The sequence below is a fragment of the Acidiphilium sp. 20-67-58 genome, from assembly GCF_002255515.1.
GTDB lineage: Bacteria > Pseudomonadota > Alphaproteobacteria > Acetobacterales > Acetobacteraceae > Acidiphilium.
This window is the reverse complement of record NZ_NCAS01000001.1, coordinates 1-201,559: the sequence shown is the minus strand read 5'-3', so window position 1 is coordinate 201,559 and position 201,559 is coordinate 1. Positions and strand designations below refer to the sequence as shown.

Here is a 201,559-nt window from a genome sequence, read left to right as displayed (position 1 = left end):
GCAGCTGACCCGCACGGAGCCGACGAAATATTCGCGCGGCATCCGCCTTGGCGGCATGCCGGAAGTCCGCGTGATCATCGAGGAGGAGTGGGAAAGCGCGATCCAGAGCGGCACGCCGGCCCACAAGGCGCTGGCGCGCGCCCAGCAGCGCAGCCAGGCGGTGGTCGACCGCTTCGCCCGCGCCCTGCACGGCTGATCCACCCGGCGCGATGGAGAGACGCACCCTCTTCGGCGGCCGGCTGCTGCCGGCCGTCCTGGTGGCCCCGCAGCTCGCCATCACGGTCCTGTTCTTCCTGCTCCCCGCCTGGCGCGCTTTCTCAGAAAGCGTCCAGGCGACGGATGCGTTCGGGCTGAACACCACCTTCGTCGGCCTCGCCAATTTCCGCACGCTGCTGGGCTCGCCGGTCTATCAGGCGGCCCTGCTGCGCACCGTGATCTTCTGTGCGGCAGTCACCGTGCTGTCGATGGCGGGCGGCCTCGTGCTTGCCTGCTTCGCCAATCGCGGCATACGCGGCCAGTCGGTCTATCGCGTCCTGCTGATCTGGCCCTACGCCATCGCACCGGCGCTGGCCTCGGTGATCTTCGTTTTCCTGCTCCAGCCGCAGATCGGGCTGCTCTCCAACGTCCTCGCCCGGTTGGGGATCGATTTCAACTACGCCACCAACGGCACCGACGCCTTCGGCCTGATCGTGCTGATCGCCGCCTGGAAGCAGGTCAGCTACAATTTCATCTTCTACCTCGCGGGCCTGCAATCGGTGCCAGCCTCGGTGATCGAGGCCGCGACGCTCGACGGCGCGCGGGGCTTCTACCGGTTCCGTACCATGATCTGGCCGCTGCTCGCCCCCACCACCTTCTTCCTGCTGGTGATCAACACCGTCTATGCCGCCTTCGACGCCTTTGCGCTTATCTTCGCGCTCACTGGCGGCGGCCCCGGCAGTTCGACGACGACGCTGGTGGTCAAGGTCTATCGCGATGGAGTGATCAATCTCGATCTCGGCGGCTCGGCCGCGCAATCGGTCATCCTGATGGCGCTGATCATGGTCCTCACCACGATCCAGTTCCGCTACACCGGCAAGCGCGCGACATGAACCGCAGGCCCGATTACCTTGCCCATGCCGTGCTCATCATCGGCGTACTGATCTTCATCTTCCCGATCTGGGTCGCCTTCGCCGGCGCGACGCAATCGGCCGGCGCGATCAATCGCGGCGACCTGTCGCTGATCCCGCGCCTCTCGGGCCTGCCCGTGTTCATACACGCGCTCGGCTTCGGCAACACCGCCAAGGGCGGCGTACCGATCTGGCACATGATGATGGTCAGCGCGCTGATGGCGCTCGGCATCGCCATCGGCAAGATCGCAATCTCCTCGATCTCGGCCTTCGCCATCGCCTTCTTCCGCTTTCCCTTCCGCATGGTCGCCTTCTGGCTGATCTTCATCACGCTGATGCTGCCGGTCGAGGTGCGGATCATCCCGACCTATTCGGTGATGTCGGATTTCCACCTGATCAATACCTTCACCGGCCTGACCATGCCGCTGATCGCCTCGGCCACCGCGACGCTGCTGTTCCGCCAGGTCTTCATCGCGGTGCCGGACGAGCTGGTCGAGGCGGCAAAGCTCGACGGCGCCGGGCCGATGCGCTTCTTCTTCGATATCCTGCTGCCGGTCTCCGGCGCCAATCTCGCCGCCCTGTTCGTGATCCTGTTCGTCTATGGCTGGAACCAGTATCTCTGGCCATTGCTGGTCGCGACCAATGGGCGGCTCGATACGATCGTGCTCGGCATCGTGCAGTTGATCACCTCGGACCAGCTCACGCCCTGGAACCTCGTCATGGCGGCCACCATCCTTGCCATCGTGCCGCCGGTCTTCGTCGTGGTGGCGATGCAGCGCTGGTTCGTCGCCGGCCTCACCGAAGTGGACAAGTAATGGCAACGCTGGAACTGCAGGGACTGACCAAGAGCTTCGGCGGGACGACCGTACTGCACGGCATCGACCTGCGGCTCGCGGATGGCGAGATGCTGGTCATCGTCGGCGCGTCGGGCTGCGGCAAGTCGACCCTGCTGCGCCTCGTCGCCGGGCTGGAAGCGCCGAGCGGCGGCCGCATCCTGCTCGATGGCCGCGACATCACCGATGTCGATCCCTCGAAGCGCGACATCGCGATGGTGTTCCAGAATTACGCGCTCTACCCGCATATGAGCGTGTTCGACAACATGGCCTACGGGCTGAAGCTGAAGGGCATGGCGAAGGCCGAGATCGCCCGCCGGGTGGAGGATGCCGCCGACACGCTCGGGCTTTCGGAACTGCTCGGCCGCAAGCCGCGCGCGCTCTCCGGTGGCCAGCGCCAGCGCGTCGCCATGGGGCGCGCCATCGTGCGCGAGCCGAAGCTGTTCCTGTTCGACGAACCACTCTCCAACCTCGATGCCAGGCTGCGCGTGCAGGTGCGCGCCGACATCCGCAAGCTGCAGAAGCGCCTCAACGTCACCAGCCTCTACGTCACCCATGACCAGGTCGAGGCGATGACACTGGCCGACCGGCTGATCGTCATGCACCAGGGAGTTGCGGCGCAGATTGCCCCGCCGGTCGAGGTCTTCGCCCATCCCGCCGATACCTATGTCGGCGGGTTCATCGGCGAGCCGGCGATGAATTTCTGCGCCGCCCGCCTCGGGCCCGAAGGCCGCAGCGCCCGGCTCGATGCCGGGCCGGAGATCGCGCTGCCCGCCGGCTCCTGGGGGCGCGAGGGCACGGGTGTTACAATCGGCATCCGCCCGCAGCATGTGGCGCTCTCGACGGCTGCCGATGCCCTGCGCGTCACGATCGATCTCGTCGAGCCGCTCGGCTCGGAAACCCTGCTGCACGGCCATCTCGCCAATGGCGACGCTTTCTCGATCCGCGTCAGCGGCCCGGCGCCCGACGCTGCCGAACTTGAGGCTGCCGAACTCGGGGCCGCCGAACTTGGGGCCGCCGAACTCGGGGCCGACCTGCCCGCCGAACAGCTCCATGTTTTTGACGGAGAGTCCGGCCGCCGCCTCGCGCCCGGCTGAAGGTTCAGGCTTTCGGCAACCGTCCCATCGCGAAGAATTCCGGGTTGGGCTGCATCCCGGCCATGTTGGCGAGCCGGTTCGACATCGCGAAGAATGCCGCGATCGCGCCGATATCCCAGATCTCGTCGGCGTCGAACCCCTGTTCGCGGAGTGCCGCGTGATCGTCTGGCCCGACCGTGTCCGACGCGGTTGCGACCTTCATCGCGTAATCGATCATGGCCCGCTGGCGCGGGGCGAGTCGTGCCTTGCCCGGGTTGACCGCCAGCCGGTCGGCGATTTCCGGGTCCTTCGCATAGATCCGCAGGATCGCCCCGTGCGCCACCACGCAATAGAGGCAATGATTGACACCCGAGGTCGCGACCACGATCATCTCGCGTTCCGCCTTGCTCAGCCCTGCGGGACGCAGCATCAGCGCATCGTGATAGGCGAAGAAGGCGCGGAACTCGTCGGGCCGGTGCGCGAGGGCAAGGAACACGTTCGGCACGAAGCCCGCCTTTTCCTGCACGGCGAGGATTTTCTCGCGGATATCCGCGGGAAGCGAGTCGAGATCAGGCACGGAAAACCGGCTGATCGCGTCATGCTGCATGTCGTTCATCGCCATCGCGCCCGTCTCCGACCCTGTTTTGCCCTGCACATTCGGCGCGTGGGGTCAGAAAATCAACCGGGCCGCGGCGGGCTCAGAGGCCACAACCGGCACGGCAGAGCTTGATGAAACCGGCGACAGCAGGACCCTGCGGCCGGCCGGCGATCGCGGCAAGGCGCACCTCGCGGTTCAATGGTGGCTTGGCGAGGCGGCAGGTCACCAGCGGCGACGGCACCGCCATCCGTTCCGATAGAATGGCGATGCCAAGCCCCGCCGAGACAAGATCCAGCATGTTCCCAATGCCGCCGTCGCAACGTCGCACGCGGAACATCCCATCGCAGGCCGCGCGCAGCGCCTGGACGAAGCCGCCGCAGCGCTCACCATGCAGCAGCACCTCGCCGTCCAGGTCGGAGGCAGTGATGCTTTCGGCATTCGCCAGCCGGTGCTGCGGCGGCATGACCACGACAGCACCCTCGTCATAGAGTTTCCAGTGATTGAAGCGTTCCGGCAGGGCGCAGTCGGCGGGCAGCACCGCGCAATCCAGCATGTCGGAGAGCATCGATTCGACGAGCATCGCCCCAGCGGCTTCCTCAAAGCGGACCATAAGGTCGGGCATCAGCGACGCGACCTCGCGCACCGCACCGGCAATCGCCGCAGCGCCCACGCCGGGGCCCAGACCGATCTTCAGGCTCGCCACCGGCTGCTGCCGCCGCGCCTCGGCCAGCGCCGACGCATTGTCCGCCGCCTCCAGCATCGCCTCGAGATGCGGCAGCATGGCCCGGCCGAGTTCGGTCAGCTGCGTCAGGTTGCGTTCGCGATAGACCAGCGGCCCGCCAAGTTCGTCCTCCAGCCGCTGTATCGCCCGCGTCAACGCCGGCTGGCTGACATTGCAGGCATCGGCGGCGCGGGTGAAGTTGAGCAGCCGGGTCAGCGCGACGAAATACCGCACCTGGGTCAGCTCCATCGCGTCTACTCCTGTTCCGGCGCGGCAAGGCGGCGCAGCTCGCCGAGAATGCGATCGGGCGCAGCGCGGCGGGTGAAATCGACACTGACGAATCGCCACGCGACCCGCCCGTTGACATCGAGCAGGAACACCGCCGGCACCGGCAGGAACTGCGACCCGTTCCCGTGCCGTTCAGCGAAATCGATCCCCGCCCTCATGAGGCGTGATCGATAGAGCGCCGGAATGCGGAACACCACCCCGGCCGCGAGTCCAACCCCGTAATCCACATCCGACAGCACTTCGAACGTCGCGCCGTGATTCTGCTTGGCCTGCCGCGCCCACGGGCCCATGTCGGGCGTCAGCGCCAGCAATGATGCTCCGGCCGCCTCGATCTCCGGCAGGGCGGCCACCAGCGCGTCGAGCATCAATCGGCAGAACGGGCACCACTCGCCACGGAAGAACTGCACGACAACCGGCCCCTCGGCGAGACGGCTGGCAAGCGAGACGAGCCGCCCCTCGGCATTGGGCAGCACGAAATCCGGAAACGCGGCAGCTTCCCCGAGCACGCCGGAGAGAAAACCGTTCTGGCTGAGCGTCGTGAAGACGTCCTCATAGGCAAGGCGGACGGCGTCATCTGCAGTGCGGCGTTGGCGTTCCGCCTGAAGCTGCTCGTCGAGGCCCATGGCCGATACTGTCTCCCTGGCTTTCTTATAGTAGCAAAGCCGCCATCCCGATCAATTGCCGGCCAGGGCATCAATAAAATAGAGCACGTCCCGAGCCGCAAGGGCCGGAACGTGCTCTGAAGCCGGGACGATCAGGCGGCGGCTGCGATGGATCGGGGCATCCATCGATCCGACAGGAGCGAGAGCGCCCTACGAGGCAGGGTGGCCCATCTTGTCATGACCCATCTTGTCATGGCCCATCTTGTTGTGACCCATGGCGGTATCATGGCCCATGGCGTTGTGACCCATCGTGTCGTGACCCATGGCGGTGCCGTGACTCATCGCACTCTTGTGGCCCATCGTGTCGTGCCCCATCGCGCTGGTGGTCTGCGCCTGGGCAACGCCGGCGACGAGGCCGAGGGCAAGGGCGGTGGTGGCGAGAATGCGGATCATGGTGGTCTCCTCTGTGTGGGGGGCGGCGCCCCGGTCTGCTTCCTGCGGACCGGTCATCGTGGTCCGCCCCGCAAACATGACCGGCCATGCGCGGCCGATCCAATGCCGTTTGGTCATCGTTTCGATACCTCGACCCCGGCGCCGCGGCGGGCGCATCATGGCGCCACCGCAACAACAAGCGAGGAAACCGAAAATGCGCCGATACCGCCCCATCCACCCGCTGCCATTGCGAATCATGCACTGGCTGAACGCAATCGCCATCATCACGCTGATCGGCAGCGGCTGGGAGATCTACGACGCCTCTCCCTTCCTGCCCTTCACCTTCCCGCAATGGGCGACGATCGGGCAATGGCTGGGCGGGGCGATCGCCTGGCATCTCGCCGCGATCTGGCTGCTGATGCTCAACGGGCTCGCCTATCTCGTCTGGGGCACGGCAAGTGGCCATTTCCGCCGCAAGCTGCTGCCGGTCACGCCCCGCGCCGTGCTGCGCGACATCTGGGCCGCCCTGCGCCTGCACCTGCCGCATGAAGTCGGCGTCTACAACGCGGTGCAGCGGGTGCTCTATCTCGGGGTCATCGCGCTCGGCGTTCTCGCCGTGCTGTCGGGGCTTGCGGTCTGGAAGCCGGTGCAGCTCTGGTACCTGTCGGATCTGTTCGGCGGATTCTTCGATTCCCGCGTTGTCCACTTCGTCGCGATGGCCGGGATTTCCGGCTTCCTGATCGTCCATGTCCTGCTGGTCGCCCTGGTGCCGCGCGTCCTCCCCGCGATGATCACCGGCGGCCGCCTGCCCGATCCTCTCCCCAAAATAACCGAAGCCGCGGAGTAAGACCCATGCGCACGCTCCTCAACCGCCGCGCCCTGCTCGGCCGCAGCCTCGCCTTCGGCGCCGCCGCCAGCCTCACCGGCTGCGACTACGACGACCTGAAACATCCCGACCTTGCGGACCGCGCGCTCACCGCGATGTCGCGCTGGAACGACGAGGTGCAGGCTGCCCTGTTCGACCGGCATACGCTGGCGCCGACCTTCCCGGCCTCCGCCATCACAAGGCCGCCGCGCTTCAACGCCTTCTACAGCATCGACCAGGCGCCGCGCGTCGATCTCGCGACCTGGCGCCTCGGCCTCACCGGCCGCATCGGCGACAAGCGGCACTGGCGCCTCGCCGAACTGCGCGCCCTGCCGCAGGAGAGCCAGATCACCCGCCTCGCCTGCGTCGAGGGTTGGCGCGTTGTCGGCCAGTGGAGTGGTGTGCCGCTCGGCCATTTCCTGCGACGGGTGAATGCCGATCTCAAGGCGCGCTATGTCTCGTTCCAGTGCGCCGACGGGTATTACGAGAGCATCGACATGGCTTCCGCCCTGCACCCCCAGACGATCCTCGCACTCGATTTTCTCGGCGCGCCGCTCACCGCCCCGTTCGGCGCGCCGGTGCGGCTGCGGATTCCGACCAAGCTCGGCTACAAGAACCCGAAATCGATCGTCGCCCTCGGCGTCACCAACACCTTCCCCAGCGGCTACTGGGTGCGGCAGGGCTATAACTGGTTCGGCGGCTCCTGAGCGGCGGCGATGCATTCGAGCACTGCGCGCCGCGGTCCCTCCGGAGCCGCGGCGATCGCCTCGGCCAGTGCGCGCATCCGCCGGCGGGCATCGTAGAGCTGGTCGAGCAGCGAGAGCACCACCGGCATCGCCTCCTCGTCCACAAGCAGGTCGGACGCGAGCTCGTGGATCAGCCGCACCCGCGCGATATCGATGCCATGGAACCGCCAGCCTCCCCCAGCCCGCGCCGGGCGCACCCATTCCAGCGCCAGCCAGCGTTCGAGATCGGCCCGTGCCAGCCCCGCCACCTCGGCGATGACGACCTCGATCGTCACCCCTTCGCTCATGACGGCACCTCCGTCTCGGTCATCCCGGCGCGCGGATCGGGCGTCTCCTCCGGCGTCCAGCCGCGCAGGAACGCCTCCAGCGCCGGGTCCGCCTTGCCGATGACAACCCGCAGCGTCGCGTAGAGATCGCCCGCGGCGGCGGTGCCATGCGCCGCCACGCCGCGGCCGCGCAGTCGCAATACCGTACCGCTGTCCGACCCTGCAGGAACCCGCATCCGCACCGCGCCACCCGGCGTCGGCACCTCGACCTGCCCACCCAGCACCGCCTCGGCCAGCGTCACCGGCAGATCGAGCCGAATGTCCTGTCCCTCGCGGGTGAAGAAGCGGTGCGGCGTCACACTCACGCGGATCAGCGCATCGCCTGCCGGCCCACCATTCCATCCCACTCCGCCCTTGCCGCGCAGGCGCAGCATTTGCCCGTCCTCGGTGCCAGGAGGAATCCGCACGTCGAGCGTGCCGCCATCGGGCAGCGACAGCCTCCTTGTGCCGCCAGCCACAGCCTCAACGAAGCCGATCGTCATGGAATAATGCCGGTCCTGCCCGCGCCCCGGCCCACCGCGCCGTCCGCCGCCGCCGAACATCGAACCGAACATGGCCTCGAGATCGTCGGTGGTCCAGGCGCCACCGCCACCGCCGTAGCGCGCGCCCTCGCCGGTCTCGGCATAGTCGCGCCAGGTGCCGTGCCGCGCGCGTTCCTGCCCTTCGGCATCGATCTCGCCGCGGTCGAACCGGGCGCGCTGATCGGCGTCGGACAGCAGGTGATAGGCCGCCGAAACGTCCTTGAACCGCGCCTCCGCCGCCGCATTGCCGGGGTTGAGGTCGGGATGATGGTCCTTCGCGAGCCGTCGATAGGCCCGCCTTATCTCATCCTGACCCGCATCCCGCGCCACACCAAGAACGTCGTAAGGATCCTTCACTCTGCCTCATCCCGGAACAGCATCATCGGTTGCGATCAAAGCACGCCGCGGAACAACTGTCAGCCGCCCCGCGCTGCGGGACGCACGAGGCTCGCCTGCGGCCCGTCCCGCCCCTCGGCCGCCGCAAAGCGCACGGCATCACCCACGCGCAGCCGCCCGAACCCGTTTCCGGCCACACTGTTGCGGTGAAAATACACCTCTCGCCCGTCATCGGTGGCAATGAACCCGTATTCGGCATCGGCGACGAACCGGACCACCTGACCATGCGCCAGCGCCTCCGCGTGGTGCTTCACCGCATTGTCGAGCCGCCGCGCATGGTCTTCCAGCTTGCGCACCGCGGCATCGAACGCGTCGCGAACCGCGACATACGGATCCTCGTGCGCGTGGTTCTCGGGACTTTCTCGGTTGATCACGATATCGCCCCGCGGCACCGCGATCTCGATCCGCGCACGGTAGAGCTTGCCCTTGTGGTGATGCCGGTGCGGCGCCTCGATGATGACATGGCAGCGCAGGATCCGTCCCTCGAACCGCCCCAGCACCTCCGCCTTCTCGCGGATGCGCGCCTCAAGCGCGGGAGAACGGTCGATGTCCTTGAAGGTAATCTGCAGCTTCACGGTCATGGCGACAATCCCTGTCTGGTATTCCAGACCCTGATGGTCCGGGACCAGAGCCTAGGCGCGTGGGGCGCTGGCGCCTTGACCAGGATCAAGACCCGCAGCGTCCGGGCTGTCGCATCGACCGGTGGCGGGAACGCAGAGCGGCCCGGCAGCCCAATCTTTCATTAAGCATTTTCTGGTTTGCTGCACCTGCTTTTGAAAATGAGGATTTTCCGTGCTGCAGAAACTCTCGATCCGACATCAATTCGCAACGATCGGCCTGTTCGGCATCACGATGGCGGCGGCCGCCCTGGCCATCAGCCTGCTCGGGGCCTATCGCCTCGAGCTTGCTGATCGCAAGGCAGAAGTGCGCACGCTGGTGAACAACGCCGTCGCGATCGCGTCGTCGTTTGCCCGCCTCGTGAAATACGGCGCCATGCCGAAAGATCGCGCCCAGGCCATCGCGCTGGAAATCATCGGCGCCACGCGCTTCGATCACGGAAACTACTACTTCGTGGACGACAAGGACGGCACGATCATCCAGCACGCCAAGAAGTCGATGCTCGGCAAGAACCGTCTCGACAGCAAGGACGCCTACGGCCATTACATCATCCGCCCGATGCTTGAGGGCGCGCTGGCTGGTCACCCGGTGTTCAACGAATATTACATCTCGAAAGCCAACGGCAAAAAGCCTTTGGAAAAGATTTCGTATATGGCAAAAGTCCCGGGGTGGGACTGGGTGATCGGCACCGGCGTTTATGTCAGCGAGATCCACGCCGCATTGTGGGAGAATATTACCCGTATCGCGGAAATCTTCGTTCCGGTGTTTCTGTTCTTTCTCCTGGCGATGTATTTCATTCAGCGGAATATCGCGGCCATCCTCCGCGCAATGACGGGGGCGATGACCCGGCTCTCGAAGGGCGACACCACGACACCTGTTCCCTATGTCGAGCGTAACGACGAGATTGGCGGGATGGCGCGCGCCGTGGAGGTCTTCAAGGCCGCGGGTATCGAGAAGGGGCAGCTCGAAGCCGAGGCCCGCGAGGCACGCGAGGCGCGCGAAGCGGAGGCCGCCCGCGCCGCGGCGGAACGCGATCAGGCGGCGCGAGACCTTGCACTCGTCGTCGACTCGCTTGCCACCGGCCTCGAAAATCTCGCCGCCGGGCGGATCAGCTTCCGTCTGACGACCGCCTTCGCAAATGGCTACGAACGCCTGCGTACGGACTTCAACGCCGCGATGGACCATTTGCAGGAACTGCTCCAGGTCATTGCCGCCAATGCCTCGGCAATCCGTTCCGGCACCGGAGAAATCGCTACCGCGGCCGACGATCTCGCCCGGCGCACCGAGCAGCAGGCCGCCACCATCGAGGAGGCTGCGGCTACGCTGGCGGAAATCACGGAAACCGTCAGCGGTACAGCCGACAATGCGGCACATGCCCGCGAGGCGGTGAGCACGGCGATGAAAGATGCCGAAAGCGGTGGCGCGGTCGTCGCTCGCGCCGTGGCGGCGATGGGCGAGATCGAGGCCTCCGCCGACCAGATTGGCAACATCATCGGTGTCATCAATGAAATTGCCTTCCAGACCAATCTGCTTGCGCTGAACGCCGGCGTCGAGGCGGCTCGCGCCGGTGAAGCCGGACGGGGCTTTGCCGTGGTCGCATCGGAAGTGCGGGCTCTTGCCCAGCGCTCGGCAGACGCTGCGAAGGAGATCAGGACACTGATCTCGACCTCCAACCAGCAGGTTACCTCAGGCGTCGAACAAGTGGCGGAAACAGGCAAGGCCCTTGAGCGGATCGTTGCCCAGGTCACTGAAATCAACCAAGTGGTCAGCGTAATCGCAGCAGGCGCGCAGGGCAACTCGGCGCGGCTTATCCAGGTCAACGATGCAGTCAGCCAGATGGATCGGGCGACGCAGCAAAATGCCGCGATGGTGCAGCAGTCGACTGCCGCGAGCCATAGCCTCGCACAGGAGGTCGAACAGCTCGCAACCCTGATCCAGCGTTTCGATTTCGGCAACATCGCCTCGCCAACACCGGCACGGCCGAACTCCCAGGCGACAACCCGTCGTCTGTCCGCGCGCCATACCACCAAGCCTGTTGCCGTAACCCGGCAGGCACCAGAGATGGAGGCCGCCGCGGAGAGCTGGGAAGATTTCTGATCTGATCGATCAATCCAAGATAACAGCATCCTGAATTAATCATTTTTTCACCTTTTCAAATTAATGCGTCGTATTTGAGGTGATTCAGAAATGCTTGGGTGCAGAGGTAGTGGCCGGATATTTTCATAAACGTCCGGCCCCCTCTACAGAGCTATTCTTACCTTGAGCGCTCAGCTTCAGTAAGCGATTTTGAGATAAAACGGGTTCGCATGCATGTCGGCACGTCGGAACATCGTAAGGATCCTGCGGAATGATCGCCGCGGCAACATCGCGATCATCACTGCACTGGTATCGCTGACTCTGGTATTCGTTCTGGGTGTCGGTGTCGATTATGGTCTTGCGGTCGACCGCAAGGCGCAACTGGAAACCTATGCCGATGCCGCCGCCCTCGCTGCTGTGACGCCCGCCATGGTCGCAGCGGGTCAGACAGCGGCCATCACGAAGGCTGAAAACGTCTTCAACGCACAGGCTCTTTCGCTCAGCGGAATCGACTACAATGCCAGTGGCGTGACTGTAAGCATCAGTGCCAACGGCAACCTGCAGACTGCGACGGTGCAGTACCAGGCAAAATCGAACTCGATTCTGCCGGGCATCATGGGCTCAAGTGGAATTGAGATTGGCGGCCAGGCTACCGCGACGACCACTCTCGCACCGAATATCGACTTTTACCTTCTGCTTGACGATTCACCTTCAATGGCTATCGCCGCGACGCAGGCCGGCATCGATACGATGGTCGCCAACACGTCCTCGCAGGGCGGCTGCGCCTTCGGCTGCCACGAGCAGGCCCCCTGGAATGACGGTCTTCAGGAGGATAATTACGCGCTCGCCCGCAGCCTCGGCGTGACCCTGCGGATCGATACGCTGCGCCAGGCAACACAAGATCTGATGACAACGGCGCAAAATACCGAAAATCAGAATGGCAGCACCTACCGGATGGCAATTTACACGTTCGACGTCGGGTTGAACTCCATCGAACCGTTAACCTCTGACCTGACGCAGGCACAGACCGAAGCATCGAACATACAGCAGCTTGAGGTGTATTCGAACAACTGGCTCACGTCGAGCTACAATAATGACGATGAGGATACCGACTACGATACCGCCCTGAACGGGATCAACGCAATCATGCCTAATCCGGGGAACGGCACCAGAACGTATGGCGATACACCTCAGGAGGTATTGTTCTTTGTGACGGACGGGGTCGAAGACGAGAACGTAAATGGCGGGCGCCAACAGTCAGTTCTAAATGCAAATCTGTGTTCAAATATAAAAAGTCGCGGTATCCGTATCGCTGTGCTTTATACAGAATATCTCCCACTCCCGACAAATTCATGGTACAATACTTATATTGCTCCTTTTCAAAGCAATATATCCCCGACGCTGCAGCAATGCGCTTCACCTGGACTTTATTTTGAAGTGCAGACCGGCGGCGATATTTCAGCCGCAATGTCAGCACTGTTCAATAGCGCCGTACAATCATCCTACCTTTCAAAGTAACGGCGCATAGCCATGCTCCGGAACCTCAAACATCATCGGTGGGTCAAGCAGCGCCAACGCTCGCTGTCGATGAAAGGCTTTGCCAGCGATACACGAGGCGCTGCCGCCGTAGAATTCGCGCTTGTCGCAATACCATATTTCGCATTGATCTTTGCCATCATCCAGTCAGGATTGATATTTTTTTCACAGGAAGTACTGCAAAACGCGACACAACAGACTGCCCGCCTGATCATGACCGGTCAGGCCCAGACATCAGGAATGACTGCACAGCAATTCCTTCAGGATGTCTGTGCCGAGGGCAGCCCATTGCTCACCTGCGCCAGTCTCAACGTCAATGTTCAGACCTTCCCTTCCTTCAGCGCCATCACGCAGGTCAATCCGGTCGTCAACGGCAACTTCAATACATCAACCCTGCTCTACAGCCTGGGCGGACCCGGAGACATCGTGCTGGTACAGGTTTTCTATCAGCTACCGGTCTTTGCCGGACCGCTGAATTTCAGCTTCGCGACAGTAAATGGCAGCCAGCGGCTGCTTGAGGCAACGGCAGTGTTCCGCAATGAACCTTACTGACCGGCATAGCGGCGAGCCGATACCGCGGCGTCTGTTCCGGTGCCTCGCGAGTCTGTGCCGCAGCCGCAAGGGCGGGGCGGCGGTGGAATTCGCGCTCATCCTGCCGGTGCTTCTGCTGTTCTTCTTCGCGACGACGGAAATCGAACAGGCCGTGATCGTCTACCAGCTTGTCGGGCAGACCAACTCCACGATCATGAACATCGTGTCGCAATACACGAGCATCAGCGCAGGCTCGCAACTGCAGGACATTTTCGCGGCTGGGACGAACATCCTTGCGCCCTATCCGGCGACGCCGATCGAAATCGTGATCTCGAGCATCGCGATCGATGGCAACGGCAACGCCACGGTGGCGTGGAGCCAAGGCTACAACGCCTCCGCGCTGACTGTCGGCCAGACCATCAACATTCCAACCTCGCTCGACCAGCCGAACACGTCGGTATTGCTCGGCCAGATCGAATATCCGTTTGCCCCGGCGCTTGACTTCCTCAAGCTCGGCCCCTTCGACATGTCATCCACGGTCTACATGCTGCCGCGAAACTCCAGCAGCATCATTCTCACACCGTGAAGACCCTCATGCAGAAGGAACCGCCCTTCACGCCTTCACGGCAAGTGGCGCACCCGTGCGTTCACGCACCTGATCGGCGGTGACACCCGGCGCCAGATCCCGCAGCACGAACCCCTCCGGGGTGATGTCGATGACCGCGAGATCGGTATAGACGCGGGTGATCGAACCCAGCGCGGTCAGCGGATAGGTGCAACGCTCGACCAGCCTTGGCTCGCCCTCTCTTGTGCAGTGCTCCATCAACACCCAGACCCTCGCCGCACCAGCGCCAAGATCCATCGCCCCGCCAACTGCCGGCGCAACCCCCTTGCGCCCGACCGACCAGTTGGCGAGGTCGCCATTCGCCGCCACCTGGTAGCCGCCGAGCACGCACAGATCGAGATGCCGCCCGCGAATGATCGCGAAACTGTCCGCCTGGCCGACAATCGAGGCTCCCGGTCGCAACGTGACCGGCTGCTTGCCCGCGTTGATCAGGAACGGATCCTCCTCCCCCTCGCCCGGAGCAGGCCCCATTCCCAGAATCCCATTCTCGGAGTGAAAGATCACCTCCCGATCCACGGGGACATGGTTTGCCACCTGAGTCGGCAACCCGATGCCGAGATTGACCACCCAGCCCTCGGGAATGTCCGTTGCAACACGTGCCGCCATCTCGGCACGCGACCAGCCCTGCCGCATCATCGTATCCCCCATCACGCCGCCTCACCTTCCATCGGCTCCGACACCATCACCACGCGATCGACGAAAATTCCCGGCGTGACGATCCGGTCCGGATCGAGAGCGCCCAGTTCAACTCGCCGATGTACGCTCGCCACCGTTACCTTGGCCGCCCCCGCCATGATCTGGTTGAAGTTCCGGCCAGCCCGTCTGAATGTCAGATTCCCCCAACGGTCCGCGGCCCAGGCTTCGATCAGCGCGAAATCGGCCTCGATCGCGTATTCCAGCACACAATCCCGCCCGTTGATCCGCTTGGTTTCCTTGCCGGCTGCCAGTTCGGTGCCCGCCGAGGTCGGCGTGAAGAAAGCCGGGATCCCTGCATTTGCAGCACGGATACGTTCTGCAAGTGTGCCTTGCGGAACCAGCTCCAGTTCGATCTTCCCAGCCTCATAGAGTTCGTCGAATGCCGTCCGCCGGCTTGCCCGGGGATAGGAGCAGATCACCTTGGCAATGCCTCCACGCTCGATGAGCTTGGGCATTCCGCCGAAATCCCCACCTGCATTGTTGGCAATCAGCGTAAGCCCCCGCAGGTTGCGCGCCGCCAGCGCGTCGATCAGCTCATTCGGCTGCCCCACTGCGCCGAACCCGCCCACCATGATCGCGGCACCATCGCCAATCCCCTCCAGCGCCGCCTCGATCGAGGGCACAAACTTGTCGATCATCGTCTCACACCCGCTCGATCAGAACCGCAATGCCCTGGCCCACGCCGACGCACATCGTCGCGATCGCCCGCCGCCCGCCGCGCGCCTCCAGCGCCCGCAGCGCGGTGCCCGCCAGCCGCGCCCCGGAGGCGCCAAGCGGATGACCGAGCGCGATCGCGCCACCATGCGGGTTAACGCGGGGATCGTCATCCGCCAGCCCGAGGTCGCGGGTCACTGCCAGCGCTTGCGAGGCGAAAGCCTCATTCAGCTCGATCACGTCGATCTCTTCCAGCGCCACACCAGTGCGCGCCAGCAGTTTCTTGACCGCAGGGGCAGGCCCCATCCCCATGATGCGCGGTGGCACGCCCGCCGTCGCCATGCCGATCACCCGCCCGCGCGGCACCAACCCATGCGCCTTCGCCGATTCTTCCGACGCGAGGATGAGCGCCGCCGCCCCGTCATTCACACCGGAGGCGTTACCCGCCGTCACCGTGCCAGGGTCGCGGAACGGCGTCTTCAGCTTTGCCAGTCCTTCCAGCGTCGTTTCCGGACGCGGATGCTCGTCGGTGTCGATCACCGTATCACCCTTGCGGCCCTTGATGATCACCGGGGTGATCTCGCCGGCGAAGAAGCCGGCCTCGGCGGCCGCCTTGCATTTCTGCTGGCTGGCAAGGGCGAACCGATCCTGGTCCTCACGCGAGACATTGAAATCCGCCGCAACGTTCTCGCCGGTCTCCGGCATCGATTCGGCGCCAAATTGCGCCTTCATCTGCGGATTGACGAAACGCCAGCCAATCGTTGTGTCATAGACCGCGTTCGAACGGTCGAACGCCGCGGTTGCCTTTGGCATCACGAAGGGGGCCCGGCTCATGTTCTCGACCCCGCCGGCGATGGCGATGGAAGCCTCGCCAAGCCGGATTGCCCGCGCCGCACTGCCCACCGCGTCCAGCCCGGAGCCGCAGAGCCGGTTGACCGTGGCCCCCGGCACGCTCTCGGGCAACCCGGCGAGCAGGAGGGCCATGCGCGCCACATTGCGGTTATCCTCGCCGGCCTGGTTGGCGCAGCCGAACAGCACCTCGTCGATCGCCGCCGGATCCAGCCCCGCCGCCCGTGCAACCACGCCACGGATCGCCACCGCCGCAAGATCGTCCGCCCGCACCGCAGAAAGCGCGCCGCCATACCGGCCAAACGGTGTGCGGACATATTCGCAAATAAAGGCCTCGGTCATGGACACGATCTCTCCCTTCAGAACATGGTGCAGGCGCCGTAGGGTCTCTGCAAATTGTGCGTCAGTCGCACATACGAAACGTCATCGCACATTTCGTATCGCGCTCCACGGCGGTCTCGCAAGCGATTTCATGTGCTGCGACGCACCAATTCGACATCCGGCCAGACATCCCAGTGTTACCGGCGCGTTTCAATAGGCAAAACCTATTCTCTTATTCCATAAAATGGATTGGACCGATCGATTTCTTGTCGCTAGGCCGATGTCGCGGCAGTCCAACATTCCAAGGAGGATCCCTTGTCAGCAGAAGCGAAATGTCCCTTCACCGGCGACGTCCGCCAGCATACTCAGGCGGGTAACCACTCGAACGCCGGCTGGTGGCCGAACCAGATCAACCTCAAGATCCTGCACCAGCATTCCGCGCTCTCGAACCCGATGACCCCGGCGTTCGAATATGCCACCGAATTCAAGAGCCTCGACCTGGATGCGCTGACCCACGACCTCAAGGCGCTGATGACGGACTCGCAGGAATGGTGGCCGGCCGACTTCGGCCATTACGGCCCCCTTTTCGTGCGCATGGCCTGGCACGCCGCGGGCACCTACCGTATCGGCGATGGCCGCGGCGGTGCCGGCACTGGCCAGCAGCGCTTCGCCCCGCTCAACAGCTGGCCCGACAACACGAATCTCGACAAGGCCCGGCGCCTTCTCTGGCCGATCAAGCAGAAATACGGCCGCAAGATCTCCTGGGCCGACCTGATGGTTCTCGCCGGCAACGTTGCGCTCGAAGCTATGGGCTTCAAGACCTTTGGCTTTGGCGGCGGCCGCGCCGATACCTGGGAGCCTGAAGAAGACGTTTACTGGGGGCCTGAGAAGACCTGGCTCGGCGATGAACGCTACAGCGGCGATCGCGACCAACGGCAAGCCCGACCCGGTGGCGGCAGCGCACGACATTCGCGAGACCTTCGCCCGCATGGCGATGAACGACGAGGAAACCGTCGCCCTGATCGCCGGCGGCCACACCTTCGGCAAATGCCATGGCGCCGGCGACGCTGCCCTGGTCGGGCCAGAGCCGGAAGCTGCACCGATCGAGCAGCAGGGTCTCGGCTGGATCAGCAACTTCGGCTCGGGCAAAGGCGGCGATGCCATCACCGGCGGGCCGGAAGTCACCTGGACGCAGACGCCCACGCAGTGGAGCAACTATTATTTCGACAATTTGTTCAACTACGAATGGGAACTGACCAAGAGCCCCGCTGGTGCCTGGCAGTGGGTTGCGAAGGACGCGGGTGACGTGATCCCCGATGCGTTCGACGCAGCCAAGAAGCATCGCCCGACCATGCTGACCACCGACCTGTCGATGCGCATGGACCCGGCCTATGAGAAGATCTCGCGCCGATTCCACCAGAATCCGGACGAGTTCGCCGATGCCTTCGCCCGCGCCTGGTTCAAGCTCACCCATCGCGACATGGGCCCGGTCTCGCGCTATCTCGGCAAGCTCGTCCCGTCCGAGACGCTGATCTGGCAGGATCCCGTCCCGGCCGTGGACCACAAGCTGATCGACGCGGCGGACATCGCGGCGCTGAAGGCAAAGATTCTCGCCACCGGCATCGCGCCGACCCGCCTCGCGCTGACCGCCTGGGCCTCGGCGGCGACCTTCCGCGGCTCGGACAAGCGCGGCGGCGCCAACGGTGCGCGCATCCGCCTTGCCCCGCAGAAGGACTGGGCGGCGAATGAACCGGCTGAACTCGCCAAGGTGCTCGCCGCACTCGAAAAGGTGCAGGCCGAGTTCAACGCGGCAGCAACCGGCGGCAAGAAGGTCTCGCTGGCCGACCTGATCGTGCTCGGCGGCTGTGCCGCTGTCGAAGCGGCGGCGAAAGCGGCAGGCCATGACGTCACCGTGCCCTTCACCCCCGGCCGCACCGACGCGACCGAGGCACAGACCGACACCGCCTCCTTTGCGGTGCTGGAGCCGAAGGCCGACGGGTTCCGCAACTACCTCGGCAAGGGCGACCCGCGCGCGCCGGAGGAACAGCTGATCGATCGCGCTCAGCTGATGACGCTGACGGCTCCCGAGATGACGGCGCTGATCGGCGGCATGCGCGCCCTCGGCGCCAATGTCGGCGGGGCGAAGCATGGCGTCTTCACCACCCGCCCCGGCGCGTTGACGAACGACTTCTTCGTCAACCTGCTCGACATGGGCATGAGCTGGCACCCCACCGCCGAGCAAGGCGTCTACGAGCTGCGCGACCGCAAGAGCGGCGCGGTGAAGTGGACGGCAACGCGGGTGGATCTCGTGTTCGGCTCGAACTCCCAGCTCCGCGCGCTCGCCGAAGTTTACGGCACGCAGGACGGCGAGGCCGCCTTCGTGCAGGATTTCGTCGCCGCCTGGACCAAGGTCATGGAGCTCGACCGCTTCGACCTCGCCTGATCGCCTGCCCCGACCGGCCGGATGCCCCGCATCCGGCCGGCGGCTTTCAGCTCAGCGCAGTCGCCGCCGCAGATTGTCGACATAGACGGCGCCGACCACCACGATCCCGAGAATCACCTGCTCGACATAGGGCGAAATGCCCGCCAGCTGCGTGCCGTTCTTCAGGATCGTCATCAGCAGTGCGCCGAGGATGCTGCCGAGGATCGTCCCGACCCCGCCGAACAGCGATCCGCCGCCGATCACCACCGCGGCAATCGCATAGAGTTCGTAATTCCCCCCCGAAGTCGGCTGCGCCGCCGCCGTGTAGGCGAGATAGATCACACCGGCGAGCGAGGACACGATCCCGCCGAACACATAGACCAGCAGCAGATGCCGCGGCACGTTGATGCCGACCCGCCGCGCCGCCTCGGCATTGCTGCCGATCGCGAGCGTATAGCGGCCGAACCGCGTCTTGTTCAGCAGATAGGCCGAGAACAGCGCGAGCAGCACCGCGATCCACGCCATGTTGGGAAAGCCCAGCACGGTGCCTTGCGAAATCTCCTGGAACCCGTTCGGCAGGCCGAACACCGGCGTGCCGTTGGTGGTCAGCAGCGCCGCCCCGAGCGCCACGGCGAGCATGCCCAGTGTGGCGATGAAGGGCGGCACGCCGAGCGCGACCACCGAGAGCCCGATGATCGCGCCGATCACCGCCCCCAGCGCGAGTGTCAGCACGATCGCGATCGCTGGTGGCATATGCGCATCGACGATTGCGATGGCGCAGATCATCGACGACAGCGCGACCACCGAGCCCTGCGAAATGTCGATCCCGGCGGTCGCGATGATGAAGGTCTGCCCCGTCGCCAGAATCGCGATCACCGCGACCTGCTGGGCGATGTGGAACCAGTTCCCCCCGCTCAGGAAGCGGGGGTTCAGCACGCCGAACACGACGACGAGCACGACGATGCTGATCAGCGCGAAGGCGATCTGGCGGACGAAGCGCCACAGCATGCGCCCGCGCGGCATGGACTCGATATCGAGCGCGGCTGTTCGTGCCTGCTGGTCCATCGCCCGCCAGCCTCCCTCAGCCCGCGGGGTTATATTTGGGCGCGTACTGGCGGATCGCCGCCGTCGCCTGGCTGGAGCCGAGATTCTTCGGCGTCAGCAGGAAATACGGCGTATTGATCCGCTTCGGCAGCGTCTTGCCGTCGAGCTTGTCGAGCAGCGCGACCACCGCGTAATAGCCCATGTCGTAGGGCGATTGCAGGATCGAGGCCTGGATGATCCCCGACTTCACCAGCGCGATCTCGCCAAGGTCGGCATCGAACCCGACGACCTTCACCTTGGCATGCGCACGCTGCACCGCCTCGGCCGGGCCGAGCGCGGCACGGTCATTCGCGCCGAAGATCACCTTGAGATGCGGATACTGCGTGAGCATCGTGGTCGCGATCCGCAACCCGGCGCTGACATCGTTGTTCGAATACTGGATCGGCCCCATCTTCCTGATGTGCGGATAGGATTTCATGCCGAGCATGAACCCTTTCGGCCGGGCGATTCCAGTCGAGGCTGTATGGTTGAAGTCGACGATCGCATACTGCCCCTTGCCGCCCATCAGGTGGTCGGCCGTGTATTTCGCAAGCGCCGCCGCGGCCCCGACATTCGAGGTGGCGAGGAAGCAGTCCGAAATATTGGGCGACAGGCCGGAATCCACCGTCACCACCGGAATGTGATGCGCGATTGCCGACTTCACCGGCTTGAGCAGCGCCTGCGGATTCTGCGCGGCGAGGATGATGCCGTCAGTGCCGCCGGTCACCGCGTTATTGACCATGCCGATCTGCCCGGCGAGGTCGGTGCCGCTGGCCGGCGCCTCGAAGGCGACCGAAACGCCGAATTTCTTCGCCGCCGCATCCGCACCCTCACGCACCGCGAGCCAGTAGGGCGAGGCGTTGGATTTGGTGATGAGCGTGAAATGGTAGTGCTTCGCCGGATTGGCCGGCACCGGCAGCGAATGAACGGTGGGCGCGGCCGCGATGGCCGGCGCAGCCCCGATGGCGCCGAGCAGCGCGACCGCCGCGGCACCGAGCAGTGACTTGCGTAAGTTCATGGATGTTCCCTTTCGGCTTCGTTGGTTTCAGCATCCGCATAGCCGGTCATGTAGCGGATCAGTTCGGTCTGGGACGTCTCGGCCGAGCGCGCGTCGAACACCTTGCGCCCGCGATACATCACCATCACCCGGTCGCAGACCTTGAGGATCTCGACGAGGTTGTGGCCGATGAACAGCACGCCGATGCCCTCGCCGGCGAGCTGCCGCGCCATCTTCAGCACGTTCTCGGTTTCCATCACGGCAAGGGCCGCCGTCGGCTCGTCCATGATGACGACCTTCGCCCGCCAGTAAAGCGCGCGCGCGATCGCCACCGCCTGCCGCTGCCCGCCGGAAAGGTCGAGCACCCGCGTCATCGGGTCGGGAATATGGCTTTCGATCCGCGCCAGCAGGGCGGCGATCTCGCCATGGATCTTCCGCTCGTCGAGCATCGGCACGAAGCCCATGAAGCGTCGCATCGGCTCGCGGCCGAGGAAGATATTGGCACCCACATCGAGATGATCGGCGAGGGCGAGATCCTGGTAGATCGTCTCGATCCCCGCATTGCGCGCATCGCGCGGCGAGCGGAACGACATCTCCGCCCCGCAGAGCCGGATCGATCCGGAATCGGCCCGGTGCACGCCGGAAATCACCTTCATCAGGGTGGATTTGCCGGCCCCGTTGTCGCCGACCACGCCGAGGACTTCGCCGGGGGCCACTTCGAGCGACACGTCGCGGAGGACTTCGACTGCGCCGAACCGCTTGTCGACGCCACGCACCTCAAGGGCGGGTGCGCTCATGCCGCGACATCCGTTCCGACCGGCGCGCCCGTTCCTGGGTCGTTCGCTCGCATCGTTTTTCCTCCCTTTGCCGGCGCTTCATTCCGCACCGGCCTATTTGGGTGCAGAATATCGATATGCAGCAATGCTTACAAGCGCCAAGCGCGCGCCCATCCCTCACCTTTGCGGGATCGTGAGCCGGCTTGCGCGGTGAAGACCCGGTTGATAGCCTCGCCGAAACATCAGACGTTTTTCATTGCGAATACGAAAATAAAACACGCAAGATCCGCAAGAGAGGGAGAAAACGATGGAGCTGGGGCTCAAGGGAAAGATCGTCATCGTCACCGGCGGCGCCTCGGGGATTGGCGCCGCGGTGGTGGATACGCTTGCTGGTGCCGGCGCCGTTCCCGTAGTGCTCGACCGCGCCGCAGCCACCTGCGAGCATCACCGCCTCGATCTGACCGATGCCGCCGCCTGTGCCAAGGCCATTGCCGCCATCGCCACGCGCCACGGCCGGATCGACGGCCTGGTGAACAATGCCGGCGTGAACGACCGCGCCGGGCTTGGCGGCACGCTCGATGCAGCCCTCGCCGCCTTCCGCGCCTCGCTCGAACGCAATCTCGTGCAATGTTTCACCCTGATGCATCTCTGCCTGCCGCATCTGCGCCAGTCGCGCGGCGCGGTGGTGAACATCGCCTCCAAGGTCGCCCTCACCGGCCAGGGCGGCACCAGCGGCTATGCCGCGGCCAAGGGCGGCCTGCTCGGCCTCACCCGCGAATGGGCCGCCGAACTCGCGGCCGATGGCATCAGGGTCAACGCCGTCCTGCCCGCCGAGGTGGCCACGCCGATGTATGACCAGTGGCTATCCGCCCAGCCCGACCCCGAGGCCCGCCGCGCCGCCATCACCCGCACCATCCCGCTCGGTGCGCGCATGACCACGCCGGCGGAAATCGCGGCGAGCGTCGTCTTCCTGCTCTCCGCCGCCGCCTCGCACGTCACCGGCCAGCATCACGTCGTCGATGGTGGCTATGTCCATCTCGACCGCGCGCTGACCGCCTGATGCGCATCGATGCCCACCTGCATCTCTGGTCGCCCGCCCGTGGCGACTATGGCTGGCTGACGCCGGACCTGCCGATCTGCCGCGAGATCACGCTCAACGAGGCCCGCCGCACCGCGACGGGGATCGACGCCGTCATCCTCGTACAGGCCGCGCCCACCGAGGCGGAGACGCGCTTCCTGCTCGACATCGCCGCCCGCGCCGGCGGCTTCGTCCGCGCTGTCGTCGGCTGGACCGATCTCGCGGCGGACGACGCGCCGGCCCGCATCGCCGCCCTCGCCGGCGAACCGTGCCTCGCCGGCCTGCGCCCGATGCTGCAGGACATCGCGGATCCCGACTGGATCCTGCGCCCGGAAATCGAACCCGCCCTCGCCGCGATGGAACGCGCCGGCCTGGTGCTCGACCTGCTGGTCCGCCCGGCGCACCTGTCGCGCTGCGGCGAACTCGCGCGCCGGCATCCCGGCCTCGCCATGGTGCTCGACCACGGCGCCAAGCCGGCGATCGCCGCGCGCGGCCACGCCGCCTGGGCGGAGGCGCTGCACCGCCTCGCCGCCGACACCGCGATCGCCTGCAAGCTCTCCGGCCTGATCACCGAGGCCGAGCCGGGTGCCGGTTTCGACGCGCTCGCCCCCTATGTCCGCACCGTGTTCGACGCCTTCGGGCCAGACAGGATTCTCTGGGGCAGCGACTGGCCGGTGCTCACCCTCGCCGCCTCCTACGACGCCTGGCGCGGCGCGGCGGAAGCCCTCACCGGGATGATGGCACCTGATGCGATGGAGGCGGTGTTCGGCGGCAACGCCGCGCGGATCTATCGGGGCCAGAGCATCATCCGATCCGAAAAGATCGGATGATGCTCTAAGCGCGGCTCACCCCTCGTCGGCGATCAGCGCGCCGCGCGTCAGCACCGCCCGCGCCGCCACCGCCTGCGCCGCCGCCACGGCAGAGGCTGGCGTCATGCCCTGCATCCGGCAGGCAAGGAAAGTGCCGTTGAACGCATCGCCCGCGCCAGTCGAATCCACCGGCATCACCACCTCGCGCGGCACCACCTCGAAGCGCTCCGCGCCAAAGCGCCCCAGCGTCGCCGCCGTGCCGTTCTTGACGACGACATCCCGCACCCCTGCCGCCGCCAGCCGCGCGACCGTCGCCGCCGGCGCCGCGTCGCCGAACAGGGCGGCCTCGTCCTCGAAGGTCGGCAGCGCGATATCCACCAGCGGCAGCACGCGCCGGACGGTCTCCCGCGCCTCGTCGGCGTCGCGCCACAGCGCCGGGCGGTAATTGGTATCGAAGGCGATCTCGGCCCCCGCCGCCCGCACCGCGTCGATGGCATCGAGCAGGGCTGCCCGTCCCGCCGGCGGCAGGATGGCCAGGGTGATGCCGGAGACCAGCACAAGCCGCGCGCCCGCCAGCGCCCGGGCGAGGAAATAGGGATCGTCGGCCAGATGCGTCGCCGCCGACTGCCGGCGCCAATAGGCGAAGGAGCGCTCGCCCGCCTCAACCCGGATCACGTATAGCCCGACCGAAGCACCCTCGACCCGCCGCACGAAGCCGGCATCGATCCCGGCCGCCTCGATCCGCGCGCGCATCGCATCCGACATCCAGTCGGTCCCGATCGCGGTCACGTAGCGCATCTTCAGCGCCCCGCGCAGCCGCACCTGCGCCGCCCAGGCGGCATTGAACGTATCGCCCGCGAAGCCGAGCGCGTATCCGCCCGCCTCGCTGGGCGCGAATTCCGCGAGGCATTCCCCGATGGCGACGAACATCAGGCAGCCCGTCCCGTGGCTTCGAGCGCGCGGATCACGCCGCGCAATTCCGCCAGCCCGCGCAGCCGGCCGATATAGGAATAGCCGGGATTGACCCGCCGCGCCGCATCCGCCGCGAGCAGATGTCCGTGGTCGGGCCGCAGCGGGATCGACGACCGCCGCCCCGCCACCGCCGCCTCGCGTTCCTCGCGCAGCAGCAGGGCGAGCAGGGCCACCATGTCGGTCCGCCCGTCGAGATGCGGCGCCTCGACGAAGGACCCGTCAGGGTCCAGTGCCACGTTGCGCAGATGAGCAAAATGGATGCGACTTCGGAACGTCTCGGCGATCGCCAGCACGTCGTTATCCGCACGCGACCCGAGCGACCCGGCGCAGAGCGTCAGCCCGTTCGCCCGCGAGGGCACTGCCTGGAACAGCGTCGCCAGATCCTCCAGCGTCGAGACCACCCGCGGCAGGCCGAACAGCTTCACCGGCGGATCGTCGGGGTGGATCGCGAGCCGCACGCCGAGTTCTTCCGCCACCGGCACCACCTCGCGCAGGAAATCGTGCAGGTTGGCGCGCACCGCCGCATCGTCCAGCCCGTCGAAGCGTACGATCTCGGCGGCGATGGTCTCCCGCGTCTGCGCCCCCGCCCCGCCCGGCAGGCCGGCGATGATGGTCCGCTCCAGCCGCGCCAGCGCCGCCGCGTCGCGGGCCGCGATCCGCGCCTCGGCCTGCGCGACCAGCGGCGCCGGATAGTCCTCCGCCGCCCCGGCGCGGCGCAGCACGAAGGCGTCGTAGCCGATGAAATCCACCATATCGAAGCGCAGCGCCTTGGCCCCGTCCGGCATTTCATGGGCAAGCTCGGTGCGCGTCCAGTCGATCACCGGCATGAAATTGTAGCAGATCACGCCCACCCCCACCCGCGCCACGGCAACGAGCGAGTCCTTCCACGCCCCGACGAGGTGCTGCCAGTGATGGTCCCGGCACTTGATGCCGGTCGGCACCGGGATCGACTCGCACACGCTCCAGCGTAGTCCCGCGGCCTCGATCGCGTCGCGCCGTGCCTGCACCGCGGCAACCGGCCAGGGCTCGCCGGGCGGAATATCGTGCAGCGCGGTAACTATGCCGGTAGCCCCCGCCTGACGGACATGATCGAGGGGGATCGGATCTTCCGGTCCGAACCAGCGCCAGGTTTCTTCCATCCTCCTGCCCCTCCCCCTTGTCTGACGGGGACGCGGAAACATGCGGCACACCGCCACCCGATCCGATCATGACCCCTGTCCATCTTTATCCGATCCGACAGGATCGGAAAGTGCCCCTGGCAGTTGCGCGGGCCGGTGCCAACTTGACCGGAAAAGTACACCGGACAAAGAAGACAAATGCCGCGTCCACGCAAACAGGAAGCCGGATGCACCGGGAATGGAACGGAAGATCTTTTCCTCGCTTCGCTTGCCACGGAGCGGCTCGACCCTGCATTCGGCAAGACAGCGCAGATCTATACGCTCATCCGCAACGGCATCGTCCAGCTCAAGCTGCCACCAGGAGCAGCGATCAACGAGCGCGAAATTTGCGCCCGACTGGGCATCTCGCGCACCCCGCTGCGCGAGGCGATCCTGCAGCTCGCAGCGGAAAACCTGGTCACCGTGATACCGAATCTGGGCACCAGCGTCGCACCCATCCATATCCAGGACGCGTTCGACGGCCAGCTGGTGCGCGACGCGCTGGAGATGCGCGTCGTTCGGCTCGCGGCATCGCGCATGAACCTTGCCACCGAACGCGCGCTGGCCGCGAACATGGAAGCTCAGCACAAGGCATCCGCAACCCGCGATTTCGATGGGTTCTATCTGCTGGACGAGGAGTTCCACCGTCTCATCAGCGAATGCGGCGCCTCGTCCACGGTCTGGCGCATCATCAACGGCGCCAAGGCGCAGCTCGACCGTATCCGCAGGCTCGGTTTTCCACGTCCCAACCACGCCGAAACCGTACTCGCTGAACACCAGGCAATCTTCGACGGCCTGATGCAGCGCGATCCCGAGCGCGCCGCCGCCGCGATGCAGACACATCTCGACAGGGTGTTCGAAACCGTGCGCCTGCTGATCGCCGAGCGGCGCGACTATTTCTCGCCCGATGCCGGCGAGGTCGCGCAGCGCGCGGGGCGGCCGGCTGGCGCTTGACCAATTTGCCGTTTATCGGAAAAATACATATCGACCAGTATCTTTCAATGAAGCGGGGCGGACCACCGCCCGGCACAGGGCGAGAAGCGGAACCAGACCCATGAACACCCCCACCACCGTGCGCCTGAACGACGCCGACAATGTTCTTGTGGCGATCGAGCCGATCGCCTCCGGCACCGGCGTCGCCGAAGGCCTGGTGACCTCGGCACGAATTCCCCGCGGTCACAAGATCGCCGCCGCACCGATCGAGGCCGGCGCACCGGTGCGCAAGTTCGGCCAGATCATCGGCTTCGCGAAAGAGACCATCGCACCCGGCGCCTGGGTGCACGAACACAATGTCGAGGTTCACGAATTCGCGCGCGACTACACGCTCGGCGAGGTGACACCGGTCGCCCCCGTCGCCGCACCGGCGACGTTCATGGGCTTCCGCCGCGCCAACGGCCAGGTCGGCACACGCAACTACATCGCCATCCTGAGTTCGGTGAACTGTGCGGCGACCGTTGCCCGGCAGATCGCGCTGCGGGCGGAGCGGAGCGGCCTGCTCGAAGGGTTTGCGAATGTCGATGGCATCGTCCCGCTCACCCACGGCACCGGCTGCGGCATGGCGGCCGATGGCGAGGGCTACGAACTGCTCGAACGCACGCTCTGGGGGGCGGCCTGCAACCCGAACGTGGCTGGCGTGCTGTTCATCGGCCTCGGCTGCGAGGTGCTGCAGATCGCGCGGATGACCGCCCGCTACGGGCTGAAGGACGATCCCCGCTTTCACTGGATGACGATCCAGGACTCCGGCGGCACGCCCGCGACGATCGAGGCCGGGCTTGCCGCGCTGCGCGAGATCCTGCCCCGTGCGGACGCCGCGCGGCGCGAGCCCCTGCCCGCGTCGCATCTCGTCCTCGCCCTGCAATGCGGGGGGTCGGACGCCTATTCCGGCCTGACCGCCAACCCGGCACTCGGCGAGGCGGCGGATATCCTGGTGCGCCACGGCGGCACCGCGATCCTGTCGGAGACGCCGGAAATCTATGGCGCCGAGCATCTTCTCGTGCATCGCGCCGCGAGCCGCCGTGTCGCCGACGACCTGCTGGCGCGGATCGACTGGTGGCGCGACTATCTCGCCCGCACCGGCGGGCAGATGAACAACAACCCCTCGCCCGGCAACAAGGCCGGCGGGCTGACCACCATTCTCGAAAAATCCCTCGGCGCCGTCGCCAAGGGGGGCACCACGCCGCTCACCGCCGTCTACCGCTATGCCGAGCCGGTCACCGCGCGCGGCTTCGTCTTCATGGACACGCCGGGCTACGACCCCGTCTCGGTCACTGGCCAGGTCGCCGGCGGCGCCAACATCCTCTGTTTCACCACCGGCCGCGGCTCGGCCTTTGGCTGCAAGCCGGTGCCCTCGATCAAGCTCGCCACCAACAGCGATCTCTACCGCCGCATGGAAACCGACATGGACATCGATTGCGGCGACATCCTCTCCGGCACGACGATCGCGCAGAAGGGCGAGGAAATCTTCCGCCACCTGCTCGACGTCGCCTCCGGCGCGCGCACGAAATCCGAACTGCTGGGCTATGGCGACAATGAATTCGTGCCCTGGCAGGTTGGCGCGGTCATGTGACCGCGAGATAAATCGTCATGTGACCGCCAGATAAAACCTCATGTGACCATGACGCCGGCATCAGTGGGCGCCGGCACCCAGCATCGCCGCGCGGAATCCCTCATCCGCGCGCAGCGCCTCGGTTGTATCCGCCCGCACGATCCGCCCGGTTTCCAGCAGATAGGCGCGGTGCGCGACCTTCAGGCTGAGATTGACGTTCTGCTCGACGAGTAGCACCGTCATGCCCTGGGCGTTGATCCGCTCAATCGTTGCGAACACCTGCTTGACGATCACCGGCGCAAGGCCGAGCGAGGGCTCGTCCAGCATCAGCAGGCGCGGCTTCGCCATCAGTCCGCGCCCGATCGCCAGCATCTGCTGCTGCCCGCCGCTGAGCGACCAGCCCATCTGCGTGTAAAGCCGCTTCAGATCGGGGAAGATTTCGAGAATCCCCTCGATATCCCGCTCGGTTTCGGCGCGCGACACCTTCCGGTTCGAGGTGCCCATGATCAGGTTCTCGCGCACCGTGAGCCCCGGGAACACATGCCGCCCTTCCGGCACATGGGCGATGCCGCGGCGGACGATCGCCTCGGGCGCCATCCGGTCGATCCTCTCGCCCTCGAAACGGATTTCGCCGCGCGTCGGGTGCAGCAGACCGGAAATCGTCTTGAGCGTGGTCGACTTGCCGGCGCCGTTCACGCCGAGCAGGGCGACGACCTCGCCTGCCCGCACCTCGAGGCTGATATCGTGCAGGGCGGTCACCTGCCCGTAGCGCGACTGGATGTTGCTGACCTCAAGCATATTCGACATCGTCACCCAGATACGCCTTCATCACCGCAGGATCCGACAGCACCTGCTTCACCGATCCCTCGCTGATCTTCTGGCCGAAATCCATCACATAGGCACGTGTCGCCACGCTGGAGACGAAGCTCATGTCGTGCTCGATCAGCAGCATGGTCACCCCCAACGCATGGATCCGGTAGAGGATCTGCGACAGCATCTCGGTTTCCTCGTGGTTCATCCCCGCCGCCGGCTCGTCGAGCAGCAGAAGCTCGGGGCCGGAAACGATGGCCCGCGCGATCTCGACGATGCGCTGCTGTCCGTATGGCAGGTTCTTCGCCTTCACATCGAGCCTGGCGAAGCCGAGGAAGCGCAGGGTCTCCCTCGCCTTTTCCATCGCCTCGCGTTCCTCGCGATAGCCGCGCGGCCGCGAGAGCAGGGCGCCCGCAAGCCCGACCGTGCCCCGCCGATAATAACCGACCGCCACATTCTCCAACGCGGTGAGTTCGGGGAACAGGCGGATGTTCTGGAAGGTGCGGGAAATACCGAGGCGGTTGATCCGCGTCGGGCCGAGATTGGTGATCGCATTGCCGTCATAGACGATCGATCCCGCCGTCGCCGTATAGATCCCGCTCAGCACGTTCAGCACGGTTGTCTTGCCCGAGCCGTTCGGCCCGATCAGCACGGCGACATCGCCACGGTTCACCGTCAGCGACACGCCATTCACCGCCTTGATGCCGCCGAAATGCTTGGCCAGATCACGAATTTCCAGAAGTGGCCGGTCCGAGGCCACTGGCCGCTCGGGTATGGCGCCGGCCTCGAGAGACACGACCTCTCCCTCGTCTGCGCGTCGCCGGCCCGATATCAGCGTCGCCACCGCGCCGACGCCGCGCAACAGCAAGCCGTACAGCCCTTCCGGCATGAACAGCACGACAATGACGACAAGCACGCCATAGACCGCGATGTAATAGGCATGCAGGAAGCGCAGCACTTCCGGCAGGAAGGTGATCAGCCCCGCGCCCAGCGTGGTGCCGACGATCGACGCCTGTCCGCCCACCAGCGCCATCGCGAAGAACGAGACCGACTGGTAGAAATTGAACACGTTCGGGCTGATATAGAGCGAGCCCGAGGCATAGAGAATCCCGCCCATCGCGGCGAGTGCGGCCGAGACGGCGAAGGCGAGAACCTTGGTCCGGAACAGGCTGATCCCGTTCGCCGATGCCGCGATCTCGTCCTCGCGCAGCGCGAACAGCGCGCCCCCCAGCCGCGAGTGGCGGAGGCGAAACACGACATAGCTCGCCAGCACCAGCACCGCGACAGAGACGAAGTAGAATCCGTGATCGCTGGTGATCGCGTAGCCGAACAGGCTCGGCCGGGGGATGTTGGAAATCCCGTCGGCACCGTCGGTCACCGCGTTCCAGTTGTTCAGCACGAGTTCGGTGATGATCTGAAAGCCGATCGTCACCAGCGCGAGATAATGGCTAGCGAGCCTGAGCGAGATCGCACCGAGGAACAGGCCGAAGCCCGTTGTCACCACCACCGCCGCCAGCGCAGCACTCCAGTAACCGACGTGATGGTTCACCGCGAGGATCGAGAACGTATAGGCGCCAATGCCGAAAAACGCCGCCTGCGCCAGCGAGATCTGCCCCGAATAGCCGAGCAGCACGGTCAGCCCGAGCGCCGCGACGGCATAGGACAGCGAGAGGATCAGCAACGTCAGATAATAGGACCCGAGCCGCCCGCCTGGCAGCAGGAACGGGATCAGCACCAGCAGTGCGATGAAGGGCAGGAACTTGGCAATCGACCTGATCATGTTGTCGTTTCCCTGAAGCCGCCGGCGCGCCGGTCAGACCTTCTGCGAGATTTTTTCACCGAACAGCCCGTATGGCCGGAAGATCAGGAACAGGATCAGCACGATGAACGGAAACGCATCGCGATATGATCCCGAAATATACGTCGCCCCATAGGTCTCGATCAGCCCGATGCCGAGCCCGCCGACGATCGCACCCTTCATGCTGCCGAACCCGCCGACGATCGCCGCGGCGAATGCCTTCAGCGCGATGCTCGATCCCATTGTCGCCGTCACCGTATAGACGGGCGCGATCAGCAATCCCGCCAGCCCACCCAGCGCGGTGCTGATCGCGAATGTCAGCGCCGCCATCCAGGCGACGCGAATTCCCATCAGCCGCGCCGTATCCGGGTCCTGCGCCGTGGCCTGCAACTGCTTGCCGAGCTTGGTCCGTTCAAGAAACCAGTTCAGCAGCGCGACCATCGCGGCGGTGACGACGATGATGACGATATATTGCGGATAGACATGCACGCCGAGCACCGCGACCGATTCAGCCTTGAAGATCGGCGGCAGCTGATACGGGATCGGCCCGTAGATCAGCAGGAAGGCCTGTTCGAGAAAGACCGAGGCGCCGACGGTTGCGATCATCACCGGCAGGAAGTTGCGCGGCCGGTTGCGGACCGGCTGGAAGATGAGCAACTGGAACAGCGCGCCGACCAGACCGGTTGCGGCGACCGCGAGCAGCAGCGCGAGCCACCACGGCAGATGCAGCACGACGACAAGGCTGACCATGAAATAGGCGCCGATCATCGCGAAATCGCCCTGGGCGAAATTCACCACATTGACCGAGGTATAGATCAGCACGAAGCCAAGCGCGATCAGCGCATAGATGCTGCCGACCGCGAGTCCCGCGATGGTCAGCTGGATGAATTCGGAGAACACGCAGACGATATCCCGGTCAGCTGGTTTTCATTCACTCAGGATCACGCCAGGCGCCGTCCGGGCAGGCTCGTTGCCCGGACGGCACGCGGCAATCAGCCGACATATTTGATCGGGATCACCTTCCGATGCTGGATCTTGACCACCCAATAGCCATGCAGCCCATCGCCGTTCGTGTCGAAATTGTAGGTGCCCTCGACGCCGTTATAGCCCTTCACCGCGCGAATGCCCTTCTGGATCGCGGCCGGCGCGGTACCATCCTTCGCAATGACCTGGCTGAGAACGTTCATCGCGTCATAGACCCACCCGCCGAACACGTCGGGCTGGCTGTTGTATTTTGCAACATAACGTTTCGTGAATGCCTTCGCCGCATCGTTGCCATCAGCCACGAAATCGGAGACGCCATAGGTATTGTCGACCGCGGGACCAGCAAGCTGGATACAGACCGAGGTCGCGATCGAGGTCGAGCCGATGATCTTCACCTTGAGACCCAGCTGGCGCAGCTGCTTGAGCATCTGCGCCTCGTCCTCGGAATTAGTCATGTAGGTTGCGAGCGTGTCGGCGCCGGAACTTTTGACCTTCTCCAGAAACGACGTGTAATCCCGCGTCGCGGTCGTATAGCCCTGATCGCTGACAACCTTGGCGCCGTTCTTTACCAGCGCCGCCTTGAGCAGCCCATTCCCGGCCGCGCCGAAAGCGTCGGTATCGTAAAGAACGGCGACGTTCTTGCTGCCCATCGTCTTTACCGCATACTGGGCCATCGTTGCCGATGCATAGGTGTCGTTCGGCCGGAAACGGAACACCCACTGGTTGCCGACATGCGTCAGCTTCGGGTCGGTACCGCCGATCATGGTGGGGATCTTGTAGCGCGCGACATAGGGCAGTGTCGCCTGCACGATCGTGCTGCGGATCGAGCCGATGATGGCGACGATGTTCTGATTCGCGGCCAGCTTCTGATAGGCGGAGACACCGGCCTGGTTCTGCCCGCGATCGTCCTCGACGATCAGCTTGATCTTCTTGCCGGCGATGCCGCCATGCGCGTTGATTTCGTCGACAGCGAGCTTCGCGCCGTCAACCTTGTGCTGGCCACTGAGCGCGGCGGGGCCGGTCAGATCGGCGATCATGCCGATCTCGATCGTGCCGGATGCGGCGTGAGCCACGCCCGTACCGCACAGAAGGGCAATCATGCCCGCGCCGCCAAGTAATTTTCCGATCATTTGTTTCATCTCCCTGGATTTTATTTGATTGGAGGCTCTATTCCGCTCCCCGGCACGCCAGCCTCGTGGCACACAGCCGACAAGGTCGGCGCTGTATTGCGTATGGCTGTTGCGGGATATGCGGCGTTTCGGAGAGTGTGGGGAAATTTGGCGCCGCAACATATGGCCGCTTGCCCAGGCAACCCGGCAAAAACGCGTGCATCGGTCGACCTCCCCACGCAGATTATTGATAACCGGTATATAGGATTTTTTGGGGTGTCAACACGCGCATGAGGAGCACGATATCGTAGAGCATCATCCGATCGGATTGGGTCATCTGATCGGATAAGGACGCTGTGTTTATCAATATGCTAGCGCCTTGCAGCATCGTTGACCCAGGCAAGCCAGTCCGGCGTCGAACCCACCAGGACCGGCGGCGCGCCTTTGCCAAGGTGGCGCAACAGTGTCTCCCGCGTCTGCCCGACCGGCACGGGCAACGGGTCCATCGGGTTGATGACAATCGCGGCAATCGGGATCGCGCGCGCGCGCAGGGCCTCGACGGTGCAGAGCGTATGGCTGATCGCGCCAAGATAGCCGCCGGCGACCAGCACCACCTCAAGGCCGAGTGCCGCAATCCAGTCGCGCACCGTATGGGTTTCATCCAGCGGCACCATCGCGCCACCGACACCCTCGACCAGCAGCGGGGCCTCGGCCTCGGCCAGCGCGGCCTTGCAGAAAGCCACAAGCTCGTCGAAGGGAATGCGCCGGCCGCATCGCGCCGCCGCCATGTCGGGCGAGATCGGATCGGGAAACCGCCAGGGACAGATGGCGGCAACGTCATCGTCGGTGACCACCGCCTTGCCCATCGCCCGTAGCAGGATGCCGGCATCGCTCTCTGCCGCGAGGACTGGGTCATAGCCACTGGCGACCGGCTTGAGCGCTCGCGCAGGGACGCCGCCCGCCCGCCAGTGGCGGATCATGCCGGCGGCGACATGTGTCTTGCCGATCTCGGTACCGGAGGCGGTGATGAAGAAATCGCTCATGCTTTCCCCATGATCCTGGTTCGGACGAGTTCGGCCAGACGATCGATGTCCTCGGGCAGATGATCGGCTGCGAAGGCGAAGCGGAGCCGCGCCGTACCCTCGGGCACGGTGGGCGGGCGGATCGCGGCGACGAGATAGCCCGCCTCCTCCAGTATCTCCTGGGAAGCAAGGGCGCGCTCGGCGGTACCGAGCAGAAGCGGCACGATCGGGCTTTCAGCCGGTTCGAGGCCGAGTGCCGCACAGAAGCGGCGGGCATGGGCGAGCGGGGCGGCGCACATTGCGGGATCGGTCGCGATCAGGTCGAGGGCCGCGATCGAGGCGCCGACCACCGCCGGCGGCAGGCCGGTGGTGTAGACGAAGCTGCGGGCACGGTTGCGGATCAGCTCGCACACGACATGCGAGGCGCAGAGATAGCCGCCATAACTGCCCACCGCCTTGGACAGCGTGCCCATCTGCAACGGCACGTCGTGGCCGTGCGCCGCCCCGCGTCCGGCATTGATAACGCCGATGCCATGCGCGTCGTCCGTCATCAGCCAGGCGTCGTGCGCCTTTGCCAAGGCGAGCATCTCGCCCACCGGCGCGAGGTCGCCATCCATCGAGAACACGCCATCGGTCGCCACCATCGCGTGGCGGGCGGCCGGGCGATGGGCGGCGAGGAGTTCGGCGAGATGGACGAGGTCGTTGTGGCGGAAAACGTGCAGCGCAGCGCCGGACAGGCGGGCGCCGGCCCAGATGCAGGCATGGGCAAGTGCATCGACGAAGATCGCATCCTCCCGCGCCATCAGCGCCGGGATAATCCCGGTATTGGCGAGGAAACCCGAGCCGAAGACCACGGCGTCTTCGGTCTGTTTCAGCGCGGCGAGGCGCGCCTCGAGCGTGCGGTAGAGCGGATGGTCGCCGGTGACGAGGCGGGAAGCGCCGGCGCCGGCGCCGTAGCGTCGGGCAGCGTCGATCGCGGCGTCGATCACCGCCGGGTGGGTGGAGAGGTTGAGATAGTCGTTGCAGGAGAACGAGATCAGCCGCCGCCCGTCGCGCTCCAGCGTCGCGCCAGCGGCGCGGGCGGTCGGGCGCAGGCGACGTCGCAGGGCGCCGGCCTCAAGGCGGGCGAGCTTGTCGGTCGCGAACTGGTCGAGCGTGGTCATCCTGTCTCAATCTGCCGCAAAAGCTTCACGAACGCGGATGCAGCGTTTATCACCGGTTCGACCCCTTGGGGCAAATCGGAGCTTGCCATGTCCATCGCACTCGAGTCTTCCATTGCTGCCTCTGCCGCCATGCCATCCCCGACGCGGGCGCGCATCGCCGCCCTGCTGGCGCTGCCGCTGCCCGAGCTGATCTTCCAGGCGCAGACGGTGCACCGCCAGCATTTCGACCCGACCCAGGTGCAGATTTCCACCCTGCTCTCGATCAAGACCGGCGGCTGCCCGGAGGATTGCGGCTACTGCCCGCAAAGTGCCGAGTTCGACGCGGGCGTTCCGGCCTCGAAGCTGATGGACATCACCCCGGTGCTGGAGGCAGCACGGCGGGCGAAGGAGGCCGGGGCGCAGCGCTTCTGCATGGGAGCCGCATGGCGCTCGCCCAAGGATCACGATCTCGACCGGGTGGCGGCGATGGTCCAGGGGGTGAAGGCGCTGGGGATGGAAACCTGCGTCACCCTCGGGATGCTGCGGCCGGACCAGGCGGCGCGGCTGAAATCGGCCGGGCTCGACTATTACAACCACAATCTCGATACCTCGCCGGAATTCTACGGCAGCATCATCACCACCCGCACCTATCAGGATCGGCTGGACACGCTGGCGGCGGTGCGGGATGCCGGCATCAATGTCTGCTGCGGCGGGATCATCGGGATGGGCGAGGATCTCGACGACCGCGCCGGGCTGCTGGCGACGCTCGCCGATCTCGATCCGCCGCCGGAGAGCGTGCCGATCAACGCGCTGGTCGCGGTGAAGGGCACGAAGCTCGGCGAGCGCGCGCCGATCGACCCGATCGATTTCGTCCGCACCATCGCGGCGGCGCGAATTTCCATGCCGAAATCCTGGGTGCGGCTGTCGGCCGGGCGGGAGGCGCTGAGCGACGAGGCGCAGGCGCTGTGTTTCCTCGCCGGGGCGAACTCGATTTTCTATGGCGACACGCTGCTGACCACGGCAAACCCCGCGGTCGCGCGCGACAATGCGCTGTTCGACAGGCTCGGGATGACGAAGCTTTCGTGAGCGACTGGCTGGAGCGCGGCTGGCGTCATGTCTGGCTGCCCTATGCGCAGATGCAGACCGCGCCATTGCCGCTGCCGGCGGTGCGGACGGAGGGATCAAGGATCCATCTGGCCGACGGTCGGGTGCTGATCGATGGCGTCGCCTCCTGGTGGACGGCGTGCCATGGGTACAATCATCCGCATATCCGCGCGGCGGTAGCTGCCCAGCTTGAGGCGATGCCGCATGTGATGTTCGGCGGGCTGGCGCATGAGCCGGGCTATCGGCTGGCGACGCGGCTGGCCGGGATGATGCCGGACGGGCTGGAGCGGGTGTTCTTCACCGATTCCGGCTCGGTCGCGGTGGAGGTGGCGATGAAGGTCGCGGTGCAGGCCCGGCTCAACCGCGGCGAGCGCGGGCGGCACAAATTCCTTGCCTTCCGCGACGGGTATCATGGCGACACGCTGGCGACGATGGCGGTGTGCGACCCGGAGGAAGGGATGCACGCGCTGTTCGCCGGGCTGCTGCAGGAGCATGTGATCGCGCCCCTGCCCCGGGATGCGGCGTCGGAGGCAACGTTTGCGACGCTGCTGGAGCGGCACTCCGGGGAGCTTGCGGGCATCATCGTCGAGCCGCTGGTGCAGGGGGCGGGCGGCATGGTGTTTCACGACGAAGCCGTGCTGCGGCGGTTGCGGGCGGCAGCGGACCGGCATGGGCTGACGCTGATCTTCGACGAAATCTTCACCGGGTTCGCGCGGACGGGAACGATGTTCGCCTTCGAGCAGGCCGGCGTCGTGCCGGATATCGTCACGCTGTCGAAGGCGCTGACCGGCGGCACCTCGCCGCTGGCGGCAACCGTGGTGCACCGCGACCTCTATGAGGCGTTTCTCGGCGAGGACCCGATGAAGGCGCTGATGCACGGGCCAACCTTCATGGCCAATCCGCTCGGCTGTGCGGCGGCAAATGCCTCGCTCGACTTGTTCGAAGCCGAGGACCGGCTGGGACAGGCCAGACGGATCGAGACCTGGCTGCGCGAGGGGCTGGAACCGTGCCGGGGCCTGCCGGGCGTGGTCGATGTGCGGATGAAGGGGGCGATCGGCGTGGTGCAACTGGAGCGGGGCATGAATCCCGCGGGATTGCGGGAGCGGTTCGTCGCGCGTGGGGCGTGGATCAGGCCGTTCCGCGATATCGTCTATCTCACCCCGGCGCTGACCATCGCTCAGGACGAATTGGCACACCTGACCGGGGCGATCAGGGACGTTCTGGCCGAGACGTGATTTTCCGGCTCCGCGCGGTGCGCCATCCGGCACAACGAACGGCGACGGAGCGCAGGCAGCATCGAGGCGTCTGGAGCATCATCCGATCAGATGGAGTCATCTGATCGGATAAAGATGCTTTATTTATCAAAAAGATAGAGCACGACATCCGATCCGAGAGGATCGGAACGTGCTCTATACCGTCGCGCCAAACAGATGACCGATCAGCGTGGTGGCAACCATGGCAAGAGCCCCCCAGAAGGCGACGCGCAAGGCCGGTTTGACCATCGGTGCGCCGCCGGCACGGCCACCGACGGCCCCGAGCACGGCGAGGAAAACGAGGGCGCCGAGGCCGATTCCGGCTGAGAGCACCGGCTTCGGCAAGGTCGCGGCAAGGATGAGCGGGGCGGCCGCGCCGACTGCGAAGGTCGCAGCCGAGGCGAGTGCCGCCTGGATCGGATTGGCGGCAGTGAACTCGGTCAGGCCGAGTTCGTCGCGGGCATGGGCGCCAAGCGCGTCATGGGCCATGAGCTGGGTGGCCACAGCTCCCGCGAGATCGGGGTCGAGGCCGCGCGCAACATAGATTGCGGCGAGTTCGGCGCGTTCGGACGCGGGGCTCTCGGCAAGTTCGGCGCGCTCCTTGGCAAGCGCGGCAGCCTCGGTATCGGCCTGGGAACTGACGGAAACGTATTCGCCGGCGGCCATCGCCATGGCGCCGGCAACCAGCCCGGCGACGCCGGCGACCAGCGCATCGTGCCGCACCCCGCTGGCCGAAATCACGCCGAGGATGAGGCTGGCGGTGGAAATAATGCCGTCATTGGCGCCGAGCACCGCGGCGCGGAGCCAGCCGGTGCGGCCGAGGAGATGGAATTCCGGATGAGGAAGATGCATTTTGGCTCCTTGGCCTTGCGGGCACAGAGGCATGGCCCGGGCGACGGCGCAGCTTTCCGGCAGGATAGCGCCGTTCGCCGCAGGATTGGAAGCGGATGGGGTGCGGCAGCCGTTCAGCCAGTCCCCGGCGGCACGGCGGCAGGCAATCGGGCGGTTGTGCGGCCGGCGCCGGTGAGCCAGCGGCGGAGCGGCACGTCGTAGAAACGGCCCGCGGCCCAGGCGAGGCCGATCGAGGCCAGTGCCGCAAACAGCGCCATCTCGGGAGCAAAGCGGTGCAGGTGGTGTTTCGTGAGGTTGGCGAGGCCGGCAACCAGCGGGTAGTGCAGCACATAGAGCGGATAGGAAAGCGCACCGAGCCATTTCCAGATCGGATCGAGGCGGCGGCTGGGCGTCGCGAGCGCGCCAGCGGCGACGAGGGCAGGAAAGGCAAGCAATACTGCCGCGATATCGAACCAGGCCTCCATCGGCAACGGCGCGGCGAGGAGCAGGAGAAGTAGCGGCACCGTGGCGTGCGCGGCCCCCCGCCGGGCAAGGCGCCCCGGCGCGGCGGCCATTGATGGCCGCAGCGCACGGCGCATCAGCAGGCCCGCGGTGAAGGGAAAGACAACCCGCGCAGCGGCAGCCCAGAGGTCGATCCAGCGATAGCCCGCGTTCAGCCCGTGATAATGCAAGGCGGTGGCGCCCATCAGCACGGCGCCGAAAACGCATGTGGCGAGAAGGCTCGCACGGGTGAGCCAGCGGAAGCACAGAGCGTAGAGGATGTTGATCAGCAACTCGATCGAGAGCGACCAGAGTGGCGTGTCGAGCGGGAAAGCCCAGGGGCGAAAACCAAGCAGGGACCGGGTGGGCAACAGCAGAGCGTTTGCCAGGGTCGCCTGCAGGACAGCTCCGGCATCGGGGCCACCGGGAGCGCTGGCGGCAACGAGATAGCCGGCGGTGCCGAGCAGCACGCCAAGCCCTGCAAGAGGATAGAGCCGAATCAGCCGCAAGCGCAGGAAACCCGGAAAACCCATGCCGCCGCGCAATTGCCGGTCATAGGCATGAGCGATGACGAAGCCGCTGAGCATGAAGAAGAAATCGACCGCGAGATAACCATGGACGGGCTTGAACGGCAGGCGGAAATATTCGGTGATGTGGAAGGCCAGCACGGTGACCGCAGCGATGCCGCGCATACCGTCGAGGACAAGATAGTGCGTCGTCTGGTCGGACTGGCGGGCCGATATGTCGCGCGGGGCCTGAATGACGGGTCTCCTCAATCCCGAAGCGCTTTTCAGGCGTCAGGTTTGTATAAAAAATGATTTTCTATGTTTAATTGTTTTTTTAAAGTAATTTTTTTGACACAACAACATCACCCCGCAGGAGGGGGCATAATTTAATCTTTGGGATGGCCAAGCCACGGCCGGTCGCGCTGCCAGACCTCGATCTGGCGGATGCGCAAGGTCAGCGGCGGGGTGAGATGGTCGATCGGCCAGCCGCCGCCGAGCGCGAGATCGGCCAGCATATACATTGGCTGGCGGTATTGCCGCGGCGTCGGGGTGGACCAGAAGCGGCGGCGGTTGAGATAGAAGCTTGTGGTCCGCGGCGTGATCAGCACGCCGAAACGGTTGAACCGGGAGGTGAGCAGGCCGGCGGGAACCCGGACCAGCCTGCTGCGCAGCAGAGCGTTGTCGCCATGCACCCAGACATGCTCGGTGGTATGGAAGTAACGCGGAAAGCCGCCGTAATATTCGATAACGTCGATCTCGTCGGCGAAGTCGCGCTTGTCGGTGCCGATCAGCCAGAAGGCCGGCCAGGTTCCCATTCCGCCCGGCAGCTTTGCCTTCATTTCGAAATAACCATATTCCTGGGCAAATCCGGCGTGCGGATCGTTATCCCGATAGGCCGAGCTGATCAGACCCGAGCGCCAATTCCCCCGCGCCGTCTTGCTGGCGATGATGGAGAGTCCCTCAGGGGTGATCCGGAAGACCGCCGGGGTGGGATCGGCGAAGGCCGCCTCGCCGAAATCGCCGCCCCAGGGCGTGTGGGCGCTCCATACCGTGCCGGGACCATGGGCCGAGAGGCTAAGGGTCCTGAAGCGGTCAAGAAACGTGACGTGATAGGCGGAGAGGTCAATCCGCGCGCCGCCCCCTGCCCTGCCCGCACCGCCGCGCAACACGACGACGACCACAACGGCGAGGCAAAGCCCCGCTAACGCCAGGCGGCGCAGGGCCCGTCGGCGGGGCCGCAAGAACAGGGACGATCCGGTCACCCGCCGTTGGTGGCAAAATATGCGGCTTATGGCAATCAGCGAGGCAAATGTTCAAAAAAATTAAAAACATCCTGGAATCTCATTATTTTTATTGCGATGTTGTTAATTTAAATTTATTTCACTTCCGGCGGATTGGGTAAGCCGCCCACAGACAGCGATGAACAGGACGCAGCGTGCAGACCATCTCGATATCTGGCCGGATGAGGGAAACCGGCGGACGCAGTAGCGGTTTCGACGACCTGCGGCTGGCTCTGGCGGTGTCTGTCGTGGTTCTGCACGTCGCCGCGGTATCGCACGGAATGCGGGCGGAAATGGCGGTATTCCTGAGCCCGCTGCGGCCGCTGGTGCGATTCATCCTGCCGGCGTTTTTCGCGCTCAGCGGCTTCCTCGTGGCCGGCAGCCTGGCGCGATGCCACACCGCGGGGCTGTTTCTCGGGCTGCGGGCATTGCGCGTGATGCCGGCCCTGACCTTCAAGGTGCTGCTCGCCGCCTTCGTGCTCGGGCCGCTGGCCACACGCGACACGCTTGGACAGTATTTCCACAACCCTGGCCTCTACACCTATCTCCTCAACATCGTCGGCAGCGTGCATTTCGGGCTGCCGGGCGTTTTTATCGACAACCCGTTGCCAGCGGTGGTGAATGGCCAGCTCTGGACCATTCCTTTCGAGGTGGCGAGCTACGTCGTGGTCGCCGGGCTGGCGGTGCTGGGACTTGGCCGCAGGCGGAGCCTCGCGCCGGTTGCGGCCGTCGGAATCACCCTGGCCTATCTGGTCACGACGCTGGCACGCCATGGCGGGGTGCTGGTCCCCGTGCCGGGCATGCCCAACGGAGCGCTGCTGATCGCCTGTTCGCTCTGGGGGGTCAGCCTCTACCAGTATCGTGACACCGTACCTTATTCGTTGCCACTCTGCCTCCTGGCGACAGCGGCAGCAGCTTCCTGCCTCGGCTTCTTACCCTATGGCGACTTCCTGGCACCGCTGCCCGCCGCTTATGTCACGGTCTATCTCGGGCTTCGGAACCCGCAGCGGCGATGGCTGGGCGGGGCCGACTATTCCTACGGTATTTATCTCTCAAGCTTCATGATCCAGCAGGCGTGCTGGCAGTTCCTGCCCGCAGCGCGCAGCTGGGAAGGCAATCTTCTGATCGCATTGCCGCTCTCCGTCGGGGCGGCAGCGATCTCGTGGCATTTCATCGAGAAGCCGGCGCTGGATCTGCGTCACGCTCTGCGCAGGGTCGAGACGGCCTGGCTCGAACGCCAGGCGCGGCGGGGCGGTGCCAGCCTGCCGGCAGAAGCCGACTGAACGTTTCAGGGCACAGGGTAAGGGCAAGGGGACGAACATGACGGTTCTGGTGGTCGGGGCGGGTTTTTCGGGCGCGGTCTACGCGCGCACGCTGGCGGAAGCGGGGTACAACGTCGTGGTGATCGACCAGCGCCCGCATATCGGCGGCAACGCCTATGACCATGATGACGAGAACGGGGTGCGGGTGCATGTCTATGGCCCGCATCTGTTCCATACCCGCTCTGCACCCGTGCTGGAGTGGATCCGCCGGTTCGGGCAGTTCGCGCCCTACGAGCACAAGGTGCGGGCGAAGCTGCCGGACGGGCGGATGGCGCCGCTGCCGATCAATCTCGATACCGTCAACATGGTGTTCGGCACGAACTACGAGACCAGTGCCGAGGTGCAGGCGCATCTCGCCCGGGTGGCACTCGATTTTCCGCAGCCGCGCAATGCCGCCGAGCATCTCTACGGAACCATCGGCCGCGAGCTCACCGACCTGTTCTTCCGCCCCTACACGCGGAAGATGTGGCAGCAGGAGCTTGAGGACATGGCCGCCGCCGTGGTCAAGCGGATTCCGCTGCGCACCGACAGGGTCGACACCTATTTCGCCAGTGAGGACACGCAGCTGATGCCGGTGGACGGCTATACCGCGCTATTCGCCGAAATTCTCGGGCATCCCGGCATCGAGGTGAGGCTGGGGACCAGATTCGAACGGGCGATGCTCAAGGAATTCGCCTTCTGCTTCAATGCGATGCCGATTGACGAGTATTTTGACTTCGAGCTGGGCGACCTGCCCTATCGCTCGATCCGCTTCCATCACCGCAGCGAGCCCGATGGGCCGCCCCCGCCGGCACCGGTGGTCAATTTCACGGATGACGGACCGTTCACCAGGGAGACGTGGTGGGATGCGCTGCCCCATCACCGCAGGCGGCAGACCGGGCGGCGCAGCGTCACCACCGAGGAGCCGTGCGATTACCGCGACAACGGGATGGAGCGCTACTATCCGGTGCGCACCGCGGACGGCCGGTATCAGACGCTGTACACGGCGTATCGCGAATTGGCTGCGCGCGAGACGCGGATGGAATTCATCGGGCGCTGCGGCACTTATCAGTATCTGGATATGGACCAGGTGATCAACCAGTCGCTTGCCGGGGCACGGCGCTGGCTGGCGGCGCAAGGCAGCGCGTAAGCCGGTGCCCTTTTTCTGCGCCCCGGCCGATCTGCCAGCGACGGCCCTCGCCGCGGATCTGTGCATCGTGGGGACCGGTCCTGCCGGGGCCACGCTGGCGCGGGAACTTTCAGGATCGGGTCTGCGGATTCTGCTGCTGGAAAGTGGCAGCGAGGTGCGGCAGGCCGAAGCCGATGCGCTCAACGAGGTGGAGCAGGCTGGCTATCCGCGGGTGGCGGACCAGTGGCTGGTGCGCAACCGCATTCTTGGCGGCACCTCGCATAGCTGGAGCGGGCGCTGCGTTCCGTTCGATGACATCGATTTCGTGCGCCGCCCCTGGGTGCCGCATTCAGGCTGGCCGCTGCCACCGCGCGACCTCTCGCCCTATTTCGACCGCGCCGCCGCCTATCTCGGCCTCGATCCGGGAAACGGGTTTTCCGATGCACGGTTCTGGGCACTGGCGGGGCGGCGGTGCCCGCTTCCGGCCTTCGACCCGGCGCTGGTGCTGCCGCATATGTGGCAATTCTCGCGCGACACGACAGCGCAGCGCGATTACATGCGCTTCGGCCCGAGACTGAAGGCGCAACTCGGCGACAATGTCACGCTGGTGACCAACGCAACGCTCTGCGACATCGACCTTGCCCCGTCCTGCGACCGGGTGAGCGGGATCACGCTCGCGGGACCGGACGGGTCGCGGCGACGGATTGCCACAGGGGCGGTGGCGTTATGCTGTGGCGGGATCGAGAATGCCCGGCTGCTGCTGAACGCTGACAGCCAGGTGCCGGGCGGCATCGGCAACGGGCGCGATCTGGTAGGGCGGTACCTGATGGACCACCTGCGTGGGCCGACCGCGACATTTGCGCTGCGCGGAAGCGCTGGGCTGCAGCGGATGTTCGGCCATTATCGGCTGCGCAACGGGCAGGTGTTTGCAGCCGGGTGGCGGCTGAGCCCGGCGCTGCAAGAGGCGGAGGGACTGCTCAACTGCAGCGCCTGGCTGGAAGGGCGGATCACGGACGACGATCCCTGGAACGCTCTGAAGGGGCTTGCGCGCGGGCGCGGCGGGGCGCTGGCGATCGGTCGGGTGGCAGCCCATGCCGGGCTGCTCCTGCGCGGGGCCCACGACTACCTGGTGCGGCGCAACGGACTGCCACGCAAGATCGACCGGCTCGACCTCGTCTGCATGGTGGAGCAGTTGCCCAACCCGGACAGCCGGGTCACGCTATCGGCCCGGCGGGATCGGCTCGGGCTGCGACAGGCACGGATAGAATGGCGGGTGAACCGCGAGGACATTCGCACCATGGCACGGATGACAGCGATCCTCGGCGCAGAATTTGCCCGGCTCGGCCTGCCGCCTGCCCGGGCGGATGCCTGGGTCGCGGAGAGCGAAGCGCTGCCGGAGACATTTCGCGATGTCGCGCATCCGACCGGGACCACCCGGATGGGACACTCGCCGGCGGACAGCGTGGTCGATCCAGATTGCCAGGTGCATGGGGTGGCCGGACTGTTCGTTGCCGGAAGCTCGGTGTTCCCGACATCGAGCCACGCCAACCCGACGCAGATGATCGTCGCACTGGCGCTGCGGCTGGCAGACCGGCTGCGTGAGACCGCGCGGGACGGAAGCACGGCCAGCGGCCTGGCTCCAGATCCTGTAATGGCGCGGATGTAACAGGATGCTCGTCTTTTTTACCGAAGCTTCGCTGGTTCACGCAGCGGTTTGGTTATATCTGGATAATGAAATTGCTTTGAGAATGAGGGTTTCAGCGCCATGAACGGGCAGATTTCCGGCCGACGCCGCAATCTCGTGATCGTGCGGGCAGGCGACAATTCGCTGCACCCCGGCTGGCTCGCCGGCGGGGAGGCGCGGAGCTGGGACCTCGTTGTCAATTATTACGGCGAGCAGGAACAGCTCTACCTCCGGCCGGATGTCGAGCGGATCGACAGCAAGGGGCCGAAATGGCCGGCGCTGCAATTGTTGTTGCAGGAAAATCCCCGCTTCATGCACGACTACGACTACATCTGGTTGCCGGACGACGACCTCGAGACCACGGCCGATCAGATCGATTTGCTGTTCCGCATCATGGCCGGACACAGTCTACAGGTGGCGCAGCCATCGCTGGAGCACAGCAGCTATTTCGGACATCTGACCACATTGCATAACGGCAGGTTCCGACTCCGCTATACCAACTATGTCGAAGTCATGGCGCCCTGCTTCGCCGCCTCGGTGCTCGAACGGGCGGTGCCGCTGTTCAATGCCAATCTCAGCGGATGGGGGCTGGATTTCGTCTGGCCGAAGCTGGTGGACCAGCCTGAATCGCAGATCGCAATCATCGACTCGGTGCAGGTTCGCCATACCCGCCCGGTCGGCGGGCCGAACTACAAGATGCTGCGCGAGCGTGGGGTCTCACCCTGGGACGAACTGCGCAGCTTCTGCCGGATGAACGACATCGAGGAAGAGCCGGTGATCGCGACGCTCGCGGCGGTGACCAGCGACGGCAACCTGTTCGACGCCGTGACGCAGCAGCGGCGCTTTGTCCTGCGCCTCCTCACCGGCTATCTGCCCGCACTGAGGCGAACGCCGCAGCGTCAGCACATGCTGCGGCGGATGGGCGGGATGCTCTGGAAAGCTCTGAACAACCTGCCAGACCGGGTGGCCGAGCTGCCGATGCCACGGAAACTGGCGTTCCGCCGGCCGTATTGACCCAACACGACCCAATTCGCACGGCGGTCCTTATATCGTGGCACTTTTGCCGACATGGTCACATGAATTGACCCAGAGCATCATCTGATCGGATAAAGATGCTCTATCTATCAACAAGATAGAGCATCATCCGATCTTGTTGGATCGGAACGTGCTCTAAAAGCCGATCTCATCACGTTTCTGTGAATTTGACCCGGCACACCTACGATACTCTTGAATTTTCTTGGCCAACGCCAAACGCGCATGGCTGACGGGCCAAAATTTCGGAATTCCAGGAAATATTCCATTAATAATTCAGATGGATATTCATAACATACCAGAGCGTTCGTTTCATTCTTAGATTTCGGAGCGAAGATGTTTGTATCGACGAGAACGTCGAAAAATTCGCAGAATTTCGAGACCCTGCAGAATTCGTTCATGGTGATCAGCTTCGCTCCGGATGGCAAAATTCTCTCGGCTAACGAGTTGTTCCTGCAGTCGACCGGCTACAGCCTCGGTGACATTGTGGGGCAGCATCACCGCATGTTCCTCGAACCTGCAGAACGAGAGAATTCCGATTATGTCCGTTTCTGGCAGGACCTCGCCACGGGCAGACCTAATTCGGGAGAATTCCGCCGGGTTGGCAAATCAGGCGCAGCCATCTGGTTGCGGGCGGCCTACAATCCGGTGCGGGACAGGAGCGGCAAGGTTGTTCGCATCGTAAAGGTTGCGCTGGACATCACCGGCCAGAAGGAAGAAGCGGCGGAAAACGCAAGCGTCCTCGGCGCGATCGACCGATCGCAGGGGATCATCACTTTCGGGCTCGATGGCACGATTCTCGAAGTGAACGATAATTTCCTCTCTTACATGGGGTATTCCCGCGACGAGGTGATCGGCCGCAAGCATAGCATGTTCGCCCGGCCCGACTTCGCGGCCAGCACGGAATACGCAGCGTTCTGGGCGCATCTGCGCCGCGGCGAGTATCTCTCCTCGGAATTCGAACGCATTGGCAAGGGCGGCCGGCAGGTCTGGCTGCAGGCGACCTATAACCCGGTGTTCGACACCCAGGGCAAGGTCGTGAAGGTGGTTAAATTCGCTGTCGATATCACCGAGCGGATGCATAATCTGGCGCGCATCGCTGCGGCGCTGGAAAGCCTTTCGGCCGGCGACCTGACGGCACGGATCGGCGATGCGCTGATCCCCTCGCTCGACCGGTTGCGGGTGGATTTCAATGCCGCGATCGGCACGCTCGGCGAGAGTATCGCGGGGGTAAAGACAAGTACCGAAGAGATCAGCCTCGGGGGCGGCGAAATCGCCAAGGCTGCCGAAGATCTGGCGAGACGCACCGAACAGCAGGCCGCCGCTCTGGAGCAGACCAGCACCGTGCTCGACGGTGTGACCGGCGATATCCGCAAGACCGCCGACAACGCCGCAAAAGCCGCCGTGGCGGTGGACGCGACCAGCACCGCCGCCCACCGCTCCCACAAGATCGTCAGCGAGGCGGTGGTCGCGATGAACGGTATTGAAACCTCGTCGCGAGAGATCGACCAGATCATCGGGCTGATCGACGAAATGGCGTTCCAGACCAATCTCCTGGCGCTGAATGCCGGCGTCGAGGCGGCGCGGGCCGGCGATGCCGGACGGGGGTTCGCGGTGGTGGCATCCGAGGTGCGCGCCCTCGCCCACCGTTCCGCCGAAGCGGCGAAATCAATCAAGGCACTCATCGCCCGGTCGTCGAAACAGGTCGGTGACGGTGTGCGGCTGGTGGATGAGACCGGCACCGCGCTCGACATCATTCTGCGCCACGTCGCGGAAATGCACGGGATTGTGGGAGAGATCGCTAAGGCTGCGGGAAACCAGGCAAGCAATCTCTCCGAGATCAATACCGCGACGGGGCAGATGAACCAGGCGGTGCAGCAGAATGCCGCGATGGTCGAGCAGACCTCGGCCGCCACCCATTCCCTGCGCGAAGAAATCAGCCGGCTGAACGCCCGCATCGCCGGGTTTCTTACCCCGGAAGCACAGGCACAGGACCAGTTCCAGCCGGCGATGCAGGCCTACCGGCCGTGGTCCGCGCTGCGGATGGCGCACTCCGCCTAGAGCACGGCATCCGATCAGATGATTTCATCTGATCGGCTTTGCCAATTTACCGGGCCTGACCGGTCTGGCCGGTCAGGCCCGGATCATCAGAAATGGACGGCTACGGTGCCGTAGATGCCGAAAGGCGCACCCGGATAGGCATAGACCAACGCATTCGACCCTGTCGCGGGGGTCGGGACCGTCGCTCCCGGCGGCGAGAAATAGCCGCCCGCGCCAGCGATCTCATACTGGTTGTAACGGTTGTTGGTGACGTTAAGCGCGGTGAGGCTGACATCCACAGTCTTGCGGCCGGCATAGGGAAGCCGGACCGGCACTTTCAGCTTCAGGGACATGTTGAGCACCCCATAGCCCGGCATCTGGACGTTGGAGGGCGCGCCGGTCGTATCGTCGAACATGTACTGGCTGCCTGTGTACTGATACCAGAGCTTTGGCTGCAGGATCATGCCGCCCACCGGCATGTCGTAATAGGCGCCAACATTGAAGTTTACCGCCGGGACGTAAGGCACATGGCTGCCATTATAGGACGTGCCACCGGTGACATAGCTCTGGTATTTCGCATTGATCAGCGACAGGTTGCCGAACACGAAGAGATTATAGAGCGGATTGTCATCGACGAAGAGATTTGCACCATCATAGATCGAGGTGCCGGTGGCGAAAACCGACTGGCCACCGCCGATCGCGTAGCTCAGCGATTGCTTGGCATAGCGGATATGGAAATAGTCGATGCCGGCAAGGAAGTGGTGCAGCAGGCCGCTATTCTCGATATTGAACTTCAGGCCGGCATCGTAATACTGACCAAGCTCCAGCCCATAGGCGGAGGGATTTATCTTCGCGAACAGGCCGAACGCGCCGCCAACCGCGGGCGTGCGATAGGCCTCGCTATAGGAGCCGTAGGCGGTCAGCCAGGGCAGCAATTGGGCATTCACCGAGATCGAGGGTTCGACGCCATTGCGGCTGGCATGGGAGCCGCAGATGGAGCCGGAGTCAAAGCTGTTGCCGTTGCCGATCTGCAAATGTCCACCGGAAAGGGCGCATTTCGCATAGTAACCCTGGTTGGGCAGGATGGTGAAATCCTGTAGCGCGGTATCGCTATAGGCAGTCTGGAAGCTAACGAACCGGATTCCGGGAACGATATGCAACATGCGGATCGGATGGATGTCGTCCTGCGCGAAGAGGGCGAAATCGTCCTGGCTGAAATTGCCCGAGCGAAAGAACGGCCCGGCGACCGTGGTGTTGGTACCATAGGCGGTCGAGTAAAAATTGTTCCGGGTGTTGTAGAGGTCGTGGATGTAGTAGGCGCCGAGCGTAACCTTGTTCAGCGGCAGGCGGGTGGTGAGCCAGATCTTGTCGCCGATCGCGTTGGTGTGCGGATCGTTGTATTCCATCGCCTCGTTCTGGCCGAAGGAATAGAACAGGTCGTGCAAGCGAGAATGGGTGCGCTTGTAGTTCTGGTAATAGGTCAGGTTGTGCAGCGTAGTGGACGAGTCGAGGCGGATGTTTTCCCGCGCATAGACCATCCAGAACCGGTTCTCATCCTGTTTTTCGTAAACGTTGAAGGGTGGAGTGCTATAATACCCCGACGTTTTCTGGCTGTAGGGAACAGTGCCGGTACTGCCGGTGATATAGATGCCGGGATAGGGCGAGGTCGGGATGATCGGCGCGCGATAGGCGACGCTGCGGGCGAAATACCCGCCGAACTCAAAGGAGCCGGCAGAGAAGCTCTTGATGGTCTTCAGATAGATTGCGTAGTCGTTGTAGGGGTTCTGAAATCCGTCGGGCGCCTTGCGGAAGCTGTTACCGTTGCCCATGCCGCCGGCAAGAACCGTGGACCAGCCGTGATAGCTGCCCGTACGCAGGTTGAACTCGATGTTCTTCTGTCCGTAATTTCCATAGGTCGCCGTGATGTCGCCACCCGGCTTCGCAGTCGGCTGGACCGGGGTGAACTCGACATTGCCGGCAACATTGGCATACCAGCGATCGGCCGGATTTCCCGGGCCATAGGTGGTGGTTGCGCTGGCAATCAGGCCGTTCTGCGGAATGAAGTTCGACTGCCACAGATCGGTCGAGGGATCGACCATCGGCACGCCATCCATGGTGATCATCACCGCGCCATCACCGGTGAAGCCGCCAAAGCCGCCCCAGCCCTGCTGCACACCGTTCAGGGTGATCGTGTATTTGTCAGCACCGGTATTGCCGTAGCCGGAGACCTGCACGCCAGGTGCGTAGGACAGCATCTGCGCGGCGCCACCCACCGGGCCGGCCGCATCGAGGATCTTGCGGTTCAGGACGCGCTGCGTCGTGCCGGACTTGAAAATCTTTTTCTGGCTGGGCGCTTGGGTGGCGCCCGCGACGAGCCCCGCCGTGCCGCTGGCGCTCACCTCGCCGGCGCTCACCGTCTGCGCGCCGGCCGTAATGGGGAACAGGCAGCTCGTCGACAGGAGCAGCATCGTCAGCCGACGACACGCGGCCTGCTCGATGCCCCTGGAACCAATATATCTCCGCATCATTCACATCCCTTTTCTGGTGCGAGCGCCGACCCGACACGCACACCGAAAGGACCGCGCGGGAGTCGTTGCCTGCCCCCAGGCAAGGCCAGATCGAGCGAACATGAACAACACGTAAGATCGCTTTTCGAAACGATTTCACCGAAATTTCCCCGAAATTTCAGAAGCTTGTCACGATCCATGGATCGGGATGACACCGAACGCGACCGCGGTCGGACCAGACGGCCGAGGCTGCTTGCGCAATCTGGAGTACGGTGGGGAGATCAATCAGCACGGCCAATAGGGAGAAAGTGCGACAGGCCGGGTCGAGCTGTGCCGCCAAAGCCCCTTGCCGGGTCTGCCCTCAGGCGACCGGCATGGGGGGAGCGCGCAAGTACCGCGGCAACCGCTCAGTCAGCCGCCGCAGCAAGATTTCCGCTCAGCAGATCCAGCCGCACGAGCGTCTGGTTGAGCAGGATGTAGGCGATTTCGCCAAAGGTCACCGGACCGGTGAAGCTGCCAGTCGTGCGGCCTTCAAGCGAGGCATAGAGGTAGTTCAGGATACAGTTGCAGGACAGAGCAGTAGCACCGCCAGCATCATGAAGCGAATTGCAATAGGTGCCATAGGCGGACGGATAATCACCGACGGAAGCAGCCAGGCGATAAATACGGCCAGCGACAACCGGGGCGTAGAAATCAACCTTGTTCTCGTGCACACCCTGGAACGCAACGTTGATCATCGCGCCATTGTAATTCGCGACGAGCGGAAGCTCGGTGCCGGCACCGGTCTCGCGCAGCCATTCGGCGAAATTACGCTCGGCACCATCCACGACGCAGGTAGAGGCCGAGAAGCCGGTCGTCGGGAATACAAGATCAGGGCCGTCACCCTGGGTGAAAAGGTTCACGATGTCAGCTTCGGCAAAGATGTCCGGCTTCAGCGCGACATGCATCACCACCGCCTTGTCCTCAAGGGTTTCGCCGGTCATGCCATTGACGACGACCGGCTTCACCTTGCCGAGATCGCCAAGGTCGATCCCCGTGACCCAACCGATCAGCGGCTGGTCGTACAGGCCGGGCAGGCCGTGCGCGTCAACGGCGAAACGCTGGTGAACAGCCGAGAAGGCCGGGATCAGGAGATACGAAAATCCGTTGCCGAACCGGTCGGACAGCAGCGACGGCAATTCGCTCTCGCCCGCGACGGCGCAACGCACGTCCACCGCATTGTCGAGAACAGTGCAGAACACCTTGTCATGATCAAGCCGCCCACCCTCAGCCGTCATGAAATAGGGCGTCGAGCCGCCGATCCATTTGCCCCGCGGCAGCGCGGCGAGCGCCTGGGCGCTACCCGCGGCAAGCAGGACGACGCCGGACGCAATGAGGTCGGACGCCTCCCGCGTGGAGAGAAACATGTTGCGCATGGGATATCTTTCGAAAGGAGGATCAGAGTGCGGAAAGGTCGCGGGCGGCGAAGGCATTCGCGGAAAAGAAGCCATGGAGCTGGCTCACGGCATCATTCATCGCGGAGGGATCGCGGCGGACATCGTCACGCAGGCGGGAAATCAGCAGCCGTGTGGCCAGCGACGTGACTTTCGGCTCGTCCCCGGTCAGCGCGCGTCGCCAGCGCGGATCCATAATCGAGGGGATGGACATGGAACAGCCTCCTGTTGCGGTGCTGTTCCGACTCTAGATCCCAACGATTAACTATGACTGAGCGTTATTCGTAACGAAATATTGTTCGATCACAGTTCACCGGCATACGTTGATCATGTGCCTTCTGGAACATCCGAAGGGCGCTAAAGATATCCTGAATATTTCAAAACAAGAGGGCGATATCTCAGCTTGCATAGAACACTTTCCGATCCTTTCGGATCGGATGCGGCGCTCTATCATATTGATAATTATAGCATCTTTATCCGACCAGATGAATCCCATCTGATCGGATAATGCTCTACCGACTGCGTAGCCGGATGAAGATCGTCACCGTGATCGGCTGGTGAGGCATATCCGACGAAAAGGGCGGCAGGTGAGTCGAATGCACGGCTGCAAGGGCAGCGCGATCGATCGGCGGAGCGCCTGAGGAGCGTATCACGCTGACCGAGAGCAGATGCCCATCGGGGGCGATGCGCAAGGCGAGCTCGGTGACCCCGGAAAGCTGCATCATCTCCACGATCCGCGGCACTTTGAGATCGGCCTGGACGGCAGCATGGACCGCGCCGGCATAGGATTCGAGCGCAGTTTCCTGAACGGCAGCAGGCACCGGCTGCGGCTTGGGAGGCGGCGGGGCGACGGGTTTGGGCACCGTACGCGGCAGCGGCTTCGGCTTCTGATGAACCACGTGATGCGGAACCGGGCGGGGACGCGGCTTCGGCAACGGCCGAGGCGGGGGAACCGGCACGGGCGGCTTCGGCAAAGGCGGCGGCGGTGGCGTCTGCGGCTTGGGAGGCGGCGGCAGCGGCTTCGGTGGCGGCGGAACCGGCTTGGGCGGTGGCGGCAGCGGCTTCGGCTTTGGCGGCGGCGCCAGCATCTTGATCCGTGTGACCTGCGGATGCGGCGCGACTGCGACATGGCTCGGCGGCATATAGGCAACGAACAGAACCAGCCCGAGTTCAAGGGCCAGCGCCACGACGAGCGCGAGAGGAAAAGAGAAGCGATCTTCAGGCAAGGGGTTCATGCCATCACCGACGCCGCGAAAAGTGTTCATGAAAACTCATGGTCTGGTTGGAAGACATCCGGCCGGATCAACACATCCGACCGGGCCGTCTCCACGTGGGCAAAAGGGCAAGACCTGCGATCCTGCCCTTGAGGACCGGACTTGTTCCGGAAGATCGCCCTGGCCGATGCCCCGCCGCGGCATAGCCGACAGCGGGGAGGCGGACCGGGATGCGGCAGTGGATCGCAGGTTTCAGAAGTGGAAACCGACGCTGCCATAGATGGTGAACGGCGCGCCCGGATAAGCGAGACGATATCCGCTGGTCGACGTTCCAAAATAACCGCCGCTCGAAATGTATTCGAAGGCGTTATACTTGTCGCCGGTGATGTTGAGGGCGGTCAGCGAAACGTCCATGGTCTTGTGCCCGGCGTAAGGCAGGTTCACCGGGACATTCAGCTTGGCCGACATGTTGAGTGTGCCGTAGCCAGCCATTTTCTGGTTGCTCGGCCCGGGGTTACCGCCAGGGCTCGACGCGCCGGTATTGTCGAACAGATACTGCGAGCCCGTGTACTGGTACCAGATCTTCGGCGTCAGAACCATCGAGCCAATCGGAAAATTGTAATACGCGCCGATATTGAGGTTCATGTCAGGCACGTAGGGAACGTGATAGCCGTTGAAATATTGCGGCGTATTCCCGGGCCCGGGATTGGCGTTGTAGCTCTGGTATTTCGCCTGGACAAAAGAGGCGTTGCCAAAGACGAACAGGTTGTAGATCGGGTTGTCGTTCGCGAACAGATTGACGCCCTGATAGACCGACGAACCCGTTGCGAAATACCCGTTGCCGTTGATCTGAACGCTGAGCGACTGCTTCGCATAGCGGAGATGGAAATAATCCACGCCGGCGAGGAAGTGATGCAGGAACGGACGGTTGTTCACATGGAATTTTAGGCCGGCATCGAAATACTGCCCGTATTCCAGGGCGTAGGTCGTGACCGGGTTGATCTTCTGGAACAGGCCGCCACCGCCGCCCACCTGCGGTGCACGGTATACGTCCGCGACGGTGCCATAGACCGCCATCCACGGCAGGACCTGGAAATTCGCCGACAGCGACGGCTCGACACCGTTGCGGCTGACATGCGCACCGCAGACCGAGCCCTGCTCGGTAACAGTGCCGGCGGTCGAAGTGCCGTTCAGGACGCACTTGGTGCTCTGTACTGCGCCGGGAGCGAGCCCGAAATCCTGCTGCGCCGAGTCACCATAAGAGGTCTGGAAGCTGACGAAGCGAATACCGGGCGTGATGTGCAGGCGCTGGATGGGATGGATGTCATCCTGCAGGAAGAAGGCCACGTCGGTCTGGCTGAAATATCCGGAGCGGACCTTACCGCCTATATTCGCAACACCCTTGTTGCCGCCGTTCGCGGTGTTATAGAAATTGTTCCTGGTGTTGTAGTCGTCATGAATAACGTAGGCACCGACATCGACGGTGTTGAACGGCAGCTTCTCCGTAAGCCAGAGCTTGTCGCCGATCACGTCGGTATGCGGGTTGTTGTATTCCATCTGCTGCGGCCCGGCGCTGTAAATGTCGTTGAGCCGGGAATGGACGCGGGAGAAATTCTCGAAATAGGTCAGGTTGTGCAGGGTCGTGTTGCGGTCGAGATTGATGTTTTCGCGGCCGAACACCATCCACAACGCGTCGGTGTCGAATTTCTCGTAATTGGTAAAGCTCGGAGTGCTGTAGAAGCCCGAGCTCTGCTGGCTGTAGAGCGTGCCGGAAGTCCCGTTGGTGTAGACACCGGGCTGCACGGAGGTCGGGATGACCGGAGTACGGTAGCCGGCGCTGCGGGCAAAGTAACCCCCGAACGCGACATTGCCAGCCGAGAAGGTCTTCACCGTCTTGAGGTAGATCGAATAGTTCTCGCTCGGGCTCTTGAACCCGTCAGGCGCGGTACGGAAGCTGTTGCCGTCGCCGGCACCGCCGGCAAGGATGGTCGACCAGCCGTGATAGGTGCCGGTGCGCAGGTCGAACTCGATGTTCTTCTGCCCGTAGCTGCCATAGGTCATGTTGATGTCGCCGCCCGGCTTCGCCGTCGGCTGCAGCGGGGTGAACTCGATTGCGCCGCCGAAATTGTTATACCAGCGGTTGGCAGCCTCGCCGGGACCATAGGTGGTGCTGACGCTCTGGATCATCCCGCTCTGCGGAATCATGTTCGACTGCCAGAGATTGGTGGACGGATCGACGACGGGAACGCCATCGAGCGTAACACCGAGCAGGCCGTCCGCGCTCAGCATGCTGCCATAGCCGCCCCACCCCTGGGAAACGCCGTTCAGGGTGACGGTATATTTGGTGGACCCGGTGTTGCCGTAGCCGCTGACCTGCACGCCCGGCGCGTAGGACAGCATCTGCGCGGCACCCGCGACGGGGCCGGCGGCGTCGAGAATCTTGCGGTTCAGCACGCGGGTCGTGGTGCCCGACTTGAAGACCTTCTTCTGGCTCGGCGCCATGGTGGCTCCCGCGACATAGCCGGTGCCGGCAGCACTCACCTCGCCGGCGCTGACCGTCTGCGCTTGTGCCGCCACCGGAATGAGGCAGCTGGAAGAGAGAAGAAGCGCCACGAGGCGACGCTGCGCGACACGGCCGCCTGACCGGGTCGGCTCACGGTCGAGCGACCGGGCCTGCTGATAAAACCGCACAATGAGTCCCTTTCCGATAGTGGGTTTTTTCAGACCATCTCGCCCGCAAGCCTGGGAGCGTGCGGGGGGTCTGATTGGTTCGGCGTGTAAGCAGACCGGACGAAAGGTTACAACGCGCCTGTGCGGCCATGCCCTTTGGTTTCACGGAAACTTCGTTGAAACGACCCCGAAATGTAACATTCACGATCGGCCCATTTTTAAACGGTTGATATGCGTCATGGCGGTGGGCGGCCAGCGATGCGCAAGCTGCGAAGCGGTTTGCCGGCGGGCCGGTCCAGCGAATACGCCGTGCAGGAGACGACGCATGAGCGGGACGCCGCGCGCGGAGACGAAGGGACGTTCGGGACGACGCGCGAAACGCACGACAATTCTGCTGGCGGTCGCGGCTCTCGCGGCAGCTGCGTTGTTCGGCTGGCAGGCAGTACAACGGAGGCGGCAAGTGCCTGCCTACATCACCGCCGCCATCACCCGTGGCAACATCGTCGAGGCCGTGACCGCGACGGGAACGGTGAACCCGGTACTCAGCGTGATCGTCGGCTCCGCGGTTTCGGGGATCATCCAGTCGATCGACTGCGACTACAACACGATCGTGCGGCTCGGGCAGGTCTGCGCGCGGATCGATCCCCGCCCCTATCAGGCCGTGGTCGACCAGGATATCGCGGCGGTGGCGGTGGCGCGGGCGCAACTCTCCAAGGATGCCGCCGGGCTCGACTACGCGCGGCGCAACGCAAGCCGGCTCGCCGCACTGGCGCCGCGTCAATACGCCTCGCGCAATGCTGCCGACAGCGCGGAGGCCGCGATGCGCCAGGGCGTGGCGCAGACCGCGCTGGACCGGGCGGTGATCGCGCAGGATGAGGCCAGGCTTGCCGCCGCCCGCGCCAATCTCGGCTATACCGACATCGTCTCGCCGGTGAACGGCATCGTCGTTTCCCGCAACGTGACGATCGGGCAGACGGTGGCAGCCTCGTTCCAGACCCCCACTCTCTTCCTGATCGCCACCGACCTGACGCGGATGCAGGTGGATACCAATGTCAGCGAGGGCGACATTGCCGGCATCCGGGCCGGCGAGACGGTGCAATTCACCGTGCTGGCCTTTCCGGGAAAGATGTTCGAAGGGCGGGTGACGCAGGTTCGCCAGTCGCCGCAGACGGTGCAGAACGTCGTGACCTACGATGTCGTGGTGGCGATCGATAACCGCGACCTCGCACTGAAGCCGGGCATGACCGCCTCGGTCAGGATCATCACCGCATCGCGTGAAAATGTGCTGCTCGTGCCGGGCCAGGCACTGCGCTTCCTCCCCGCGGGCGCGGCCGGCGGACCGGAGGCGGGTGCGCGGGTCTGGATGCTGCGGGCTGGCCGGCCGGTTGCCGTGCCGGTGGAGACCGGGCTTGCCGGCGACAGCCAGACCGAGATTGCCGGCGGCGGGCTGCGAGCGGGCGATGCGGTGATCATCGGCGAGCGGCAGAAGCGCCCGGGCTCGCCCTGGGTGCCGCGGTTCTGAGGGCGGTGGGATGACGGCGGCACCGGTGATCCAGCTGCGCGGAATCGGCCGACTCTATGGCAGCGGCGGGTTCGCGGTACACGCGCTGCGCGATGTCGATCTTGTGATCGAACGCGGCGAATTCGTCGCCATCATGGGGTCGTCCGGATCGGGGAAATCGACGCTGATGGCCATTCTCGGCTGTCTCGACCGTCCAAGTTGCGGCGAATACCGCTTCGAGGGCGTCGATGTCGCCGGGCTGGCCGAGCCGGCCCTTGCGGGGATCCGCAGCGCGCGGATCGGCTTCGTGTTCCAGAGCTTCAACCTCCTCGCCCGCACCAGCGCGCTCGACAATGTGGCGCTGCCGCTCGTCTACGCCGCGGCGGGGCCGGTGGATGGTGCTGCGCGGCGGGCGCGGGCGCGGACGGCGCTCGGCCGCCTCGGCCTCGCCGGGCGGGAGGCCAACACGCCGGCCCAGCTTTCGGGCGGGCAACAACAGCGCGTGGCGATCGCGCGGGCGCTGATCAACGCGCCGCAGCTGCTGCTGGCCGACGAGCCGACCGGCAATCTCGATACCAGGACATCGCATGAAATCATGGCGACGCTGGCGGCGCTGAACAGCGAGCAGGGAGTCACGATCCTGGTGGTGACCCATGAGCAGGACATCGCGCGCTATGCGCGACGTGTGCTGACCATGCGCGACGGTCGGATCGTGGCGGACGAGCGGCAGGACGCACCGGCCGGACCGTCACCCTTGCCGGCGGCAGCAGAACCCGCGCCGGCCGCAGCCCCGGCCCGTGCGGGCAGTGGCGCCGCGCTCGGCTTCGTCCGCATGATTGTCGCGGCGGCACTCCAGGCGCTGGCGCGCAACCGGCTTCGGGCGGCGCTGACAATGCTGGGCGTGTGCATCGGTGTCGCCGCGCTGATCGCCATGGTCGCGGTTGGCCAGGGGGCGAACCAGGCGATCCGCAAGCAGATCGAGGGGCTCGGCACCAACCTGCTGGTCGTGCTGCCGGGTGCGACGACGGCGGGCGGCGCCCATGCCGGGTTCGGCAGCGCCTCGACGATCACGGTGGACGACGCGCGGGCGATCCTGCGCGAGGATCCGGCGGTGGGCCGGGTCGGCTACCTGATCCGCGCCGCCGCCCAGGTGCGCCATGCCAGCCGGAACTGGACCACGGCGACCCTTGGCGTCAGTCCCGACTATCCCGCGATGACCAACTGGCGGATCGCCGAAGGGCGGCCGCTCACCTCGCATGACGAGGCCGCCGGCGCACTCGTCGGGCTGATCGGGCAGACGGTGCGGCAGATGCTGTTCGCCCGCGGAGAGACGGCGCTCGGCGCCACCATGCTGGTGAAAGGCGCACCGATCCGCATCGTCGGCGTGCTCGCCGCCAAGGGGCAGACGCCTTTTGGCACCGATCAGGACGATGTCGTGATGCTGCCCTTCAGCACCGCCGAGCAGCGTGTGCTCGGCGCCGCAGCACCAAGCCGGGAGGAAACGCCGCTGAACTGGCCCTATCCGCCCTGGCCGAACCCTTACGCACTGCAACCCCGGCTCGCCGGCTATGTGAACCAGCTCTTCGCACAGGCGACGACACCGGAGGCCGTGCCGGAGGCGATGGAACAGATCGGCCACACGCTCAGCCTTCGCCACCGGATCCAGCCGGACGGGCTTAAGGATTTCTCGGTGCGCAATCTGAGCCAGATCGCCGCAGCGGCGCAGGGATCGAGCCGGGTCATGGCGCTGCTTCTCGCCATCGTCGCCTCGATCTCGCTGCTGGTCGGCGGCATCGGGATCATGAACATCCTGCTCGTCTCGGTCACCGAGCGGACCCGCGAAATCGGGCTCAGAATGGCGATCGGGGCGCGGCGGCTGCATGTTCTGCTGCAGTTTCTCGCCGAATCGGTGATCCTGAGCGTGACCGGCGGGCTTGCCGGCATCGTGCTCGGCGCCACGCTTTCGGGCGCCATCACGCTGTTCGCCGGCTGGCCCGCGCCACTCTCCCCGCTGGCGGTGGCGGGAGGTTTCCTGTTCGCCGCCGGCGTTGGCGTGGGGTTCGGCTTCTACCCCGCCCGCAAGGCATCGCGGCTCGATCCGATCGAGGCGCTGCGCTACGAGTAAGCGGCGGCAGACGGATTGACAGCGCCCGGCCTCGCATCGCAAACACGGCGCGCGCGGCCCACCCGCGCCGGTGATGGGGTTCGCCGCAAACCGCCCGCGGGGCTGATGACTCCTGTTTCGTTCCGTCAGTCGCGGAGAAGCAAGCGCGCCCATGACCCAACCTTGCCGAACGGATTTTGCGGCCCACGCCGCCGCCGTTCCCCCTCCCCGCAATTCAAGTGTTTCGCCACGACAGGAAGGCAGTTCATGATCAAGACGCTTGCGTCCATCGCCGTGTTCGGCTCGCTCGGCTGCTGGGCGCGCTACGGCCAGACGATCTTCATGCAGGGCCTGTTCGGCCGCGGCTTCCCCGTCGCCGTTCTCAGCATCAACGTGCTCGGTTCGTTTGCGATCGGGTTCCTTTTCGTGCTGACGGCCGAGCGCGTCGCCATCGATCCGGCGTTGCGCACCGGCATCCTCACCGGGTTTCTCGGCGGATACACCACCTTCTCGACCTTCGAGCTCGAATCCCTCATGCTGGTCGAGAGCGGCGAGATCGCGAAAGCGGGGCTCTATGTGCTGCTGTCGGTCGTGCTCGGGTTCATCGGCGCCTTTCTCGGCGTCTATCTGGCAAGGAATGTCTGAGATGGAAGAACAGGCCACACTGGTGCGCATCGCCCTCGACGAATCCGATCACGGACGGCGGCGCCATCTGATGCAGACGATCCTGGAGCGGCTGCGCGATGATTTTGCGCTCGACGGGGTTTCCGTGTTCCGCGGCATTGCCGGAATGAACGGGCAGCGGATCATCCATGCCGCCGACCTGATGCATTTTGATGTCGACCTGCCGCTGATGATCGAATTCTTCTGCCCGCCGGACGTTGCCCGCGCGGCCGCGGCGTCACTCACCGATCTGGTGCCGGACGGGCATGTGATTTCCTGGCCGGTTACCCGTCATCGGCCGGGGTAGAGCGCCTTCCGATCCTTCTCGATCGGATGTCGTGCTCTATCCTGTTGGTCATCAGAGCATCTTTATCCGATCAGATGAGTCCATCTGATCCGATGATGTTCTGACGAGGCACAGCAGCGCCGGCAGGGCGAACAGCACCAGCGGAAACGCAACCGCGAATCCCGAGATCACCGCGATGGCGAGCGGCTGCTGCATGCCGCTGCCCTCGCCGATGCCGAGTGCGAGCGGCAGCAGCGTCAGGATCGCGGCAAGCGTGGTCATCGCGATCGGGCGCAGCCGGTTCCGGCTTGCCGCAACCAGCGCCTCGCGGGGAGCCTGATGCGCGGCAAGGCTCTGGTATTCCGAGATGTAGAAAATCGCCATTTCGGTCGCGAGCCCGACGATCATCGTCATCCCCATCAGCGCGGTGATGTTGAGCGCCACACCCGAGAGATCGAGCCCGATGAACACCGCAAGGCTCGAGAGCAGCGCGGTGGCGACGATCGCCCCGGCGATGACGAAGCTGCGATAGAGGAACAGCAGCAGCACGAACTCGGCCAGCACGGCGGCGACGAACACGCGGGCAAGGCCGATGAATGCCTTCTGTTGCTGGCGGTAGAGCCCGCCAAGCCGGTAGCTCATGCCCGCCGGCAGCAGTCCAGGCTGCGCCAGCACGCGGCGCACCGAAGCAATCGCCGCGGAAATGCCGCCGCCGCTGATCCGCCCCGTTACCGCGACGATCTGACGCAGATTGTCGCGGGCGATCTCCGGCCGGCCCGACACCGTCTTCAGCGTCGCGATCGCCCCGAGCGGCACCAGCGCGCCGGAGGGTGCGGCGAGCGGCAGGCGCAGCAGATCGTCGGTCTGCGCGAAGGCATCGCGCGGCAGTTCCAGCCGCACGCCGGTAAACCGATCCTGGCCCGGCAGCGCGGTGACCACGCTGCCGCGCAGCGCCGTCGCCACCAGCCGCTCCACGGCGGCGGGATCGAAGCCAAACATCGCCGCCTTCGCAGGATCGACATGGATGTCGATCGAGTCCCCGGCGATCACCACGCCGTCCTGCACGCCCACCACGCCCGGAATCCGGCCGATCGCCGCTGCCACCCGCTTCGCCGTTTCATCCAGCCGCGCCGGGTCGCCATGCAGCTCGATCTCGATCGGCTCCGGCTGGCTGACAAGATCGCCAAGCAGGTCCGACATCAGCTGCGATTCGTCGAAATCGATGCCCGGCACACGGTCGGTGATCCGCTGGCGCAGCCGGTCCATCACCGTCCAGATCGGCGGTCGCTGCCCGAGCGGGCGAAGCTGGACGAAAATGTCGCCCTGATACGGCTCGTTGAGGTCGCCGCCGAGCCCGGCGCCGAGCCGGGTCGACCATGTCGCCACCGCCGGATCGGCGCGGAGAATATCCCCCACCTGGCGGATCTCGCGCGCCCCCTCGTCCAGCGAGGTGCCGGGACGCGCCTGGTAGTTGATCACGAACCCGCCCTCGTCCATCCGCGGCATGAAGCCGGTCGGCACCGCCGAATAGGCATAGGCGCCAGCCAGCACGAAGGGCACCAGCGCCACCAGCAGCCAGGCTGGCCGCCTCACCACAAGGTCGAGCACCCACCCATGCGTCCGCGCCAGCACCGACTCACGCGCGCCGCCGCCCGCGACCGGGTCGTGCCATTTGTCGAAATCGATCAGCCAGCGCGCCAGCACCGGCACCGCGAAGGCCGAGAACAGCCAGGAGGCGATCAGCGTGGAGGCCATGGTGATCGATAGCGCCTTGAAGAAGGCGCCGGTCACGCCGGAGAGGAAGGCAAGCGGGACGAACACGATCAGCGTCGCCAGCGACGAGCCGGCAAGCGGTGCCAGGAATTCCTGCGCCGCCGCCAGCACCGCGCCGCGCGCCGCGATCCCGCCCGCGCGCCCGGCCCGCCGCGCGACATGCTCGATCATCACGATCGCATCGTCGATCACCAGCCCCACCGCCGCGGCAAGGCCACCCAGCGTCATGATGTTGAAACTCATCCCCAACAGCGTGAGGATCAGCACCGCGGTCGCCATCGAGGCCGGCAGCACCAGCAGCGCGATCAGCGTGACACGCCAGCTCCGCAGGAAGCCGATCAGCACCAGCCCTGCCAGCACCACGCCGATCGCGATCGCATCGCGGACCGAGCCGGCGGCAGCGGTCACCAGCGTGCTCTGGTCGTACCATTTCACCAGCCGCACGCCCGCCGGCAGCCGGGTCTCATAGGCCGCGAGCGCGCGGCGCACCGCTGCATCCACCTGAACGGCGTTGCCGCTGGGCTGCTGGAAGACCTGCAACGTCACCGCGCGGTGATTGTTCTCGCTCACCCGGTAATAACGCGGCACCCGGCCCATCTCGACCCGTGCCACCTGCCCGAGCCGCACCACCCCGTCCGGCCCGCCGCCGACCACGATCCGCCGCACCTGCGCCATGGTTCGCAGCGTGTTCTGCTGCACCACCAGATAAAGACTGTCATGATCGGCGAGCCGGCCGACCGAGGCGAGCACGTTCGACCGCGATACCGCCTGCTCGACACTCGTCAGCGTCACATGCATCGCGGCGAGCTTCGCCGGATCGACGACGACATGCACCTCCGGCGTGTCGCCCCCCTGCACGCCGATCTTGGCCACACCGGGAATCCGCTCGAGTACCGGGACGATGTGATATTGCGCGATCGTCCTGAGATCCGCCTCCGAAATGCTGTGCGAGATCAGCGCATAGGCGATGATGGGAAACACGGTCGGGTCCATCCGCCGCACCACGTAGCGCGTGCCCTTGGGCAGGTCGGGCAATTGCTGCGCCAGCGCGGCGTCGACCTCGAGCGTTGCCGCCCGCATGTTGGTTCCCCAGTCGAAATCGATGAAAGCCTGCATCGATCCGCGCGAGGTGGTCGAGCGCACACCGCGCACGCCGGGCAGCGCCCGCAACGCCTGCTCGACCGGCTGGGTCACCTGCAGCATCATCTGATGCGCCGGCCGCGCCCCTGAATCGATGTTGATCCGCACCCGCGGGAACGAGGTGCGCGGGAACAGCCCCACTGGCAGGGATACCGCGCTGACCGCCCCGGCCAGCGCGAGGCACGCCATCAGGAACAGGACCGCCTTCTGCTGGCGGGCGAGGAACGCGGCGAAGTCCGGCATCAGTATCCCGGCTCCGCCTGCACGCGCACGGCAATTCCGGGTTGCAGCTGGGCATTCCCCGCGACCACGACCGGCAGAGACGGGTCGACCGGGCCGGCGACGATGCTCTCGCCATGCGCGCTCGCCAGCACGTGAACGATCACCCGCACCGCGTGACCGTCCCGTATCTGCCAGATCACCTCGCGCCCCTCCGCGGGCAGCGCCGCATCACGCGGCACGATCACGCCACGCACCGTGCCGGTGTCGATACGCGCGCGGACCATGCCGCCGATCAGCGCCTGCGCGGCGCCGAGCCCGACCGTCGCATCGACCAGCCCCGTCCGCGGATCGACCTCGCCTGACACCAGATCGATCCGCCCGCGCAATACAGCACCGCCAAACACACTCACCGATGCCGGCTGCCCCGCGGCGAGGCGCCGGGCCGCCGCCGGATCGACGCCGACGACCGCGACCAGCGCCGCCCGCCGCACCACCGTCGCGATCGCCGTCCCCGGCTGCAGCGCGGCGCCGGGTGCGGTTGAAATCGCGGTCACGATGCCGGCAAACGGCGCCTCGACCGCAGCCGTGGCCCGATCCGCACCCTCGCGCTTCAACGCATCGAGCGTCGCACGCGCCGCCTGCGCCGCCTGTTCCGCCTGCGCCAGCTGGATCCGGGTGGCGAGATGCTGCGCCAGCAGCGCCCGCGTGTGGGCGAGTATCCGCAGCGCCCCATCCCGCGCCGCGACGGCCTGTGCATAGGCGGCGCGCGTCGCCGCCGCGGCGGCGATCCGGGCGATCACCTGCCCCTTGCGGACAGCCATGCCCGGCCGCGCGTCGATCGCCGTCACAACCGCTTCGTAAAAGGTCGTGAGCGTCCGCGCCGCACCCGCCCCTGGCGCGATGTGGCCATAGGCTGTGATCGTGTGTTTCAGCGCGCCCCTTGTTACCGGAACGGTAGTGACCAGCACGCTCGGCTCGTCCGCCAGCGCGGCATTGCCCGCGAACCCGGCAACGGCCACCAGCACCAAGGTAAGACGCCGCACACCGGAGCAGAAAAATCGTGTCATGACATCAGTCCTTGGCGGGGCCAGAGAGGGGGCGAATCATCGGCAGGCCGGCGCCGAGCAGCGTGCGCAGCGATACGCGCCCGGCCGCGATCCGGCCCTGGAGGTCGATCGCCTCGGCCTGCCGGTTCGCCGCAGCGTCGATCAGGTCGGCCTCGGCGCGGGCATCGACCAGCCCCGCCGCATAGGCGAGCCGCGCCGCAGCCGCATCGCGCCGGGCGATTGCCGCGCGCCGCGCCGCCTGGCGGTATTCCGTGCCAAGCAACGTCAGCGCCTGTTGCGCCGCTTCCGCCTGTCCTGCCGCCTGGTCGAGTGCGGCGCGGAAGGCGGCTTTGAGTTGCCGGCGCAAGGCCCGCGCAACCGCGATCGCGCCATGCTGGCCATCGAACAGCGGCAGGTCGAGCGTGATCGTCGGCCCCAGACTGGCCACCCGCGTCGTGTCGGTCCCGCCATTCACCGCGAGCGAGAGCAGCGGAAACTGCGCGCGGATCGCAGCGCGCAGATCGGCATTCGTCGCTCGATAGCCATAGCGCAGGGCGATCAGGTCGGGCCGCCGCCGGGCGAGATTGCCGACCAGCGCCGCCACACGCCGGGCCGGCAGCGGGGCGATGTCCGGTGCCGCGACCGGCAGGTCGGCGCCGGGTGCGAGGCCGAGCAGCGCGGCAAGGGCCGCGTGATCGGCCTGCTCCTGCTGCGCGATCGCATCCCGCGCTGTGTCGATCCCGGCGAGACTCGCCGCCGCCGTCGCCCCCGCGCCAATCGCAAGATTTCCCTGCCGGATCACGGCGCGCGATGCGCGGTCGAGCCCGACCAGCGCGCTGCGCGCCCGGTCCAGCGCGGCCAGCCGTCGCCGCTCGTCCCAGAGGCCGATCGCCAGAATCTCCACCTTCGCCGCTACTTGCCATTCCTGCCATTCGAACCGCGCCGCCGCCGCGGCGGTCCGCGCCCGGGCGGCGGAAAGGCGCGGGCCGCGTGTCACCAGCGCCGCGATGTCCTGGGTGATGCCGCCGGAGATCGACGGCGCGACCGCCGGCCCGCCGAGCAGGGCGGCGAACCCGCCGCTCACCTGCGGATCGGGCAGCAGCCCGGCGGCAAATTGCCGGGCGGCAGCGAGCCGCACCCCCGCCCGCCCGGCGGCCAGCGCCGGATCGTTCAGCACGGCGAGTGCGGCATAGTCCTCGGGCGTCAGGGCACCGCGCGCCGCAATCGTCCCGCCGCCCGGCAGCGCGCGGTCGAGTGCCGCAAGCGACCCGGCGGGGGATGGGTGCAGCGCGAGCGGCTCAGGGTGAAAACTGGCGCAGGCGGACAGGCCGAGCAGCGCGGCAAGGCCGGCGAAGCGGCGGAGAGAAGCGAGGGGAGAACCGATCACGCGTGGTTGGATGCCGGAGCGCAGCTGCCCCGCAGCTTACATGCAGTTTGTGATTCGGTAATGTTTCCCGTCGCGGCTTGACCGGCGCGCCGGTACCATGATCCTCCGCTCCGTGCATGACCGGACCGATGCGATGACGCAACCCAGCCTGGCCATTCTGCTGGTCGAGGACGACGACCTGACAGCGAATCTCGTGCGCGCCGCGCTTGGCGCCGAGGGGCATCTCGTCGCTGTTGCCGGCGATGGCAGGGAAGGCCTGCTGCGCGCCGCCGCCGGCCACGAGGGCAGGGCCTGGGATCTGCTGATCGTCGATCGCATGTTGCCGGGCCTCGATGGTCTGGCTCTGGTCCGTACCCTGCGTGGTGCTGGCCTGAGCATGCCGGCGCTGTTCCTCACCGCCCTCGGCGGCATCGACGACCGGGTGGAGGGCCTGCGCGCCGGCGGCGACGACTATCTCGTCAAGCCCTTCGCCGCCGCCGAACTCGCCGCCCGCGTCGCCGCCCTGGCCCGGCGCGGCGAGATGCGCCCCTCCGGGCCGGTGCTCCGGGTCGAGGATCTCGAACTCGACCGACTCACCCGCGCCGTCAGCCGCGCCGGCCGGCGCATCGACCTGAAGCCCCGCGAATACGAGGTGCTGGAATACATGATGCGCCATGCCGGCCGCGTGGTGACGCGGACGATGCTGCTCGAGGATGTCTGGAACTTCCATTTCGACCCGCGCACCAGCGTGGTGGAGTCGCATGTCTCCCGGCTGCGCGCCAAGCTCGGGGCGGGCGCCGGGCGCGAGCTGCTGCACACCGTGCGCGGCGCCGGATACCGCATCGGCGATCCCGCATGACCCGGCTCTGGCCGGCACCCGGTCACCCCGCGATCCTGCGCACCTCCGGCGTGCGTCTCGCCGCGCTCGGCGCCGCCGTGGCGGCGATGGGCGCCGTCATCGTCTTCGTCGTCATCTATTATGGAACCCTTGGCTCCCTGCGACAGACGCTCGATGCTTCGATCACCAACGAGATCGGCGAGATCCTGCCGCAGGGGACGGCAACGCCTGCCGCGGAGGCCGCCGGCGCCATCAACGCGGCCCTCGCGGAGAAGCCGTTCCGCATCTTCTACGCGCTTTCCGGGCCGAACGGCGCCGCCCTCGCGGGCAATCTGCGCCTCCCGCTGCCCGCGCCCGGCTGGCACACGCTGGACACGCCGGCCGGCGGCGCCTTCGCCCAAGGGGTGATGGAACTGCGCGTCCTCGTGGTCCGCCTGCGCGACGGCGCGTCGCTGCTCGTCGGCGTCGACGGCACGATGATCCGCCGGCTGAACGACCTGATCCGCCGCAGCTTCCTGATCGGCTTCGGCCTCACCCTCAGCCTTGGCCTCGCCGCCGGAATCGGTTTCGGCCGCAAGGCCCTCGCGCGGGTGAACGCGGTCAGCCTCGCCAGCCGCGAGATCATGGCCGGCGACCTCTCCCGCCGCATCCCGCTCGCCGGCAGCGGCGACGAGTTCGACCGCCTGGCCGAAACCGTGAACGCGATGCTCGACCGCATGCAGCATCTGATGGAAAATCTCGCAGCCGTCGGCAACGAGATCGCCCATGATCTCCGCTCGCCACTCGCCCGGTTGCGCGAAACCCTCGAACTCGCGCTGCGCGACCCCGAGCCGGCGGCGACCGGGACAGCCATCGCCGAGGCGATCGCGCAGGTCGACGGCGCGCTGGCGCTCTGCGGCGCCGTCCTCCGCCTCGCCCAGATCGAAACCGGTGCCCGCCGTGCCTCCTTTTCCAACATCGACCTGACCGACCTGCTGGACCGCCTGGTCGAGACCTACGAGACCGTGGCGGAGGAGGCGGGCCACCGTCTCATCGCGCAGGTCACGCCTCGCCTCGCCATCCGCGGCGATGCCCAGCTGCTCAACCAGATGTTCGCCAACCTGATCGAGAACGCGATGACCCATGCGGGCGGCCCGGCGCGCATCGGCCTCGTCGCCCGCGCTGAAGCGACGCGCGTGACGGTTCGCCTGACCGATGACGGCCCTGGCATTGCGCCGGACCACCGTGGTGCCGCGCTGCGCCGCTTCGGCCGGCTCGACCCGGCGCGCCATCGGCCCGGTTACGGCCTCGGCCTGCCGCTCTCCGCCGCCATCGCCGAACTGCACGATGCCGTCTTCACGCTTGACGATGCCACCCAGGGCGCGAACCGCCCAGGCCTCGCCGTCACCCTCGTCTTTCCGGCGAGCAACGCCCCCAGACCGGGGCAAGGGTAGCGCCGACGAGCAGGAGACGATTTCAGGTCAGGGGTTTTCCCTCCACCATGCCGTTGCGCACGGAACCGCGGATCAGGCGCCGATACCGCTGGATGCGCGTCAGCAGGTGCCGTAACTCGGGACCGATCTGCTCCAGCTCGTCCAGATGCGTCTGCGACAGCGCGGCGAGCCTCGCCTCCCCGCTTTCGGTCAGCGCCAGCCGCACCCGCCTCCCATCCTCCGGATCGGTCGTCCGCGCCACGAAGCCGGCGGCCACCAGCCGGTCGACCAGTTCCACCGTGCTGTTGTGCTGCAGGATCAGGAACGCCGCGAGGTCGGACACGCTGGCGCTCCCCCGGCCCTGCATGGCGCGGATGCCGAGCAGCGCCTGGTGCTGGCGCGGCGTCAGCCCGTCGCGCCGGGCGGCGGCCTCGCTGAAGGCGAGGAACTTCCGCAGGGCGAAGCGGAACGATGCCAGCATCTCGTAGTCCTCGTCGGTCAAACACGCATCAGCCATGCTGTCTCCTCTTCCCGGCGGGTTGTCGTTGTATATCGTGTTACGATATATGGCCAGCTCTTCCCTGCCCCGGAGTCCGCGATCAATGTCGTCATCGCCCCACCTTCCGTCTCCCGCCCGCCTTGGCGACTACACGACCGATCGCGGGATCTTCCGGCTGATCGGGTTCGGTGCCTGTGCCGGCCTGTTCGGCGTCATCGCCGGCTGGATCCTGCTGCGCATGATCGGGCTGATCAATAATCTCGTTTACTACGGGGTATGGTCGACCCGGATGCTCGCGGCAGGCGGCGCTGCGCCGGGCGGACATCCCGCGCTCTGGACGATCCTTGTTCCTGCCGGCGGTGCTGTGCTGATCGGCCTGATGGCCCGCTACGGATCGGAGAAAATCCGCGGTCATGGCATCCCCGAGGCGATCGAGGCGATCCTGCTCGGCGGCGCCCGGCTCGACCTGCGGGTAGCGATCCTCAAGCCGATCTCGTCAGCGATCTCGATCGGCACCGGCGGCCCATTTGGCGCCGAGGGGCCGATCATCATGACCGGCGGCGCCGCCGCCTCGCTGATGGCGCAGTGCTTCACCCTCACGGATGCCGAACGCAAGACCCTGCTCGTCGCCGGCGCCTGCGCGGGCATGACGGCGGTGTTCGGCACCCCGGTCGCCGCCCTTCTGCTCGCGGTCGAACTTCTGCTGTTCGAGCTGAAGCCTCGCAGCATCATTCCCGTCGGCGCCGCCTGCATCACCGCCGCGATCCTCCGCCGCTTCTGCATGGCTCCGGCACCGCTGTTTCCCTATGCCGGCGGCGTGATCGTCGATCCGCTGCACGCCCTGGGCTGGCTCGGCGTCGGGCTTGCCGCCGGGTTCGGCTCCGCCCTGCTCACCGTGCTCGTCTATGCTGCCGAGGACGGGTTCGAGACACTCCCGATCCACTGGATGTGGTGGCCGGTGCTCGGCGGCCTCGTCGTCGGCATCGGCGGCGTGGTCGACCCCGCTTCCCTCGGCGTCGGCTATCCCGACATCGCGCGCCTGCTCGCCGGCACGCTGGCCGGGGGTGCCGCGATCCGCCTCGTCCTGGTCAAGGGCGTGATCTGGTCGGTGGCGCTGGGCTCGGGCACGTCGGGCGGCGTGCTGGCCCCGCTGCTGATCATCGGCGGCGCGCTCGGCGCGGTTATGGCCCCCGTGATGCCGCACGCCGCCCCCGGCTTCTGGGCGGTGCTCGGCATGGCGGCGATGATGGGCGGCACCATGCGCGCCCCGATGACCTCGACGCTGTTCGCCGTCGAACTCACCGGCAATCACCTCATCCTCCTGCCGGTGCTCGCCGCCAGCATGGCCAGCATGGCGGTGACCGTCCTGCTGATGAAACGCTCGATCCTGACCGAGAAGATCGCCCGAAGGGGCCATCACCTCACCCGCGAATACAGCATCGATCCGCTCGCCGTGACCCGCATCCGCGACATCATGGCGACCAAGGTGGACACGCTGGCCGCGGATCTGCCGGTGGGGGCGGCGATCGAGCGGTTCCTCTCGCACGCGGCAGCACACCGCGCCTTTCCGGTGACCGGGCCGGACGGCCTGGTGCTCGGCCTCGTCTCCCGCGCCGACATCCTCGACTGGATCGGCGACGAGGTGCGGCGCGACCTGCCGTTGCGCGCGATGATCGCCGGACGCGAGCTGGCCACCGCCGCGCCCGACGAGATGGCCGACACCATCGCGGTGCGCATGCTCACCCGGAACGCCCCGCGCATTCCCGTGGTCGACACGGATGGACGCCTCCTCGGCATCGTCTCCCGCGCCGACCTGCTGCGCGTCCACCAGCGCGTCATGCTCGCCGAAACCCGCCGCGAGCGGTTCTTCCCCTTCCGCCGCCGCGCCGCCGCACAGGAAGCGCAAAAGCCCGAGCCGCTCGCCGTGCCGTAAGGCGCCCCGCCGTCCGGAGCGCGGCGGATTGGCGCGCCGCCCCGTCCCCGGCATAACGGGGGCGACCACTTGGCCGACCCCTTGATTCCGGCGGGAGCACAAACATGCTGATCCTGAATCCCGATCCCGCCCATCGCGCGCCGCTCGACGCCGCCGATGCGGCGCTGCTCGGCGCGGATGCGGCCGACGAACTCGCCCGCTACCTCGCCCACCGCCCCGATCACCGCCCGACGCCGCTCATCGCCCTGCCTTGCCTCGCAGCCCGGCTCGGCGTCGCTGCCCTCCACCTCAAGGACGAATCGCCCCGCTTCGGCCTTGGCAGTTTCAAGGCGCTCGGCGGCGCCTATGCCGTGGTCCGCCTGGTGCTGGAGGAAGCCGCGCGCCGCCTCGGCCGCCCCGTCGGCTACGCCGACATGACCACGCCGGAGGTCCGCCGCATCGCCGCCACCATGACCTTCGCCTGCGCGACCGACGGCAATCACGGCCGCTCGGTGGCGCAGGGCGCGGCGATGCTGGGCAGCCGCTGCGCGATCCTCGTGCATGCAGGCGTCAGCCCGGCGCGGGTGGCGGCGATCGCGGACCTCGGCGCCGAGATCATCCATGTCGATGGCACCTATGATGATTCGGTGGCGGAGGCCGCCCGCCTGTCCGCCGCCCGTGGCTGGACCCTCGTCTCCGACACGTCGTGGCCGGGCTACGAACGGATTCCGGGCCTCGTCATGCAGGGCTATGTCGCGATGGTGGACGAGGCGCTCGCCGCCATGCCGGCGCCGCCCACCCATGTCTTCATCCAGGCCGGCGTCGGCGGCCTCGCCGCCGCGGTCGCCGGCCATCTCGCCGAACGCTTCGGCGCGCTTCGGCCGACCCTCATCGTCGTCGAGCCCGACCGCGCAGCCTGCGTGCTGGCGGCGGCGCGCGCCGGCAGAACCATCCGCATCGAGGCCGGCGCGCCGACGGTGATGGCCATGCTCGAATGCTACGAAACCTCGCTCGTCGCCTGGCGAATCCTCGCCCGCGCCGCCGACGCCTTCATGACGGTGAGCGAGGACGATGCCGTTGCAGCGATGAACCGCCTCGCCCGGCCCGACTCCGGCGATGTGGCGGTGGTGGCCGGCGAAAGCGGCGGCGCTGGCCTCGCCGGACTGCTCCGCGTCACCGGCGATGCCGGGGCACGGCAGGCGCTCGGCTGCGGCGCGGAAGCGCGGATCCTGGTCTTCAACACCGAGGGCGCGACCGATCCGGCGCGCTACCGCGACCTCGTCGGCCTCGACCCGGCGCTGGTGGCCGGCGCGGGATTATGCTCGATATAGATCGCCGCGCGCCCTGAGCGCTTGATCGAGCGGACGAAGTCCAGCCTTTCCTGCACCTCGCTGATGGCGGGTGCCGTGGCCGGCTCGCCGAGCGACTTTCCCTCGTACACCGCCTCGAATTTCAGCGAATGCGCTCGGCGGCCCAAGAAATTGCAGAGGTCCACTGGCGCGTCGCGAATACAGAGCATTACATATCGCGCCACCGGGATCGGAAAATGCTCTGGCGCCGCCCCGAACTCGGCTGGACGCCCCGGTCAGCACCTTGATCAGCGCCGTCTTGCCCACACCGCCGCCGCCTGATTTAACCATGCGAAACAGGGGAGACCGACCATGAACGACATGCCGCCCGGAATCACCAGGACCGACGAGGGGATCGACGGCGTTGTCTGGAACGTCCTCGGCCAGACCTACACGCTGAAGCAGGAGTCGGACCATTCGATGGCCTGGCACGCGGTCTTCCCGCCCGGCACCTTCGTCCCCCCGCATGTCCACCCGACGCAGGACGAATTCATCTACATGCTGGAGGGAAAATTCGATCTCTGGCTCGACGGGCAGGATCTCTCGGCCGGTCCCGGCGACCTGGTCCGCATGCCGATGGGCAAGCCGCACGGCATCTTCAACCACTCGGATGCCGACGTGAAATGCCTGTTCTGGGTCGCCCCCAGTCGCTCGCTGCGCGCCCTGTTCGAGCGTATCCACAACCTCGCCGACCCTGCGGAGGTCGTCCGCATCGCGGCCGAGCACGAGGTCCATTTCCTGCCGCCGGGCTGAACCCGCCATGCGCGTGCTCATCGCCGGCGGCGGCATCGGCGGACTCACCCTCGCCCTCATGCTGCACCGAAGCGGCATAGAGTGCCTCGTGCTGGAGGCCGCACCGGAAATCCGTCCGCTCGGCGTCGGCATCAACATCCTGCCGCACGCCGTCCGCGAACTCGCCTCCCTCGGCCTGCTGCCCGCGCTCGACGAAATCGGCCTGCGCACCCGCGCGCTCTCCTACCTCAACCATCGCGGCCAGGTGATCTGGACCGAGACGCGTGGCCTGCATGCCGGCCACGACGTGCCGCAATTCTCCATCCATCGCGGCCGGTTGCAGGACATGCTCTGGCGCACCGCGCGCGAGCGGCTGGGGGCGCGGGCGCTGCGCCCGGACGCACGCGTCGCCGCCGCCACCGAGGCGGACGGTGCCGTGCGGGTCACGCTCACCAACGCCGCCGGTAATCGCGAGACGATCGCAGGCGATGTGCTGATCGGCGCTGACGGCATCCATTCCACCCTGCGCCCGCTGCTGCTCGACGCCGACCCGCCGATGCGCTGGAACGGCATCCAGATGTGGCGCGGCGCGCTCGACTGGCCGGCCTTCGGCAGCGGCGATGAAATGATCATCGCCGGCAACGCCACTGCCAAGCTCGTCTTCTACCCGATCGGCCAGCCCGCCGCCGGCGCCGCCGGCACGCGGCTGACCAACTGGGTCGTCTATGCCCGCACCGGCGCCGAGGGCACCTCGCCGCCCGCGCGCGAGAGCTGGTCGCGCCGCGGCGCCTGGGAGGAGTTCGCCCCGCTGGTCGCCGGCTTCGCGCTGCCCTTCGTCGATATCGAGCGCCTCGCCCGCACAACGCGCGAAATCTTCCTCTACCCGATGTGCGACCGCGATCCGCTGGACCGCTGGACGCGCGGGCGCATCACGCTGCTCGGCGACGCGGCGCATGCGATGTATCCGGTCGGCTCGAACGGTGCCTCGCAGGCGATCCTCGACGCCCGCTGCCTTGCCGACCGTCTGGCCGCAAGCGCCGACACCCCCGCCGCACTCGCCGCCGCACTCGCCGCCTACGAGGCCGAGCGCCGCCCGGCGACCGCCGCCGTGGTGCGGTCCAACCGCGTCGGCGGCCCCGAGCGCGTCATCGACCTCGTCGCCGCCCGCGCCCCCGACGGCTTCGTTCGCATCGACGACGTCGCCCGCCCGGACGAGCTGGAGGCCATCGTCCGCGGCTACGCCACCCTTGCCGGCTTCGCAGCACCGCAACCTGCGAGCGGCGCGCCATGACCGACCCGTCCGACCCCGTCTTCCAGTATCTCGCCGGGCAGATGCGCCCCGGCCATCCGGCGCTGATCGAGGCCTTCCTGCGCGAGGGCGACGCCGCCATCGCCGCCCGCGCGCCCCGGCTCGACATCCCCTACGGCCCGCATGAGCGCGAACGCTTCGACTTCTTCGCCGCCCCCGGTGCCGCGGCGACCCTGCTCTACCTGCACGCCGGCTACTGGCAGGGGCGCGACAAGGCGCAATTCCGCTTCCTCGCGCCGCCCTTCGTCGATGCTGGCTTCAACGTCGCGCTGGTGAACTACCCGCTCTGCCCCGATGCCAGCCTCGCCGCGCTGACCGGATCGGTGCGCCGCGCCGTCCCCGCCGTCCTGAACGCTGCCGGCACCGGCGGGCTCATCGCCATCGGCCATTCCGCCGGCGCCCATCTCTCCGCCGAGCTCGCGCTGACCGACTGGGACGGTCCGAGCCCGGTCACCGCCATCATCGGTCTCAGCGGCGTCTATGATCTCGACCCGCTGCGCGCGACACCGCTGAACGACCGCCTCGGGCTCGACGCCGCCGCCGCCCGCGCCACCTCGCCGGTGCATCGCGTGAAGCAGCTCATGCCGCCGGCGATCTTCGCCGTCGGCGGCGACGAAACCCCCGCCTTCCGGGCGCAGACCGGCGCGATGCACGCGGCCTGGCGCGCCGCCGGCAACATCGCCCACGAGATCATCGTCCCCGGCGCCGATCATTTTTCTCTCCTGCGCCACCTGGCCGATCCCGCGTCGCCGCTCTTCGCCGCCATCGCGCCGCTCGCCGCCCCGGGCCGCTGATCCGCCCCGCCGCGCAATGATCGAGATCAATGCGCCGCCGACCATCCCCTGTCGTCCTTCCGGCCTCATGCTTTAGGGGAATGTCCAATGATGAGAGCCGATCTCCTGGCCGAGGCGCCACCAGCCGATGACGGCCGCGCGCCCTGGTCGCACGCCGAATTCGAGGCGAAGCTGCGCGAGGCCGGCAGCGCCTACCACATCCACCATCCGTTCAACGTGATGCTCAACACCGGCAAGGCGACGCCGGAGCAGATCCGCATGTGGGTCGCCAACCGCTTCTATTACCAGATCGCGATCCCGGTGAAGGATGCGGCGATCCTCTCCAACTGCCCCGACCGTGAGATCCGCCGCGGCTGGATCCGCCGCATCCTCGACCATGACGGCTTCGACTACGAACTGCCCGACGGCACCCATCTGCGCGACGAGGGCGGCATCGAAGCCTGGCTCCGCCTCGGCATCGCCACCGGCCTTCCGCGCGAGGAGATGCTCGACCTGCGCCACCTCCTGCCCGGCGTGCGCTTCGCGGTCGACGCCTATGTCAATTTCGCCCGCCGCGCGCCCTGGCAGGAGGCCGTCTGCTCCTCGCTGACCGAGCTTTTCGCGCCGGACATCCACCGCCAGCGCCTCGCCACCTGGCCCGGACACTATCCCTGGATCGAGAGCGAGGGGCTGGACTATTTCCGCAACCGCACCAGCCAGGCCCCGCGCGACGTTGTCCACGGCCTGCAGATCACGCTTGCCCATTTCGCGACGAGGCCAATGCAGGAGCGCGCCCTGCAGATCCTCAAGTTCAAGCTCGATATCCTGTGGACGATGAACGACACGATGGGACGGCATTACGGCGTCACCGCCTGAGCCTGCCTGCAAGCCAGAGCACGGCCCGATCCCGATGGATCGGATATGGCGCCCTATCATACTGATAAAACAGAATCTTTATCCGATCAGACAACCCCGTCTGATCGGACGATGCTCTGGCGCCGGGGGCCATTGCCGCGAGGCCGGGCGCATCCTTAGAGCACTTTCCGATCCGGCTGGATCGGATGTAGTGCTCTAGTATATTGATAAATCGAGCATCTTTATCCGATCAGATGGTTCCATCTGATCGGATGATGCTCTAGCAGCCGCACCCAATCCCGTATTCCGAACTTTCGCGCGTGAATGAATAATTGTATGGAAAAATTAAATGCGTATAAGGAATTGATCATCTTTTGTCTGGACTTTCATATTTCCGGGCGCAAGGCGCTGCACGAAACGCAGGGATGGGGATGCTATGAGCAGAATTCACATGATCGCGCGGACGATGCTCGGTGGGCTGGGTTTTGCCGTTATGATCCAGGGGGCGGCAGACGCCGCGACGCCGGAGACCGCCGCCCGAATCCGTGAACTGAACGACCGGCTGAACCATCAGGCTGCGGTGTTGCAGAAACAGAAATCGAGCCTGGTCGCGCAGATGGATGCGATCCGCACCGAACTCGAGTCGATCCGGCGTGAGCGCGCCGAACTCGCGGCACTCAACGGCGGCGCGCCGCCACCCGCCCGCCGGCGCGTCGCACAAGCCCCGGCTACTACGGTACCGGCCGCGGCGCCGCGCGAGACAACAGCCCCGGCCGCCGAGGCTGCCGCCTCGAACCAGCGCGAGCAGGCCGACGCCAACCGTAAGGCGCGGGCCAACCTCGTGCTGCAAACAAACTCGTCCCTCGCCCAGTCCGGCGGTGTGCTGACGCCGAAGGGGACGCTCGTGATCGAGCCGTCGCTGCAATATTCCTATTACAACAGCAATCAGGTGAACGTCAGCGGGTTCACCATCGTTCCCGGCATCACCTTCGGGAACATCAACATCAACAAGGTATACGAAAATCTGCTCACCGAGCAGCTCACCCTGCGCTACGGCCTGACCGGACGGTCTGACATCTATGTGCGGATTCCCTTCGACACCGGGTATAACACCACGATCACCTCGCCGGTCCTGGTCGGCCAGAGCGTCGGGCCGCTGACCGTTTCGGCGCACGCCTTCAACCTCGGCGATGTCCAGTTCGGCGGCAGCTACCAGCTCAACAGCGGCTCGGAATCGGTGCCGACCTTCGTGGCCAACCTCAACTTCAAGACGATGACCGGAACGAGCCCGTTCAGCGTGCCGATCTTCACCACGAACTCGCCCCAGGGGATCTATCTGCAAGGCGTGGACAAGCGCCTGCCGACCGGCACTGGCTTCTATCAGCTCCAGCCGAGCCTGACGATGCTGTATCCGACCAGCCCGGTGATCCTGTTTGCCAATCTGAAATACGTCTATAATTTCGGCCGCACCGTCAGCATCCAGAACCCCGGTGGCGGCGCACCGATAAAGGCGAAGCTGCAGCCGGGCAACGGTATCGGGCTGTCCTTCGGCATGGGCTTCTCGCTCAACAACCGCGCGTCGTTCAGCGTCGGCTACGAGGAAGACCAGTATTTCGACGAGCAGCAGAACGGCCAGAGCATCAAGGGCACGGCGTATGACGCGGGCGCCTTCGATTTCGGCCTCGGCTACCAGATCACCCATAATGCCAGCCTCAATGTCGGGGTCAGCATCGGCGTTGGCCCCAATTCGCCCGCCGCACAGATCGTCGTCCGCCTGCCGATCAGCCTGAACATTCTCTGACCGCCGCCGCCGCGAAACGCGGCGGGGCATTTCGGCTCCGGGCGGGTTAAACCCTCGCTTGACCGTGATCGGCGAATGGTGTTTGCTCCGCTGGTCTGCTGGCTGGGCCAGTGGACAAGCGGGAGGATAACAGACGTGCCGCAAGGCGCCTTTTCCGTGATCGGGCATCTGCCGGATCTGCGCGATTCCGTCATGCGGCGGACGACGCGCGAGCTGGTTGCCGAGAAGATCGCCGGGCTGATCGCTGCCGGGATCGTCAGGGTCGGGGATCCGCTGCCAAGCGAACGCGACCTTGCCTCGGCGTTTCAGGTCAGCCGCGAAACCGTTCGCGGCGGCATCCAGATCCTCGCGGCACGCGGCGTGATCGAGGTATCGCAAGGCGCGCGGACGCGGGTGATCAGCACCGAACTCGGCCCCATGGCGCCCGGCGTGACCGAAACCCGGCGGATCAACGAATACGATATCGAGACCGTTCATGCAGCGCGCATGCTGGTCGAACGCGAAGTGGTCGCAGCGGCGGCGCGGGAAATCACCCAGGACGATCTCAACTTCCTGCGCCGCTGTCTCGAGACGCAGAAATCGGCGGAGACCGACCCGGTCCGGTTCCTGATTTCCGACCGCGAATTCCACCTCGCGATCTATCGCGCCTGCGGCAATCCCGCGCTCGCCGATTTCGTCAGCGATCTCTACACGCACATGATGGAAATCCGCCGCCGCGCGGTGGCACAGGAGCAGGCCGTGGCCCGGAGCGTTGCCGATCACGAGGCGATCCTCGACGGGCTGACACGGCATGACGAGGCGGCGGTGGTCGCCGCCTTCGACGTGCATCTCGACCGGATCTACCAGACCACCCGCCACGTGATCGAGGGCGGCAGGCCGCCGCCCCGCGCCCGAACGGGTAACAGCTGAACCGACAATCCCAAACAAACCGGAGGAAACCATGACCGACGACATCATCATCCACGCCAAACCTCGCCTGATCACGAGGCGAACCCTCGGCAAACTCGCCGCACCGACGGTCTTCGCCGCGGCAATGGCGCCCGGCCTTGCCTTCGCCAAGGGCAAGCGCCTCGCCTACATCACCCCGGGGCTCGACCTGCCCTACTGGCGCACCCTCTCCAACGGCATCGCCGCCGAGGCAAAGAAGCACGGCGCGAGCTCGGTCACCTATGACAGCCACAACTCGGCGCAGACCCAGCTGACCAACGCGCAGGACGCGATCGCCAAGAATGTGGATGGCATCATCCTCTCGCCGACCGATACCTCGACCGCCCCCTCCGTCCTCGCCGCCGCCGCCCGCGCGCGCATCCCCGTCGTCATCGCCGATATCGGCACTTCGGGCGGCGAGTATCTCTCCTTCGTCATCTCCGACAACCGCAAGGGCGCCTACGGCATCGGCAAGGTGCTGGCCGCCGAACTCAAGGCGACCGGCCGCAAGCAGAACACGGTGGGTCTGGTGACGATCTCGCTCGCCCGCCAGAACGGCAAGGACCGCACCGCCGGCTTCATGCAGGCGATGGACGAGGCCGGGATCAAGCGCGTCGCCCTCTCGCAGATGCAGACCTATACGGCCGATGAAACCTTCAAGTTCGTGCAGGACATGCTGACCGCGCATCCCGAGATGGACGGGCTCTTCGTCGAGACCGACGAGCCGACCATCGGCGCCCTGCGCGCGATCCACGCCGCCCACCGGCAGAAGACGATGAAGGTCGCCGCGTTCGATGGCATCCCGGAATTCATCAAGATGATCGAGGATGACACCATCGTCGGCTCCGGCATGCAGCAGCCCTACCTGTTCGGCACCGAATCGGCGAAGGCGCTGTTCCAGCATTTCGCCGGCACGACCCCGCCGAAGCGGATCGAAATCCCGATCATCGTGGTCGACAAGTCGAATGTCGCCAAGGAAGCGCCGATCGTCCGCAAGACGACATTCGGCCTGAGCTGAGCGATCGCCGTGGCCCTGCTCGAACTGCGCGACATCTGGAAGCGTTTCGGGGTTACCCAGGCGCTTTCCGGTGCCGCGTTCGATCTCCGCGCGGGGGAAATCCACGCTCTTGTCGGCGCCAACGGCGCCGGCAAGTCGACCCTTTCACGGATCATCTCGGGCCATATCAGGCCCGATTCCGGAGACATCCTGCTGAACGGGGCACGGCTGCGTCATGCCGGCGCGCGCGATGCCATCCGCGCCGGCATCACCATGGTGACGCAGGAAACCTCGCTCGCGCCCGATCTATCGGTGCTCGAAAACATCATGCTGCCGCGGATCGCGATGCCCGGCCGGCTCGACTGGCGCGCCCTGCGGCGGCAGGCGCAGGCGCTGATCGGCGAGATCGGCCAGAGCGAGGTGCTGCGGCCCGACATGAAGGTGAGCGAGCTGAGCATCGGCCAGCGCCAGCTGGTCGAAATTCTCAAGGCACTGGCGCTGGACAGCCGGATCATCATTTTCGACGAACCGACCGCTGCACTCTCGCCACACGAGGCGGAACAGCTGTTCGGGCTGATGCGCAGCCTCGCCACACGGGGGCACGGGCTGATTTTCGTGTCGCACCGGCTGGAGGAGATTTTCGCCGTCACCGACCGGGTGACGGTGCTGCGCGAGGGGCGGATCGTCGCCAGCGGCCTTGCCACCGAAACCTTGCAGCAGGGCGAGCTGGTGCGCCTGATGGTGGGGCGCGAGCTGCAGGACATCTACAACCGCGGCGGCCGGAGCCGGCGGCGCACGGATGGCGCGGTCGTCCTTCGGGTCAACCATCTGAGCTGCCCGCCGATGGTCCGCGATGTCTCCTTCGAGGTTCGCGCCGGCGAGGTGCTTGGTCTCGCCGGGCTGGTCGGCGCCGGACGCTCGGAGACGATCGAGACGATTTTCGGCCTGCGCCAGCCGGTCTCCGGCACGATCGAGCTCGACGGCAAACCATTCCGGGCCCGCTCGCCGCGGGATGCGATAAGGGCGGGCATCGGCCTCATCCCGGAAGACCGGCGAGGCCAGGCGATCGTGCCAGATTTCTCGGTGCGCGAGAATCTGCTGCTCGCGCATCTCGGCGCGCGCTCCGCCGTGACGCTCGGCTATGGCACGCGCGGCGCCGCGGTGCGCGCGCTGCTCGAACGGCTGGAACTGCCGGAACGGCGTCTGCTCGACGCCAACATGCTCAATTTCAGCGGCGGCATGCAGCAGAAGGTGATCCTGGCGCGCGGTCTCGTGCTCGCGCCACGGTTGCTGCTGCTCGATGAGCCGACACGCGGCGTCGATATCGGCACCCGCAGCAGCATCTACGCAATGTTGCGCCGGATCGCCGATGAGGGTGTGGCCTGCGTCGTGGTATCGTCGGATTTCGAGGAAGTGATCGGCGTGTCGGACCGCATCGCCGTGCTCAGCGATGGCGCCAGCGTCGCGGAACTGCCCGCGGAACTGATCGATATCGAAAAGCTCGGCATGTTCGCCGCACCGCGCAGCTCGGCGGAAAAGACCCACACCGTGCTCGCGGAACTGGTGGCGCGGTATGGCGGCACGGCCTACTGGATGGCCGCCGAGGGCGGCCGGCTGTTCTGCTTCGACAGGGTGGGCGACGATCCGTCGGCCGATCCCGGCTTCGTCACCGGTGGCTTTCCCGAAATCGCGGCAACGGCGATCGCCCATGCGGTGGGCGCGCCGGCCGGCGCACTGCACCGGGCCGCGGATGGCGCGCGCCCGACCCTGCTGGTGCCGATTTCCGGCAAGCGCGGCCACAGCCTCGGGATTGTCGGGCTGACCTTCGGGCGGGCGCCGGCCGATTTCGACGCTGCCGCGGTGACGCAATACATTCTCGCAGCGCTCGGCGAGCGGCGGGACGCTCCAAACGAGACCAGGATCGAGGCATGACCCCCATGAACGGACCCGCCACTTCCCTCACCGGGCAGACCGGTACCGCGCCGCGCCGCACGCTGCTCACCCTGCTCGCGACCCAGATCGAGCTGCGCATGTCGCTCGTCGTCGTCGCGGTGATGGCGGTGCTGTCGCTGATCTCGCCGTATTTCCTCACCCTCAACAACATGCTGAACCTGCTGAGCCAGTCGGTCGTGGTCGGGCTGCTGGCACTCGGGCAGACGCTGGTGATCCTGATCGGCGGCATCGATCTGTCGGTGGGCTCCCTGGTGGGGGTGACGGGGATCGTGCTCGGCCTCTCGCTGCACCATGTCCCGATGCCGGTTGCGTTCCTGTTCTGCCTTGCGGCGGGCGCCGCGGCCGGGCTGGTCAACGGCCTGATCATCACCTACGGGCGGGTGGCCGCCTTCGTCGTCACTCTGGGAATGATGTCGATCGGGCGCAGCCTTGCCTATGTGCTGAGCGGGGCGAACTCGATCAGCGGGCTGCCGGCCGGCCTCGGCGCGCTTTCGGCGGACTCGCTGTTCGACATTCCAGTGGACTTCCTTGTGCTGATCGCGTGTTACGCGCTGTGCTGGTGGTTCCTGAACCATACCAAAGGCGGGCGGACGCTGTACGCGCTCGGTTCGAACGCCGAGGCGGCGCGAGTCGCGGGGCTGCGGATCGGGACATGGAGCGTGCTGGCCTATGTGATCTCGGGCCTGATGAGCGGGGTTGCGGCGATCTTCATGGCGTCGCGAATTCTCTCGATCGACCCGATCGGCGGCCAGGGCCTGGAACTCGACGCGATCGCAGCGGTCGTGATCGGTGGCGCCAGCCTGTTCGGCGGCCGCGGCTCGATCATCGGCACCCTGTTCGGCGTGTTCGTCATGCTGTTCATCCGCAACGGGCTGAACCTGCTCAACGTCTCGCCCTACTGGCAGGGCACAGCGATCGGATCGGTCATCATCGTCGCGGTGCTGGCGGAGCGGCTGCTGAGCGGCGCCCGCCGCCGCGGCTGAACCGCTCAGAACCGATAGTGCAGGCCCGCGGAAATCAGGTTTTCGGATTCCATGCCACCGGTGCGGTCTTCGGTTGCCGTGAAGTACGTATCCTGCAAGCGAACGAACCAGGAGCTGCCGAGCGGCAGATCGACCCCGAACCCGCCGTCAAGCCCGTATTTCCCCCAGCCGGCCACCGCGCCGAACTTGGCGAAGAGCGGATACCCCGGAAGATAGACCAGGCCGTCGAGGCTGAATTCTGGCCCCGGCCGCACCGCCCGCTCTTCCTTGCCGGTGGTGATCAGGAAAGCGTCGAGGCCGAACGTGGTCAGGCCAGGAACCGTATGGCGGTAGCCGAGCGAGACATAAGCGGAGCCAGGAATGAAATTATACCCGGCGCCGACGTTGAGGTTCCGCGCCTGTGCGACAGAACCGAGCGACGCCGCGAGCAGGATGCCGGCAACGGAAAGCCAGCGGCAGGCTTTCGATGCGATTGTTTGCATTATCAGTCCAAGCGCCTCCTGAGCCGGATCGTTTTGCTGATGCCCGCAGCCCCGGAGCGCGGCCGGCATGCGCGGACGGGAGGCTTCGAACGGCAGGGTAACCTTGGGGACAGGCTCAATCAAGCGACCCATCAAGCGTTCCGGGATATCTTTGAGGGGCGGGCCGGCTGTCTTGCCCGGGAAGACCCGGCATCATTATTTGCATGAACGAATATATTGTACGACGCGCGGCGCGAGGCAAATATTGCGATTAGGTAAATTTTTTTCTAACAAAAGAGCTGGTTGCTTTTTTGAGAAATTGACAGCGGAGAAATATCTTTTTGATTCAAAATTCTCAAAATAATTCTCTTGATCTTTTATTTACACAAGTCCGATGCAGTGATGGAAATACCCGCTAAACTCGCCATTAACGATTCTGATATAGTCAATCCGTAGCGGCGGCAGGTTCGTCCATGTTTCTCAGGTCGGCTGATTTTACCGGATCATTCTCGAAGCTTTCTGATTTGTCACCGTTCAAGAATGCCATGACTGTCATCGTCCAGGCCGCGCGCTTCCGGAACGAAGCGCCTGTGCGGCAACGCGACCCGGCTTCATGCTGAGTGCGCATCCCCTGCTGGATCTGATGAAGGCGCCGCTGCTCGGCATCGGCGCCGCAGGGGTTGTTTACGCGATTGCAGCACGCACCGGGCGGATGCCGCCGCGGGGACGAATTGTCCTCGTTGGCCTTCTCGGCACGGTGGCGGCGGTCGGTGGCTGGCTGGTGTTCCTGGTCAGTCTGCATATCTACTTTCCGCATGTCCGCGATGCGATCCCCCTCGCGGCACGGCTCGAATCCTTCAGCTTCATGGCGGGCGGCGCGTTTATCGCACTGTTCATCACGCTGTTCCTGACGCGCAACAGCCGGAACATGGCGCTCGCCAGTTCGACGATCGCCGCGGGGGCGTCGTGCATGGTGTTTGCCGCCGTCAGCGGCATCGCGCAGCCCTTCACCCTCGCATACGAACTCAGCCGGGTCGTCGTCACGATGCTGGCCGGCGGCCTGCTCGCCGCAGTCGGAATCCGGTTTGCGAATCGCCCGGACAGTTTCCCCCTGCTCAGCATTCCCGCACTGGGATTTTCGGTCGTGGTGCCGATTTTTGGCGCGCTCTCGGCGATTCTGCCGTTTGCCGACTGGGTAACGGCAACACGCCAGCAGAACTCCTTTGCACTGCACCCGCTGCAACTCGTGTTCGTTTCAGAACTCGTCGTGATGCTGACATTCGCATTGGCCGGCGCCGGCGTCGACCGGCAGAACGCGCTCAGGGTCGCCAGCGAAAACACCCGCCTGCGCGAACTGACGGACAACATGTTCGAGGCGCTGCTGATTCATCGCAAGGGCGTCATCGTCGAAATCAACCAGGTATGTTCGAAGCTGTTCGGCTGGCCCGCCGAGGTGCTGGTCGGCAGCCCGATCGACCGCTTTCTGCCAGGACTCGCAACGATCGACCGGGCCGATCTGGAGGGACCGCATGCCGGCGAGACCACGATCATGACGGCAGGCGGCGAATCCATTCCGGTCGAAACACTGTCGCAGATGATCAGTTTCGGGGGCAACAAGGCGCAGGTCACTGCGCTGCGCGACATCAGGAGCCGACGCGCCGCGGAAGAAAAAATCCGGTTTCTTGCGCATCATGACGCGTTGACGAAACTGCCGAACCGGCTGTTGCTGCAGGAGGCGCTGGCACGGGAGATCGCGGCAATTCGTGCCGGTGGCCCCGGACTTGCAATCTTCTACATCGACCTCGATCGCTTCAAGTCGGTGAACGACACGCTAGGGCACCAGATCGGCGATAAGCTGCTCCAGATGGCCGTGGCCCGTATTCTGTCCAATATCCGGGACATCGATCTGCTTTGCCGGATTGGCGGCGATGAATTCGTGCTCCTCCAGCCGCGCGTCGAGAATCCCGAGATCGCGGGATCGCTGGCAACGCGCATCAATCACGCGATCAGCCAGCCCTATCAGATCGACGGTCATGCAGTGAATATCGGAGCCAGCATCGGGATCGCGCTCGGCCCGCAAGATGGCACGGAAGCCGACAAGCTGATCGGCAAGGCCGATGTCGCGCTCTACCGCGCCAAGGCAGACGGGCGAAACCGGCACTATTTCTTCCGGCCCGGCATGGACACCGTGCTGCGCCGACGGCGCGTGCTTGAACAGGAACTGTCAGCCGCAATCGAGCACGAAGATCTCACCATCAACTACCAGCCCGTGGTGACGGCAGACTGCCAACTGGTTGGGTTCGAGGCGTTGTTGCGCTGGACATCTCCGACGCGCGGCAGCATCTCGCCTGACGAGTTCATTCCGATTGCCGAAGAAGCCGGACTGATCGTGAAGCTCGGCGCATGGGTTCTCGATGCCGCGTGCCAGCAGGCGGTGAGCTGGGGTGGGCGATACTGGGTGGCCGTCAACGTGTCTCCACGGCAACTCACCGAAGAGGACTTCCCTCGACTGGTGGCGGAAACCATGGCCCGCGCCGGGCTAGCCGCGCATCTTCTCGAACTCGAAGTCACCGAAGGCGTGCTGCTGCATGACAACGCCCAGGCGCTCAAAGCGCTTGCGGAGCTGAAACATCTCGGACTGCGCATCTCCCTCGACGATTTCGGGACCGGGTATTCCGGGCTGTCCTCCCTGCATCACTACCCGTTCGACAAAGTCAAGATTGACCGCTCCTTCATCGCCAGGATCGCGGATGGCGACCGTGCGCGGGCAATCGTGGCGGCCGTGCTGGCGATGAGCCGCCAGCTCGGCCTTACCGTGACCGCCGAGGGGATCGAGACGGCGACCGAATTCACGGTGATGCGCGACAGCGGGTGCGATCTCATGCAGGGCAATTTCCTGAGCCCGCCGATCTGCGACAACGACCTCGACCTCTACATCAAAGCCCAGGGATGCCGCGATGCCGCACATGCTTGAGCGCAGAGACCGGCGACCAGCACGGGAACGCAAATCTGCCGTAGCTGTGCAGCTTGTCTGCGCACTGACCCTCGGACTGGCGCTTGTTGCCGGAACTGCCCATGGCCAGACCCCATCGTCCGTGCCGTCCTTCACCGCAACGGATATCAAGGTTCTTAACAAGCTGTTGATATTCCTGCGCCCGGCAGTAAAAGCCAACGGAATCATTGCAATCGCGTATCGCTCGGGCAATGCAGCGTCGAAAGCCGACGCTGAAGCGATCGCAGCAATGATCGGCCATGGCTTCATGACAGGCACCGCCCATCTCCGACCGGTTCCGGTCCCGGCAAACCGGCTGTTGGCAGACAAGTTCGAGATCATAATCCCGGCCGATGAAACGCCGATGCAGGAGGTGGCAGCGGCATCGGCGTCGCATCACGCGCTTTGTGTTACCTCGCACGTTGCGCGGGTGCGGGCCGGAACATGCACGCTTGGTATCGTGTCGCAACAACGGGTGACAATCGTCCTGAACACGAAAGCCGCACATCGCGCCGGAGTGAGTTTCGCTGCCGCGTTGTTATTGATGATCGAGGAAGTATGATGCGGCAGCAACATCGCAGATCGGCTCGTGCGATCATTCAGGTAGCCCTGCTCGCCTCTCTGGCTCTCATGGGACGGGCCCATGCGCAGATCTTCCCCTATGGCCAGCTGGAACAGGTATTCGGCGCACCCGTGACCGCGGCTGCAACAGGCACACCTCAGCTCGCGAGCGATGCGCCCGCCAATGTAGTGATTATTACCCAGCGACAGATCAGGCATTCGGGAGCGATTTCGATCCCCGGGGTTCTGAAATATGTCGTCGGACTCAACGTGCGCCCCTATACCATGACCTCACCCGAAATAGGGGTTCGAACCTACAACCAGCCATACAATCCGCGCCTCCTCGTGCTGCTGAATGGCCGACAGGTTTATCTCGACGATTTCGGCCACGTCGTCTGGAGTTCGATTCCGGTTCAACTCTCGGAAATCCGGCAGATCGAGGTTATCAAGGGGCCGGCGACGGCACTGTATGGGTTCAACGCCGTTGACGGCGTGATCAATATCGTGACCTACGACCCTCTCGACGATCGGGTGAACAGAGCCGACGTATACGGCGGTACCCAGAGCCAATACGGAGCCTCCCTCGTTGGTACTGCCCATGTCGGGCGAATGGGTATTCGCCTCTCGGCTGGAAGCTATCTGGCCGAACCAAAATACAGTTCCGCCCTGCAACGTCCCGACACCGTCTCGCTGCTCAAGCCCCAGAACGAAGAGGTTCACCTTTCGACGCGCACGGCGCTCAGCCCCGGCGTCAGTCTTTATGCCAGCCTGAGCTACAGTTACGGCAAGATCCCGAGCGAGACTGTCGCGCCGATTTTCAGCACGCTCTTCCTCTATACAAATTCGCAGAGGGTCGAGCTTGATGCGGATACCAGGATCGGGCGGATCAGCCTGAATGCCTATCGCAACGGATTGCAGGCAAATATCGCAATTCCGTTATTTGTTTTGCCCAACAATCTGATGCAGCAGCGCGTCTATGTCCTGCAAGCGACTGATTTGATCAGGGCATCCCGCAATCACGTTATCAGGCTGAGCCTCGAATATCGAAACAACGCCGCGCATTCCCTTGGCTTTCTCGGCGGGACAGTCCGCTACCAGGACATCGCCGCCGACGCGACCTGGACATGGCACCTCGCTCCCTCAGTCTCCCTGACGAACGCGGTACGGGTTGATGATCTCTGGCTGGGATATGATGGCGTGCCAATCCCGACTTCCGGCCTGACTGCACAGCAGATCGGCCACGGCGGTTTCACGGCACTCAGCTTCAATTCCGGCCTCGTTTACAAGCCGACGACGGTTGATACGCTCCGCCTCCTGCTCGGCCAGGGTGTACAGGCGCCAAGCCTGGTCGATTCCGGCCTGCAAATAGGCACGGGGCCGCTTGGTCTGGTGGGAGCGACCGGCAATCCATATCTAAACCCGATGATCGTCGATAACGCCGAACTCGATTGGACCCGGGAGCTTCCCGCCCTGCATTCGGCGCTCCATACCGCGCTTTTCATCGAGCGTGACAACAACATCATCAGTTCGCCGGCCAGCGGTGTCATTGCGCCGATATCCTCATCCTCGGTGATCCTCGCGGCCGAGAATACCGGCTGGTCCGAAGCGGGGGGTGGGGAAATCTCGCTGAAGGGCCATACGAGATCAGGCTGGCGCTGGTCGCTTGGATTCGCCTACGAAGACACGTTCGCCCGAAAGATCGGTAACTACCACATTGCATTTGCGAGCAACAGCAATCTGTTTTCGACCGTTCCACGTGACAGCGTGGTCGCCCATCTCGGGCGCACATGGGGCCGCTTCGATTTCGATGCCTACGGAAGCTGGCAGTCTTCCTATCGCGACATCACCTTAACAACGACGATGACGCCTTTCGTCCCGGTAACGATCGGAAGCAATTTCACCTTCGACGCGCGGGTGGCCTATCATCTCACCAACCATGTCACCCTGTCGGTCGTCGGACAGCAGCTCAATGCGATCCGCATTGCCTCGACCCCGGGGCCTTACACAAACCGCCAGGTTATCGTTCAGCTGACAGCCCGTTATTAATGCTTCATCCGATCAGATGGAGGCACCTGATCGGATAAAGATGCTTTGTTTATCGATGTGGCAGAGCACGACATCCGGCCCAGCAGGATCGGAAATTGCTCTAACTCCCTGCCCCCGATATTCGTTCGTGAACATCAGGGGCGGACCGGCAGAGGCAGGTCGTTTGCATGCCCCGGCCTTACTGCCGAGGCGGCGTCAGAGTTGAGCCTCGGCGAAAATGCGGGTGGTGTCGCCGTGCCAGGCGCCGTGATAGCGACCTAGCCAGTGTTCGGCCTGGGTCGGCCCGCCATGGGCGATCGCATCGAGCGGGGCAAGATAGATGCGCTCGTCCTCGCCCGCCGCATTGGTTCGCGCACGCGATTTCAGCCCCTCCGCGGCGATGGCGACAACGTCGCGCGCGAGGTCGCGCAGGGTGCCGGCACCGAGCGCGATATCCAATCCATGCCGAGGAACCTCGTCACGCAGATGGATCATCTGCTCGTAGGAGAGATCCCGGATCAGGGCGCAGGCCGCATCGAGTGCCGCGGCGTCGTAGAACAGGCCGGTCCAGAGCGCAGGCTGGGCCAGCAGCATCGCCGGGTTTCCGGCATCGGCGCCACGGGTCTCGATGAAACGCTTGAGACGAACATCGGGGAAGGTGGTGGTGGTATGATCGGCAAAGTCGCCGATCGTGGCGGGCTCGGTGCCGAGCCCCTCAAGTCGCCCTGCGATGAAATCGCGGAAGGACTTGCCCGAGACGTCGATATACTTTCCGTCGCGGTAGACGAAATACATCGGGATATCGAGCATGTAGTCAGCGTAGCGCTCGAAGCCGAAGCCCTCCTCGAAGACCATGCGGGGAATGCCGGCGCGGGCGTTATCGGTATCGAGCCAGACAAGGGCGCGATTGGACAGCAGGCCGTTCGGCTTGCCTTCCATGAAGGGCCCGTTGGCGAACAGCGCGGTGGCCAGCGGCTGTAGCGCAAGGCCGACGCGCATCTTCTTCACCATGTCGGCTTCGGAGGAAAAATCGAGATTGGCCTGAACGGTGCAGGTGCGCAGCATCATGTCGAGGCCGCGCGTGCCGACTTTCTGCATGTAGGCGCGCATGATCGCGTAGCGGCCCTTGGGCATCCAGGCAAAATCCTCGCGCCGGGCCGTCGGGTGAAAGCCGAGCGGCGCGAAACCGAGACCGAGTTTCGCACCGACACGGTGGACGCGGGCGATATGATCGTCGATCTCGCGCTTTGTATCGTGGATCGAGGCGAGCGGCGCGCCGGACAACTCGAACTGACCGCCGGGCTCGAGGGAGATCGAGAACCCGTCGCCCTTCAGCCCGATCGGGTTGCCGGAATCGTCGATCGGCTCGATGCCCTCATCGGCGGCGATGGCCTCGAGCAGCGCGCGGATTCCGCCCGGTTCGTAGGGCGGCGGAGCAAACGTATCGCGGCGAAAGCCAAAGCTTTCATGTTCGGTACCGACGCGGAACGCATCGCGCGGCTTGCAGCCCGCGGCAAACCAGTCGGCGAGTTGCCGGGCTGCGGGCTGCGCGGGATCGATCGGGGTGGCGTCGGCCTCTCCGGGGTTGGACAAATTCGGCTCCTGAACTCAGCTGGGCGCGGAACCCGCGAGCAGGCGCGCGAGCCCGGCGATGGCGGCAGTCTCGGCGCGCAGGATGCGCGGCCCGAGTGTTACCTGCGACACAAACGCATGGCGGGCCATCGCGTCAAGCTCTTCCGGTGCAAAGCCGCCTTCGGGACCGACCAGCAGGGCATGGGGTTGAAGCGGATCGGCCGGCCACAGGGGAGCGGCATCGCGACGTTCGGCGGCGACAAACAGGCGGCGCGCCGGCGGAAAGGCGGCGAGAAAGCCCGCGAGCGGCAGCGGCTCGGCGATTGCGGGGATGGTCAGGCGCTCGGATTGCTCGGCCGCCTCGGTCGCGATGGCGGCAAGACGGTCGCCACGCAGCCGGGCGGGCTGGGTGCGGGCGGTGAGCACCGGAACGAGGCGAGAGACACCCAGTTCGGTGGCCTTCTCGACAACGAGTTCAGTCATGTCGCGCCGGATCGGAGCGAAGCAGAGCCAGCAATCAGGCTCGGGCGCGGGGGCGCGTGTGCGCTCGCCAAGAACGAGGTGGGCGGCGCGGCGGTCGAGCGCGTCGATCGTCGCGGCGAATTCGCCGGAATCGGCGTTGAAGACCAGCAGCGGATCGCCGGCGCGGCGGCGCATCACAGCACCGAGATAGTGCGCCTGGGCCGCGGATGTGGCAAGGATCGCGCCGGGCGACAAGGGCAAGGGAAGGTGCAGACGGATGAGCGAGGCCATGGCTGACCCTGTAGCAGGCGGAACGGGTTTTACCGATATCCAGGCCGGGGGATGGGTCGCGCGGCTGCCGGCGCGGCTCAGGCCATTCGCGCTGCTGGCGCGGCTGGACCGGCCGATCGGCGTATGGCTGCTGTTCCTGCCGGGCCTGTGGAGCATCCTGCTGGCACGGGCGGGGGTGTGGACGACACTCGGCCTCATCGTTCTGTTCGCATTTGGCGCCGTGGTGATGCGGGCCGCGGGGTGTGTCGTGAACGATTTGTGGGATCGCAAGCTCGACCGGAAGGTGGCACGGACGGCGGCGCGCCCGCTTGCCTCCGGCGCCGTGTCGGTCCCCGCAGCGCTCGGGTTTCTGTTCCTGCTGCTCCTGGCGGGGCTGGCGGTGCTGCTGATGCTGGGGCGGACGGCGCAGCTCCTCGGCGTCGTCTCGCTGGTGCTGGTGGCCCTCTACCCGGCGGCGAAGCGGGTAACCTGGTGGCCGCAGGTGATGCTCGGCTTCACCTTCGGCTGGGGCGCGCCGATGGGCTATGCGGCGGCGCACGGCGCGCTTGGCTGGCCGGTGCTGCCGCTCTATGCCGGGACGATTTTGTGGATTCTCGGCTATGACACCATCTATGCGCACCAGGACCGCGAGGACGACGCGCTGGCGGGCATCAAGTCCTCGGCACTCAGGCTTGGCGGGCGGACGCGGCTGTTCGTCGCGCTGTGGTATGCCGGGATGCTGGCGCTGCTCGCCGCCGCGATGGCGATGGCAGGGATCGGGCGGGAGGGGCTCGCCGCGCTCGCGCTGCCGGGGGCGCTGCTGACCTGGCAGGTGGTACGGCTCGATATCGACGAGCCCGCGCGTTGCCTCGCGCTGTTCAGGCTGAACCGATGGGTCGGGCTGCTGGTGGGGCTGGCGATCCTGATCGGACGATGAAGGACGCATCCGCCTTCATCCGCGCGAGCACGGCGCGGACGACGCCGGCACTGGTGCCGGAAATCGAACTGCATCTGGCCACCGAGATCACGCCGATCTGGCAGGCGACCGAGGCATTCCTGGCGGAAAGCGGCATCGCGCCGCCCTACTGGGCCTTTGCCTGGCCGGGCTCGATCGCGCTGGCGCGGCACGTGCTGGACCACCCGGAGAGCGTGCGCGGCAAGCGGGTGATGGATTTCGCCGCCGGGTCGGGACTGGCCGCGATCGCCGCGGCAAAGGCGGGGGCGGCGCATGTGACGGCCGTGGAGATCGACGCGATGGCGGGTGCCGCGATCCGGCTCAACGCGGCGGCGAACGACGCCGGAGTCGAGATCGTGATCGGGGATGTCACCGGCAGCCTGCCGGCACAGGATCTCATTCTCTGCGGGGATGTCTGCTATGAGAAACCGATGACCTCGCATATCTGGCCGTGGCTGCAGCGCTGCGCGACGACGGCCGAGATATGGATCGCAGATCCCGGCCGCGCCTATGTCCCCCGCGCAGGGCTGGTTGAATTCGCACGCTGCACGGTTCCGACCCTGCACGAACTCGAAAGCAGGGCCGCGCGCGAGACCGTATTGTACCGGATCGCGAACGCTTGACAGTGAATTGACCCTCGCCACCTCGGGGACTAAGCAAGTGCAGCATTTCAATTTCGTCATGTGGCGATATTCGGTTCCCGTCATGCGACGACCGTCAGAAAGGTGATGACGAACATGCAGGATGTGCGTGAGGCGCTCATGCAAGGGCGCAACTCTGCAGGCGGAACGGTCCGCCGGCCCCTGTCGCCCCATCTTCAGGTCTATCGTCCGCAGATCACCTCCACCCTGTCGATCCTGCACCGGATCACTGGAGTTGCGCTGTCCGCCGGGGCCATCCTGCTGTCGCTCTGGCTCGCGGCGGCGGCGACCTCGTCCGGCGCGTTTTCCGTGGCACAGGCGGTCGTCGGCTCGGTGCTCGGCATGATAGTGCTGTTCGGCTTCACGCTCGCCCTCTTCTACCATTTCTGCAACGGCATCCGGCATCTGCTCTGGGATGCCGGGTTCGGGTTCGAACTGCCGAGCGTGCACCGCTCGGGCACCGCCGTGATGCTGGCGGCGGCAGGGCTGACGGTTCTGGTGTGGCTGATCGGGCTGGTGGTGCTGTGAGCGCCGGGGGACCTGCTGGTGAAGGAGTTTCATCGATGAAGATCATGCGGTCCGCACTCGGCCGCGCCCGGGGCATGGGCGCCGCCAAGGCCGGCGTGCATCACTGGTGGGTGCAGCGGCTTACCGCCCTGGCCCTGCTGCCGCTCGCCCTCTACGCCGTGCTCTCGGTGCTGCTGCTCAAGGGGGCAACCCAGGCCGAAATGCTGCGCTATATGGCCGAGCCCTGGAACGGGGTATTGTTCCTCGCCCTGGTCATCGCGCTTTTCTATCACCTGCAGCTGGGTTTGCAGGTCGTGATCGAGGACTACATCCGCTCTGAAGGCAAGCGGCTCACGGTCATGCTCGCGATGCGGGCAACGGCCGGGTTCTTCGGGCTGCTGGCCGTCATCTCGGTTCTGAAACTGTCCTTCTGATCCGCCTGGGGAAATCATCGTCATGAATGCAATGTCGAAGCCGTCGCTCGGCGCCTACACGATCATCGATCACACCTATGACGTCATCGTCGTCGGCGCCGGCGGCTCCGGCCTGCGGGCGACGCTCGGCATGGGCCAGGCCGGGCTCAAGACCGCCTGCATCAGCAAGGTGTTCCCGACCCGCAGCCACACCGTCGCCGCACAGGGCGGCATCGGTGCCGCACTCGGCAACATGGAGCCGGACGATTGGCGCTGGCACATGTATGACACGGTCAAGGGCTCGGACTGGCTCGGCGACCAGGATGCCATCGAATACATGTGCCGCGAGGCGATTCCGGCGATCCACGAGCTCGAGCATTTCGGCGTGCCGTTCAGCCGCACCGAGGATGGCAAGATCTACCAGCGGCCGTTTGGCGGGCACATGAAGGATTTCGGCCAGGCTCCGGTGCGCCGCGCTTGCGCCGCGGCCGACCGCACCGGTCACGCCATCCTGCACACGCTCTACCAGCAGAGCCTGAAGGCGGATGTGGAGTTCTTCGTCGAATATTTCGCCACCGACCTCATCATGGACGACGAGGGCGCATGCCGCGGGGTGATGGCCTGGTGCCTTGAGGACGGGACGATCCACCGCTTCCGCGCCCAGCTCGTGGTGCTGGCGACCGGCGGTTATGGCCGCGCCTATCTCTCCTGCACCTCGGCGCACACCTGCACCGGCGATGGCGGCGGCATGGCGCTGCGCGCCGGGCTGCCGATGCAGGACATGGAGTTCGTGCAGTTCCACCCGACGGGCATCTTCCCGGCCGGCTGCCTGATCACCGAGGGTGCGCGCGGCGAGGGCGGATACCTGACCAACGCCGAGGGCGAGCGCTTCATGGAGCGCTACGCGCCGACGGCGAAGGATCTCGCCTCGCGTGACGTGGTGTCCCGTTCGATGACGATCGAGATCATGGAAGGGCGCGGCTGCGGGCCGAACAAGGACCACATCCTGCTCCATCTCGAAGGGCTGAAGCCGGAGCAGCTGCATGAACGGCTGCCGGGGATTTCCGAAACGGCGCGGGTGTTTGCCGGCGTCGACGTGACCAAGGCGCCGATCCCGGTGCTGCCGACCGTGCATTACAACATGGGTGGCATTCCGACGAATTATCGCGCCGAGGTGCTGCGCCCGACCAAGGACAATCCGGACGCGACCGTGCCCGGCCTGATGGCGGTTGGCGAGGCGGCCTGCGTTTCCGTGCACGGCGCGAACCGGCTCGGCACCAACTCGCTGCTCGACCTCGTGGTGTTCGGCCGCGCGGCGGCGCATCAGGCGGCAAAGGTGGTCACACCGGGCGCCACCCAGCCGGCCCTGCCCAGCCGCGCCGGCGAGGCCTCGCTCGACCGTCTGGACGCGACGCGCCACGCCAAGGGCGGCACCACCGTCGCCGCTCTCCGCGACCAGATGCAGCGGACGATGCAGAACCACGCCGCGGTGTTCCGCAACTCCAAGACCCTGAAGGAAGGCGTCGCCAAGATGTCCGGCCTCTGGCAGGGGCTGAAGGACATCTCGATCGCCGATCGCGGGCTGATCTGGAATTCGGACCTGATGGAAGCGCTCGAGCTGCACAACCTCATGGGCAACGCCATCACCACCATGGCCTCGGCCGAGGCCCGGCACGAGAGCCGCGGGGCGCACGCGCATGACGACTTCCCCGAGCGTGAAGACGCCGAGTGGATGAAGCATTCGCTCGCCCATTGCACGGATGAAGGCGATGTGGCGCTCGATTATCGCCCGGTGCGGATGCAGACGCTGACCAACGACGTGTCGGTGTTCCCGCCGAAGAAGCGCGTCTACTGAGAAAGGGTTTCGAACCATGGCCGAACTGACCCTCCCGAAGAACAGCCGCGTCACCCAGGGCAAGACCTACAAGGCCGAGCCGGGGGCGACCCGGGTGAAGAGCTTCAAGGTGTATCGCTGGAACCCCGACGAGGACGCCAATCCGCGCGCCGACACCTATGAGATCGACCTCGACAAGTGCGGGCCGATGGTGCTGGACGCGCTGATCAAGATCAAGAACGAGGTCGACCCCACCCTCACCTTCCGCCGCTCCTGCCGCGAGGGGATCTGCGGCTCCTGCGCGATGAACATCGACGGGACCAACACGCTCGCCTGCCTCAAGCCGATCGAGGAGGTGAAGGAGGCGGTGAACATCAACCCGCTGCCGCACATGCCGGTGGTCAAGGACCTCGTGCCCGACCTCAACCAGGCCTATGCGCAGTATCGCTCGATCGAGCCGTGGCTGCAGGCCGAAACCCCGCCGCCGCCGGATGGCGAGCGCAAGCAGAGCGTCGAGGAACGCGCGGAGCTGGACGGGCTGTGGGAGTGCATCCTGTGCTTCTGCTGCTCGACCTCCTGCCCGTCCTACTGGTGGAACGGCGACCGCTATCTCGGCCCGGCCGTGCTGATGGCGGCGTATCGGTGGATCGCAGATTCGCGCGACGAGGCGACCGGCAAGCGGCTCGATGCGCTAGAAGATCCGTTCAAGCTCTATCGCTGCCACACGATCATGAACTGCACGCAAACCTGCCCGAAGGGGCTCAACCCGGCGAAGGCGATCGGCAAGATCAAGCAGATGATGGTCGAACGCCAAGGATGATCTCCGCCTGGTGATCTCCGGCGGACGTTCGGATGCGGGAAGGGCCGGCGGGTTGCGCCGGCCCTTTTTTCGTGGCCGGACGGTCATCGGCGTTTGCGTTTCGGTGGCTGGTAGTTGATCGAATTCGGGTCGTGGATGGCAGCGATTTCCCATTCCGAGGGCAGCGAATCGGGGTCGAGCCAGCGGCTGCGGCGGAAATCGCGGCGCATCAGCAGGAAGAACGGCGCGGTCAGCAGGAGAATGATCAGGCCGATGACGGCGCCGAAGGCGCGGGAGACCGGATAGACCGCCAGTTCGGCGATGAAGATGACCGCGAGCAGGGCATAGGCCACCACCACAAGGCGGGCGAAGACGCGCCACAGGCGGATCATCACCAGCTTGCCGGAATTGAGCGCCCAGGCCATGAGTACGCCGGCGGCGATCAGCGGAAAGAACATGATCTTGCCGTAGTGGAAATAGGTGGCGGGGGAGGCGTTGCGCCAGACCGTCCAGGCATCCAAGGCGGCGATCGCGATGGCGAGGAACCCGGGGATCGGGACGCCGGCCCATCTGGCGTTCGCCGGAATCCCGAAGGGGCGGTTGCCGGGCCGTTCGGTGGTCGGCACGGAGGCATGACGGTGCTTCGCGGTCATCCGCGCGGCAGGCGGATGACGAAGCGGGCGCCGATGACCGCGCCCTCGGGGTCGCGGCGGTTCTCGGCGGTGATGCGGCCCTGATGGGCCTCGATGATCTGCCGGGAGATCGACAGGCCGAGGCCGGAATGGTTGCCGAAGCCCTCGCCCTGCGGGCGCTCGGAGTAGAAACGGTCGAACACGTGGTCGAGCTTGGCGTCGGGGATGCCGGGGCCTTCGTCCTCGACGGCAAGTTCGACGATGCTGCCGGTGACGCGGCCGCGCAGCCAGATCTTGCCGCCCTGCGGGCTGAAGGAGATCGCGTTGCCGAGCAGGTTTCGCAGCACCTGGACAAGCCGTCCCTCGGCGCCGCGGACAACGAGGCCGGTCTTCGGCGCGTCGAGCACCATCGCCGGCGCGTCGTCCTCGCGGGTGGACTGGTGGATCTCGGCGAGGGCGGCGAGGATGGGGGCGAGGTCGACCGGTTCCAGCGCGGTGCGCGACATTTCGGAATCAAGGCGCGAGGAATCGCTGATGTCGGAGATCAGCCGGTCGAGCCGGCGGACATCCTGCGAAATGATGTCGAACAGGCGGGCGGCGCGGGCGGGATCGTCCATCCGGCGGACGGTCTCGACGGCGGAGCGGATCGAGGAGAGCGGGTTCTTGATCTCGTGCGCGACATCGGCGGCGAAGCGCTCGATCGCGTCCATCCGCGCCCAGAGGGCATGGGCGGATTCCTCCAGCGCGCGGGCGAGGATGCCGATCTCGTCATCGCGGGCGGCGATCGGCGGGGGCACCGGCTCGGTCATCGCGCCGCGGCCCTCGCGCAGGCGGCCGGCCGAGGCGGCAAGGCGGAGCAGTGGGGTCGCGATGGTGCGGGCGAGATAGACCGAGAGCAATACTGTCAGCACCAGGGCGAGCACGAACAGGCCGAGGATCGACACCCGCACGGCAAAGACCGCGCGGTCCACTTCGGTCGCCTCACGGGTGAGGAGTACCGCGCCAACGGTGTTCTTGGCGCGGACGATGGGCTCAGAAACCGTGATCAGCAGCCGGCCATCGGCGGCGCGGCGGATGAAGGGCGGCGCCTCGCGCGCCGGCTGGGCGCTGGTGAGTTTCAGCACCTCCCGCACGCTCGGCTGCCAGCCAAGGCCGGAAGCGCCCGGATCGTGCCCGGCGGAAGTTACCTCCGCGCTGGGGAGAAAGGCCACGAACTGGTCATAGAGAAAGCTGACGGCGCGGGCGAAATCGCCGCGCGGGCGAACCGGCGGCAGCGGTTCGGTGATGATGGCGCCGCCCGGCCCCTGGCGGATGCGCGAATTGGCGATCACCCGCCCATCCGGCCCGTAGACCAGCGCCTGTGCGTTCGGCGTCGGCTCGATCAGGCGGTAGAGCAGCGGGCGGGCGAGATCGGGCTTGAGAGCCGGCTGGTTGGCTACATCGGTTTGCACCGCCGATTCGGCGAGCGCGCCGGCATAGATCCGTGCCTGCTCGCGCAGCGCGGTCACCTCGGCGGTCAGCAGACCGTGCTGGTATTGGTCGAGATAGAGCAGGGCGGCGACGATGAGGGCAAGCGGCAGCGCATTGACCAGCAGGATCCGGCGCAGCAGCGGCGAGATCCGCCGCCAGCCGAGCATGGCCGCACCCGGACTGGCGAGGCTCATGCTTCCTTGTAGCGGTAGCCGATGCCGTAGAGCGTCTCGATCTGGTCGAACTCGTCATCGACGGCGCGGAACTTGCGGCGCAGGCGCTTGATGTGGCTATCGATCGTGCGATCGTCGACATAGACGCTCTCGCCATAGGCGGCGTCGATCAGCTGGTCGCGCGACTTGACCATGCCGGGGCGGGCGGCAAGCGCCTTGACCAGCAGGAATTCGGTGACGGTGAGCTGGATATCCTGCCCCTTCCAGAGACATTGATGCTTGGTCTCATCGAGCGTGAGATCGCCCCTGCCGATGACGCCGGTGGGCGCCGCACCGGAACCTTCGGCGCGGCTCGTCTCGTTGCGACGCAGCAGGGCGCGGATGCGCTCGATCAGCAGGCGCTGGCTGAAGGGCTTGGTGATGTAGTCATCAGCGCCGAGACGCAGGCCCATAAGCTCGTCGAGTTCGTCATCCTTGCTGGTGAGGAAAATGACCGGCATCGCCGAGCGGGCACGCAGACGCTGGAGCAGTTCCATCCCGTCCATGCGCGGCATCTTGATATCGAGCACGGCAAGATCGGCCGGGCGGGTCAGCAGGCCCTGCAGGGCCGACTCCCCGTCGGTATAGGTACGAACGGCATATCCCTCCTGTTCCAGTGTCATCTGCACCGATTCGAGGATGTTCCGGTCGTCGTCGACAAGAGCGATGGTCTGTTTCATGAAAATTTTTGCCTTGCAGCGGACTTCGTCGCATTATCCCGACATGACGTGACGGGAATATGGCGCCAAATGCAAGAGCACCGTGAAATCCAGAATGACATCCACCGCGATGCGCGGCTCCTGCTGCGGGCGGCGCGGTCAGCCAGCCTCGCAGTGATCGAGGATGATTACCCCGCAATCGCTCTGGTCACCCCGGCCGTGCTTCTGGATGGTGACGTGGTGGTGCTGCTCTCGCAGCTTTCCGCCCATACCAGGGCGCTCGAACGCAATCCCGCCTGCGCGTTGATGGTCAGCGGCGAGGCCACCGAGGCAAACCCGCAGACCAGCCCGCGCCTGTCGCTCGTATGCGACGCCGAGCGGTCGGAAGCGCCGGAGGACCGGGAGCGCTATCTGACCCTCCATCCCTATGCCCGCCCCTATGCCGGGTTCAGCGATTTCGGAATCTACCGGCTGACACCCGTTGCGGCGCGGTTCGTCGGCGGCTTCGCAAGGGCTGCGACGCTGGATGTCGACCGGCTGACGCCGCGCACGCCGGCGCTGCAGGACGAACGGGCCTGTATCGAGGCAATGGCGACCGTGAACCGAACCCTCGGCGCGCGGCTGGACGAAGCGGCGTTGGCCGCGGGCGGCCAGGGCACCGGATGGACGATGGTGACGCTCGACCCGGACGGGTTCGATCTGGCGCGGGAGGACATCGTGCTGCGGATCGGCTTCGAGCGGATGCTCCGCGTCTATGCAGATGTGTTCACTGTTCTGGCCGATAGCGCGGCGCATGGTTGAGTTTCGCTGAACGCGGTCATATTTTCGCTTTTCAGGTTTGGAAAAACCCGAAAGGGACGGCATAAGGCTTAAATCGAACATCAAAGCCGAGCCAAGAAAGATCAGAGCCGTGACGCCAACGACGACGAACACCGACTCCGCCGCCCGCAACGCGGCGATCCTGGCCCATGCGGGCATTACCCGCGCCGCCACCGTGCATGCGAACCTGACCGCGCCGGCGCTGGTGACCCATGCGCTGCGCCGCGGCGAAGGCCGACTTTCCGCAGATGGTGCGCTGATGGTCGAAACCGGCGTGCATACCGGCCGGTCGGTCGCCGACAAGTTCGTGGTGGATGAGCCGGAAACCACCGCCGAGATCTGGTGGGGCAGCGTCAACCAGAAACTGTCCGCTTCGCATTATGCGACGCTGCGCGGCCGGGTGCAGGCCTTCCTGCAGGACCGCGAACTGTTCGTTCAGGACCTGTTCGCGGGCGCTGATCCGAAAAACCGCATCCGCGTCCGGCTGGTCACCACCAATGCCTGGCAGGCGCTGTTTGCCCGCAACATGTTCATCCGCCCCGCCGAGGCGGAGCTGGAGGGGTTCGAACCTGATTTCGTGATCCTGCACGCGCCGGACTTCGAGGCCGACCCGGCGATCGACGGGGTGCGCTCATCGACGGCGATCGCCCTGTCCTTCGCCGAGCGGCGGATCGTCATCGCCGGAACGCAATATGCCGGCGAGATCAAGAAATCGATCTTCACGGTGATGAACTGGCTGTTACCCGCCCGCGGCGTGCTGCCGATGCACTGCAGCGCCAATATCGGCCGGGATGATGACGTAGCCCTGTTCTTCGGCCTGTCGGGCACCGGCAAGACCACCCTCTCCTCCGATCCAGCGCGCCGGCTCATCGGCGATGACGAGCATGGCTGGGGGCCGGATGGCGTATTCAACTTCGAGGGCGGCTGCTACGCCAAGGTGATCGATCTCTCCGCCGAGGCCGAGCCGGAAATCCATGCCGCAAGCCATCGCTTCGGCACCGTGCTGGAGAACGTGGTGGCAGATGCGCGCGGGGCGGTGAACCTCGCCGACCGCAGCCTGACCGAGAACACGCGCTCGTGCTACCCGATCGAGTTCATCCCCAATGTCGAGCGCAGCGGCCGTGGCGGCATGCCGCGCAACGTGGTGATGCTGACGGCGGATGCCTTCGGCGTGCTGCCGCCGATCGCGCGGCTCACGCCAGCCCAGGCGATGTATCATTTCCTGTCCGGCTATACCGCCAAGGTGGCCGGTACCGAGAAGGGGCTCGGAAAGGAACCTCAGGCGACGTTCTCCACCTGTTTCGGTGCGCCGTTCCTGCCGCGACCGCCGCGGGTTTACGGCGAATTGCTGGCGAAGCTCATCGCCGAGCATGGAGTGTCGTGCTGGCTGGTGAACACGGGCTGGACCGGCGGCGCGTTCGGCACCGGTCATCGGATGTCGATCCGTCACACGCGCGCCTTGCTCAATGCGGCATTGTCCGGCGCGCTCGATGGCACGAGCTTCCATCCCGACCGGGCGTTCGGGCTGATGATCCCCGATGCGGTCGAGGGCGTGCCCTCTTCGGTGCTCGACCCGCGGGAAGCCTGGGCCGACAAGGCCGCCTATGACCGTCAGGCCGCCGAGCTGGTTGCACGGTTCGAGGAGAATTTCGCCCGTTTCGCCGAAACGGTCGATGAGGATATCCGCGCCGCGGCAATCCGCACGGCGGCCTGACACGGCCAAATCAGGGAGCCCCACCGTCTCCGAAACAACGGAGACGGTCATCCCCACCGTCTCCGAAACATCGGAGACGGTCAGCCTTACCGTCTCCCGGACACCGGAGACGGTCGTGGCGAAAACAAAACGCCCCTGAAATTCATGGAAGAATTTCAGGGGCGTCGTTCAGCTTATCGTCACCGACATTACCGCCCGCCGCATGCAGCGGGCGCAAGATCGGTCAAGTTGCCTCAGTTGTTGTGCTGGGCCTCGGCAGGAGCCGTCTGGCCAGCCGTATGGCCGGTCTTGAACTGGGTGCCATAGGCGTTGTTGATCTTCTGCACGAGCTGGTCGTGGGTATTGCCGAAATTGGCGGCATTGGCAGCGGCCGGGGCAATGGCGCCAAGGGCGGCGATGATGGCGATGGTGCGGGTCAGCTTCGTCATGGGAGTCTTCCTTTCTGATCTGGCTTTTCAGCCTTGCTATTCCGGAGCCTCGCTCCGTCTGACCCTCCATATAGACCGTTTGCTGCACCGCAATAACGGGGCGGGAATACCTATCACCCATACGTCAGGCGCATGAAACCTCTCGCCGGCGCGGGTCGGAGCGAAAATCGCGGCATGGGTGACGGCGCCGTGGTTTTGGCCTTATTCTTCGCGCCATGACGATCGACGAGCAGCTCCTGGCCTGGGCACCGGAATTCTCCGCCTGGCGACGCGACTTCCATGCCCATCCGGAACTCGGCTACCAGGAACGCCGCACCGCGGCGCTGGTGGCGGAACGGCTGACGGCGTTCGGCCTTGACGTCACCACCGGTGTGGGCGGCACCGGGGTCGTCGGCACGCTGCGGGCGGGGTCCGGGAACCGGGCGATCGCGCTGCGCGCCGACATGGATGCACTGCCGATCGAGGAGGCGGGCGATGCGCCCTGGCGCTCGACCACGCCGGGGACGATGCATGCCTGCGGGCATGACGGGCATACCACGATGCTGCTTGCCGCGGCGCGCTACCTCGCTGCGACAAGGCAGTTTTCCGGCACCATCCATTTCATCTTCCAGCCTGCCGAGGAAGGCGGCGCCGGCGCGCGGGCAATGCTGGAGGACGGGCTGCTGGAACGCTTCCCCTTCGATTCGGTGTTCGGCGCGCATAACGACCCGCTCCTGCCGATCGGCGTGGTTTCGGCATCCCCGGGCACGGTGAATGCGGCGTCGGACACGCTGATGATCCGGCTGAGCGGCAAGGGCGGGCACGCGGCCCGGCCGCACCAGGCGATCGATCCGATCGTCGCCGGGGCGCAGATCGTGGTCGGCCTGCAGAGCCTGGTGGCCCGGCATGTTGCACCGCTCGAATCGGCGGTCGTCTCGGTCTGTACCTTCCATGCCGGCAGCGCCACCAACGTGATCCCCGAAACGGCGACACTCTCGGGCACTGTGCGGACGCTGACGCCGCAGGTGCAGGACCAGATGGCGCGCGAGATCCCCGTCCTGGTGCGTGGCCTTGCCGCCGCCGCCGGCGTGGGCGTGGAGGTGGGCTACGAGCGGGGCTATCCGCCGGTCGTCAACGATCCCGCCGCCGCTTCCGCCTTCGCCGAGGCCGCGCGGGCGGTGGTTGGCGCCTCGCAGGTGCGGACCACCATGCCCGCCTCGATGGGTGGAGAGGATTTCGCCTTCTACGCGCTGGAGCGGCCGGGCTGCTTCTTCCGCATCGGCCAGGCGGATGGCGCGCGCGGCGCGGTACCGCTGCATCATCCGCGCTACGATTTCAACGATGCGATCATCCCGCTCGGCGCGGCGCTGTTCGCCGCGATCGCCGTGCGGGAACTGCCAGCTTGAGCCTGTTCGGGCCTGGGCTGCACGCCTTCCTGCTCGGGTTTCCGGCGCTGCTGTCGATCGTCAATCCGCTGGCCGGGGCGATCATCTTCAACGAGATCACCAGCAATGCGAGCCGGCCGGTGCGGGCGACGCTGGCGCGCAAGGTAGGGCTGAACAGCGCCGCGGTGATGCTCGTCTCGCTCTGGGCAGGCAGCTATATCCTGAATTTCTTTGGCATCACACTGAACGCCCTGCGACTGGCCGGCGGCGCCGTGGTGGCGAGCCGGGCGTTCCAGATGCTGAACGCACCGGAAGTGACCGAGGCGCGGAAACAGGCACAGGCGGCCAGTTCCCTGCCAGCACCGGACCAGGACCCGGACGATATCGCCTCGATGGCATTCTTTCCGCTCACCCTGCCCTTCACCACCGGGCCGGGAACCATTGCGGTCGCGGTGACGCTGGGGACGGAGCGCGGCGCCTATGGCACGCCGCTCGGCGCGTTCTTCGCCGGCATGTCGCTCGCGGCAATCGCGATCGCGGCGATCACCTGGATCAGCTATGCGGCGGCCGACCGGCTGGACGTGATTCTCGGCGCGAACGGGCGGCGCGTGCTGTCGCGGCTCGCGGCGTTCATCCTGCTGGGAATCGGCGTACAGATCATGATGACCGGCGCCATTCCGGTGTTGCACGAAGCGCTGGCTGGGTGAGCACCCGAACCCGGCGCGGGACGCGCAAGGGCATGAAACGGGGACCGGCCTCTGCGAAAAACGCAGAACTGCGGCAGTAGCACTTACTCGTAACGCACCTTACTATCTCAGGTGCTATGTCCCAATTGCCCACCGAACCCGACCTGCTACTGCTGCTGCACGATGTGGCGCGGCTGCTGCGGCTCGAAACCGATCGCCGCGCCAGGCTGCACGGCATGAACCGCGCGCAATGGGCGATGCTGATCAAGCTGTCCCGCCATCCCGGCCTGTCGCAAAAGGATCTGGCCGAATTGCTCGAGGTCGAGCCGATGAGCGTCGCGCGGCTGACCGACCGGCTGGCGGCGCGCAACCTAGTGGAGCGGCGGGCCGACCCGCGTGACCGGCGGATCTGGCGCCTGCACCTGACCGAAGCGGCGCAGCCGCTCCTCGCCGAGATCGAAACCCAGCGCGGCGCGGTCGCCGCACTGATCGGCAACGGCATCGCGCCCGAGACGATGGACACGCTGGTTACGGGATTGCTGCGGATCAAGGCGACCCTGCTCGGCGCGGGCCGCTGCGGGGCCGCGACACATGACGAGACCGGCGCGGCAGATCACGGCACGATGGCCGGCGACGCGCCTTCCGAAAATACCACGGCAGACGCCGAACAGGAGATGGTTTGATGTCCCATACGAGTACAGCCACCGGCCCTGTGGCCCGCGAGGCCGAGACCCGCGAGGGGGCGACGCGGAGTCGCCGCTCGGGCCGGATGCTGCGGCCCTTGCTCATGATCGGCGGCGTGGCGGTGATCCTCGGCGCCATCCTTGTCTACTGGCTGGTGAGCGGTGGGACGGTGAGCGTGACCGACACCTATGTCCAGGCGGGCAAGGTGGCGCTGTCCACCGACGTGTCGGGCCTGGTGGAAACCATCGATGTTCACGACAACGAGGCGGTGACGAAGGGCCAGAAGCTGTTCACCCTCGATCCCTCGCGCTTCGAGATGGCAATCGCGCAGGCCAAGGCCAATCTCGCCGAGGTCACCCAGCAGGTCGAGGCAACGCGGGCCGGGTACAGTGCCGAGATCGCCAAGATCCGCACCCAGCAATCGGTGGTCGATAATGACAGGCTGAACTTCAAGCGCTACGCCGCGCTGGTGCATACCGGCGGCGTGACGCGCACCGCATATGACGATGCGAAATACAAGCTCCAGGGCGACGAGGCGACGCTGGATGCGATGACCGCGCAGGCGGGGGTCGATCTCGCGAAACTGTCGGGCAATCCGAAGATCAAGGTGGAAGACACGCCGCAATACAAGGCGGCGAAGGCAGCTTTGGCCACCGCCGAGCTGAACTACCGCCATTCCATCGTGCGCGCGCCCTTCGCCGGGGTGGTCACCGAGACCGACAAGCTGCGTCCGGGCATGTTCCTGCCGGCCGGCACCGCCGCCTTTGCCCTGGTCTCGCACACGGATGTATGGATCCGCTCGCAGCCGAAGGAGACCTCGCTGACCTGGGTGAAGCCGGGGGACAAGGTGAGCGTGCATGTCGATACCTATCCGGGCCGGACCTGGCAGGGCGTCGTCGCCAGCATCGCGCCGGCCAGCGGATCGAGCTTCTCGATCCTGCCGGCAGAGAATTCCTCGGGCAACTGGGTGAAAGTCGTGCAGCGCATTCCGCTGCGGGTGAACATTACCGGCGGGCCGAAGAACCTCGTGCTGCGCAACGGCATGACCGCCGAGATCACGATCCATACCGGGCATCAGAACCGGCTTGCGGACCTGTTCTGAGCCGGATTGACCGAGGAGCGCTGAACCATGGCAGGGCCGGCTGCGCACGAGGAGGAAATGCAGCTCAGCGGGCTGCCACGAGCGATCGTGACGATCGGCTGCATGATCGGCACGCTGATGCAGGCGCTGGACGCGACCATCGCCAACGTCTCGCTGCCCTACATGCAGGGCTCGCTCTCGGCCTCGTATGACGAGATCACCTGGGTTCTGACCTCCTACGTGATCGCCGCCGCGATCATGACCGCGCCGGTCGGCTGGCTCGCCGCGCAGTATGGGCGAAAGAACATCTTCCTGATCTCGCTGATCGGCTTCACCGTCAGCTCGATGATGTGCGGCGTTGCCACCTCGCTCGGCGAGATGGTACTGGACCGGCTGCTGCAGGGCGTGTTCGGCGCAGCACTGGTGCCGCTCAGCCAGTCCACCATGCTGGACATCTACCCGGTCGAGAAGCGCGGCTCGGCAATGGCGATCTGGGGCGTCGGCGTGATGATCGGGCCGATCCTGGGGCCGACGCTGGGCGGCTATCTCACCTATTTCTATGACTGGCGCTACGTGTTCTTCGTCAACGTGCCGTTTGGCATCGCCGCCCTGCTGGCGCTCGGCGCCTTCATGCCGAAGCGGGCGAAGCGGCCGGCAAGCGGGCATTTCGACTGGATCGGCTTTGCCGTGCTGTCGCTCTTTCTCGGCTCGCTGCAGATCATGCTCGACCGCGGGCAGGAAAAGGACTGGTTCGGCTCGCCGGAAATCGTCACCTTCGCGGTGCTGGCTGTCATCGGGCTCTACCTCTTCATCGTCCACATGATGACGGCGAAGGCGCCGTTCATCCCGCGCGGCGTGTTCGCCGACCGCAACCTTAATGCCGGACTGATCACCATGTTCGCGGTCGGCTCGGTGCTGCTCTCCTCGGCAACATTGATGCCGCCCTTCCTGGAAAAGCTCGGCAACTACCCGGTGGAGACCGCAGGCCTCGTGATGGCGCCTCGCGGCATCGGCACGATGGGGGCGATGATGCTGGCCGGGCGGCTGGCCAACAAGATCGACCCGCGGGCGCTGATGGCGGCGGGCTTTGCGCTGCTCGTCATTTCCTTCTGGATGATGCAGCAATGGCTGCCATCATCGCCGCAGGGCTACATGATCGAAACGCTGATCGTGCAGGGAATGGGGCTCGGCTTCGTGTTCACGCCGCTTCAGGTGGTCGCCTTCTACACCCTACCGCAGGCGCTGCGCACACAGGGAACTTCGCTGCTCAGCCTGATGCGCAATATCGGCATGGCGGTCGGTATTTCCGTCACCGAGGCGGTGCAGGTGCAGATGGCGCAGGTGAACCACGCGACACTGGCCGACCACGTGACACCGTTCAGCCGCAACCTTCAGGTTGGGGGCGCGGTATCGCACATGCTCAATCCCCTCACCCATGCCGGCGCCGCGCTGCTCAACGCAACCCTTGACCAGCAGGCGCAGATCATCTCGTTCATCGACTCGTTCAAGTTCATGATGATCGTGAGCATTCCAACCATGTTCTGCCTGTTGCTGATGCGCCGCCCGCCGCGCGCCGCCATGGCCGGAACGGTGGAAAAGCCGGAAATGGCGGTCATGGAATAGAGCAGGTTCCGATCCATCCGGATCGGATGCCGTGCTCTATCTTGCTGGTCATTTCGTGCCGAACAGACGGTCCCCGGCGTCGCCAAGGCCAGGGCGGATATAGGCATGCTCGTCGAGCTGCCGGTCGATCGCCGCAGCAAAGATCGGGACATCGGGATGGGCGGCGCGCAGCGCGGCGATGCCTTCCGGGGCTGCGATCAGGCAGACGAACTTCATCGCCCCCGCTCCTGCCCGCTTCAGCCGTGCGAGGGCCGCCGCCGCCGAATGGCCGGTGGCGAGCATCGGGTCGACCACCACGGTCAGGCGCTGGTCCATGTCGTCCGGTACCTTGAAGTAATATTCGATCGGCTCGTGCGAGACCGGATCGCGATAGAGGCCGATATGGCCGATCCGCGCCGAGGGAACGAGATCGACCATGCCATCGAGAATGCCATTGCCGGCGCGCAGGATTGAAATGAAGCAGAGTTTCTTGCCGGAAACCTGCCGGGCCGTCATCGGTTCCAGCGGCGTTTCGATATGGACCGGCTCGGTCGGCAGATCGCGCAGCACCTCATAGCCCATCAGCAGGCTGATCTCGCGAACGAGCCGGCGAAAATCGCCGGTTGGCGTTGCCGCGGCGCGCAGCAGGGCCAGCTTGTGCGCGACCAGCGGATGGTCGATCACCATGACATCGTCAGGCTTGGCCTGCATCGCGGACTCCTGCCGCCCGGAGGTTCAGCGCCGGTGCGCGGCCGCCCGGGGCTTCGCGGCCGCCGCTTTCCTTACGGCGGTCGGCCTCGCTGGGGAAGCTTTCGCATCGGCTGGCTTCCCCTTGGCGACCTTCGCGACGCGCGCAGGCTTGGCGCCAGAGCGCGGCGAACGCACCTCCGGCACGATCTCACGGCCGGCGATGCGGGCCATCTCGGCGCGGAAATCACGCAGATACTGGGCGAGATCGAGATTCGCGACCGCATAGGCACGGGCGTTTTCGCCAAGGCGCGCGGCAAGATCGCGCTCCTCCAGCATACGCAGCACACTGTCCGCCACCGAATCGGGGTCGAGATTCCCGGCAACCAGTCCGGTCTGCCCGTCATCGATGAATTCGGTGATGGTTCTGGTGTCGCCGCCGATGATGGGCGCGCCGATCGCCATCGCCTCGCGCAGGCTCCAGGACGCGACGAAGGGATATGACAGATACACGTGCGCGTCCGACCGGCGGAGCAGCGCGACATGATCCTCGTAGGGAACGCGACCAAGGAAATGCACCCGCGACAGGTCGATCCGGTCGCCAAGTTCGTTCATCATGACGCTGCGCCAGGTGCCCTGCTGCGGCGGCGCGCCATAGCTGATCTCGTCACCGCCGACGAGGGAAACCACCACGTCCTTGCGGGCTTCGAGGATGCGCGGCAGGGCGCGCATGAAGGTATGATAGCCGCGATAGGGCTCGAGATTGCGGGCGACATAGGTGACGAGTTTCTGCCGTGGCGAGACGCTGAGCGGGCCGACCTTGAGCGTGCGGCGACGCTGCGCCGGATCGGGGCGGCAGATGTCGAGATCGACCCCCTCGCGCACGATGGACAACCGCCCCTGCATCCAGTCGGGGTAGGTGCTGCGCTGCCAGTCGGTCGGGGTCTGACCATGCTGGCCAAGGGCGAAGGCGAGGTGGTTCACCCCGTTTTTCGCCCGCACCATGCCGAAGCGCTCGGGCGGCATCGGGAATTCGGGATCGTAATTCACGTCGGTCCCGTCGATCCGGTAATAGAATTCGAAATAGCCAAGAATCGGTACGCCGGGAAAGACATCGCAGAGATTGAGCATCTCCCCCCAGCCGTGATGGCCGACGATGATGTCCGGCTGGAAGCCGAGGTTGCGGATCTGCATCGCCCCGGCATAGCCGGCCTCGGCGCGGCGCATCGCCATGTCGTATTCGCGGGCGGCGGGATGCACGATGTCCGGGCTTTGGGGCGGCAAAGCATAGGTGACCTTGCGCACGCCGGATATCTGATTCCGGTTCGGTTCGGTCATGAACACGATCTCGTGCCCGCCCTCGGCCAGGAGATCACGCACGATGTGCAGGTACTGGCCCGGAAAATTCTGGTGGACGAAAAGGAACTTCACGTCACTCCCCCAGTCAGCGGCGGGCGCGCGTGGCTGATTTCGCCGATTGTCGGGGCAGCAGGGTGATGCGCACGGCCTCGAGGGCTGACAGGCTCTCCGCCTCGCAGGTTTCATCGCTGCCGAGCGGACCGGCTTTGGAACCGTCAACGAAGCTGGCCTCGCATTTCAGGTCGAACTGCTTGGCTGCCTCGCCCTGCAGGCGCACGCGGAAGCCGAGCAGCGGCAGAGCCATGCCGCGGCTGCCGCAATACTGGCCAGCATCGACCCAGGGCGAGAGCCAGCCGCGGCCGAGCACCGCCTGATACGACAGATCGGCCGGATCGAATCCCTCGGGTGCCGCGATGGCGATGCCTTCGATCCAGGCGCCTGACCCCGCCTCGCCCAGCCAGTCGCCAAAGCGGGCGCCGACATCGCCGCGGGTCTGGATATGGGCGAGCAGATCCATGCGTTCCGGCGCGGCCGGCGTGGCAGGCTGGGAGACGGCAGGCGCGGGAGCCGGCGCAGCGGCGCCGCCGGCAAGGCGCAGAACCTGTAACCGGGGAGCGGAATCGGCCTGGCCGGCCTGCTGGTAGACCGTCACCATCACCTGGGCGGGGCCGCGCGACACACGGATGAGGGCAGCGTCACCCACGCCGGACAGCCAGCCATCCGGGCGAAAGGCGAGGATTTCGACGGTATCGGGTGCCTGCGGCGGCGGCGAAATCCGCACGCCCGGCAGTCCGCCGCGCTGCGCAGCGCCGGGACTGGCCTCGTTGACGAGACAGAACAGACCGGCATCCAGCGTCATCATATGCGCGGATACCTTGAGTTCCTCGATCCCCGCGGCACGCGCGCTGGTGGGGTCCGGGGCAGCCTGCTGCTGCGGCGCGGCTGGCGCGGCGGCGCGGGAAGGGGTTTTGCGGGCAGGCGCCAAAGGCTTGGACGGCTTGGACATTCTGGGTCTCTCCATGGTCAGAACGGTCGGAAAAGAGGCGATGGCAGCGCCGGGGCACCGATGGTCCGGGGCGGCGGCTGCCAGGTCAGGAGCACATCGTTGATCCGAGCCGGCGGAAGGCCGAGCGGCAACACGGCACCCCAGCCGGTGGCGCGGATCCGATCGGCAGGGGCACCGATATCGAACCCGATGACGTTCAGGCCGGCGCGCCAGAGCTCGCCCAGGGCGAAGCACCAGGTTTCCGGCCAGATCGAGGGAAGAAAGCCCAGCACGGCACCCGAACCGCGCAGCAGCGCCTGCGCTTCGCCCTCGCGATATGTTCCGGTGATACGCACCCGGCCGGTGGCGATCAGCGCGGTGTCGTCCTCGCTTGCCCCGGCGAGCAGGAAGGAAAGCGGCAGGTCGCGGGCAGCGGCGTCACGCGCGCAGTCGATCAGCAGGTCATACCCCTTGGGCGCGCCGATCCCCCCCGCGAGCGCGACCAGGCGGGGCACGCCACGGGGCGGCGGCGCCGGCGGCGGCAGGCCGGCATCGTCTTCCCATGGGCTTATGGTGATGGCGATCCCCGGGAAATGGCGGCGCAGCCGGGCAGCGGTATCGGCGGAAGGCACGATGATCTGCCGCGCGGTGGCGAACTCCCTGGCCGATCGGGCGCGCAGGGACGCGGGTGCGATCGGGTCGTTCAGATCGCTGCCCGCGGTGGCGACACAATCGGCACAGCCCGCAGCATCGGGCTCGCCGCAATAGCGGCGATGCGGGCCGACGAGATGAACCCGCTTGCAGAAGGGGGAGTAGTCGTGAACCACATGATCGGTCGGAACGCCGAGGCGCGTTGCGAGGGTGCGGATCGCCGGTGCATGCCCGAGCGTGTGGTGGAACTCGACGTGACGCACATCTTCCCGGCGGAGCAGGTCGACCAGCCCGGCCATTTCACGGCTGAGGTCGAACGTCAGGTTCGGATAGGCTGCGGAACTGCCATCGGCGAGGCGCGTGGGGCCGGTCTTGCTGATCGTGCCGTCAGGACCGACCAGGTCTGGGCTGAGCAGGATGGGCCGCAGCCCCGCCTCCCGCAGTGCGGCCACCCGAGCGTCGACGACACGGGCGATGCCGCCGCCATGATCATGGGTGACCAGCGCCACGGCGCCGCGTCCGCAACGCCCGGCGGCGAAGCGGGCGATATCGAGGCGCCGCCGCGCGCCGTGCAGCGGATCCGTCGTCTCATGTGCGGCGACCAGCGTGGCATAGCCAGGATGACGGCGCTCGAGCAGCGCGAGGTTACGGGCGCGCAGGCCCGCCGCACCTGGCCCGAAAGATACGCTGCCGCGATGCGCGACGAAAATTCCGGGCGCGCCGACATGACGCCATCCCCGGCGCGCCGCGCGGCGGCACCAGTCGTTCTCCTCGCCATAGCCCTGGGCGAAAAGCGTGGCGTCAAACCCGCCGACGGCATCCAGAGCGTCATGACGGATCGCCATGCAGAAACCGATAGCGGTGGGGATGTCGATCAGGGTGCGCCCATTGGTGCGGCGGCACAGCGCGTCGAACTCAACGGTCGCGGCTTCGTCGGGTACGGGATTGCCGCCCGTACGGGCCGGATAGCTCATGATCGTCGCCTCGTTCGAGAGCGGCGTGACGCTGGCGATATCGGGGGCGCGATACAGCGCGTCATGCAGTCGAGCTGGGGCGGATGGCGGCAGCAGGATGTCGGCGTTGAGCAGCAGGATGTCACAGCCGGCAGCAAGGCGCCGGGCAATGGCGATGCCGGCATTGGCGGCAGCGGGAAAACCGCGGTTGCGGCGGTGGCGTCGCAGCACGATGCGTCCGGCAGCGGCCTCTTTATCCAAAAGGCGAACAAGCGCGGGTTCAGGCGATGCGTCATCCACCACAACCAGCGGGCATCGCGGAGCCGCACGTCGGAACGTGGCAATGGCGTCGGCCGTTGCCCCGGCGTCACGATAGGCCGGCATTACGGCGCAGAGCGAAGCGCGGGATGGCAGGACGGGAACGCGCCGGCGAGCCCGGTCCGGCTTCAGGGCAGCGAGGGCTGCGGGATCGATCGGCGTGCCGGCCAGGACGCCGCCATACTCGGTCTCGATCGTGAAGGGCGGAACAAGGCCGGCAAGGCGGGCAGGGCCGATGCGAAAGCCATGGCGCTCCCCGAACGGCATGTGCTCCGAAGGGCCGAGGCGACGACCTGGCGTGACGGTGCGGCGGGCACCGTTCCGATCCACAAGGGTGAGGCGCGGCACCCGCCACGCCGCTGCGGGATAGGCAACCCAGCCCTTGATCCCCTGCCCCGCCGGCAATGCGACGCCTTCATGGCGGCAAATCGCGACGAGGTCCGGCGCGCCGAGAAGGCCAGCACCATCCGGACCTTCGCCGACGATCTGGCCTCCGGCGGCGCCGCGCCAGCCGGCACGGCCGGCGCCAAACGCAATGCCGCGGGCAAATGCTTCGAAACTGCCCCCGTCCTTGAGGACCGGCGGCACCTCATGACGGGACAGCAGGGCGGCCAGAGCGGCGGCAGCCTCCTCATGCGCGCCTTCGGCGTAACGAAGGCGGGCCAGGGCAATCCATGCATCGGCGTGATCGAAGCGCTCGGCGATCTCGGCGAGGGCGGTGGGGGCGGCAGAATCCCCGGTCGCGGCCAGAAGGAGGGCGCGCTCAAACCGCGGCCGTCCATCATCGGGCGCCAGGCGACAGACGCGATCGAGCCAGAATGCCGCGCCAGCGGCATCCCGCGCGGCAAGGGCGAGGCCAGCCCGGCGCCACGCGTCGACCGCCTCCGCATTGCGGCGGCGGCGTATATCCGCAAGGGGGGACTTAGCCGCCTGCGGCACGGACGGAAGCGGGGTCTGACCCGGCAGGCGTGGAGGCGTCGGAGGCGTCTGCAAGGGCTTCGAGGTCAGCGCGGGCATCCTCGATGCCCTGGGCGAGGGCACGGACCAGCCAGGCTTCGGCTTCTACCGGATCGGGCGGACCGGCCAACCCCTTGCGGAGCCAGCGGCCAAGCATCAGCTGCGCGATCGGATGGTCTGCCTCGGCGGCGCGGCGATACCAGTACAACGCCGCCGCGCGGTCGACCGGGATGTCATGCCCGCCGCCATGCAGTGCGCCGAGCGCGAACATCGCGCCGGAATGGCCGGCTTCGGCAATCCTCAGAAAAATGTCGCGCGCGCCCTCATGGTCGCGGGAAGTGCCGCGGGCATGCAGCTTCATTTCGGCCTGCTCGGCGAGAGCATCGACCATGCCGGTGTCAGCAGCGCGGCTGATCCACTCATAGGCCGCAACCGGATCGGCGGCGACACCCCTGCCCTGAAGCAGCATCACCCCGTACAGGTACTGGGCATTGACAATATTGTCGGCGGCACGGCGCAGCCACGTCATCCCCTTCGTGTCGTCGCGGGCGATTCCGACACCCTCGAGGAGACAGACCGCGTAGTTGAACGCGCCGATCGCGTCGCCGGAACTCGCGGCACGTTCGAACCATTCATGGATCGGCAGACCATCGACCGAGGCGTTGCGGACCTGCCGGCGCAGAACAAGACTCGCAAGATCGATCTGGGCATCGGTATCGCCGCCGCTGGCCGCGCGGGCGAGCCAGCGGGAAGCTTCATCGGCATCGCGCGCCACGCCGGCGCCGGTCAGGTAAAGCATGCCGAGGGCGCGTGCGGCGGTGCGGTGGCCGGCTTCGGCCGCGGCGTGGAACCAGATCGCGGCTTCGGCGTAGTTCGGCGGCAGATCCCCGCCGCGGGCGTAGAGGTCGCCGACGAGGGCGGCGGCTTCCGGATCGCCGGCAACGGCGGCCCGACGCAGCCAGGACTCCCCCTCGACAGGGTCCGGCGCGCAGCCCTGCCCGGACAGCAGCATTACACCCAGCTTCGCCTGCGCGTTGCGGATGCCGTGGATCGCCGCCTTGCGGTAGTGGGCCAGGGCGCGTGGCAGATCGGGCAGGATGCCGACCGCCTGCTCGTTGATGACACCGAGCAGGAAATGCGCGCTGGGCAACCCCGCATCGGCGGCACGCTCGATCGGCCGGATCGCCTCGACCGTCTTTTCCGCCGTATCCGCGCGGTTCATCAGCAGCATGCCATAGCCGAGATGGCCGGATGGCCAGTCCTGCGCCGCGGATTTGCCATACCATTCGAGGGCGGCGTCCCGGTCGAGAATGCCATCGGGGCCGTTGGCCAGGATGAAGCCGAGGAGCGACTGGCCGTCGGCGGAGCCAGCCTCGGCTGCCTTGCGGGCCCAGACGAGTGCCGCCGGATAATCCGCGGCGGCGGTGTCCGTCGTCCAGTGATCGTCGGGGAACAGGCCGACGCCGGAGGCAGGCGCCGAAACGCCAATCAGATACAGGCTGGCGAGACGGCACATGCTCGGAACATGCCCGGCCTCGGCGGCGGCAAGAAACCAGCGCGCGGCCTCGGCGGGGTTGCGGGGAAACAGGGTGCCGGCGAGATAGGCGTGAGCCACCTCGTGCTGCGCCTCGACAAGGCCGGCAGCTGCAGCTGCGCTGAGGAGCCGCGCAGCTCGGACGCTCTGGCCGCCGGCAGCCAGCCGGCGCGCCCGCCGCACCGCGCGGGCCGGCGAGCGGGACACAAGGTGGTCGATGAGCTTCATCGCCGCAACGGCCTCACGGTTCGCGCATGCTGTCGGTTGCGACGGGAAGCAGCTTGGTCAGGAAATATGACAGGACGGTGCGTTTGCCGGTCTTGATGTCGGCGGTGATCGGCATCCCGGGGGTCAGCCGCAAGCCAGACGGAACGCCATGCAGCTTGAGCCGGTCGATCGAGATGCGGGCCTTGTAGTAGAGAACATGCGGCCGGTTGGGCAGAGGCGAGGTGCCCTCGGCGGGGAGCTGCTCGGGGCTGAAACTGTCCGCACTGACCGAACGCAGCGTACCGACGGCAGTGCCGTAGCGCAGATAATTGAAGGTGGCGAATTTCACCGTGACCGGATCGCCGACATGAACGTGGCCGGATTCCGTGCCGCTGATATCGGCCTCGACTTCCAGCGGTGCATCCATCGGAACCAGGGTGATGAACTTTCCGCCGGATGGCAGCACGGAGCCGACCGAAACACCGGCGATGGTCAGCACCACCGCGGCGCGCGGCGCGCGCATCACCACCAGCTGGCTTTGCAGCCGGGCCTTCGCGAGGTCCTGCTGGGCAGCAATCAGTTTGCTCGACGTCTCGACGAGTTTCTGCTCGACATCGGCAGCCCATTTCTTCTCATACGCATCGCGCTCGGCCTGCTGGGCGGCGAGGTCACGCTCGCCGGCGGCCGCGGTGGCAACGGCGCCGGACAGCGAATTCGATACGGAAAGCCGGTCGTTCATCGCCAGCAGCGAGTTGAGCTTGCTGCCGACCTGCATGTGCTGGAGCTGGTTACGCATATGCTCGACATCGGTCGCGACGCCAACCTGCTGGCGATAGATGTGGGCCGCCTGCTCGTTCTTGGCGACGACCATGCGCAGCTCGGCGATCTTCTGGTTGAAATTCTCGATCGTGTAGGTGCGCTCGGCCTTGCGGCTCGCAAAGATCGCCGCCTGCAGCCGCTGGGGCGCGTCGGGATGCGCGGGGGCGTAGGTGGTGCCACTGGCTTCGGCGGCAAGGCGGTCGCGCTGGGCGGACAGCTGCACGACCTCCGCGTTGAGGGCCCGGAAATTCGCCCGGGCGAAGGTGGGGTTCAGCGTTGCAAGGATCTGCCCCTTGTGGACGATCTCGCCCTCATGGACATCGATCGACTGGACGATCGAGGTGCCGAAGGGTTGCAGCAGGATATTGGCGGAGGTGGAGACGAGTCGGCCGGGCGCCGCCACCACCTTGGGAATGCGGACCACGGCCGAAACCACCAGCATTGTTGCGACAAGCAGCGTGACAATGAGCATGGTCTGGCGCGCCACCGGCGTGACCGGCGAGGCAACGATTGCGGCCGTGGGCGACTGGAATTCCAGAAGCGGCATCGGCATGTCCGCCAGTGCGGCCGAATCGGCCAGAGCGAGATTGCCGCCGGCAGGCGGCCGGCGCTCACGCCCCTTGGGCGAGGGTCGGGGTTGGCGCATGGCGACCTCCTTCGGGATTCATGTGACGGTTCTGCTGCAGCCAGAGATGGCGATAGATGTCGCAGCGCTCGATGAGGTCGCCATGCCGGCCGATATCGACAACCCGGCCGGCATCCATCACCAGGATCTTGTCGCAGTCGACCAGAGAGGCGAGGCGATGGGAAACGATCACCATCGTCCGGCCGCGGGCGATGCGCAGCAGGTTGGCATTGATGAGCGCCTCGCTCTCGGGATCGAGCGCGCTGGTCGCCTCGTCGAGGATCAGCAGGCGTGGATCGGCGATGAGCGCGCGGGCCACCGCCAGGCGCTGCTTCTGCCCGCCTGAAAGGTTGGGAGACCCTTCTTCGACAAAGGTTTCGTAGCCCTGCGGCAGACGCTCGATGAATTCCTCGGCGCCGGCAAGGCGGGCGGCGCGGATCGCGTCCTCGAACGTGAGGCCGGGGCGGCCGGCGATGATATTGTCGCGCACCGAGCCGCGGAACAGGAAATTGTCTTGCAGGACAACACCGAAACTCTTGCGCAGGTGACGGAGATTGATCTCGCGCAGTTCGGTATTGTCGATCTTCACCGCCCCCTGATAGTCGCGGTTGATCCCCTGGAGCAGGCGGGTGATCGTGGATTTGCCTGAGCCGGAACGGCCGACGATGCCGAGCATGGTGCCCTCGGGCACCGCGAAACTGACCTTGTTCAGCGCCGGTGTCTTGGCACCTTCATAGGTGAACGTCACATCCTCGAACGCGATGGCGCCGCGAAAGGCGGGACGCAGGCCGGTGTTCATTGCGCGGCGTTCGGTCGGTCGGTTGAGCACCTCGCCGACGATGGCAAAGGCGGCGCGGGCTTCCTGCGCATCCTGCACAAGACGGGCGAAAGACACCAGCGGACCCGCAACGCGCCCGCCGAGGAGCATGAACCCGACTAGCGATCCGGCGGCGAGCGGGTTCTGCGAGGTGAGCGCGACATAGCCGCCCAGCAGCAGAACGCCGGTCGTGGCATAGCGGTCGAACGGCAGGGAAAGCACCTGCGGCCAGGCAGAGAGTTGCCCCATTCCCAGGTTCAGCCGGCTGGTGAGCGCGACGCGGCCATCCCAATCATCCGCGCGGACCTTTTCGAGCGCCAGCGATTTTACCGTCCGCACACCGTAGAGGCTCTCGACGAGAACCGCGCCCTTTGCGCTCTCAGCCTCGATGATGCGCCCGGTCAGGCGGGCGATCGCGGGGAGGAAAGCGGTGATGATGATGGCGATGATTGCCGAGGCGATCAAAACCGTCCAGGCGAGGAAGGCATTGAGGTAGAACAGGATCGGCAGGACCAGCGCGATCATGAATATGTTGATGAACGTCGTCAGCAGGCGGCCGGTGATGAAGTCGCGCACACGGTAGATCTGGGAAACCTTGTAGGCGATCTGACCCGCCTGGTTGCGCTCGAAGAATTCGATCGGGATTGTCATCAGCCGGTCGAAGATCATCAGGTTCAGCCGGGCATCGATCCTGGTCGAAAGCGTGACCAGCATCATCTGCCGGCCCCAGGTTAGCAGCGCTTCCCACAGGACGCTGACGCCGAAGATGATCGACATCAGCGCCAGCGTGTTCATCGCGTGGTATTCGATGACGCTGTTGAGCACGACCATGACGAGAAGCGCCGGAATGATCTGCAGGATCGTCAGGGTGATGGAACTCACTGCGATGTCGCGCAGGAGGCGCTTCTCGTGCCAGACCATCCGGAACAGCAGGGAAAAGTTGAAGACCGGATCAGCGTCTTCTTCGGCGCGCTCGCCACGGATCAGCAGCACCGCACCGTCCCAGATCTGAGCAAGCTGCAACTCGTCGATCGGGACCGGCGCCGCTCCCTGCGGGGCTCGAGGGTCACGCAGGAGGACAACGGCACGCTCGCGGTCGCTGGCGATCATCAGCGCGGCGCCGCCATCCTTCATCAGGAGGATTACAGGAGCGGTCGTGTCGGTCTTGAGGAGCTGGCGGAAACCGACCCGTATGGCCCGGGCCCAGAGCCCGGCTTCGCGCGCCCATTCGACAAGGGCGGGAGACCCGGGTGCGGCGGCGGGGTCCGCGTCCTTGCGCAGCAGTTCAGGGTCGAGATCGACCCCGTGAAAGCGCGCCGCCGCCCTGACCGCGAGGATACGGACGTGAGGCACCACGCCGCTCTGCGGCGCAGCGTCGATCGGCTCGCTGGTATCGTGCATCAGACAAGTTCTTTCCCCGTTGCGATGGATCTTTCGCCCGGGGCGTACGTGCCGGTCTGCTGCGCCGATAAAAGACGCCGCGGGGTGCAAAAAACGCACCCGGTTACGAAATAAAATATCCAATCAAACATCTTCCGATTGTCTACCACAAAATCCGATCATTTGCCATAGATCGTTCTCTCCCGTGAACGGGTCTTGCGTTTCCGAACCGGCGGTGCTGGATCAGGGACCGACCTGCCAAGGAATCGCGCCGATGGATATCCGCCCCGCCACGCTGGAAGACCTGCCCGCCTGCCAGGCGATATACGCCCACCATGTGCTGGAAGGGACCGGCACGTTCGACGAGGTGCCGCCTGCGCTCGAAGCGGTGACAGCACGGCACCGCGAGATCACCGGCAGGGGGCGAAGCTGGGTGGTCGCCACGGATGCGACGGGCATTCTCGGATATGCCTATTTCGACCAGTATCGCGACCGCTCGGCCTATCGGTTCACGGCCGAGGACAGTGTCTACGTCCGCGAGGATGTCAGGGGCCAGGGCGTGGGCAAGGCGCTGGTGGCACGGTTGCTCGATGAAGCGCGCGAAGCAGGGTTCCGGCAGATGCTTGCAGTGATCGGAGATTCCGACAATGTCGGCTCGATCGGCGTGCATGCGAGTCTCGGCTTCCAGCGCGTCGGCACGCTCCGCGATGTGGGGTTCAAGTTCGGCCGCTGGATCGACGTGGTTCTGATGCAACGGCATCTCGTCGGTCCTGGCTAGAGCAACATCCGATCGGATGGAGCCATCTGATCGGATAAAGGTGCTCTGTTTATCAATAGGATAGAGCACAACACTCGATCCAATCTGATCGAATGTCGTGCTCCAGGACCAGTGATTGCTCCCGTGACGATCAGGTTGCGATCTTGAGGGATTCGATCGACTCCTCAAGCTCACTGAATGTCGGCATCAGGGGGTTCGGTACCATTTTCCGGCCAACCTCGACGCTGACCTGTGGCGCGTTGCCGTGCAGATGGGCAACCAGAACCGCGCGTATCACCTCGAGATAGCGAGCTTCCTCCTCGACCACGCCACGCAGCCGCGTGGAGAGCGGCCCAACCACGCCATAGGCCAGCAGCACACCCAGAAACGTGCCTGTCAGGGCATCGCCGATCATCTCGCCGAGCACGGCGGGTGGCTTGCTGATGTCGGCCATGGTCTTGATCACGCCGAGAACGGCGGCGACAATGCCAAGCGCGGGCAGGCCGTCCGCCATGTTCTGCAACGAGTGCGCGCCGTGCAGTTCCTCGGCGAGGGTCTTGCGCAGTTCACGGGCCATCACGTCCTCGATCTGGTGCGGATCGTCAGCATTCATGCCAACCATCCGCAAATAATCGCAGATGATGCCTGTAGCTTCGTGATTTTTCAGGATCGTGGGGAAATGCTTGAAGACCGGACTTTCATCTGGACGCTCGATATGCGGCTCCAGCGCCATTGCGCCGCGTGTCGCCGCGAGGCGAACAAGGTAGAACAGCAGGCACAGCAGATCGGTATAGTCGTTCTTCTTGAAGGCGCTGCCGCGCAACACCTTCTTCAAGCCAACCAGCGTGTGTTTGATGTTGTGCATCGAGTTGCTGGCTACAAACGTGCCGATTGCAGCGCCGCCGATCGTGATGAGTTCGAAGGGCATCGACTTGAGCAGCGGGACGATGGCCCCGCCAGTTACGATGAAGACTCCAAACACACAGACGAGCAGGAACGCAACGCCTCCCAGAGTGAGCATAAATCACCGAAATTCCAGAATATTGCTTCTCCGGTCGGGTCATGGCGCCGCGGCACCAGCTGTTTTGACCCCTTGAGGCAGTGCCGGACGCACCACCAGTATCCCCACCCGCCGATTGGCAGCCGCCATAGGGTCGGATGAGATGAGCAGCTTGTGGTCGGCATAGCCGCTCACGCGCGCGATCAGCCGCTTCGGAAAACCGGCCTTGACGAGAACCTGCCGCGTCGCGTTGGCACGCTCGACAGAGAGATCCCAGTTGTCTTTCGGACCGGCAACGTACGGTCTCGCATCGGTATAGCCGGCGATGCGGATGTTATCGCCAAGGCCACTCAGGATCGGTGCGATCTTGGTGAGCAGTCGAAGTGTCATGGGGTTGGGTTGAGACGAACCCAACGCGAACATCGGCCGCTTGTGCGCGTCCATGATCTGGATGCGCAGGCCTTCCGGCGTGACGGTGACGCTGATCTGTTTGGACAGCGAGGCAAGATTGGGATCCTGTGCCACAATATTCTTGATCTCGGTGCCGGCGATTTTCAGCTTGGCGATCCCGAGATTGCCGGGCGCAACCCCGCCGAACGCGCCCTGCATGGCAGAGCCGGCCGAGCCGGCCGGCTGCGGCTTCTGCAAGACAGTTGCGGGAGGGGACGTGGATGACGATGCCGCGCTGTCGGCACGGGGCTGATGGCCGGAACCCGGCGAGGTATTCACCATGTCCTTCCCGGTCGGATGATCGGGACGGATTTGACGGCCCTGCGGGGTGTGCGGCACCCGATAAGAGACTGGATTGTGCCCGACGGTCACACGCACCGCACCGAGATCGGATGCGAGCGACCCCTTGTCGAACGGAGTCTTGCCGCCAAAGGGCTTGCCCTCGCCGGAAGCACCGCGATTGAGCACGTTGGCCTGGCTGAAATAGTCGGCAAGGCCAATGCGCTGCGCCTTGGTGGTGGCGCTGATCAGCCACATCAGCAGGAAGAATGCCATCATGGCCGTCACGAAGTCGGCATACGCGATCTTCCAGGCCCCGCCGTGATGGCCGGCCTCAATGATCTCTTCGCGACGGATGACCAGGTTGACCGCCTGATCGCCACCCTTGCCGCCTTTCTTCTTGCGCTGCGCCATGAACTCCAAGCTGCCTTTCGGAGCCGGAGTATCGGGGGTAGGGGTTAAAAAAGCCTGAATCAGACCGTCAGGAGGTGACTCCAAGGACGCGGGTCAGAAGTTCCGGATCGGCGTTTCCGCCCGACAGCACAACACCGACCGACAATCCCTCGAGCGGCAGCGCCTCGGATAACACCGCCGCCAGCGCCACGGCGCCGCCGGGCTCGACCACCAGCTTGAGATGGCGCAGCGCGAAGCTCATGGCGGAAAGCACTTGCGACTCGCTGACCGCGAGGGCACCGGCAAGGCGCGGCGCGTTGAGCTCGAATGTCAGTTCGCCGGGGGTCATCGCCATCAGCGCGTCGCAGAGCGCGGAGCCCGTGCCATCATTCGCAAGCCGCACGCCGGCGGCGAGCGAACGGCCGGTATCGTCCCACCCCTCGGGCTCGACGGCAATCAGCCGGGTCTCAGGCGAGGCGTGTTCGAGAGCGAGGGCGCAGCCGGCAGTCAGGCCGCCGCCGCCGGTGCAGACGAAGACGAGATCGAGCGCAGCACCCGCCGCCCGCGCATCCTCCACCAGTTCGAGCGCGAGCGTGCCCTGCCCCGCGATCACGTCAGGATGGTCGAAAGGCGGGATCAGCGCGGCACCGGTGCGCGCGGCGATCGTGGCGGAGATTGCGACGCGGTCTTCGGTGCGGCGGTCGTACTGGACGATTTCGGCGCCCCAGGCGGCGGTCGACTCGCGCTTGATGGCAGGCGCGTCGCGCGGCATCACGATCGTCGCCGGAATTCCGAGAGCCGCCGCAGCGCAAGCCACCGCCTGGCCATGATTGCCCGAGGAATAGGCGACGACGCCTGCTTCACGCGCCGCGGGGGCAAGCCTCAGGATGGCGTTGGTCGCGCCGCGCAGCTTGAAGCTGCCGGTGCGCTGCAGCGGTTCGGCCTTGATGAAGACCTCCGCGCCGGTCCGGTCGTCGAGCGCGGGAGAGCGCAGCGTCGGGGTACGGACGATATGCGGGGCGATCAGGGCGCGGGCGGCGAGAACATCCTCGGCGGTGGGCTGGCGGGTCATTGCTTGGGCCTCATGAGTGCGGCGGGGGCGGGGGCGAGCCGGGCGGTGGACAGGACGTAGGATTCGATCGCGATGCCGGCGCGGCGGCGGGCGACGTGGCCCGCGGGAACGGCGGCGGCGACCTCGCTTGCGGCGAAGCCAGCGAGCCAGGACGGTTGGACCAGCAGGACCCGCGTGCCGGGCGCGGCCGGCGGGGCGGCGAAGAACCGCCAGCGCGGGCCGAGTCCGACCACGGTGAAGCGGGGCGGCAGGTCGTGCGCGAGTTCGGACAGGGTGCTGTAGTCAGTGCTCGCGATCACGGTGAGATGGCGCGACGCGGCAGCGCGGGCGACATCGCGCGCCAGCGCCTTCCAGCCGGCGAGGCGGATCGCGGTCGGGTCGCGATGCGGGGGCAGCGGAAACGGTGCGGCGGCGGCCTGGAGCCAGACGATCGCGGCCAGCAGGAAACCAAATGCCGCGGCGGCGCGCAGCCAGGCGCGGCCGATGCGCGGGGCAATCGCGCCGGCGGCAAGGGCGGCTCCCGGGTAGAGAATGGCGGGCCAGTTCGCCTGCACCGGGCCGGAGAGCGTGTGCTCGACGAACACGGCGGCAGGCACCAGCACCGCAAGCAGGACGAGGCGGGCGGCAGCGGAGCGGTCGCGCCGCAACGACCAGACACCCCACGCCATCAGGCCAAGGACGAGCGGAGTGGCAAGGCCCATCTGCCCGCCGACCAGCCCGAGCAGGTGGCCGGGCATACCGGCAAGATCGAGATGCGCGGAGCGGCCGCCCTGCTTGGCGAAGCTCGCCCAGCCATGCGCCGCGTTCCACATGACGACGGGCAGCATCGCCAGCAGGCCCATCAGCAGCCCGAGCCAGGGCAGCTTCCGGCGCAGCCCCGCTCTGCCCTCGCTGGTGACGAGCATGAACAGGCCGATGGCAACGAAGATCAGGGCAGCGGTGTATTTGGCCTCGAAGCCGAGCCCGGCGGCGAGGCCGGCGGCGAGGACCCAGCGATCGTCGCCGGTGGCGAGCCAGCGCGCCATCGCCCAGAGCGAAGCCGTCCAGAACAGCAGGAGCGGCGTGTCCGGCGTCGTGATGATGGCGCCTGCGTTCAGCACCAGGGTGGCGTTGAGCAGGAGCGCGGCGGTGAGACCGGCACGGCGGTTGGGAAAGAGATCCTCACCGGCCCGCCAGATCAGCAGCGTGCCGATGGCGGCGGAGAGCGGCGAGAGCAGGCGAATGCCGAGCGCGCCGTTGCCAGCAATCAACGTGCCCGCCCGGATCCAGAGCGCGATCAGCGGCGCGTCGTCATAATAGCCGGCGGCGAGGTGCTTCGACCACAGCCAGTAATAGGTCTCGTCCGGCGAGAGCGGAATGAGGCCGGCGAGAACAAGGCGAAGGAGAGTGAGGCCGCCCAGGGCCGCCAGCCAGGCCCGGCGGCTCATCGCCCGGACCGGTCCGGCACGCTCATCGCACGCATCGACCTGGCGCGCTCATCGCACGCATGATTTGTGCGCGCTCATCGCACGCGCCACACCAGCGTGGCGGAGACCGCGTAGTTCCAGACCACGCCGATCGCCGAGCCGGCGGCGCTGGCGGCGAGGCCGTTCGCATCGGCGCCACGATAGAGCGCGCCGGCGATGCCGATATTGGCAATCGCGCCAAGGCCGCAGACCAGCATGAAAAGCACGAGCCCCTGCCAGTAGCGCGCCCCTCGCAGCTTCATCGTGCGGTAGGTCAGGCGATTGTTCATCTCGAAATTGGCAACCATCGCGACGATGGTGCCGAGCGTCTGCGCCGGGCCGAAATCGAGCCCGGCGGCGCGGCTCGCCTGCATCGCGGCAAGATTCACGAAAATGCCGAACAGCCCGACCAGCGCGAAGGCGATGAAGCGCAACGGCACCACGCCCCCCAGCGCGCGGTCGACGAACTGGCCGGCGAACTGGACCATCACCAGGATGTCGAGCTTGCTCTCGCCGGCGGCGCGGGGGCGGAAGCGATAGGGAAGTTCGGCAACTTTCAGCGGTGCCGGCGCGGAAAGCAGCAGATCAAGCAGGATCTTGAAACCCTGCCCGTTCAGCCGATGCGCCAGATCCTCGAACAGCGCCTGGCGGAGCAGGAAGAAGCCGCTCATCGGGTCGGAGATCGCCACACCGGCGAGTTTCTGGGCAAGGCCGATTCCGGCGCCGGAGAGGCGCTGGCGCAGCGGCGAGGCGAGGCCGGCGGCGTCGCCGCCGCCGACATGGCGGCTGCCCACCGCGATATCCGCCCCTGCGCGCACCGCGTCGAGCATGGCGGGGAGGATGGTCTCGTCGTGTTGCAGGTCACCGTCGATCACCGCGACGAAGGTCGCGGAACTCGACAGCGCCCCCTCGATCACGGCCGAGGACAGGCCACGCCGGCCGATGCGGCGGATGCAGCGCACCCGGGTATCGGTGCGGGCGAGCGCGCGTGCCGCAGCGGCCGTGCCATCGGGGCTGTCGTCATCGACAAAGATCACCTCCCAGTCGATGCCGGCGAGCGCGGCATCGAGGGCGGCGACCATGGGCGCGACATTCGGCTCCTCACGGTAGCAGGGGACGACGACGCTCAGCGTCGGGCCGCAGCGTGGCGTCACGCGGAAAGGCTCAGCCGCCGAGCGACTCCAGCACCGCCTCGGCACGGCTGACGTCGAAGCCGCCGGGCTGCTCGATGGCGAGATGCGTCACCACGCCATCCTTGGCGACCAGCGCATAGCGCTGGCTGCGCACGCCGAGGCCGCGGGCAATGAGGTCAAGTTCGAGGCCGATGGCGCGGGTGAAGGCACCGGAGCCGTCGGCGAGGAAGGTGATCTTCCCGGCGGCTTTCTGGTCCTCGGCCCAGGCGGACATCACGAACACGTCGTTCACCGCGATGCAGACGATTTCATCGACGCCCTTTGCCTTCAGCGCATCGTGATGCTCGAGGAAGCCGGGCACATGCTTCGCGCTGCAGGTGGGGGTGAAGGCGCCGGGAACGGCGAAGAGCGCCACCGTCTTGCCGGCGAACAGCTCGCCGGTGTCGATCTCCTGCGGCCCCTCGGCGCCGGGGGTCATCAGCTTCATGGCCGGGAGCTTGTCGCCCACCTTGATCATCGAGTTTCTCCTGAGTTGGATACCCTGTTCGAGCCGACTGGTAGCCGAAGCCGGGGCCCGCGTGAAGGCGGGGGGCTCAGGCGTAACGTTCCTCGGCCCAGGGGTCGGCATTGTTGTTGTAGCCACGGGTTTCCCAGAAGCCCTTGCGGTCGGCCACGGCGAAGGTGATGCGGCGGACCCATTTGGCGGATTTCCAGAGATAATAGCGCGGCACCAGCACCCGCACCGGCCCGCCATGCTGGCGGGTCAGCGGCTTTCCCTCCCAGCTGTGCACCAGGTAGCAATCCTCGGCCGCGAACTGGTCGAGGCGGAGATTGGTCGTGTAGTCGTCATAGGATTCGAAGAGAACGTGGGTCGCCTCCGGGTGCGGCTGCACGAGGTCGAGAACGGTGGCGATCGACACGCCGCGCCAGTGATTGTCGTAGCGCGACCAGGTGGTGACGCAATGCATGTCCGACACGCTGTCCTGCTGCGGCAGCGCCATGAACCCGTCCCAGTCGAGGGCGACCGGGTTGGCGACGGCGCCGTCGATGGCGAGGCGGAAGGCGGATTTCGGCACTTCGGGCTGGACGCCGAGATCGAGCACCGGCCAGTCGGTGACGAGGCGCTGGCCGGGCGGAAGGCGCTGCGCCGGCGGCGCGGTGGTGCCGGTCAGGCCCCGCCCCTCACGCGACCAGTCCTGCTTGCGGCCGATCAGCTTGTCGCGGATCTGGCCGATCAGGCTGATGTCCGATCCGTCTTTGCCTTGCTTGTCCGCCTCGTCCATCGCCGTTCTCCTTCCGGGGTGGGGGATGATAGAGGGGGAACGGGCGCGCGGTCCAGCGCGCGATGAGGTCAGCGGTTCTTGAGGATACGGGCCTTGTCGCGTTCCCAGTCGCGCTTGGCGATGGCCTGGCGCTTGTCATGCTGCTTGCGGCCCTCGGCGATGCCGAGCGTGACCTTGGCGAGGCCGCGCGGGTTGAAATGCACGTCGAGCGGGACGACGGTCGACCCCTGCCGGGCGATGGCGCCGAGCAGCTGGTCGATCTGCTTGCGCTTGAGCAGCAGCTTGCGCGGGCCCTTGGTGTCGAAGCGGGAGAGCACGCCGCCCTGATATTCGGGGATATACATGTTGAAGAGATACATCTCGCCATCGCGCTCGCCGGCAAACGCCTCCGTGAGCGTGGCACGGCCCATGCGCAGCGACTTCACCTCGGCGCCGCGCAGCACAAGTCCCGCCTCGACCGTATCCTTGATCGTGTAGTTGAAGCGGGCCTTGCGGTTCTGTGCGGCGATCCCGTGGGAGATCAGCCCGGATTTCCGGGGCTCGGCCATCAGGCGATCAGCCCGAGCCCGGTCATCGCGGCCCGCATCTGCGCCTTCGTCGCCTCGGCCAGCGGGGCGAGCGGCAGGCGGCAGAATTCCGAGCCGAAGCCGAGCAGCGAGGCGGCATATTTCGCCGGGGCGGGATTGCTCTCGGCGAACATCGCATCGTGCAGCGGCAGCATGCGGGACTGGATCGCCATCGCCGCCTTCAGGTCGCCGGCCCGCCACGCCGCCTGCATCTCGGCGCAGAGGCGCGGGGCGATGTTGGCGGTCACCGAAATACAGCCGACCCCGCCAGAGGCGAGGAAGGCGAGTGCGGTGTGATCCTCTCCCGAGAGCTGGCAGAACGACGCGCCACAGGCGGCGGCGGTATGCAGCGGCCGGGTGAGGCTCGCGGTCGCGTCCTTCACGCCGACGATGTTGGGGTGCCGGGCGAGACGCGCCATCGTCGCCACGCTCATGTCGATCACCGAGCGGGGCGGGATATTGTAGATGATCAGCGGAATGCCGATCGCATCGGCAACCGCGGTGAAGTGGCGGAACAGCCCGTCCTGCGTCGGCTTGTTGTAATACGGGGTGACGACGAGAACGCCATCGGCGCCGACGGATTCGGCATGCTTCGCCAAGCCGATCGCCTCGCGCGTGGCGTTCGAGCCGGCGCCGGCGATCACCGGAACGCGTTTCTTCGCCACCTCGATGGTAATTTCGACCACACGCTTGTGCTCGTCATGGCTGAGCGTGGGAGATTCGCCGGTGGTGCCGACCGGGACGAGGCCATTGGTGCCCTCGGCGATCTGCCATTCGATGAAACGTTCGAGCGCTGCCTCGTCGATGCGACCGTCTTCGTGCATCGGGGTAACCAGCGCGACCAGTGAACCGTGAAACATTGTAATCTCCGTGAGTGGACGTAACCTATTCGCAGCATTCGGCGGCGACAAGGTATGGGAGCGCGGGAGCAGTCCTGCTATTGATTCGGGCATGATCCGGATGCTGCTGCTGCTGACGTCCCTGCTCGCTCTCGGCGCCGCACCCGCGCCGCTGGGCGCGATCGCCATCGCCGCCCCGCTGCAGCCCGACCCCGCCCTCGCCCGGATCATGAACGACATCCGCGCCAATCACTGGACCGAGGCCGAAACCCTCGCCGCCGCGGAGCCGGACCGGCTGGTGGCGCGGCTGGTGACCTTCTACCGGCTGCTCGACCCCGGGGCGGCGAACGAGACCGAGATCGCCGCGTTCATGGCGAAATATCCCGACTGGCCGGAGCAGGGGATCCTTGCCCGCCGATGGAATGAGGCGCTGGCCGCCGACCCGGACGACGCCACGGTGCGGCGCGAATGCAGCACCCGGCTGCCCGAAACCGCCGCCGCCAATGCGCGCTGCGCCGCAGCCATCGACAAGGTGGCCCCGCGCGAGGCGGCCCGCTTCGCCCGGCGCGCCTGGATCGAGGGCTTCGACAGCCCGGCCAGTGCGGCGATTTTCGAGGCCAAATACGGCGCGCTGCTGACGCCGGAGACGAACTGGGCGCGATTCTCACGCCTCGCCATCGCCGGAAAACTGAACATGGCGACCATGCTGCTCGGCCAGTTGCCGGCCGGCAAGCTAGCCACCGCCCATGCCTTCATCGCGTTCGCACATGGCGCCACGCGGGCACAGCCGGCGGTAGCGGCGCTGACCACGACCGAGCGGGCGACGCCGTTCCTGTTCTTTGCCGAACTCGCCGCCGCGCCCGACCAGGCCGCGCGGCTCGCGCTGTGGCAGGCGCTGGGCGCGGATGCGGCAAAGCAGGCGACGGGGCTGGCGCGTGCGCTGCTCTGGCGGCGACGGGAGAGTTTCGCGCGCGACCTGCTCGCTGCCGGCGATGCGAAGGACGCCTATGCGCTGGTCGCCGCCGGGCAGCCGCCGGGCGAGGATTCACGGGCCAGCCGCGATTTCCTCGCCGGGTTCATTGCCCTGCGCATGCTGCACGACCCGGCCGAGGCGCGGCCCTGGTTCGTCAAGTTGCAGGGGCTCTCAACCGCGGTGATCACCCGTGCCCGTGCCTTCTACTGGCTGGCGCAGACCGAGAGCGGCCGGACGGCGCGGGCCGACCTGCTGCGCGCCGCCGCCTATCCGGATACGTTCTATGGCCAGTTGGCGGCGCTTCAGGCGGGCGAAACGCCGACGCAGTTGGCGGCACGACTGCGCGTCCTCGGCGAGCCGCGGCTGACGGCGGGACAGGCCTCCGCCTTCGCCGCCCGCGAATTGCCGCAAGCAGCGGTCCTGCTCGCCGAAATGGGCGCGCCGCGCCGGGCCCGCGCCTTCCTGCTGCGCATGGCCGAACTCAGCCCGGGGCTTGTCGACCGCTATCTCGACGCCCGGCTCGCCGACGGGATCGGACAGGTTTCGGCCTCGGTCATGGTGGCGCGGATGGCAGGAACAGCGGGAGACATGCTGGTGCGTATCGGCTGGCCGATCCCGCCGGGGCTGCTGCCGGCACGCGGCCAGCCGCGCATCGAGCCCACCGCGGCAACCGTTCCGCCGCCCCCGCCGCCGCCGCCGCGCAGCGCGATCCTGTCGCTGATCCGCCAGGAAAGCAGTTTCGATCCCCGCGTGGTCAGCCCCTCCGGCGCCGCAGGGCTGATGCAGCTGATGCCGGGAACGGCACGGCAGGTGGCGCAGCGCTCCGGTCTCGCCCTGCCGCCGGGCGCGCTGCTCGATGATCCGTCGCGGAACATTGCGCTCGGTTCCGCCTATTTTGCCCATCTGCTCCAGCGCTTCGGCGATTGCCTGCCGCTCGCGATCGCAGCCTATAATGGCGGGCCCGGCAACGTGACGAAATGGATCGCCGCCAATGGCGATCCGCGCATGCCGAAGGCGGAAGGCGGGGTCGACCTCGTGACCTGGATCGAGGAGATCCCGTTCGGGGAGACGCGCAACTATGTGGAACGGGTGACGGAGGGGATCGTGATCTATCGCGCGCTGGAGGGAGAGCCGGCGACCGACCCGGTGGTACGGTGGACCGCGTCGCGGTGAGCGCCACGACTGTGCTGGGCCGTGCGCTGGCCTCGGGCCTCGGCGTCGGCTTCGTGCCGCGCGCGCCGGGCACCGCCGGCGCGCTGCTCGGCCTGCTCCTTGGCTGCGTGCTCTACAGCCACGGCATCGGCGCGCTCGCCGGCGGGATCGTGGTGTCCAGCGCCGCGGGGCTGATTGCGATCCCCGGAACCGGCATGGCGCGGCGCGATCCCGGCTGGATCGTGATCGACGAGATCGCGGGCCAGATGATCGCCCTGCTCGGCCTGCCCTGGCTGACTGGCTCGGGCGTGCTGCTCGCCTTCCTGCTGTTTCGGCTCTTCGATATCCGCAAGCCCTGGCCGATCAGCCTCGCCGATGCCCGGCACGACGCGCTCGGGATCATGGCTGATGACTGGATCGCCGGAGCCTTCGCGGCGATCGTGCTCGTGATCCTGCGCTTCATCTGGCCGGGAACGGGGCTGTGAACCAGAAAGCGGCGCTGGTGATCGAGCGCGCGAAGCAGGCGCAACGCACGGTCGCGACGGCGGAAAGCTGCACGGGTGGGATGATCGCCGCGGCATTGACCGACATTGCCGGCGCTTCCGCCGTGTTCGGCTACGGCTTCGTCAGCTACGCGAACGAGGCAAAAGCGACAATGCTCGGCGTCTCCCCCGCGCTGATCGCGCGGGATGGAGCGGTGAGCGAGACGGTGGCGCGGGCAATGGCCGAAGGTGCGCTGGCCCGCGCGACGGCTGACCTTGCGGTGGCGGTGACCGGCATTGCCGGGCCGGAGGGCGGGACGGTGGAAAAGCCGGTCGGCACGGTCTGGTTCGGCGTTGCGCGCAAGGATGGCGTGACGCTGGCCGAACGGCGCGTCTTCGCCGGCAACCGGGCCGCGGTGCGGCGGGCGACAGTCGACCACGCGCTCGACCTGCTGGCCGCTTCGTTGGGATGAAGCCGTCCAGTTAACCCTTGCTTAATCAACTCATCCCATATTTGGACAATTCCGCTGCGTGAGGCGGTGGTTATCGTTATTGGCAGGGTATGGATGCGGCCATCCAGGCAGGCCGGGTTCACGACATCGTGCGGAGACTGAAACGGGATGTCGAAAGCCGACACCGTGGTAAACGGGTTGCGGCAGGATCGGGATCGGTATGCGCTGCTGGCATTCTGCTGGGGCGACCTGCTTCTGACGCTCGACCGCGATCTGCGGATCGAGACCATGTCCGGCGCGAGCGAGGCGCTGACCGGCCGAACCGTAGCGTCCTGGACCAACCGGCCATTGGACAATCTGATCGACCGGGCAGATCGCGGGCGGATCGCCGGCATGCTCGAAGCGCTGACGCCGACGCGCCGGGCAATGGCCGGCACCGTCCGCCTCGACGGTCCCCGCGGCATGGGCACCCGGGTCAGCGTCGCGGCGCACCGGCTCGAGAGCGGCAGCGACCGGATCTACGTCGCCATGCGCAGGCTGCCGGAGGATGCGCCCGAGACCGCACCTCCGCCGGATGCGGTCGAGGAGGCGCGGCATCTTGCCGGTCGTCTCGCCGCGGCGGGGTCCAGCGGCGCCGAGATGACCTTGCTGGCGATCCCGCCGATGGGCGGCGCGACTGATCCCGACAGCAAGCGCCTCGGTGACACGCTGGACAACCTGCTCAAGGCCCATTCGCTCGGCGGCGATACCGCGACGCGGCTGCACAGCGGTCATTATTCGGTGTTGCACGAGGCGGGACAGAATTTCAGCGCGTTGGTCGGCCGGATCGAGGCCATGATCCACGCGGCCGACCCAACCGCGCCGCGCGTGGAAGCCGTGACCCTGCCGATGCGCGAAGCGAGCATGAGCGAGGACGATCTGGCGCGCGGGCTGGTCTATGCCATGCACCGTTTCGGCGAGGGCCAGGGCATGACGCTGCAGGAGGCGGGAGAGCGCCTGCGCACGACGCTGAGCGATGCGATGGGAGCGGTGACGCGGCTGCGTCGGGCGATCGATAACGGAGCCTTCGACCTCGTCTTCCAGCCGATCGTCAACATCGCGGATGGCTCCGTCCACCACTATGAAGTGCTGACCCGCTTCGAGCATGCCGGCACGACATCGCCCTTCGAGACGATCCTGCTGGCCGAGGAGACGGGGCTGATCGCCGATTTCGACCTGGCCATGGCGCGCAAGGCGGTGGGGTGGCTCGCCGCCCGGCCGTTGAACGAATCGCAGGTGAATATCGCGATCAACATCTCCGGCCGCTCGATCGTCGACCCTGCCTATTCCAGCGGGCTGCACCGGCTGCTCGACGAAAACGGATGGCTGGGCCGTCGCCTTTCATTCGAGATTACCGAAAGTGCCCAGATCGCCGATCTCGATTCCGCCAACGGCTTCATTCAGGGTCTGCGCAACCGCGGCTTCGCGGTGATGCTCGACGATTTCGGCGCCGGCGCCTCGTCATTCCGGTATCTCTCGGTGCTGGAGGTCGATGCGGTGAAGTTCGACGGCGATGCGATCCGCCACGCGCAGCGGGCGCAGAAGGGCCGCGCCTTTCTCTCGGCGCTGACCGAATTGTGCCGCCGGATGGGGATCAGCACCATCGCGGAAATGATCGAGACGCCGGAGGCACGGGATTTCGTGCGGGAGTGCGGCTGCCACTATGCGCAGGGATATCTTTATGGCGCACCGGCACCGGATATCAGCCGCTTCGCGCGCCTGCCCAAAGCGGGGCTGCCGGTCGCACTTCGGCTCGGCTGAACCTCGTCCGGCGGGTCAGAGCACGTTCCGATCCATCAGGATCGGATGTCGTGCTCTATCTTGTTGATAAATAGAGCATCATCCGATCAGATGATCCCATCTGATCGGATAAAGATGCTCTAGAACAGCGCGGCCCCGAGGGCGGCGGCGGCAGCGAGCAGAACCAGCGGATGCAACCGGACGCAAAGCGAAACAAGCATGACCGCGAGCGTGATCGCCCAGGCTCGCAGACCATGATCGGCCGCGCGGACGACGACGAGGGCGGCGGCGAGGATCAGCCCCCCCGAAACCGGCGTGATCGCCGCCTGCAGAACCAGCCGCCAGCGCGCGGCGCGGAACCGTTCCCACACCCCGGCGACCACAACCGTCAGCACGCTCGACGGACCGATCATGCCGAGCGTGGCAACCAGCGCGCCGGCAATCCCTGCCACATGCAGGCCGATCAGCGTCGCGATCAGCATGTTCGGGCCGGGGCTGGTCTGGGCGAGGCCGAACAGGGCGGCGAATTGTGGCGCGCTCATCCAGTGATGGGCGACAACGGCGCGCGCCATCGCCGGCAAGGTGCTGGCAACCCCGCCGATCGCGATCAGCGACAGGCCGGCGAACAGGCCGAGCAGGACAAGCAGGATCATCGATGCTGCCGCCACGCGACGAACACGGACAGCGGTGTTACGACGACGATGACCGCCGGCAGCGGCAGGTGCAGAACGCCGAACAGGGCAAAGGCAAGGCCAACCACGGCAGCGCGCGCGGGAAGGCGCGCGGCAGGCCAGGCGATGCGCAGCGCGGCCGCCGCGAACAGGCCCGCAGCACCGGCGGCAAGTCCCTGCAACGCGTGATGAACCGGCGGGATCGAGCCGATCCGCTCATAGACGGTGCCGAGCGCGATCACGATGGCGACCGGCGCGGCAAGCAATCCGACAATGGCGACCATCGCGCCGGCGAAGCCACGCTGCCGGGCGCCGAAGGCGGCGGCGAGATTCACCACGTTGGGGCCGGGCAGGAACTGGCACAGGCTGAACAGATCCGAGAATTCCGCCGCGGTGAGCCACCCGCGGCGCTCGACCATGATGCGCCGGGCAAACGGCAGCACGCCGCCGAAGCCGGACAGCCCGGCGACGAAGAAGCCGGAGAACAGCGCGGCGAGGCTGGGACGGGGCGATTCGGCGGTCATTGAAATCACTATGCCCCGGCGCCGATGATCGACAAACCTGACCCGCTCGGGCAGGGTAGCGGCATGAACGATGACGACGGCGATCGCGCCGCACAACCGGGCGGGGAACTCGCGCTGCGCGCCGGTCCGGCGCGGCCCAATCCGCCACTGCCGATCGCATTGATGATCCTGCTCCTTGGCCTCGCCGCCCCCTTCGTGTTCGTGCGGACGGCGCAGCCAAGCCCGTTCCTGACCATGATGGCGCTGCTGCTGCCGCTTGCCGGCACGATCGCGGTGATCGGCGCGGTCGAGTCGATGCGGCGGCTGCGCGCCGACAGGGCGATACGCGCGCGCGCGGTCATCGGGGTGGAGGGCATCACGCTGCACCGCAAGCCGGCGGATGCCGAGCATCACGCCTGGACGGACATCGCCAGCGCCGATGTGACAGCGACGGTCCTTACCCTGATCCTGCGCGGCGAGGGCGGGAAGCGGGTGCGCCGGGCAGTGCGCTACGGCAGGCTGGAGACGCCGGTAGAAATGCTGCGCGGGCGGATCGCGCAGGGGTTGCGTACGGGCGGAAGCGTCACAGAGGCGGATCAGTTGTCATAAAAGCTTCACCGACAACCGGTCGCGTTGTCACACTGGATCATCTAGATGGCGCGGCAGGACGTAGTGATGCGTTCGAGTATGAATTCGCCATCGCAACCGAAAGGGAGATCCATCGTGCGATCAGATTCCAAACTGCGGCGTTCCGTCATCATGGGTGCCGGTGCTGCCGCTCTGCTGGTCGCCGGCCTCGGCGCTGGCGCCGCATCGGCCGCCCAGACCGTGACCCTGACCGAGACCGGCTCCTCGCTGCTCTACCCGCTGTTCAATATCTGGGTGCCGCATTTCGAGAAGGCGCATCCGGGCATCCGCGTCACGACGCAGAGCACCGGTTCGGGCACCGGCATCGCGCAGGCGATCAAGGGCCTCGTGCAGATCGGCGCGTCCGACGCGTACATGTCGAACGGCCAGCTGAAGCAGAGCCCGGGCATCCTGAACATCCCGCTCGCGATCTCGGCGCAGTCGATCAACTACAACCTCCCCGGCCTGAACGGGCACCACCTGGTGTTCTCCGGCCCGGTGCTCGCCGGCATCTATTCCGGCACGATCAACAACTGGGATTCGCCGGCGATCGCGAAGCTGAACCCGGGCGTGAAGCTGCCGAACCACAAGATCATCCCGGTGCACCGCACCGACGGTTCGGGTGATACCTTCATCTTCTCGCAGTATTTGAGCTTCTCCACCCCCGACTGGAACAGCAAGATCGGCTACGGCACCAGCATCTCCTGGCCGGCGGTGCAGGGCGGGCTCGGCGCGCAGGGCAATCCCGGCATGGTCGAGGCGCTGAAGGGCAACAAGTATTCGATCGCCTATGTCGGCGTCAGCTTTGCCCAGCAGATCGACGCTGCGAAGCTCGGCACCGCGAAGCTGGTGAACCGCGCTGGCAAGGCCGTTCTCCCGACCGCCAAGACCGTGAGCGCCGCGGCCGCTGCGCTGGGCGACAAGACCCCGACCGATGAGCGCATCAGCCTGATCTTCGCGCCAGGTGCGAACAGCTACCCGATCATCAACTATGAATATGCGATCGTGAACAAGAAGCAGGCGAACAAGGCCACTGCCGATGCGGTGAAGACCCTGCTGACCTGGGCCTCCAACCAGGGCAATGCCGAGCAGTATCTGAAGCAGGTGCACTTCAAGGCCCTGCCGAAGAAGATCCGCGAGCTGTCCGCGAAGCAGATCGCCCAGATCGAGGGCTGATCCACGGAGAGCCGCAAGGCTTGACGAGACGACCCCTGCCCTTCCGGCTTCGCCGGAGGGGCAGTTTCGTGTAAGGGGTGCCGCATGTCGAAGGTGAAACCGTTCAGGCTGACCATGGCGGCGGTCGCGCTGCTGATCCCGCTGGCGCTGGCTGCCATCGTCTTCTTTCTCGCGCGCTATTCGTGGCAGGCGATCGGGTTCAACGGGCTGCGCTTCCTGTGGACGATCAACTGGAATCTCGGGAATCTCTACGGCAACACGGTGATCCACCACGGCTACGAGGTCCCGCCCGGTGCGAATTACGGGATACTCGCCTTCATCGTCGGCACTCTGTTCTCCTCCTTCCTCGCAATCCTGTTCGCCGTGCCGGTGAGCGTCGGCACCGCGATGTTTCTTTCGGAAAAAGCGCCGGCGCGGATGCGACCCTGGCTGACCATGCTGGTCGAGCTGGTCGCCGTGGTGCCGAGCGTGGTTTTCGGCCTGTGGGGCATTTTCGTGCTGGTGCCGCTGATCGCGAACTGGATCAGCCCGGCGATCACCGCGGTGTTCGGCTTCATACCCTTCTTCAACATGAACAACAGCACCGGCAGCGGCTACGGGCTGCTCGCCGCCTCGATCGTGCTGGCCCTGATGATCACGCCGATCATCACCACGACGCTGTACGACGCGCTCAACCAGGTGCCGCGCGAATTGCGGGAATCGGCCTATGCGCTGGGAGCGACGCATTTCGAGGTCGTTGCCAGCACCATGCTGCCGACCGCTCGCGTCACGCTGATCGGCGGCATCGTGCTGGCGCTTGGCCGCGCGCTGGGCGAGACGATGGCGGTGCTGATGGTTTCGGGCGGCGCGCTCAACTACCTGCCGGGGACGATCTTCACCCCGATCAGCACGATGGCCGCCTTCATCCTCTCGCAGCTCGACAGCGCGCTGCAGGACCCGAGCAACATGGCGGTGAAGTCGCTTGCTGAAATCGCGCTCGTGCTGTTCGTCATCACCGTGCTGGTCAACGCGGCCGCACGCCTGCTGGTCAGGAGGACGATCAATGTCCGCAACGCATGATGCCACGCCGGCGCGGCTGACGACGCTCGAACGGCGGCGCTACGCGACCAACATCATCGGCTGGGGGCTGTGCACCCTCGCCTTTCTGCTGATCGCCGTGCCGCTGCTCGATCTCGTGCTGACGGTAACGCTCAAGGGCGCCTCGGCATTCTCGGTCGCGCTCTTCACCACCTCGACGAACGGGGTGACGGGCGGGCTGCAGAACGCGATCATCGGCACGCTGGTGCTCTCGCTCGGCTCGCTCCTGATCGCCGCGCCGATCGGGATCGGCGCCGGGATCTATCTCTCGGAATATGGCGCGAACCGCTTCGGCGCGACCGTGCGCTTCCTGGCCGACACGTTGACCGGCACGCCCTCGATCGTACTGGGCTATTTCTCCTACATCACCATGGTAATCGGGCTCGGCTGGAAATTCTCCGCACTGGCCGGGGCGATCACGCTGGCCATCATGGTCGTGCCCTATCTGGCGCGGATCACCGAAATGTCCCTCCGGCGGGTGCCGATCAGCATGCGCGAGGCGGCCTATGCGCTGGGCGCGCGGGATCATACCGTGGCCTCACGCATCGTGCTGGCAGCGGCAGCACCGGGCGTGATCACCGGCGTGCTGCTGTCGCTCGCGATCTCGGTCGGCGAAACGGCGCCACTGATCTATACTGCCGGGTGGTCCAACTATCTCTGGTCCGGCAAGCTCACCAACGAGCCGATCGGCTACCTGACCTATGTCATCTGGACCTTCATCAACGAACCGAACCCACAATCCCACGCCCTTGCCTTCGCCGCGGCGCTGCTTGTGATGCTCGTCGTGCTGGCGATCAATATCGGCGTGCGGATGATCTTGCGGCGGGACCCGTGATCAGCTCTCACGCCTGATATCGGCGACCAACCCGCCCACAAGGCGGGCTAGTCCTGCGGGCGCGATCGGAAAGACGTTGCGCTGACGATCGCTCATCGCAGCCGCGCCAGCAACAGAGCAGCCTCCGCACCGACGACAAGCCAGGTGATGAGCGCGCCGGGCGCGCGGCAGAGGAATTGCTGAAGGGAATTCTCCGGCGCGATCATGCCGAACGGGTGGATGATGCGCGCGATCAGCAGCGGGAAGAGCAGCGCGTTCATCTCAAGCCGCCCTGCCCCGCTTGCCTCGAGACAGGCCGCAAGCAGCAGGATCAGCGGAACATATTCAGCGAAATTGGCATGCGCGCGGATGCGCCGGGCAAGGCGCGCATTGCCGCCATCGCCGTGAATCACCCGGAACCCGACCCGGCCAAAACCAACCCAGAGCGAGAGCGCGAGATAAATCAGGGCGAGCAGGGCGCCGTACCCGGCGGTAACGGTGGGGAAGGTCATGATTCAGTGCTCTATCATGTTGATAAATTGAGCATCCTTATCTGATCCTATGACGCCCTAGAGATCAAGCGCCTGTGCTGCGGCGCGCACCACATCGCGCAAGGCGCCCGGGGTAAAGGGCGAGACGAGGCCCGCCGCGGCAACGAGCCCGCCGAACGGGCGCGAGCCGCCAAGCGTGCAGAGCGTGGCGTAGGTATCGAAGGCAGCGCGCTCGTCGCGCTGTGCCGCGAGCCAGAATTGCAGCGCACAGCACTGCGCCAGAGTATAATCGATATAATAGAAGGGCGAGCGATAGATGTGCATCTGCGCCTGCCAGCGACCCCCTTGCGCCGGATAGTCAAGGTCGCCCCAGTCCCGCCAGGGCAAATAAAGCTGTTCGAGACGACGCCAGAGCGCGTGGCGATCGGCCGGTGTGAGGTCGGGTTCGGCATAGACCTCATGCTGGAAATGATCGACACACACGCCATAGGGCAGGAATTCGAGCGCGCCGATCAGATGCATCCGCCGGTAGCGTTCGGTTGCAGCGCCGAACATCGGCTCGATATGCGGATGGGCAAGGAATTCCAGGCTCATAGAATGGATTTCTGCCGCCTCCATCGTCGGCCAGAAATAATCCGAAAGCGGCAGGTGCCGGCTCATGTAGTTCTGGAAGGCGTGGCCCATCTCATGCGTGAATACATCAACATCGTGATGCGTGCCGTTGAAATTCGCGAAGATGAACGGCATGCCCACGCTCGGGAAGCTGGTGCAGAAACCGCCGCCTGCCTTGGCGGGCCGGTTGTCGAGATCCATGAAGCCGCCATTGCGCATCGCGTCGTAGAAGTTGGCAAGGCGTGGGTCCATCGCCGCGAACATCTCCGCCGCGGCACCTTCCAGCACCGCACGCCCGCCGACCGGCTTCGGGTTGCCCTCCGGGTCGATCATCGGTTCATCCCACGCCATCAGGCGGTCGAGGCCGTTTTCCACCTTGCGGCGCTCCATCAACCGGGCAACGAGTGGCACGACATGGCGGCGGACCTCCTCGCGATAGGTCGCGACCTCGGCGGGTCCGTAATCGAGCCGCCCCATCCGCCGATAGGCGAGCGAAATGAAATTCTCATCCCCGAGGGTGCGGGCAATGCCGTGGCGCAGCTTCACCAGCTTGTCATAGAGCCCGTCCAGCGTGTCGCCATGCTGGGCAAAGAACGCCCAGCGCGCAGCGGCGGCGTCGTGGCGAACCGAACGATCCGGGCTTTCGGCATAAGGACCGAGGCCCGAGAGATTGAGCGTTTGCCCATCGAATTCGATCCACGCGCTGGCAAGCAACGCGGTATATTCGGCCGCGAGACGGGACTCGACTTCCAGATCCGCGGCAATTTCAGGCCGGAAGGTCGTAATGTCATTGCGCCACATCGCCAGCGCGTGGGGGCCGAACCGGGCTTCGAGCGCAGCCGTGTCGAGCCCCAGCAATCGGGTCTTGAACGCGGTTTCATGATTGGCGACCACCGGGTCGAGCGCGTCGGCATATTCCCGTGCCGCATTGCGGCCGGGATCGGCAGTATCCTGCGAGAACCGCAGATGGACGAGGCTCGACCACGTACCATAATCCCGACGAAGTGCTTCCCATCCGTCGATCGCGGGGCCGATCGCCCCGGCGTCAAGATGCGCATGCAGCGTGCCATAGCCAGCCGCAAGCCCGGATTCAGAGGGGGTTTCAGCGGTGATCTGGTCGAATTGCATCGTCACTCCCTGGAGTACTCACCGATCCGTCACGGTCGGATGATGCTCAAGCATGGCATGCTGTTGTAGTGTGCCGACAGAACGAAAAAAGGCGCGGCAGATGCCGCGCCCTTCATTCAATCAAACGCGGCGGAAGCGTTCAGGCAGCAGCCGCTTCGTCGGACTCGGTCTCATCGGTGGCGAGCTCCGGCTTCGGGCCGCTATCCTGCCCCTTCGCGGCCGGATCGCGATCGACAAGCTCGATGACAGCCATATCTGCGGCATCGCCATACCGCATGCCGGCCTTCAGAACGCGAGTATAGCCGCCCTGGCGTTCCTTGTATCGATCGGCAAGCGCCGCAAAGAGCTTGGAGACGATGACATCGTCTCTCAGCATCGCATGCGCCTGACGGCGGGCGTGCAACCCGCCGCGCTTGCCAAGGGTGATCAGCTTCTCGGCAACCGGCCGGAGCTCCTTCGCCTTCGGCAGCGTGGTGGTGATCTGCTCGTGCTTGAGCAGGGCGACCGCCATGTTGCGGAACATGGCCGCGCGGTGGGACGCGGTGACGCCAAGTTTACGTCCTGCAAGGCCGTGACGCATGGGAGTAACTCCGGATCAGTAAAGACGAAAAGCGATGGGTTGAAAGGCGATCAGAACGGATTGTCGGAGCGTTTGACCAGCTCCTCGATATTTTCAGGCGGCCAGTCCGGCACAACCATGCCAAGGCCAAGGCCCATGGCAGACAGGACTTCCTTGATTTCGTTCAGCGATTTGCGGCCGAAATTCGGCGTGCGCAGCATTTCCTGCTCCGACTTCTGAACGAGATCGCCGATATAGACGATATTGTCGTTCTTCAGGCAGTTCGCCGAACGGACGGAAAGCTCCAGCTCGTCCACCTTGCGCAGCAGGTTCGGGTTGAACGGCAACTCCGGGCGCGGCTCCTCGGCGCGGAGGCGCTGCGGCTCCTCGAAGTTGATGAACATGCCGAGCTGGTCCTGCAGAATGCGGGCGGCAAGCGCCACCGAATCTTCAGGAGTGACGGCGCCGTTGGTCTCGATGTTCAGGATCAGACGGTCATAGTCGGTGACCTGACCGACACGAGTCGGCTCCACGCGATACGACACGCGGCGCACCGGCGAATAGATCGAATCGACGGGGATGAGCCCGATCGGCGCATCCTCGGGGCGATTCGCCGCGGCCGGAACATAGCCACGGCCGGAATCGACCGTCAGTTCCATGCCGAGCGTCGCACCGTCGTCCAGCGTGCAGATCACTAGCTCGGGGTTCATCACCTCGATATCGTGACCGGTCTGAATCATCCCGGCAGTCACCTCGCAGGGACCGGTCGCCGACACGGTCATCCGCTTCGGGCCATCGCCATGCATGCGCACCGCGATCTGCTTGATATTGAGGACGATGTCGGTGACGTCCTCACGGACGCCGGCGATCGACGAGAATTCGTGCAGCACGCCATCGATCCGCACCGATGTCACGGCTGCGCCATGCAGCGAGGACAGCAGGACACGGCGCAGGGCGTTGCCGAGAGTAAGGCCGAAACCGCGCTCCAGCGGCTCGGCGATGATCGTCGCCACGCGCATGTCATCAGCGCCGGGCTCGATATCCAGCTTCTCGGGCTTGCGCAGCGACTGCCAGTTCCGCTGCAATGCCAAATGCGTATCTCTCAACATCAGTCCCTCCGGTCAGGCGGGCGTGCCGCCCTCACCATCCAAAAACGTTCCGACCCCGGCGCGGCATCAGCCCTTCGGGGTGCGGCCGGGCCGCGTCAGCGGCCGGCGCCGTCAGACGCGGCGACGCTTGCGCGGACGGCAGCCGTTATGCGGAATCGGCGTGAGGTCACGGATCGCGGTGATCGAGAAACCGATCGTCTGCAGGGCGCGCAACGCGCTCTCACGACCAGCCCCCGGACCGCTAACCTCGATTTCCAGCGTCTCCATGCCGTGCTCGCGCGCCTTGCGCCCGGCATCCTCGGCAGCCACCTGCGCCGCATACGGGGTCGACTTGCGGCTGCCCTTGAAACCCTGGCTGCCGGCCGACGACCACGAGATCGCGTTGCCCTGCGCGTCCGAAATGGTCACCATCGTGTTGTTGAAGCTCGCGAGAACATGCGCGACACCGGAGGAGATGTTCTTGCGTTCCTTGCGGCGGGGACGCGTGGAGGCTGCTTTGGCCATGAATAATCCTGTCTCTGTCTCGATACGCCGACCCATGGTCGGCCGGCGTTGAAAGTCGGGTAGGCGCGAAGCCGCAGCTTAGCGGGTCGCCTTCTTCTTGCCAGCAATCGCCACGGCCTTGCCCTTACGGGTGCGGGCGTTGGTGTGGGTGCGCTGGCCACGAACTGGCAGACCCTTGCGATGCCGAAGCCCGCGATAGCACCCAAGATCGACGAGGCGCTTGATGTTCATGGCGACTTCACGGCGGAGATCACCCTCGACGCGATAATCCTTGTCGATCAGCTCGCGGATCTTCATGATCTCGTCTTCGGAGAGCTGATTGACACGCTTCTCGTCGGCGATCTCGAGCGCCTGGCAGATTTCGCGCGCCTTGGCCGGCCCGATACCATAAATATACCGCAGGCTGATCAGCACGCGCTTGTTCGAAGGGATGTTTACGCCGGCAATACGCGCCACGGTCTGCTCCTTGGATCGCCGCCGGGTGCGGCCGGCGGCATTGAAGGTCATCGAATGAAGGCTCAGACTAGATAAACCAGCCTTGGCGCCTCAATAAAGTGCGGCGCCCCGCCAGGGAGCGCCGCAGATGTGGTTCTCTAATGCCCGGCCCGTTCCGAGTCAATCGAGATGGATCAATTTTCCGTGATCTGATCCATTATCACACTGTCGCCGGACGGGCGACACCCGCCTCACGCAACGCCGCCTCGATCTGGCCGGTGACGTCGTCCATCGCCGCCATGCCATCGACGGAGTAGAGCCGCCCGCCAGCTTCGTAATAGGGCAGGATCGGCGCGGTCTGCGCGTTGTAGGCCGAGAGACGGTCTTTCACGACCTCCGCCTTGTCGTCCGGGCGGCGAACGAAATCGTGCCCGCCACATTTGTCGCAGACGCCATCGGCCTTCGTGGGATGGAACCGGTCATGATACCCGGCGCCGCAAGTCCCGCAGGTGAAGCGCCCGGAGATACGCTCGACCAGCACTGCCTCATCCACCTTCAGCAGGATCACGGCATCGAGATCGAATTTCTGTTCCGCCAGCATCGCATCCAGCGCCTCGGCCTGGGGAACTGTGCGGGGAAAACCGTCGAGGATGAAGCCGTTACGGCAATCCGGCCGGGACAGCCGATTCCGCAGCATGCCGATGATGATGTCATCCGACACCAGTGCGCCGGCTTCCATCACCGCCTTCGCGGCAAGCCCGAGTTCGGTGCCGGCCTTCAGTTCGGCCCGCAGCATGTCGCCGGTGGCAATCTGGGCAACGCCGTAGCGCTCCTCTAGAATTTTCGCCTGCGTGCCTTTGCCGGCTCCCGGAGGCCCCAAAAGAATAATGTTCATCGACCGCGTGTCCTCCCTCGACCCTTGCGAATCAGGCCTTCATATTGATGGGCAAGTAGATGAGACTGAATTTGCGCTACCGTGTCCATCGTGACCGAAACGACGATCAAAAGCGAGGTGCCGCCGAAATAATATCCCGCTGCCAGATCGAATTGTCCGATCAGGAATTGAGGTATGAGACAGACGATGACGAGGTAGGCGGCGCCGATTGTGGTGAGCCTGGTCAACACCGAGTCGAAATATTTAGCCGTGTTTGCCCCGGGACGGATGCCGGGAACAAAACCGCCGTATTTCTTGAGATTATCCGCGGTTTCCTCAGGATTGAACACAACGGCCGTGTAAAAATAGGAAAAGAAGATGATCAAACCGGCATACAGCAACATGTAGCCCGGCTGTCCGTTCGACAACTCGCGGGCGAGGAACTGCAGCCAGCCAGGGCCGGTGCCGTGGCTGAACCCGATCACGGTGGCCGGGATGAGCAACAGTGAACTGGCGAAAATCGGAGGAATAACGCCCGACGTGTTCACTTTCATCGGAAGGTGAGATGAATCGCCACCGAACATGCGGTTCCCCACCTGGCGCTTCGGATACTGGATCACGACCTTGCGCTGCGCGCGTTCCATGAACACCACAAAGGCGACGACCGCGAGCGAGAGAACAAAAAAGCCAATTACAAACCCGGTCGAGAGCCCACCAGAAGCACCGAGCTGAAGCACGCTCGCGATTGCTCCCGGAAACGCTGCAACGATACCGGCGAAAATGATCAGGCTCGACCCGTTACCGATACCCCGCGAGGTAATCTGCTCACCGAGCCACATCAGGAACACGGTGCCGCCCGTCAGCGTGATCACGGTGGTGACAATGAAGAAGAGCCCTGGATCCATGACGGCAGGGCCAACAGTCGAGGTGATGCTCTCAAGCCCGATGGCGATGCCGTAAGACTGGGCGAGAGCAATCACGACCGTGAGGTAGCGTGTATACTGGTTGATCTTCTGCTGCCCCGTCTGACCTTCCTTCTTGAGCGTCTCAAGTTGCGGAACGGCCGCCTGGAGCAGCTGCATGATGATCGACGCGGAGATGTAGGGCATGATGTTCAGCGCGAACACCGTCATGCGACCAAGCGCGCCGCCGCTGAACATGTTGAACATGCCGAGAATGCCGCCGCCATTCTGCGCCAGCATATGCTCCATCACCGTCGGGTCCACCCCGGGAATCGGGATATAAGTGCCGAGGCGGAAAACGATCAGCGCACCGAGGGTGAACCAGATCCGCTTCTTGAGATCGGTCGCCTTCGACAGGGTTTCGAGGTTGAAGCTCGAAGCGAGTTGCTCAGCGGCGGACGCCATGAATATCCCTCATCCAACGGCAGCGTGCCGTATCTCCGGAAACCGGAACGGCGCCGCGGGTCTGTGAAAACTCACGACCTGCAGCGCCGTTCGTCAGGCTTTATTGTGCCGCAACCTTGGTGGTCACGGCAAGTGGGTCAGGCAGAAGCCGCCTCAGCGCGGACGACCGTCGTCGTCACGCTGCCGCCAGCCTGTTCGATGGCAGCGATGGCCGTGGCCGATGCGCCAGACACCTCGATCTCAACCTTCTGCGAGATCTCGCCGCGGCCAAGCAGCCGCACGCCGGCAAGCTTCGAACCGGCATAGACACCGGCGGCGCGCAGGGTCGCCTCGGTGATCTTCTGCCCCGCATGGATCTTGCCCGCCTCGATCAGCGCAGCAAGTGTGCCGATGTTCAGGGGGGCATAGTCCTTGCGGTTCACATTGCTGAAGCCGCGCTTCGGCAAACGCCGGTAGATCGGGAGCTGACCGCCCTCGAACCCGTTCAGCGATACGCCCTCACGCGCCTTCTGGCCCTTGACGCCCTTTCCGGACGTCTTGCCCTTGCCCGATCCGATGCCGCGCCCAAGCCGCTTCGACTTCGGGCGCGCACCGGGATTATCGCGCAGTTCGTTCAGTTTCATTACGACAGCTCCTCGACCTTCAGGAGATGCTTGACCTTGCGGATGCGGCCGAGCGTTTCCGGGGTGGCGGCGAGTTCACGGCTCGCATTCATCCGGCGCAGACCGAGACCGACAAGAGTCTCCTTCTGGCCCGGCTTGCGGCCAATCGGCGACCCGACCTGGGTGACGCGCACCCGCTTCACCTGATCAGACATCGGCCTGGACCTCCTTCTCGCGCTTCGGGCCGAACAGGTCAGCGACCTTCTTGCCACGACGAGAGGCAACACTGCGCGGACTGGCGCATTGCGAGAGCGCCGCAACCGTTGCCTTCACCATGTTGTGCGGATTGCGGCTGCCGAGCGACTTCGCCACGACGTCGCCGATGCCGAGCGTCTCGAAAACGGCGCGCATCGGACCGCCAGCGATGATACCGGTGCCCGGAGGCGCTGCGCGCAGCACGACATGCCCGGCGCCGAAACGGCCCTCGATGTCATGATGCAGCGTGCGGCCTTCCTTCATCGGAACGCGGATCATGCCGCGCTTTGCCCGCTCGGTCGCCTTGCGGATGGCTTCCGGAACTTCCTTCGCCTTGCCAGCGCCGAAGCCAACCCGGCCCTTCTGGTCGCCAACCACCACGAGGGCGGCAAAAGCAAAACGACGGCCACCCTTCACCACTTTCGCGACGCGGTTGATGGTGACGAGCTTGTCGATCAGCTCGTCGCCATCGCGATCCCGCTCGCGCTCGCGGCCCCGGCCTTCTCTCGGTTCGCGTGCCATGCCCTGCTCCTCAGAAATCCAGACCGCTCTCGCGAGCGGCTTCGGCCAGGGCCTTCACCCGGCCATGATACATGTAGGCGCCACGGTCGAACACGACCTGGGTGACACCGGCCTCTTTCGCCCGCTCGGCCACAAGCTTGCCCACCGCAGCGGCGGCCTGCTTGTCGGCCCCGGTCTTCAGCGCCGCGCGCAGGCCGGCATCCAGCGACGACGCGGCAGCGAGCGTGCGCCCCGCGGCATCGTCGATCACCTGGGCATAGATGTGCTTGCCCGACCGGAACACCGAAAGGCGGGGACGGCCATGTGCCTTGAGGCGGATCTGGTAGCGGAGGCGCTGGCGGCGCCGCGCCTCGTTTTCGTGTACAGCGCTCATTACTTCTTCTTGCCTTCCTTGCGACGGATCGCCTCGCCCTCGAACTTCACACCCTTGCCCTTGTAGGGCTCGGGCGGACGGAAGGCGCGAAGCTCGGCGCAAACCTGCCCCACCAGCCGCTTGTCGATACCCTCAACCTTGATCGATGTCGGCTTTTCGCAGGTGATCTTGATGCCCTGCGGCACCGGATAGACCACATCGTGCGAGAAGCCCAAATTCATGACCAGGTTGCTGCCCTGGACCGAGGCGCGGAAACCGGTGCCGTTGATCTCGAGCGTCTTCGCATAACCCTGCGAGACGCCCTGGACAACATTGGCGACATTCGCGCGCGTCGTGCCCCACATCATGCGGGATGCGGCTTCCTTGTCGCGCGGGGTTACGGTGACCTTGCCATCCTCGAACACGGTCTCGACGCGCTCGGAAAGCGGCATCTTCAGCTCACCCAGCTTGCCCTTCGCGGTCAGGAAACCATCGACGATGGTGATCGACACACCCTGCGGAACAGCAACCGGATACTTACCAACTCGTGACATGATGCTGCCTCCTCAGAAGACGCGGCAGAGCACTTCACCGCCAACATTGGCAGTGCGCGCTTCGACGTCGCTCATGACCCCGCGCGGGGTCGACAGGATCGACACACCAAGGCCGGCATAAACCCGCGGCAACTCCTTGATCTTGGAGTAGACGCGACGACCGGGACGTGAGACGCGGGTGATTTCCTTGATCACCGGCTCACCCTCGTTATACTTCAACTCGATGCGGAGTTGAGCAACACCGGGGCGAAGCTCCTCCTTCGAGAAACCGCGAATGAAACCCTCGCGCTTCAGCACGTCAAGGACATTGGCCCGCAGGTTCGACGCGGGCGCCACGCAAACTGCGTGACGGGCGCGCTGCGCATTGCGGATGCGGGTGAGCATGTCACCCAGGGGATCGGACATCGACATGTTATATCCCCCTTACCAGCTCGACTTGACCATGCCAGGAATCTGCCCGGCGCTCGCGAGATCGCGCAGAGCGATACGGCAGAGCTTGAACTTGCGATAGTTGCCGCGGGCGCGCCCGGTCAGCTCGCAGCGCAGCCGCACGCGGGTCTTGGCGCCATTGCGCGGAAGCTGCGCGAGCTTCAGGGTCGCGTCAAACCTGTCCTCCACCGGGAGGGTACGGTCCTTCACAATTGCCTTCAGCGCAGCGCGCTTCCCCGCATCACGCGCGGCCATCTTCTCGCGCCGCTTATTCCGATTGACCTGTGAGGTCTTCGCCATCGTCTTCTATCCTCCGGAACCTGCCGGCACGTCCCGGCGGTTTTCCAATAAATCCGTTTACGCGCTCAAAATGCCGTTCAGTTCACGAACGGAATTTCAAACCCCTTGAGAAGCGCCTTCGCCTCGGCATCGGTCTGCGCGGAGGTCACGAACACGATGTCCATGCCGCGCATCTCGTCAACCTTGTCATACTCGATCTCGGGGAACATGATCTGTTCCTTGAGACCCATGGCGAAGTTCCCGCGCCCATCGAAACCCTTGCCCGAGATGCCGCGGAAATCGCGGACGCGGGGGAGTGCGATGGTCACCAGACGGTCGAGAAATTCATACATCCGCGCCCGGCGGAGCGTCACCTTGCAACCGATCGGCAGACCCTTGCGGATCTTGAAGCCGGCGATAGCCTTCTTCGCCACCGTCTTCACCGGCTTCTGGCCGGCGATGAGGGTGAGCTCGGCAACGGCCGCGTCGAGCTTCTTCTGGTCCGCGGCGGCTTCGCCAACGCCCATGTTGATCACGATCTTCTCAAGCTTCGGCACCTGCATCGGGTTCGTATAGCCGAACTCCTTCTGCAGAGCAGCGCGCACAACCGACTCGTAGTGCAGCTGGAGCCGGGTCTTGGCAATGGCCTCGCTCATCGCTCTATCCTCAACCATCGATCACGGAATCGCTTTTGCGCGCGACCCGGACCTTGCGACCGTCCTCGAGAATCCGGAAGCCCACGCGGGTCGGCTTCTTCGTCTCCGGATCGATCAGTGCAATATTCGACAGATGGACCGGCATCTCCTTCTGGATGATGCCGCCCTGCTCACCCATCCCGCGAGCCTTGGTGTGCCGCTTCGCCACGGCCACACCAGAGACGACAGCCTTGTTCTCGGCGGGCAGAACGCGAAGGACTTCGCCCTCGCGACCCTTGCTTGCGCCAGAGATGACGACAACGCGGTCGCCCTTACGGATACGTGCGGCCATATTACAGCACCTCCGGCGCCAGGCTGATGATCTTCATGAACTTGCGTGCGCGCAGTTCGCGGGTGACCGGCCCAAAGATGCGGGTGCCGATCGGCTCCATCTGCTTATTGATCAGCACGGCCGCATTGCGGTCGAACCGGATCACGCTGCCATCCGCACGGCGCACCGGATAAGCGGTGCGAACGACGACGGCCTGGTGCACGTCGCCCTTCTTCACCTTGCCGCGGGGAATCGCATCCTTGATCGACACGACGATGACATCGCCGACCGACGCCGTGCGACGCTTCGAACCGCCCAGCACCTTGATGCACTGCACGCGGCGCGCACCGGAATTGTCGGCAACGTCGAGATTGGATTCGACAATGATCATCTCACGCTCCCTGGGCTTCGACGGTAGCGCCGACCGGCTCGCCGTTGCGCGCGGTCACGAGCCAGGCCTTGCGCTTGCTGATCGGGGGGCATTCCTCGATCCGCACCAGGTCGCCCATTTCGCAGACGTTGCCTTCGTCATGCGCCGCGTATTTCTTCGAGCGGCGGATGAATTTCTTGTACAGCGGATGCATGACGCGACGCTCGACAAGAACCGTAACGGTCTTGTCCATCTTGTCACTCACAACCCGCCCGGTCAGGACGCGCTTCGGCATAACTCTAAACCCCTCAAGCCTTGGCCGCGGCGCGGGCGCGCTCGGCCTGAATCGTCTTCACACGTGCCACGTCGCGACGCGCCTTGCGGATCTGGCTGGTGTTTTCCTGCTGGCCGGTGGCCCGCTGGAACCGCAAATTCAACTGCTCGCGCTTCAGCTCGAGCAGGATATCGCCCAGCTCGTCAGACGTCTTCGCGCGAATATCACTTGCCTTGGTCATCTCAGGCCTCCCCGATACGGGTGACGATCTTGGTCTTGATCGGCAGCTTCGCAGCCCCGAGCTTCAAGGCCTCCCGCGCGATGCCTTCGGCCACACCGTCGATCTCGAACATGATCCGGCCCGGCTGCACGCGGGCAACCCAGAATTCCGGGCTACCCTTGCCGGAGCCCATGCGGACTTCGGCCGGCTTGGTCGAGACTGGCAGATCCGGGAAAATACGGATCCACACGCGGCCGGCACGCTTCATCTGACGCGTGATGGCACGACGGGCCGACTCGATCTGCCGCGCAGTGATCCGTTCCGGCTCGAGCGCCTTCAGGCCGAACTGGCCGAAATTGAGCTGCGTGTTTCCCTTGGCGGTGCCGTGGATGCGACCCTTGTGCGCCTTGCGGAATTTCGTACGCTTTGGTGACAACATGTTATCTGCTCCGGCTCAGCGCTGCGGCGCCTGTTCGGCGATGCGCCGGTCCTGCGCCAACGGATCGTGCGCCATGATCTCGCCCTTGAAGATCCACACCTTCACGCCACACGTGCCATAGGTGGTCTTCGCCGTGGCAACACCGAAATCGATGTCGGCCCGGAGCGTGTGCAGCGGAACGCGGCCCTCACGATACCATTCCATCCGCGCGATCTCGGCCCCGCCGAGACGGCCGCCGCAGTTGATCCGAATACCCTGCGCGCCGAGGCGCATCGCGGACTGAACAGACCGTTTCATCGCACGGCGGAACGCCACGCGGCGCTCCAGCTGCTGCGCGATGTTCTGCGCAACGAGCGTCGCATCGATTTCCGGCTTGCGGATTTCAACGATGTTCAGCGAGACATCGGCGCGGGCCATCACCGACAGCTCTTTCTTGAGCACGTCGATATCCTGGCCCTTCTTGCCGATGACAACGCCAGGACGCGCGGCATAGATCGTCACGCGCGGCTTCTTGGCCGGGCGCTCGATCAGCACCTTCGACACGCCAGCACCGGCGAGCCGGGTGAGCAGATGCTCGCGCAGCTTCAGGTCATCATGCAGGAGCGACGCGTAATCCGCGCCGGCAAACCAGCGGCTGTCCCAGGTGCGATTGATGCCGAGCCGCAGCCCGATCGGATTGACTTTGTGACCCATTACGCAGGCACCCCTTCATTCGCCGCCGGGCTGGCACTCGCCGCCGGCTTGGCCGTCGCGCGCCGGGCGCGGCGGTCGGCCTTAGTCTCGATGTCACGCTCGGCCACGACAATGCGCAGATGGCTGAACCACTTCTCCACGCGCGCCGCACGGCCGCGGCCGCGAGCGTGGAACCGCCGCATCACGATCGAACGACCGACATCCGCAGTCGTGACGACCAGACGATCGACATCCAGCTGATGATTGTTCTCGGCATTGGCGATGGCCGATTCCAGCAGCTTCTTGACGTCCTTCGCGATGCGCCGCTTGCTGAAAGCGAGATCGGCGATGGCCTTGCCAGCCGGCTGGTTGCGGATCGACGCCGCGACGACGTTGAGCTTGCGCGGGCTGCAGCGCAGATTGCGCAGCACCGCCTCGGCCTCGGAGTCCGCGAGCGTGCGCGGATAATTCGGTTTGCTCATATCAGCCTCGCTTCGCCTTCTTGTCGGCCGCGTGGCCGTTGAACGTGCGGGTCGGTGAGAACTCGCCGAATTTGTGCCCGACCATATTCTCGGACACCTGAACCGGGAGGAACTTCCGGCCATTGTAGACGCCGAAGGTAAGACCGACGAACTGGGGCAAGATGGTCGAGCGGCGCGACCAGATCTTGATGATCTCGTTGCGGCCCGACGCACGGGAAGCCTCGGCCTTGTTCAGCATGTACCCGTCGACGAACGGGCCTTTCCAGACGGAACGTGTCATCTCGATCAGCCCTTCCCGACTTTGCGACGGCGGATGATAAGGCCGTCAGTCCGCTTGTTCGCACGCGTCTTCGCACCCTTGGTCGGCTTGCCCCACGGGGTAACCGGGTTGCGACCACCGGAGGTGCGACCCTCGCCACCACCCAGCGGGTGATCGACCGGGTTCATCGCGACGCCGCGGTTATGAGGACGACGACCCAGCCAGCGCTTGCGTCCAGCCTTGCCGAGCTGCTGGTTGGAGTGATCGGGGTTCGACACCGCACCGATCGACGCCATGCACTCGCCACGGATCAACCGCAATTCGCCGGACATCAGCTTGACCTGGGCATAGCCCTGGTCCTTGCCGACGAGCTGAGCGAACGTCCCGGCGGACCGCGCGAGCTTGCCGCCAGCGCCGGCCTTCAGCTCGATATTGTGAATGATCGTGCCAACCGGAATGGCCGCGAGCGGCATCGAGTTGCCCGGCTTCACGTCGACCTTTACGCCGGAGACGACCTGATCGCCAACCTTGAGGCGCTGTGGCGCGAGGATGTAGGCGAGCTCGCCATCCTCGTACTTAACGAGCGCAAGGAAGGCCGAACGGTTCGGATCATATTCAAGACGCTCGACCGTCGCCGCCATATCGAATTTGCGGCGCTTGAAATCGACGACGCGATAGGCGCGCTTGTGTCCGCCGCCACGGAACCGGACCGTGGTTCGGCCATGGTTGTTGCGCCCGCCCGAGCTGCTCAGCCCCTCGGTCAGACCCTTGACCGGCTTGCCCTTCCAGAGCTCGGACCGGTCAACCAGCACGGTGCCGCGAAGGCTCGCCGTAACCGGTTTAAAATGCTTGAGTGCCATGTTTCAGTCTCGCCTTACGCCAGCCGCGTCGTGAAATCGATCGACTGACCCTCGGCCAGCGTCACGAACGCCTTCTTGAAATCCGAACGGCGACCCGGGCGGCCCTTGAACCGCTTAGTCTTGCCCTTCTGAACCAGCGTGTTCACGTTCAGCACCTTCACGCCGAACAGGGTCTCGACCGCCGCCTTGATGCCGGGCTTGGTCGCGTCGAGCGAAACCTTGAAGCCGACCTGGTTCTTTTCCGACAGCGCCGTCGCCTTCTCGGTGATCAGCGGACCACGGATGATGTCGAACATCGCCTCGCGCGACAGCACAGGCTTCTTCGCACCGGACTTGTTTTCAACAGTCTCGCTCATGCCGCAATCTCCTCGTTGGCGGCGCCCGACTTCACGCCGTCGAGACGCGCCTTCAGCCCCTCGAGCCCGGCAGCCGTGATGGCCAGCGTATCGTGCTGAAGAATGTCATAGACATTGGCGCCAACAACCGGCAGCACGTCGATCCCGATCAGGTTGCGGCTTGCACGCGCAAAGTCGGCGTCAACGACGGCATCGACAACCAGCGTGCGGCCCCAGCCAAGCTTCTTCAGCTTGACATTCAGCTCGCTCGTCTTCGAGACACCGGACACCGTGTCGAGCACGACAAGCTTGCCCTCGGCCAGCTTCTGCGACAGCGCCGAGATCAGCCCCAGACGGCGAACTTTCTTGTTCAGCGAATACCCGTGATCGCGGACAACCGGGCCATGCACTGCGCCGCCGGTGCGGAACTGCGGCGCACGCAGCGAGCCCTGGCGAGCATTGCCGGTGCCCTTCTGGCGATACGGCTTCTTGGTCGTGCCGCTCACCTCGCCCATGCCCTTCACCTTGTGGGTGCCGGCGCGGCGCTTCGCGAGCTGCCAGTGAACAACACGCGCCATGATGTCGGCACGCGGCGTTGCACCAAAATATTCCTCGGGCAGTTCAGCCTTGCCGGCGTTACCGGCATCGAGGGTGGAAATATCGATCTGCATGTCGGACTCCTCAGGCCTTCAGTGCCGCAGGATAGGCCGCGTCGGCGGGACGGGCCTTCTTCACTGCATCGCGCACCAGGACGTATCCGTCCTTGGACCCCGGAACGGCACCCTTGATCATGATCAGGTTGCGCGCCTCGTCGATCGCGGCCACTTCCAGGTTGAGAGTGGTGATGCGCTCGACGCCGAGATGCCCGGCCATCTTCTTGTTCTTGAAGGTCTTGCCCGGATCCTGACGGTTACCCGTCGAACCGTGCGAACGGTGGCTGATCGAGACGCCGTGCGTGGCTTCAAGGCCGCTGAAGTTCCAGCGCTTCATCGCGCCGGCGAACCCCTTGCCCTTGCTGATGCCAGCAACGTCGACCTTCTGCCCAACGGTGAAATGCGCCGCCGAAAGAACCTGGCCCGCTTCCAGAACCGCATCATCGGCAACCCGGAACTCGACGAGTTTCATCGCCGGCTCGACCTTGGCTGCCGCGTAATGACCCTTCATCGGCTTGGTCACGTTCTTTGTCTTCGCGTGACCGAAGCCGAGCTGGACGGCTGCGTAGCCATCACGCTCCTGGGTGCGGGCAGAGACCACGCGCACATCATCCATGTGCAGCACGGTCACCGGCACATGCGTGCCGTCTTCCCTGAACAGCCGGGTCATCCCCAGCTTCTTTGCAATAATACCGGTGCGCATCACACTCATTCTCTGCTCAGATCTTGATCTCGACGTCGACACCGGCCGCGAGGTCGAGCTTCATCAGCGCGTCCACGGTCTGCGCGGTCGGTTCGACAATGTCGAGCAGGCGGCGATGGGTCCGGATTTCGAACTGCTCGCGGCTCTTCTTGTCGACATGCGGCGAACGGTTCACGGTGAACCGCTCGATATGCGTCGGCAGCGGAATCGGTCCGCGCACCTGGGCGCCCGTGCGCTTCGCCGTGTTCACAATCTCCCTGGTGCTGTTATCCAGCACCCGGTGATCGTACGCCTTCAGGCGAATGCGAATATTCTGACTGTCCATCGTCGAAACCTGCAATCTTTACACGGAACGCCCGGTCCGCCCATTCGGGCCGCGCGCTAGTCCGAAACAAATCTGGCGGCCGCCACCCGGTTCAGACCGGATGGCGGCCGACCAACTCAACCAGGCAAGCGGTTACTTCGTGATGCTCGCGACGACGCCCGAACCAACCGTCCGGCCACCTTCGCGGATCGCGAAGCGGAGGCCTTCATCCATCGCGATCGGCGCGATGAGCTCGACGGCAACGGTCACGTTGTCGCCCGGCATCACCATCTCGACACCTTCCGGCAGGCTCACCACACCGGTCACGTCGGTGGTGCGGAAGTAGAACTGCGGACGGTAGTTGGTGAAGAACGGCGTGTGACGGCCACCTTCTTCCTTGTTCAGGATGTAGACCGAACCGGAGAAGTTGGTGTGCGGGGTGATCGAGCCCGGCGCGGCGAGAACCTGGCCACGCTCGACATCTTCACGCTTGGTGCCACGCAGCAGCGCGCCGATATTGTCGCCGGCCTCGCCCTGGTCGAGCAGCTTGCGGAACATTTCGACGCCGGTCACGGTCGTCTTCACGGTGGCCTTCAGACCAACGATCTCGACTTCGTCACCAACCTTGATGATGCCGCGCTCGACACGGCCGGTCACCACGGTGCCACGGCCAGAGATCGAGAACACGTCTTCGACCGGCATCAGGAACGGCTTGTCCTTCGGGCGCTCCGGCTGCGGGATGTAGCTGTCCACCGCTTCCATCAGCTTCAGGATCGCATCGCGGCCGAGTTCAGCGTTGCTGTCCTCGAGAGCGCACAGCGCCGAACCCTTGATGATGGGGATATCGTCGCCCGGGAACTCGTACTTGCTCAGCAGGTCGCGGACTTCCATCTCAACCAGCTCGACGAGATCGGGATCGGCCATGTCCATCTTGTTGAGGAACACGACGAGCGCCGGCACGCCGACCTGACGGGCGAGCAGGATGTGCTCGCGGGTCTGCGGCATTGGGCCATCGGCGGCCGAAACCACCAGGATCGCGCCGTCCATCTGTGCCGCGCCGGTGATCATGTTCTTCACATAGTCGGCATGACCCGGGCAGTCGACATGCGCGTAGTGACGGTTCGCGGTCTCGTATTCGACGTGAGCGGTCGCGATCGTGATGCCACGAGCGCGCTCTTCGGGCGCCGCGTCGATGCTGTCATACGCGCGGAAGGTCGCGCCACCGGACTCGGCCAGCACCTTGGTGATCGCCGCGGTGAGCGAGGTCTTGCCGTGGTCGACGTGACCGATCGTGCCGATATTGCAGTGTGGCTTCGTGCGCTCGAATTTAGCCTTGGCCATGGGTATCTCCGTAACGTATCTGCTTCAGCGCCGTGCTGGCGTGATGGGGTGGAGTATGACGGTTGGTTACCAGCGGTAGTGGCTGAACGCCTTGTTCGCCTCAGCCATGCGATGCGTGTCCTCACGCTTCTTCACGGCCGCTCCGCGATTGTTCACCGCATCGAGCAGCTCGTTGGAGAGACGGTCTTCCATCGTATGCTCGCCGCGCTTGCGGGCCGACTCGATGATCCAGCGGATCGCGAGAGCCTGCCGGCGTTCGGTACGAACCTCGACGGGGACCTGATACGTCGCACCGCCGACGCGGCGCGAACGGACCTCGATAGCCGGCTTCACGTTGTCGAGTGCCTCATGGAAGAGGCGCACCGGATCGGCATTCTGGCCGCCGCGCTTCTTCAGGCTGTCAAGCGCGCCGTAGACGATGGATTCGGCAACCGATTTCTTGCCGTCATACATAAGCACGTTCATGAAACGGCTGATCACGACATCGCCGAACTTGGGATCCGGCAAAACTTCGCGCTTGACGGCGGAATGGCGTCTGCTCACGGAAACTCTCCTTACTTCGGCCGCTTGGCGCCATAGAGCGAACGGCGCTGACGACGCTTGGCAATGCCCTGCGTATCCAGCACGCCGCGCAGAATGTGATAGCGCACGCCCGGAAGGTCCTTCACGCGGCCGCCGCGGATCAACACAACCGAGTGCTCCTGCAGGTTATGCCCTTCACCAGGAATATAGCTCACAACCTCGTAGCCGTTCGTCAGGCGCACCTTGGCAACCTTGCGGAGCGCCGAGTTCGGCTTCTTCGGGGTCGTGGTGTAGACGCGGGTGCAGACGCCACGCTTCTGCGGGCAACCCTGCAACGCGGGCACCTTGTTACGCTTGGCCCGAACTTCGCGCCCCTTGGCGATCAACTGGTTGATAGTCGGCATGCTCGATCCTGATCCTTCTTGCCGGTTACGCTTTGCCGCGCGCTCATAACAATGCCGCAGGCCGAGGTAATCCCCGTCTGCGGAAACCCAGACCTGCGACCTAAGCCACCCAATTCGCGGGGTAGCGGCGCCGCAAGCGTGAGAGTAAATGAGCCACGCGACCGGGCGAACCCGGGCCTCGCTGAGGTCGCCATCCTTAAGAGGGGATCACCGGCAAGTCAAGCGCCGCGAGGGTATTTTCGGCCGGTCCCGCGACATGCGGCACGTGGCCATGCGCCGCACACAGGGTTCCGGTCCCGTGCCGACACCCGAATCCATCCGCCCCCTCTCTCGAAGGCATCGCGCATGTAGGAATGAAGATTGGCGCCCGCCACCAGCCACCGGCCTCATGCAACAGGCCGATACGCCGCCGTTCGGACCGAGACCCATCGGCACTCAAGCCGGAACAAAGGAAAACGCCCTCCAACCCCTTGGGACTGGAAGGCGCTCGTCTTGCCATATCGCTCCGTGCAACGGGACCCACCTGCCCCATGCCTCCGAACCCTGAAAACAGGGTCGGGGGAAGGTCCGCCGACCCCTGAAATCCACGCGCGAATTTCAGGGGTAGGCGATATATCGACCTGGAGCCCAGCACCTTTATCCGATCAGATGTTTCCATCTGATCGGATGATGCTCTAGTCCGCCGCCGGCAGTGCCGTGCGGGTGGAGGCCAGGGTCGAGCGGTCGCGGCCAGCCGCGATCGAACGCAGGCGGCTCATCACGCTGCCGGTGCCGGCAGGAATGAGGCGGCCGACGATGACGTTCTCCTTGAGGCCCAGCAGCTGGTCGGTCTTGCCGGCCGTCGCCGCCTCGGTGAGAACGCGCGTGGTCTCCTGGAACGACGCCGCGGAGATGAAGCTGAGCGTCTGCAGGCTGGCCTTGGTGATACCCTGCAGCACCGGCAGGCCACCGGCCGGCCGCTCACCGGCGTGGAGACGCCGCTCGTTCTCTTCCTCGAACTCGATCCGGTCCACCAGCTCGCCGATCAGGTACGTCGTATCGCCGGGCTCGGTGATCTCGATCTTCTGCAGCATCTGGCGAACGACCACCTCGATGTGCTTGTCGTTGATCTTCACGCCCTGCAACCGGTAGACGTCCTGGATCTCGTTGATGAGATATTCGGACAGCGCCTCGACGCCCATGACCCGCAGGATATCGTGCGGAACGCGCGGCCCGTCGACCAGCGGATCGCCGCGATGCACGTAGTCGCCTTCCTGCACCGAGACGTGCTTGCCCTTCGGCACCAGATACTCGGTCTCCTCGCCCGTCTCGTCATTCTTCACGATGACGCGGCGCTTCGCCTTGTAATCCTTGCCGAATTCCACGCGACCGTCGGTTTCCGCGATGATCGCGTGGTCCTTCGGACGGCGGGCCTCGAACAGTTCGGCGACGCGCGGCAGACCGCCGGTGATGTCGCGCGTCTTGCTGCCCTCGCGCGGAATGCGGGCGAGAACGTCGCCGGCATGCACGGTCGCACCGTTTTCCACCGACAGGATCGAGTCGGGGCTGAGGAAGTAGCGGGCTTCCGCACCGTTCGCCAGGCGCAGCACCTCGCCGCGTTCATCCTTCAGGATGAGGCGCGGGCGCAGATCCGCCCCCTTCGCCGACTGCTTGTAGTCCACCACGACCTTCGAGGTCAGGCCCGTCACCTCGTCAACCCGTTCGACCAGCGTGACGCCCTCGAGCAGATCGGCGTATTCCACGTTACCCGCGCGCTCGGTGATGATCGGCAGGGTATACGGATCCCACTCCGCGAGCTTCTGGCCGCGCGCCACCGTCTGGTCCTCGTCGACCAGCAGCCTTGCGCCATAGGGCACACGGAAGCGGGCACGCTCGCGACCGGACGCGTCATTCAGCGCGATCTCGCAGTTGCGGCTCATCACGATTGGCGCGCCGGCCGAGTTCGACACCACGTTGCGGTTGCGGATCGTCACCGTGCCGTCATGGCTGGCCTCGACGCTCGACTGCTCGGCGCCACGCTGCGCCGCACCGCCGATATGGAAGGTGCGCATGGTCAGCTGCGTGCCCGGCTCGCCGATCGACTGGGCGGCAATCACGCCGACGGCCTCGCCGATATTGACCGGCGTGCCGCGGGCGAGGTCGCGCCCGTAGCACTTGGCGCAAACGCCCACCTTGGCCTCGCAGGTCAGGACCGAGCGGATCTTCACGCTCTCGACGCCGAGCTTCTCGATATGCATCGAGTCGACCTCGCCGATCAGCTCGTTCGCCCGGACGATGACCGTCTCGTCCGTCGGGTCGAGGACGTCTTCCGCCGCGGTCCGGCCGAGAATCCGCTCCGAAATCGAGGAGACGACCTCGCCGCCATCCATCACCGCCCGAACGGTCAGGCCGCGCTCGGTGCCGCAATCGGTGCTGACGATGATGCAATCCTGCGCCACGTCCACCAGACGGCGGGTGAGGTAGCCGGAGTTCGCCGTCTTCAGCGCGGTGTCCGCGAGACCCTTGCGGGCGCCGTGGGTCGAGTTGAAGTATTCGGCGACGGTCAGGCCTTCCTTGAAGTTCGAGAGGATCGGCTGTTCGATGATCTCGCCCGACGGCTTGGCCATCAGGCCGCGCATGCCCGCGAGCTGGCGCATCTGGGTCGGCGACCCACGCGCGCCCGAATGGCTCATCATCCAGACCGAGTTGGTCGGCTTGCCGGGATCCTGCCGCGAGATCTCGCGCATCATTGCCGCGGCAACCTCGTCATTACAGCGCGACCACGCGTCGATCACCTTGTTGTAGCGCTCGCCGGCGGTGATGAGACCGTCGTGATACTGCGCCTCGTATTCCTTGACCTCGGTCTGGGTCTTTTCCAGCAGATCGTATTTCTCGGCCGGGATGACCATGTCGTCCTTGCCGAAGGAGATGCCGGCCTTGGCCGCCTGGCGGAACCCGACACCCATCAGACGGTCGCAGAAAATGACCGACTCCTTCTGCCCGCAATGGCGGTAGACGGCATCGATCACGTCCGACACCTTCTTCTTGGTCAGCAGCTGGTTGACCAGGGCGAAGGGCACGTCGTGATGCTTGGGCAGAAGCTGGCCGATCATCATGCGGCCCGCCGTGGTCGGAACCACTTCGGTCGTGCGCGTGCCATCCTGATGGGTGCGGACGACACGGGCGCGGATCTTGTCGTGCAGCTTGAGATAGCCGGAATCGAGCGCGTGCTCGATCTCGCCCATCGTGCCGAACAGCGGCGCTTCCTTGTCCTCGACCGCGGTGAAAGCCGGGGTTTCGAGCGAGAGGTAATAGAGGCCGAGCACGATATCCTGGCTCGGCACGATGATCGGCTTGCCGTTGGCCGGGTTGAGGATGTTGTTCGTGCTCATCATCAGCACGCGGGCCTCGAGCTGCGCCTCGATCGAGAGCGGCACGTGAACCGCCATCTGGTCGCCGTCGAAATCCGCGTTGAAGGCGGTGCAGACCAGCGGATGCAGCTGGATCGCCTTGCCCTCGATCAGGATCGGCTCGAACGCCTGGATGCCGAGGCGATGCAGCGTCGGCGCGCGGTTGAGGAGCACCGGATGCTCGCGGATCACCTCCTCGAGAATGTCCCAAACCTCGGGGCGTTCCTTCTCGACCATCCGCTTCGCCGCCTTGATCGTGGTGGCGAGACCGTATTTCTCCAGCTTGGCGTAGATGAAGGGCTTGAACAGCTCCAGCGCCATCTTCTTCGGCAGGCCGCACTGGTGCAGCTTCAGCTCAGGCCCGACCACGATCACCGAACGGCCGGAATAGTCGACGCGCTTGCCGAGCAGGTTCTGGCGGAAGCGGCCCTGCTTGCCCTTCAGCATGTCGGAGAGCGACTTGAGCGGCCGCTTGTTGGTGCCGGTGATGGCACGACCGCGACGGCCGTTGTCGAACAGCGCGTCCACCGATTCCTGAAGCATGCGCTTCTCGTTGCGCACGATGATGTCCGGCGCGCGCAGCTCGATCAGCCGCTTCAGGCGGTTGTTGCGGTTGATGACGCGGCGATAGAGATCGTTCAGGTCCGACGTCGCGAAGCGGCCGCCATCCAGCGGCACGAGCGGGCGCAGTTCCGGCGGGATCACCGGGACGACATCCATGATCATCCATTCCGGACGGGTGCCGGATTCGATGAAGGCCTCGACCAGCTTGAGCCGCTTGACCAGCTTCTTGCGCTTCGCCTCGGAGGTCGCTTCCTTCAGATCGGCGCGCATGATCGCGCGCTCGGCCTCAAGGTCGACCCCAGCGAGGATCGACTTCACCGCCTCGGCGCCGATGCCGGCCTTGAACCCGTCCTCGCCGAACTCGTCCTGCTTGGCGTAGAGCTCGTCCTCGGTGAGAAGCTGGTAGCGCTTGAGATCGGTCGTGTAGGGGTCGAGAACGATGTAGCTCTCGAAATAGAGAACCTTCTCCAGATCCTTCAGCGTCATCTCGACCATGGTCGCGATGCGGCTCGGCAGCGACTTCAGGAACCAGATATGCGCGACCGGCGAGGCCAGCTCGATATGCCCCATCCGCTCGCGGCGCACCTTGGCCAGCGTGACCTCGACGCCGCATTTCTCGCAGATGATGCCGCGGAATTTCATCCGCTTGTACTTGCCGCAAAGGCACTCGTAATCCTTGATCGGCCCGAAGATGCGGGCGCAGAACAGGCCGTCGCGCTCCGGCTTGAAGGTCCGGTAGTTGATGGTCTCGGGCTTCTTGATCTCGCCATACGACCAGGAGCGGATCTGCTCCGGCGAGGCGATCTGGATGCGGATCTGGTCGAACGTGGCGGCCTGGCCGGTCTGGCCGAGAATCTTCATCAAATCGTTCATGCGATAGTCCCTTTCATCAGCGCGGAACGGGGTCGCCGCCCCGCGCCATGACAAATCCGAACGGTCCTGCTCAGTCCGCTGACTGGTTGAGATCGACGTTGAGGCCGAGCGACTTCAGTTCCTTGGTCAGGACGTTGAAGCTCTCGGGCACGCCGGCCTCGAAATTATCCTGCTCGCGCACGATCGCCTCATAGACCTTGGTGCGGCCGGAAACGTCGTCCGATTTCACGGTCAGCATCTCCTGCAGCGTATACGCCGCGCCATAGGCCTCGAGCGCCCAGACCTCCATCTCGCCGAAGCGCTGGCCGCCGAACTGCGCCTTGCCGCCCAGCGGCTGCTGGGTAACGAGGCTGTAGGGACCGATCGAGCGGGCGTGGATCTTGTCGTCCACCATGTGACCGAGCTTGAGCATGTACATGTAGCCCACCGTGACCTTGCGCTCGAACTGCTCGCCGGTGCGGCCGTCGAACACGGTCATCTGGCCGGAAACGTCGAGACCGGCCTTGGCCAGCATGTCCTCGATATCGGTGATGCGCGCACCATCGAACACCGGGGTCGCGATCGGCACGCCCTTGCGGATGTTGCCGCACAGTTCACGCACCTCGGCTTCCGACATCGAAGCGATCTGCTGCTCGTAGATCTCCTCGCCATAGGCGCTCTTGAGCATCTCGTGCAACCGTGTGCGCTCGGACGCATCGCGGCGATACGCCTCGACCGCCTCGCCGATCTGCTTGCCGAGATTGGCGCAGGCCCAGCCGAGATGGGTTTCGAGAATCTGCCCCACATTCATGCGCGACGGCACGCCGAGCGGATTGAGCACGACATCGACCGCGGTGCCGTCTTCCAGGAACGGCATGTCCTCGATCGGGACGACGCGCGAGACCACACCCTTGTTGCCATGCCGGCCGGCCATCTTGTCACCCGGCTGCAGCTTGCGCTTCACCGCGATGAACACCTTGACCATCTTCATCACGCCCGGCGGCATTTCATCGCCACGCTGCAGCTTCTCGACCTTGCTCTCGAAACGCTGCTGCAGCTTGTGCACGGCAGCATCGAACTCGCGCTTCAGCGTCTCGATCTCCGCCATCACCCGGTCGTCCTGAACCGTCAGGTTGCGCCAGGCGCCACGCGGCACCTCGGCCAGCAGCTCGGTGGTGATTTCGGTGCCCGAACGCACGCCCTTGTAGCCGCTCCCGGCCACCTGGCCGAGCAACTTCTCGCGCAGGCGGTTGAGGAAGGCGCGTTCCTGGATGGCGCGCTCGTCGTCGCGGTCCTTGGCCAGACGCTCGATCTCGGCGCGTTCGATCGCCAGCGCACGCTCGTCCTTGTCGACGCCGCGGCGGTTGAACACCCGCACATCCACCACCGTGCCATTCACACCCGGCGGCAGCTTCAGCGACGTGTCGCGCACGTCCGACGCCTTTTCGCCGAAGATCGCGCGGAGCAGCTTCTCCTCCGGCGTCATCGGGCTCTCGCCCTTCGGCGTCACCTTGCCGACCAGGATATCGCCCGGATTCACCTCGGCCCCGACATAGACGATGCCGGCCTCGTCGAGATTGCGAAGCGCCTCCTCGCCGACATTCGGAATGTCGCGGGTGATCTCCTCCTGCCCGAGCTTGGTGTCGCGGGCCATCACCTCGAATTCCTCGATATGGATCGAGGTGAACATGTCCTCGCGGGCAACACGCTCGGAAATGAGGATCGAGTCCTCGAAATTGTAGCCATTCCAAGGCATGAACGCGCAAAGCACGTTGCGCCCGAGCGCGAGTTCCCCCAGCTCGGTCGACGGCCCATCGGCAATGATGTCGCCGGCGCCGACACGGTCGCCCACGCGCACCAGCGGACGCTGGTTGATGCAGGTGGACTGGTTCGACCGCATGTATTTGCGCAGCCGGTAGATATCCACACCCTGCGTCGTGCCGTCCTCGCCGGTGGCGCGCACCACGATGCGCGCGCCATCGATCTGGTCGATCACGCCGGTGCGGCGGGCCACGATGGTCGCGCCGGAATCGCGGGCCACCGGCGCTTCCATGCCGGTGCCGACCAGCGGCGCATCGGAGCGGATCAGCGGCACCGCCTGGCGCTGCATGTTCGAGCCCATCAGCGCGCGGTTGGCGTCGTCGTTCTCAAGGAACGGGATCAGCGCCGCCGCAACCGAAACGAGCTGGCGCGGCGAGACGTCGATCGCCGTCACCTCCTCCGGCCGGACGAGACGGAAATCGCCATTGCGGCGCACCGAAACCAGATCCTCGGTCAGCGTGCCGTCGGTCAGCTTCGGCGCATCGGCCTGGGCAACGGTGAGGCGCTCTTCCTCCATCGCGGAGAGGTACTTGTAGTCGTCAAGCACCTTGCCGTCCTTCACCAGGCGATACGGCGTCTCGATGAAACCGTACTTGTTCACCTTGGCGAAGGTCGCGAGCGAGTTGATCAGGCCGATATTCGGGCCTTCCGGCGTCTCGATCGGGCAGATGCGGCCATAATGCGTCGGGTGCACGTCGCGCACCTCGAACCCGGCCCGCTCGCGGGTAAGACCGCCCGGCCCAAGCGCCGAGAGGCGGCGCTTGTGGGTGACTTCCGAAAGCGGATTGGTCTGGTCCATGAACTGCGAAAGCTGCGACGAGCCGAAGAACTCCCTCACCGCCGCCGCCGCCGGCTTGGCATTGATCAGGTCGTGCGGCATCACCCCGTCGATATCGACCGAGCCCATGCGCTCGCGAATGGCGCGCTCCATGCGCAGCAGGCCGACGCGATACTGGTTCTCCATCAGCTCGCCGACCGAGCGGACACGACGATTGCCGAGATTGTCGATATCGTCGATCTGGCCGCGGCCGTCCTTCAGCTCGCACATGATCTGGATGGTGCGCAGGATGTCTTCCTTGCGCAGCACCCGCATCGTGTCCTCGCATTCGACGCCGAGGCGCATGTTCATCTTCACGCGGCCGACCGCCGAAAGGTCGTAGCGCTCGGAATCGAAGAACAGGCCGCGGAACAACGCCTCGGCGGTTTCCGAGGTCGGCGGCTCGCCGGGACGGATCACCCGGTAGATGTCGATCAGCGCGTCCTCGCGGCTGCTGTTCTTGTCGGTGGCGAGCGTGTTGCGGATCCACGGCCCCTTGGCCTGGTCGATCGCAAGCGTCGGGATCTCGTCGAGCCCGGCATCCTCGAGCACCTTCAGCTTGGCATCGGAAATCTCCTCGCCCGCATCGGCGAAAATCTCGCCGGTATTCGGATCGAAAAGGTCTTCCGCCACGAAACGGCCAATGAGATCGGCGCGGCTGACCAGCACGGAGCGGGTCTTGGTCGCGATCTGCCGCGCGGTGCGGGCGGTCAGCTTGTCATCGGCCTTGGCCACGACCTCGCCGGTCTCGGCGTCCACCAGATCCTCGACCAGCTTGGCGCCGCGGAAGGTTTCCGGCTCGAACGGGCGCGCCCAGGCGGCCTCGCCGCCCGCATTGCGGGTGCGGGTGAACGGCACCTTGCCATAGAAGAAGCCGAGGATTTCCTCGGCATCCATGCCGCGGATCTCGCTGATCTCCAGCGTTTCGCCCTTGGCCTCGCGGGCGGCGCGCAGCGCCTCGGTGGCGCGGCCTTCCAGCGCGTAGAGCAACGTCGTGACCGGCAGCTTCCGCTTGCGGTCGATGCGGACATAGATCAGGTCCTTGGCGTCGAATTCGAAATCGAGCCAGGAACCGCGATAGGGAATGACGCGGGCGGCGAAGAGATACTTGCCGGAGCTATGGGTCTTGCCCTTGTCGTGATCGAAGAACACGCCGGGGCTGCGGTGCATCTGGCTGACGATGACGCGCTCGGTGCCGTTCACGACGAAGGTGCCGTTATCGGTCATCAGCGGCATGTCGCCCATGTAGACGGGCTGCTCCTTGATGTCGCGGATCGAGCGCGCACCGGTGTCTTCATCGACATCCCAGACGATCAGGCGCAACACCACCTTGAGCGGCGCGGCATAGGTCATGCCCCGCTGGATGCATTCCTCGACGTCGTATTTCGGCTCCTCGAGCTCGTAATACACGAACTCAAGACGGCCACGGCCGGCAAAATCGTCGATCGGGAAGACCGACTTGAAGACTTCCTGCAACCCCGAATTGGTGCGGGAATCGGGCGAGACGTGCATCTGCAGGAAAGCGTCATAGCTCGCGCGCTGCACGTCGATCAGATTCGGCATCGGCGTGGTTTCAGGGATACGCCCGAAGCTCTTGCGGATGCGCTTGCGATTGGTGAAGGAAACTTTGTTCAGGCCACCCGAAATCGCATTCATGCTCAGACCCCGATCTTCATTCCAGTGACCGCGCCGCGGCCCGGGGCTACCATCAGCCCGGGCGTCGCCGCGTCAGCGGCGGGAAACCCCGCCAGTCGTCAACCACCGCTCCGCCCTCACCCGAGGCACGCAACGGCAAACGGGCGGAGTGCCATGGGGCACCCCGCCAGTTTCAGTCCTGTCGCGCCGCCGGCCCGAAAGCCGCGCGGCGCGATGCAACATCACTCGATGCCGACAGATGCGCCCTGCTCTTCCAGAACCTTCTTGATCTTCTCGGCCTCGTCCTTGTTCACGCCTTCCTTCACGGTCTTCGGCGCGCCCTCGACCAGATCCTTGGCCTCCTTCAGGCCAAGACCGGTGATCGTGCGGATTTCCTTGATCACGTTGATCTTCTTGTCGCCAGCGGACTTGAGGATCACGTTGAATTCGGTCTTCTCCTCGACCGCCGCGGCAGGAGCGCCGGCAGGCGCCGCCGCTGCGACCGCGACCGGAGCCGCAGCCGAAACGCCCCACTTGTCCTCGAGCAGCTTGGAAAGCTCCGCCGCTTCGAGAACAGTCAGGCCCGAAAGCTGTTCAACCAGATTTGCCAGATCAGCCATTGTTCAATTCCTTAGAATAGTCGTTCAGTTGGTTCCATGCAAGCCGGACATGCCGGCTCGCCTCATCTCGTCTCAGGCCGCGTCGGCCTCATCCGCCTTGGCATAGGCCGCAAAGACCCGCGCGAGCTGGCCGGCCGGAGCCTGCAACACGCCCGCCACCTTCGTTGCCGGCGCCTGGATGAGACCCAGGAGCTTGGCGCGAAGCTGATCGAGCGACGGCAGTTCGGCGAGCGCCCTGACGCCGGATGCATCGAGCATCTGCGTCCCAAGCGCGCCACCGACCAGCACGAACTTCTCGTTGGTCTTGGCGAACTCGACGGCCACCTTCGCCACCGCCACCGGGTCCTGCGACCACGCAATCGCGGTCGGCCCCTTCAGCATCGGCTTCAGTCCGTCGAATCGGGTCCCTTCCAAGGCGAGGTGAGCCAGACGGTTCTTCGCCACCTTGTACTGCGCGCCCGCTTCCCGCATCTTCACACGCAGTGCCGTGACATCGGCCACGGTCAGACCATCATTGCGGCTGACCACAACCATTGACGTCTCGGCGAACACCGCGGCGAGCTGGTCCACGAATTCACGCTTTTGTGCGCGATCCACGTCGATCTCCACTCGTCAGGCGAAATACGTTTGGACCGTATCCCGCCGGGTTGCCCAAGTGGCCAGGACCATCCCGGCCACCGTTCGCCTGTCCTCAGACCGGAACCATCGGAACGAAACGCTCCGATCCCCGTCTCCGGCGTGCGGGAGACTTCCCTTCAAGGCTTGCGCCACATGCCGTCTTGGACAGGTCCGGAACCGCCGGCACACGCCGGCAGATCCCGTCATGGCCGGAGCCGAAGCTCCGGCGCATCTCGTCAGGCGGAAAGACTGCCTACATCCACGCGCACGCCCGGCCCCATCGTGGAGGACAGCGCGGCTTTCTGCAGATACGTCCCCTTGGCGCCGGCCGGCTTGGCCTTCTGGATCGCATCGACCAGGGCCTTCGCATTCTCCACCAGCTTCTCGACCTCGAAGCTCGCCTTGCCGATACCGGCATGGATGATGCCCGCCTTCTCGGCGCGGAACTCGATCTGGCCGGACTTGGCCGCGGTGATCGCGCCCTTGACGTCCATCGTGACGGTGCCGAGCTTCGGGTTCGGCATCAGGCCGCGCGGGCCGAGAATCTTGCCGAGCCGCCCCACCAGGGCCATCATGTCCGGCGTCGCGATGCAGCGGTCGAAGTCGATCGTGCCGTTCTGCACCAGCTCCGCGAGGTCTTCGGCGCCGACCACATCCGCACCGGCCGCCTTCGCCTCCTCGGCCTTCGGGCCGCGCGCGAACACGCCGACGCGCAGCGTCTTGCCGGTGCCGTTCGGCAGGCTCAGCAGGCCGCGCACCATCTGGTCAGCATGACGCGGATCGATGCCGAGATTGAGCGACAGCTCGACCGTCTCGTCGAACTTCGCCGTGGCGTTGGACTTCACCAGCGCCATCGCCTCGATCACCGGATAGAGCTTCGCGCCATCGACAGTGGACTGCGCCTTCACCAGCCGCTTGTTCTTCGCCATGATCAGCCCTCCACCACCGAAAGACCCATCGAGCGGGCCGAACCGATCAGCATGCGCACCGCGCCGTCGACGTCGTTCGCGTTCATGTGCACCATCTTGGTCTGCGCGATCTCGCGCAGCTGGCTCATCGTCACCTTGCCGACCGTCGCACCCTTGCCGGTTGCGGTCGAGCCCTTCTGGATGCCCGCGGCCTTCTTGAGGAAATAGGTGTTCGGCGGCGTCTTGGTGATGAAGCTGAAGGTGCGGTCAGCAAAGGCGGTGATCACCACCGGGACCGGCATGCCCACTTCCATACCCTGGGTCGCCGCGTTGAAATCCTTGCAGAACTGCATGATGTTGAGGCCGCGCTGGCCGAGCGCCGGACCGACGGGCGGCGACGGATTGGCCTTGCCCGCAGGGATCTGCAGCTTGATATAGCCGACAATTTTTTTCGCCATGAGGCGCACTCCTGATCCGAAGGCGTGCGGCGGGGCGAGCCCGAAACACGCCAATGGACCGCGGTTCGAACGGCCCGGCCACCCGTGGCCGAACCTCCCGCGTTCCAATTGAGCGCTGGCCTATACAGCGCCGCGGCCCCGCTGTCGAGTCGCGCGAGACACGTCGCGCCCGGCCCCGGTGGATATGGCAACGGGGCTGCATCACCGCAACGTACGTCCCATATGGGCAGCAACCCAACAGATGGAGACACGCATGAAGACAAGGAAACTCGGCACACTCACGGTTTCCGCCCTCGGCCTCGGCTGCATGGGCATGTCCGATTTCTACGCCGGGCGCGACGAGGCGGAAGCCCGCGCCACGCTGGACCGCGCGCTGGAACGCGGCATCACCTTCTTCGATTCGGCCGACATGTACGGCTTCGGGGACAACGAGCGCCTGCTGTCGAATTTCGTGAAGGCGAACCGGAGCAGGATCGTCCTCGCCACCAAGTTCGGCAATGAATTCAGCGAAGACCGCCAGCGTCTCGGCATCAACGGCCGGCCGGACTATGTGCGCCGTGCCTGCGACGCCTCGCTGCAGCGGCTCGGGATCGACACGATCGACCTGTATTACCAGCACCGCGTCGATCCGAACGTGCCGATCGAGGAGACGGTGGGCGCGATGGCCGACCTCGTGAAGGCCGGCAAGGTGCGGCATCTCGGCCTGTCCGAGGCGGCGCCGGCCACCATCCGCCGGGCGCACAAGATCCACCCGATGACCGCGCTGCAAACCGAATACTCGCTCTGGTCGCGCGAGCCGGAAGGCGACATCCTCGCGACCGTGCGCGAACTCGGGATCGGCTTCGTGCCCTATTCGCCGCTCGGCCGCGGCTTCCTGACCGGGGCGATCCGCACGCCGGACGATCTCGCCGCCGATGACTGGCGCCGCCACGCCCCGCGCTTCCAGGGCGATAATTTCACCAAAAACCTCGAACTCGTCGGCAAGGTGAAGGCGCTGGCGGCGGAAAAGAACTGCACCGCCGGGCAGCTCGCGCTGGCCTGGGTGCTCGCACAGGGCGAGGATATCGTGCCGATTCCGGGCACCAAGCGCCGGGCCTATCTCGACGAGAATATCGGCGCGCTCGACGTGACGCTGACGCCGGAAGACCTCGCCGCGATCGAGCGGATCATGCCGGCCGGCACCGTCGCCGGCACGCGCTATCCGGAAGCGGGGCTGAAGGCGGTCAATCGCTGATCTTCGGTTCGTCTCACTGCTGAAAGCATGAATGGCGGGCGCCCTTGCGGCACCCGCCATTTTTTCAGCGCACAACAGAGGCTCTGTTTTACCAATAGGATAGAGCACCCATCCGATCCGAAAGGATCGGAAACTGCTCTATTCGCCGAGGGCGGCGAAAATCCGCTTGCGCACCTCGATCGGCCCCAGCGCCTCCATCACCGCGTCGATCGGCGGGCTGACCGTGCTGCCGGTCAGCGCCGCGCGCAGCGGCTGGGCGACGGCGCCGAGCTTCTTCTCCTCGCGCTCGGCATAGGCCTTCATCGCCTCGTGCAGCGCCGCCTTCGAGAAATCGGTGTTGTCGAAATCGAGCAGCAGGGCGGCGAGGTCGTCGCGCGCGGCCTCGGTGAGCAGGGCGGCGGCTTTCTCGGTCATCGGCAGCGGTGCCTCGCGAACGATGAACAGGGCGGATTCCGCCAGTTCGGCGAGGGTGCGGGCGCGCTCCTTCAGCCCCGGCATCAGCACCGCGATGCGCCCCGCCGCCTCGGTGCCGACCGCGACGCCATGGTCGCGTTCCAGCCGGGCGACGACATCGGCAGCAAGACGTTCGTCCTCGGCCGCGCGGAGGAAGACCGCATTCACATGGAGCAGCTTGGCATAATCCATCCGGCTCGCGGCACGACCGACGCCATCGAGGTCGAACAGCGCAACCTGCTCCTCGCGGGGCAGGATCTCGGCATCGCCATGGCCCCAGCCGAGGCGGAGCAGGTAATTGCAGAGCGCCTCGGGCAGATAGCCCTCGTCGCGGAACTGCAGGACCGAGACGGCGCCGTGACGCTTCGAGAGTTTTGCCCCGTCGGCGCCGTGAATGAGCGGAATATGAGCGAAATTGGGCCGCGCCCAGCCCATCGCGTCATAGATCTGGGCCTGGCGGAACGTGTTGGTCAGATGATCGTCGCCGCGGATGACATGGGTGATCCCCATGTCATGGTCATCCACCACGACGGCGTGCAGATAGGTCGGCGTGCCGTCGGAGCGCAGCAGGATCATGTCGTCGAGCTCGGCATTCTTCACCCGCACCTCGCCCTGGACGAGATCGTGGATCACGGTCTCGCCCTCGCGTGGCGCCCGCAGGCGGATGACGGGATCGACCCCGGCAGGCGCTTCGGTCGGGTCGCGGTCGCGCCAGCGCCCGTCATAACGGAACGGTTTTTTGCTCCGCTCGGCCTCGGCCCGCATCTCGGCAAGTTCCTCGCGCGAGCAGTAGCAGCGATAGGCCTGGCCGGCGGCGAGCATCTGCTCGGCCACCTCGCGATGGCGGGCATAACGGGTCGATTGATAGACCGGCGGTTCGTCCGATTTGAGGTCAAGCCAGTCGAGCGCGTCGAGGATCACCTTCGTCGCCTCGGGCGTGCTGCGCTCGCGGTCGGTATCCTCGATGCGGAGCAGGAACTGACCGCCATGGTGGCGGGCGAAGAGATAATTGAACAGGGCGGTGCGGGCGCCGCCGATATGGAGCATGCCGGTGGGCGACGGGGCAAAACGGACGCGGATTGTCATGCCCCCGGCGCTATCACGAAACGGCGCGGGGATGAACCCTTACCAGCGGAACCCGCCGATGATGGCGCGCGGATCGAGCCCGGCAGCCGCGCAATCCGCGCGCGCCTCCGCCGGCGTGGCGACATGGATGCCGGACAGCACGAGCACCGAGGCGATGCCGGCCGCCTTCGCGCCGGCGATGTCGGTGCGCAGCGAGTCGCCGAACGCAATCGTCCGCCCCGCTTCGGTGCCGAGCAGGTCGAGGGTCGGGCGATAGACGGCGGGATCGGGCTTGCCGCGCCAGATCACCCGCCCGCCCCAGGCGGCGTAGCGCTGCGCCAGCGCCCCGGCACAGATGATGCGGCGCCCGTCGCGGATCACCTCAAGATCCGGATTGGCGCAGATCATCGGCAGACCGGCGCCGAGCGCCTCGCGGAGCAGCGGATCGAAGGCGGCCGGATCGTCAGGCGGTGCGAGATCGTCGGGGCCGGTATTGAGCAGGAAATCCGCCGCCTCCGGCCGGTCAGCCTCGGCGAGGCCGAGATCGTCGAACAGGTTGCGGTCACGCGGCGGGCCGAGGTGAAACAGCCGCTCGCCAAGCCCCGCGAAATCGGGCTCGGTGCGCGACACCAGGGCGGTGCGGACGGCCTCGCCGCTGGTCATGATCCCGTCGTAAAGCTCGGGGCCGATGCCCATCGCGGCCAGGGCGGCGGCAACCGGTTCCCTGCGGCGCGGCGCGTTCGAGAGAAAGACGACGCGCTTGCCGGCCTCGCGCAGATGTCGGAGGCAGGCGGCAACGCCGGGATACGGCCGCACCCCGTCATGCACCACCCCCCAGAGATCGACGATGAAGCCATCATGATCGCGGGCGAGGACTTCGACGCTCATCGGGGCTTCGGTCATGGCGCGATCTCCGCGAGCCGGTCGGCATCGCGGCCGACAAGCCCGGCCAGTGTCGCCGCGCCATACTGGTCGAGCAGGGCGGACAGCCCGGCGGCAAGGCGGTGCAGCACCGCCGGTCCCTGATAGACGAAGGAGGTATAGACCTGCACGAGGCTGGCGCCGGCGCGGAACTTGGCAAGCGCCTGCTCTGGCGTCGCCACACCGCCGACCCCGATCAGCAGCAGCCGGTCGCCGGCAAGCAGGCGCACCCGCGCCAGCATCCGTGTCGCGCGGTTGAACAGCGGCGCGCCGGACAGGCCGCCCGCCTCGCCGCGCGCCACGCCGCGCAGGCTGTCGGGCCGGGCGAGCGTGGTGTTGCTGACGATCAGCCCGGCAACGCCCCGGCCAATCACCATCTCCACCAACTCCGGCAGAACCGCCTCGTCGAGATCGGGCGCGAGCTTGACGAACAGCGGCGGCGCGCCCGGCACCGCGGCGCGGATCGCATCGAGGATCGCGGCCAGCCGGTCGGTCGCCTGCAGGTCGCGCAAGCCCGGCGTGTTCGGCGAGGACACGTTGATGGCGATGTAATCGGCATGCGGCGCCACCGCCTGGACCAGGGCCGGATAATCGGCCAGCGGGTCCGCGCCTTCCTTGTTGATCCCGAGATTGGCGCCGATCGCCGCTTGCGTGCGGTCGGCGCCGGCGAGGCGGGCGGCGAACCCCTCGATGCCGCCATTGTTGAACCCCATCCGGTTGATCAGCGCCCGGTCCTCGGCGAGGCGGAACAGGCGCGGCTTCGGATTGCCCGGCTGCGGTCGCCGCGTCACCGTACCGGCCTCGATGAACCCGAACCCGAGGCGGGACAGCCCGGCAAGGGCGACGGCGTCCTTGTCGAACCCCGCGGCAAGCCCGACTGGCAGCGATATCGTCCGCCCGAAGGCCGACATCGCAAGGCGCGGATCTGCCGGAATCTGGCGCCGCCCGGCGAGCCCGAGGCGCAACCCGGTCAGCGCGACGTCATGCGCCGTCTCGGGTTCCAGCAGACGGAGCGCAGCCGCGGCGATATCCGCGACAGGCATTACTTCGCGAAGACCACGATCTCGGGAGCCGAAGGGGCGGGAATGCCGGCGAGCGGTGCCGCGGCACCAAGCGAGACGCGCTGCGCCGCCACCCCGTCGGCCACGATCGCATCCGCGACCTGGGCCGCGCGTGGCGCGAGGCGGGCCATCGCCCGCTCGGCCGCCGCCGGTCCACGCGCGGCAGGTGCGGTCACGACCACCCGGAATTCCGCCTTGGGGTTGATCTTGAGTGCGGCATCCACGGCATATTTCACCGAGGGAGACCATGTCTCGACCGCCTCGGGAATGGTCACCAGCGGGAGCCGCCCGTTGAACGCGGTGAGTGCCGCGACATCCACCAGCGACGGCGCGCCGGCATACGGCCCGGGCACATGACGGCCAGGCACAGCGCACCCGGCGAGGATGGCTGGAAGCACGAAAAGCATGAGGGTGGAGCGACGCATGATGGGCCTTTACTGGAGCTTGTCCGTGGCCTCAATGGCAGGAGGATTAACGAAAGTCTAGATTGCGCGGCGCGGCCGGAAAATCGCCCGGCCAACCGCCGGCGGGTTGTTGCGAACCCGCCGGCGACGCCCGGCAATCCGGCCTTTCGGCTCAATCCCGGCGGCGGATCAGCCGCCGATGGTCTTCTGCGTCTGCTCGCCAAGCCCGGCGATGCCGAGGCGCACGGTCTGGCCCGGCCGCAGAAACACAGGCTCCGGCTTGATGCCCATGCCGACGCCGGGCGGCGTCCCGGTAGCGATCACATCGCCCGGTTGGAGATGGATGAAGCGGCTCACATAGGACACCAGCGTCTTCACGCCGAAGATCATCGTCCGCGTGTTGCCGTTCTGCATCCGCTTGCCATCGACCTCGCACCACAGATCGAGCGCCTGCGGGTCCGGCACCTCGTCGCGGGTGACGAGGAACGGCCCCGTCGGGCCGAAGCTCGGGCAGCCCTTGCCCTTGTCCCAGGTGCCGCCACGGCGGATCTGGTATTCGCGCTCGCTGACATCATTGACGATGCAATAGCCGGCGACATGGTCGAGCGCCGAATCCTCGGCGATGTGCGAGCCGCCGGTGCCGATGATCACGCCAAGCTCCACCTCCCAGTCGGTCTCCTTCGCGCCGGGCGGGATCACGATGTCATCGTTCGGCCCCGAATAGGCGCTGCCGGCCTTGATGAAGATGATCGGCTCCTCCGGCACCTTGAGCCCGGATTCGGCCGCATGGTCGGCATAGTTGAGGCCGATGCAGATGAAATTCACCGGCCGCGGCACCGGTGCTCCGATCCGCGTGCCGGCGGGCACCAGCGGCAGCGTCGCGGCATCGAGCGCGGCGAGGCGCGCAAGCCCGGCATCGGAAAGGGTTGCGGCGTCGATTTCGGCAATGACACCGGAGAGATCGCGCAGCGCGCCGGACCCATCGACAATTCCTGGACGTTCGGCGCCGACGGCGCCATGCCTGAACAGTTTCATATATTTAAACTCCCATTATACTCGTGCTCCGCTTGTAGTCCGCGCGGCGGCGCCGGCCAAGAGGACCGGCAAGCACCGTGTGATGTTCAGGATAATCGACATCCCATGTTGAACTTGCGCCGTTTCCGCCCGACTTGCTCCTGTCGTGCTTAAAATAATAGGCTAGTGAGATCTGCTTCATTCAAGGACCGAGCCATGACCCAGCCCGCGCTGCGCTCCAACGAGCCGCTGATCCATCACTGGATGCCGTTCACCGCCAACCGCCAGTTCCATGACGCGCCGCGTATCATCGCCCGCGCCGAGGGTGTGCATTACTGGAACACCGCGGGCGAAAAACTGCTCGATGCGGTCTCCGGCCTCTACACCACGCCGGCCGGGCATGGCCGGCGCGAGATCCGCGATGCGGTGGCGCGGCAGCTGGAAGAGCTGGATTACGCGCCGGCCTTCCAGTTCGGCGTGCCCGGCTCGTTCCGGCTGGCCAACGAGCTGGCGCAGATGCTGCCGGCCGGGCTGAACCGCGTCTTCTTCGCCGGCTCCGGTTCGGAAGCAGTCGAATCCGCGCTCAAGGTCGCCATCCAGTATCATCGCGTGCGCGGCCAGGGGCAGCGCCAGCGCTTCGTCGGCCGGGCGCGCGGCTATCACGGGGTCAATTTCGCCGGCTGGTCGGTCGGCGGCATGGTGAAGAACCGCGAGGCATTCGGCCTCGGCCTGCCGGGTGTGGCGCATATGCGGCACACGCACATCCCCGAGAACCGCTTCCAGATGGGCCAGGGCGAGCATGGCGGCCTCGATCTCGCCGACGACCTGCAACGCATGATCGACCTGCATGGCGCCGACACCATCGCCGCCTGCATCGTCGAGCCGATCGCGGGATCGACGGGCGTTCTGGTGCCGCCGAAGGGCTATTTGGAGCGGCTGCGCGAAATCTGCACCAGGCACGGCATCCTGCTGATCTTCGACGAGGTGATCTGCGGCTTCGGGCGCACCGGCGCGCCCTTCGCGGCGGATGCGTTCGGCGTGGTGCCGGACATGCTGACCATGGCCAAGGCGATCACCAACGGCAACATCCCGATGGCCGCCGTCGCCGTGCGGGAAGACGTGCAGCAGGCGATCCTCGATGCCGCCGGACCCGATGCGGTGGAGTTCTTCCACGGCTATACCTATTCGGCGCATCCGGTGGCCTGTGCCGCCGCGCTGGCGACGCTGCGGATCTACCGCGAGGATGACCTGTTCGCCCGCGCCGCGGCACTGGCACCGAAATTCCTCGAACGCATCGCCGCCCTGCGCGACGTGCCGATCGTCATCGACACCCGCGGTTTCGGCCTGCTCGGCGCGGTCGATCTCGCGCCCGAGGGCGGGCCGGGCAAGCGCGGCTTCGCCGTGCTGCGCCGCGCCTTCGAACAGGGGCTGGTGCTGCGGGTCGCCGGCGATACGGCGATCTTCGCCCCGCTCTTCATCACCACCGACGACCAGCTCGACGAGATGTTCGACAAGCTGCGCAAGGTGCTGGCCACGGTCTGACCCGGCGGCCAGCCAGGACACGGAGACAGGATCAAAGATGTACAAGAACGTTTTGCTGCATATCGGCGGGGAATGGACGAACGCCGCCTCGGGCCGCACGCTCGACGTGATCAACCCGGCGACCGAGGAAGTCATCGGCACGGCCGCCCATGCCGGCCGCGCGGATCTCGACGCCGCGATCGCAGCGGCCGAGACGGGCTATGCGACCTGGCGGGCAACGCCGGCATTCCAGCGCGCGGCGCTGCTGCGCAAGGCCGCCGAGCTGATCCGCGCGCGGATCCCTGAAATCGCCACCATCATGACGATGGAACAGGGCAAGCCGCTCGCCGAGGCGAAGGGCGAAACCACCGTCGCCGCCGATGTGATCGACTGGTTCGCCGAAGAGGCGAAACGCACCTATGGCCGGGTGATCCCGGCGCGGGCGGCGGGCGTCTACCAGCTCGTGGTCAAGGAGCCGGTCGGCATCGTCGCCGCCTTCACGCCATGGAACTTCCCGATCAACCAGGCGGTGCGCAAAGTCTCCGCCGCGCTGGCCGCCGGCTGCGCGGTGATCCTGAAGGGGCCTGAGGAAACGCCGGGCGCCTGCGCCGAGCTGGTGCGCGCCTTCGCCGATGCCGGGCTGCCGCCGGGCGTGCTCAACCTCGTCTACGGCGTGCCGGCCGAGATTTCCGAATATCTCATCCCGCACCGCGCGGTCCGCAAGATCTCCTTCACCGGTTCGACCGCGGTGGGCAAGCACCTCGCCGCCCTCGCCGGGGCGCACATGAAGCGGGCGACGATGGAACTCGGCGGCCACGCGCCGGCGATCGTCTTCGAGGACGCCGATCTCGACGCGGCGGCAAAGATCCTCGCCGCCAACAAGTTCCGCAATGCCGGCCAGGTCTGCGTCGCGCCGACGCGCTTCCTCGTGCAGGAAAGCGTCTATGACGGGTTCATGGAGCGCTTTCTCGTTGCGGTCCGGAACATCAAGGTTGGCAACGGGCTCGATGCGGGCACCACGATGGGGCCGCTCGCCAACGAGCGCCGCATCCCGGCGATCGAGGGCTTCATCGCCGACGCGACGAAGCACGGCGCGAAAGTGGCCGAAGGCGGCGAGCGGATCGGCAACAAGGGGTATTTCTTCCAGCCCACCGTGCTGACCGACATTCCGACCACGGCGCGGGTGATGAACGAGGAACCGTTCGGCCCGCTCGCGCTGGTCAACCGGTTCTCCACCTTCGAGGACGCGGTGACCGAGGCCAACCGGCTTGAATACGGCCTCGCCTCCTATGCGTATTCGCGGTCGGCCAGGACGGTGACGGCGCTGGGCGACCGCATCGAGGCCGGGATGATCTCGATCAACCATCACGGCATCGCCCTGCCCGAGACGCCGTTCGGCGGCATGAAGGACAGCGGCTATGGCTGGGAGGGCGGCGCCGAGGCGATCGAAGCCTATCTCGCCACCAAGTTCGTGACCCAGGCGTCGTAAGACGCCGAAGCGACCGGGGCGCTTAGAGCATCATCCGATCAGATGGAATCATCTGATCGGATAAAGATGCTCTGATTATCAACAAGATAGAGCACGACATCCGATCCGGATGGATCGGAACGTGCTCTAGCCGAGTTTCGGCGTGAGCGCCTCGGCCTCCATCGCATTGGCGAGTTCGATCAGGCTGGACCGGCCGACCAGCCGCAGCAGCGAGAATTTCCGCTTCGGCCCGAGAAACACCGGCTTCGCCCGCTTTCCGCAGCGCGCGGCGATCAGGCCGCGCACATCGCCGAACCCGTCGATCAGGCCGCGTTCGCTGGCAGCACTGCCCAGCATGTAGGAGCCGTCGAACACCGTGTCGTCGCCCTTCAGCGCGCCGCCGCGGCGCTCGCGCACCCACGCCTTGAAGGCGGCGTGAATGTCGTCGAGCAGCGCCTGGTTGAATGCGGCGTCCCCCGGCCGCTCGGGCGAGAACGGGTCATTGCGCAGCTTGTTGGCGCCGGCGGTGACGACGCGGCGCTCGATGCCGAAGCGGCGGATCAGGTCATGCACGCCGAAACCGCCGCCGACCACGCCGATCGAGCCGACGATCGACATCGGATTGGCAAAAATCTCGTCGCCCGCACAGGCGATCCAGTAGCCGCCGGAAGCGCCGACATCGCCGATCACCGCAAGAACGCGCACGCCGGTCTCCTCGGCCTTGCGGCGGATATGCCGGCCAATCAGGTCGGATTGCACCGGCGAGCCGCCGGGGCTTTCGATCGCGAGGATCAGCAGCTTCGTCCCGCCTTTCGCGAGGTCGAAGCCACGGTCGATGGCGGGGGCAAAACGTTCGAGATTGACCGCCCCCTCGCGGGGCGAAATCAGCCCGGCAAGCCGGATCACCGGCACGCACGGGCGCGACCACGGCAGGCGCAGCGTCATGGCAGCAGCGCCAGGGCGCGCAGGTCGCGCCGCAGCGCCGGCGGCAGGTCCTCGATGCCGGAGGTGCGGCCGCCATCCGGCAGGTCGGCAGGCGCATCGTCCGGCGCGAGGTAGCGCCAGCCCTGGAAGGGCTTCATCGGCCGCGCCTCGACCCGGACGAGCGTGGGGTCGAGCACGAGGCCGGTGCAGCGCGTCCCGTCATCCCAGACATCCTCGATCACGTCGAGAATCCGCTGGCGAACCAGCACGGCGCCGGTGATGACCCAGTAGATCGACCCGCCATCGGCAAGCTCCGCCGCGCGCTTGGGAAAGCTGCGGGTCTGGTGGCGCAGCGGCGGATCGGCCACCGCGCGGCGGCGCTGGATCTCGGCCAGATGGCCGGGATCCTTCACGCCGACCGCGAGCTTGACCAGATGGATCAAGCGGCCTGCCGCGCCGCGATCGCCTGCCAGACGCGCTCGGGCGTCGCCGGCATGTCGATCTCGCGGATACCATCCGCGGCAAGCGCGTCGATCACCGCGTTGATCAGCGCCGGCGGCGAGCCGACCGCGCCGGCCTCGCCCGCGCCCTTCACGCCGAGCGGGTTCGAGGCGCAAGGCACCGAGACGAACTCCACCTCGATATCCGGCAGGTCGTCGGCGCGCGGCAGCGCATAATCCATCAGGCTGCCGGCGACGAGCTGGCCCGATTCCGGATCATAGGCGGTGTTCTCCAGCAGCGCCTGCCCGAGCCCCTGGGCGACGCCGCCATGCACCTGGCCGCGCACGATCATCGGGTTCACGATGGTGCCGACATCGTCGCACACGAGATAGCGCAGCACCGAGGTGACGCCGGTTTCCGGATCGATCTCGACCTCGGCGATGTGGCAGCCATTCGGGAAGGTGTGCTTCTCGATCTTGGCGATCTCGGCGGTGTCGAGCGCGTTGCCCTGCTCGCCGTGCAGCTCCGCCGCCAGGGTGATGACGTCGACCATCCGGTCGGTGCCGACGATGCGGAAGGCGCCATCCTGGAACACGATGTCCGCTTCCGCCGCCTCCAGGCGATCGGCCGCCGCCTTGCGGCCCTTCTCGAGAATGGTCGCGGTGGTCAGCGCGATGGCCTGGCCCTCGGAATAGAGGCTGCGCGCGCCGCCGGTGCCGCCGCCCTGCGGAATCGTGTCGGTATCGCCCTGGCGGACGCGGATCTTGTCCGGGTCGATGCCGAGCCGGTCGTTGACCAGCTGCACATAGGCGGTTTCATGGCCCTGCCCGGTGGACTGGGTGCCGACATAGACATCGACATACCCCTCCTTGGTGAAGCGGATCTCGGCGCGCTCCTCCGGCGCGCCGCCGGTCGCCTCGAGGTAATAGGCCATGCCGATGCCGCGGCGCTTGCCGGCGGCGGCCGACTTCGCGCGGCGGGCGGGGAAGCCCTTCCAGTCGATCATGTCGAGCGCATGGTCGAGCACCTTGTGGAAATCGCCCGAATCATAGGTCTGCGCCATCGCGGTGGTGAAGGGCATGGCGCTCGCCGGCACCATGTTGATGCGACGCAGCTCGGCGCTGTCGATCCCGAGTTCGCGGGCAGCGGCGTCGATCAGCCGCTCGACGAGATAATTGCTCTCCGGGCGGCCGGCGCCGCGATAGGCGTCGACCGGCACGGTGTTGGTGAACACGCCGAACACCCGCGCATGGATCGCCTTCATGCCATAGACGCTGGCCAGCACCTTGGTGCCCGCGAGGGTCGGGATGAAGGGGCCGAAATTCGAGAGATAGGCGCCCATGTTCGCCGTGTCCGTCACCCGCATGGCGGTGATCCGGTGATCGGCGTCCAGCGCCAGCTCACCGATGGTGATGTGGTCGCGCCCATGCGTGTCGGAGAGGAACGCCTCGCTGCGCTCGGAGGTCCATTTCACCGGCCGGCCCAGCTTGCGGGCGGCGTGGCAGACCATGACATGCTCGGGATAGACGAACAGCTTCATGCCGAACCCGCCGCCGACATCCGGGGTGATGACGCGGAACTTCGCCGGCTCCACCTTGAACACGGCGCCGGCGAGGCAGTCCTTCAGCAGCCAGCCGCCCTGGGTGTTGGTGGTCAGCGTCCACCGGCCGGAAGCCGCGTCGAATTCGGCGCGGGCGGCGCGGGCCTCCAGCGAGTTGACGACGATGCGGTTGTTGACGATGCCCAGCTTCGTCACATGCGCGGCGGCAGCGAACAGCTCGTCCACCTTCGCGGCGTCGCCCACCGCCCAGTCGAACACGCGGTTGGCCGGCGCATCGTCATGCACGCGCGGCGCGCTGTCGGACATCGCGCTGGCCAGATCGGTGATCGAGGCCTTCATGTCATAGCGCACATCGACCAGCTCGGCGGCATCGCGCGCGGCCTGCGCGGTTTCGGCGACGATATAGGCCACCGGCTCGCCGACATGGCGCACCGTGCCCTGGGCGAGGGCCGGGCGATCGGCCTGGGCGCGCGGCGTGCCGTCCTGGTTCTTGATCGGCACCATGCAGGGAATCGGCGCGATGCCCTCGGCGGCGAGATCAGCACCGGTGACGATGGCAACCACACCCGGCACCGCGCGGGCGGCCGCAGTGTCGATTCCCGTGATCGTCGCGGCGGCGTGCGGCGAGCGCAGCACATGAAGGTGCAGCGCCCCCTCGGCCGGAACGTCGTCGGTATACTGGCCAGCGCCGCGCAGCAGCCGCGAATCCTCGACGCGCTTGACCGGCTGGGCAAGACCGAATTTCACCATGATCGATTCCTCATCTTCCAGTTGCTGACGGCGGCCGCAGCGCGCCTTCCCTGCGCTCAGGATATGGGCCGGTCGGGAAAATACAATAGACCGGCGCGGCAACAGCGGTTTGCCCTCGGCGCGAAACCGACCATATGCAGGCGAGAGAATGTGTTCGAAGACCGGCCACGGGCCGAAAAGGAGCAGACATGCAGATCAACGCCGATCTTCGCCAGCCAGCCCTCGTCGATGCCGCGGCGCTCGACTGGATCGCCTCGCCGATGGCCGGCGTCGAGCGCCGGATGCTGGAGCGCGACGGCGGCGAGGTGGCGCGGGCGACCTCGCTGGTGCGCTACGCGCCGGGCTCCGCCTTCAGCCCGCACCGGCATGACGAGGGCGAGGAATTCCTCGTGCTGGAGGGCGTGTTCTCCGACGAGACCGGAGATTTTCCGCGCGGCCACTACGTGCGCAACCCGCCCGGCTCGCGGCACACCCCCTCCAGCGCGCCGGGCGCGACAATCCTGGTGAAGCTGCGGCAGATGCCGCCGGAAGAGGCCGCCCCGGTGCGGATCGACACCACCGATCCCGGGCTGTGGCGCGAGCGTGCGCCGGGCTGGTCGGAAGCGCTGCTGTTCTCCGCCCCGTGGGAGCAGGTGGACATGATCCGCCTCGCCGCCGGCATCGAAACGGTGGAGCAGGCCTATCCGCGCGGCGTCGAGATCTTCGTGGTGGAGGGATCGATCACGCGGGACGGCGCGGTGCACGGCGCCGGCACCTGGCTGCGGCTGCCCGCCGGCAGCCGGCTCGCGCTGGCCAGCACCGACGGGGCGCTGCTCTACCGCAAGAGCGGCCATCTGCCGACGGTCGCCTGACGCCATGCACGACCTGATCGTGGTCGGGGCGGGCCTCGCCGGCCTCGCCCTCGCGGCGCGGGCGCAGGAGGCGGGCCAGCATGTCGCAATCATCGAGGCGCGTTCGCGAATCGGCGGGCGAAGCCTCGCGCATCGCACCGAATCAGGCTGCTACGATCTCGGCCCGGCCTGGATCTGGCCTTCCATGCAGCCGCGCGTGGCGCAGGCCGCCGCCGCCTTCGGCCTCCTTCTGCACCGCCAGGCGGATGCAGGCGGCTTCGTGTTCCAGGACGGCGACGGAACGGTCCAGCGCCTGCCCCACGGCTTCGCGCAGGAGCCGCCGAGCATGCGGATCGAAGGCGGGACCACCGCCCTCGCCGAAGGCTTCGCCGCCCGCCTCGCCCCCGGCACGATCCGGCTCGGCACCCGGGTCGAGCATCTGGTGCTGGAATCGGACGCAGTCAGCGTCGAGGCCGGGGAGACACGGCTACGGGCGCGGCGCGTGGCGCTGGCGCTGCCGCCCCGGCTGGCGGCTGCCATCGGCTTTGCGCCCGCCCTGCCCGCCGCTTCACTGCGGCAGCTCGAGGCGGTGCCGACCTGGATGGCCGGGCATGCCAAGGCGCTGGCAATCTACGACGCGCCGGTCTGGCGCGATTCCGGCCTGTCCGGCGGGGCCTTCAGCCGCTGCGGACCGCTGGGCGAGATCCACGATGCCAGCCTGCCAGGTGCCTCCGGCGAGGCGGCGCTGTTCGGCTTCTTCGCCTGGCCGGCCGCGATGCGCGCGGCGCGCCGGGCAAGGCTGGAGGATGCGGTGCGCGCCCAGCTCGCCGCCTTGTTCGGCCCGGCGGCCGGATCGCCCCGCGCGCTGCTGATCCAGGACTGGTCGGCCGACGAGCTGACCGCAACGCCGGCCGACGCCGCGCCGCTGGCCGGGCATCCGGCCTATGCGCCGCTCGCCCTGCCCGCGCCGTGGCGCGACCGTGTCCTGCTTTCTGGGTCGGAGAGCGCGCCGCAATTCGGCGGTTATCTCGAAGGGGCGCTGGAAGCCGCCGAGGCAGCCGCCGCCATGAATGCGCAACATGGCGGCGGCCTTCCCGCGGCGGGCGTGGCCGCCGGGTTCTAGAGCACGACATCCGATCCTGATGGATCGGAACGTCCTCTAGGCCCGGCCGCTGCGCATCCGCCGGAGGCGGAGGATGGTGTCGATGGTGATCGCGGCCAGCAGGATCAGCCCCTCGACGATGAAACGCACGGACGAGGCAGCACCGAGCAGGTTCATCCCGTTGCTGACACTCGCGATCACCAGCGCGCCGAACAGCGCGCCATAGACGCTGCCGCGCCCGCCGAACAGCGACGTGCCGCCGATCACCGCCGCGGCAACCGCGTTCAGCATGATGTCGCCATTGCCCACCGAGGCGGAGGCGACACCGAGGCGCGCCGCATCGAGATAGCCGGCAAGGCCGACGAGGAAGCCGGCGATGACGAAGACGGCGAGCTGGATCCCCTTCACCGAGATGCCGGCGCGCCGCGCCGCCTCGGCATTGCCGCCGACCGCGTAGAGATGCCGGCCGAAGCGGGTCGACTTCGTCACGAAGGCCGAGGCGAACAGCGCGATCAGGAACAGCATCAGCAGGAATGGCACGCCGCGATAGGCATTCAGCATGAACACCGCGCCGAACAGCATGATGGCGACACCGACCAGCCGCATCGTCGCGGCGAACCCGCCCTCATGGCCGCTCGCCGTGCGCTTGCGGATGCCGTTCAGCGTCACCGCCGCATAGGCGCCGAACAGCAGCAGGCTCAGCACCCACGACCATAGCGGATCGAGATTGAGCGTGCCGATCGCGGTGGTGAAATCGTCCGCCAGCGGCACCGAGCCGCCATGCGGCGTCAGGATCGCGAGCGTCAGACCCTCGGCGATCATGCCGCCGCCGAGGGTGACGACGAAGCTCGGCACGCCGATCCGCGACACTACCATGCCCTGGAGAAAGCCGATCCCGGTCGCCAGCGCGATTCCGAGCGCGATGCCGACGCCGACCGGCAGGTGAAAGAACACCGTGGCCAGCGAGAACACCGAGGCGGCGAGCACCGAGTTCCAGCCGATCGACAGGTCGATCATGCCGAGCAGGATGATGTAGATTTCCGCCAGCGCCAGCGTGCCGGTGACGACGATCTGCGCCGCGAGATTGGAGAGGTTGCGCGGGGTCAGGAAGTTGGCGTTCAGCGTCTCGAACACGATCCAGATGACGATCAGCGCCGCGATCACCGGCAGCATGCCGAGATCGGTCGATTGCGCGACCCCGGTCAGCCAGCGCGTGAACGGTGATTTCTGCTCGGATTCCTGCCCGGATTTCCGCTCTGGGGGCTGCACGGTGCTACTCATGCCAAGGCTCCTGCCGCGCCGGTTCCGGGTATCGCGAGCGTGCCGGTGATGGCGCCGACCACCTGCTCCGGCGTAACCTCGCTCTTGCGGGCCTGCATCACCGTGGCGCCGAGGCGCAGCACGGCGATATTGTCCGCCACCTGAAACACGTTCTGCATGTTGTGGGTGATGAGAATGACGCCATAGCCCTGCTCGGCGAGGTCGCGCACGAGGCGAAGCACCTCCGCCGTCTGGGCGACGCCGAGGGCCGCGGTCGGCTCATCCATGATGACGAGCTTGGAATCCCACAGCACGGCGCGGGCGATGGCCACCGCCTGGCGCTGCCCGCCGGAGAGCGAGGCCACCGGCGTATCCAGCGCGGGCAGGTTGATCCGCAGCGTCTTCAGCACCCGCCGCGCTTCAAGCTCCATGTCGACATCGCGCAACACATGCGGGCCAACCGCGGTGGGCGAGCTGACGAGCTCGCGGCCGAGATAGAGATTGGCGCAGATGCCGAGATTATCGCAGAGGGCGAGATCCTGATACACGGTCTGGATGCCCAGCGCCGTCGCCTCGGACGGGTGGCGGATCGAGACCGGCTGCCCCTCCAGCAGGATATCTCCCTCGTCGATCGGCGCGACACCGGCGATCGCCTTGATGGTGGTGGACTTGCCCGCGCCGTTGTCGCCGAGCAGGGCGGTCACCTCGCCACGGCGGACGGTGAAATTCACGTCGCGCAGGGCGACCACGGCGCCGTAGCGCTTTTGCAGGCCGCGCACCTCAAGCAGGGGTGCTGCGGCGGGTTCAGCCGCGATTGCCGCACTCATCTCTCATCCTCCCAAGCAAACGGCGGACGCGCGGGGCGTCCGCCGCGCCGTCAATGGTCCCGGATCAGGCGCCGTGAGCCTTGCAGATCTTGCCCTTGGCAGCCGGGCCAACGCAGATCGCCTTCCAGGTCGTATAGCCCGACTTGATCACCGAACCGGCGATATTCGCCTTGGTCACCACCAGCGGCTTCAGCAGCACCGACGGAACGTCGATCATCTTGTTGTTGACCTTGCCGTTGACGAGGCCGGCCGGCGGCTTCGTGCCGGTCGCCACCGCAACCGCGAGATCGGCCGCCGCCGCCGCTTCCTCGGGGACGTATTTGAACACCGTCATCGACTGCAGGCCTTCGAGAATGAAGGTCAGGCCGCCATTGGTCGCATCCTGGCCGGTCACCGGCACCTTGCCGGCAAGGCCCACCGCCTGCAACGCGCGGATCACGCCCGAAGCGGTGCCGTCATTCGCAGCGAGAACGCCATTGACCTTGTTGTGCAGCCGGGTCAGCGCCTGCTGGCTTTCCTCGAACGCGTTCTGCGGGCTCCAGTTCGGCGTCATCACCGAATAGGCGAGATGCAGCTTGCCCGACTTGAACAGCGGGCCGAGCACGTTCATCGCGCCCTTGCGGAAGTCGAACGCGTTCGGATCGGTCGGCGCGCCGTTGATCATCATCACGCTGCCGCCGGGCTTGGTGTGCTTCGCGATATACTCGCCCTGCAGCTCGCCGACCTTCGTGTTGTCGAACGAGACATAGTAATCCGGCTTCGAATCCTGGATCAGCCGGTCATAGGAAATCACCTTCACGTGGTTGCGCGTGGCGTAGTTCACCACCGCGGCACCGGCCTTGCCGTCGACCGGATCGACGACGAGAACGTCAGCACCGTTCGAGATCGCGGATTCGGCCTGGTTGAGCTGGGTGTCCGGGCTCGAATTGGCGTTGCTGACGATCAGCTTGGCGTTCGGATCGGCCGCATGCGCCATCTTGATGAACCAGGGCCGGTCGACCTGCTCGTAGCGGGGGGAGGAATTCTCCGGCAGCAGGAAGGCGATCGTCGTCTTCTTGCTGCTGATCTGGTGCACCGAGGGCTGGGCGACGGACTGGGCGTGCGCGGCCGTCAGGCCGAAGGCGGCAACCGCCAGCGCGGACGCGGCAATGATCGTCGGGAACGCGATTTTCATGGTGTTTCCTCTTCCAAGATATGGTGGATCGAATTCTGGCCCCGGCGTGCCGCGAGGTTCCAATTAATTTGACCCTTGTAGTAAACCGGTTGCTATCGTGAAGCCCGAACCATTGTCAAGCGGGAAATGCAGACCTGCCCCGACTGCGGGGCCGGCGCGGTCTATTGGCGGGGTTCGTCGAGCTCGCGCAGGGCGCCGGAGCGCACGCTCTGCATGGCGTTGTCGAGGATTCTCAGGATCGCCTCGTCGGGCAGTTCCGCCCCCAGCAGGTTGAGCGCGCCGCCAAGCAGGGCCGAGGCGATGGCGATGGTCGGGATCTCCTTCTCGACCATGCGATGAACCAGCTGGTCGATGACCTGGCCGGCTTCGAGAATCTGCGCCTCGGTGGCTTGATGCTGCATCGGCTTGCTTCCTTGTGTCATGAAATCGTGATGTCGTCCGGCCGCATCAGGCCGGGGTTGCCGCGGAGCCGAGCGGCAGCTCGCGGGTGCGCGGGCCGGTCGCCAACCCCTGCTCGGCCGAGGCCGCCTCGATCTGCTCGGACTGCGCCGCCCACATCGCGGCATAGATGCCGCCCGCGGCGAGCAGCGAGGCATGGGTGCCGCGCTCGACGATGTTGCCATCGCGCAGGACAAGGATCTCGTCGGCGTCGATCACCGTGGACAGGCGATGGGCGATCACCAGCGTGGTGCGGTCGCGCGCGACCTGCCGCAGCGCGGCCCCGATATCCTGCTCCGTCGCGGTATCGAGGGCGCTGGTCGCCTCGTCGAGGATGAGCAGGCGCGGGTCCTTGAGGATGGTGCGGGCGATGGCGACGCGCTGCTTCTCGCCGCCCGACAGTTTCAGGCCGCGCTCGCCCACCGTGGTCGCATAACCCTGCGGCAGCGACATGATGAAATCGTGGATCTGCGCGAGGCGCGCCGCCCGCTCGACCTCCGCATCCGACGCCCCGGGGTGGCCATAGGCGATGTTGTAGCGGATGCTGTCGTTGAACAGCACGGTGTCCTGCGGCACGACGCCGATCGCCCCGCGCAGGCTCGCCTGGGTCAGGTCGCGGACGTCGATGCCATCGACCAGCACCTCCCCCTCGCTCACGTCATAGAAGCGGAACAGCAGCCGCGAGATGGTCGACTTGCCCGACCCCGTCGGCCCGACCAGGGCGATCTTGCGGCCCGGCTCGGCGCGGAACGAGATCCCGTGGAGGATTTCGCGGTCCGGGCTGTAGCCGAAGCGGACATCGACGAACTCGACCGGCACGGGAGCCCCCCGCGCCGGCAGCGTCTTCGCATCCGCCCGGTCGGAAATCTCCTGCGGCGTGCGCAGCAGCGCAAACATCTGCTCCATGTCGACGAGCCCCTGCTTCAGCTCGCGATAGACGAAGCCGACGAAGTTGAGCGGCTGGTAGAGCTGGATCAGGTAGGTGTTCACCAGCACGAACTGGCCGACATTCAGCCGCCCGGCGACGACGCCGTTCGCCGCCATCAGCATCAGCACGGCGAGGCCGGTGGCAATGATCGCGGCCTGGCCGAGATTGAGCGCGTTGAGCGTGACCTGCGAGCGGACCGCCGCCGTCTCGTAGGCGGCGAGGCTCGCATCGAACCGCACGCTCTCATGCGCCTCGTTGCCGAAATACTTCACCGTCTCGAAATTCAGCAGGCTGTCGATCGCTTTTGTCTGGGCGGCGTTGTCGGTCTCGTTCATCTGCCGGCGGAACTTGATGCGCCAGGAGGTGAAGCCGAAGGTGAAGGCGAGATAGCCGCCCACCGCGGCGAGCGTGATCGCGGCATAGGCCCAGTTGAACATGTGCCAGAGAATGCCGACCGTCAGCAGCAATTCGATCAGCGTCGGCACCACGTTGAACACGGCAAGCCGCAGCACCGTCTGGATGCCGGTGGTCCCGCGCAGGATGACGCGCGAAAGCCCGCCGGTCTGGCGGTCGAGATGGAAGCGCAGCGAGAGGTTGTGCAGATGCTCGAACGTCTCGCGGCTGATCACCCGTGCCGCGCGCTGCTGCACGGCGGCGAACAGCGCGTCGCGCAGCTCGCCGAAGCCGGACGAGGCGATGCGCACCAGCGCATAGGCGACAATCAGCGCCGCCGGCACGGCGAGCGGGCCGGCCTTCGACGAGAGCGCGTCCACCGCCCGCGCATACAGGATCGGAATGACGACGGTCGCCACCTTGGCGAGCACGAGGCAGAGCGAGGCGAGCACGACGCGCAGGCGCAGGCCAGGCTCGCGCCGCGGCCAGAGATAGGGCAGCAGTGAACGCACCGTCGCGAGGCTGCTTTCACTCTTGGCAATGTCTAATGTTCGGGCCATCTCCGGCAGATGGCATGTGAGACGCGGATTGCAAATGGCGAGTAGTGCTGAGCAGGTATCGGCGGGGTTGCTGGCGCGCATCGCCGAATGCCGGACGGCGGTGCTGCCCGGGCAGCGGACACCGCTGCTGATCGGCGAGGCGCCGGTCGGCTATGTCGGCGCCGCACTCGCCGCCGACATGGGCGATTATGCGCGCCCGCATCCCGGCGGGCTGAGCATTCTGCCGGAGGTCGCCGCGCGGCTGAACGATATCGCGACCCCGCTCGGCCCGGCGCACGGCTTCCGCACCCGCGGCGAACTGTTCGACGTCCGCGCCCGGATCGACGGTCCGGTGCTGGCGACGCTGGACCGCGGCGCGCTGCCCGCCTTCGGCGTCATCGGCGTCGGCGTGCACCTCAATGGATATGTCCAGCGGGCGGACGGGCCGCATCTGTGGATCGGCCGGCGCAGCCCGACCAAGAAGCTCGATCCCGGCAAGCTCGACAATCTGGTGGGCGGCGGCGTGTCCGCCGGCATGGGCGCGTTCGACACGCTGGCCAAGGAAGCGGCCGAGGAGGCCAGCATCCCCCCCGCCGTGATCGCCCGGGCGCGGCCCGTCGCGCGGATCGCCTATGACATGGAGCGCCCGGAAGGGCTCCGGCGCGACCTGCTGGTCTGCTACGATCTGGAGCTGGACCCGGATTTCCGCCCCGAGGCGGCGGATGGCGAGGTCGAATCCTTCACCCTGATCCCGGCGCGCGAGATGATCGGGATCATCGCCGGGACCGACGAGGTGAAATTCAACGTCAACCTCGTGCTGATCGACTTCCTGCTCCGCCACGGCGTGCTCGGCGATCCCCACGGGCGGCTGCGCGCGGCGCTCGCCGCCCATCCGCCTTCCGCCGGAGACTGACGCGCGGCCGGCGGGCGAGAGTCAGAGCATCATCCGATCCAATCGGATCGGAAAGTGCTCTAGAAATCCAGATCGGCGTAATGCGGCGGCGGGGTGAAGCCGGAAACCCGGTCGTTCAGCAGCGGCCGAAACGCCGGGCGGGACTTGATCCGCGCATACCATTCCCGCGCCGCCGGGTTCACCGACCAGTCGACATCGCCGATGAAGTCGAGAGCCGAGAGCTGTGACGCGGCGGCGAAATCGGCGAGCGAGAGATTGGCGCCGGCCAGATATTTCCGCCGCTCGGCGAGAAAGCCGATATGGCCGAGATGCGCGCGCAGCGCCGCATACCCCTCGCGGATGCGCGTGGGATCGGGCGCGCCGCGCTTGGCCGCCGGCTTCATCACCTTCTCGTACAGCAGGTTGCGCGAGACTTCGGTGGCGAAACGCTCGTCGAACCAGGCGGTGACCGCGCGAATCTCGGCGCGTTCGGCAAGGGTCCGCCCGATCAGCGAAATGTCCGGATAGGCCTCGTCGAGATATTCGCAGATCGCATTCGAATGCGGCACCACCAGCCCGTTTTCCTCGACCAGGGTGGGCACCGTGCCCGCCGGGTTCATCGCCAGGTATTCCGGCCGGCGTTCCCAGGTCTTTTCCAGCTTGAGTTCGAAGGGCAGCCGCTTTTCGGCCAGCACGAGCCTGACCTTGCGGGCAAAGGGCGAAAGCGGGAGATGATGGAGAATGCGCATGCAGGCCGGTTATCGCAGGACCGCAGGGCTGTGCAAGACCGCTGACGCACCGGGATGAAAATTACAATTCCGTCGCGCGGGAGATACAAACCGGGCGCAGCCTCGCCGCATCAGGAAGAATCGTGATGAGCGAGGCAGACGATGAGCGAGACAGACAGGGATGCGCCAGCGTCCCACGCCATGACACAATCGCGCCGGTCGGCGCTCGCCGGCGGGGCCGCCATCGCTGTGCTTGCCGCCCTGCCCCGCGGGGCGCGCGGCGCGACCGTCACCCTGCCCTTCGGCAACGGCGAACGACCGCTCGTGCCGGCTGGAACCTTTCCGCAAAAGGGCGAGATGATCCTCCAGCGCACGCGGCCGCCCTTGCTGGAAACGCCCTTCGCCGTGTTTGGCAACAATCTCTACACGCCGAACGACCTCGCCTTCGTGCGCTGGCATCTCGGCGACATGCCGACCTCGGTCGATCCCGCGACCTACCGGCTGCGGATCGGCGGCGCGGTGCGGCGGCCCTACGAGCTGACACTGGAAGACCTCGTGCGCGGCTTTCCCCATCGCCGTCTCGCGGCGGTGAACCAGTGCGCCGGCAACAGCCGCGGGCTCATCGAGCCGCGGGTGGCGGGTGCGCAATGGGGGAACGGCGCGATGTTCAACGCGATCTGGACCGGCGTGCCCCTGCGCGCGCTGCTCGCCCGCGCCGGGGTCAGCCCGAAGGCCACCCATGTCGCGTTCCGCAGCCTCGAATCGGGCGGCATCTTCCCGCCCGATATCCAGTTCGAAAAGGCGCTGCCGCTCCGCCGGGCGAATGACGGCGTCACCATGGTCGCCTTCCGCATGAACGGCGCCTACCTGCCGCTGCTCAACGGCTATCCGCTGCGCCTGGTCGTGCCCGGCTGGTTCTCGACCTACTGGATGAAGATGCTCACCGAGATCGAGGTGCTCGAACATCCCTCGACCGATTTCTGGATGGCCAAGGCCTATCGCATCCCCGACCGGCCGGATGGCGGGATGCGTCCGGACGAAACCGGGGTGAAGATGGTCCCGATCGGGCCGATGCGCCCGCGCAGTTTCTTCACCGGCATCGCGAACGGCGCCCGCGTGCCGACGTCCGGCGCGCTCACGCTGCGCGGCTTCGGCTTCGGCGGCAACGCCGCCCTCCGCGCGATCGACATCTCAGAAGACGCCGGCGCAAGCTGGCGCCCGGCCACGCTCGGGCCGGATCACGGCCCTTACGGCTTCCGCGAATGGCACGCCGTCGCGCGGTTTCCAAAGGCCGGCGACTACCGGCTGATGGTGCGGGCGCGCAACGTCGCCGGCCAGATGCAGCCGATGCGCGCGGTCTGGAATCCCGGCGGCTATCTCTACAACCAGGTCGAACATGTCGATGTCGTGGCCGGCTGAAGGAGACCTAGTCATGATCCGCCCCCTCCCGCTCCCCCTCCTGCTCGGCGCCGCGATCGGCCTCCTCGCCTGCGGCACCGCCGCGCGCGCCGCGCCAGCGGACACCGCCGCCGGCTTCGCGAAACGCACGGTCGACCTGCCCTCGCCCGGCGCGATGTTCTCCGGCACCGGCGCCGCAACCCTGAACCGCGACTGCACGATGTGCCACTCCGCCGGCTTCATCGACCGCCAGCCGCCCCTTGCCGCCGCAACCTGGACCGCGGAGGTGAAGAAGATGAAGGCGATCTTCGGCGCGCCCTATGCCGAGGCCGACATCCCGGCGATCGTCGATGCCCTGCTGGCGCGGCAGCAGGCCGCGAAATAGAGCACGTTCCGGTCAGGTGACTCCACCTGATCAGCCGCCCCGGTCCGCCTCGAAGAGGGATTGCAACTCGGCGACGCTCTGCTCGATGCTGGCGACCACGCGCGACGGATCGCCGGCAAAGCCCAGCGTTTCGGTGAGCAGCGCCTCGTCCCGCGCCCGGAACGTGGTAATGGTGCGCCCCACCTCCTCGGCCGGAACCCCGAGTTCGCGCAGCGCGCGCTCGCCGAGTTCGAGGCTCGATGCGAAGGTTTCGCGCACGATATGCTCGACGCCGCGATCCATGAGCAGCTGCGCATGGCGCCGGTTGCGCGCCCGGGCGAGGATCGTCAGATGCGGCAAATGGCGGCGGGCGAGATCGGCCACCCGCAGCGACGCCTCGGGATCGTCGAGGGCAATGACCAGCAGCTTCGCATTGCCCGCCCCGGCGGCGCGCAGCACGGTCAGCCGCGCCGGATCGCCGAAATAGGCGCGGGCGCCGAAGCGGCGGACGAAGGCGACATGATCGGCATTCTGGTCGAGGGCGACGAAGGGAATCCGCCGCACCGAAAGCAGCCGGCCGACGATCTGGCCAACCCGGCCGAAGCCGCAGATCAGCACCGGCACATCCTCTCCCGCCTCGATCGGGGTCGAGGGCGGCGCCTGGCGGCGGGCGATGCGCGGCATCACCCAGCGCTCGATGCCGGCGAAGCCGAGCGGAACCACGAGCATCGAGAGCGCGACCGTGAGCGTCGCGAGGCCCGACTGCGCCGGGCTCAGCACCCCGGCGCCGACAGCGGCGGCAAACACCACGAAGCTGAACTCGCTGCCCTCCGGCAGCGCCACCGCGAAGCGCAGCGCCGTGGCCACGTTGCGCCGCTTGATGAACGCGACGGCGAAGCCCACCGCCGTCTTCACCGCCAGCAGCACGACGACCGCGGCGACGATCCGCCATGGTTCCACGTGAAACAATGACACATCGACCGACATGCCGACCGAGATGAAGAAGAAGCCGAGCAGCAGGCCCTCGAACGGTTCGATATCGGCCTGGATGGCGTGCCTGAACTCCGAATCCGACAGCAGCGCGCCGGCCATGAAGGCGCCGAGCGAGGCGGACAGCCCGGCCCAATGGGCCAGCGCGGCGGTGCCGACGACGATCAGCAGGGTCATCGCGGTGAACACTTCGGGGGTACGACCGCCGCCGATCAGGCGAAAGATCCGGTCGGCCAGAACCATGCCGCCGAACAGGATCGCCGCGACCGCCAGCACCGCCCGCCCCACCGCGAGCCAGGGCACGTGATTGGCGAAACGCGCGGCGACATCCGCGGGCGCGGCCCCGGCGGCGATGTGGCTCGCCAGCGTGTTGCCGACGAGCAGCGGCACCACAGCCACGAGGGGGATGAACGCCATGTCCTGGAACAGCAGGACGGCGAAGGCATCGCGGCCGGACGCGGCGCTGAGCAGGTTCCGCTCGTTGAGCATCGGCAGGACGATCGCGGTGGAGGAGAGCGACAGGCCAAGGCCGATCACGGTCGCCGCCGGCCAGCCGAGCCCGGCGAGATGGGCCAGCACCGCGAGGATCGCCGCACTCGGGATCATGTGGCCGAAGCCGAGGCCGAGAATGGTCTTGCGCAGGATCCACAGCCGGTGCGGGCGGATCTCCAGCCCGATCAGGAACAGCAGCATGGTCACGCCGAATTCCGACACGCTGCGGATCTGCGACACGCCGGTGACGAGGCGCAGCCCGGCCGGGCCGATCACCAGCCCGGCGAACAGATACCCCACGATGCTGCCCACCCCGAGGCGGCGCGCCAGCGGAACCGTGACGACCGTGGCCGCGAGCAGGGCGACGAGGGTGATGATCATGCTGCGAAAATCCCCCGAAACAGGCATGGACGCAACGCGCGACGCGGATCGCCGGGAGCACGACCCTGCCACCGGCAGGCGGGCGCGCCAACTGCCCCGATCGCCGCAGCCACGGCTTTGCGTTTCCTTCCCTGGCCAATCGTGCGACATGTTGGCGAACAGGATGTCGGCAAGACGGGGTTGTCCGGATGAATCACGATTTCGATCTCTTTGTCATCGGCGGCGGTTCGGCGGGCGTGCGGCTCGCGCGGATCGCGGCGGGGCATGGCGCGCGCGTCGGCATCGCCGAGGACCGGCACTGGGGCGGCACCTGCGTCAATATCGGCTGCGTGCCCAAGAAGCTGATGGTGATGGCGGCGGAATACGGGCTCGGCGCCGCCGATGCGCGGGGCTTCGGCTGGGACATGCGCGCCGTCGCGCATGACTGGCCCGGCTTCATCGCCGCCAAGGATCGCGAGATCGGCCGGCTGAACGGCGCCTATACCGGGCTGCTGGAGCGGGCGGGCGCGAAAATCTTCAACGCGCGGGCGCGGTTTCTCGGCCCGCACACGCTCATGGTCGGTGAGCATCACGTCACCGCGGACCGGATCGCGATCGCGACCGGCGGCCAGCCGGTCCGGCTCGACATTCCCGGCGCGGAACTCGCGATCGTCTCGGACGATGCCTTCCACCTGCCGGCGCGGCCGGAGCATGTCGTGATGATCGGCGGCGGCTATATCGCGGTGGAGTTCGCCGGGATCTTCGCCGGCCTCGGCTCGAAGGTGGACATCGTCTACCGCCAGCCGCTGCCGCTGCGCGGGTTCGACCCCGACCTGCGGGCCGGGCTGGCCGAGGCGCTGGCGGCGAACGGCATCGGCGTGCATCACGGGGTATCCCCGGTGCGGATCGAGGCTTCGGGCGGGCGCAGGCGGCTGCATCTGTCGAACGGGCATGCGATCGAGACCGATTGCGTGTTTCTCGCCACCGGGCGGGCGCCGAACGTGGCCGGGCTCGGGCTCGACCAGGCCGGGGTGATCGCCGAGCCCGGCGGCGCGATCCCGATCGATGAAGACTACCGCACCAATGTCCCGCACATTTTCGCGCTCGGCGACGTGACCGACCGGCTGAACCTGACCCCGGTCGCCACCGCCGAGGGCCACGCGCTGGCCGACACGCTGTTCGGCAACCGGCCGCGCCGCATCTCGCTCGCCAACGTGCCGAGCGCGGTCTTCTCGATCCCGCCGCTGGCCAGCGTCGGCCTCACCGAGGACGAGGCGCCGGAGGGGGCGAAAGTGTTCGTCGCCCGGTTCACGCCCATGCGCCACACGCTGAGCGGCCGCGCACGCAAGACGATGATGAAGCTGATCGTCGACGCGCAGACCGACCGCGTGCTCGGTGCGCACATGCTCGGCGAGGATTCGGCCGAGATCATGCAGGGGCTTGCCGTAGCCATCACGGCCGGAGCGACCAAGGCGGATTTCGACAGCACGATCGGCATCCATCCGACCGCGGCGGAGGAATTCGTTACCTTGCGGACCGAGACGCGGCGTGTGGATCGCGGCGGCGCGACCGCGGCGACGCGGGCGGCGGAGTAGCGCGCGGCCCCGGTTTTGTCTTATGAGGTCGCTTCTCCAAGGAGATCGCCATGAACGACGCTGATACGACGATGCAAGAACCGGCGGGCTGGAGCCCGGAATCCTGGCGGGCGAAGCCGATCAGGCAGGTGCCGACCTATCCTGACGCAGCCAAACTCGCCGCGATGGAAGCACGCCTGCATGGCTATCCGCCGCTCGTCTTCGCCGGCGAGGCGCGCCGCCTGAAAGCCTCGCTCGCGCTGGCGGCCGAGGGCAAGGCGTTCATCCTGCAGGGCGGCGACTGCGCCGAGAGCTTCGGCGACTTCACCGCCAACGTGATCCGCGACACGTTCCGCGTGCTGCTGCAAATGGCCGTGGTGCTGACCTTCGGCGGGTCAGTGCCGGTGGTGAAGCTCGGCCGCATGGCCGGCCAGTTCGCCAAGCCGCGCAGCTCCGACACCGAGACCGTGGACGGCGTTACCCTGCCCTCCTATCGCGGCGACATCATCAACGGGCCGGACTTCACCGCCGAAGCCCGCATTCCCGACCCCGCACGGATGGAATTCGGCTATTTCCAGTCCGCCGGCACGCTCAACCTGCTGCGCGCCTTCGCCTCGGGCGGCTATGCCGACCTGCACCAGGTGCATCGCTGGAACCTCGATTTCGTCCGCCGCTCGCCGCTCGCCGAGCGCTACCGCGACCTCGCGGCGCGGATCGACGAGACGCTGCAGTTCATGGCGGCCTGCGGCATGACCAGCCAGTCCACCCCGCAGATCCACGAAACCGAGTTCTATACCAGCCATGAGGCGCTGCTGCTGCCCTACGAGCAGGCGCTGACCCGCGTCGATTCCACGACCGGCGATCATTATGCCTGCTCGGCGCATTTCCTCTGGATCGGCGACCGCACCCGCCAGCTCGACGGCGCGCATGTCGAGTTCATGCGCGGCGTGAAGAACCCGATCGGCATGAAGGTCGGCCCCAGCATGGACGAGGACGACATGCTGCGGCTGATCGAGCGGCTCGACCCGGCGAACGAGGCCGGGCGGCTCACGCTGATCGCGCGGATGGGGGCCGAGCAGGTCGCGGCGAAGCTGCCGCGGCTGGTGCGGGCGACCAAGCGCGAGGGCCGCAAGGTCGCCTGGCAGTGCGACCCGATGCACGGCAACACGATCACCACCTCGGGCAAGGTGAAAACCCGCCGGTTCGACGCCATCCTGTCCGAAGTCCGCGGCTTCTTCGACATTCACGAGGCCGAGGGGACAAATCCGGCCGGCGTCCATGTCGAGATGACCGGGCGGGACGTGACCGAATGCGTCGGCGGTGCGCGGCAGCTTTCCGAGGCCGATCTCGGCGCGCGGTACGAAACGTTCTGCGATCCCCGGCTCAATGCCGAGCAGTCGCTCGAACTCGCCTTCCTCATCGCGGCGGAACTGAAAACCCGCCGCGCCCCCCGCGGCACCGCGATCGCCGCCGAGTAAATGACCCGCGCCGCACGCCGGGCATCGCCGCGCCCCGATCTCGACGCCGGGATCGCGGCGCAGACCGATGCCTATTTCAACCGGACGAGGGCGATCGTCGCCCGGTTCGGCGATGCGCGGGTCACGTATGCCGTGTTCATGCGCCGGCCCGTCGTCTCCGCGCCGATGCTGATGCTGCGCTGGCTCGACGAGGTGATCGAGGCACGGGGCGAGCGGATCGAGGTTGAACTCGCCCGGCCCGAGGGATCATGGGTCGGCGCCGGCGAGCCCATCGCCTATGTCACCGGCAGCTTCGTGGCGCTGGTCGATCTCGAGACGATCCTGTTGCAGAAGCTCGGCCCGGCCTGTGTCGCCGCGCACAACGCCTATCAGATGTGCGCCGCCCTGCCGAAGGCGGCGTTCCTTGCCATGGAAGCACGCCATTGCGCCGGTGCCGAGATGGAAGAGATGATGGCCTATGCGGCCGCCGTCGGCTCCCGCGCGGCGCGGGCCGAAGGGGCGCGCGGCTTCATCGGCAACGCGACCGACGCCACCGCGCATTATTTCGGCGCGCCCCATGGCTACGGCACCATGCCCCATGCCCTGATCGGCTATGCCGGCAGCACGGTGCGGGCGGCCGAGATGTTTCACGAAACCTTCCCGGAGTCCGACCTCACGGTGCTGACCGATTATTTCGGCCGGGAGGTGACCGACGGGCTCGCCGTCTGCCGGCGGTTTCCCGAGCTGGCCGATGCCGGCCGGCTGTCGATCCGGCTCGACACCCATGGCGGCCGCTTCCTCGAAGGGCTCGACCCGCAGGAAAGCTATGCGGTGATGGAGCGGCACGCGCCGGGGGCAATCCGCCGGTATCGCAGCCACAACGAGCTGCGCTACCTGATCGGGACCGGTGTTTCCGCCGCCGCGATCTGGCGGCTGCGCGAGGTTCTGGACGATGCCGGCTTCATCCGCGTGAAGATCGTCGCCTCGTCCGGCTTCGGCGTCGAGAAATGCAGCGTGATGGCGGATGCGCACGTGCCCGTGGACGTCGTTGGCACCGGCAGCTTCATTCCCGAAACCTGGAGCGAGACTTACGCCACGGCCGACATCGTCGCCTATGACGGCGAACCGCGGGTCAAGATCGGCCGCGAATTCCTGCTGCGCGAGCGGAGCTGAACGGAAGGCTCAGCTTGCGGCGCTGTCATCCGTCGTGTCGGACCCGGCTGCGGTCTGGCTGACAGCGGCTGGCAGATGATCGGCGATGAGCTGGGAAGCGGCCGAGGTATCGATCCCGAAATGGGCGGCAATCTTTTCCACCAGCGGATTACCGAGCGCCTGCTGCACATCGGCGGCGCTGACCGGCATGTTGTCGCCCGTCCCGAGCCACGAGGCGAGATGCACGCCAAGTCCGCCCTGCTGGAGGTTTTTGGTAATATCGGACAGGTCGATGCCGCTGCCCTCGAGCGCGCTCGCCAGCCCGCCGCCCGCGGTGCCGCCGGCAAGACTGCCGACAAGGCCGGAAATACCGTCGAAAAGACCCATTTTCTGTCCTCCAAATGACGTGCAGCCGGAGCGTGCCATACGTTCCGGCTGCGAATCAAGCAGCCCCGGTCAGGGGCAGCCGGATCAGGTCATCACTTCTTCGCGGCGTGCAGATGATGCTCGACGGCAACCGTCTCGCAAACATAGGAGCCGTGCTTGGTCTTGCCGAAATACTTCGACTTGTCGGTGTGGAAGACCTTGCTGCCGCGTGCGTGCCAGACCACCGCGCCATGGCAGGCTGCCTTGGCTTCGCTGAGCGTCTTGTAGCCCGGCATTGCGACAGCGTGATGCTTCATCGCCATGGCTTCATGGGGCTTCTTGGTGGACGCCTGGGCGGTACCCGCAGCGGTCATGGTGAAGGCGAGCGCGAGCGCGGGGACGGTTGCGCGCAGGATCGTGCCGATGGTCATGGGAGAACTCTCCGATACAAGGTTGTCTGTTGACAAAGGGTTACCTTTTGTCACGCCGGAACGATTCACACAATCCGGCGTGACAGGTGAATTAACTACGAGTTGGGGCCAAATCATGGCAATTTGGAAACACTTCGTCACAAACGGTCATGCGATGACGGCACGGGAAAAAAAGCCTATTTTACCTTCATGACCGACACACTCTCTCTCGCCATCGCCCAGCTCGACCTGCATGTCGGCGCGATCGACCGCAATCTCGCCGCCATCCGCGCCGCGCGGGCAGAGGCTGCGGCGCGCGGCGCCGATCTGCTGGTGACGCCTGAACTCGGCCTTGCCGGCTATCCGCCGGAAGACCTCGTGCTCAAACCGGCCTTCGTCGCCGCCTGCGAGGCGGCGGTGGGCGAGCTTGCCCGCGACACCGAGGATGGCGGGCCGGGCATCATCGTCGGGCTGCCGTGGCAGACGGCGGAGGGGTTGCACAACGCCGCCTTCGTGCTGGATGGCGGGCGCATCATCGCCCGGCGCGCCAAGCACGAACTGCCGAATTACGGCGTGTTCGACGAAAAGCGCGTGTTCACTCCCGGCCCCGCACCGGGCCCGGTGGCGTTTCGCGGGTTTCGCCTCGGCGTCATGATCTGCGAGGATTGGTGGCTGCCGGCGGTGCCGGAAACACTGGCGGAAACCGGCGCCGAGCTACTTGTCTCGATCAATGGCTCCCCGTTCGAGGACGGCAAGCTCGGGGTGCGGCTGCAACTCGGGTTGCGGCGGGTGGTGGAGACCGGCCTGCCCTTCGTCTTCGCCGCGATGACCGGCGGACAGGATGAAATCGTCTTCGATGGCGCCTCCTTCGCCCTCAACGCCGATCGCTCGCTGGCGCTGCGGATGCCGCATTTTCAGGAAGCCGTCGAAACCCTGGTCTGGCGGCGCACCGCGCAGGGCCTCGTCGCCGAGGCGCGGCCGCTGCCGCCGGAGCCCGACCGGCTCGACCTCGTCTATCGGGCGATGGTGCGGGGCCTCGCCGATTACGTGAACAAGAACGGATTTCCCGGCGTGATCCTTGGCCTGTCGGGGGGTATCGATAGCGCGCTTTCGGCGGCCGTCGCGGTTGACGCGCTCGGGGCGGAGCGGGTGCGCGCGGTGATGATGCCGAGCCAGTATACCAGCGCGCACAGCCTCGAGGATGCTGAGCAGTGCGCGAAGCTGCTCGGCATACGCTGCGACACGGTGCCCATCAGCGCCGCGACGGCGGCGTTCGCCACCGTCCTGGAGCCACTCTACGAGGGTAGGGCGCCGGACATCACGGAAGAGAACATCCAGTCCCGCACCCGTGGGCTCATTCTCATGGCGCTGTCCAACAAGCTGGGACACATGGTGCTGACAACAGGGAACAAGTCGGAAATGTCGGTGGGCTATGCCACGCTCTACGGCGATATGTGCGGCGGGTATTCGGTGCTCAAGGATGTCTACAAGACGGCCGTCTTCGCCCTGTCGCACTGGCGCAACGCCCATCGCCCGGCGGACGGGCTCGGCCCGGCCGGGCCGGTGATGCCCGAGCGCGTGATCACCAAGCCGCCCTCGGCCGAGTTGCGGGAAAACCAGACCGATCAGGACAGTTTGCCGCCTTACGACGTGCTGGACGCGGTGCTGGAAGGGCTGGTTGAGGGCGAAAAATCGATCGACCAGCTGGTGGAAGCCGGCCATGACCGTGCGACGGTCGCCCGGGTCTGGAAACTGCTGGACAGGGCGGAATACAAGCGCCGGCAAGCCCCACCCGGCGTGAAGATCACCGCACGCGCCTTTGGCCGCGACCGCCGCTATCCGATTACCAACGGCTTCACGCGGCTGGTCGTCTGATCAGCAGCCCGGCACGGCGGGAGCCGCTTACTCCAGGGGGTAAGCGGTTTCTCCAGCCAGGCGCACCAGAAGCGTCGTCGCGCCCGCGGTGAGCGCTGCCGGAACCAGGGCGCTGCCGTTGGTCCACCGGCACGCGGTTTCGAGGCCGTACCAGCCCGCGGTCAGGAGCGGGCTGTCGAGTGCTACGGCTTCCGCCTTGCCCTCGCTGACCGTGAAGAGCTGCGCCACAGCGAGGCCGAGGACGCGACGATCTTCGGCATCGGGAAAGAGTTCAGCAGGCACCACGACCTTGGAGACAAGCTGGATATCGGCCGGTTCCGCGGGGAGTTCGACCGCGTAGGTCAGACTGTCGAGCAGTGAGACGGGGAGCGCCGCGCCCTTGGCCAGGGCGCGCAGCCCCGGATCTCTGGTGATGTCACGGGCGGGGAGACGGGAGTCGATTTTCGCGCGGATGGCCGCGAGAATCGGCCCCGTCTGGAGAACGGGCGCGCAACTGCGGGCCGCGTGCACCGGCGAGCCGGCATCAGCCCCACGCTCGGCCTCACCATCGGCGCTCTCGAACAGAAGGCGATTACCCGTATCCAGATAGGATTCGGCCGCCAGGCCCTCGGCGAGCAGGATATCATGCGTTTCAAGCTCGATATGGTAATAGGTCAGGTACCGGCGGGGGTCCTGCGTGATCGACCGCCCGTTGACCAGCGCTTTTGCCGGAACCAGGCACCCGTCGAGATAGATTGCGTGATCCGGCGAGAGCCACAAAGTCCGCTCGGGCAGGCCATCGGCAAATGCGCCACGATCGATCCGCACCGGCCAGACGGATTGCGGATGCGTGTGATCCCCGGCATCAAGACTGCGGCGCCCGACCCAGCGCACCGCCCGCATCGCCCCGGATCGGGTAATCAGCCGGTCGCCGCGATTCATGGTTTCAACCGGAATATCGCCATGCAGGCCGAGAATCCGTGTGCCCTCGAGAAAGCCGAGGGTTCCATCGACGCCAGCTTCCGGTTCGCAAGGAGAATCGGCGAGATCGTCGGGGCGCGAGAGCGTGAGGCTGGTCGCGAGGTCCGCCAGCCTGGCCTGGCCGGAGGCCTGCCCGGCGGCCTCCTCGCCACGCGATTCGGCCGATGGCGGGCACGGTTCGGACGTGATGGGGGCAGGCGTGATGGGTGAAGGCGTGATGGGTGAAGGCTCTGCCGGAACGCATGCGTCGCCTGCATCCGCCACGAACGACCCGGCCGCGACCGGGCTATGGGGTTCGAGCACCGACATCAGAAGTTCGTCGGCATATTGAACGGCGGCCGACACGCCGAGTTCGGAGTCGATCGTCCCAACAATGGTGATTGGGTCCACCTCCGCAGAGCGCAGGTCGAGAATCCCGACATTGCAACTATCCGGGCCGTGGAATGAATAGCGTGTTCCCGCCGGGGACTCCGCCGCATTCGCACCCAATCTCTTCGTTCCAGCCATGCTCTTCTCCCGCCGGAATTCAGTCTCGTAGCAGCACGAGATGAAGACCCGGTTAATCTCAAAA

General features: G+C 66.0%; 189 protein-coding genes, 2 pseudogenes and 1 riboswitch. Of the genes and pseudogenes, 77 read left to right on the top strand and 114 right to left on the bottom strand.

Annotated features, from left to right (window positions below):
* From B7Z76_RS00955 to B7Z76_RS00940, 4 genes and pseudogenes are all read left to right on the top strand, one after another.
* A pseudogene (locus B7Z76_RS00955) lies at positions 1-196 on the top strand (ABC transporter substrate-binding protein); the annotation flags it as partial.
* Positions 197-209: 13 nt separating this feature from the next.
* On the top strand, positions 210-1,088 hold the full coding sequence (locus B7Z76_RS00950) for an ABC transporter permease subunit (RefSeq protein WP_174503027.1): 879 nt from the start codon (positions 210-212) through the stop codon (positions 1,086-1,088).
* On the top strand, positions 1,085-1,921 hold the full coding sequence (ugpE, locus tag B7Z76_RS00945; protein ID WP_291341708.1) for a sn-glycerol-3-phosphate ABC transporter permease UgpE: 837 nt from the start codon (positions 1,085-1,087) through the stop codon (positions 1,919-1,921). The genes B7Z76_RS00950 and ugpE overlap by 4 nt, the downstream gene beginning before the upstream one ends.
* Positions 1,921-3,036: an ABC transporter ATP-binding protein gene (locus tag B7Z76_RS00940; protein ID WP_291341707.1), complete on the top strand. Its 1,116-nt coding sequence runs from the start codon at positions 1,921-1,923 to the stop codon at positions 3,034-3,036. The genes ugpE and B7Z76_RS00940 overlap by 1 nt, the downstream gene beginning before the upstream one ends.
* 4 nt (positions 3,037-3,040) lie before the next feature.
* Here the strand turns inward: B7Z76_RS00940 and B7Z76_RS00935 are convergent, their stop codons facing one another.
* The 4 genes from B7Z76_RS00935 to B7Z76_RS00920 form a co-directional block, all read right to left on the bottom strand.
* A complete protein-coding gene (locus B7Z76_RS00935; RefSeq protein ID WP_201712598.1) occupies positions 3,041-3,631 on the bottom strand; it encodes a peroxidase-related enzyme in 591 nt (196 codons plus the stop codon).
* A gap of 82 nt (positions 3,632-3,713) precedes the next feature.
* On the bottom strand, positions 3,714-4,583 hold the full coding sequence (locus B7Z76_RS00930; RefSeq protein ID WP_291341706.1) for a LysR family transcriptional regulator: 870 nt from the start codon (positions 4,581-4,583) through the stop codon (positions 3,714-3,716).
* 5 nt (positions 4,584-4,588) lie between these two features.
* Complete coding sequence (locus tag B7Z76_RS00925) at positions 4,589-5,245, bottom strand: peroxiredoxin-like family protein (protein WP_291341705.1); 657 nt, start codon at positions 5,243-5,245, stop codon at positions 4,589-4,591.
* A gap of 189 nt (positions 5,246-5,434) precedes the next feature.
* Positions 5,435-5,794, bottom strand: coding sequence for a hypothetical protein (locus B7Z76_RS00920; protein ID WP_291341704.1), 360 nt, complete (start codon positions 5,792-5,794; stop codon positions 5,435-5,437).
* Positions 5,795-5,870: 76 nt separating this feature from the next.
* On the opposite strand from B7Z76_RS00920, the gene B7Z76_RS00915 reads away from it, so the two are divergent.
* Together B7Z76_RS00915 and B7Z76_RS00910 are read left to right on the top strand one after the other, a co-directional pair.
* On the top strand, positions 5,871-6,503 hold the full coding sequence (locus B7Z76_RS00915; protein ID WP_174503032.1) for a cytochrome b/b6 domain-containing protein: 633 nt from the start codon (positions 5,871-5,873) through the stop codon (positions 6,501-6,503).
* Between the two features lie 5 nt (positions 6,504-6,508).
* A complete protein-coding gene (locus B7Z76_RS00910; RefSeq protein ID WP_291341703.1) occupies positions 6,509-7,228 on the top strand; it encodes a molybdopterin-dependent oxidoreductase in 720 nt (239 codons plus the stop codon).
* Here B7Z76_RS00910 and B7Z76_RS00905 read toward each other — a convergent pair.
* From B7Z76_RS00905 to B7Z76_RS00895, 3 genes are read right to left on the bottom strand one after another with little or no spacing between them, the layout of a single operon-like run.
* On the bottom strand, positions 7,204-7,554 hold the full coding sequence (locus tag B7Z76_RS00905) for a chaperone modulator CbpM (RefSeq protein WP_291341702.1): 351 nt from the start codon (positions 7,552-7,554) through the stop codon (positions 7,204-7,206). The genes B7Z76_RS00910 and B7Z76_RS00905 overlap by 25 nt on opposite strands.
* Positions 7,551-8,471 carry a DnaJ C-terminal domain-containing protein gene (locus tag B7Z76_RS00900; protein WP_174503035.1) on the bottom strand — a complete coding sequence of 307 codons (921 nt, stop codon included), beginning with the start codon at positions 8,469-8,471 and terminating at the stop codon, positions 7,551-7,553. Before B7Z76_RS00900 ends, B7Z76_RS00905 begins: the two co-directional genes overlap by 4 nt.
* 59 nt (positions 8,472-8,530) lie before the next feature.
* The gene (locus B7Z76_RS00895; RefSeq protein ID WP_174503036.1) at positions 8,531-9,091 is read right to left on the bottom strand and encodes an HPF/RaiA family ribosome-associated protein; all 561 of its coding nucleotides are present in this window, start codon (positions 9,089-9,091) and stop codon (positions 8,531-8,533) included.
* Positions 9,092-9,302: 211 nt separating this feature from the next.
* Between B7Z76_RS00895 and B7Z76_RS00890 the strand changes: the two genes are divergently transcribed.
* The 4 genes from B7Z76_RS00890 (at position 9,303) to B7Z76_RS00875 (ending at position 13,857) form a co-directional block, all read left to right on the top strand.
* Positions 9,303-11,225: a methyl-accepting chemotaxis protein gene (locus B7Z76_RS00890; protein ID WP_291341701.1), complete on the top strand. Its 1,923-nt coding sequence runs from the start codon at positions 9,303-9,305 to the stop codon at positions 11,223-11,225.
* 213 nt (positions 11,226-11,438) lie between these two features.
* On the top strand, positions 11,439-12,722 hold the full coding sequence (locus B7Z76_RS00885; RefSeq protein WP_291341700.1) for a pilus assembly protein TadG-related protein: 1,284 nt from the start codon (positions 11,439-11,441) through the stop codon (positions 12,720-12,722).
* A gap of 12 nt (positions 12,723-12,734) precedes the next feature.
* Entirely contained in the window at positions 12,735-13,292 is a 558-nt protein-coding gene (locus B7Z76_RS00880; protein WP_291341699.1) for a TadE/TadG family type IV pilus assembly protein, read from the top strand.
* On the top strand, positions 13,279-13,857 hold the full coding sequence (locus tag B7Z76_RS00875; protein WP_291341698.1) for a TadE/TadG family type IV pilus assembly protein: 579 nt from the start codon (positions 13,279-13,281) through the stop codon (positions 13,855-13,857). Before B7Z76_RS00880 ends, B7Z76_RS00875 begins: the two co-directional genes overlap by 14 nt.
* A gap of 27 nt (positions 13,858-13,884) precedes the next feature.
* On the opposite strand, the gene B7Z76_RS00870 is transcribed toward B7Z76_RS00875, so the two are convergent.
* The 3 genes from B7Z76_RS00870 to pcaF are packed head-to-tail and all read right to left on the bottom strand — an operon-like array spanning position 13,885 to position 16,437.
* The gene (locus B7Z76_RS00870) at positions 13,885-14,544 is read right to left on the bottom strand and encodes a 3-oxoacid CoA-transferase subunit B (RefSeq protein ID WP_174504804.1); all 660 of its coding nucleotides are present in this window, start codon (positions 14,542-14,544) and stop codon (positions 13,885-13,887) included.
* Positions 14,544-15,230, bottom strand: a complete 687-nt coding sequence (locus B7Z76_RS00865; RefSeq protein WP_174503041.1) for a 3-oxoacid CoA-transferase subunit A — start codon at positions 15,228-15,230, stop codon at positions 14,544-14,546. Before B7Z76_RS00865 ends, B7Z76_RS00870 begins: the two co-directional genes overlap by 1 nt.
* Before the next feature lie 4 nt (positions 15,231-15,234).
* Entirely contained in the window at positions 15,235-16,437 is a 1,203-nt protein-coding gene (gene pcaF / locus B7Z76_RS00860) for a 3-oxoadipyl-CoA thiolase (protein ID WP_174503042.1), read from the bottom strand.
* A gap of 294 nt (positions 16,438-16,731) precedes the next feature.
* Between pcaF and katG the strand changes: the two are divergent.
* A pseudogene (gene katG / locus B7Z76_RS00855) lies at positions 16,732-18,859 on the top strand (catalase/peroxidase HPI).
* A 51-nt stretch (positions 18,860-18,910) separates the two neighbouring features.
* On the opposite strand, the gene B7Z76_RS00850 reads toward katG, so the two are convergent.
* The 3 genes from B7Z76_RS00850 to B7Z76_RS00840 are packed head-to-tail and all read right to left on the bottom strand — an operon-like array spanning position 18,911 to position 21,715.
* Entirely contained in the window at positions 18,911-19,903 is a 993-nt protein-coding gene (locus B7Z76_RS00850; RefSeq protein ID WP_174503044.1) for an ABC transporter permease, read from the bottom strand.
* A gap of 16 nt (positions 19,904-19,919) precedes the next feature.
* Positions 19,920-20,939 carry a substrate-binding domain-containing protein gene (locus B7Z76_RS00845; RefSeq protein WP_174503045.1) on the bottom strand — a complete coding sequence of 340 codons (1,020 nt, stop codon included), beginning with the start codon at positions 20,937-20,939 and terminating at the stop codon, positions 19,920-19,922.
* Complete coding sequence (locus B7Z76_RS00840) at positions 20,936-21,715, bottom strand: ATP-binding cassette domain-containing protein (RefSeq protein WP_174503046.1); 780 nt, start codon at positions 21,713-21,715, stop codon at positions 20,936-20,938. The genes B7Z76_RS00845 and B7Z76_RS00840 overlap by 4 nt, the downstream gene beginning before the upstream one ends.
* Before the next feature lie 286 nt (positions 21,716-22,001).
* Between B7Z76_RS00840 and B7Z76_RS00835 the strand changes: the two genes are divergently transcribed.
* On the top strand, positions 22,002-22,754 hold the full coding sequence (locus B7Z76_RS00835; RefSeq protein WP_174503047.1) for an SDR family oxidoreductase: 753 nt from the start codon (positions 22,002-22,004) through the stop codon (positions 22,752-22,754).
* Positions 22,754-23,602, top strand: a complete 849-nt coding sequence (locus B7Z76_RS00830; RefSeq protein WP_291341697.1) for an amidohydrolase — start codon at positions 22,754-22,756, stop codon at positions 23,600-23,602. The genes B7Z76_RS00835 and B7Z76_RS00830 overlap by 1 nt, the downstream gene beginning before the upstream one ends.
* Positions 23,603-23,617: 15 nt before the next feature.
* Here B7Z76_RS00830 and B7Z76_RS00825 read toward each other — a convergent pair whose 3' ends face one another.
* The gene (locus B7Z76_RS00825) at positions 23,618-24,511 is read right to left on the bottom strand and encodes a sugar kinase (protein ID WP_291341696.1); all 894 of its coding nucleotides are present in this window, start codon (positions 24,509-24,511) and stop codon (positions 23,618-23,620) included.
* Positions 24,511-25,692 (bottom strand): mannonate dehydratase, encoded by a 1,182-nt coding sequence (gene uxuA, locus B7Z76_RS00820; protein WP_291341695.1) that lies wholly within the window; start codon positions 25,690-25,692, stop codon positions 24,511-24,513. Before uxuA ends, B7Z76_RS00825 begins: the two co-directional genes overlap by 1 nt.
* 177 nt (positions 25,693-25,869) lie before the next feature.
* Between uxuA and B7Z76_RS00815 the strand changes: the two genes are divergently transcribed.
* A complete protein-coding gene (locus tag B7Z76_RS00815; RefSeq protein ID WP_291341694.1) occupies positions 25,870-26,664 on the top strand; it encodes a GntR family transcriptional regulator in 795 nt (264 codons plus the stop codon).
* 100 nt (positions 26,665-26,764) lie between these two features.
* Entirely contained in the window at positions 26,765-28,276 is a 1,512-nt protein-coding gene (locus B7Z76_RS00810; protein WP_174503052.1) for a UxaA family hydrolase, read from the top strand.
* A gap of 60 nt (positions 28,277-28,336) precedes the next feature.
* On the opposite strand, the gene B7Z76_RS00805 is transcribed toward B7Z76_RS00810, so the two are convergent.
* The 6 genes from B7Z76_RS00805 to bioF all read right to left on the bottom strand — a co-directional run bounded on the left by B7Z76_RS00805 (position 28,337) and on the right by bioF (position 35,141).
* Positions 28,337-29,053, bottom strand: coding sequence for an ABC transporter ATP-binding protein (locus B7Z76_RS00805; RefSeq protein ID WP_174504805.1), 717 nt, complete (start codon positions 29,051-29,053; stop codon positions 28,337-28,339).
* Entirely contained in the window at positions 29,046-30,845 is a 1,800-nt protein-coding gene (locus B7Z76_RS00800) for an ABC transporter permease subunit (RefSeq protein WP_174503053.1), read from the bottom strand. The genes B7Z76_RS00805 and B7Z76_RS00800 overlap by 8 nt, the downstream gene beginning before the upstream one ends.
* Positions 30,846-30,878: 33 nt before the next feature.
* Complete coding sequence (locus B7Z76_RS00795; protein WP_174503054.1) at positions 30,879-31,763, bottom strand: branched-chain amino acid ABC transporter permease; 885 nt, start codon at positions 31,761-31,763, stop codon at positions 30,879-30,881.
* Between the two features lie 92 nt (positions 31,764-31,855).
* Positions 31,856-32,986, bottom strand: coding sequence for an ABC transporter substrate-binding protein (locus B7Z76_RS00790; RefSeq protein ID WP_291341693.1), 1,131 nt, complete (start codon positions 32,984-32,986; stop codon positions 31,856-31,858).
* Positions 32,987-33,327: 341 nt separating this feature from the next.
* On the bottom strand, positions 33,328-33,999 hold the full coding sequence (gene bioD / locus B7Z76_RS00785) for a dethiobiotin synthase (RefSeq protein WP_174503056.1): 672 nt from the start codon (positions 33,997-33,999) through the stop codon (positions 33,328-33,330).
* On the bottom strand, positions 33,996-35,141 hold the full coding sequence (gene bioF / locus B7Z76_RS00780) for an 8-amino-7-oxononanoate synthase (RefSeq protein ID WP_291341692.1): 1,146 nt from the start codon (positions 35,139-35,141) through the stop codon (positions 33,996-33,998). Before bioF ends, bioD begins: the two co-directional genes overlap by 4 nt.
* An 87-nt stretch (positions 35,142-35,228) precedes the next feature.
* Between bioF and bioB the strand changes: the two genes are divergently transcribed.
* Both bioB and B7Z76_RS00770 read left to right on the top strand, forming a co-directional pair.
* Positions 35,229-36,206 (top strand): biotin synthase BioB, encoded by a 978-nt coding sequence (gene bioB / locus B7Z76_RS00775; protein WP_291341691.1) that lies wholly within the window; start codon positions 35,229-35,231, stop codon positions 36,204-36,206.
* Positions 36,203-37,459 (top strand): adenosylmethionine--8-amino-7-oxononanoate transaminase, encoded by a 1,257-nt coding sequence (locus tag B7Z76_RS00770; protein ID WP_291341690.1) that lies wholly within the window; start codon positions 36,203-36,205, stop codon positions 37,457-37,459. Before bioB ends, B7Z76_RS00770 begins: the two co-directional genes overlap by 4 nt.
* 174 nt (positions 37,460-37,633) lie before the next feature.
* On the opposite strand, the gene B7Z76_RS00765 is transcribed toward B7Z76_RS00770, so the two are convergent.
* From B7Z76_RS00765 to B7Z76_RS00755, 3 genes are all read right to left on the bottom strand, one after another.
* Positions 37,634-38,329, bottom strand: coding sequence for a VIT family protein (locus tag B7Z76_RS00765; RefSeq protein ID WP_174503060.1), 696 nt, complete (start codon positions 38,327-38,329; stop codon positions 37,634-37,636).
* A gap of 113 nt (positions 38,330-38,442) precedes the next feature.
* Complete coding sequence (locus B7Z76_RS00760; RefSeq protein WP_174503061.1) at positions 38,443-39,585, bottom strand: acyltransferase; 1,143 nt, start codon at positions 39,583-39,585, stop codon at positions 38,443-38,445.
* A 116-nt stretch (positions 39,586-39,701) separates the two neighbouring features.
* The gene (locus B7Z76_RS00755; protein ID WP_291341689.1) at positions 39,702-40,556 is read right to left on the bottom strand and encodes a glycoside hydrolase family 16 protein; all 855 of its coding nucleotides are present in this window, start codon (positions 40,554-40,556) and stop codon (positions 39,702-39,704) included.
* A gap of 194 nt (positions 40,557-40,750) precedes the next feature.
* On the opposite strand from B7Z76_RS00755, the gene B7Z76_RS00750 reads away from it, so the two are divergent.
* The 5 genes from B7Z76_RS00750 to B7Z76_RS00730 all read left to right on the top strand — a co-directional run bounded on the left by B7Z76_RS00750 (position 40,751) and on the right by B7Z76_RS00730 (position 47,802).
* Positions 40,751-41,878 carry an acyltransferase gene (locus tag B7Z76_RS00750; protein WP_174503063.1) on the top strand — a complete coding sequence of 376 codons (1,128 nt, stop codon included), beginning with the start codon at positions 40,751-40,753 and terminating at the stop codon, positions 41,876-41,878.
* 37 nt (positions 41,879-41,915) lie between these two features.
* Positions 41,916-43,046, top strand: coding sequence for an FAD-dependent oxidoreductase (locus tag B7Z76_RS00745; RefSeq protein WP_174503064.1), 1,131 nt, complete (start codon positions 41,916-41,918; stop codon positions 43,044-43,046).
* A 4-nt stretch (positions 43,047-43,050) separates the two neighbouring features.
* Positions 43,051-44,691 carry a GMC oxidoreductase gene (locus B7Z76_RS00740; protein ID WP_291341688.1) on the top strand — a complete coding sequence of 547 codons (1,641 nt, stop codon included), beginning with the start codon at positions 43,051-43,053 and terminating at the stop codon, positions 44,689-44,691.
* Positions 44,692-44,790: 99 nt separating this feature from the next.
* On the top strand, positions 44,791-45,723 hold the full coding sequence (locus B7Z76_RS00735; protein ID WP_174503066.1) for a DUF707 domain-containing protein: 933 nt from the start codon (positions 44,791-44,793) through the stop codon (positions 45,721-45,723).
* 354 nt (positions 45,724-46,077) lie between these two features.
* Positions 46,078-47,802, top strand: a complete 1,725-nt coding sequence (locus tag B7Z76_RS00730; protein ID WP_291341687.1) for a PAS domain-containing methyl-accepting chemotaxis protein — start codon at positions 46,078-46,080, stop codon at positions 47,800-47,802.
* 86 nt (positions 47,803-47,888) lie between these two features.
* On the opposite strand, the gene B7Z76_RS00725 is transcribed toward B7Z76_RS00730, so the two are convergent.
* From B7Z76_RS00725 to B7Z76_RS00705, 5 genes are all read right to left on the bottom strand, one after another.
* On the bottom strand, positions 47,889-50,249 hold the full coding sequence (locus B7Z76_RS00725) for a TonB-dependent receptor (RefSeq protein WP_291341686.1): 2,361 nt from the start codon (positions 50,247-50,249) through the stop codon (positions 47,889-47,891).
* Between the two features lie 446 nt (positions 50,250-50,695).
* The gene (locus B7Z76_RS00720; RefSeq protein ID WP_291341685.1) at positions 50,696-51,703 is read right to left on the bottom strand and encodes a DUF6976 family protein; all 1,008 of its coding nucleotides are present in this window, start codon (positions 51,701-51,703) and stop codon (positions 50,696-50,698) included.
* A gap of 22 nt (positions 51,704-51,725) precedes the next feature.
* On the bottom strand, positions 51,726-51,935 hold the full coding sequence (locus B7Z76_RS00715) for a hypothetical protein (RefSeq protein WP_174503069.1): 210 nt from the start codon (positions 51,933-51,935) through the stop codon (positions 51,726-51,728).
* 298 nt (positions 51,936-52,233) lie between these two features.
* Positions 52,234-52,986: an energy transducer TonB gene (locus B7Z76_RS00710; RefSeq protein ID WP_291341684.1), complete on the bottom strand. Its 753-nt coding sequence runs from the start codon at positions 52,984-52,986 to the stop codon at positions 52,234-52,236.
* 201 nt (positions 52,987-53,187) lie between these two features.
* Positions 53,188-55,626, bottom strand: a complete 2,439-nt coding sequence (locus B7Z76_RS00705; RefSeq protein ID WP_291341683.1) for a TonB-dependent receptor — start codon at positions 55,624-55,626, stop codon at positions 53,188-53,190.
* Between the two features lie 304 nt (positions 55,627-55,930).
* Here B7Z76_RS00705 and B7Z76_RS00700 point away from each other — a divergent pair, with 304 nt between their 5' ends.
* The 4 genes from B7Z76_RS00700 (at position 55,931) to B7Z76_RS00685 (ending at position 60,180) form a co-directional block, all read left to right on the top strand.
* Positions 55,931-57,127 carry an efflux RND transporter periplasmic adaptor subunit gene (locus B7Z76_RS00700; RefSeq protein WP_291341682.1) on the top strand — a complete coding sequence of 399 codons (1,197 nt, stop codon included), beginning with the start codon at positions 55,931-55,933 and terminating at the stop codon, positions 57,125-57,127.
* Between the two features lie 10 nt (positions 57,128-57,137).
* Positions 57,138-59,231, top strand: a complete 2,094-nt coding sequence (locus B7Z76_RS00695; protein WP_291341681.1) for an ABC transporter permease — start codon at positions 57,138-57,140, stop codon at positions 59,229-59,231.
* Between the two features lie 60 nt (positions 59,232-59,291).
* A riboswitch (Fluoride riboswitch) is annotated at positions 59,292-59,353 on the top strand.
* A gap of 124 nt (positions 59,354-59,477) precedes the next feature.
* Positions 59,478-59,855 carry a fluoride efflux transporter CrcB gene (gene crcB / locus B7Z76_RS00690; RefSeq protein WP_291341680.1) on the top strand — a complete coding sequence of 126 codons (378 nt, stop codon included), beginning with the start codon at positions 59,478-59,480 and terminating at the stop codon, positions 59,853-59,855.
* 1 nt (position 59,856) lies between these two features.
* The gene (locus B7Z76_RS00685; RefSeq protein ID WP_291341679.1) at positions 59,857-60,180 is read left to right on the top strand and encodes a DUF190 domain-containing protein; all 324 of its coding nucleotides are present in this window, start codon (positions 59,857-59,859) and stop codon (positions 60,178-60,180) included.
* Positions 60,181-60,231: 51 nt separating this feature from the next.
* Here B7Z76_RS00685 and B7Z76_RS00680 read toward each other — a convergent pair whose 3' ends face one another.
* From B7Z76_RS00680 to B7Z76_RS00670, 3 genes are read right to left on the bottom strand one after another with little or no spacing between them, the layout of a single operon-like run.
* Positions 60,232-63,315, bottom strand: coding sequence for an efflux RND transporter permease subunit (locus B7Z76_RS00680; RefSeq protein ID WP_291341678.1), 3,084 nt, complete (start codon positions 63,313-63,315; stop codon positions 60,232-60,234).
* Complete coding sequence (locus tag B7Z76_RS00675) at positions 63,315-64,361, bottom strand: efflux RND transporter periplasmic adaptor subunit (protein ID WP_291341677.1); 1,047 nt, start codon at positions 64,359-64,361, stop codon at positions 63,315-63,317. The genes B7Z76_RS00680 and B7Z76_RS00675 overlap by 1 nt, the downstream gene beginning before the upstream one ends.
* A gap of 4 nt (positions 64,362-64,365) precedes the next feature.
* On the bottom strand, positions 64,366-65,727 hold the full coding sequence (locus B7Z76_RS00670) for a TolC family protein (RefSeq protein WP_291341676.1): 1,362 nt from the start codon (positions 65,725-65,727) through the stop codon (positions 64,366-64,368).
* 97 nt (positions 65,728-65,824) lie between these two features.
* Between B7Z76_RS00670 and B7Z76_RS00665 the strand changes: the two genes are divergently transcribed.
* Positions 65,825-66,565, top strand: coding sequence for a response regulator transcription factor (locus tag B7Z76_RS00665; protein ID WP_291341675.1), 741 nt, complete (start codon positions 65,825-65,827; stop codon positions 66,563-66,565).
* Positions 66,562-67,977 (top strand): HAMP domain-containing sensor histidine kinase, encoded by a 1,416-nt coding sequence (locus B7Z76_RS00660; RefSeq protein WP_291341674.1) that lies wholly within the window; start codon positions 66,562-66,564, stop codon positions 67,975-67,977. The genes B7Z76_RS00665 and B7Z76_RS00660 overlap by 4 nt, the downstream gene beginning before the upstream one ends.
* Before the next feature lie 22 nt (positions 67,978-67,999).
* On the opposite strand, the gene B7Z76_RS00655 is transcribed toward B7Z76_RS00660, so the two are convergent.
* Positions 68,000-68,473 carry a MarR family winged helix-turn-helix transcriptional regulator gene (locus B7Z76_RS00655; RefSeq protein WP_291341673.1) on the bottom strand — a complete coding sequence of 158 codons (474 nt, stop codon included), beginning with the start codon at positions 68,471-68,473 and terminating at the stop codon, positions 68,000-68,002.
* 85 nt (positions 68,474-68,558) lie between these two features.
* Between B7Z76_RS00655 and B7Z76_RS00650 the strand changes: the two genes are divergently transcribed.
* The 11 genes from B7Z76_RS00650 (at position 68,559) to B7Z76_RS00600 (ending at position 82,046) form a co-directional block, all read left to right on the top strand.
* Positions 68,559-70,388: a chloride channel protein gene (locus B7Z76_RS00650; RefSeq protein WP_291341672.1), complete on the top strand. Its 1,830-nt coding sequence runs from the start codon at positions 68,559-68,561 to the stop codon at positions 70,386-70,388.
* A 104-nt stretch (positions 70,389-70,492) separates the two neighbouring features.
* Complete coding sequence (locus B7Z76_RS00645) at positions 70,493-71,698, top strand: diaminopropionate ammonia-lyase (RefSeq protein WP_291341671.1); 1,206 nt, start codon at positions 70,493-70,495, stop codon at positions 71,696-71,698.
* A gap of 330 nt (positions 71,699-72,028) precedes the next feature.
* Positions 72,029-72,469, top strand: coding sequence for a cupin domain-containing protein (locus B7Z76_RS00640; protein ID WP_174503084.1), 441 nt, complete (start codon positions 72,029-72,031; stop codon positions 72,467-72,469).
* A gap of 7 nt (positions 72,470-72,476) precedes the next feature.
* Complete coding sequence (locus B7Z76_RS00635) at positions 72,477-73,739, top strand: flavin-dependent oxidoreductase (RefSeq protein ID WP_291341670.1); 1,263 nt, start codon at positions 72,477-72,479, stop codon at positions 73,737-73,739.
* The gene (locus B7Z76_RS00630) at positions 73,736-74,551 is read left to right on the top strand and encodes an alpha/beta hydrolase (RefSeq protein WP_291341669.1); all 816 of its coding nucleotides are present in this window, start codon (positions 73,736-73,738) and stop codon (positions 74,549-74,551) included. The genes B7Z76_RS00635 and B7Z76_RS00630 overlap by 4 nt, the downstream gene beginning before the upstream one ends.
* 87 nt (positions 74,552-74,638) lie before the next feature.
* The gene (gene pqqC, locus B7Z76_RS00625; RefSeq protein ID WP_291341668.1) at positions 74,639-75,406 is read left to right on the top strand and encodes a pyrroloquinoline-quinone synthase PqqC; all 768 of its coding nucleotides are present in this window, start codon (positions 74,639-74,641) and stop codon (positions 75,404-75,406) included.
* A 415-nt stretch (positions 75,407-75,821) separates the two neighbouring features.
* Positions 75,822-77,186, top strand: a complete 1,365-nt coding sequence (locus tag B7Z76_RS00620; protein ID WP_174503087.1) for a transporter — start codon at positions 75,822-75,824, stop codon at positions 77,184-77,186.
* A 135-nt stretch (positions 77,187-77,321) separates the two neighbouring features.
* Positions 77,322-78,095: a FadR/GntR family transcriptional regulator gene (locus B7Z76_RS00615; RefSeq protein WP_201712600.1), complete on the top strand. Its 774-nt coding sequence runs from the start codon at positions 77,322-77,324 to the stop codon at positions 78,093-78,095.
* Positions 78,096-78,126: 31 nt separating this feature from the next.
* Positions 78,127-79,131, top strand: coding sequence for a substrate-binding domain-containing protein (locus B7Z76_RS00610; RefSeq protein WP_201712601.1), 1,005 nt, complete (start codon positions 78,127-78,129; stop codon positions 79,129-79,131).
* Positions 79,132-79,140: 9 nt separating this feature from the next.
* Positions 79,141-81,042 (top strand): sugar ABC transporter ATP-binding protein, encoded by a 1,902-nt coding sequence (locus tag B7Z76_RS00605; protein ID WP_291341667.1) that lies wholly within the window; start codon positions 79,141-79,143, stop codon positions 81,040-81,042.
* Entirely contained in the window at positions 81,039-82,046 is a 1,008-nt protein-coding gene (locus B7Z76_RS00600; RefSeq protein WP_201712602.1) for an ABC transporter permease, read from the top strand. Before B7Z76_RS00605 ends, B7Z76_RS00600 begins: the two co-directional genes overlap by 4 nt.
* A 5-nt stretch (positions 82,047-82,051) precedes the next feature.
* Here the strand turns inward: B7Z76_RS00600 and B7Z76_RS00595 are convergent, their stop codons facing one another.
* Complete coding sequence (locus B7Z76_RS00595) at positions 82,052-82,660, bottom strand: hypothetical protein (RefSeq protein WP_174503090.1); 609 nt, start codon at positions 82,658-82,660, stop codon at positions 82,052-82,054.
* 490 nt (positions 82,661-83,150) lie between these two features.
* On the opposite strand from B7Z76_RS00595, the gene B7Z76_RS00590 reads away from it, so the two are divergent.
* The 3 genes from B7Z76_RS00590 to B7Z76_RS00580 all read left to right on the top strand — a co-directional run bounded on the left by B7Z76_RS00590 (position 83,151) and on the right by B7Z76_RS00580 (position 88,106).
* Positions 83,151-85,481, top strand: a complete 2,331-nt coding sequence (locus B7Z76_RS00590) for a bifunctional diguanylate cyclase/phosphodiesterase (protein ID WP_291341666.1) — start codon at positions 83,151-83,153, stop codon at positions 85,479-85,481.
* Complete coding sequence (locus B7Z76_RS00585) at positions 85,465-86,061, top strand: hypothetical protein (protein ID WP_291341665.1); 597 nt, start codon at positions 85,465-85,467, stop codon at positions 86,059-86,061. Before B7Z76_RS00590 ends, B7Z76_RS00585 begins: the two co-directional genes overlap by 17 nt.
* 68 nt (positions 86,062-86,129) lie before the next feature.
* Positions 86,130-88,106, top strand: coding sequence for a TonB-dependent siderophore receptor (locus tag B7Z76_RS00580; RefSeq protein ID WP_291341664.1), 1,977 nt, complete (start codon positions 86,130-86,132; stop codon positions 88,104-88,106).
* 195 nt (positions 88,107-88,301) lie between these two features.
* Here the strand turns inward: B7Z76_RS00580 and B7Z76_RS00575 are convergent, their stop codons facing one another.
* Positions 88,302-89,678, bottom strand: coding sequence for a glutamate--cysteine ligase (locus tag B7Z76_RS00575; RefSeq protein WP_291341663.1), 1,377 nt, complete (start codon positions 89,676-89,678; stop codon positions 88,302-88,304).
* 15 nt (positions 89,679-89,693) lie between these two features.
* A complete protein-coding gene (locus B7Z76_RS00570; RefSeq protein ID WP_291341662.1) occupies positions 89,694-90,410 on the bottom strand; it encodes a 16S rRNA (uracil(1498)-N(3))-methyltransferase in 717 nt (238 codons plus the stop codon).
* Here B7Z76_RS00570 and ubiA point away from each other — a divergent pair.
* The 6 genes from ubiA (at position 90,409) to B7Z76_RS00540 (ending at position 95,559) form a co-directional block, all read left to right on the top strand.
* Positions 90,409-91,326 (top strand): 4-hydroxybenzoate octaprenyltransferase, encoded by a 918-nt coding sequence (gene ubiA, locus B7Z76_RS00565; protein WP_291341661.1) that lies wholly within the window; start codon positions 90,409-90,411, stop codon positions 91,324-91,326. The genes B7Z76_RS00570 and ubiA overlap by 2 nt on opposite strands.
* Positions 91,323-91,967, top strand: coding sequence for a methyltransferase (locus tag B7Z76_RS00560; RefSeq protein ID WP_291341660.1), 645 nt, complete (start codon positions 91,323-91,325; stop codon positions 91,965-91,967). Before ubiA ends, B7Z76_RS00560 begins: the two co-directional genes overlap by 4 nt.
* 114 nt (positions 91,968-92,081) lie before the next feature.
* Entirely contained in the window at positions 92,082-92,513 is a 432-nt protein-coding gene (gene sdhC, locus B7Z76_RS00555; protein ID WP_291341709.1) for a succinate dehydrogenase, cytochrome b556 subunit, read from the top strand.
* Positions 92,514-92,548: 35 nt separating this feature from the next.
* Positions 92,549-92,926 (top strand): succinate dehydrogenase, hydrophobic membrane anchor protein, encoded by a 378-nt coding sequence (sdhD, locus tag B7Z76_RS00550; protein ID WP_174503099.1) that lies wholly within the window; start codon positions 92,549-92,551, stop codon positions 92,924-92,926.
* 22 nt (positions 92,927-92,948) lie between these two features.
* Positions 92,949-94,760, top strand: coding sequence for a succinate dehydrogenase flavoprotein subunit (gene sdhA, locus B7Z76_RS00545; protein WP_174503100.1), 1,812 nt, complete (start codon positions 92,949-92,951; stop codon positions 94,758-94,760).
* 16 nt (positions 94,761-94,776) lie between these two features.
* Positions 94,777-95,559: a succinate dehydrogenase iron-sulfur subunit gene (locus B7Z76_RS00540; protein WP_174503101.1), complete on the top strand. Its 783-nt coding sequence runs from the start codon at positions 94,777-94,779 to the stop codon at positions 95,557-95,559.
* Between the two features lie 83 nt (positions 95,560-95,642).
* Here the strand turns inward: B7Z76_RS00540 and B7Z76_RS00535 are convergent, their stop codons facing one another.
* Genes B7Z76_RS00535 through B7Z76_RS00525 form a run of 3 tightly spaced genes read right to left on the bottom strand, consistent with a single transcriptional unit; the run spans position 95,643 to position 98,532 of the window.
* On the bottom strand, positions 95,643-96,191 hold the full coding sequence (locus B7Z76_RS00535) for a hypothetical protein (protein WP_291341659.1): 549 nt from the start codon (positions 96,189-96,191) through the stop codon (positions 95,643-95,645).
* On the bottom strand, positions 96,188-97,834 hold the full coding sequence (locus B7Z76_RS00530) for a stimulus-sensing domain-containing protein (protein WP_174503102.1): 1,647 nt from the start codon (positions 97,832-97,834) through the stop codon (positions 96,188-96,190). Before B7Z76_RS00530 ends, B7Z76_RS00535 begins: the two co-directional genes overlap by 4 nt.
* Positions 97,831-98,532, bottom strand: a complete 702-nt coding sequence (locus B7Z76_RS00525) for a response regulator transcription factor (RefSeq protein ID WP_174503103.1) — start codon at positions 98,530-98,532, stop codon at positions 97,831-97,833. The genes B7Z76_RS00530 and B7Z76_RS00525 overlap by 4 nt, the downstream gene beginning before the upstream one ends.
* Positions 98,533-98,601: 69 nt before the next feature.
* On the opposite strand from B7Z76_RS00525, the gene B7Z76_RS00520 reads away from it, so the two are divergent.
* Positions 98,602-99,312, top strand: a complete 711-nt coding sequence (locus B7Z76_RS00520; RefSeq protein ID WP_291341658.1) for a HugZ family protein — start codon at positions 98,602-98,604, stop codon at positions 99,310-99,312.
* A gap of 109 nt (positions 99,313-99,421) precedes the next feature.
* Positions 99,422-101,044, top strand: coding sequence for a phosphoenolpyruvate carboxykinase (locus B7Z76_RS00515; protein WP_291341657.1), 1,623 nt, complete (start codon positions 99,422-99,424; stop codon positions 101,042-101,044).
* Between the two features lie 233 nt (positions 101,045-101,277).
* On the opposite strand, the gene B7Z76_RS00510 is transcribed toward B7Z76_RS00515, so the two are convergent.
* Positions 101,278-101,472 carry a hypothetical protein gene (locus tag B7Z76_RS00510; RefSeq protein ID WP_174503106.1) on the bottom strand — a complete coding sequence of 65 codons (195 nt, stop codon included), beginning with the start codon at positions 101,470-101,472 and terminating at the stop codon, positions 101,278-101,280.
* A 215-nt stretch (positions 101,473-101,687) separates the two neighbouring features.
* Here B7Z76_RS00510 and B7Z76_RS00505 point away from each other — a divergent pair, with 215 nt between their 5' ends.
* The 5 genes from B7Z76_RS00505 to B7Z76_RS00485 all read left to right on the top strand — a co-directional run bounded on the left by B7Z76_RS00505 (position 101,688) and on the right by B7Z76_RS00485 (position 106,910).
* A complete protein-coding gene (locus B7Z76_RS00505; protein ID WP_291341656.1) occupies positions 101,688-102,857 on the top strand; it encodes an amidohydrolase in 1,170 nt (389 codons plus the stop codon).
* A complete protein-coding gene (locus B7Z76_RS00500; protein WP_174503108.1) occupies positions 102,854-103,543 on the top strand; it encodes a MarC family protein in 690 nt (229 codons plus the stop codon). The genes B7Z76_RS00505 and B7Z76_RS00500 overlap by 4 nt, the downstream gene beginning before the upstream one ends.
* A 116-nt stretch (positions 103,544-103,659) precedes the next feature.
* The gene (locus B7Z76_RS00495; protein WP_291341655.1) at positions 103,660-104,205 is read left to right on the top strand and encodes a MarR family winged helix-turn-helix transcriptional regulator; all 546 of its coding nucleotides are present in this window, start codon (positions 103,660-103,662) and stop codon (positions 104,203-104,205) included.
* Complete coding sequence (locus tag B7Z76_RS00490; RefSeq protein WP_291341654.1) at positions 104,205-105,308, top strand: HlyD family secretion protein; 1,104 nt, start codon at positions 104,205-104,207, stop codon at positions 105,306-105,308. The genes B7Z76_RS00495 and B7Z76_RS00490 overlap by 1 nt, the downstream gene beginning before the upstream one ends.
* A 27-nt stretch (positions 105,309-105,335) precedes the next feature.
* Complete coding sequence (locus B7Z76_RS00485; RefSeq protein WP_291341653.1) at positions 105,336-106,910, top strand: DHA2 family efflux MFS transporter permease subunit; 1,575 nt, start codon at positions 105,336-105,338, stop codon at positions 106,908-106,910.
* 48 nt (positions 106,911-106,958) lie between these two features.
* Here the strand turns inward: B7Z76_RS00485 and upp are convergent, their stop codons facing one another.
* The 7 genes from upp to B7Z76_RS00450 are packed head-to-tail and all read right to left on the bottom strand — an operon-like array spanning position 106,959 to position 118,202.
* A complete protein-coding gene (gene upp, locus B7Z76_RS00480; protein WP_291341652.1) occupies positions 106,959-107,600 on the bottom strand; it encodes a uracil phosphoribosyltransferase in 642 nt (213 codons plus the stop codon).
* 24 nt (positions 107,601-107,624) lie between these two features.
* Positions 107,625-109,007, bottom strand: a complete 1,383-nt coding sequence (locus B7Z76_RS00475) for a glycosyltransferase (RefSeq protein ID WP_291341651.1) — start codon at positions 109,005-109,007, stop codon at positions 107,625-107,627.
* Between the two features lie 13 nt (positions 109,008-109,020).
* Positions 109,021-109,941, bottom strand: a complete 921-nt coding sequence (locus B7Z76_RS00470) for a hypothetical protein (RefSeq protein ID WP_291341650.1) — start codon at positions 109,939-109,941, stop codon at positions 109,021-109,023.
* A gap of 17 nt (positions 109,942-109,958) precedes the next feature.
* A complete protein-coding gene (locus B7Z76_RS00465; RefSeq protein ID WP_291341649.1) occupies positions 109,959-112,781 on the bottom strand; it encodes a glycosyltransferase in 2,823 nt (940 codons plus the stop codon).
* Positions 112,765-114,561: a tetratricopeptide repeat protein gene (locus B7Z76_RS00460; RefSeq protein ID WP_291341648.1), complete on the bottom strand. Its 1,797-nt coding sequence runs from the start codon at positions 114,559-114,561 to the stop codon at positions 112,765-112,767. The genes B7Z76_RS00465 and B7Z76_RS00460 overlap by 17 nt, the downstream gene beginning before the upstream one ends.
* A 13-nt stretch (positions 114,562-114,574) precedes the next feature.
* Positions 114,575-116,005: an HlyD family type I secretion periplasmic adaptor subunit gene (locus B7Z76_RS00455; RefSeq protein ID WP_291341647.1), complete on the bottom strand. Its 1,431-nt coding sequence runs from the start codon at positions 116,003-116,005 to the stop codon at positions 114,575-114,577.
* Entirely contained in the window at positions 115,971-118,202 is a 2,232-nt protein-coding gene (locus B7Z76_RS00450) for a peptidase domain-containing ABC transporter (protein WP_291341646.1), read from the bottom strand. The genes B7Z76_RS00455 and B7Z76_RS00450 overlap by 35 nt, the downstream gene beginning before the upstream one ends.
* Before the next feature lie 253 nt (positions 118,203-118,455).
* Between B7Z76_RS00450 and B7Z76_RS00445 the strand changes: the two genes are divergently transcribed.
* Positions 118,456-118,959, top strand: coding sequence for a GNAT family N-acetyltransferase (locus B7Z76_RS00445; protein ID WP_174503119.1), 504 nt, complete (start codon positions 118,456-118,458; stop codon positions 118,957-118,959).
* 130 nt (positions 118,960-119,089) lie between these two features.
* Here B7Z76_RS00445 and motA read toward each other — a convergent pair whose 3' ends face one another.
* The 9 genes from motA to dapA form a co-directional block, all read right to left on the bottom strand.
* The gene (motA, locus tag B7Z76_RS00440) at positions 119,090-119,959 is read right to left on the bottom strand and encodes a flagellar motor stator protein MotA (protein ID WP_174503120.1); all 870 of its coding nucleotides are present in this window, start codon (positions 119,957-119,959) and stop codon (positions 119,090-119,092) included.
* Positions 119,960-119,998: 39 nt separating this feature from the next.
* Entirely contained in the window at positions 119,999-121,081 is a 1,083-nt protein-coding gene (locus tag B7Z76_RS00435) for a flagellar motor protein MotB (protein ID WP_174503121.1), read from the bottom strand.
* 67 nt (positions 121,082-121,148) lie between these two features.
* Positions 121,149-122,132, bottom strand: a complete 984-nt coding sequence (locus B7Z76_RS00430) for a threonine/serine dehydratase (RefSeq protein WP_291341645.1) — start codon at positions 122,130-122,132, stop codon at positions 121,149-121,151.
* A complete protein-coding gene (locus B7Z76_RS00425) occupies positions 122,129-123,559 on the bottom strand; it encodes a glycosyltransferase family 39 protein (protein WP_291341644.1) in 1,431 nt (476 codons plus the stop codon). Before B7Z76_RS00425 ends, B7Z76_RS00430 begins: the two co-directional genes overlap by 4 nt.
* Before the next feature lie 74 nt (positions 123,560-123,633).
* Positions 123,634-124,731 (bottom strand): glycosyltransferase, encoded by a 1,098-nt coding sequence (locus tag B7Z76_RS00420; protein WP_291341643.1) that lies wholly within the window; start codon positions 124,729-124,731, stop codon positions 123,634-123,636.
* A gap of 10 nt (positions 124,732-124,741) precedes the next feature.
* Complete coding sequence (locus tag B7Z76_RS00415; protein WP_174503125.1) at positions 124,742-125,227, bottom strand: peroxiredoxin; 486 nt, start codon at positions 125,225-125,227, stop codon at positions 124,742-124,744.
* Between the two features lie 76 nt (positions 125,228-125,303).
* Entirely contained in the window at positions 125,304-125,993 is a 690-nt protein-coding gene (locus tag B7Z76_RS00410; protein ID WP_174503126.1) for a sulfite oxidase-like oxidoreductase, read from the bottom strand.
* Between the two features lie 68 nt (positions 125,994-126,061).
* Positions 126,062-126,541 (bottom strand): SsrA-binding protein SmpB, encoded by a 480-nt coding sequence (gene smpB / locus B7Z76_RS00405; RefSeq protein ID WP_174503127.1) that lies wholly within the window; start codon positions 126,539-126,541, stop codon positions 126,062-126,064.
* Positions 126,541-127,419 carry a 4-hydroxy-tetrahydrodipicolinate synthase gene (dapA, locus tag B7Z76_RS00400; RefSeq protein ID WP_291341642.1) on the bottom strand — a complete coding sequence of 293 codons (879 nt, stop codon included), beginning with the start codon at positions 127,417-127,419 and terminating at the stop codon, positions 126,541-126,543. The genes smpB and dapA overlap by 1 nt, the downstream gene beginning before the upstream one ends.
* A gap of 91 nt (positions 127,420-127,510) precedes the next feature.
* Here dapA and B7Z76_RS00395 point away from each other — a divergent pair, with 91 nt between their 5' ends.
* From B7Z76_RS00395 to B7Z76_RS00380, 4 genes are all read left to right on the top strand, one after another.
* On the top strand, positions 127,511-129,544 hold the full coding sequence (locus B7Z76_RS00395) for a lytic transglycosylase domain-containing protein (RefSeq protein ID WP_291341641.1): 2,034 nt from the start codon (positions 127,511-127,513) through the stop codon (positions 129,542-129,544).
* Entirely contained in the window at positions 129,541-130,008 is a 468-nt protein-coding gene (locus tag B7Z76_RS00390; protein WP_371808621.1) for a phosphatidylglycerophosphatase A, read from the top strand. The genes B7Z76_RS00395 and B7Z76_RS00390 overlap by 4 nt, the downstream gene beginning before the upstream one ends.
* On the top strand, positions 130,005-130,478 hold the full coding sequence (locus tag B7Z76_RS00385; protein ID WP_174503131.1) for a CinA family protein: 474 nt from the start codon (positions 130,005-130,007) through the stop codon (positions 130,476-130,478). The genes B7Z76_RS00390 and B7Z76_RS00385 overlap by 4 nt, the downstream gene beginning before the upstream one ends.
* Before the next feature lie 147 nt (positions 130,479-130,625).
* Positions 130,626-132,257 carry an EAL domain-containing protein gene (locus B7Z76_RS00380; RefSeq protein WP_291341640.1) on the top strand — a complete coding sequence of 544 codons (1,632 nt, stop codon included), beginning with the start codon at positions 130,626-130,628 and terminating at the stop codon, positions 132,255-132,257.
* 119 nt (positions 132,258-132,376) lie between these two features.
* Here the strand turns inward: B7Z76_RS00380 and B7Z76_RS00375 are convergent, their stop codons facing one another.
* Both B7Z76_RS00375 and B7Z76_RS00370 read right to left on the bottom strand, forming a co-directional pair.
* A complete protein-coding gene (locus tag B7Z76_RS00375; protein WP_291341639.1) occupies positions 132,377-132,889 on the bottom strand; it encodes a chromate transporter in 513 nt (170 codons plus the stop codon).
* Positions 132,886-133,431 (bottom strand): chromate transporter, encoded by a 546-nt coding sequence (locus tag B7Z76_RS00370; protein WP_174503134.1) that lies wholly within the window; start codon positions 133,429-133,431, stop codon positions 132,886-132,888. The genes B7Z76_RS00375 and B7Z76_RS00370 overlap by 4 nt, the downstream gene beginning before the upstream one ends.
* Positions 133,432-133,455: 24 nt before the next feature.
* On the opposite strand from B7Z76_RS00370, the gene B7Z76_RS00365 reads away from it, so the two are divergent.
* From B7Z76_RS00365 to pstA, 4 genes are all read left to right on the top strand, one after another.
* On the top strand, positions 133,456-134,019 hold the full coding sequence (locus B7Z76_RS00365) for a hypothetical protein (RefSeq protein WP_174503135.1): 564 nt from the start codon (positions 133,456-133,458) through the stop codon (positions 134,017-134,019).
* Between the two features lie 114 nt (positions 134,020-134,133).
* Complete coding sequence (pstS, locus tag B7Z76_RS00360; RefSeq protein WP_174503136.1) at positions 134,134-135,213, top strand: phosphate ABC transporter substrate-binding protein PstS; 1,080 nt, start codon at positions 134,134-134,136, stop codon at positions 135,211-135,213.
* Between the two features lie 84 nt (positions 135,214-135,297).
* The gene (pstC, locus tag B7Z76_RS00355) at positions 135,298-136,272 is read left to right on the top strand and encodes a phosphate ABC transporter permease subunit PstC (RefSeq protein WP_174503137.1); all 975 of its coding nucleotides are present in this window, start codon (positions 135,298-135,300) and stop codon (positions 136,270-136,272) included.
* Positions 136,256-137,125, top strand: coding sequence for a phosphate ABC transporter permease PstA (gene pstA / locus B7Z76_RS00350; protein ID WP_174503138.1), 870 nt, complete (start codon positions 136,256-136,258; stop codon positions 137,123-137,125). The genes pstC and pstA overlap by 17 nt, the downstream gene beginning before the upstream one ends.
* A 92-nt stretch (positions 137,126-137,217) precedes the next feature.
* Here pstA and B7Z76_RS00345 read toward each other — a convergent pair whose 3' ends face one another.
* From B7Z76_RS00345 to rplK, 38 genes are all read right to left on the bottom strand, one after another.
* Positions 137,218-137,616: an MAPEG family protein gene (locus B7Z76_RS00345; RefSeq protein ID WP_291341638.1), complete on the bottom strand. Its 399-nt coding sequence runs from the start codon at positions 137,614-137,616 to the stop codon at positions 137,218-137,220.
* Positions 137,617-137,673: 57 nt separating this feature from the next.
* On the bottom strand, positions 137,674-139,335 hold the full coding sequence (locus tag B7Z76_RS00340) for a M3 family oligoendopeptidase (RefSeq protein WP_291341637.1): 1,662 nt from the start codon (positions 139,333-139,335) through the stop codon (positions 137,674-137,676).
* A 139-nt stretch (positions 139,336-139,474) separates the two neighbouring features.
* Positions 139,475-139,915, bottom strand: coding sequence for a 50S ribosomal protein L17 (gene rplQ / locus B7Z76_RS00335; protein WP_174503141.1), 441 nt, complete (start codon positions 139,913-139,915; stop codon positions 139,475-139,477).
* Positions 139,916-139,965: 50 nt separating this feature from the next.
* Positions 139,966-140,985, bottom strand: coding sequence for a DNA-directed RNA polymerase subunit alpha (locus B7Z76_RS00330; RefSeq protein WP_174504810.1), 1,020 nt, complete (start codon positions 140,983-140,985; stop codon positions 139,966-139,968).
* A 129-nt stretch (positions 140,986-141,114) separates the two neighbouring features.
* A complete protein-coding gene (rpsK, locus tag B7Z76_RS00325; RefSeq protein WP_007424196.1) occupies positions 141,115-141,507 on the bottom strand; it encodes a 30S ribosomal protein S11 in 393 nt (130 codons plus the stop codon).
* A gap of 78 nt (positions 141,508-141,585) precedes the next feature.
* Positions 141,586-141,963 carry a 30S ribosomal protein S13 gene (gene rpsM / locus B7Z76_RS00320; protein WP_174504811.1) on the bottom strand — a complete coding sequence of 126 codons (378 nt, stop codon included), beginning with the start codon at positions 141,961-141,963 and terminating at the stop codon, positions 141,586-141,588.
* A 199-nt stretch (positions 141,964-142,162) separates the two neighbouring features.
* Positions 142,163-142,837 carry an adenylate kinase gene (locus B7Z76_RS00315; RefSeq protein WP_174503142.1) on the bottom strand — a complete coding sequence of 225 codons (675 nt, stop codon included), beginning with the start codon at positions 142,835-142,837 and terminating at the stop codon, positions 142,163-142,165.
* The gene (gene secY / locus B7Z76_RS00310; RefSeq protein ID WP_174503143.1) at positions 142,834-144,183 is read right to left on the bottom strand and encodes a preprotein translocase subunit SecY; all 1,350 of its coding nucleotides are present in this window, start codon (positions 144,181-144,183) and stop codon (positions 142,834-142,836) included. Before secY ends, B7Z76_RS00315 begins: the two co-directional genes overlap by 4 nt.
* 137 nt (positions 144,184-144,320) lie before the next feature.
* Positions 144,321-144,806: a 50S ribosomal protein L15 gene (rplO, locus tag B7Z76_RS00305; protein ID WP_291341636.1), complete on the bottom strand. Its 486-nt coding sequence runs from the start codon at positions 144,804-144,806 to the stop codon at positions 144,321-144,323.
* Positions 144,806-145,000, bottom strand: a complete 195-nt coding sequence (gene rpmD / locus B7Z76_RS00300) for a 50S ribosomal protein L30 (protein WP_174503145.1) — start codon at positions 144,998-145,000, stop codon at positions 144,806-144,808. The genes rplO and rpmD overlap by 1 nt, the downstream gene beginning before the upstream one ends.
* Positions 144,993-145,562, bottom strand: coding sequence for a 30S ribosomal protein S5 (gene rpsE / locus B7Z76_RS00295; protein ID WP_174503146.1), 570 nt, complete (start codon positions 145,560-145,562; stop codon positions 144,993-144,995). Before rpsE ends, rpmD begins: the two co-directional genes overlap by 8 nt.
* A 10-nt stretch (positions 145,563-145,572) precedes the next feature.
* Complete coding sequence (gene rplR / locus B7Z76_RS00290) at positions 145,573-145,935, bottom strand: 50S ribosomal protein L18 (RefSeq protein WP_291341635.1); 363 nt, start codon at positions 145,933-145,935, stop codon at positions 145,573-145,575.
* Positions 145,935-146,468, bottom strand: coding sequence for a 50S ribosomal protein L6 (rplF, locus tag B7Z76_RS00285; RefSeq protein ID WP_174503148.1), 534 nt, complete (start codon positions 146,466-146,468; stop codon positions 145,935-145,937). The genes rplR and rplF overlap by 1 nt, the downstream gene beginning before the upstream one ends.
* 12 nt (positions 146,469-146,480) lie before the next feature.
* Entirely contained in the window at positions 146,481-146,879 is a 399-nt protein-coding gene (gene rpsH, locus B7Z76_RS00280) for a 30S ribosomal protein S8 (protein WP_174503149.1), read from the bottom strand.
* Positions 146,880-146,891: 12 nt separating this feature from the next.
* A complete protein-coding gene (rpsN, locus tag B7Z76_RS00275; protein WP_174503150.1) occupies positions 146,892-147,197 on the bottom strand; it encodes a 30S ribosomal protein S14 in 306 nt (101 codons plus the stop codon).
* Positions 147,198-147,274: 77 nt separating this feature from the next.
* The gene (gene rplE / locus B7Z76_RS00270) at positions 147,275-147,832 is read right to left on the bottom strand and encodes a 50S ribosomal protein L5 (RefSeq protein ID WP_174503151.1); all 558 of its coding nucleotides are present in this window, start codon (positions 147,830-147,832) and stop codon (positions 147,275-147,277) included.
* Between the two features lie 10 nt (positions 147,833-147,842).
* Positions 147,843-148,163 (bottom strand): 50S ribosomal protein L24, encoded by a 321-nt coding sequence (gene rplX, locus B7Z76_RS00265; protein WP_174503152.1) that lies wholly within the window; start codon positions 148,161-148,163, stop codon positions 147,843-147,845.
* A 1-nt stretch (position 148,164) separates the two neighbouring features.
* Positions 148,165-148,533: a 50S ribosomal protein L14 gene (gene rplN / locus B7Z76_RS00260; RefSeq protein ID WP_007424183.1), complete on the bottom strand. Its 369-nt coding sequence runs from the start codon at positions 148,531-148,533 to the stop codon at positions 148,165-148,167.
* 1 nt (position 148,534) lies between these two features.
* Positions 148,535-148,807 carry a 30S ribosomal protein S17 gene (gene rpsQ / locus B7Z76_RS00255; RefSeq protein WP_174503153.1) on the bottom strand — a complete coding sequence of 91 codons (273 nt, stop codon included), beginning with the start codon at positions 148,805-148,807 and terminating at the stop codon, positions 148,535-148,537.
* A gap of 13 nt (positions 148,808-148,820) precedes the next feature.
* On the bottom strand, positions 148,821-149,027 hold the full coding sequence (gene rpmC, locus B7Z76_RS00250; RefSeq protein ID WP_174503154.1) for a 50S ribosomal protein L29: 207 nt from the start codon (positions 149,025-149,027) through the stop codon (positions 148,821-148,823).
* A gap of 1 nt (position 149,028) precedes the next feature.
* On the bottom strand, positions 149,029-149,445 hold the full coding sequence (gene rplP / locus B7Z76_RS00245; RefSeq protein ID WP_174503155.1) for a 50S ribosomal protein L16: 417 nt from the start codon (positions 149,443-149,445) through the stop codon (positions 149,029-149,031).
* A gap of 15 nt (positions 149,446-149,460) precedes the next feature.
* Positions 149,461-150,138, bottom strand: coding sequence for a 30S ribosomal protein S3 (gene rpsC / locus B7Z76_RS00240; protein ID WP_174503156.1), 678 nt, complete (start codon positions 150,136-150,138; stop codon positions 149,461-149,463).
* Entirely contained in the window at positions 150,138-150,599 is a 462-nt protein-coding gene (gene rplV, locus B7Z76_RS00235; RefSeq protein WP_174503157.1) for a 50S ribosomal protein L22, read from the bottom strand. Before rplV ends, rpsC begins: the two co-directional genes overlap by 1 nt.
* A gap of 1 nt (position 150,600) precedes the next feature.
* Positions 150,601-150,879: a 30S ribosomal protein S19 gene (gene rpsS / locus B7Z76_RS00230; RefSeq protein WP_174503158.1), complete on the bottom strand. Its 279-nt coding sequence runs from the start codon at positions 150,877-150,879 to the stop codon at positions 150,601-150,603.
* A gap of 5 nt (positions 150,880-150,884) precedes the next feature.
* Positions 150,885-151,718 (bottom strand): 50S ribosomal protein L2, encoded by an 834-nt coding sequence (rplB, locus tag B7Z76_RS00225; protein WP_291341634.1) that lies wholly within the window; start codon positions 151,716-151,718, stop codon positions 150,885-150,887.
* 14 nt (positions 151,719-151,732) lie between these two features.
* Positions 151,733-152,029 carry a 50S ribosomal protein L23 gene (locus B7Z76_RS00220; protein WP_174504812.1) on the bottom strand — a complete coding sequence of 99 codons (297 nt, stop codon included), beginning with the start codon at positions 152,027-152,029 and terminating at the stop codon, positions 151,733-151,735.
* Between the two features lie 41 nt (positions 152,030-152,070).
* Entirely contained in the window at positions 152,071-152,724 is a 654-nt protein-coding gene (gene rplD, locus B7Z76_RS00215; protein ID WP_174503160.1) for a 50S ribosomal protein L4, read from the bottom strand.
* 10 nt (positions 152,725-152,734) lie between these two features.
* Entirely contained in the window at positions 152,735-153,409 is a 675-nt protein-coding gene (gene rplC, locus B7Z76_RS00210) for a 50S ribosomal protein L3 (RefSeq protein ID WP_174504813.1), read from the bottom strand.
* 16 nt (positions 153,410-153,425) lie between these two features.
* Positions 153,426-153,734 carry a 30S ribosomal protein S10 gene (gene rpsJ / locus B7Z76_RS00205; protein WP_174504814.1) on the bottom strand — a complete coding sequence of 103 codons (309 nt, stop codon included), beginning with the start codon at positions 153,732-153,734 and terminating at the stop codon, positions 153,426-153,428.
* A gap of 132 nt (positions 153,735-153,866) precedes the next feature.
* Entirely contained in the window at positions 153,867-155,054 is a 1,188-nt protein-coding gene (tuf, locus tag B7Z76_RS00200) for an elongation factor Tu (RefSeq protein WP_174503161.1), read from the bottom strand.
* A 66-nt stretch (positions 155,055-155,120) separates the two neighbouring features.
* Complete coding sequence (gene rpsG / locus B7Z76_RS00195) at positions 155,121-155,597, bottom strand: 30S ribosomal protein S7 (RefSeq protein WP_174503162.1); 477 nt, start codon at positions 155,595-155,597, stop codon at positions 155,121-155,123.
* Between the two features lie 11 nt (positions 155,598-155,608).
* Positions 155,609-155,980, bottom strand: coding sequence for a 30S ribosomal protein S12 (rpsL, locus tag B7Z76_RS00190; RefSeq protein WP_007424169.1), 372 nt, complete (start codon positions 155,978-155,980; stop codon positions 155,609-155,611).
* Positions 155,981-156,654: 674 nt separating this feature from the next.
* Entirely contained in the window at positions 156,655-160,806 is a 4,152-nt protein-coding gene (gene rpoC, locus B7Z76_RS00185; protein WP_174503163.1) for a DNA-directed RNA polymerase subunit beta', read from the bottom strand.
* 70 nt (positions 160,807-160,876) lie between these two features.
* Positions 160,877-165,079 (bottom strand): DNA-directed RNA polymerase subunit beta, encoded by a 4,203-nt coding sequence (gene rpoB / locus B7Z76_RS00180; RefSeq protein WP_291341633.1) that lies wholly within the window; start codon positions 165,077-165,079, stop codon positions 160,877-160,879.
* A 221-nt stretch (positions 165,080-165,300) separates the two neighbouring features.
* Entirely contained in the window at positions 165,301-165,678 is a 378-nt protein-coding gene (gene rplL / locus B7Z76_RS00175; RefSeq protein ID WP_291341632.1) for a 50S ribosomal protein L7/L12, read from the bottom strand.
* Positions 165,679-165,750: 72 nt separating this feature from the next.
* On the bottom strand, positions 165,751-166,275 hold the full coding sequence (gene rplJ, locus B7Z76_RS00170; RefSeq protein ID WP_174503166.1) for a 50S ribosomal protein L10: 525 nt from the start codon (positions 166,273-166,275) through the stop codon (positions 165,751-165,753).
* 257 nt (positions 166,276-166,532) lie between these two features.
* On the bottom strand, positions 166,533-167,225 hold the full coding sequence (rplA, locus tag B7Z76_RS00165) for a 50S ribosomal protein L1 (RefSeq protein ID WP_174503167.1): 693 nt from the start codon (positions 167,223-167,225) through the stop codon (positions 166,533-166,535).
* 2 nt (positions 167,226-167,227) lie between these two features.
* On the bottom strand, positions 167,228-167,662 hold the full coding sequence (rplK, locus tag B7Z76_RS00160) for a 50S ribosomal protein L11 (RefSeq protein ID WP_174504815.1): 435 nt from the start codon (positions 167,660-167,662) through the stop codon (positions 167,228-167,230).
* A gap of 253 nt (positions 167,663-167,915) precedes the next feature.
* On the opposite strand from rplK, the gene B7Z76_RS00155 reads away from it, so the two are divergent.
* Positions 167,916-168,896: an aldo/keto reductase gene (locus B7Z76_RS00155; RefSeq protein WP_291341631.1), complete on the top strand. Its 981-nt coding sequence runs from the start codon at positions 167,916-167,918 to the stop codon at positions 168,894-168,896.
* Positions 168,897-169,034: 138 nt separating this feature from the next.
* Here B7Z76_RS00155 and gltX read toward each other — a convergent pair whose 3' ends face one another.
* From gltX to B7Z76_RS00130, 5 genes are all read right to left on the bottom strand, one after another.
* On the bottom strand, positions 169,035-170,435 hold the full coding sequence (gltX, locus tag B7Z76_RS00150) for a glutamate--tRNA ligase (RefSeq protein ID WP_291341630.1): 1,401 nt from the start codon (positions 170,433-170,435) through the stop codon (positions 169,035-169,037).
* A gap of 39 nt (positions 170,436-170,474) precedes the next feature.
* Positions 170,475-171,317, bottom strand: coding sequence for a TIGR01459 family HAD-type hydrolase (locus B7Z76_RS00145; protein WP_291341629.1), 843 nt, complete (start codon positions 171,315-171,317; stop codon positions 170,475-170,477).
* The gene (locus tag B7Z76_RS00140) at positions 171,314-172,378 is read right to left on the bottom strand and encodes a quinone-dependent dihydroorotate dehydrogenase (protein ID WP_291341628.1); all 1,065 of its coding nucleotides are present in this window, start codon (positions 172,376-172,378) and stop codon (positions 171,314-171,316) included. The genes B7Z76_RS00145 and B7Z76_RS00140 overlap by 4 nt, the downstream gene beginning before the upstream one ends.
* The gene (locus B7Z76_RS00135) at positions 172,378-172,821 is read right to left on the bottom strand and encodes a hypothetical protein (RefSeq protein WP_291341627.1); all 444 of its coding nucleotides are present in this window, start codon (positions 172,819-172,821) and stop codon (positions 172,378-172,380) included. The genes B7Z76_RS00140 and B7Z76_RS00135 overlap by 1 nt, the downstream gene beginning before the upstream one ends.
* Before the next feature lie 168 nt (positions 172,822-172,989).
* On the bottom strand, positions 172,990-173,835 hold the full coding sequence (locus tag B7Z76_RS00130) for a fumarylacetoacetate hydrolase family protein (protein ID WP_291341626.1): 846 nt from the start codon (positions 173,833-173,835) through the stop codon (positions 172,990-172,992).
* A gap of 195 nt (positions 173,836-174,030) precedes the next feature.
* On the opposite strand from B7Z76_RS00130, the gene B7Z76_RS00125 reads away from it, so the two are divergent.
* Positions 174,031-175,356: an aspartate aminotransferase family protein gene (locus B7Z76_RS00125; protein ID WP_291341625.1), complete on the top strand. Its 1,326-nt coding sequence runs from the start codon at positions 174,031-174,033 to the stop codon at positions 175,354-175,356.
* A 37-nt stretch (positions 175,357-175,393) separates the two neighbouring features.
* A complete protein-coding gene (locus tag B7Z76_RS00120) occupies positions 175,394-176,824 on the top strand; it encodes an NAD-dependent succinate-semialdehyde dehydrogenase (RefSeq protein ID WP_291341624.1) in 1,431 nt (476 codons plus the stop codon).
* A 126-nt stretch (positions 176,825-176,950) separates the two neighbouring features.
* Here B7Z76_RS00120 and B7Z76_RS00115 read toward each other — a convergent pair whose 3' ends face one another.
* The 3 genes from B7Z76_RS00115 to B7Z76_RS00105 are packed head-to-tail and all read right to left on the bottom strand — an operon-like array spanning position 176,951 to position 180,479.
* The gene (locus B7Z76_RS00115; protein ID WP_174503176.1) at positions 176,951-177,748 is read right to left on the bottom strand and encodes a S49 family peptidase; all 798 of its coding nucleotides are present in this window, start codon (positions 177,746-177,748) and stop codon (positions 176,951-176,953) included.
* On the bottom strand, positions 177,745-178,170 hold the full coding sequence (locus B7Z76_RS00110; RefSeq protein WP_174503177.1) for a DUF1489 family protein: 426 nt from the start codon (positions 178,168-178,170) through the stop codon (positions 177,745-177,747). The genes B7Z76_RS00115 and B7Z76_RS00110 overlap by 4 nt, the downstream gene beginning before the upstream one ends.
* Positions 178,167-180,479, bottom strand: a complete 2,313-nt coding sequence (locus B7Z76_RS00105; protein ID WP_291341623.1) for a xanthine dehydrogenase family protein molybdopterin-binding subunit — start codon at positions 180,477-180,479, stop codon at positions 178,167-178,169. The genes B7Z76_RS00110 and B7Z76_RS00105 overlap by 4 nt, the downstream gene beginning before the upstream one ends.
* 188 nt (positions 180,480-180,667) lie before the next feature.
* Here B7Z76_RS00105 and B7Z76_RS00100 point away from each other — a divergent pair, with 188 nt between their 5' ends.
* Together B7Z76_RS00100 and B7Z76_RS00095 are read left to right on the top strand one after the other, a co-directional pair.
* Positions 180,668-181,330, top strand: coding sequence for a cupin domain-containing protein (locus B7Z76_RS00100; protein WP_174503179.1), 663 nt, complete (start codon positions 180,668-180,670; stop codon positions 181,328-181,330).
* Between the two features lie 4 nt (positions 181,331-181,334).
* Positions 181,335-182,432: an FAD-dependent oxidoreductase gene (locus tag B7Z76_RS00095; protein WP_291341622.1), complete on the top strand. Its 1,098-nt coding sequence runs from the start codon at positions 181,335-181,337 to the stop codon at positions 182,430-182,432.
* Between the two features lie 36 nt (positions 182,433-182,468).
* Here B7Z76_RS00095 and B7Z76_RS00090 read toward each other — a convergent pair whose 3' ends face one another.
* From B7Z76_RS00090 to B7Z76_RS00070, 5 genes are all read right to left on the bottom strand, one after another.
* Positions 182,469-183,692, bottom strand: a complete 1,224-nt coding sequence (locus B7Z76_RS00090) for a sugar ABC transporter permease (RefSeq protein ID WP_174503181.1) — start codon at positions 183,690-183,692, stop codon at positions 182,469-182,471.
* Complete coding sequence (locus B7Z76_RS00085) at positions 183,689-184,498, bottom strand: ATP-binding cassette domain-containing protein (RefSeq protein WP_291341621.1); 810 nt, start codon at positions 184,496-184,498, stop codon at positions 183,689-183,691. Before B7Z76_RS00085 ends, B7Z76_RS00090 begins: the two co-directional genes overlap by 4 nt.
* Before the next feature lie 64 nt (positions 184,499-184,562).
* A complete protein-coding gene (locus tag B7Z76_RS00080; RefSeq protein WP_174503183.1) occupies positions 184,563-185,672 on the bottom strand; it encodes a sugar ABC transporter substrate-binding protein in 1,110 nt (369 codons plus the stop codon).
* Between the two features lie 161 nt (positions 185,673-185,833).
* A complete protein-coding gene (locus B7Z76_RS00075; RefSeq protein ID WP_174503184.1) occupies positions 185,834-186,073 on the bottom strand; it encodes a hypothetical protein in 240 nt (79 codons plus the stop codon).
* 46 nt (positions 186,074-186,119) lie between these two features.
* Positions 186,120-187,991 (bottom strand): ABC transporter ATP-binding protein/permease, encoded by a 1,872-nt coding sequence (locus tag B7Z76_RS00070; RefSeq protein ID WP_174503185.1) that lies wholly within the window; start codon positions 187,989-187,991, stop codon positions 186,120-186,122.
* A 34-nt stretch (positions 187,992-188,025) separates the two neighbouring features.
* On the opposite strand from B7Z76_RS00070, the gene B7Z76_RS00065 reads away from it, so the two are divergent.
* A complete protein-coding gene (locus tag B7Z76_RS00065) occupies positions 188,026-188,883 on the top strand; it encodes an NUDIX hydrolase family protein (RefSeq protein WP_174503186.1) in 858 nt (285 codons plus the stop codon).
* Positions 188,884-188,942: 59 nt separating this feature from the next.
* Here B7Z76_RS00065 and B7Z76_RS00060 read toward each other — a convergent pair whose 3' ends face one another.
* Positions 188,943-189,611, bottom strand: coding sequence for a glutathione S-transferase family protein (locus B7Z76_RS00060; RefSeq protein ID WP_174503187.1), 669 nt, complete (start codon positions 189,609-189,611; stop codon positions 188,943-188,945).
* Positions 189,612-189,791: 180 nt separating this feature from the next.
* Between B7Z76_RS00060 and B7Z76_RS00055 the strand changes: the two genes are divergently transcribed.
* Positions 189,792-191,009, top strand: a complete 1,218-nt coding sequence (locus B7Z76_RS00055; RefSeq protein WP_291341620.1) for a molybdopterin-dependent oxidoreductase — start codon at positions 189,792-189,794, stop codon at positions 191,007-191,009.
* Positions 191,010-191,022: 13 nt separating this feature from the next.
* Entirely contained in the window at positions 191,023-191,373 is a 351-nt protein-coding gene (locus B7Z76_RS00050) for a sulfite--cytochrome C oxidoreductase subunit B (RefSeq protein ID WP_174503188.1), read from the top strand.
* Between the two features lie 30 nt (positions 191,374-191,403).
* On the opposite strand, the gene B7Z76_RS00045 is transcribed toward B7Z76_RS00050, so the two are convergent.
* The gene (locus tag B7Z76_RS00045) at positions 191,404-193,215 is read right to left on the bottom strand and encodes a cation:proton antiporter (protein WP_174503189.1); all 1,812 of its coding nucleotides are present in this window, start codon (positions 193,213-193,215) and stop codon (positions 191,404-191,406) included.
* Positions 193,216-193,403: 188 nt separating this feature from the next.
* Here B7Z76_RS00045 and gorA point away from each other — a divergent pair, with 188 nt between their 5' ends.
* From gorA to B7Z76_RS00030, 3 genes are read left to right on the top strand one after another with little or no spacing between them, the layout of a single operon-like run.
* Entirely contained in the window at positions 193,404-194,789 is a 1,386-nt protein-coding gene (gene gorA / locus B7Z76_RS00040) for a glutathione-disulfide reductase (protein WP_291341619.1), read from the top strand.
* 50 nt (positions 194,790-194,839) lie between these two features.
* Positions 194,840-196,246, top strand: coding sequence for a class II 3-deoxy-7-phosphoheptulonate synthase (locus B7Z76_RS00035; RefSeq protein ID WP_291341618.1), 1,407 nt, complete (start codon positions 194,840-194,842; stop codon positions 196,244-196,246).
* Positions 196,247-197,398 (top strand): nicotinate phosphoribosyltransferase, encoded by a 1,152-nt coding sequence (locus B7Z76_RS00030; protein ID WP_174503192.1) that lies wholly within the window; start codon positions 196,247-196,249, stop codon positions 197,396-197,398. It abuts the gene before it with no gap.
* Positions 197,399-197,407: 9 nt separating this feature from the next.
* On the opposite strand, the gene B7Z76_RS00025 is transcribed toward B7Z76_RS00030, so the two are convergent.
* A complete protein-coding gene (locus B7Z76_RS00025) occupies positions 197,408-197,764 on the bottom strand; it encodes a YidB family protein (protein WP_201712603.1) in 357 nt (118 codons plus the stop codon).
* A gap of 92 nt (positions 197,765-197,856) precedes the next feature.
* Complete coding sequence (locus B7Z76_RS00020) at positions 197,857-198,174, bottom strand: hypothetical protein (RefSeq protein WP_174503194.1); 318 nt, start codon at positions 198,172-198,174, stop codon at positions 197,857-197,859.
* Here B7Z76_RS00020 and B7Z76_RS00015 point away from each other — a divergent pair.
* Positions 198,173-198,367, top strand: coding sequence for a hypothetical protein (locus B7Z76_RS00015; RefSeq protein WP_174503195.1), 195 nt, complete (start codon positions 198,173-198,175; stop codon positions 198,365-198,367). The two genes, B7Z76_RS00020 and B7Z76_RS00015, sit on opposite strands and share 2 nt — an antisense overlap.
* Entirely contained in the window at positions 198,364-200,028 is a 1,665-nt protein-coding gene (locus B7Z76_RS00010) for an NAD+ synthase (RefSeq protein ID WP_174503196.1), read from the top strand. The genes B7Z76_RS00015 and B7Z76_RS00010 overlap by 4 nt, the downstream gene beginning before the upstream one ends.
* 27 nt (positions 200,029-200,055) lie before the next feature.
* Here B7Z76_RS00010 and B7Z76_RS00005 read toward each other — a convergent pair whose 3' ends face one another.
* Positions 200,056-201,495: a Hint domain-containing protein gene (locus B7Z76_RS00005; RefSeq protein WP_291341617.1), complete on the bottom strand. Its 1,440-nt coding sequence runs from the start codon at positions 201,493-201,495 to the stop codon at positions 200,056-200,058.
* Positions 201,496-201,559: the final 64 nt, after the last annotated feature.

Excerpts from the sequence above, each read along its gene's own strand:
- B7Z76_RS00950 (WP_174503027.1), top strand. The coding sequence starts at position 210 with ATGGAGAGACGCACCCTCTTCGGCGGCCGGCTGCTGCCGGCCGTCCTG.
- ugpE (WP_291341708.1), top strand. The coding sequence starts at position 1,085 with ATGAACCGCAGGCCCGATTACCTTGCCCATGCCGTGCTCATCATCGGC.
- B7Z76_RS00940 (WP_291341707.1), top strand. The coding sequence starts at position 1,921 with ATGGCAACGCTGGAACTGCAGGGACTGACCAAGAGCTTCGGCGGGACG.
- B7Z76_RS00935 (WP_201712598.1), bottom strand. The coding sequence starts at position 3,631 with ATGAACGACATGCAGCATGACGCGATCAGCCGGTTTTCCGTGCCTGAT.
- B7Z76_RS00930 (WP_291341706.1), bottom strand. The coding sequence starts at position 4,583 with ATGGAGCTGACCCAGGTGCGGTATTTCGTCGCGCTGACCCGGCTGCTC.
- B7Z76_RS00925 (WP_291341705.1), bottom strand. The coding sequence starts at position 5,245 with ATGGGCCTCGACGAGCAGCTTCAGGCGGAACGCCAACGCCGCACTGCA.
- B7Z76_RS00920 (WP_291341704.1), bottom strand. The coding sequence starts at position 5,794 with ATGACCAAACGGCATTGGATCGGCCGCGCATGGCCGGTCATGTTTGCG.
- B7Z76_RS00915 (WP_174503032.1), top strand. The coding sequence starts at position 5,871 with ATGCGCCGATACCGCCCCATCCACCCGCTGCCATTGCGAATCATGCAC.
- B7Z76_RS00910 (WP_291341703.1), top strand. The coding sequence starts at position 6,509 with ATGCGCACGCTCCTCAACCGCCGCGCCCTGCTCGGCCGCAGCCTCGCC.
- B7Z76_RS00905 (WP_291341702.1), bottom strand. The coding sequence starts at position 7,554 with ATGAGCGAAGGGGTGACGATCGAGGTCGTCATCGCCGAGGTGGCGGGG.
- B7Z76_RS00895 (WP_174503036.1), bottom strand. The coding sequence starts at position 9,091 with ATGACCGTGAAGCTGCAGATTACCTTCAAGGACATCGACCGTTCTCCC.
- B7Z76_RS00885 (WP_291341700.1), top strand. The coding sequence starts at position 11,439 with ATGTCGGCACGTCGGAACATCGTAAGGATCCTGCGGAATGATCGCCGC.
- B7Z76_RS00880 (WP_291341699.1), top strand. The coding sequence starts at position 12,735 with ATGCTCCGGAACCTCAAACATCATCGGTGGGTCAAGCAGCGCCAACGC.
- B7Z76_RS00875 (WP_291341698.1), top strand. The coding sequence starts at position 13,279 with ATGAACCTTACTGACCGGCATAGCGGCGAGCCGATACCGCGGCGTCTG.
- B7Z76_RS00870 (WP_174504804.1), bottom strand. The coding sequence starts at position 14,544 with ATGGGGGATACGATGATGCGGCAGGGCTGGTCGCGTGCCGAGATGGCG.
- B7Z76_RS00865 (WP_174503041.1), bottom strand. The coding sequence starts at position 15,230 with ATGATCGACAAGTTTGTGCCCTCGATCGAGGCGGCGCTGGAGGGGATT.
- pcaF (WP_174503042.1), bottom strand. The coding sequence starts at position 16,437 with ATGACCGAGGCCTTTATTTGCGAATATGTCCGCACACCGTTTGGCCGG.
- B7Z76_RS00850 (WP_174503044.1), bottom strand. The coding sequence starts at position 19,903 with ATGGACCAGCAGGCACGAACAGCCGCGCTCGATATCGAGTCCATGCCG.
- B7Z76_RS00845 (WP_174503045.1), bottom strand. The coding sequence starts at position 20,939 with ATGAACTTACGCAAGTCACTGCTCGGTGCCGCGGCGGTCGCGCTGCTC.
- B7Z76_RS00840 (WP_174503046.1), bottom strand. The coding sequence starts at position 21,715 with ATGAGCGCACCCGCCCTTGAGGTGCGTGGCGTCGACAAGCGGTTCGGC.
- B7Z76_RS00835 (WP_174503047.1), top strand. The coding sequence starts at position 22,002 with ATGGAGCTGGGGCTCAAGGGAAAGATCGTCATCGTCACCGGCGGCGCC.
- B7Z76_RS00830 (WP_291341697.1), top strand. The coding sequence starts at position 22,754 with ATGCGCATCGATGCCCACCTGCATCTCTGGTCGCCCGCCCGTGGCGAC.
- B7Z76_RS00825 (WP_291341696.1), bottom strand. The coding sequence starts at position 24,511 with ATGTTCGTCGCCATCGGGGAATGCCTCGCGGAATTCGCGCCCAGCGAG.
- uxuA (WP_291341695.1), bottom strand. The coding sequence starts at position 25,692 with ATGGAAGAAACCTGGCGCTGGTTCGGACCGGAAGATCCGATCCCCCTC.
- B7Z76_RS00815 (WP_291341694.1), top strand. The coding sequence starts at position 25,870 with ATGCCGCGTCCACGCAAACAGGAAGCCGGATGCACCGGGAATGGAACG.
- B7Z76_RS00810 (WP_174503052.1), top strand. The coding sequence starts at position 26,765 with ATGAACACCCCCACCACCGTGCGCCTGAACGACGCCGACAATGTTCTT.
- B7Z76_RS00805 (WP_174504805.1), bottom strand. The coding sequence starts at position 29,053 with ATGCTTGAGGTCAGCAACATCCAGTCGCGCTACGGGCAGGTGACCGCC.
- B7Z76_RS00800 (WP_174503053.1), bottom strand. The coding sequence starts at position 30,845 with ATGATCAGGTCGATTGCCAAGTTCCTGCCCTTCATCGCACTGCTGGTG.
- B7Z76_RS00790 (WP_291341693.1), bottom strand. The coding sequence starts at position 32,986 with ATGAAACAAATGATCGGAAAATTACTTGGCGGCGCGGGCATGATTGCC.
- bioD (WP_174503056.1), bottom strand. The coding sequence starts at position 33,999 with ATGAGCGATTTCTTCATCACCGCCTCCGGTACCGAGATCGGCAAGACA.
- bioF (WP_291341692.1), bottom strand. The coding sequence starts at position 35,141 with ATGACCACGCTCGACCAGTTCGCGACCGACAAGCTCGCCCGCCTTGAG.
- bioB (WP_291341691.1), top strand. The coding sequence starts at position 35,229 with ATGTCCATCGCACTCGAGTCTTCCATTGCTGCCTCTGCCGCCATGCCA.
- B7Z76_RS00765 (WP_174503060.1), bottom strand. The coding sequence starts at position 38,329 with ATGCATCTTCCTCATCCGGAATTCCATCTCCTCGGCCGCACCGGCTGG.
- B7Z76_RS00745 (WP_174503064.1), top strand. The coding sequence starts at position 41,916 with ATGACGGTTCTGGTGGTCGGGGCGGGTTTTTCGGGCGCGGTCTACGCG.
- B7Z76_RS00735 (WP_174503066.1), top strand. The coding sequence starts at position 44,791 with ATGAACGGGCAGATTTCCGGCCGACGCCGCAATCTCGTGATCGTGCGG.
- B7Z76_RS00730 (WP_291341687.1), top strand. The coding sequence starts at position 46,078 with ATGTTTGTATCGACGAGAACGTCGAAAAATTCGCAGAATTTCGAGACC.
- B7Z76_RS00725 (WP_291341686.1), bottom strand. The coding sequence starts at position 50,249 with ATGCTGCTCCTGTCGACGAGCTGCCTGTTCCCCATTACGGCCGGCGCG.
- B7Z76_RS00720 (WP_291341685.1), bottom strand. The coding sequence starts at position 51,703 with ATGCGCAACATGTTTCTCTCCACGCGGGAGGCGTCCGACCTCATTGCG.
- B7Z76_RS00715 (WP_174503069.1), bottom strand. The coding sequence starts at position 51,935 with ATGTCCATCCCCTCGATTATGGATCCGCGCTGGCGACGCGCGCTGACC.
- B7Z76_RS00710 (WP_291341684.1), bottom strand. The coding sequence starts at position 52,986 with ATGAACACTTTTCGCGGCGTCGGTGATGGCATGAACCCCTTGCCTGAA.
- B7Z76_RS00700 (WP_291341682.1), top strand. The coding sequence starts at position 55,931 with ATGAGCGGGACGCCGCGCGCGGAGACGAAGGGACGTTCGGGACGACGC.
- B7Z76_RS00695 (WP_291341681.1), top strand. The coding sequence starts at position 57,138 with ATGACGGCGGCACCGGTGATCCAGCTGCGCGGAATCGGCCGACTCTAT.
- crcB (WP_291341680.1), top strand. The coding sequence starts at position 59,478 with ATGATCAAGACGCTTGCGTCCATCGCCGTGTTCGGCTCGCTCGGCTGC.
- B7Z76_RS00685 (WP_291341679.1), top strand. The coding sequence starts at position 59,857 with ATGGAAGAACAGGCCACACTGGTGCGCATCGCCCTCGACGAATCCGAT.
- B7Z76_RS00680 (WP_291341678.1), bottom strand. The coding sequence starts at position 63,315 with ATGCCGGACTTCGCCGCGTTCCTCGCCCGCCAGCAGAAGGCGGTCCTG.
- B7Z76_RS00675 (WP_291341677.1), bottom strand. The coding sequence starts at position 64,361 with ATGACACGATTTTTCTGCTCCGGTGTGCGGCGTCTTACCTTGGTGCTG.
- B7Z76_RS00665 (WP_291341675.1), top strand. The coding sequence starts at position 65,825 with ATGATCCTCCGCTCCGTGCATGACCGGACCGATGCGATGACGCAACCC.
- B7Z76_RS00660 (WP_291341674.1), top strand. The coding sequence starts at position 66,562 with ATGACCCGGCTCTGGCCGGCACCCGGTCACCCCGCGATCCTGCGCACC.
- B7Z76_RS00655 (WP_291341673.1), bottom strand. The coding sequence starts at position 68,473 with ATGGCTGATGCGTGTTTGACCGACGAGGACTACGAGATGCTGGCATCG.
- B7Z76_RS00650 (WP_291341672.1), top strand. The coding sequence starts at position 68,559 with ATGTCGTCATCGCCCCACCTTCCGTCTCCCGCCCGCCTTGGCGACTAC.
- B7Z76_RS00645 (WP_291341671.1), top strand. The coding sequence starts at position 70,493 with ATGCTGATCCTGAATCCCGATCCCGCCCATCGCGCGCCGCTCGACGCC.
- B7Z76_RS00640 (WP_174503084.1), top strand. The coding sequence starts at position 72,029 with ATGAACGACATGCCGCCCGGAATCACCAGGACCGACGAGGGGATCGAC.
- B7Z76_RS00635 (WP_291341670.1), top strand. The coding sequence starts at position 72,477 with ATGCGCGTGCTCATCGCCGGCGGCGGCATCGGCGGACTCACCCTCGCC.
- B7Z76_RS00630 (WP_291341669.1), top strand. The coding sequence starts at position 73,736 with ATGACCGACCCGTCCGACCCCGTCTTCCAGTATCTCGCCGGGCAGATG.
- pqqC (WP_291341668.1), top strand. The coding sequence starts at position 74,639 with ATGATGAGAGCCGATCTCCTGGCCGAGGCGCCACCAGCCGATGACGGC.
- B7Z76_RS00620 (WP_174503087.1), top strand. The coding sequence starts at position 75,822 with ATGAGCAGAATTCACATGATCGCGCGGACGATGCTCGGTGGGCTGGGT.
- B7Z76_RS00610 (WP_201712601.1), top strand. The coding sequence starts at position 78,127 with ATGACCGACGACATCATCATCCACGCCAAACCTCGCCTGATCACGAGG.
- B7Z76_RS00600 (WP_201712602.1), top strand. The coding sequence starts at position 81,039 with ATGACCCCCATGAACGGACCCGCCACTTCCCTCACCGGGCAGACCGGT.
- B7Z76_RS00595 (WP_174503090.1), bottom strand. The coding sequence starts at position 82,660 with ATGGGTCGCTTGATTGAGCCTGTCCCCAAGGTTACCCTGCCGTTCGAA.
- B7Z76_RS00590 (WP_291341666.1), top strand. The coding sequence starts at position 83,151 with ATGAAGGCGCCGCTGCTCGGCATCGGCGCCGCAGGGGTTGTTTACGCG.
- B7Z76_RS00585 (WP_291341665.1), top strand. The coding sequence starts at position 85,465 with ATGCCGCACATGCTTGAGCGCAGAGACCGGCGACCAGCACGGGAACGC.
- B7Z76_RS00580 (WP_291341664.1), top strand. The coding sequence starts at position 86,130 with ATGGGACGGGCCCATGCGCAGATCTTCCCCTATGGCCAGCTGGAACAG.
- ubiA (WP_291341661.1), top strand. The coding sequence starts at position 90,409 with ATGGCTGACCCTGTAGCAGGCGGAACGGGTTTTACCGATATCCAGGCC.
- B7Z76_RS00570 (WP_291341662.1), bottom strand. The coding sequence starts at position 90,410 with ATGGCCTCGCTCATCCGTCTGCACCTTCCCTTGCCCTTGTCGCCCGGC.
- B7Z76_RS00560 (WP_291341660.1), top strand. The coding sequence starts at position 91,323 with ATGAAGGACGCATCCGCCTTCATCCGCGCGAGCACGGCGCGGACGACG.
- sdhC (WP_291341709.1), top strand. The coding sequence starts at position 92,082 with ATGCAGGATGTGCGTGAGGCGCTCATGCAAGGGCGCAACTCTGCAGGC.
- sdhD (WP_174503099.1), top strand. The coding sequence starts at position 92,549 with ATGAAGATCATGCGGTCCGCACTCGGCCGCGCCCGGGGCATGGGCGCC.
- sdhA (WP_174503100.1), top strand. The coding sequence starts at position 92,949 with ATGAATGCAATGTCGAAGCCGTCGCTCGGCGCCTACACGATCATCGAT.
- B7Z76_RS00540 (WP_174503101.1), top strand. The coding sequence starts at position 94,777 with ATGGCCGAACTGACCCTCCCGAAGAACAGCCGCGTCACCCAGGGCAAG.
- B7Z76_RS00535 (WP_291341659.1), bottom strand. The coding sequence starts at position 96,191 with ATGACCGCGAAGCACCGTCATGCCTCCGTGCCGACCACCGAACGGCCC.
- B7Z76_RS00530 (WP_174503102.1), bottom strand. The coding sequence starts at position 97,834 with ATGAGCCTCGCCAGTCCGGGTGCGGCCATGCTCGGCTGGCGGCGGATC.
- B7Z76_RS00525 (WP_174503103.1), bottom strand. The coding sequence starts at position 98,532 with ATGAAACAGACCATCGCTCTTGTCGACGACGACCGGAACATCCTCGAA.
- B7Z76_RS00520 (WP_291341658.1), top strand. The coding sequence starts at position 98,602 with ATGCAAGAGCACCGTGAAATCCAGAATGACATCCACCGCGATGCGCGG.
- B7Z76_RS00510 (WP_174503106.1), bottom strand. The coding sequence starts at position 101,472 with ATGACGAAGCTGACCCGCACCATCGCCATCATCGCCGCCCTTGGCGCC.
- B7Z76_RS00505 (WP_291341656.1), top strand. The coding sequence starts at position 101,688 with ATGACGATCGACGAGCAGCTCCTGGCCTGGGCACCGGAATTCTCCGCC.
- B7Z76_RS00495 (WP_291341655.1), top strand. The coding sequence starts at position 103,660 with ATGTCCCAATTGCCCACCGAACCCGACCTGCTACTGCTGCTGCACGAT.
- B7Z76_RS00490 (WP_291341654.1), top strand. The coding sequence starts at position 104,205 with ATGTCCCATACGAGTACAGCCACCGGCCCTGTGGCCCGCGAGGCCGAG.
- B7Z76_RS00485 (WP_291341653.1), top strand. The coding sequence starts at position 105,336 with ATGGCAGGGCCGGCTGCGCACGAGGAGGAAATGCAGCTCAGCGGGCTG.
- upp (WP_291341652.1), bottom strand. The coding sequence starts at position 107,600 with ATGCAGGCCAAGCCTGACGATGTCATGGTGATCGACCATCCGCTGGTC.
- B7Z76_RS00470 (WP_291341650.1), bottom strand. The coding sequence starts at position 109,941 with ATGTCCAAGCCGTCCAAGCCTTTGGCGCCTGCCCGCAAAACCCCTTCC.
- B7Z76_RS00460 (WP_291341648.1), bottom strand. The coding sequence starts at position 114,561 with ATGAAGCTCATCGACCACCTTGTGTCCCGCTCGCCGGCCCGCGCGGTG.
- B7Z76_RS00455 (WP_291341647.1), bottom strand. The coding sequence starts at position 116,005 with ATGCGCCAACCCCGACCCTCGCCCAAGGGGCGTGAGCGCCGGCCGCCT.
- B7Z76_RS00450 (WP_291341646.1), bottom strand. The coding sequence starts at position 118,202 with ATGCACGATACCAGCGAGCCGATCGACGCTGCGCCGCAGAGCGGCGTG.
- B7Z76_RS00445 (WP_174503119.1), top strand. The coding sequence starts at position 118,456 with ATGGATATCCGCCCCGCCACGCTGGAAGACCTGCCCGCCTGCCAGGCG.
- motA (WP_174503120.1), bottom strand. The coding sequence starts at position 119,959 with ATGCTCACTCTGGGAGGCGTTGCGTTCCTGCTCGTCTGTGTGTTTGGA.
- B7Z76_RS00435 (WP_174503121.1), bottom strand. The coding sequence starts at position 121,081 with ATGGCGCAGCGCAAGAAGAAAGGCGGCAAGGGTGGCGATCAGGCGGTC.
- B7Z76_RS00430 (WP_291341645.1), bottom strand. The coding sequence starts at position 122,132 with ATGACCCGCCAGCCCACCGCCGAGGATGTTCTCGCCGCCCGCGCCCTG.
- B7Z76_RS00425 (WP_291341644.1), bottom strand. The coding sequence starts at position 123,559 with ATGAGCCGCCGGGCCTGGCTGGCGGCCCTGGGCGGCCTCACTCTCCTT.
- B7Z76_RS00415 (WP_174503125.1), bottom strand. The coding sequence starts at position 125,227 with ATGATCAAGGTGGGCGACAAGCTCCCGGCCATGAAGCTGATGACCCCC.
- B7Z76_RS00410 (WP_174503126.1), bottom strand. The coding sequence starts at position 125,993 with ATGGACGAGGCGGACAAGCAAGGCAAAGACGGATCGGACATCAGCCTG.
- smpB (WP_174503127.1), bottom strand. The coding sequence starts at position 126,541 with ATGGCCGAGCCCCGGAAATCCGGGCTGATCTCCCACGGGATCGCCGCA.
- dapA (WP_291341642.1), bottom strand. The coding sequence starts at position 127,419 with ATGTTTCACGGTTCACTGGTCGCGCTGGTTACCCCGATGCACGAAGAC.
- B7Z76_RS00395 (WP_291341641.1), top strand. The coding sequence starts at position 127,511 with ATGATCCGGATGCTGCTGCTGCTGACGTCCCTGCTCGCTCTCGGCGCC.
- B7Z76_RS00380 (WP_291341640.1), top strand. The coding sequence starts at position 130,626 with ATGTCGAAAGCCGACACCGTGGTAAACGGGTTGCGGCAGGATCGGGAT.
- B7Z76_RS00375 (WP_291341639.1), bottom strand. The coding sequence starts at position 132,889 with ATGATCCTGCTTGTCCTGCTCGGCCTGTTCGCCGGCCTGTCGCTGATC.
- B7Z76_RS00370 (WP_174503134.1), bottom strand. The coding sequence starts at position 133,431 with ATGACCGCCGAATCGCCCCGTCCCAGCCTCGCCGCGCTGTTCTCCGGC.
- B7Z76_RS00365 (WP_174503135.1), top strand. The coding sequence starts at position 133,456 with ATGATCGACAAACCTGACCCGCTCGGGCAGGGTAGCGGCATGAACGAT.
- pstC (WP_174503137.1), top strand. The coding sequence starts at position 135,298 with ATGTCGAAGGTGAAACCGTTCAGGCTGACCATGGCGGCGGTCGCGCTG.
- pstA (WP_174503138.1), top strand. The coding sequence starts at position 136,256 with ATGTCCGCAACGCATGATGCCACGCCGGCGCGGCTGACGACGCTCGAA.
- B7Z76_RS00345 (WP_291341638.1), bottom strand. The coding sequence starts at position 137,616 with ATGACCTTCCCCACCGTTACCGCCGGGTACGGCGCCCTGCTCGCCCTG.
- B7Z76_RS00340 (WP_291341637.1), bottom strand. The coding sequence starts at position 139,335 with ATGCAATTCGACCAGATCACCGCTGAAACCCCCTCTGAATCCGGGCTT.
- rplQ (WP_174503141.1), bottom strand. The coding sequence starts at position 139,915 with ATGCGTCACGGCCTTGCAGGACGTAAACTTGGCGTCACCGCGTCCCAC.
- rpsK (WP_007424196.1), bottom strand. The coding sequence starts at position 141,507 with ATGGCCAAAGCAGCCTCCACGCGTCCCCGCCGCAAGGAACGCAAGAAC.
- B7Z76_RS00315 (WP_174503142.1), bottom strand. The coding sequence starts at position 142,837 with ATGAACATTATTCTTTTGGGGCCTCCGGGAGCCGGCAAAGGCACGCAG.
- secY (WP_174503143.1), bottom strand. The coding sequence starts at position 144,183 with ATGGCGTCCGCCGCTGAGCAACTCGCTTCGAGCTTCAACCTCGAAACC.
- rplO (WP_291341636.1), bottom strand. The coding sequence starts at position 144,806 with ATGAAACTGAACGAACTGCGCGATAATCCCGGTGCGCGCCCGAAGTCG.
- rpmD (WP_174503145.1), bottom strand. The coding sequence starts at position 145,000 with ATGTCTGATCAGGTGAAGCGGGTGCGCGTCACCCAGGTCGGGTCGCCG.
- rpsE (WP_174503146.1), bottom strand. The coding sequence starts at position 145,562 with ATGGCACGCGAACCGAGAGAAGGCCGGGGCCGCGAGCGCGAGCGGGAT.
- rplR (WP_291341635.1), bottom strand. The coding sequence starts at position 145,935 with ATGAGCGCTGTACACGAAAACGAGGCGCGGCGCCGCCAGCGCCTCCGC.
- rplF (WP_174503148.1), bottom strand. The coding sequence starts at position 146,468 with ATGTCACGAGTTGGTAAGTATCCGGTTGCTGTTCCGCAGGGTGTGTCG.
- rpsH (WP_174503149.1), bottom strand. The coding sequence starts at position 146,879 with ATGTCGATGTCCGATCCCCTGGGTGACATGCTCACCCGCATCCGCAAT.
- rpsN (WP_174503150.1), bottom strand. The coding sequence starts at position 147,197 with ATGGCGAAGACCTCACAGGTCAATCGGAATAAGCGGCGCGAGAAGATG.
- rplE (WP_174503151.1), bottom strand. The coding sequence starts at position 147,832 with ATGAGCGAGGCCATTGCCAAGACCCGGCTCCAGCTGCACTACGAGTCG.
- rplX (WP_174503152.1), bottom strand. The coding sequence starts at position 148,163 with ATGGCCGCACGTATCCGTAAGGGCGACCGCGTTGTCGTCATCTCTGGC.
- rplN (WP_007424183.1), bottom strand. The coding sequence starts at position 148,533 with ATGATCATTGTCGAATCCAATCTCGACGTTGCCGACAATTCCGGTGCG.
- rpsQ (WP_174503153.1), bottom strand. The coding sequence starts at position 148,807 with ATGCCGAAGCGCGTCCTGACCGGGCGGGTTGTGAGTGACAAGATGGAC.
- rpmC (WP_174503154.1), bottom strand. The coding sequence starts at position 149,027 with ATGACCAAGGCAAGTGATATTCGCGCGAAGACGTCTGACGAGCTGGGC.
- rplP (WP_174503155.1), bottom strand. The coding sequence starts at position 149,445 with ATGTTGTCACCAAAGCGTACGAAATTCCGCAAGGCGCACAAGGGTCGC.
- rpsC (WP_174503156.1), bottom strand. The coding sequence starts at position 150,138 with ATGGGTCACAAAGTCAATCCGATCGGGCTGCGGCTCGGCATCAATCGC.
- rplV (WP_174503157.1), bottom strand. The coding sequence starts at position 150,599 with ATGAGCAAACCGAATTATCCGCGCACGCTCGCGGACTCCGAGGCCGAG.
- rpsS (WP_174503158.1), bottom strand. The coding sequence starts at position 150,879 with ATGACACGTTCCGTCTGGAAAGGCCCGTTCGTCGACGGGTACATGCTG.
- rplB (WP_291341634.1), bottom strand. The coding sequence starts at position 151,718 with ATGGCACTCAAGCATTTTAAACCGGTTACGGCGAGCCTTCGCGGCACC.
- rplD (WP_174503160.1), bottom strand. The coding sequence starts at position 152,724 with ATGCAGATCGATATTTCCACCCTCGATGCCGGTAACGCCGGCAAGGCT.
- rplC (WP_174504813.1), bottom strand. The coding sequence starts at position 153,409 with ATGCGCACCGGTATTATTGCAAAGAAGCTGGGGATGACCCGGCTGTTC.
- rpsJ (WP_174504814.1), bottom strand. The coding sequence starts at position 153,734 with ATGGACAGTCAGAATATTCGCATTCGCCTGAAGGCGTACGATCACCGG.
- tuf (WP_174503161.1), bottom strand. The coding sequence starts at position 155,054 with ATGGCCAAGGCTAAATTCGAGCGCACGAAGCCACACTGCAATATCGGC.
- rpsL (WP_007424169.1), bottom strand. The coding sequence starts at position 155,980 with ATGCCGACTATCAACCAGTTGATCGCCAAGGGGCGCGAAGTTCGGGCC.
- rpoC (WP_174503163.1), bottom strand. The coding sequence starts at position 160,806 with ATGAACGATTTGATGAAGATTCTCGGCCAGACCGGCCAGGCCGCCACG.
- rpoB (WP_291341633.1), bottom strand. The coding sequence starts at position 165,079 with ATGAATGCGATTTCGGGTGGCCTGAACAAAGTTTCCTTCACCAATCGC.
- rplL (WP_291341632.1), bottom strand. The coding sequence starts at position 165,678 with ATGGCTGATCTGGCAAATCTGGTTGAACAGCTTTCGGGCCTGACTGTT.
- rplA (WP_174503167.1), bottom strand. The coding sequence starts at position 167,225 with ATGGCGAAGAACAAGCGGCTGGTGAAGGCGCAGTCCACTGTCGATGGC.
- rplK (WP_174504815.1), bottom strand. The coding sequence starts at position 167,662 with ATGGCGAAAAAAATTGTCGGCTATATCAAGCTGCAGATCCCTGCGGGC.
- B7Z76_RS00155 (WP_291341631.1), top strand. The coding sequence starts at position 167,916 with ATGAAGACAAGGAAACTCGGCACACTCACGGTTTCCGCCCTCGGCCTC.
- gltX (WP_291341630.1), bottom strand. The coding sequence starts at position 170,435 with ATGACAATCCGCGTCCGTTTTGCCCCGTCGCCCACCGGCATGCTCCAT.
- B7Z76_RS00145 (WP_291341629.1), bottom strand. The coding sequence starts at position 171,317 with ATGACCGAAGCCCCGATGAGCGTCGAAGTCCTCGCCCGCGATCATGAT.
- B7Z76_RS00140 (WP_291341628.1), bottom strand. The coding sequence starts at position 172,378 with ATGCCTGTCGCGGATATCGCCGCGGCTGCGCTCCGTCTGCTGGAACCC.
- B7Z76_RS00135 (WP_291341627.1), bottom strand. The coding sequence starts at position 172,821 with ATGCGTCGCTCCACCCTCATGCTTTTCGTGCTTCCAGCCATCCTCGCC.
- B7Z76_RS00130 (WP_291341626.1), bottom strand. The coding sequence starts at position 173,835 with ATGAAACTGTTCAGGCATGGCGCCGTCGGCGCCGAACGTCCAGGAATT.
- B7Z76_RS00125 (WP_291341625.1), top strand. The coding sequence starts at position 174,031 with ATGACCCAGCCCGCGCTGCGCTCCAACGAGCCGCTGATCCATCACTGG.
- B7Z76_RS00120 (WP_291341624.1), top strand. The coding sequence starts at position 175,394 with ATGTACAAGAACGTTTTGCTGCATATCGGCGGGGAATGGACGAACGCC.
- B7Z76_RS00115 (WP_174503176.1), bottom strand. The coding sequence starts at position 177,748 with ATGACGCTGCGCCTGCCGTGGTCGCGCCCGTGCGTGCCGGTGATCCGG.
- B7Z76_RS00105 (WP_291341623.1), bottom strand. The coding sequence starts at position 180,479 with ATGGTGAAATTCGGTCTTGCCCAGCCGGTCAAGCGCGTCGAGGATTCG.
- B7Z76_RS00100 (WP_174503179.1), top strand. The coding sequence starts at position 180,668 with ATGCAGATCAACGCCGATCTTCGCCAGCCAGCCCTCGTCGATGCCGCG.
- B7Z76_RS00095 (WP_291341622.1), top strand. The coding sequence starts at position 181,335 with ATGCACGACCTGATCGTGGTCGGGGCGGGCCTCGCCGGCCTCGCCCTC.
- B7Z76_RS00090 (WP_174503181.1), bottom strand. The coding sequence starts at position 183,692 with ATGAGTAGCACCGTGCAGCCCCCAGAGCGGAAATCCGGGCAGGAATCC.
- B7Z76_RS00085 (WP_291341621.1), bottom strand. The coding sequence starts at position 184,498 with ATGAGTGCGGCAATCGCGGCTGAACCCGCCGCAGCACCCCTGCTTGAG.
- B7Z76_RS00080 (WP_174503183.1), bottom strand. The coding sequence starts at position 185,672 with ATGAAAATCGCGTTCCCGACGATCATTGCCGCGTCCGCGCTGGCGGTT.
- B7Z76_RS00075 (WP_174503184.1), bottom strand. The coding sequence starts at position 186,073 with ATGCAGCATCAAGCCACCGAGGCGCAGATTCTCGAAGCCGGCCAGGTC.
- B7Z76_RS00070 (WP_174503185.1), bottom strand. The coding sequence starts at position 187,991 with ATGGCCCGAACATTAGACATTGCCAAGAGTGAAAGCAGCCTCGCGACG.
- B7Z76_RS00065 (WP_174503186.1), top strand. The coding sequence starts at position 188,026 with ATGGCGAGTAGTGCTGAGCAGGTATCGGCGGGGTTGCTGGCGCGCATC.
- B7Z76_RS00060 (WP_174503187.1), bottom strand. The coding sequence starts at position 189,611 with ATGCGCATTCTCCATCATCTCCCGCTTTCGCCCTTTGCCCGCAAGGTC.
- B7Z76_RS00055 (WP_291341620.1), top strand. The coding sequence starts at position 189,792 with ATGACACAATCGCGCCGGTCGGCGCTCGCCGGCGGGGCCGCCATCGCT.
- B7Z76_RS00050 (WP_174503188.1), top strand. The coding sequence starts at position 191,023 with ATGATCCGCCCCCTCCCGCTCCCCCTCCTGCTCGGCGCCGCGATCGGC.
- B7Z76_RS00045 (WP_174503189.1), bottom strand. The coding sequence starts at position 193,215 with ATGATCATCACCCTCGTCGCCCTGCTCGCGGCCACGGTCGTCACGGTT.
- gorA (WP_291341619.1), top strand. The coding sequence starts at position 193,404 with ATGAATCACGATTTCGATCTCTTTGTCATCGGCGGCGGTTCGGCGGGC.
- B7Z76_RS00035 (WP_291341618.1), top strand. The coding sequence starts at position 194,840 with ATGAACGACGCTGATACGACGATGCAAGAACCGGCGGGCTGGAGCCCG.
- B7Z76_RS00030 (WP_174503192.1), top strand. The coding sequence starts at position 196,247 with ATGACCCGCGCCGCACGCCGGGCATCGCCGCGCCCCGATCTCGACGCC.
- B7Z76_RS00025 (WP_201712603.1), bottom strand. The coding sequence starts at position 197,764 with ATGGGTCTTTTCGACGGTATTTCCGGCCTTGTCGGCAGTCTTGCCGGC.
- B7Z76_RS00015 (WP_174503195.1), top strand. The coding sequence starts at position 198,173 with ATGGGAGAACTCTCCGATACAAGGTTGTCTGTTGACAAAGGGTTACCT.
- B7Z76_RS00020 (WP_174503194.1), bottom strand. The coding sequence starts at position 198,174 with ATGACCATCGGCACGATCCTGCGCGCAACCGTCCCCGCGCTCGCGCTC.
- B7Z76_RS00010 (WP_174503196.1), top strand. The coding sequence starts at position 198,364 with ATGACCGACACACTCTCTCTCGCCATCGCCCAGCTCGACCTGCATGTC.
- B7Z76_RS00005 (WP_291341617.1), bottom strand. The coding sequence starts at position 201,495 with ATGGCTGGAACGAAGAGATTGGGTGCGAATGCGGCGGAGTCCCCGGCG.